The organism is Nocardioides sp. DN36 (assembly GCF_055380375.1).
The window spans coordinates 2,817,323-3,044,927 of record NZ_AP043823.1 but is presented as its reverse complement, the minus strand read 5'-3'; the positions used below and the strand labels follow the sequence as shown (position 1 = coordinate 3,044,927).

General features: G+C 72.8%; 206 protein-coding genes, 2 tRNA genes and 1 pseudogene (2 of these 209 cut by a window edge). 134 read left to right on the top strand and 75 right to left on the bottom strand.

The window, feature by feature from the left end; all coding sequences use genetic code 11:
- From ACZ43H_RS15440 to ACZ43H_RS15430, 3 genes are all read right to left on the bottom strand, one after another.
- Positions 1–1,834: the 5' portion of a mannosyltransferase YkcB-related protein gene (locus tag ACZ43H_RS15440; RefSeq protein WP_464584266.1), read on the bottom strand. 128 nt of this gene lie to the left of the window's left edge; the window shows 1,834 of its 1,962 coding nt (coding positions 1–1,834); it begins with the start codon at positions 1,832–1,834; its stop codon lies off the left edge, out of view.
- A gap of 154 nt (positions 1,835–1,988) precedes the next feature.
- Positions 1,989–3,434 (bottom strand): sensor histidine kinase, encoded by a 1,446-nt coding sequence (locus ACZ43H_RS15435; protein WP_464584264.1) that lies wholly within the window; start codon positions 3,432–3,434, stop codon positions 1,989–1,991.
- Positions 3,431–4,141: a response regulator transcription factor gene (locus ACZ43H_RS15430; protein ID WP_464584262.1), complete on the bottom strand. Its 711-nt coding sequence runs from the start codon at positions 4,139–4,141 to the stop codon at positions 3,431–3,433. The genes ACZ43H_RS15435 and ACZ43H_RS15430 overlap by 4 nt, the downstream gene beginning before the upstream one ends.
- A 141-nt stretch (positions 4,142–4,282) precedes the next feature.
- On the opposite strand from ACZ43H_RS15430, the gene ACZ43H_RS15425 reads away from it, so the two are divergent.
- From ACZ43H_RS15425 to ACZ43H_RS15405, 5 genes are all read left to right on the top strand, one after another.
- The gene (locus ACZ43H_RS15425) at positions 4,283–4,579 is read left to right on the top strand and encodes a hypothetical protein (RefSeq protein WP_464584260.1); all 297 of its coding nucleotides are present in this window, start codon (positions 4,283–4,285) and stop codon (positions 4,577–4,579) included.
- Between the two features lie 71 nt (positions 4,580–4,650).
- A complete protein-coding gene (hrpA, locus tag ACZ43H_RS15420; protein ID WP_464584258.1) occupies positions 4,651–8,538 on the top strand; it encodes an ATP-dependent RNA helicase HrpA in 3,888 nt (1,295 codons plus the stop codon).
- Positions 8,539–8,637: 99 nt separating this feature from the next.
- Positions 8,638–9,234, top strand: coding sequence for a hypothetical protein (locus ACZ43H_RS15415; protein WP_464584256.1), 597 nt, complete (start codon positions 8,638–8,640; stop codon positions 9,232–9,234).
- Positions 9,235–9,458: 224 nt separating this feature from the next.
- Entirely contained in the window at positions 9,459–9,959 is a 501-nt protein-coding gene (locus ACZ43H_RS15410) for a type II toxin-antitoxin system PemK/MazF family toxin (RefSeq protein WP_464584254.1), read from the top strand.
- A 131-nt stretch (positions 9,960–10,090) separates the two neighbouring features.
- The gene (locus ACZ43H_RS15405; RefSeq protein ID WP_464584252.1) at positions 10,091–11,518 is read left to right on the top strand and encodes an ABC transporter substrate-binding protein; all 1,428 of its coding nucleotides are present in this window, start codon (positions 10,091–10,093) and stop codon (positions 11,516–11,518) included.
- A 7-nt stretch (positions 11,519–11,525) separates the two neighbouring features.
- Here the strand turns inward: ACZ43H_RS15405 and ACZ43H_RS15400 are convergent, their stop codons facing one another.
- Together ACZ43H_RS15400 and ACZ43H_RS15395 are read right to left on the bottom strand one after the other, a co-directional pair.
- Positions 11,526–12,845 carry a ribonuclease D gene (locus ACZ43H_RS15400; RefSeq protein WP_464584250.1) on the bottom strand — a complete coding sequence of 440 codons (1,320 nt, stop codon included), beginning with the start codon at positions 12,843–12,845 and terminating at the stop codon, positions 11,526–11,528.
- A gap of 5 nt (positions 12,846–12,850) precedes the next feature.
- Positions 12,851–13,489 (bottom strand): DUF3000 domain-containing protein, encoded by a 639-nt coding sequence (locus ACZ43H_RS15395; RefSeq protein ID WP_464584248.1) that lies wholly within the window; start codon positions 13,487–13,489, stop codon positions 12,851–12,853.
- A gap of 69 nt (positions 13,490–13,558) precedes the next feature.
- Here ACZ43H_RS15395 and hemE point away from each other — a divergent pair, with 69 nt between their 5' ends.
- Entirely contained in the window at positions 13,559–14,596 is a 1,038-nt protein-coding gene (gene hemE / locus ACZ43H_RS15390) for a uroporphyrinogen decarboxylase (protein ID WP_464584246.1), read from the top strand.
- 10 nt (positions 14,597–14,606) lie between these two features.
- Here the strand turns inward: hemE and ACZ43H_RS15385 are convergent, their stop codons facing one another.
- From ACZ43H_RS15385 to ACZ43H_RS15375, 3 genes are read right to left on the bottom strand one after another with little or no spacing between them, the layout of a single operon-like run.
- Positions 14,607–15,404, bottom strand: coding sequence for an NYN domain-containing protein (locus tag ACZ43H_RS15385; RefSeq protein WP_464584244.1), 798 nt, complete (start codon positions 15,402–15,404; stop codon positions 14,607–14,609).
- 47 nt (positions 15,405–15,451) lie between these two features.
- On the bottom strand, positions 15,452–16,366 hold the full coding sequence (locus ACZ43H_RS15380) for a DUF4349 domain-containing protein (RefSeq protein ID WP_464584242.1): 915 nt from the start codon (positions 16,364–16,366) through the stop codon (positions 15,452–15,454).
- Positions 16,363–17,301, bottom strand: coding sequence for a LysR family transcriptional regulator (locus ACZ43H_RS15375; RefSeq protein ID WP_464584240.1), 939 nt, complete (start codon positions 17,299–17,301; stop codon positions 16,363–16,365). The genes ACZ43H_RS15380 and ACZ43H_RS15375 overlap by 4 nt, the downstream gene beginning before the upstream one ends.
- 194 nt (positions 17,302–17,495) lie before the next feature.
- Between ACZ43H_RS15375 and ACZ43H_RS15370 the strand changes: the two genes are divergently transcribed.
- From ACZ43H_RS15370 to ACZ43H_RS15320, 11 genes are all read left to right on the top strand, one after another.
- The gene (locus ACZ43H_RS15370; protein ID WP_464584238.1) at positions 17,496–18,746 is read left to right on the top strand and encodes an SfnB family sulfur acquisition oxidoreductase; all 1,251 of its coding nucleotides are present in this window, start codon (positions 17,496–17,498) and stop codon (positions 18,744–18,746) included.
- A 13-nt stretch (positions 18,747–18,759) separates the two neighbouring features.
- Positions 18,760–19,920, top strand: coding sequence for an LLM class flavin-dependent oxidoreductase (locus ACZ43H_RS15365; RefSeq protein ID WP_464584236.1), 1,161 nt, complete (start codon positions 18,760–18,762; stop codon positions 19,918–19,920).
- A complete protein-coding gene (locus ACZ43H_RS15360; protein WP_464584234.1) occupies positions 19,917–20,444 on the top strand; it encodes an NAD(P)H-dependent oxidoreductase in 528 nt (175 codons plus the stop codon). The genes ACZ43H_RS15365 and ACZ43H_RS15360 overlap by 4 nt, the downstream gene beginning before the upstream one ends.
- Positions 20,441–20,953 carry a flavin reductase family protein gene (locus ACZ43H_RS15355; RefSeq protein ID WP_464584232.1) on the top strand — a complete coding sequence of 171 codons (513 nt, stop codon included), beginning with the start codon at positions 20,441–20,443 and terminating at the stop codon, positions 20,951–20,953. Before ACZ43H_RS15360 ends, ACZ43H_RS15355 begins: the two co-directional genes overlap by 4 nt.
- Entirely contained in the window at positions 20,953–22,278 is a 1,326-nt protein-coding gene (locus ACZ43H_RS15350; protein ID WP_464584230.1) for an MFS transporter, read from the top strand. The genes ACZ43H_RS15355 and ACZ43H_RS15350 overlap by 1 nt, the downstream gene beginning before the upstream one ends.
- A 69-nt stretch (positions 22,279–22,347) precedes the next feature.
- On the top strand, positions 22,348–23,748 hold the full coding sequence (gene hemG, locus ACZ43H_RS15345; RefSeq protein ID WP_464584228.1) for a protoporphyrinogen oxidase: 1,401 nt from the start codon (positions 22,348–22,350) through the stop codon (positions 23,746–23,748).
- A gap of 350 nt (positions 23,749–24,098) precedes the next feature.
- The gene (locus tag ACZ43H_RS15340; RefSeq protein WP_464584226.1) at positions 24,099–24,833 is read left to right on the top strand and encodes a hypothetical protein; all 735 of its coding nucleotides are present in this window, start codon (positions 24,099–24,101) and stop codon (positions 24,831–24,833) included.
- A gap of 108 nt (positions 24,834–24,941) precedes the next feature.
- The gene (locus ACZ43H_RS15335) at positions 24,942–27,026 is read left to right on the top strand and encodes a sensor histidine kinase (protein WP_464584224.1); all 2,085 of its coding nucleotides are present in this window, start codon (positions 24,942–24,944) and stop codon (positions 27,024–27,026) included.
- Positions 27,023–27,673, top strand: a complete 651-nt coding sequence (locus tag ACZ43H_RS15330) for a response regulator (protein ID WP_464584222.1) — start codon at positions 27,023–27,025, stop codon at positions 27,671–27,673. Before ACZ43H_RS15335 ends, ACZ43H_RS15330 begins: the two co-directional genes overlap by 4 nt.
- Before the next feature lie 20 nt (positions 27,674–27,693).
- The gene (hemQ, locus tag ACZ43H_RS15325; protein WP_464584220.1) at positions 27,694–28,407 is read left to right on the top strand and encodes a hydrogen peroxide-dependent heme synthase; all 714 of its coding nucleotides are present in this window, start codon (positions 27,694–27,696) and stop codon (positions 28,405–28,407) included.
- Between the two features lie 47 nt (positions 28,408–28,454).
- Positions 28,455–29,138 (top strand): hypothetical protein, encoded by a 684-nt coding sequence (locus ACZ43H_RS15320; RefSeq protein WP_464584218.1) that lies wholly within the window; start codon positions 28,455–28,457, stop codon positions 29,136–29,138.
- 12 nt (positions 29,139–29,150) lie between these two features.
- Here ACZ43H_RS15320 and ACZ43H_RS15315 read toward each other — a convergent pair whose 3' ends face one another.
- Positions 29,151–30,902 carry an FAD-binding oxidoreductase gene (locus ACZ43H_RS15315; protein WP_464584216.1) on the bottom strand — a complete coding sequence of 584 codons (1,752 nt, stop codon included), beginning with the start codon at positions 30,900–30,902 and terminating at the stop codon, positions 29,151–29,153.
- 138 nt (positions 30,903–31,040) lie between these two features.
- Between ACZ43H_RS15315 and ACZ43H_RS15310 the strand changes: the two genes are divergently transcribed.
- Positions 31,041–32,168, top strand: a complete 1,128-nt coding sequence (locus tag ACZ43H_RS15310) for a helix-turn-helix transcriptional regulator (protein WP_464584214.1) — start codon at positions 31,041–31,043, stop codon at positions 32,166–32,168.
- Positions 32,169–32,185: 17 nt separating this feature from the next.
- On the opposite strand, the gene msrB is transcribed toward ACZ43H_RS15310, so the two are convergent.
- Complete coding sequence (gene msrB, locus ACZ43H_RS15305; protein WP_464584212.1) at positions 32,186–32,587, bottom strand: peptide-methionine (R)-S-oxide reductase MsrB; 402 nt, start codon at positions 32,585–32,587, stop codon at positions 32,186–32,188.
- A 133-nt stretch (positions 32,588–32,720) separates the two neighbouring features.
- Here msrB and ACZ43H_RS15300 point away from each other — a divergent pair, with 133 nt between their 5' ends.
- The 3 genes from ACZ43H_RS15300 (at position 32,721) to ACZ43H_RS15290 (ending at position 35,609) form a co-directional block, all read left to right on the top strand.
- On the top strand, positions 32,721–33,827 hold the full coding sequence (locus ACZ43H_RS15300; protein WP_464584210.1) for a ferredoxin reductase: 1,107 nt from the start codon (positions 32,721–32,723) through the stop codon (positions 33,825–33,827).
- A 67-nt stretch (positions 33,828–33,894) separates the two neighbouring features.
- Positions 33,895–35,136: a fatty acid desaturase family protein gene (locus ACZ43H_RS15295; RefSeq protein ID WP_464584208.1), complete on the top strand. Its 1,242-nt coding sequence runs from the start codon at positions 33,895–33,897 to the stop codon at positions 35,134–35,136.
- Positions 35,136–35,609, top strand: a complete 474-nt coding sequence (locus ACZ43H_RS15290; RefSeq protein ID WP_464584206.1) for a hypothetical protein — start codon at positions 35,136–35,138, stop codon at positions 35,607–35,609. Before ACZ43H_RS15295 ends, ACZ43H_RS15290 begins: the two co-directional genes overlap by 1 nt.
- Positions 35,610–35,658: 49 nt before the next feature.
- Here the strand turns inward: ACZ43H_RS15290 and ACZ43H_RS15285 are convergent, their stop codons facing one another.
- Positions 35,659–36,336: a hypothetical protein gene (locus ACZ43H_RS15285; protein ID WP_464584204.1), complete on the bottom strand. Its 678-nt coding sequence runs from the start codon at positions 36,334–36,336 to the stop codon at positions 35,659–35,661.
- A 34-nt stretch (positions 36,337–36,370) separates the two neighbouring features.
- On the opposite strand from ACZ43H_RS15285, the gene ACZ43H_RS15280 reads away from it, so the two are divergent.
- Both ACZ43H_RS15280 and ACZ43H_RS15275 read left to right on the top strand, forming a co-directional pair.
- Complete coding sequence (locus tag ACZ43H_RS15280) at positions 36,371–37,456, top strand: DNA polymerase domain-containing protein (protein ID WP_464584202.1); 1,086 nt, start codon at positions 36,371–36,373, stop codon at positions 37,454–37,456.
- Entirely contained in the window at positions 37,453–37,971 is a 519-nt protein-coding gene (locus ACZ43H_RS15275) for a mycothiol transferase (protein ID WP_464584200.1), read from the top strand. Before ACZ43H_RS15280 ends, ACZ43H_RS15275 begins: the two co-directional genes overlap by 4 nt.
- Positions 37,972–37,977: 6 nt before the next feature.
- On the opposite strand, the gene ACZ43H_RS15270 is transcribed toward ACZ43H_RS15275, so the two are convergent.
- Positions 37,978–38,535, bottom strand: a complete 558-nt coding sequence (locus tag ACZ43H_RS15270; protein WP_464584198.1) for a hypothetical protein — start codon at positions 38,533–38,535, stop codon at positions 37,978–37,980.
- A complete protein-coding gene (locus ACZ43H_RS15265) occupies positions 38,528–39,655 on the bottom strand; it encodes an ATP-dependent DNA ligase (protein WP_464584196.1) in 1,128 nt (375 codons plus the stop codon). The genes ACZ43H_RS15270 and ACZ43H_RS15265 overlap by 8 nt, the downstream gene beginning before the upstream one ends.
- A 114-nt stretch (positions 39,656–39,769) precedes the next feature.
- Between ACZ43H_RS15265 and ACZ43H_RS15260 the strand changes: the two genes are divergently transcribed.
- The 7 genes from ACZ43H_RS15260 (at position 39,770) to ACZ43H_RS15230 (ending at position 46,062) form a co-directional block, all read left to right on the top strand.
- Positions 39,770–40,192 carry an FAD synthase family protein gene (locus ACZ43H_RS15260; RefSeq protein ID WP_464584194.1) on the top strand — a complete coding sequence of 141 codons (423 nt, stop codon included), beginning with the start codon at positions 39,770–39,772 and terminating at the stop codon, positions 40,190–40,192.
- A complete protein-coding gene (locus ACZ43H_RS15255) occupies positions 40,189–41,808 on the top strand; it encodes a class I SAM-dependent methyltransferase (RefSeq protein ID WP_464584192.1) in 1,620 nt (539 codons plus the stop codon). Before ACZ43H_RS15260 ends, ACZ43H_RS15255 begins: the two co-directional genes overlap by 4 nt.
- On the top strand, positions 41,805–42,059 hold the full coding sequence (locus ACZ43H_RS15250) for a DUF6752 domain-containing protein (RefSeq protein ID WP_464584190.1): 255 nt from the start codon (positions 41,805–41,807) through the stop codon (positions 42,057–42,059). The genes ACZ43H_RS15255 and ACZ43H_RS15250 overlap by 4 nt, the downstream gene beginning before the upstream one ends.
- Positions 42,060–42,145: 86 nt before the next feature.
- A tRNA-Gln gene (locus ACZ43H_RS15245) sits at positions 42,146–42,224 on the top strand.
- 1 nt (position 42,225) lies between these two features.
- On the top strand, positions 42,226–43,746 hold the full coding sequence (gene glmU / locus ACZ43H_RS15240; protein WP_464584188.1) for a bifunctional UDP-N-acetylglucosamine diphosphorylase/glucosamine-1-phosphate N-acetyltransferase GlmU: 1,521 nt from the start codon (positions 42,226–42,228) through the stop codon (positions 43,744–43,746).
- A 34-nt stretch (positions 43,747–43,780) separates the two neighbouring features.
- The gene (locus tag ACZ43H_RS15235) at positions 43,781–44,761 is read left to right on the top strand and encodes a ribose-phosphate diphosphokinase (RefSeq protein WP_464584186.1); all 981 of its coding nucleotides are present in this window, start codon (positions 43,781–43,783) and stop codon (positions 44,759–44,761) included.
- Between the two features lie 5 nt (positions 44,762–44,766).
- Positions 44,767–46,062, top strand: coding sequence for a hypothetical protein (locus ACZ43H_RS15230; protein ID WP_464584184.1), 1,296 nt, complete (start codon positions 44,767–44,769; stop codon positions 46,060–46,062).
- Between the two features lie 9 nt (positions 46,063–46,071).
- Here the strand turns inward: ACZ43H_RS15230 and pepN are convergent, their stop codons facing one another.
- On the bottom strand, positions 46,072–48,498 hold the full coding sequence (gene pepN, locus ACZ43H_RS15225; protein WP_464584182.1) for an aminopeptidase N: 2,427 nt from the start codon (positions 48,496–48,498) through the stop codon (positions 46,072–46,074).
- A 273-nt stretch (positions 48,499–48,771) separates the two neighbouring features.
- On the opposite strand from pepN, the gene ACZ43H_RS15220 reads away from it, so the two are divergent.
- The 13 genes from ACZ43H_RS15220 to ACZ43H_RS15160 all read left to right on the top strand — a co-directional run bounded on the left by ACZ43H_RS15220 (position 48,772) and on the right by ACZ43H_RS15160 (position 63,223).
- Positions 48,772–49,443 carry a 50S ribosomal protein L25/general stress protein Ctc gene (locus ACZ43H_RS15220; protein ID WP_464584180.1) on the top strand — a complete coding sequence of 224 codons (672 nt, stop codon included), beginning with the start codon at positions 48,772–48,774 and terminating at the stop codon, positions 49,441–49,443.
- Positions 49,444–49,502: 59 nt separating this feature from the next.
- Positions 49,503–50,096, top strand: a complete 594-nt coding sequence (gene pth / locus ACZ43H_RS15215; RefSeq protein WP_464584178.1) for an aminoacyl-tRNA hydrolase — start codon at positions 49,503–49,505, stop codon at positions 50,094–50,096.
- A 24-nt stretch (positions 50,097–50,120) separates the two neighbouring features.
- On the top strand, positions 50,121–50,900 hold the full coding sequence (locus tag ACZ43H_RS15210; protein WP_464584176.1) for a 3'(2'),5'-bisphosphate nucleotidase CysQ: 780 nt from the start codon (positions 50,121–50,123) through the stop codon (positions 50,898–50,900).
- 20 nt (positions 50,901–50,920) lie between these two features.
- Positions 50,921–51,529, top strand: coding sequence for an HAD-IA family hydrolase (locus tag ACZ43H_RS15205; RefSeq protein ID WP_464584174.1), 609 nt, complete (start codon positions 50,921–50,923; stop codon positions 51,527–51,529).
- Between the two features lie 57 nt (positions 51,530–51,586).
- The gene (locus ACZ43H_RS15200; protein ID WP_464584172.1) at positions 51,587–52,300 is read left to right on the top strand and encodes a lytic transglycosylase domain-containing protein; all 714 of its coding nucleotides are present in this window, start codon (positions 51,587–51,589) and stop codon (positions 52,298–52,300) included.
- 220 nt (positions 52,301–52,520) lie between these two features.
- Positions 52,521–53,540 (top strand): phosphate ABC transporter permease subunit PstC, encoded by a 1,020-nt coding sequence (gene pstC, locus ACZ43H_RS15195; RefSeq protein WP_464584170.1) that lies wholly within the window; start codon positions 52,521–52,523, stop codon positions 53,538–53,540.
- 8 nt (positions 53,541–53,548) lie between these two features.
- Complete coding sequence (gene pstA / locus ACZ43H_RS15190; protein ID WP_464584169.1) at positions 53,549–54,733, top strand: phosphate ABC transporter permease PstA; 1,185 nt, start codon at positions 53,549–53,551, stop codon at positions 54,731–54,733.
- Positions 54,730–56,379, top strand: coding sequence for a phosphate ABC transporter substrate-binding protein PstS (locus ACZ43H_RS15185; RefSeq protein ID WP_464584167.1), 1,650 nt, complete (start codon positions 54,730–54,732; stop codon positions 56,377–56,379). The genes pstA and ACZ43H_RS15185 overlap by 4 nt, the downstream gene beginning before the upstream one ends.
- Complete coding sequence (locus ACZ43H_RS15180) at positions 56,379–58,985, top strand: hypothetical protein (RefSeq protein ID WP_464584165.1); 2,607 nt, start codon at positions 56,379–56,381, stop codon at positions 58,983–58,985. The genes ACZ43H_RS15185 and ACZ43H_RS15180 overlap by 1 nt, the downstream gene beginning before the upstream one ends.
- Positions 58,982–59,959 (top strand): sortase domain-containing protein, encoded by a 978-nt coding sequence (locus ACZ43H_RS15175; RefSeq protein ID WP_464584163.1) that lies wholly within the window; start codon positions 58,982–58,984, stop codon positions 59,957–59,959. The genes ACZ43H_RS15180 and ACZ43H_RS15175 overlap by 4 nt, the downstream gene beginning before the upstream one ends.
- A 64-nt stretch (positions 59,960–60,023) precedes the next feature.
- Positions 60,024–61,568 carry a substrate-binding domain-containing protein gene (locus ACZ43H_RS15170; protein ID WP_464584161.1) on the top strand — a complete coding sequence of 515 codons (1,545 nt, stop codon included), beginning with the start codon at positions 60,024–60,026 and terminating at the stop codon, positions 61,566–61,568.
- Positions 61,569–61,631: 63 nt separating this feature from the next.
- Positions 61,632–62,465 carry a phosphate ABC transporter ATP-binding protein gene (locus tag ACZ43H_RS15165; protein WP_464584159.1) on the top strand — a complete coding sequence of 278 codons (834 nt, stop codon included), beginning with the start codon at positions 61,632–61,634 and terminating at the stop codon, positions 62,463–62,465.
- Positions 62,462–63,223: a lytic murein transglycosylase gene (locus tag ACZ43H_RS15160; RefSeq protein WP_464584157.1), complete on the top strand. Its 762-nt coding sequence runs from the start codon at positions 62,462–62,464 to the stop codon at positions 63,221–63,223. The genes ACZ43H_RS15165 and ACZ43H_RS15160 overlap by 4 nt, the downstream gene beginning before the upstream one ends.
- A gap of 45 nt (positions 63,224–63,268) precedes the next feature.
- Here the strand turns inward: ACZ43H_RS15160 and ACZ43H_RS15155 are convergent, their stop codons facing one another.
- Positions 63,269–64,246, bottom strand: a complete 978-nt coding sequence (locus tag ACZ43H_RS15155; RefSeq protein ID WP_464584155.1) for a CPBP family glutamic-type intramembrane protease — start codon at positions 64,244–64,246, stop codon at positions 63,269–63,271.
- A 396-nt stretch (positions 64,247–64,642) separates the two neighbouring features.
- Between ACZ43H_RS15155 and ACZ43H_RS15150 the strand changes: the two genes are divergently transcribed.
- The 15 genes from ACZ43H_RS15150 to ACZ43H_RS15080 all read left to right on the top strand — a co-directional run bounded on the left by ACZ43H_RS15150 (position 64,643) and on the right by ACZ43H_RS15080 (position 85,841).
- Entirely contained in the window at positions 64,643–66,085 is a 1,443-nt protein-coding gene (locus ACZ43H_RS15150) for an exopolysaccharide biosynthesis polyprenyl glycosylphosphotransferase (protein WP_464584153.1), read from the top strand.
- The gene (locus ACZ43H_RS15145) at positions 66,085–66,540 is read left to right on the top strand and encodes a UDP-N-acetylglucosamine--LPS N-acetylglucosamine transferase (RefSeq protein ID WP_464584151.1); all 456 of its coding nucleotides are present in this window, start codon (positions 66,085–66,087) and stop codon (positions 66,538–66,540) included. The genes ACZ43H_RS15150 and ACZ43H_RS15145 overlap by 1 nt, the downstream gene beginning before the upstream one ends.
- The gene (locus ACZ43H_RS15140) at positions 66,537–67,118 is read left to right on the top strand and encodes a glycosyltransferase (RefSeq protein ID WP_464584149.1); all 582 of its coding nucleotides are present in this window, start codon (positions 66,537–66,539) and stop codon (positions 67,116–67,118) included. The genes ACZ43H_RS15145 and ACZ43H_RS15140 overlap by 4 nt, the downstream gene beginning before the upstream one ends.
- A gap of 151 nt (positions 67,119–67,269) precedes the next feature.
- Positions 67,270–71,874 carry a PKD domain-containing protein gene (locus tag ACZ43H_RS15135; protein ID WP_464584147.1) on the top strand — a complete coding sequence of 1,535 codons (4,605 nt, stop codon included), beginning with the start codon at positions 67,270–67,272 and terminating at the stop codon, positions 71,872–71,874.
- A gap of 66 nt (positions 71,875–71,940) precedes the next feature.
- Positions 71,941–73,500, top strand: a complete 1,560-nt coding sequence (locus ACZ43H_RS15130; RefSeq protein WP_464584145.1) for a Wzz/FepE/Etk N-terminal domain-containing protein — start codon at positions 71,941–71,943, stop codon at positions 73,498–73,500.
- Positions 73,501–73,520: 20 nt separating this feature from the next.
- Positions 73,521–75,260, top strand: a complete 1,740-nt coding sequence (locus tag ACZ43H_RS15125; RefSeq protein WP_464584143.1) for a sulfotransferase — start codon at positions 73,521–73,523, stop codon at positions 75,258–75,260.
- Positions 75,261–75,267: 7 nt separating this feature from the next.
- Positions 75,268–76,725 (top strand): O-antigen ligase family protein, encoded by a 1,458-nt coding sequence (locus ACZ43H_RS15120; RefSeq protein ID WP_464584141.1) that lies wholly within the window; start codon positions 75,268–75,270, stop codon positions 76,723–76,725.
- Positions 76,722–77,930: a hypothetical protein gene (locus ACZ43H_RS15115; RefSeq protein ID WP_464584140.1), complete on the top strand. Its 1,209-nt coding sequence runs from the start codon at positions 76,722–76,724 to the stop codon at positions 77,928–77,930. The genes ACZ43H_RS15120 and ACZ43H_RS15115 overlap by 4 nt, the downstream gene beginning before the upstream one ends.
- The gene (locus tag ACZ43H_RS15110; protein ID WP_464584138.1) at positions 77,927–78,796 is read left to right on the top strand and encodes a beta-1,6-N-acetylglucosaminyltransferase; all 870 of its coding nucleotides are present in this window, start codon (positions 77,927–77,929) and stop codon (positions 78,794–78,796) included. Before ACZ43H_RS15115 ends, ACZ43H_RS15110 begins: the two co-directional genes overlap by 4 nt.
- Positions 78,774–79,754: a hypothetical protein gene (locus ACZ43H_RS15105; RefSeq protein WP_464584136.1), complete on the top strand. Its 981-nt coding sequence runs from the start codon at positions 78,774–78,776 to the stop codon at positions 79,752–79,754. The genes ACZ43H_RS15110 and ACZ43H_RS15105 overlap by 23 nt, the downstream gene beginning before the upstream one ends.
- Positions 79,751–80,722, top strand: a complete 972-nt coding sequence (locus tag ACZ43H_RS15100; RefSeq protein ID WP_464584134.1) for a sulfotransferase family protein — start codon at positions 79,751–79,753, stop codon at positions 80,720–80,722. The genes ACZ43H_RS15105 and ACZ43H_RS15100 overlap by 4 nt, the downstream gene beginning before the upstream one ends.
- 301 nt (positions 80,723–81,023) lie before the next feature.
- Positions 81,024–81,905 carry a glycosyl hydrolase gene (locus ACZ43H_RS15095; RefSeq protein WP_464584132.1) on the top strand — a complete coding sequence of 294 codons (882 nt, stop codon included), beginning with the start codon at positions 81,024–81,026 and terminating at the stop codon, positions 81,903–81,905.
- A 154-nt stretch (positions 81,906–82,059) separates the two neighbouring features.
- Positions 82,060–84,042 carry a phytase gene (locus tag ACZ43H_RS15090; protein ID WP_464584130.1) on the top strand — a complete coding sequence of 661 codons (1,983 nt, stop codon included), beginning with the start codon at positions 82,060–82,062 and terminating at the stop codon, positions 84,040–84,042.
- Positions 84,043–84,076: 34 nt separating this feature from the next.
- Positions 84,077–84,952 (top strand): sulfotransferase domain-containing protein, encoded by an 876-nt coding sequence (locus ACZ43H_RS15085; protein ID WP_464584128.1) that lies wholly within the window; start codon positions 84,077–84,079, stop codon positions 84,950–84,952.
- A gap of 274 nt (positions 84,953–85,226) precedes the next feature.
- A complete protein-coding gene (locus ACZ43H_RS15080) occupies positions 85,227–85,841 on the top strand; it encodes a hypothetical protein (protein ID WP_464584126.1) in 615 nt (204 codons plus the stop codon).
- 23 nt (positions 85,842–85,864) lie between these two features.
- Here the strand turns inward: ACZ43H_RS15080 and ACZ43H_RS15075 are convergent, their stop codons facing one another.
- Positions 85,865–86,830 (bottom strand): glycosyltransferase family 2 protein, encoded by a 966-nt coding sequence (locus ACZ43H_RS15075; protein ID WP_464584124.1) that lies wholly within the window; start codon positions 86,828–86,830, stop codon positions 85,865–85,867.
- Positions 86,831–87,010: 180 nt separating this feature from the next.
- Between ACZ43H_RS15075 and ACZ43H_RS15070 the strand changes: the two genes are divergently transcribed.
- From ACZ43H_RS15070 to ACZ43H_RS15060, 3 genes are all read left to right on the top strand, one after another.
- Positions 87,011–87,700, top strand: coding sequence for a LamG domain-containing protein (locus ACZ43H_RS15070; protein ID WP_464584122.1), 690 nt, complete (start codon positions 87,011–87,013; stop codon positions 87,698–87,700).
- Between the two features lie 72 nt (positions 87,701–87,772).
- Complete coding sequence (locus ACZ43H_RS15065; protein ID WP_464584120.1) at positions 87,773–89,344, top strand: lipopolysaccharide biosynthesis protein; 1,572 nt, start codon at positions 87,773–87,775, stop codon at positions 89,342–89,344.
- A 340-nt stretch (positions 89,345–89,684) separates the two neighbouring features.
- On the top strand, positions 89,685–91,070 hold the full coding sequence (locus tag ACZ43H_RS15060) for an HNH endonuclease signature motif containing protein (protein ID WP_464584118.1): 1,386 nt from the start codon (positions 89,685–89,687) through the stop codon (positions 91,068–91,070).
- A gap of 208 nt (positions 91,071–91,278) precedes the next feature.
- On the opposite strand, the gene ACZ43H_RS15055 is transcribed toward ACZ43H_RS15060, so the two are convergent.
- The 3 genes from ACZ43H_RS15055 to ACZ43H_RS15045 all read right to left on the bottom strand — a co-directional run bounded on the left by ACZ43H_RS15055 (position 91,279) and on the right by ACZ43H_RS15045 (position 93,675).
- A complete protein-coding gene (locus tag ACZ43H_RS15055; RefSeq protein WP_464584116.1) occupies positions 91,279–91,593 on the bottom strand; it encodes a hypothetical protein in 315 nt (104 codons plus the stop codon).
- On the bottom strand, positions 91,590–92,645 hold the full coding sequence (locus ACZ43H_RS15050; RefSeq protein WP_464584114.1) for a S66 family peptidase: 1,056 nt from the start codon (positions 92,643–92,645) through the stop codon (positions 91,590–91,592). The genes ACZ43H_RS15055 and ACZ43H_RS15050 overlap by 4 nt, the downstream gene beginning before the upstream one ends.
- 88 nt (positions 92,646–92,733) lie before the next feature.
- Positions 92,734–93,675 carry a hypothetical protein gene (locus ACZ43H_RS15045; RefSeq protein ID WP_464584112.1) on the bottom strand — a complete coding sequence of 314 codons (942 nt, stop codon included), beginning with the start codon at positions 93,673–93,675 and terminating at the stop codon, positions 92,734–92,736.
- 160 nt (positions 93,676–93,835) lie between these two features.
- Here ACZ43H_RS15045 and ACZ43H_RS15040 point away from each other — a divergent pair, with 160 nt between their 5' ends.
- From ACZ43H_RS15040 to ACZ43H_RS15020, 5 genes are all read left to right on the top strand, one after another.
- Positions 93,836–94,567 (top strand): LamG domain-containing protein, encoded by a 732-nt coding sequence (locus ACZ43H_RS15040; RefSeq protein WP_464584110.1) that lies wholly within the window; start codon positions 93,836–93,838, stop codon positions 94,565–94,567.
- 9 nt (positions 94,568–94,576) lie between these two features.
- The gene (locus ACZ43H_RS15035; protein WP_464584108.1) at positions 94,577–95,470 is read left to right on the top strand and encodes a LamG domain-containing protein; all 894 of its coding nucleotides are present in this window, start codon (positions 94,577–94,579) and stop codon (positions 95,468–95,470) included.
- Between the two features lie 335 nt (positions 95,471–95,805).
- Positions 95,806–99,408, top strand: coding sequence for a transcription-repair coupling factor (gene mfd, locus ACZ43H_RS15030; RefSeq protein ID WP_464584106.1), 3,603 nt, complete (start codon positions 95,806–95,808; stop codon positions 99,406–99,408).
- A gap of 16 nt (positions 99,409–99,424) precedes the next feature.
- Positions 99,425–100,111 carry a hypothetical protein gene (locus tag ACZ43H_RS15025; RefSeq protein WP_464584104.1) on the top strand — a complete coding sequence of 229 codons (687 nt, stop codon included), beginning with the start codon at positions 99,425–99,427 and terminating at the stop codon, positions 100,109–100,111.
- 4 nt (positions 100,112–100,115) lie between these two features.
- Positions 100,116–100,802: a MazG nucleotide pyrophosphohydrolase domain-containing protein gene (locus ACZ43H_RS15020; RefSeq protein WP_464584102.1), complete on the top strand. Its 687-nt coding sequence runs from the start codon at positions 100,116–100,118 to the stop codon at positions 100,800–100,802.
- A 126-nt stretch (positions 100,803–100,928) separates the two neighbouring features.
- Here the strand turns inward: ACZ43H_RS15020 and ACZ43H_RS15015 are convergent, their stop codons facing one another.
- Positions 100,929–101,753: a class I SAM-dependent methyltransferase gene (locus ACZ43H_RS15015; protein WP_464584100.1), complete on the bottom strand. Its 825-nt coding sequence runs from the start codon at positions 101,751–101,753 to the stop codon at positions 100,929–100,931.
- Positions 101,754–101,923: 170 nt separating this feature from the next.
- On the opposite strand from ACZ43H_RS15015, the gene eno reads away from it, so the two are divergent.
- The 9 genes from eno (at position 101,924) to ACZ43H_RS14970 (ending at position 107,381) form a co-directional block, all read left to right on the top strand.
- The gene (eno, locus tag ACZ43H_RS15010) at positions 101,924–103,201 is read left to right on the top strand and encodes a phosphopyruvate hydratase (protein ID WP_464584098.1); all 1,278 of its coding nucleotides are present in this window, start codon (positions 101,924–101,926) and stop codon (positions 103,199–103,201) included.
- 19 nt (positions 103,202–103,220) lie between these two features.
- The gene (locus tag ACZ43H_RS15005) at positions 103,221–103,808 is read left to right on the top strand and encodes an FtsB family cell division protein (RefSeq protein WP_464584096.1); all 588 of its coding nucleotides are present in this window, start codon (positions 103,221–103,223) and stop codon (positions 103,806–103,808) included.
- Positions 103,805–104,332: a DUF501 domain-containing protein gene (locus ACZ43H_RS15000; protein WP_464584094.1), complete on the top strand. Its 528-nt coding sequence runs from the start codon at positions 103,805–103,807 to the stop codon at positions 104,330–104,332. Before ACZ43H_RS15005 ends, ACZ43H_RS15000 begins: the two co-directional genes overlap by 4 nt.
- Positions 104,329–105,246 carry a Ppx/GppA phosphatase family protein gene (locus tag ACZ43H_RS14995; protein WP_464584092.1) on the top strand — a complete coding sequence of 306 codons (918 nt, stop codon included), beginning with the start codon at positions 104,329–104,331 and terminating at the stop codon, positions 105,244–105,246. The genes ACZ43H_RS15000 and ACZ43H_RS14995 overlap by 4 nt, the downstream gene beginning before the upstream one ends.
- Positions 105,247–105,350: 104 nt before the next feature.
- Complete coding sequence (locus tag ACZ43H_RS14990) at positions 105,351–105,755, top strand: phage holin family protein (protein WP_464584090.1); 405 nt, start codon at positions 105,351–105,353, stop codon at positions 105,753–105,755.
- A complete protein-coding gene (locus ACZ43H_RS14985; protein WP_464584088.1) occupies positions 105,752–105,997 on the top strand; it encodes a DUF3618 domain-containing protein in 246 nt (81 codons plus the stop codon). The genes ACZ43H_RS14990 and ACZ43H_RS14985 overlap by 4 nt, the downstream gene beginning before the upstream one ends.
- A gap of 23 nt (positions 105,998–106,020) precedes the next feature.
- A complete protein-coding gene (locus ACZ43H_RS14980) occupies positions 106,021–106,341 on the top strand; it encodes a hypothetical protein (RefSeq protein ID WP_464584086.1) in 321 nt (106 codons plus the stop codon).
- 64 nt (positions 106,342–106,405) lie between these two features.
- Positions 106,406–107,251: a uracil-DNA glycosylase gene (locus tag ACZ43H_RS14975; protein ID WP_464584084.1), complete on the top strand. Its 846-nt coding sequence runs from the start codon at positions 106,406–106,408 to the stop codon at positions 107,249–107,251.
- Between the two features lie 56 nt (positions 107,252–107,307).
- Positions 107,308–107,381: transfer RNA gene (locus tag ACZ43H_RS14970), tRNA-Leu, on the top strand.
- 6 nt (positions 107,382–107,387) lie between these two features.
- Here the strand turns inward: ACZ43H_RS14970 and ACZ43H_RS14965 are convergent.
- Positions 107,388–108,470 carry a hypothetical protein gene (locus ACZ43H_RS14965; RefSeq protein ID WP_464584082.1) on the bottom strand — a complete coding sequence of 361 codons (1,083 nt, stop codon included), beginning with the start codon at positions 108,468–108,470 and terminating at the stop codon, positions 107,388–107,390.
- 162 nt (positions 108,471–108,632) lie between these two features.
- Between ACZ43H_RS14965 and ACZ43H_RS14960 the strand changes: the two genes are divergently transcribed.
- On the top strand, positions 108,633–109,499 hold the full coding sequence (locus ACZ43H_RS14960; RefSeq protein ID WP_464590838.1) for a Bax inhibitor-1/YccA family protein: 867 nt from the start codon (positions 108,633–108,635) through the stop codon (positions 109,497–109,499).
- Positions 109,500–109,566: 67 nt separating this feature from the next.
- Here the strand turns inward: ACZ43H_RS14960 and ACZ43H_RS14955 are convergent, their stop codons facing one another.
- Positions 109,567–110,595: an SGNH/GDSL hydrolase family protein gene (locus tag ACZ43H_RS14955; protein ID WP_464584080.1), complete on the bottom strand. Its 1,029-nt coding sequence runs from the start codon at positions 110,593–110,595 to the stop codon at positions 109,567–109,569.
- Between the two features lie 109 nt (positions 110,596–110,704).
- On the opposite strand from ACZ43H_RS14955, the gene ACZ43H_RS14950 reads away from it, so the two are divergent.
- From ACZ43H_RS14950 to ACZ43H_RS14925, 6 genes are all read left to right on the top strand, one after another.
- A complete protein-coding gene (locus ACZ43H_RS14950) occupies positions 110,705–112,132 on the top strand; it encodes a cystathionine beta-synthase (RefSeq protein WP_464584078.1) in 1,428 nt (475 codons plus the stop codon).
- 257 nt (positions 112,133–112,389) lie between these two features.
- Positions 112,390–113,826, top strand: coding sequence for a cytochrome ubiquinol oxidase subunit I (locus ACZ43H_RS14945; protein ID WP_464584076.1), 1,437 nt, complete (start codon positions 112,390–112,392; stop codon positions 113,824–113,826).
- Between the two features lie 12 nt (positions 113,827–113,838).
- Positions 113,839–114,858 carry a cytochrome d ubiquinol oxidase subunit II gene (cydB, locus tag ACZ43H_RS14940; RefSeq protein ID WP_464584074.1) on the top strand — a complete coding sequence of 340 codons (1,020 nt, stop codon included), beginning with the start codon at positions 113,839–113,841 and terminating at the stop codon, positions 114,856–114,858.
- Complete coding sequence (gene cydD / locus ACZ43H_RS14935; protein ID WP_464584072.1) at positions 114,855–118,226, top strand: thiol reductant ABC exporter subunit CydD; 3,372 nt, start codon at positions 114,855–114,857, stop codon at positions 118,224–118,226. The genes cydB and cydD overlap by 4 nt, the downstream gene beginning before the upstream one ends.
- Before the next feature lie 11 nt (positions 118,227–118,237).
- Positions 118,238–118,903, top strand: coding sequence for a response regulator (locus tag ACZ43H_RS14930; RefSeq protein WP_464584070.1), 666 nt, complete (start codon positions 118,238–118,240; stop codon positions 118,901–118,903).
- 355 nt (positions 118,904–119,258) lie between these two features.
- Positions 119,259–119,864, top strand: coding sequence for a hypothetical protein (locus ACZ43H_RS14925; RefSeq protein WP_464584068.1), 606 nt, complete (start codon positions 119,259–119,261; stop codon positions 119,862–119,864).
- Positions 119,865–119,970: 106 nt separating this feature from the next.
- Here the strand turns inward: ACZ43H_RS14925 and ACZ43H_RS14920 are convergent, their stop codons facing one another.
- On the bottom strand, positions 119,971–121,569 hold the full coding sequence (locus ACZ43H_RS14920) for a GAF domain-containing sensor histidine kinase (RefSeq protein ID WP_464584066.1): 1,599 nt from the start codon (positions 121,567–121,569) through the stop codon (positions 119,971–119,973).
- Complete coding sequence (locus ACZ43H_RS14915; protein WP_464584064.1) at positions 121,566–124,316, bottom strand: bifunctional acetate--CoA ligase family protein/GNAT family N-acetyltransferase; 2,751 nt, start codon at positions 124,314–124,316, stop codon at positions 121,566–121,568. The genes ACZ43H_RS14920 and ACZ43H_RS14915 overlap by 4 nt, the downstream gene beginning before the upstream one ends.
- Positions 124,317–124,441: 125 nt before the next feature.
- Between ACZ43H_RS14915 and ACZ43H_RS14910 the strand changes: the two genes are divergently transcribed.
- Positions 124,442–125,047 (top strand): CBS domain-containing protein, encoded by a 606-nt coding sequence (locus tag ACZ43H_RS14910; RefSeq protein WP_464584062.1) that lies wholly within the window; start codon positions 124,442–124,444, stop codon positions 125,045–125,047.
- A 39-nt stretch (positions 125,048–125,086) separates the two neighbouring features.
- Here ACZ43H_RS14910 and ACZ43H_RS14905 read toward each other — a convergent pair whose 3' ends face one another.
- Entirely contained in the window at positions 125,087–125,527 is a 441-nt protein-coding gene (locus tag ACZ43H_RS14905; protein WP_464584060.1) for a pyridoxamine 5'-phosphate oxidase family protein, read from the bottom strand.
- Between the two features lie 170 nt (positions 125,528–125,697).
- Here ACZ43H_RS14905 and ACZ43H_RS14900 point away from each other — a divergent pair, with 170 nt between their 5' ends.
- Positions 125,698–126,624, top strand: a complete 927-nt coding sequence (locus ACZ43H_RS14900) for a universal stress protein (protein ID WP_464584058.1) — start codon at positions 125,698–125,700, stop codon at positions 126,622–126,624.
- Between the two features lie 23 nt (positions 126,625–126,647).
- Here ACZ43H_RS14900 and ACZ43H_RS14895 read toward each other — a convergent pair whose 3' ends face one another.
- Both ACZ43H_RS14895 and ACZ43H_RS14890 read right to left on the bottom strand, forming a co-directional pair.
- Positions 126,648–127,094, bottom strand: a complete 447-nt coding sequence (locus ACZ43H_RS14895; RefSeq protein WP_464584056.1) for a CBS domain-containing protein — start codon at positions 127,092–127,094, stop codon at positions 126,648–126,650.
- Positions 127,095–127,150: 56 nt separating this feature from the next.
- Positions 127,151–127,561, bottom strand: coding sequence for a YchJ family protein (locus tag ACZ43H_RS14890; protein ID WP_464584054.1), 411 nt, complete (start codon positions 127,559–127,561; stop codon positions 127,151–127,153).
- Positions 127,562–127,619: 58 nt separating this feature from the next.
- Here ACZ43H_RS14890 and ACZ43H_RS14885 point away from each other — a divergent pair, with 58 nt between their 5' ends.
- Together ACZ43H_RS14885 and ACZ43H_RS14880 are read left to right on the top strand one after the other, a co-directional pair.
- Entirely contained in the window at positions 127,620–129,023 is a 1,404-nt protein-coding gene (locus ACZ43H_RS14885; RefSeq protein ID WP_464584052.1) for a MoxR family ATPase, read from the top strand.
- A gap of 54 nt (positions 129,024–129,077) precedes the next feature.
- A complete protein-coding gene (locus ACZ43H_RS14880) occupies positions 129,078–131,117 on the top strand; it encodes a vWA domain-containing protein (protein WP_464584050.1) in 2,040 nt (679 codons plus the stop codon).
- Positions 131,118–131,121: 4 nt separating this feature from the next.
- On the opposite strand, the gene ACZ43H_RS14875 is transcribed toward ACZ43H_RS14880, so the two are convergent.
- On the bottom strand, positions 131,122–131,967 hold the full coding sequence (locus ACZ43H_RS14875; protein WP_464584048.1) for an ABC transporter substrate-binding protein: 846 nt from the start codon (positions 131,965–131,967) through the stop codon (positions 131,122–131,124).
- Between the two features lie 47 nt (positions 131,968–132,014).
- On the opposite strand from ACZ43H_RS14875, the gene ACZ43H_RS14870 reads away from it, so the two are divergent.
- From ACZ43H_RS14870 to ACZ43H_RS14835, 8 genes are all read left to right on the top strand, one after another.
- Positions 132,015–132,794 carry a sulfite exporter TauE/SafE family protein gene (locus ACZ43H_RS14870; RefSeq protein WP_464584046.1) on the top strand — a complete coding sequence of 260 codons (780 nt, stop codon included), beginning with the start codon at positions 132,015–132,017 and terminating at the stop codon, positions 132,792–132,794.
- Positions 132,788–133,426, top strand: coding sequence for a YigZ family protein (locus ACZ43H_RS14865; protein ID WP_464584044.1), 639 nt, complete (start codon positions 132,788–132,790; stop codon positions 133,424–133,426). The genes ACZ43H_RS14870 and ACZ43H_RS14865 overlap by 7 nt, the downstream gene beginning before the upstream one ends.
- Complete coding sequence (locus ACZ43H_RS14860; RefSeq protein WP_464584042.1) at positions 133,423–133,800, top strand: pyridoxamine 5'-phosphate oxidase family protein; 378 nt, start codon at positions 133,423–133,425, stop codon at positions 133,798–133,800. Before ACZ43H_RS14865 ends, ACZ43H_RS14860 begins: the two co-directional genes overlap by 4 nt.
- A 76-nt stretch (positions 133,801–133,876) precedes the next feature.
- Positions 133,877–134,251, top strand: coding sequence for a PH domain-containing protein (locus ACZ43H_RS14855; protein WP_464584040.1), 375 nt, complete (start codon positions 133,877–133,879; stop codon positions 134,249–134,251).
- Positions 134,241–135,026: a VOC family protein gene (locus tag ACZ43H_RS14850; protein WP_464584038.1), complete on the top strand. Its 786-nt coding sequence runs from the start codon at positions 134,241–134,243 to the stop codon at positions 135,024–135,026. Before ACZ43H_RS14855 ends, ACZ43H_RS14850 begins: the two co-directional genes overlap by 11 nt.
- A gap of 52 nt (positions 135,027–135,078) precedes the next feature.
- Entirely contained in the window at positions 135,079–135,612 is a 534-nt protein-coding gene (locus ACZ43H_RS14845; RefSeq protein ID WP_464584036.1) for a DinB family protein, read from the top strand.
- A complete protein-coding gene (locus tag ACZ43H_RS14840) occupies positions 135,609–136,106 on the top strand; it encodes an N-acetyltransferase family protein (RefSeq protein WP_464584034.1) in 498 nt (165 codons plus the stop codon). Before ACZ43H_RS14845 ends, ACZ43H_RS14840 begins: the two co-directional genes overlap by 4 nt.
- A gap of 78 nt (positions 136,107–136,184) precedes the next feature.
- The gene (locus ACZ43H_RS14835) at positions 136,185–137,360 is read left to right on the top strand and encodes an MFS transporter (protein WP_464584032.1); all 1,176 of its coding nucleotides are present in this window, start codon (positions 136,185–136,187) and stop codon (positions 137,358–137,360) included.
- A gap of 3 nt (positions 137,361–137,363) precedes the next feature.
- Here the strand turns inward: ACZ43H_RS14835 and ACZ43H_RS14830 are convergent, their stop codons facing one another.
- From ACZ43H_RS14830 to msrA, 4 genes are all read right to left on the bottom strand, one after another.
- On the bottom strand, positions 137,364–138,713 hold the full coding sequence (locus tag ACZ43H_RS14830; protein ID WP_464584030.1) for an ABC1 kinase family protein: 1,350 nt from the start codon (positions 138,711–138,713) through the stop codon (positions 137,364–137,366).
- Positions 138,714–138,813: 100 nt separating this feature from the next.
- Positions 138,814–139,902, bottom strand: a complete 1,089-nt coding sequence (locus ACZ43H_RS14825; RefSeq protein WP_464584028.1) for a ScyD/ScyE family protein — start codon at positions 139,900–139,902, stop codon at positions 138,814–138,816.
- Between the two features lie 165 nt (positions 139,903–140,067).
- A complete protein-coding gene (locus ACZ43H_RS14820) occupies positions 140,068–140,424 on the bottom strand; it encodes a YciI family protein (RefSeq protein WP_464584026.1) in 357 nt (118 codons plus the stop codon).
- 132 nt (positions 140,425–140,556) lie between these two features.
- Positions 140,557–141,201, bottom strand: a complete 645-nt coding sequence (msrA, locus tag ACZ43H_RS14815) for a peptide-methionine (S)-S-oxide reductase MsrA (protein WP_464590836.1) — start codon at positions 141,199–141,201, stop codon at positions 140,557–140,559.
- A 134-nt stretch (positions 141,202–141,335) separates the two neighbouring features.
- Here msrA and ACZ43H_RS14810 point away from each other — a divergent pair, with 134 nt between their 5' ends.
- Genes ACZ43H_RS14810 through ilvA form a run of 4 tightly spaced genes read left to right on the top strand, consistent with a single transcriptional unit; the run spans position 141,336 to position 146,518 of the window.
- Complete coding sequence (locus ACZ43H_RS14810; protein ID WP_464584024.1) at positions 141,336–142,499, top strand: cystathionine gamma-synthase; 1,164 nt, start codon at positions 141,336–141,338, stop codon at positions 142,497–142,499.
- On the top strand, positions 142,486–143,937 hold the full coding sequence (locus tag ACZ43H_RS14805; RefSeq protein WP_464584022.1) for a glutamate mutase L: 1,452 nt from the start codon (positions 142,486–142,488) through the stop codon (positions 143,935–143,937). Before ACZ43H_RS14810 ends, ACZ43H_RS14805 begins: the two co-directional genes overlap by 14 nt.
- Positions 143,938–143,946: 9 nt before the next feature.
- A complete protein-coding gene (locus ACZ43H_RS14800; RefSeq protein WP_464584020.1) occupies positions 143,947–145,311 on the top strand; it encodes an AI-2E family transporter in 1,365 nt (454 codons plus the stop codon).
- Positions 145,304–146,518, top strand: coding sequence for a threonine ammonia-lyase (gene ilvA / locus ACZ43H_RS14795; RefSeq protein WP_464584018.1), 1,215 nt, complete (start codon positions 145,304–145,306; stop codon positions 146,516–146,518). The genes ACZ43H_RS14800 and ilvA overlap by 8 nt, the downstream gene beginning before the upstream one ends.
- Before the next feature lie 163 nt (positions 146,519–146,681).
- Here ilvA and greA read toward each other — a convergent pair whose 3' ends face one another.
- Both greA and ACZ43H_RS14785 read right to left on the bottom strand, forming a co-directional pair.
- The gene (gene greA / locus ACZ43H_RS14790) at positions 146,682–147,191 is read right to left on the bottom strand and encodes a transcription elongation factor GreA (RefSeq protein WP_379177599.1); all 510 of its coding nucleotides are present in this window, start codon (positions 147,189–147,191) and stop codon (positions 146,682–146,684) included.
- Between the two features lie 186 nt (positions 147,192–147,377).
- Positions 147,378–147,785, bottom strand: coding sequence for a DUF4307 domain-containing protein (locus ACZ43H_RS14785; protein ID WP_464584016.1), 408 nt, complete (start codon positions 147,783–147,785; stop codon positions 147,378–147,380).
- Between the two features lie 70 nt (positions 147,786–147,855).
- On the opposite strand from ACZ43H_RS14785, the gene mca reads away from it, so the two are divergent.
- Positions 147,856–148,752: a mycothiol conjugate amidase Mca gene (gene mca / locus ACZ43H_RS14780; RefSeq protein ID WP_464584014.1), complete on the top strand. Its 897-nt coding sequence runs from the start codon at positions 147,856–147,858 to the stop codon at positions 148,750–148,752.
- Positions 148,753–148,764: 12 nt separating this feature from the next.
- Entirely contained in the window at positions 148,765–149,052 is a 288-nt protein-coding gene (locus tag ACZ43H_RS14775; RefSeq protein ID WP_464584012.1) for a hypothetical protein, read from the top strand.
- 22 nt (positions 149,053–149,074) lie between these two features.
- Here ACZ43H_RS14775 and ACZ43H_RS14770 read toward each other — a convergent pair whose 3' ends face one another.
- Positions 149,075–149,692 carry an SAM-dependent methyltransferase gene (locus ACZ43H_RS14770; protein WP_464584010.1) on the bottom strand — a complete coding sequence of 206 codons (618 nt, stop codon included), beginning with the start codon at positions 149,690–149,692 and terminating at the stop codon, positions 149,075–149,077.
- A 166-nt stretch (positions 149,693–149,858) separates the two neighbouring features.
- Here ACZ43H_RS14770 and ACZ43H_RS14765 point away from each other — a divergent pair, with 166 nt between their 5' ends.
- Positions 149,859–150,854: an Acg family FMN-binding oxidoreductase gene (locus tag ACZ43H_RS14765; RefSeq protein WP_464584008.1), complete on the top strand. Its 996-nt coding sequence runs from the start codon at positions 149,859–149,861 to the stop codon at positions 150,852–150,854.
- A gap of 11 nt (positions 150,855–150,865) precedes the next feature.
- On the opposite strand, the gene ACZ43H_RS14760 is transcribed toward ACZ43H_RS14765, so the two are convergent.
- A complete protein-coding gene (locus ACZ43H_RS14760) occupies positions 150,866–151,843 on the bottom strand; it encodes a YihY/virulence factor BrkB family protein (RefSeq protein WP_464584006.1) in 978 nt (325 codons plus the stop codon).
- A gap of 113 nt (positions 151,844–151,956) precedes the next feature.
- Between ACZ43H_RS14760 and ACZ43H_RS14755 the strand changes: the two genes are divergently transcribed.
- Positions 151,957–152,610: a DedA family protein gene (locus ACZ43H_RS14755; protein WP_464584004.1), complete on the top strand. Its 654-nt coding sequence runs from the start codon at positions 151,957–151,959 to the stop codon at positions 152,608–152,610.
- Between the two features lie 4 nt (positions 152,611–152,614).
- Here ACZ43H_RS14755 and ACZ43H_RS14750 read toward each other — a convergent pair whose 3' ends face one another.
- From ACZ43H_RS14750 to ACZ43H_RS14725, 6 genes are all read right to left on the bottom strand, one after another.
- A complete protein-coding gene (locus tag ACZ43H_RS14750) occupies positions 152,615–153,133 on the bottom strand; it encodes a GAF domain-containing protein (protein ID WP_464584001.1) in 519 nt (172 codons plus the stop codon).
- A 102-nt stretch (positions 153,134–153,235) separates the two neighbouring features.
- A complete protein-coding gene (locus ACZ43H_RS14745) occupies positions 153,236–153,928 on the bottom strand; it encodes a RibD family protein (protein WP_464583999.1) in 693 nt (230 codons plus the stop codon).
- Positions 153,921–154,898 (bottom strand): lysylphosphatidylglycerol synthase domain-containing protein, encoded by a 978-nt coding sequence (locus ACZ43H_RS14740; protein ID WP_464583997.1) that lies wholly within the window; start codon positions 154,896–154,898, stop codon positions 153,921–153,923. The genes ACZ43H_RS14745 and ACZ43H_RS14740 overlap by 8 nt, the downstream gene beginning before the upstream one ends.
- 47 nt (positions 154,899–154,945) lie before the next feature.
- A complete protein-coding gene (locus tag ACZ43H_RS14735) occupies positions 154,946–156,007 on the bottom strand; it encodes a glycosyltransferase family 4 protein (protein ID WP_464583995.1) in 1,062 nt (353 codons plus the stop codon).
- Complete coding sequence (locus tag ACZ43H_RS14730) at positions 156,004–156,402, bottom strand: 6-pyruvoyl trahydropterin synthase family protein (protein WP_464583993.1); 399 nt, start codon at positions 156,400–156,402, stop codon at positions 156,004–156,006. Before ACZ43H_RS14730 ends, ACZ43H_RS14735 begins: the two co-directional genes overlap by 4 nt.
- Positions 156,403–156,407: 5 nt before the next feature.
- Positions 156,408–157,388 (bottom strand): zinc-dependent alcohol dehydrogenase, encoded by a 981-nt coding sequence (locus tag ACZ43H_RS14725; RefSeq protein ID WP_464583991.1) that lies wholly within the window; start codon positions 157,386–157,388, stop codon positions 156,408–156,410.
- A 104-nt stretch (positions 157,389–157,492) separates the two neighbouring features.
- Here ACZ43H_RS14725 and ACZ43H_RS14720 point away from each other — a divergent pair, with 104 nt between their 5' ends.
- Entirely contained in the window at positions 157,493–159,688 is a 2,196-nt protein-coding gene (locus ACZ43H_RS14720; protein ID WP_464583989.1) for a CDP-alcohol phosphatidyltransferase family protein, read from the top strand.
- A 1-nt stretch (position 159,689) separates the two neighbouring features.
- Here the strand turns inward: ACZ43H_RS14720 and ACZ43H_RS14715 are convergent, their stop codons facing one another.
- Both ACZ43H_RS14715 and ACZ43H_RS14710 read right to left on the bottom strand, forming a co-directional pair.
- Positions 159,690–159,902: a hypothetical protein gene (locus ACZ43H_RS14715; RefSeq protein WP_464590908.1), complete on the bottom strand. Its 213-nt coding sequence runs from the start codon at positions 159,900–159,902 to the stop codon at positions 159,690–159,692.
- An 82-nt stretch (positions 159,903–159,984) separates the two neighbouring features.
- Positions 159,985–160,449 (bottom strand): annotated as a pseudogene (locus ACZ43H_RS14710) (ROK family protein); the annotation flags it as partial.
- Between the two features lie 132 nt (positions 160,450–160,581).
- On the opposite strand from ACZ43H_RS14710, the gene ACZ43H_RS14705 reads away from it, so the two are divergent.
- The 6 genes from ACZ43H_RS14705 (at position 160,582) to ACZ43H_RS14680 (ending at position 167,563) form a co-directional block, all read left to right on the top strand.
- Positions 160,582–161,013, top strand: coding sequence for a helix-turn-helix domain-containing protein (locus tag ACZ43H_RS14705; protein WP_464583987.1), 432 nt, complete (start codon positions 160,582–160,584; stop codon positions 161,011–161,013).
- A gap of 175 nt (positions 161,014–161,188) precedes the next feature.
- A complete protein-coding gene (locus tag ACZ43H_RS14700) occupies positions 161,189–162,553 on the top strand; it encodes an ABC transporter substrate-binding protein (RefSeq protein ID WP_464583985.1) in 1,365 nt (454 codons plus the stop codon).
- Between the two features lie 64 nt (positions 162,554–162,617).
- Positions 162,618–163,547, top strand: coding sequence for a carbohydrate ABC transporter permease (locus ACZ43H_RS14695; RefSeq protein WP_464583983.1), 930 nt, complete (start codon positions 162,618–162,620; stop codon positions 163,545–163,547).
- Positions 163,544–164,452 (top strand): carbohydrate ABC transporter permease, encoded by a 909-nt coding sequence (locus tag ACZ43H_RS14690; RefSeq protein WP_464583980.1) that lies wholly within the window; start codon positions 163,544–163,546, stop codon positions 164,450–164,452. The genes ACZ43H_RS14695 and ACZ43H_RS14690 overlap by 4 nt, the downstream gene beginning before the upstream one ends.
- Complete coding sequence (locus tag ACZ43H_RS14685) at positions 164,452–166,455, top strand: beta-galactosidase (RefSeq protein ID WP_464583978.1); 2,004 nt, start codon at positions 164,452–164,454, stop codon at positions 166,453–166,455. Before ACZ43H_RS14690 ends, ACZ43H_RS14685 begins: the two co-directional genes overlap by 1 nt.
- Before the next feature lie 70 nt (positions 166,456–166,525).
- Positions 166,526–167,563: a LacI family DNA-binding transcriptional regulator gene (locus ACZ43H_RS14680; protein ID WP_464583976.1), complete on the top strand. Its 1,038-nt coding sequence runs from the start codon at positions 166,526–166,528 to the stop codon at positions 167,561–167,563.
- Positions 167,564–167,578: 15 nt separating this feature from the next.
- Here the strand turns inward: ACZ43H_RS14680 and ACZ43H_RS14675 are convergent, their stop codons facing one another.
- Positions 167,579–168,532 (bottom strand): phytanoyl-CoA dioxygenase family protein, encoded by a 954-nt coding sequence (locus ACZ43H_RS14675; protein WP_464583974.1) that lies wholly within the window; start codon positions 168,530–168,532, stop codon positions 167,579–167,581.
- 42 nt (positions 168,533–168,574) lie between these two features.
- Here ACZ43H_RS14675 and ACZ43H_RS14670 point away from each other — a divergent pair, with 42 nt between their 5' ends.
- The 4 genes from ACZ43H_RS14670 to ACZ43H_RS14655 all read left to right on the top strand — a co-directional run bounded on the left by ACZ43H_RS14670 (position 168,575) and on the right by ACZ43H_RS14655 (position 174,806).
- Entirely contained in the window at positions 168,575–169,435 is an 861-nt protein-coding gene (locus ACZ43H_RS14670) for a helix-turn-helix domain-containing protein (protein WP_464583972.1), read from the top strand.
- Between the two features lie 129 nt (positions 169,436–169,564).
- Positions 169,565–171,538 (top strand): thioredoxin domain-containing protein, encoded by a 1,974-nt coding sequence (locus ACZ43H_RS14665; RefSeq protein WP_464583970.1) that lies wholly within the window; start codon positions 169,565–169,567, stop codon positions 171,536–171,538.
- A gap of 179 nt (positions 171,539–171,717) precedes the next feature.
- On the top strand, positions 171,718–173,298 hold the full coding sequence (locus tag ACZ43H_RS14660; protein ID WP_464583968.1) for a GMC family oxidoreductase: 1,581 nt from the start codon (positions 171,718–171,720) through the stop codon (positions 173,296–173,298).
- Positions 173,295–174,806: an aldehyde dehydrogenase family protein gene (locus ACZ43H_RS14655; protein WP_464583966.1), complete on the top strand. Its 1,512-nt coding sequence runs from the start codon at positions 173,295–173,297 to the stop codon at positions 174,804–174,806. The genes ACZ43H_RS14660 and ACZ43H_RS14655 overlap by 4 nt, the downstream gene beginning before the upstream one ends.
- Before the next feature lie 51 nt (positions 174,807–174,857).
- Here ACZ43H_RS14655 and ACZ43H_RS14650 read toward each other — a convergent pair whose 3' ends face one another.
- The 3 genes from ACZ43H_RS14650 to ACZ43H_RS14640 form a co-directional block, all read right to left on the bottom strand.
- The gene (locus ACZ43H_RS14650) at positions 174,858–176,510 is read right to left on the bottom strand and encodes a glycerol-3-phosphate dehydrogenase/oxidase (RefSeq protein WP_464583964.1); all 1,653 of its coding nucleotides are present in this window, start codon (positions 176,508–176,510) and stop codon (positions 174,858–174,860) included.
- Between the two features lie 62 nt (positions 176,511–176,572).
- Complete coding sequence (gene glpK / locus ACZ43H_RS14645) at positions 176,573–178,090, bottom strand: glycerol kinase GlpK (protein WP_464583962.1); 1,518 nt, start codon at positions 178,088–178,090, stop codon at positions 176,573–176,575.
- Positions 178,091–178,128: 38 nt separating this feature from the next.
- Positions 178,129–178,959, bottom strand: coding sequence for an MIP/aquaporin family protein (locus ACZ43H_RS14640; RefSeq protein WP_464583960.1), 831 nt, complete (start codon positions 178,957–178,959; stop codon positions 178,129–178,131).
- Between the two features lie 191 nt (positions 178,960–179,150).
- On the opposite strand from ACZ43H_RS14640, the gene ACZ43H_RS14635 reads away from it, so the two are divergent.
- Both ACZ43H_RS14635 and glpK (ACZ43H_RS14630) read left to right on the top strand, forming a co-directional pair.
- Positions 179,151–179,918 carry an IclR family transcriptional regulator gene (locus tag ACZ43H_RS14635; protein ID WP_464583958.1) on the top strand — a complete coding sequence of 256 codons (768 nt, stop codon included), beginning with the start codon at positions 179,151–179,153 and terminating at the stop codon, positions 179,916–179,918.
- Positions 179,915–181,450, top strand: coding sequence for a glycerol kinase GlpK (glpK, locus tag ACZ43H_RS14630; RefSeq protein ID WP_464583956.1), 1,536 nt, complete (start codon positions 179,915–179,917; stop codon positions 181,448–181,450). The genes ACZ43H_RS14635 and glpK (ACZ43H_RS14630) overlap by 4 nt, the downstream gene beginning before the upstream one ends.
- Here glpK (ACZ43H_RS14630) and trhA read toward each other — a convergent pair.
- Positions 181,435–182,154, bottom strand: coding sequence for a PAQR family membrane homeostasis protein TrhA (gene trhA, locus ACZ43H_RS14625; RefSeq protein ID WP_464583954.1), 720 nt, complete (start codon positions 182,152–182,154; stop codon positions 181,435–181,437). The two genes, glpK (ACZ43H_RS14630) and trhA, sit on opposite strands and share 16 nt — an antisense overlap.
- Positions 182,155–182,273: 119 nt before the next feature.
- Here trhA and ACZ43H_RS14620 point away from each other — a divergent pair, with 119 nt between their 5' ends.
- From ACZ43H_RS14620 to ACZ43H_RS14610, 3 genes are all read left to right on the top strand, one after another.
- Positions 182,274–183,050, top strand: a complete 777-nt coding sequence (locus ACZ43H_RS14620; protein ID WP_464583952.1) for an isoprenyl transferase — start codon at positions 182,274–182,276, stop codon at positions 183,048–183,050.
- Positions 183,051–183,431: 381 nt separating this feature from the next.
- The gene (locus tag ACZ43H_RS14615; RefSeq protein ID WP_464583950.1) at positions 183,432–184,784 is read left to right on the top strand and encodes a PhoH family protein; all 1,353 of its coding nucleotides are present in this window, start codon (positions 183,432–183,434) and stop codon (positions 184,782–184,784) included.
- 313 nt (positions 184,785–185,097) lie between these two features.
- Positions 185,098–185,754, top strand: coding sequence for an aggregation-promoting factor C-terminal-like domain-containing protein (locus tag ACZ43H_RS14610; protein WP_464583948.1), 657 nt, complete (start codon positions 185,098–185,100; stop codon positions 185,752–185,754).
- Positions 185,755–185,805: 51 nt separating this feature from the next.
- On the opposite strand, the gene ACZ43H_RS14605 is transcribed toward ACZ43H_RS14610, so the two are convergent.
- Entirely contained in the window at positions 185,806–186,498 is a 693-nt protein-coding gene (locus ACZ43H_RS14605) for a class I SAM-dependent methyltransferase (protein WP_464590834.1), read from the bottom strand.
- 265 nt (positions 186,499–186,763) lie between these two features.
- Between ACZ43H_RS14605 and ACZ43H_RS14600 the strand changes: the two genes are divergently transcribed.
- Positions 186,764–188,086: an Ig-like domain repeat protein gene (locus ACZ43H_RS14600; RefSeq protein WP_464583946.1), complete on the top strand. Its 1,323-nt coding sequence runs from the start codon at positions 186,764–186,766 to the stop codon at positions 188,084–188,086.
- A gap of 9 nt (positions 188,087–188,095) precedes the next feature.
- On the opposite strand, the gene ACZ43H_RS14595 is transcribed toward ACZ43H_RS14600, so the two are convergent.
- Both ACZ43H_RS14595 and ACZ43H_RS14590 read right to left on the bottom strand, forming a co-directional pair.
- Entirely contained in the window at positions 188,096–189,448 is a 1,353-nt protein-coding gene (locus tag ACZ43H_RS14595) for a class II fumarate hydratase (protein WP_464590832.1), read from the bottom strand.
- A gap of 56 nt (positions 189,449–189,504) precedes the next feature.
- Entirely contained in the window at positions 189,505–190,197 is a 693-nt protein-coding gene (locus ACZ43H_RS14590; RefSeq protein ID WP_464583944.1) for a spermine/spermidine synthase domain-containing protein, read from the bottom strand.
- 117 nt (positions 190,198–190,314) lie between these two features.
- Here ACZ43H_RS14590 and ACZ43H_RS14585 point away from each other — a divergent pair, with 117 nt between their 5' ends.
- Together ACZ43H_RS14585 and ACZ43H_RS14580 are read left to right on the top strand one after the other, a co-directional pair.
- Entirely contained in the window at positions 190,315–190,548 is a 234-nt protein-coding gene (locus ACZ43H_RS14585) for a hypothetical protein (RefSeq protein WP_464583942.1), read from the top strand.
- A 172-nt stretch (positions 190,549–190,720) separates the two neighbouring features.
- Positions 190,721–191,662, top strand: a complete 942-nt coding sequence (locus ACZ43H_RS14580) for a DUF559 domain-containing protein (RefSeq protein WP_464583940.1) — start codon at positions 190,721–190,723, stop codon at positions 191,660–191,662.
- Between the two features lie 28 nt (positions 191,663–191,690).
- On the opposite strand, the gene ACZ43H_RS14575 is transcribed toward ACZ43H_RS14580, so the two are convergent.
- Together ACZ43H_RS14575 and ACZ43H_RS14570 are read right to left on the bottom strand one after the other, a co-directional pair.
- Complete coding sequence (locus ACZ43H_RS14575; protein WP_464583939.1) at positions 191,691–192,215, bottom strand: hypothetical protein; 525 nt, start codon at positions 192,213–192,215, stop codon at positions 191,691–191,693.
- The gene (locus tag ACZ43H_RS14570; RefSeq protein ID WP_464583937.1) at positions 192,212–193,924 is read right to left on the bottom strand and encodes a fumarate hydratase; all 1,713 of its coding nucleotides are present in this window, start codon (positions 193,922–193,924) and stop codon (positions 192,212–192,214) included. Before ACZ43H_RS14570 ends, ACZ43H_RS14575 begins: the two co-directional genes overlap by 4 nt.
- A gap of 110 nt (positions 193,925–194,034) precedes the next feature.
- On the opposite strand from ACZ43H_RS14570, the gene ACZ43H_RS14565 reads away from it, so the two are divergent.
- Positions 194,035–195,102: an NAD(P)-binding domain-containing protein gene (locus ACZ43H_RS14565; RefSeq protein ID WP_464583935.1), complete on the top strand. Its 1,068-nt coding sequence runs from the start codon at positions 194,035–194,037 to the stop codon at positions 195,100–195,102.
- Between the two features lie 6 nt (positions 195,103–195,108).
- On the opposite strand, the gene ACZ43H_RS14560 is transcribed toward ACZ43H_RS14565, so the two are convergent.
- A complete protein-coding gene (locus ACZ43H_RS14560) occupies positions 195,109–195,771 on the bottom strand; it encodes a flavin reductase family protein (protein WP_464583934.1) in 663 nt (220 codons plus the stop codon).
- A 294-nt stretch (positions 195,772–196,065) separates the two neighbouring features.
- Here ACZ43H_RS14560 and ACZ43H_RS14555 point away from each other — a divergent pair, with 294 nt between their 5' ends.
- Positions 196,066–197,406: an ABC transporter substrate-binding protein gene (locus ACZ43H_RS14555; RefSeq protein ID WP_464583932.1), complete on the top strand. Its 1,341-nt coding sequence runs from the start codon at positions 196,066–196,068 to the stop codon at positions 197,404–197,406.
- The gene (locus ACZ43H_RS14550; protein ID WP_464583930.1) at positions 197,403–198,623 is read left to right on the top strand and encodes a carbohydrate ABC transporter permease; all 1,221 of its coding nucleotides are present in this window, start codon (positions 197,403–197,405) and stop codon (positions 198,621–198,623) included. Before ACZ43H_RS14555 ends, ACZ43H_RS14550 begins: the two co-directional genes overlap by 4 nt.
- Before the next feature lie 17 nt (positions 198,624–198,640).
- Here the strand turns inward: ACZ43H_RS14550 and ACZ43H_RS14545 are convergent, their stop codons facing one another.
- Positions 198,641–199,900: an IS110 family RNA-guided transposase gene (locus tag ACZ43H_RS14545; RefSeq protein ID WP_464583928.1), complete on the bottom strand. Its 1,260-nt coding sequence runs from the start codon at positions 199,898–199,900 to the stop codon at positions 198,641–198,643.
- A gap of 275 nt (positions 199,901–200,175) precedes the next feature.
- Between ACZ43H_RS14545 and ACZ43H_RS14540 the strand changes: the two genes are divergently transcribed.
- The 3 genes from ACZ43H_RS14540 (at position 200,176) to ACZ43H_RS14530 (ending at position 204,436) form a co-directional block, all read left to right on the top strand.
- Positions 200,176–201,087, top strand: a complete 912-nt coding sequence (locus ACZ43H_RS14540) for a carbohydrate ABC transporter permease (protein ID WP_464583926.1) — start codon at positions 200,176–200,178, stop codon at positions 201,085–201,087.
- A gap of 19 nt (positions 201,088–201,106) precedes the next feature.
- The gene (locus ACZ43H_RS14535; RefSeq protein WP_464583924.1) at positions 201,107–203,251 is read left to right on the top strand and encodes an alpha-galactosidase; all 2,145 of its coding nucleotides are present in this window, start codon (positions 201,107–201,109) and stop codon (positions 203,249–203,251) included.
- Positions 203,252–203,353: 102 nt separating this feature from the next.
- Complete coding sequence (locus tag ACZ43H_RS14530; RefSeq protein WP_464583923.1) at positions 203,354–204,436, top strand: ABC transporter ATP-binding protein; 1,083 nt, start codon at positions 203,354–203,356, stop codon at positions 204,434–204,436.
- Between the two features lie 133 nt (positions 204,437–204,569).
- Here ACZ43H_RS14530 and ACZ43H_RS14525 read toward each other — a convergent pair whose 3' ends face one another.
- Positions 204,570–205,499: an alpha/beta fold hydrolase gene (locus tag ACZ43H_RS14525; RefSeq protein WP_464583921.1), complete on the bottom strand. Its 930-nt coding sequence runs from the start codon at positions 205,497–205,499 to the stop codon at positions 204,570–204,572.
- Between the two features lie 112 nt (positions 205,500–205,611).
- On the opposite strand from ACZ43H_RS14525, the gene ACZ43H_RS14520 reads away from it, so the two are divergent.
- Complete coding sequence (locus tag ACZ43H_RS14520; protein ID WP_464583919.1) at positions 205,612–206,448, top strand: esterase/lipase family protein; 837 nt, start codon at positions 205,612–205,614, stop codon at positions 206,446–206,448.
- Here ACZ43H_RS14520 and glpX read toward each other — a convergent pair.
- The 6 genes from glpX to ACZ43H_RS14490 all read right to left on the bottom strand — a co-directional run bounded on the left by glpX (position 206,413) and on the right by ACZ43H_RS14490 (position 211,872).
- Positions 206,413–207,426: a class II fructose-bisphosphatase gene (glpX, locus tag ACZ43H_RS14515; protein ID WP_379177469.1), complete on the bottom strand. Its 1,014-nt coding sequence runs from the start codon at positions 207,424–207,426 to the stop codon at positions 206,413–206,415. The genes ACZ43H_RS14520 and glpX overlap by 36 nt on opposite strands.
- A gap of 134 nt (positions 207,427–207,560) precedes the next feature.
- Positions 207,561–208,601, bottom strand: a complete 1,041-nt coding sequence (locus ACZ43H_RS14510) for a sulfate/molybdate ABC transporter ATP-binding protein (protein ID WP_464583917.1) — start codon at positions 208,599–208,601, stop codon at positions 207,561–207,563.
- The gene (locus ACZ43H_RS14505; protein WP_464583915.1) at positions 208,598–209,386 is read right to left on the bottom strand and encodes an ABC transporter permease; all 789 of its coding nucleotides are present in this window, start codon (positions 209,384–209,386) and stop codon (positions 208,598–208,600) included. The genes ACZ43H_RS14510 and ACZ43H_RS14505 overlap by 4 nt, the downstream gene beginning before the upstream one ends.
- 3 nt (positions 209,387–209,389) lie before the next feature.
- Positions 209,390–210,169 carry a molybdate ABC transporter substrate-binding protein gene (gene modA / locus ACZ43H_RS14500; protein ID WP_464583913.1) on the bottom strand — a complete coding sequence of 260 codons (780 nt, stop codon included), beginning with the start codon at positions 210,167–210,169 and terminating at the stop codon, positions 209,390–209,392.
- A gap of 8 nt (positions 210,170–210,177) precedes the next feature.
- Entirely contained in the window at positions 210,178–210,579 is a 402-nt protein-coding gene (locus ACZ43H_RS14495; protein ID WP_464583911.1) for a TOBE domain-containing protein, read from the bottom strand.
- 54 nt (positions 210,580–210,633) lie between these two features.
- Positions 210,634–211,872: an SLC13 family permease gene (locus ACZ43H_RS14490; RefSeq protein ID WP_464583910.1), complete on the bottom strand. Its 1,239-nt coding sequence runs from the start codon at positions 211,870–211,872 to the stop codon at positions 210,634–210,636.
- A gap of 34 nt (positions 211,873–211,906) precedes the next feature.
- Here ACZ43H_RS14490 and ACZ43H_RS14485 point away from each other — a divergent pair, with 34 nt between their 5' ends.
- On the top strand, positions 211,907–212,572 hold the full coding sequence (locus ACZ43H_RS14485; protein WP_464583908.1) for a DUF4245 domain-containing protein: 666 nt from the start codon (positions 211,907–211,909) through the stop codon (positions 212,570–212,572).
- Positions 212,573–212,625: 53 nt separating this feature from the next.
- Here the strand turns inward: ACZ43H_RS14485 and ACZ43H_RS14480 are convergent, their stop codons facing one another.
- Complete coding sequence (locus ACZ43H_RS14480; protein WP_464583906.1) at positions 212,626–212,835, bottom strand: exodeoxyribonuclease VII small subunit; 210 nt, start codon at positions 212,833–212,835, stop codon at positions 212,626–212,628.
- Complete coding sequence (gene xseA, locus ACZ43H_RS14475) at positions 212,828–214,078, bottom strand: exodeoxyribonuclease VII large subunit (RefSeq protein WP_464583904.1); 1,251 nt, start codon at positions 214,076–214,078, stop codon at positions 212,828–212,830. The genes ACZ43H_RS14480 and xseA overlap by 8 nt, the downstream gene beginning before the upstream one ends.
- Positions 214,079–214,323: 245 nt before the next feature.
- Here xseA and ACZ43H_RS14470 point away from each other — a divergent pair, with 245 nt between their 5' ends.
- The 3 genes from ACZ43H_RS14470 to ACZ43H_RS14460 are packed head-to-tail and all read left to right on the top strand — an operon-like array spanning position 214,324 to position 217,013.
- Positions 214,324–215,088 carry a hypothetical protein gene (locus ACZ43H_RS14470; RefSeq protein ID WP_464583902.1) on the top strand — a complete coding sequence of 255 codons (765 nt, stop codon included), beginning with the start codon at positions 214,324–214,326 and terminating at the stop codon, positions 215,086–215,088.
- Entirely contained in the window at positions 215,089–215,964 is an 876-nt protein-coding gene (locus ACZ43H_RS14465; protein WP_464583900.1) for an alpha/beta fold hydrolase, read from the top strand.
- Between the two features lie 47 nt (positions 215,965–216,011).
- Positions 216,012–217,013 (top strand): 4-hydroxy-3-methylbut-2-enyl diphosphate reductase, encoded by a 1,002-nt coding sequence (locus ACZ43H_RS14460; RefSeq protein ID WP_464583898.1) that lies wholly within the window; start codon positions 216,012–216,014, stop codon positions 217,011–217,013.
- On the opposite strand, the gene ACZ43H_RS14455 is transcribed toward ACZ43H_RS14460, so the two are convergent.
- Complete coding sequence (locus ACZ43H_RS14455) at positions 216,955–217,299, bottom strand: GtrA family protein (protein ID WP_464590830.1); 345 nt, start codon at positions 217,297–217,299, stop codon at positions 216,955–216,957. The two genes, ACZ43H_RS14460 and ACZ43H_RS14455, sit on opposite strands and share 59 nt — an antisense overlap.
- A 95-nt stretch (positions 217,300–217,394) precedes the next feature.
- Positions 217,395–218,366 carry a glycosyltransferase family 2 protein gene (locus ACZ43H_RS14450; RefSeq protein WP_464583896.1) on the bottom strand — a complete coding sequence of 324 codons (972 nt, stop codon included), beginning with the start codon at positions 218,364–218,366 and terminating at the stop codon, positions 217,395–217,397.
- Positions 218,367–218,547: 181 nt separating this feature from the next.
- Between ACZ43H_RS14450 and ACZ43H_RS14445 the strand changes: the two genes are divergently transcribed.
- Positions 218,548–219,171 carry an L-threonylcarbamoyladenylate synthase gene (locus ACZ43H_RS14445; protein WP_464583894.1) on the top strand — a complete coding sequence of 208 codons (624 nt, stop codon included), beginning with the start codon at positions 218,548–218,550 and terminating at the stop codon, positions 219,169–219,171.
- Here the strand turns inward: ACZ43H_RS14445 and ACZ43H_RS14440 are convergent.
- Positions 219,117–219,560, bottom strand: a complete 444-nt coding sequence (locus ACZ43H_RS14440) for a DUF6542 domain-containing protein (RefSeq protein WP_464583893.1) — start codon at positions 219,558–219,560, stop codon at positions 219,117–219,119. The two genes, ACZ43H_RS14445 and ACZ43H_RS14440, sit on opposite strands and share 55 nt — an antisense overlap.
- 10 nt (positions 219,561–219,570) lie before the next feature.
- A complete protein-coding gene (locus tag ACZ43H_RS14435) occupies positions 219,571–220,665 on the bottom strand; it encodes a DNA recombination protein RmuC (RefSeq protein WP_464583891.1) in 1,095 nt (364 codons plus the stop codon).
- Between the two features lie 69 nt (positions 220,666–220,734).
- On the opposite strand from ACZ43H_RS14435, the gene ACZ43H_RS14430 reads away from it, so the two are divergent.
- A complete protein-coding gene (locus tag ACZ43H_RS14430) occupies positions 220,735–221,943 on the top strand; it encodes a polysaccharide biosynthesis protein (protein WP_464583890.1) in 1,209 nt (402 codons plus the stop codon).
- On the opposite strand, the gene ACZ43H_RS14425 is transcribed toward ACZ43H_RS14430, so the two are convergent.
- The 6 genes in view from ACZ43H_RS14425 to ACZ43H_RS14400 are tightly spaced (at most 31 nt apart) and all read right to left on the bottom strand, a layout consistent with a single transcriptional unit that may run on beyond the window.
- Entirely contained in the window at positions 221,940–222,656 is a 717-nt protein-coding gene (locus tag ACZ43H_RS14425; RefSeq protein ID WP_464583888.1) for a class I SAM-dependent methyltransferase, read from the bottom strand. The two genes, ACZ43H_RS14430 and ACZ43H_RS14425, sit on opposite strands and share 4 nt — an antisense overlap.
- Positions 222,653–223,849 carry a dTDP-4-amino-4,6-dideoxygalactose transaminase gene (rffA, locus tag ACZ43H_RS14420; protein WP_464583886.1) on the bottom strand — a complete coding sequence of 399 codons (1,197 nt, stop codon included), beginning with the start codon at positions 223,847–223,849 and terminating at the stop codon, positions 222,653–222,655. Before rffA ends, ACZ43H_RS14425 begins: the two co-directional genes overlap by 4 nt.
- A gap of 15 nt (positions 223,850–223,864) precedes the next feature.
- A complete protein-coding gene (locus ACZ43H_RS14415) occupies positions 223,865–224,611 on the bottom strand; it encodes a sulfotransferase family protein (RefSeq protein WP_464583884.1) in 747 nt (248 codons plus the stop codon).
- Entirely contained in the window at positions 224,608–225,603 is a 996-nt protein-coding gene (locus ACZ43H_RS14410) for a glycosyltransferase family 2 protein (RefSeq protein ID WP_464583882.1), read from the bottom strand. The genes ACZ43H_RS14415 and ACZ43H_RS14410 overlap by 4 nt, the downstream gene beginning before the upstream one ends.
- A gap of 31 nt (positions 225,604–225,634) precedes the next feature.
- Positions 225,635–227,161 (bottom strand): hypothetical protein, encoded by a 1,527-nt coding sequence (locus tag ACZ43H_RS14405; RefSeq protein ID WP_464583880.1) that lies wholly within the window; start codon positions 227,159–227,161, stop codon positions 225,635–225,637.
- Between the two features lie 9 nt (positions 227,162–227,170).
- Positions 227,171–227,605 carry the 3' portion of an exodeoxyribonuclease III gene (locus ACZ43H_RS14400; RefSeq protein ID WP_464583878.1) on the bottom strand. Its footprint extends 357 nt past the window's final position, so 435 of the gene's 792 nt are visible here — the last part of the coding sequence; its start codon lies off the right edge, out of view; the stop codon is at positions 227,171–227,173.

The following is a 227,605-nucleotide window of genomic DNA, read 5'->3' as shown; positions in this document are numbered from 1 at the left end:
CCGTGCCGCCGCCGGCGATGAACCAGTGCACCTCGCCGTCGGCCACGTAGGTCTGGAACTCCTCCAGCGTCGGGCTGGGATCGCTGCCGTTGAAGCCGCCGATCGCCATCACGGGCTCCTCGCTCGCCAGCTGGTAGCCCGCGGCGGAGTTGGACCCGACCGCGGCCGCGACCCACGTGTAGGCGTCCGCGTCGGTGCGGAGCAGGGCGGTCAGCTCGCCGCCCGCGGTGCTGCCGGTCAGCAGCCCGCCGGCGCTCGAGCCGCCGGTCGTGGCCGCCCCGCCGGTCGTGCCCATCCCGCCGGGCATGCCCATGCCGCCGGGTCCACCCATGCCGCCGGGGCCGCCCTGGCCGCTCGGCCCGGCGGTGGGGATCGAGCCGGTGTGCGGGGTGGCCGCGGTCGCGAGGGAGTACGCCGTGGGGCCGGCCATTGCGGCCACGAGCGCAGTCACCGCCACCGCACGGCCGGCCTGCCGCGGCAGGTGCCGGACGCCGGCGAGCATCAGGGCGGCGGCGAAGCCGAGCGTCGCGACGACGTACTTCAGCCACGGGTGCCAGTCGCCGGCCCGGTCGAGGAGGACGAACGCGAGCGCGGTCGTGCACGCGACGGCGAGGGCCAGCAGGCCCGACGCGACGAGGGAGCCGCGGTTGCGCCACAGGGTGTGGGCGCCGATCGCGACCAGCGCCGCGATCGCGGGCGCGAGCGCCACGGTGTAGTAGGCGTGGAAGATCCCGGCCATGAAGCTGAAGGTCAGTGCCGTGACCAGCAGCCAGCCCAGCCAGAGGGTCAGCCCCGCCTGGACCCGACGCGGCCGGTCGAGATCCCGCGCGAACCACAACCCGGCCGCGCCGAGCACCAGTGCCGCGGGCAGCAGCCAGGCGACCTGCCCGCCGATCTCGCTGTTGAACATCCGCAGGATGCCGGTCTCCCCCCAGCCGCCGTTGCCGCCGACCGAGCCGGTCTCGTCGCCGGTGAGCCGGCCGAAGCCGTTGTAGCCGAGCGTGAGCTCGAGGATCGAGTTGTCCTGGCTGCCGCCGATGTAGGGACGCGACGACGCCGGCCACAGCGAGACGATCGCGACCCACCAGCCGCCCGCGAGCACCATCGAGCCGAACGCGACGAGCAGGTGGCCGATCCGCCTGCGCAGCGGGATCGCGGCGAACAGGACGTACACCAGCGCCAGCGCCGGCAGGACCAGGAACGCCTGCAGCATCTTGGTCAGGAACGCGAGGCCCACCAGCGCACCGCCCAGCGCCAGCCACGGCAGGGGTCGACCACCCTCGAGCGCCCGGGTCGCCTCGACCGCCCGCTGGGTGGCGTAGGCGGACCCGATCAGCAGCAGCACCAGGAGGGCGTCGGGGTTGTCGAAGCGGAACATCAGCACGGCCACGGGCGTGAGCGCCAGGGTCGCGCCGGCGAGCAGGCCCGCGGCCGCGGAGCCCGTCGTACGCCGCACCGCCGCGTGGAGCAGCGCGACGGCGGCCACCCCCTCGAGTGCCTGGGGCACCAGGATGCTCCACGAGGAGAGCCCGAAGAGACGCACCGAGAGCGCCATCGGCCACAGCGACAGCGGGGTCTTGTCGACGGTGATCGAGCTCGCGGCGTCCGAGGAGCCGAAGAAGAACGCCTTCCAGGACTCCGACCCGGCCTGCGCCGCGGCCGCGTAGAACGAGTTGGCCCACCCGGAGCTGCCCAGCCCCCAGAGGTACAGCGCCGCGGTGCCGAGCAGCAGCCCGGCCAGGGCCACCCGCTCCCACGGCCAGGCGGTCGGCGCTGGTCGCCGCGGTGTCGGCGGAGCGGTGGGGGAGGGCGCGCGGAGGGTGTCGGTCGTCATGGTCCGCAGCCTGTCGGCCCGGTCTGGCACCCCCGTCGGTCCGCCCTGTGGGGCCCCTGTGAACGGATAGTCCGGCACGTTTCTGACGTGGCCCCGCGTCAGAAACGTGCCGGACTATCCGTCGGGAGGGCCGATCCGTCAGAAACGTGCCGGACTATCCCGGGAGATCGACGGTGAGGGTGGTGTCGCCGGGGGAGGAGGCGAGGGAGACGGTGCCGCCGTGGGCGTGGACGATGGCCTCGACCAGGGCCAGGCCGAGGCCGGCGCCGCCGACGGGGGCCTCGCCGTCGGAGGTGGCGCGGGTGCGGGCGACGTCGCCGCGGGCGAACCGCTCGAAGGCGTGCTCGACCAGCTCGGGCGGGAAGCCGGGCCCGTCGTCGTGCACCGTGAACCGGCCGCCGCCGGGGGTCGCCCGGACGGACACCGTGACGGTGGTGCCGGCGGGGGTGTACTTGCGGGCGTTGGTCAGCAGGTTCGTCACGACCTGGTGCAGCCGCCGGTCGTCACCGGTCACCTCGACCGCGTCGTCGGGCAGCTCCAGCCGCCACCGGTGGTCGGGCGCCACCACCCGGGCGTCGGACACCGCCTCCAGCAGCAGCCTGGTCAGGTCCACCGGCTCCCGTTCCAGGGGTCGGCCCGCGTCCAGGCGGGCGAGCAGCAGCAGGTCCTCGACCAGGGCCGTCATCCGGCCCGACTCCTCCTCGACCTTGCCGAGGGCCGCGCCCACCGTGCCGGCATCGTCCGGACGACGGCGCGCCAGCTCGGTGTAGCCGGCGATGGTGGTCAGCGGGGTGCGCAGCTCGTGGGAGGCGTCCGCGACGAACTGCCGCACCTGCTGCTCGCTGCGGTGCCGCGCCTCCAGCGACGACTCGACGTGGGCGAGCAGCGTGTTCAGCGCCGACCCCACCTGGCCGACCTCGGTCCGCTCGTCGGTGAGGTGGTCGGGGACCCGCTCGGTGAGGTCGATCTCGCCGGACGCCAGCGGCAGCTCGGCCACGGTGTGCGCGGTCTGCGCGACCTCGCGCAGCGGCCGCAGCTGACGGCGTACGACGAGGAGCCCGGCGCCCGCAGCGGCGCCGACGCCGAGCAGGGTCAGCAGCAGCTCCCAGCCGATGAGGGAGGTGACGGTGGCGTCCACGTTCTTGGTCGGGAGGCCGGTGACCAGCCGGTCGCCGTCGGGTGTCTGCACGACGGTCACCCGGTAGGAGCCGAACCCGGGCAGCCTCACCCCGTGCACGTCGCCGTCCGTCGGCACCGCGGAGAGCTCCCGCAGCGCGGACGTCGACAGCGGCGTGCTGCCGGCGCGTTCCTCGCTGTTCACGAAGCCGCGGGCGGTGCCGCTGCCGATCGAGGCGATCAACGTGCCCGGGCCCTGGTAGCGCGAGTCCAGCGGCGGCCGCGGCGGCCCGCCCTCGTCGTGGTCGTTGTCGTTGTCGCCGGCCCGGGCGACCGACGACCGCACGTCCCGGTCGAGGCGGTCCATCAGGGAGGAGCGCATCGCCAGCGTCGTCGCGGTCGCGATCAGCAGGCAGACGATCGCGACCAGCGCCACCGCGGTGAGCACCAGCCGCGACGTGAGCGAGGCGAAGTGCGACCTCACGTCGCCGGCTTCAGCACGTAGCCCGCGCCGCGCATGGTGTGGATCATCGGGTCGCGCCCGGCGTCGATCTTCTTGCGCAGGTAGGAGATGTAGAGCTCGACCACGTTGGCCTGGCCGCCGAAGTCGTAGTTCCAGACCCGGTCGAGGATCTGCGCCTTCGACAGCACCCGGCGCGGGTTGCGCATCAGGAAGCGCAGCAGCTCGAACTCGGTCGCGGTCAGCGAGATCTCCTGCCCGTCGCGAAACACCTCGTGGCTGTCCTCGTCGAGGCTCAGGTCGCCCACGGTGAGCACCGACGACGTGGCCGCCTGCTGGGCCCCGGCCCGGCGCATCAGCCCCCGCAGCCGGGCCACGACCTCCTCCAGCGAGAAGGGCTTGGTGACGTAGTCGTCGCCGCCCGCGGTCAGGCCCGCGACCCGGTCCTCGACCGCGTCGCGGGCGGTGAGGAACACGACGGGTACGTCGGGATCGGTGCTGCGCATCCGGCGCAGCACCTCGAGCCCGTCGAAGTCCGGCAGCATCATGTCGAGCACCACCGCGTCGGGGCGGAAGTCCTTGGCCGCCGCCACCGCCTTGGTCCCGGTGTGGGCGGTCGCCACCTCCCACCCCTCGTAGCGCAGGGCCATCGAGATCAGCTCGGCGATGTTGACCTCGTCGTCGACGACGAGCACGCGCAGGGGGGACCCGTCGGGGCGTGTCAGCTCCATGGCCCCACTCTGCCGTCGAGGTGGCCGGTTCCGCTGTGGCTTTCCTGTGTGAAGGCTGTGCGTGTCGCTGCGGGCGCGGCGGTAGCCGGCTCACGGAGGCAGCACAGGATCCGCACAGGAGCAGTCACGAGAGTCGGGGCCATGGACGAGCAGACCCCTCAGACCCCCGCCCCGACGAGCGCTCCCGCCGCGGCGCGCGCCTCCGGCCTCCGTGACCGGGTCCTCGGCTGGCGCGGTGTCACGGCCGTCGCGCTGGCCAGCGTCATCCTCGGCGGCGTGGGTGGCGCCGTCCTCGGAACGGTGAGCGACGGCGGCGACCAGAGCGGGATGCGCGGCGGCCCCGGCGGCCTCGGCGGACCCACGCGCGGGATGCCCGCCGGGGTGCCGGGGCAGCTGCCGCCCAGCACGACGCCGCAGCAGGACGGCTCCGACGGCTGAGCCCGCCTCCCGGCAGGGCCGGGCAATCGGTTCGCCCGGCCGACCACGGCACAGGCACAATGGCCGGCATCATGTCCGGCCCCGCAGCTCCGCCCGATGAGACGGCACCGTTGGAGATCACCTATCCACCCGAGCTGCCGGTCACCCAGCGTCGCGACGACATCGCCGCCGCGATCCGCGACCACCAGGTCGTGATCATCGCCGGCGAGACCGGGTCGGGGAAGACCACGCAGATCCCCAAGATCTGCCTCGAGCTCGGCCGTGGCCGGCGTACGCAGACCGGGCGTGGCCGGGACGGCAAGCCCCGCTGGAGCGGCGGCCTGGTCGGGCACACCCAGCCGCGCCGGATCGCCGCCCGCTCGGTGGCCGAGCGGATCGCCGAGGAGCTCGGGACCGAGCTCGGGGACCTGGTGGGCTACCAGGTGCGCTTCACCGACCGCACCTCCCGGTCGAGCCGGGTCAAGCTGATGACCGACGGCATCCTGCTCGCCGAGCTGCAGCGCGACCGGATGCTGCGCAGGTACGACACGATCATCATCGACGAGGCCCACGAGCGGAGCCTCAACATCGACTTCCTGCTCGGCTACCTGCGACGGCTGCTGCCGAAGCGGCCCGACCTGAAGCTGGTCATCACCTCGGCCACCATCGACCCCGAGCGGTTCGCGCGCCACTTCGCGGACCGGCGGGGGAACCCTGCGCCGATCATCGAGGTCTCCGGGCGCACCTACCCCGTCGAGGTCCGCTACCGGCCCCTCATGGCCCTCCGAGACGGTTCGTCCCTCGCCTCCTCAGGGACCGACGACGTGGACGAGGAGGGGGAGACGGTCGTCCGCGACCAGACCGAGGCGATCGTCGACGCGGTCAAGGAGCTCTCGGCCGAGGGGCCCGGCGACATCCTGGTCTTCCTGCCCGGCGAGCGGGAGATCCGCGACACCGCCGACGCCCTCGCCGACCTGACCCGGTCGACCCGGGGCGGCGGGCTCGAGGTCGTGCCGCTGTACTCCCGGCTCTCGGCCGCCGAGCAGCACAAGGTCTTCTCCCCGCACACCGGCCGCCGAGTGGTCCTCGCGACCAACGTCGCCGAGACCTCGCTGACGGTGCCGGGCATCAGGTACGTCGTCGACAGCGGCGTCGCCCGGATTAGCCGGTACTCGGCACGCACCAAGGTCCAGCGGCTGCCGATCGAGCCGATCAGCCAGGCCTCGGCCAACCAGCGCTCGGGCCGCTGCGGCCGGGTCGAGGCCGGCATCGCGATCCGGCTCTACTCCGAGGAGGACTTCGAGGGGCGCCCGGCGTTCACCGACCCCGAGATCCTGCGGACCAACCTCGCCTCGGTGATCCTGCAGATGACCTCGCTCGGGCTCGGCGACATCGCCCGGTTCCCGTTCGTGGAGCCGCCGGACAAGCGCAACGTGAGCGCCGGCGTCCAGCTGCTCGAGGAGCTCGGCGCGGTCTCGACGGGCTCGACGGACGAGAAGAGCAGCCTCACCCGGGTCGGGCGTCGGCTGGCCAGGCTCCCGATCGACCCCCGGCTGGCCCGGATGATCATCGAGGCCGAGCGGCTCGGCTGCGTGCGCGAGGTGATCGTGATCGCGGCGGCGCTCTCGCTGCAGGACCCGCGGGAGCGTCCGGCCGAGCTGCAGGCCCAGGCCGATCAGCAGCACGCCCGGTTCAAGGCCGAGGACAGCGACTTCCTGACCTGGCTCAACCTGTGGCGCTACCTGAAGAAGCAGCAGCGCGAGCTGTCCTCCTCGGCGTTCCGACGGATGTGCAGACGGGAGTTCCTCAACTACCTGCGGGTGCGCGAGTGGCAGGACTTCGAGTCCCAGCTGCGCCAGGTCTGCAAGGAGATGGACATCGACGTCGGCCACCCGGCCGACAACCCTGACGCGGACGGCATCCACCAGGCGCTGCTCTCGGGGCTGCTGAGCCACATCGGACTGCTCGAGGAGCGCGAGAAGGAGCGCGGCGGCAGCGGCCGTCGGCCGATGCGCGAGTACCTCGGCGCCCGCGGTGCGCGGTTCGCGATCTTCCCCGGCAGCGGCCTGGCCCGGAAGAACCCGCAGTTCCTGATGGCCGGCGAGCTCGTCGAGACCAGCCGGCTGTGGGCCCGGCAGAACGCCGCGATCAAGCCCGAGTGGGCCGAGCGCCTCGGCGAGCACCTGGTCAAGCGCACCTACAGCGAGCCGCACTGGAGCAAGAAGCGGGCCTCGGTGATGGCCCACGAGCGGGTCACGCTGTACGGCGTACCGCTGGTCGCCGACCGGCTCGTCGGCTACGGCAGGATCGACCCGGCGCTGGCGCGCGAGCTGTTCATCCGGCACGCGCTGGTGTACGGCGAGTGGCACACACGCCACAAGTTCTACGAGAAGAACCTGGCCCTGCTCGAGCAGGCCGAGGAGCTGGAGCACCGCGCCCGCCGCCGCGACATCGTCGTCGACGAGCACACGCTGTTCGACTTCTACGACGCGCGCGTGGGCGCCGAGGTGGTCAGCGGTGCGCACTTCGACCAGTGGTGGAAGCGCGCCCGGCAGAAGCAGCCGGAGCTGCTCACCTTCGACCCGGAGATGCTGACCCACGACACCGCGGAGGAGATCCGGGCCGCCGACTACCCGGAGACCTGGGTGGGCGAGGGGCTGACCTTCCCGATCAGCTACCACTTCGAGCCGGGCGCCGCCGACGACGGCCTCACCATCGACGTCCCGGTCGCCACCCTGAACCGGGTCGACGCCGACGACTTCTCGTGGAACGTCCCGGGCCTGCGCGAGGAGCTGGTCACCAGCCTGGTCCGCAGCCTGCCGAAGAACCTGCGCGTCAACTTCGTGCCCGCGCCCAACAAGGCCCGGGAGTTCCTGGCGGCCGTGCCGCCGGGCGAGGAGCCCCTCCTCGACGCCCTCGAGCGGTACTTCCGCTCCACGACGGGGGTCGTGGTGCCCCGCGACGCGTGGGACTGGAGCAAGGTCCCCGACCACCTGCGCCCGACCTACCGGGTCGTGGACGACACCGGCCGCGAGCAGGCCCGCGGCAAGGACCTCGAGGCGCTCAAGGAGCCGCTGCGGCCGAGCTTCGCCCAGGCGATCGCCGAGGTGGCCGCCGACAGCGGCATCGCCCGGACCGGTGAGACCGACTGGGTCTTCGGGACCATCGAGCCGTCGTTCACCCAGAAGCGGGCCGGCCACGAGGTGCGCGGCTTCCCGGGCCTCGTCGACGAGGGCGAGACCGTCGGGCTCCGCGTCCTCGGCTCGGAGGTGGAGCAGGAGGCGCAGCACCGGCTCGGTGTCCGCCGGCTCCTGCTGCTGACCACGCCGTCCCCGGTCAAGACGGTGCTCGACGGGCTCGACAACGCCCAGAAGCTGGGGCTCGCGGGATCGCCGTACCCCTCGGTCGCCGAGCTCCTGGAGGACTGCCGGGCCGCCGTGCTCGGCACCCTGGTCGACTCGCGCCCGGTGGTGCGCGACGAGCAGGGGTTCGCGGCGCTGCGGACCGAGGCCGCCCGGGACCAGGAGGCCCACCTGCGCGCCGTGCTGGCCGACCTGATCGGGGTGCTGGACGCGTGGCGGCAGGCCGAGAAGGCGCTGAGCGGCCGCGCCGACATGACCATGCTGCCGGCGCTCTCCGACATGAAGGCGCAGCTCGCCCGACTCGTGCACCGCGGCTTCGTGGGCGAGGCCGGCGCGACCCAGCTGCGCCGCTACCCGGCGTACCTCGCCGCGCTGCAGCACCGGCGCGAGCGGCTGCCCGGGCAGGTCAACCGGGACCGCCAGCTGATGGACCAGATCGGTGACCTCCAAGACGCCTGGCTGCACCAGGTGGAGGCGCTCCCCGACGGACGCCCGCCGGGCGCGCACCTGCGGCAGGCGCGGTGGATGCTCGAGGAGTACCGCATCTCGCTGTGGGCCCAGCACCTCGGCACGGCGTACGCCGTGAGCGACCAGCGGATCCGGAAGGTGCTGGGGTAGGGCCCTGTCGGAATCACCGGTGCACCGGTGACTCCTGATGTTCTCAGCCGGTGCAACGGCTGAGAACATCAGGAACCGGCTGAGAAGTAGCCTGTCGAGGTGAGTGATCGACCCCATCACCGACCGATGACCCCCGGCGCCACCTTCTTCGAGGCGATCACCGGCGGGGTCGACCCGGCCGTGGTGAGCGAGGCCGCCGACCGCGCCGCCACCCTCCTGGTGCGCGGGGCCCGGGAGGCCGACGACGACGCCGTCGCCGACCGGCTGCTCCACCTCGCCGACACCGAGGGCATCGAGGCGATCGCGGAGGTCTGGTCGGGCTCGCCGGCCGACTCCCTGGCCGGCTGCCTGTGGCGGCTCTACCTGCTGCGCTCGTGGGTGTACGCCGACCCGGTCGCCGTCGCCGCCGAGTTCGAGGCCGGCCGGGCCCGGGCCCAGGTGGCCCGGGTCGTGGCGGGGGTGGCCGACCCGCCCGGCCCCGACGAGCTCAAGGCCATGGTCGACCAGGTGCTGCGCGGCATCGCCGGCAGCGACTTCGCCGACGTGCTGCTGCGTGCGGCCGCCTTCGCCCGGGTGGTCGCGACCGGCCGGGCGACGTTGTCCGGCCCGTCCGAGGCCGAGGTGCGCCGGATGCTGGTGCTGGCCGAGCAGCTCGAGGCCGCCGGCCACGCCGAGCTCCGCCACGGTCTCGCCTGACCCCGACCAGACCACCGGCGGCCGGTGTGGGACGACTCTCAGCGAGGTGGCTTGAGTGAGGCCCGCGGCGTCGTAAGGTTGGTGCTCGGAGCACGTCGGGCCGCGGCAGCCCCGGGTCCCAAAATAAGCCGCTACGAGCGGCCACGCGCCGTGAGGCGCTCCCGGTCCGGCGTGCTCCACCTTCGCCTCCCGGCACGGCACCGGCCGTGTCCTAGGCTCCGGGCATGGTGAGCCTCCGCCGCCGACTGAGCGGCCTCCTGCGACCGACGCGCCGCCGCGCGCCCCGCGGTGCGCCTGGCCGTGCACCCCGCCGTGCGCCCCGCGGTCGCGACGAGATCGGCTACGCGCCACGCGCCGACGGACGTCCGGACCCGGGCGAGGTCGTGTGGGCGTGGGTGCCCTACGAGGAGGGCGACGGCCGGGGCAAGGACCGGCCGGTGCTGCTGGTCGGACGACGGAGCACTCCCGACGGCCAGCGGCTGCTGGGCCTGATGCTCACCAGCAAGGACCACGACCGTGACGCGGCCGACGAGGCCCGCTGGGGTCGGCAGTGGATGGACGTCGGCACCGGTGGCTGGGACCGCGAGCGGCGGCCCAGCGAGGCCCGCCTCGACCGGCTGCTGGTGCTGGACCCAGGGACGGTACGACGCGAGGGCGCCGCCCTGGACCGGGCCACGTTCGACCGGGTGCTGGACGCGGCCCGGCAGCTGCACGCGCTCGGGTGACCGAGCCCACGCGCGGGGACCGCCGCAGCGACCGGGAGGTGCCCTTCCGGTCGGTAGGGTGGAGTGCCGGCAGCCGCGGCCGGGACACGGCGCGGCTGAGGCACGGGCAGGCACGGGGCGAGAGGAATCGGGTGAAGGTGCTGCGCAGGTCAGCGGGGGCGGTCCGGATCGGGCGGTCACGCCGCAGGAGCGGCCGGCGGGTCCCTGCCGCGCTGACGGCCGCGGCCCTGGCGCTGGCCCTCGCCGGCTGCGACAGCGGCGGCGCCGAGCCCGGCCCGACCCTGCGCAGCGAGAGCACGACTCCCACCACCCCGCGCACGGCGCTGAGCTTCGGTGTCTACGGCCCGCGCGACGAGGTCGCCGCGCTGCAGGGCGTGGTGGACACCTTCAACGCGTCCTCCGAGGGCAGCAAGGTCACGCTGCACTCGTGGTCCAGCCACGACGCGATGGTCTCGGACCTGCGTTCCTCCAGCTCCGGCTCCACCGAGGTTCCCGACGTCTTCATGGTGTCCCGGTCCGACCTCGCCTGGCTGCAGGAGGAGGGGCTCACCCAGCCCGTCGACGAGATGCTCGACGAGCGCGGCGTGGACTTCGGCGACGGCTACTCCCGCGACGCGCTGCAGGCCTTCAGCGCGGACAACCGCCTGCAGTGCATGCCGTACGCCATCTCGCCGATGGTCATCTACTACAACACCCGGATCGTCGACTTCGGCCGGATGCAGGACAAGGGCCTGGACGCGCCGGACCCCGCGGGCACCAACAGCCGCTGGACCTTCGACCAGTTCGAGGCGGCCGCCAAGTTCGCGTCGCGGCCGCGCAAGGGCACCCGTGGCGTCCACATCGACCCGACGCTGCGTGGCCTGGCGCCGTTCATCTACTCCGGCGGGGGTCAGGTCTTCGACGACGAGGAGACCCCGACCTCGCTGGCCTTCTCCGACGGCGACACCCGTGCCGCGCTCGAGCGGACCCTCGAGGTGCTGCGCGACCCGCACCTCACCCTGACCAGCGACCAGCTCGCCAAGGCCCCGGCGCTGACCTGGTTCGAGCGCGGCAGGCTCGGCATGATCGCCGGGTTCCGGTCGCTGGTGCCCGAGCTGCGCCAAGTGCCCGGGCTGCAGTTCGACGTGATGCCGATGCCGGCGCTGGGCGGCAGCGCCACGGTCGGTGACATCACCGGGCTGTGCGTCTCCGCCGACGCGGCCAGCAGCCCCGAGGCGGCGGACTTCATGGTGCGCGTGCTGTCGACGGCGTCGGTCAACCGGGTGGCCCAGACCGGCTACATCGTGCCCGCGAACCTCGAGGCCGCGGCCTCCGACAACTTCCTGCAGCCGAGCCGGCAGCCCGCCCACCCGGCGGTCTTCAACTCCAGCGTCCGGTCGGTGCACCTGCCCCCGCTGATCGACCACGGCCCCGAGCTCGAGAACGCCGTCGCCGGCAGCCTCGACGAGCTGTTCACCGTGCCGGTGCTCGACCTCGACGCGATCACCGAGCGGATCGACGAGGAGTCACGCACGGTGCTCGACCCGCAGAGCGGGAGCGAGAGCCCCGACGCCGGGTAGCCCGGCCTCAGGCCTCGGGCGCCCCGTCCGAGGCCTCGGCGTCGGCCTGCAGCACCGCGGTGGTGAGGACCGGCGCGGTGAGCGCGATCTGCCAGCTGCGGGCGCCGTACGCCGCGAGCTGGGCCACGATCTCGTCCAGCAGCGTGCCGGGCTCGCGGGTCCGCGGCGGGGTCCACAGCGTGCGCCGCAGGTAGTCGGGGGTGAGCAGGTTCTCGACCGGCAGGTTGTTGCTCTCCGCGATCCGGGTCAGCTCGTCGCGGGCCAGCGCGAGCCGGCGAGCGGCGACCGGGTCCTTCTCGGCCCAGGCGCGCGGCAGCGGCGGCCCGTCACCACGCGGGGAACGGGTCGGCAGGTCGTCCTCGGGCATCTCCCCGGCCGCGGTCAGGGCCGCCATCCACCGGCCGGCGTAGCGCTCGGCGCCGCGGCCGTGGAAGCCGCGGGTGCGCAGCAGGGCGCCCTTCTCGGTCGGCATCGCCTGCGCCGCGGCCACGATGGCCGAGTCGGGGATGATCCGGCCCGGCGTCACGTCGCGCTGCTCGGCGATCTCGTCGCGAGTCTCCCACAGGGCGCGGACCGCGCCCAGGGCCCGGCGGCCGCGCACCCGGTGCAGCCCGGAGGTGCGCCGCCAGGCGTCGACGCGGGCCGGCTGCTCGAAGCCGCGCAGGGCTTCGAACTCCTGGCGGGCCCAGTCGTCCTTGCCCGCGGCGACCAGCTCGGCGGCGAGGGCGTCACGCAGCTCGACGAGGACCTCGACGTCGAGGGCGGCGTACTCCAGCCAGGGCTCCGGGAGCGGCCGGGTCGACCAGTCCACCGCGGAGTGCTCCTTGGCCAGCCGGTAGCCCAGCAGGGTCTCCACCAGCGTCGCGAGCCCGACCCGCGGATAGCCCAGCAGCCGCCCGGCGAGCTCGGTGTCGAACAGCGCACTCGGCCGCAGGCCCACCTCCGCGAGGCAGGGCAGGTCCTGGGTGGCGGCGTGCAGGATCCACTCGGTGCCCTCGAGCACCTCCTGGAGCGGCGCGAGGGACTCGAAGGCGATCGGGTCCACGAGGTGGGTGCCGGCGCCCTCGCGGCGCAGCTGGATCAGGTAGGCCCGCGAGGAGTACCGGTAGCCGGACGCGCGCTCGGCGTCGATCGCCACCGGACCGGTGCCGGCCGCGATCGCCCGGCAGACCTCCGCCAGGGCGGCCTCGGTCTCCACGACGGGAGGGAGGCCGTCGCGCAGGTGCAGCAGCGGGCGAGCAGGCTCCTCCGGAGCTGCGGGGAGCTCCTCGTCCGCGGTCTCGGCGTCGGTGGGCTCGGCGTCGGAGGGGTCGGCGAGGGGAACCATGGAGGTCAGTGTCCCGCACCCCGCTGGCCGCGGCGGCTCGGGATCACCGCAACGCCCTCGGGGACGGGTGGCAGACCCACCGCAGTGCACAGCAGCTCGCCCCACGCCTCGACGTGCGGCGCCATGTCCAGCGGGGCGCCCGGGGCGGCCTGCGGGCTCGGCCGCGGCGACCAGGAGGCGCGGATCTCGAGCTGGGCGGTGCCGCCCTCGTCGGCCATCCCGCCGAAGCTCTCGGTGGCGACCTTGGTGACGGTGCCGGAGGCGGCGGCGTACGTCGCGCCGTGGGCGTCGAGCGCCTCGGTCAGCCACGACCAGCCCACCGCGCCCAGCATCGGGTCGGTGATGAGCTCCAGGTCGATCTCGGCGCGGGCGTAGGCCACGCAGCGGAACGTGCCGTCCCAGGCGTCGTTGCCGGCGGGGTCGTGCAGCAGGATGATCCGGCCGGTACCGACGTCGGTGTCGTCGACGGTGACGTCCGCGGACAGTGCCGCGGCGTACGGCGCGATCCGCTGCGGCGCCGGCATCTCCTCGCAGAAGACCTCCGGTCGCAGCCGCGCGGCGTGCATGCTGTCCACGGCGTCCCGGAACTCGGGGGGAACAGCTCCCGCACCCGTGCCCGGGTGCGTCTCCTGACGGACGACCATGGGTTCACAGTAGGTCGGGGACCCGGTCTCGATGTGCGAACACGCCGGTTGACCTGCGAGGCTTCGCCTGTGAGCAGCCGTCCCGACCTCTCCGAGAGCGCCTTCCTCAAGGCCGCACGTGGCGAGCCCGTGCCGCACACGCCGGTCTGGTACATGCGCCAGGCGGGCCGCTCGCTGCCGGAGTACCTCCGGGTGCGCGAGGGCGTCGGCATGCTCGAGTCGTGCATGGACCCCGAGCTGGTCGTGGAGATCACGATGCAGCCGGTCCGGCGCTACGGCGTGGACGCCGCGATCTTCTTCTCCGACATCGTGCTGCCGCTCAAGGCCGTCGGGGTCGACCTCGACATCAAGCCCGGGGTGGGTCCCGTGGTCGCCGAGCCGGTGCGCACCCTGGCCGACGTCGAGGCGATCCCGGACCTCACCCCCGAACACGTGCCGTTCATCACCGAGGCCGTCCGCGGCCTGGTGGGCGAGCTGGGCGGCACCCCACTGATCGGGTTCGCGGGCGCGCCATTCACGGTGGCGTCGTACCTCGTCGAGGGCGGCCCCTCCAAGGAGCACGCCAGGACCAAGGCGATGATGTTCGGCGCCCCCGAGGTCTGGGACGCCCTGATGGGCAAGATCGCCGGGATCGCCGCGGCGTACCTCGAGGTGCAGGTCGCCGCGGGCGCCAGCGCCGTCCAGCTGTTCGACTCGTGGGCCGGCGCGCTCACGCCGCAGGACTACCGGGACCACGTGATGCCCCACTCCGCCCACGTGCTCGAGCGCGCGGGCGCGCTGGGCGTGCCGCGGATCCACTTCGGGGTCGGCACCTCCAACCTGCTCACGCTGATGGGCGAGGCCGGCGCCGACGTGGTGGGCGTCGACTGGCGGATGCCGCTGGCCGACGCGCTGCCGCTGGTGGGCGACCGGGGCGTGCAGGGCAACCTCGACCCGACGCTGGTCTTCGCGCCGACCGAGGTGATGACGGCGCGGGCCGCCGAGGTCATCGAGGCCGGCCGCGCCGCGAAGGGTCACATCTTCAACCTCGGCCACGGCGTGATCCCCTCCACCGACCCCGACCAGCTCAAGCGGCTGACGGAGTTCGTGCAGTCCTACCCGCTCTGACCGGCGGGGGTCAGGCCGTCGGGGCCGCCTTCTTGGCCGCCGTCTTCTTGGTGGTGCGCCGGCGGCTCGTGGTCTTCGTGGCCGCCCTCGACGGGCGCAGCCGGACCCGCACGGGCTGGTCGGGGAGCTGCTCCACGTCGACGTAGTCCTGGGCGCGCACCAGCTCGACGAGCTTGGGGTAGCCGTAGTTGCGGGAGTCGAACGACGGGTTGTTCGCGCCGATGTGGCTGCCGACACCGGACAGCGCCGCCCACCCGTCGTCCTGCGAGACCGAGTCGATCGCGGCCACCAGGATCCGGCGCAGGTCCGGCAGCGGGGTCGCGGCCTCGTCGTCGGGCTCGGTCGCGGGTGCGGCGGGCGGGGTCTCGTTGCTGCCGAGGACCTCGAGGTAGATGAAGCGGTCGCAGGCGGCCACCAGCGAGGCGGGAGTGCGACGCCGGCCGAGCCCGATCACGGTCTTGCCGGACTCGCGCAGCCGGGTCGCGAGCCGGGTGAAGTCGCTGTCGCTGGACACGATGGCGAACCCGTCGAGGTTGCCGGAGTAGAGCAGGTCCATCGCGTCGATGATCAGCGCGGAGTCCGTGGAGTTCTTGCCCGAGGTGTAGGAGAACTGCTGCACGGGCTGGATCGCGTGCCGGTGCAGCTCCTCCTTCCAGGGGGTCAGCTGCTGGGTCGTCCAGTCGCCGTAGGCGCGCTTGACGGTCGGGACGCCGTACCGCGCGAGCTCCTCGAGCATCGCGCCGGCGTGCGCGGCCGAGGTGTTGTCGGCATCGATCAGGACGGCGAGGCGTCTGCTGCTGGCTGGCACCCCGCCAGCCTCGCAGGTTCCGCGGACGAGGGGGAGGGAACGGCGGTTCAGCCCTCCGGGACCGCGTCGGTCGGGTGGGTACGCCGGCGGCGGACGGTTCGCAGCACCGGCCACGCGAGCAGGGCCAGCACCAGCAGCACGACCAGGAACGGCAGCAGCGCGCCGAGCGCGGTGGCGAGCCCGACGGCCACCGCGGTGAGGCCGTGCCAGCCCGCGGAGAGGCCGGCGAGGAAGCCGGTGTGGTCCTCGTGCGCGGTTGCGCCGGCGTGGCGCTCGCGCTCGATGTCGACGCTGATCGTCGCCGACGAGGTCTGGTCGGCCAGGTAGGCCGACTGCTGCTCGAGGGAGTCCAGTGCGGCCTGCCGCTGGGAGAGCTCGGACTCGATCAGCACGATGTCGCGCAGGTTCTGGGCGCGGTCCAGCAGCGTCTCGACCCGGGCGACGCTGCGCCGCTGGGCGCGCAGCCGGACCCGGGTGTCGATCACCTTGGTGGTGACGTCCTTCTCGTCGGAGCTGGCGTGGGCGAGCTCCGCTACCCCGCTCAGCGCGCCCATCGCCGCGTCGAAGTCGGCCGAGGGCACCCGCAGCACCAGTCGGGCGTCGACCGCCTCGCCGTCGTCGTCGGAGTCGGTCTCGTCGCTGGTCACCTCGCCGTCGTACCGGTCCACGATCCGACGCACGTCGCGCCGGGCGGAGGCCACGTCGGTGGCCCGGAGGTGGACCTGGCCGGTCGAGATCACGGCCTTGCGCTGCACCCGGTGGCCGGTGTCGGTGGCCACCGCGCCGCGCACGGCCGACTCGACAGGCGCGTCACCGGCGACCGAGCCCGAGATGGAGTCCGCGGAGCTGGCGCCGCCCGCGTCCGAGGAGCTCCCGGACGAGCAGGCGCCGAGGGTGAGGGTGGCGGTGAGGCCGAGGACCGCGACGAGGGCGACGGTACGGCGGCGGTGCGTGCGGGTCATGCCATCTGGGACGGATCCTTCCCCGGAGGGGTTCCCCTGCGGTAGGCGCGGGCGTGGGAGATGAGTGCCGCCTGCAGGTCGCGGACCGGGAGCGGGGCCCGCTGCCCGCGCCGCTGGCGCAGCACGAGCGTGATCGCGGTGCGGTCGCCCGAGATCGGGCGGTAGGTGATCAGGCCGGCCCGTTCCATCGGGTCGCCCGCGACGCTGTAGTCCGGCAGGACGGTCAGCCCCAGCCCCTCGGCCACCATGACCTTGCCCAGCTCGGCGCCGTCGGTCGTGTAGCTCACCGGAGGCATCTGGGAGCCGAAGAGCCGGTGCGCGAAGCGGTGCATCAGGTAGCCGGCCCGCATGGCCACGAACGGCTCCGCCCGCAGCTGGTCGATGCGCACCTCGTCCTGGGCCGTCAGCGGGTGGTCGGCGCGCAGCACCACGACCGGGCGACCGTGCACGAGGGCCTGGCCGACGAGCTCCGGCTCCGGGTCGTCGCCCTCCAGGACGTTGACCAGCCCGAGGTCGAGGCTGCCGTCGAGCAGGCCCTGGTGGATGTCGGACTGCTGGGTGTTGATGACCTCCACCGTCGTCGACGGGTGGGCGGAGCGGACCTCGCTCACGGCCGGGACGAGCAGCGTCGAGGTCGCGGTGCTGACGGTGCCGACCCGGATCGCCCGGGTGCTGGTGGCCTGGTCGCCGGCGGCGGTGCGCAGTCGCTCGACCGCCTCGAGCACCTCCACCATGTTCTGCTGGAGCTCGCGCCCGCGCCGGCTGATCCGTGCGCCGGAGCGGTGCCGGTCCAGGAGCGTCACGCCGAGCTCGCGCTCGAGCTTGCTCACCGCCTCGCTCAGCGCCGGCTGCGAGATGTGCAGGTGCTCGCTCGCGCGGCGCAGCGACCCGTGCTGGGTCACGGCGGCGACGTACTCGAGCTGTTCGATCCTCACCGGGTCCTCCTGCTTTCGTCAACGGTGGCGAGGGACGTGGGCTGTCACCGGGTGACAGGCAACGCCTGTCACCCCATCGCCGACTCCGCCCGCGTGGCGGGCTGTTTCGGCTTGCACCGGTCATCAAAGTACATCAACATGATTGACATAAGGGCCGAAGAGTCATCGAGCCGATCAGACGAGGAGTGCCGAGAATGAGGAACGGGACCGACAGCGGTGTCGCGGGCACCCCGACGACCGCCGTGAGCCCGACCGTGCCCGTGCTCTCCTCCGCCGAGGCGCTGCGGGTCGCCGAGGAGGCGGCCGCGCAGCTCGCCCAGGAGGCCTCGCGCCGCGACGCCGAGCGCCGGCTGCCCGGCCCCGAGCTCGAGGCGATCACCGCCTCGGGCCTCTTCGCCATCACCGTGCCCGCCCGCAACGGCGGGGCCGACCTGCCCGCCGAGGTGGTCGCCGAGGTGTTCCGGCTGCTCGCCCACGGCGACCCCAGCGTCGCCCAGATCCCGCACAGCCACTTCGTCTACGTCAACGCGTTGCGCCACCAGGGCACCCCGGCCCAGCAGGAGTTCTTCTTCGGCCAGGTGCTCGCCGGCCGACGCTTCGGCAACGCGCAGTCCGAGGTCGGCACCCGCCACGTGCGCGACATCCGTACGACGCTGACCCCGACCGGCAACGGCTGGCTGCTCAACGGCGTCAAGGGCTACAGCACCGGCGCGTTGTTCGCGGACTGGATCCCCGTGCTGGCCCACCTCGACGAGGGCACCGAGCCGGCCCAGGGGCCGCTGCACGTGGCCTGGGTCGAGCGTTCGGCGCCCGGCGTGACCGTCGTCGACGACTGGGACGGTCTCGGGCAGCGGACCACGGCCAGCGGGACCGTGCGGCTGGAGAACGTCGCGGTGCAGACCGCGCGCATCACGCCGTACCACCTCACGTTCGAGGGCCCCCAGACCTACGGCGCCTTCGCCCAGCTCCTGCACGCTGCCATCGACGCCGGCATCGCCCGGGCCGCTCTCGACGAGGCCGCCCGCTTCGTGACGTCGAAGAGCCGGCCGTACCCGGACGCGCAGGTGGAGCGGGCCGCCGACGACCCGCTGGTCGTGCACGCGTTCGGCGCGATGGAGCTCCAGGTCCGTGCGGCCGAGGCGCTGCTCGGCGCCGCGGGTCGCGCGGTCGACAGGGCCGACGCCCACCTGGACGAGAAGTCGGCGGCCGAGGCCAGCCTTGCGGTCGCCGCCGCCCGCGCCTCCAGCAGCCAGGCGTCGGTCGACGTCTCCGGTCGCCTCTTCGAGGTCGCCGGCACCCGCTCGGCGCTCGCCAGCCTCAACCTCGACCGGCACTGGCGCAACGCCCGCACCCACACCCTGCACGACCCCGCCGCCTGGAAGGTCCAGCACCTGGGCCGCTACGCGGTCGACGGAACGCTGCCGCCCAACCACGGCCAGCTCTGAGGAAAGGACATCCATGACCTCCCCCCTGAAGTTCCACTGGTTCCTGCCGACCAACGGCGGTGACGGCCGACAGGTGGTCGGCGGCGGCCACGGCGTCGACGCCATCCCGTCGGGTCGCCCGGCCTCGGTCGCCTACCTCGGCCAGGTCGCACGCGGCGCGGAGGACATGGGCTTCGACGCCGCGCTGACCCCGGCCGGCGCCTGGTGCGAGGACGCGTGGCTCTCCACGGCGATGCTGAGCCAGGTCTCGGAGCGGCTGAAGTTCCTCGTGGCCTTCCGTCCCGGGCTGGTCTCGCCGTTCCTGGCCGCGCAGATGGCCGGCACCTTCCAGAACCTCACCGGCGGCCGGCTGCTGCTCAACGTCGTCACCGGCGGCGAGAGCCACGAGCAGCGGATGTTCGGCGACTTCCTCGACAAGGAGGAGCGCTACCAGCGCTGTGACGAGTTCCTCACCATCGTGCGCGCCCTGTGGCGCGGCGAGACCGTCGACTTCCAGGGCCGGCACCTGCAGGTGGAGAACGCCACGCTCGGCCAGATCCCCGACCCGGTCCCCGAGATCTACTTCGGCGGGTCCTCGCCGATCGCCGGCGAGGTGGCGGCCAAGCACGCCGACGTCTACCTGACCTGGGGCGAGCCGCCGGAGGCGGTGGCCGAGAAGGTGAAGTGGATCCGCCGGCTCGCCGAGGCGCAGGGCCGCGAGATGAAGTTCGGCATCCGGATGCACACCATCACCCGCGACACCGCCGAGGAGGCGTGGGCCGAGGCCGACCGCCTGATCGCGGGCATCGACGAGGAGACCATCGCCGAGGTCCAGGCCGGCCTGCGCCGCTCCGAGTCCGAGGGACAGCGCCGGATGCTCGAGCTCAACGGCGGCAGCAAGAGCAACCTCGAGATCTACCCGAACGTCTGGGCCGGTGTGGGGTTGGTCCGCGGCGGTGCCGGCACCGCCCTGGTGGGCAGCCACCGGGAGGTCGCCGACCGGATCGAGGAGTACCACTCGGTCGGCATCGACGAGTTCGTGCTCTCGGCGTACCCGCACCTCGAGGGGGCCTACTGGTTCGGCGAGGGCGTCCTCCCGGTGCTCGCGGAGCGCGGCCTGTGGGAGCACCCGCACCCGACCGCGGTCAGCGCCCAGGTGCCCTTCGCCGCCGACTCCGGCCGGGCCGCCTCGTGAGCGGCGCCGGGGCGACCGCGCCTCGCGTGGCGGTGGTGGTCGGCAACCCCAAGCCGCGCTCGCGCACCCTCACCGCTGCCCTGCACGTGGCCCGTGAGCTGGCCGGCGCCGAGCCCGACCTGGTCGTCGACCTGGCCGACCTCGGCCCGGGGCTCCTGGACTGGCAGGACCCGGCTGTCTCCGCGCTGGTGGGGGAGGTGGGCGCTGCCGACCTCGTGGTCGTCGCGTCGCCCACCTACAAGGCGACCTACAGCGGTCTGCTCAAGCTCTTCCTCGACCGGTTCTCGACCACGGGGCTTCGCGGCGTCGCCGTCCCCCTCATGCTCGGCGCCGGTCCGGCCCACGCGCTGGCCCCGGAGCTCACGCTCCGGCCCCTGCTGGCCGAGATCGGCGGCACCACGGTGCGTGGCCTCTACGTCCTCGACAGCGCCCACGACGACCCCGCGGCGTACGCCGACTGGCTGGCCGCCGTGCGACCGGCCGTCTCGTCCCTGCTCTCCGCACAGACAGGAGTCCCCGCATGACCGTCACCGCACTCACGACCAACCAGGACCTCGACCCGAAGCGTCTCCGTGAGGCCTTCGGCGTGTTCCCCAGCGGCGTCGTCGCCGTGGCCGCCGAGGTGGACGGGCAGCTGACCGGCCTGGCCGCGAGCTCCTTCACGTCCGTCAGCCTCGAGCCGGCCCTGGTGTCGTTCTCCGTGGCCAACACGTCGAAGACCTGGCCCACGCTGCGCCGGGCCGACCACCTCGGGCTCACGATCCTGGCCGACCACCACGGCGACGTCTGCCGGCGGCTGGCCGGTCCGGTCGAGCACCGCTTCGACGACGTCGAGGTGACCACGACCGGGGACGGTGCCGTGACCCTCGACGAGGGGCTCGCCCGCTTCGACTGCTCGGTCTACCGCGAGGTCGAGGCCGGCGACCACACGATCGTGATCCTCCAGCTGCACGCGGTCGAGCACGCCGACACCTCGCTCCCGCTGGTGTTCCACCGCAGCGCCTTCACCCGCATCAGCGACGAGGTCGCCTGATGTCCCCGAGTCCTCGCAAGGTCGCCCTCGCCTCCGCGGTGGGGGCGACCATCGAGTGGTACGACTTCTTCCTCTACGGCACGGCCGCGGGGCTGGTCTTCGACAAGCTCTACTTCAACGGCCTCGACGGGCCGGCCGCGCAGTTCGCGGCGTTCGCGACCTTCGCGGTCGGGTTCCTCGCCCGCCCGGTCGGCGGGCTGGTCTTCGGCCACTTCGGGGACCGGGTCGGGCGCAAGAAGATGCTGCTGCTGACGCTCGTGATCATGGGGGTCGGCACCGCGGCGATCGGGCTGCTGCCGACGTACGACCAGATCGGCGTGTGGGCACCCGTGCTGCTCGTCGTGCTGCGGGTGCTGCAGGGCATCGGCGTCGGTGGTGAGTACGGCGGCGCGGTGCTGCTCGCAGTCGAGTTCGCCCCCGCGGAGCGGCGTGGCTTCTTCGGCAGCTTCGCCCACATCGGCGTGCCCGGGGGCCTGCTGCTGGCCTCGGGCGCGTTCTCGGTGGCCAGCCTGCTGCCGGACGAGGCGTTCCTCGCCTGGGGCTGGCGTGCCTGCTTCCTGATCAGCGTGGTGCTGCTCGCGATCGGCGCCTACATCCGGCTGTCGGTCATGGAGACGCCCTCGTTCGCCCGGGTGCAGGAGCAGAAGCAGGTCGCGTCGGTGCCGCTGCGTGAGCTGCTGCGCCAGCAGCCGCGGGCGCTGCTGCTCGGCATGGGCACCCGCTTCGTCGAGGGCTTCACGTTCAACTTCTTCTCGGTCTTCCTGCTCGCCTACGTCGTCACGGACCTCGGGCTGCCCAAGTCGTGGGCCCTCAACGGGATCCTCGTCGGCGCGACCCTCGGCGTGGTGCTCGTGCCGCTGGCCGGTGCGTTCTCCGACCGGGTGGGTCGCAAGCCGGTCTTCCGGGCCGGCGCGTGGACGGCGCTGGTGATCGCCTTCCCGGTGGCCGCGCTGGTGCAGAGCGGCGGGCGCCTGGCGATCTTCACCGCCCTCGTGGCCGGCCTGGGCGTCGTGTACGGCACGGTCTACGGGCCGCTGGCGGCCTTCTGGTCCGAGCTGTTCGACACCCGGTACCGGTACACCGCGCTCAGCTCGCTCTACCAGATCTCGGGCGTCGTGGCCTCGGGGCTGACGCCGCTGATCGCCGCCTGGCTGGTCACGCTGGGCGACGGCACCCTGTGGTGGGTCGCGGGCTACAACGTGGCGGTCGCTGCGCTGAGCCTCACCTGCGCGCGCCACCTCCCGGAGACGCACGGGCGCGACCTCGACCGGCCGGTCGGCGGCCGGACGGCGCCCCGGCACGCGCGTGAGGTGATCGCGGCCTGACGCCGCCCCCTGAACCCCCGGTCCCAGCCGTGCGCACCCTCGGCTGGGGCCGGGTCCTACGCTGGTCCGGTGAGTCTGGGACGTCGCCGGGTGGTCGTGGTCGGAGGCGGCATCGCCGGACTGGTCGCCGCCCGTGACCTCGGACGGGCGGGCCACGACGTGCTGCTGCTCGAGTCGACGCCGGTCGTCGGCGGCAAGCTGCGCCGCCACGAGGTCGCCGGCGTCGTCGTCGACGTCGGTGCCGAGGCGATGCTCAACCGCCGCCCGGAGGGCGTCGACCTGGCGGTCGCGGCCGGCCTCGAGATCGAGCACCCGGCCGTCGTCTCCTCGCGGATCTGGACCCGTGACGCGCTCCGGCCGCTGCCGCGATCACTGATGGGCGTGCCGCTCGACCTCGACCAGCTCGCGGCCTCCGGGGTGCTCTCCGACGAGGGCCTCGAGCGGGCGCGGCAGGAGCCCGGGCTGCCCGCGGAGCGCGTCGACGGCGACGTGTCCGTGGGGGACCTGGTCGCCCGCAGGTTCGGCGACGAGGTGACCGACGTGCTGGTCGAGCCGCTCCTGGGTGGCGTCTACGCCGGTCGCTCGCGGGAGATCTCGGCCCGCGCCGCCGTACCCCAGCTGGTGGCGTACGCCGAGCGCGGGTCGCTGCTCGAGCAGGCCTCGGCGATCCCCCCGAGCTACGACAAGCCGGTGTTCGCCGGCGTCCCCGGTGGGATGGGCCGCCTGCCCGAGGCGCTCGCGTCGGGTCCGTTCACGGTCCGGACCGGCGTCACCGTGCGCTCCGTGAGGCAGGCGCCGGACGGCGGCTTCGTGCTCGTCGTGGGCCCCACGAACGCCGAGGAGCTCGTCGAGGCCGACGCGGTGGTCCTCGCGACACCGGCCGCCCCGACGTCCCGCCTGCTGCGCGACGTGGCGCCGGCCGCGGCCGCCGAGCTGGCCGGGGTCGAGTCCGCGTCAGTGGCCGTGGTGACCTTCGCCTTCCGCGCCGCCGACGTCGCGGCGGCGATCACGGGGGACAGCTCGGGGTTCCTGGTGCCACCCACCGAGGGGCGACGCATCAAGGCCTCGACGTTCTCCTTCGCCAAGTGGGGCTGGGTGCGTCGCGCGGGGCTCGGTGCCCTCGACGGGGCGGACGTCGTCCACCTGCGGACCTCGCTGGGCCGGCACCGCGAGGAGGTGGCGCTGCAGGCCACCGACGAGGAGCTGGTCGCCAGCTCGCTGGCCGACCTCGCCGACGCCACCGGACTCGTCGCCCATCCGGTCGACACCCACGTGCAGCGCTGGGGCGGCGGGCTGCCGCAGTACGCCCTCGGCCACCTCGACCGGGTCGCCCGGATCCGTGCCGATGTCGCACGGGTGCCCGGCCTCGCCGTCTGCGGGTCGGCGTATGACGGGGTCGGCATCCCGGCCGTCATCGCCTCGGCCCACCGCGCCGCCCAGCAGGTCGAGTCGGCGCAAGCTCGTCGCTGAAACACGTCGAGTCGGCGCAAGCTCGTCGCGGAAGTACGTCGAGTCGGCGCAAGCTCGTCGCGGAAGTACGTCGAGTCGGCGCAGCGACGGCGAGCTTGCGCCGACTCGAGCCTGTTTTCCGGCGAGTTTGCGCCGACTCGAGCCTGTTCTGCGGCGAGCTTGCGCCGACTCGAGCCTGTTCTGCGGCGAGCTTGCGCCGACTCGAGCCTGTTTTCCGGCGAGCCTCCGCCGACTCGACCTTGTCCCGGCGGCGAGGTCTGCCGGTTTGTCCCTGGCGGGCGGGACAACCGGCCCGGCACCGTCAGGTCATCGACAGCGACCGTCTGTCCCGACCTGAAGGAAGTACCACCATGAGCACCCACGTCTCCACCAGCAACCCGGTCCGCTCCGACGTGCTCGACTCCGGACGCCGCCCGGTGCAGGTCCGGCCCGCCAGCCGCGCCTCCCGCGGCTGGGCCGTCGCCGGCATCGGCGCCGGGATCGCCGGCCTGGCCACGATCGTCACCACGAGCATGGTCGACGTGGTCTACCGCGACGAGTTCGCCGGCACCACCCGGGGCGTCGCGGCCGAGCTGGCCGACAAGGCGCCGGTGATGTTCGCGTTCCACTCGATCGCGATGGCCGGCGCGCTGCTGATGATCGTCTTCGCCGCCGGTCTGTTCCGCCGGCTGCGCACCGCGATGCCGGACAGCCTCGCCCCGACCATCGCCTTCGCCGGCCTGGCGGGCACCGCCGTCGTCTCCGTGCTCGGAGCCGGTCTCGACACCGAGTTCATGATGCCGCTGGCCCAGGGCGACGGGATCATCGACGACGCCAGCGGCGCGATGTACAACCACTGGATCGGCACGATCCCGTGGCTGTGGGTGCTGGCCGGCCTCGCCGGTCTCGCGCTCTTCTCGGCCGGCCGTCAGGGTGCGGTTCCCCAGTGGATCGGTCGCGTCGGGCTCGTCCTCGGCGGCCTCACCGTCCTGCTGGGCGTCTCGCCGCTGGAGTACATGTCCGGGGTCACCGGCGCCCTCTGGCTGCTGGTCACCGCGATCGGGTTCACCGTCGGCGACCGTCGGCACCGCTCCGTGACCCGCTGACCGCCGCCCACCGTCTGCGCAGCGGCAGTCGTCGGCATGGTCGACCTGACTCGGGCAACTCCGGCCGGTCCGGCCCCCTCGGGGCCGGACCGGCCTCACAATGTCCCGGTGGACATCGCGGGAGGGCTGCAGCGGCACTGGACGTTGCTGGTGCTGCCCGCCCTGACCTCGGCCGTGCTCGCGGTGACGGTCGCGCTCGACGTCGCGACGCCGGCCTCCGGCCCGGGGCTGGAGCTCGCGCCCGGCTACGGCTGGAGCTACGGCCTCCTCGGGCTGCTGCTGGCCGGGCTCGCCACCGTGATCCTGGTGCGGGACGCGCGCCAGCGCTGGGGCTGGGTGCTGGCCTGGCTCGGCGTCTTCTGGGTCCTCGACGCGCTCGCCCAGTCCTACGTCCGGTGGGGCATCCGTCCCGACGACGCGATGCCGGGGGAGAACCTCGCGCTGTGGTTCCTGAACCGGTTCGGCGCGTTCCTGCCGATGACGGTGGCGGTCCTGCTGCTGATCTTCCCGACCGGCCGGTTCCTCGAGGGCCGGTGGGGCCTCGTCGGCCGCACCGCCCTCGCGGTGATGTTCCTCGGCGTGGTCGTGGTCCTCGTGGCCCCGAGCGACTCGCGGACCGCCGGCATCGCCGTACCGCCCGGGGTGGACGTGGACGCCGGCACCCTGCCCATCCCGTCGGCCGTGGCCGACCGTGCCATCCCGGTCGGGATCGCCCTGACGATCCTCGGCCTGGTGGTCGCGATGGCCTCCGTGGCGGTCCGACACCGCCGGTCCACCGGGCTGGAGCGCGACCGGATGCGCTGGCTCCTGTGGTCGGTCCTCGCGATCGCGGTCCTGGTCGCGCTCAGCCTGCTCACCGACCTCGGCGCCTTCCGCGACGTCACCGTGTTCCTGATCGCCCTGCTCCCGGCGGCGGCCATGACGGTCGCGATCGTCGACCCGCAGCTGGTCTCGATCGAGGACCTGCTCGGGCGCACCCTCGTGTACGGCGCCCTCGCGGTCTCGCTGCTCGCCCTCGACCTCGCGGCGGTCGCGGGCCTGACCGCGCTCCTGGGCGACTCCCTCGACCAGGGTCACCTCGTCGCGACCGTGCTGCTGGTCACCGCGGTGCTCTACGCCCCGTTGCGCACGCGCCTCTCCGGGTGGGTACGCCGGCTGCTCCTGGGTGACCGGGACAACCCCTACGACCTGGTGTCCGGCCTCGCCTCGAGCCTCGAGAGCGCGGACGAGGGCCCCGAGCAGCTCGCGGAGGTCGCCCGCGCGGTCGGCTCGGCGTTCGGGGTCCGGTTCGTGAGCGTGGAGGTCGACCGGAGCGGTGGCGAGCGCCTCGTGGCGACGTACGGCGACCGGCCGGCCGAGACCCGCACGCTGCCGATCAGCTACCGCGACGCGGAGGTGGGCCGGCTGGTGCTGCCCGCGCGCGGCCTGCGCAGCCGGCTGAGCCGCCGGGACGAGCAGCTGCTGGGCGACCTGGTCCGCCAGGCGGCCACCGCGGCCCGGTCGAGCCGGATGGCCGACGAGCTGCAGGAGAGCCGCGAGCGCCTCGTGGTCGCCCGGGAGGAGGAGCGCCGGCGGATCCGGCGCGACCTGCACGACGGCCTCGGCCCGGCGCTGAGCGGCGTGGTGTTCCGGCTCGAGTCGGCCCGGCTGCTGGTCGACCGCGACCCGGAGGCCGCCAAGGGTCACCTCTCGGCCACCAGCGAGCACGTCCAGGAGGTCGTCGCCGACGTACGCCGTTTGGTGCACGACCTGCGGCCGCCGGCGCTGGACGACCTCGGCCTCGTCGGCGCCCTGCGCCAGCAGGCCGAGCGGCTCTCCGTCGACGGGCTGGACGCGCGCGTGGAGGCCGCCGACCTCGGCGCGCTGCCCGCGGCCGTCGAGGTGGCGGCGTACCGGATCGCGGCCGAGGCCCTCACCAACGTCGCCCGGCACGCGACGGCCCGCAGCTGCCGGGTCCGGCTGGGCCGCGACGGCCGCGACCTGGTCGTGGAGGTCGTCGACGACGGGGTCGGCATCCCCGCCGACGCCCAGGCGGGCGTCGGCCTGCTCTCCCTGCGGGAGCGGGCCGCCGAGCTCGGCGGCCGCAGCGAGGTGACCTGTCCGGAGAGCGGCGGCACGCTGGTGCGCGCCTGGCTGCCGACGAGGGGTACGACGACACAGCCGGCGCCGGTGCCGGCCGGGGAGGCGACATGAGCGACACCATCCGCGTCGTGGTGGCCGACGACCACCAGATCGTCCGCGACGGCCTGGTGGCCCTGCTCGGGGCCCTGGACGGCGTCGAGGTCGTGGGTACGGCGGCCGACGGACGCGACGCCCTGCACGTGGTCGACGAGACCGGCCCGGACGTCGTCGTCATGGACATCCAGATGCCGCAGCTCGACGGGATCGAGGCGACCCGGCGGATCACCGCGCGGCAGCCCGGCGTCCGGGTCGTGATGCTCACCATGAACGAGGACGACGACACCGTGCTCGCCGCGATCCGGGCCGGTGCCTCGGGCTACCTGCTCAAGGGCTCGGGCGCCGAGGAGGTGCTCAACGCCGTCCGCGCAGCGCACGCGGGGGGCATGGTCTTCGGGGCCAGCCTCGCCGGACGGGTGGCGGCCCTCTTCGCGGCCGGCCCGAAGCAGGAGCCGGTGGCCTTCCCCGAGCTCACCGACCGCGAGCGCACGGTCCTGGACCTGCTCGCGGCCGGTCGCTCCAACGACGCCATCGCGCGGGAGATCTTCGTGTCCGGGAAGACCGTGCGCAACATCGTCTCCTCGATCTACACCAAGCTGCACGCGCCCGACCGCGCGGCGGCGATCATCAAGGCGCGGGAGGCCGGGTTCGGCCGGTCTTGAGCGCGGGGGACAATGGGGCCATGAACGACAAGCCGGTGTCCAAGGCCTCCCGGGTCCGCGAGATCAACGACTCGATCCGCTACACGATGTGGTCGGTCTTCCGACTGGCCGACGTGCTGGGTGACGATGCCGACCGGGCCGCCGAGGGGGCCGAGGTCGAGAAGCTGTTCGCCGACCTCGCCGAGTCCGACGTGGTCGTGCGCGGCGTCTACGACGTCAGCGGCCTGCGTGCGGACGCCGACGTGATGGTCTGGTGGCACGCGGCCACCTCCGAGGAGCTCCAGGCCGCCTACCACCGCTTCCGGCGCACGGCGTTCGGCCGCCGCCTCGAGCCGGTCTGGTCGCAGATGGCGCTGCACCGGCCCGCGGAGTTCAACAAGAGCCACGTGCCGGCGTTCCTCGACGACGAGGAGCCGAAGGCGCACGTGTGCGTCTACCCGTTCGTGCGGTCCTACGAGTGGTACCTCCTCGAGGACGCCGAGCGCCGCCGGATGCTGGCCGAGCACGGCCAGATGGCCCGCGGCTACCCCGACGTCCGCGCCAACACGGTGGCCAGCTTCGCGCTCGGCGACTACGAGTGGATCCTCGCGTTCGAGGCCGACGAGCTCTACCGGATCGTCGACCTGATGCGGCACCTCCGCGCCTCCGACGCCCGGCGCCACGTGCGCGAGGAGGTCCCGTTCTACACGGGCTCCCGCGCCGGGATCGCCGAGCTGGTCGAGCGGCTGCCCTGAGCCGCACACCGCGGAACCGCCGGCCGGTCCCGCGCGTCCCACCCGGCATGAGGCACGTACTCGTCCTGCTCGCGCTGCTGCTGGCGGCCGCCTGCGGCACCGACACCGGCGGCGACACCGGCGGCGACGGCGGGGCGGCCACCGACCCCGGCGCCTTCGCCACGAGCGGTCCCGCGAGCGATGCGGCGAGCGGCCCGGCGAGCGGCTCACCGGCTACCGCCGGCATCCCCGCCGCCGACGGGCCGGTGACCACCCGCAGCGTTGCCACGGTGCTGGACACCGGGCGTCCCGAGCTGTGCCTGGGACCGGTGGCGGAGTCCTTCCCGCCCCAGTGCAGCGGGATCCCGCTGGAGGGCTGGGACTGGTCGCGCCACCCGGGCAGCTTCGAGACCTCCGGCGACGTCCGGTGGAGCGGGTACGTCGTCACGGGGACCTTCGACGGGTCCACGTTCACCGTGACCCGCGCGGTCCCTGCGGCCGACCAGCCGCCGCCGACGACCGACGAGCTGGGCCCCACCGGCGACGCCGGCTCCTTCGAGCCCGGCCAGCAGCAGGCGGTCCAGGAGAAGCTGGCGGCGCACCCGGTCCCGGGCACGCTCAGCGTCTTCGCCACCCCGATGGCCGTCGTCGTCGAGGTGGTCCACGACGACGGGTCGCTGCAGGCTGCCGCGGACTCGGCGTACGGCGCCGGCGTCGTGCAGGTCCGCTCGATGCTGGTCCCGGCGCGCTGAGCCCGTGACGGGTCAGCGGACCGGGTGGTTGGCCAGGAACACCCCGGTCGGGTCGACCGCGGCCCGCACCTGCCGGAGCCGCTGCCACGCGTCGCCGGCGTAGCCGCTGCCCGCGTCGACCGCCCGCTCGGCGAAGTTCAGCACCCGTCGGCCCGAGGACCAGGGACGCATCGCGGCGACCAGCCGGTCGGCGGCCGCGAGGCCGGCGGCGGCCGCTTCCGGGACCGGCGCGACGGCCACGCAGAACAGCGCGTAGGGGTCGGGCAGGTGGTCGAGGGCGCCGCCACCGACGGCCGGCCGGGCGAGGGCCCCGCCGAGGTGGCGCAGCTCCGCGAACAGCAGCGAGGTGGTGGTGCCGGGGCCGACCTGGCCCAGCAGGGCGCTGATCGCCCCCTCGTCCAGCCCGGTGAGCATCGCGTGGCCCGAGACCCCGGGCGTCGGGCCCGGCGGGTCCATGTGGATCTCCGGCAGCCCGGCGGCAGGCATCCGGCCGAAGGTGTCCATCTCCGGGTCCAGCGCCCGCAGCGGTGCGAGCAGCTCGGCGGCGCGCTCGTCGCTCTCGAGGACGGCGCCGTCGACGACCACCAGCTGCCGACCGCTCAGGAACGGCGGCAGCTCGGGCAGCGGCGGGAAGCTCATCACCCGCACCGACGTGGTGACCGACTCGGGCAGGTCGCGCGTCCACGCGGCCCAGGTGCGCAGCACCTCGGGTGCACGCTCGCGGTCCCACAGCAGCATGCCGGCGTACGCGTCGGCGATCGGCAGCAGCCGCAGCTCGATCGCGGTGACCACCCCGAGGTTGCCCCCGCCGCCGCGCAGCGCCCAGAACAGGTCGGCGTGGTGCTCGGCGTCGGCGCGCACCAGCGTCCCGTCGGAGGTGACCACCTCGATGGCGGTCACGCTGTCGGCGGCGAGTCCGTGCCGGCGCGCGTACCACGACAGGCCGCCGCCGAGCACGTAGCCGGCGACCGCGACGTCGGGGGAGCTGCCGTGCAGGGCGGCCAGGCCGTACGGCGCGGCCGCGGCCACGACGTCACGCCACAGGGTCCCGCCGACCACCCGCGCGGAGCGGGCGACGGGATCGATGCCGACGCCGGTCATCTCGGTCAGCCGCACGAGCACGACGTCGTCGAGGCCGTGCTCCGCCAGCGGTGCCGCGTTGTGGCCGCTGCTCTGCGGCGCCACCCGCAGCCCGGCAGCGGCGGCGGCGCGGACGACCTCGGCCACGTCCTCGGAGGTGTGGGGCACCGCGACCGCCGCGGGCCGCTGGTCGACGGCGACGTTCCACGGCACCCGGGCGACGTCGTACGCGGGGTCGCCGGGGAGGTGGACGCGGCCGCCGCAGAGGCCGCGGAGGGACTCGGCGGGGGAGCCGGTGGAGCTGTCGAGGGTGGTCTCGAGGGACATGCTGCTTCCTTCTGGGACGGGGTGGATGGAGCTCGTCGTGCCCCCGAGGACGACGAAGAGGCCGGGAACGCCGAGGTCGTCGACCTCGGTCACGGTGATGCGCGGGTCGCTGCCGGTGGCGTCGAGCCGATCGGTCAGCACGTCGCGGACCTCGGCGAGGAGCCGGGCGTCCGTCGTGCGCACCTCGACCTCGACCAGGTCGGCCGGGGCCCGGCCGGCGGCGGCCAGCAGCGCCTCGAGGTTGGCCAGGCAGAGCGCGAGCTGTGCGGCGGCGTCCCCTTCGTGGAGCAGGCGGCCGCGCTCGTCGACGGGCGCCTGGGCCGGGAACGGCCGGGCGGCGGACGGGATCGTGGTCATGGGGACGAGCCTCGTGCCTCCGTGAGCGGGGCGACCATCCCGTGCACGGGGGGACTTTCCGCCCGGCAGGTCTGGGTGGTCTGCACCACCCAGAAATGTGGGATGTCACGGATCTGTGCGCTCCCGGACACTGGGAGCGTGACGACGGGACTGGCTGCCGAGCGCGTGCGTGGGGACGTCGAGGTGCTGTCCCGGGCGGGCCTGGACCTCGAGACGTTCCTCGCGGAGGCGACCGAGTCGGTCGGGCGCGCGGTCCCCTGGGTCGCGGCCTGCCTGGGCACGCACGACCCGAGCACCCGGATGCTGACCAGCGCCCGGAAGTACGGCCACCTGCGGGCGGTCAACAGCCACGACTACGAGTTCGGGCTCGTGGAGTACGGCACGGTCGAGCCGACCACGTTCACCGAGCTCGCCTCCGCGGACCTGCCCGCCGCGAGCGTCGCGCTCGTCCACCACGGGGACGTCGAGCGATCAGGCCGGATGTCGACCTTCATGCGCCCCCACTTCGGGTTCGGCGACGAGGCCCGGCTGGTCTTCCGCGACGGCGGGAGGGCCTGGGGGGCGATGGCGCTCTTCCGCGGGACCGACGACCAGGCCTTCACGCCCGAGAACGTCGACTTCCTCGCGTCGCTCTCGACGTACTTCGCGAGCGGGGTGCGGTCCGGCATGCTCGCCCGGCTCGCGGGCGCTCCGGCCGTCGCGCCGAGCGGCCCGGTCGTGGTGATCGCCGGTGCCGACGGGCAGATCCTCCAGATGAGCCTCGGCGCCGAGGAGCGCCTGGCGCAGCTGGTCGGCGGCGACGCCGCCGCGGACCCGATGAGCCCGGTCTCGGCGCTGGTCGGGGCCGCCCGTCGCTACGCCAGTGGTGAGTCGACCGCGCCGCCCCGCGCCCGGATGCGCGCGGCCGACGGCACGTGGCTGGTGATGCACGCGTCCCCGCTCTCGGGCGGCGACGGCCGGGTGGGCGAGGTCGTCGTGACCATCGAGGAGGCCCGGCCTCCGGAGATCGTGGCCCTGGTGGTCGCGGCGTTCGACCTGACCCCCCGCGAGCGCGACGTGACCCAGCTGGTCCTGCAGGGCGTCGACACCAAGGAGATCGCGGCCACGCTGCACCTCTCGGCGTACACGGTCCAGGACCACCTGAAGTCGGTCTTCGACAAGGCCGACGTCCGGTCCCGGCGCGAGCTGATCTCGCGGATCTACTTCGACCAGTACGTGCCCCGGATGGGTGGCGAGCTCAGCCCGTCCGGGTGGTTCGCGGGCTGACCCGCCCGGGAGCGGGGTCAGGAGTCCGCGGGCTCCAGGGTCAGGCTGATCGAGTTGATGCAGTACCGGTCACCGGTGGGGGTGCCGTAGCCGTCGGGGAAGACGTGCCCGAGGTGGGAGCCGCAGTTCGCGCACCGGACCTCGACCCGCTTCATCCCGTGGGAGTTGTCCTCGAGGTACTCGATGGTGTCGCTGATCGGCTGGTAGAACGACGGCCAGCCGCAGCCGGAGTGGAACTTCGTGTCGGACTCGAAGAGCTTCGCCTGGCACGCCTTGCAGCGGTAGACGCCGGCCGTCTCGGTGTCGGTGTACTCGCCGCGGAACGCCGGCTCGGTGCCGGCCCGGCGCAGCACGGCGTACTCCTCGGGCGAGAGCTCCTCGCGCCACTGCTCGTCGGTCTTCTCCACCTGGTAACCCATGCCTCCCACCGTAGGCGCGCGGACAAGAGACGTGTCTTACACAACCGTGACGTTTCACCCCTGCGGACGGTTGACGTGGTCAGAGAACATCTGTTCACTGAAGTCTTCGCAGATTCGTCCGTAGGGGGATTGCATGGCGTCAGGCAGCACCATCTCGTGGGACCGCGTCCGCGAGGCCGGCTCGAAGCTCACCACGCCGCTGCACCCCGACGACTACCTGCGCCTGCTCAACCCGCTGTGGAGCGCCCGGGAGCTGCGCGGTCGCGTCGAGCGGGTCGTTCCCGAGACCGACGACGCCGCGACCCTGGTGATCCGGCCCGGCTGGGGCTGGCGCTACGACCACCGTCCGGGGCAGTACGTCGGCATCGGCGTGCAGGTCGACGGCAAGTTCCAGTGGCGGTCCTACTCCGTCAGCTCCCCGCCGCAGCGGAAGGGCCGGACCATCTCGATCACGGTCCGTGCCATGCCGGAGGGACTGCTCTCGGCGCACCTGGTCAACGGGCTCGAGCCCGGGACCATCGTGCGGCTGGCGCTGCCCGAGGGCGACTTCGTGCTCCCGGACCCGCCGCCTGCGAAGCTGCTCTTCCTGGTCGGCGGCAGCGGCGTCACCCCGGTGATGGCGATGCTGCGCACGCTCGGCCGGCGCGCCCAGCAGGACGGCAGGTCGATGCCGGACGTCGTCATGCACTACTCCTCGCCGACGCCCGACCGGATGATCTTCCGCGACGAGCTGGCCGCGCTCGAGGAGCAGCACGACTCGCTGACCGTGCACCGGCTGCACACCGACCTCGACGGGATGCTCGACCTCGCCCACCCGACGAAGGGGCTCGACGGGATCTGCCCGGACTGGCGCGAGCGCGAGACGTGGGCCTGTGGGCCCGGTCCGATGCTCGACGCCATCAGTGCGCACTTCGAGCAGGAGGGCCTCGAGGACCACCTGCACCTCGAGCGGTTCTCGCTCGAGCTCGGCGGGGACGGCGGCGAGGGCGGGACCATCACCTTCCGCAACTCCAACAAGACCGTCGAGGCGGACGGCGCGACCACCGTCCTCGAAGCCGGCGAGCAGGCGGGTGTCGGCATGCCCTACGGCTGCCGGATGGGCATCTGCCACACCTGCACGCTGACCCTCGTCTCCGGGAAGGTGCGCGACCTGCGCAACGGGGACGAGTTCGGCCAGCCCAACGAGCCCGTGCAGACCTGCGTGACCGCCGCAGTCGGCGACTGCACGCTCGACATCTGATCCCGCACGACCAACGAAGGGGTTTCGAGGCTCGCTTCGCTCGCACCTCAACCACCGAAGGAGAGACATGGCCATCTCGGACGTCCAGGAGTACACCCACCTCACCGACGAGGAGGTGGAGCAGATCGGCCGCGAGCTCGACGCGATCCGCGCCGAGGTCGAGGAGTCGCGCGGCGCGTCGGACGCGGCGTACATCAACCGGCTGATCAAGGTGCAGCGCGGCCTCGCCGCGGCCGGCCGGGTCACGCTGGCCGTCGGCACGCAGTCGAAGCGGACCCGCAAGCCCGCCTGGGTCGCGGGCGCGGCGCTGCTCGGCCTGGCCAAGATCCTCGAGAACATGGAGATCGGCCACAACGTCATGCACGGCCAGTGGGACTGGATGAACGACCCGGAGATCCACTCCTCCAACTGGGAGTGGGACACCGCCCAGCCGGCCGAGCAGTGGAAGCACTCCCACAACTACATCCACCACCAGTTCACCAACGTCCTCGGCTACGACAACGACATCGGCTACGGCATCCTGCGGATGGCGCGCGAGCAGAAGTGGCACCCGGCCAACCTCGGCCAGCCCGTCTACAACGCGATGCTGGCCACGCTGTTCCAGTGGGGCGTCGCCCTCCACGACCTCGACATCGAGCGGATCCGCAAGGGCGAGAAGGACCCGAAGGAGATGAAGCGCCAGCTGCGCCAGATCTTCCGCAAGGGTCGCAACCAGATCCTCAAGGACTACGTCGTCTACCCGGCGCTGTCCGGCAGGCAGTGGAAGACCACGCTGACCGCCAACATGACGGCCAACCTCACCCGCAACCTCTGGTCCTACGTGATCATCTTCTGCGGGCACTTCCCCGACGGCGCGATGCACTTCACCGAGGAGGAGATCGAGGACGAGACCCGCGCGGAGTGGTACCTGCGCCAAGTCCTCGGCGCCGCGAACTTCGACGGCGGACCGATGCTCCACATCCTCTCCGGCAACCTCGGCTTCCAGATCGAGCACCACCTGTTCCCGGACCTGCCCAGCAACCGGTACGCCGAGATCGCCGTCAAGGTGCGCGCGCTCTGCGAGAAGTACGACATCCCCTACACCACCGGACCGCTGCACCGGCAGTACGGCCAGGCGCTGCGCACGATCATCAAGCTCTCGGTGCCCAACGGCTGGACGACCAGCAACGACCCGGCCCCGCCGGAGCGACCCGACACCGCGAACGAGCCGTCCCGCGACCGCAAGCGCCGCTCGGACGACGAGCGGCCGCCGCGGCGTGCCGAGCTGGGTTCCTGGACCCGCAGCCCGCAGGAGCGGAGGGACGACTGATGGATCCCGCACCCCGAGCCTTCTCCGAGCTGCCCCGCGACCCCGAGCTGGGGCTGCCGGTGCCGTTCGCCTGCGGCACCGGCGCCCCTCGAGGTCCACGCGGCGGCGCGGCGCGCGACGGCGCACCTCCGTCGGCCCGGCAGCTCGACGGGCGCCGGGTCACCCAGTGCGCGCTCTCGCGGGTGTGCGGGGTCTGCGGCGCCGGCCTCGGCCGCCCGATCGCCTTCCTCGGGAGCGAGGCGGAGCACGGTCGCAACGCCTTCCACTTCCCACCGGCCCACCTCGAGTGCGCGGAGGCGCTGCTGGCGGCCTACACCGGCATCACCCTGCCCGTGCTCGGCCAGACCGAGCCGGTGCGGTCGTGGGTGGTGGTGACCACGGCGGGGTTCGAGTTCGTGCGACCCGCCACCGAGGACCTCGACCGCCGCTCGACGTTCCAGCCGAACTCCATCCTCAGCGAGTCGTGTGCCTGAGAGCGCGCCATGACGCGTTCCCGGGCACCCGACCCCGCGGCTCAGCGGGTCAACGGATCCAGACGCGCTGAGGTCCGAGCGCCGTGAAGCCGGCCGCCACCATCGCGTCGAGCTCGCTGCCGGCCGCGTAGTCGGTGAGGGCGCGCCCGGGGTGCAGCGCGGCCGCGGCCGCCACCACGTCGTCGTACCGCACCTTGCTGCCCTCGGCGGCCCAGGCGTTGGAGAGCCCGACCACGCCGGAGCACCGGTGCAGCACCGCGCCGCCGACCAGGGCGTCCCCGTCGTGACGGGCGAGGACCTGGAACCGGGACCGGTCGAGCACCTCCGGCAGCAGCACGCCGGTGTAGTCGTGGGCGGCGCTCCACTGCGCGAGGGACTCCGCCGTCGTGACCACCGACCAGCCCTCCGGGAGCCCGTCCGGTCGGGGCTCGAGAGCCGGGTGGTGCAGCCAGGTCGCCCCGACGAGCAGGTCGAAGCCGTGCCGCTCCAGGTCGAGGTCGCCGAAGGAGTCGGCCACCGCGCAGTGCTCGAGGGCCTCCACGGCCCGGAGCACGCGCTCCGCGCTGATGCCGGGCTCTACGGACTTCGCGGCGGAGTGCCAGGGCGGCGGGGTGCCCAGGGCGGTCCAGAGCCCGTCGTCCACCCGGGTCGCGATGCGATGCAGGGCGAAGACGTCGTCGTACCAGCACAGGCTCGCGTCGACCGCGGCCCTCAGTCGTGGATCCACCGGCGCAGTCTGTCGTACGACTAGGTTGGGGCGCATGCCGAAAACGCCCGCCGCCGAGGTCGAGGCCGGGGGACGCGTCGTGCGCGTCTCGAGCCCGGACCGGGTGATCTACGAAGCCACCGCCCGCACGCCCGAGGTCACCAAGCTGATGGTGGCGGAGTACTTCGCGAGCGTCGGCGACGGCCTGATGCGCGCGCTCCGCGACCGGCCGACCGCCCTGGAGCGCTGGACCTCCGGGGTGCGCGAGGGGATGCGGCTGGCCACCGGTCCCCAGGACAGGAACGCGGACGCGTTCTACCAGAAGCGGGTGCCCAAGGGCGCGCCCGACTACCTTGAGAGCGTGGAGGTGACCTTCCCGTCGGGCCGGACCGCCGACGAGATCTGCCCGACCGAGATCGCCGTCCCGGTCTGGTGCGCCCACATGGGTGCGCTGACCTTCCACCCCTGGCCGGTGCGGCGGGCCGACGTGGACCGGCCCGACGAGCTGCGCATCGACCTCGACCCGCAGCCCGGTACGACGTTCGCCGACGCCGTGCGCGTCGCGGGGGTGGCCCGTGAGCTGCTCGAGGAGCTCGGGATCCGCGGCTACCCCAAGACCTCGGGCAACCGGGGCGTGCACGTGTTCGTCCGGATCGAGCCGCGCTGGGACTTCACCGACGTCCGGCACGCCGCGATCGGCTTCGGCCGCGAGCTGGAGAAGCGGGACGCCGGCGTGACGACCCGGTGGTGGAAGGAGGAGCGCGGCGAGCGGGTGTTCGTCGACTTCAACCAGAACTGCCGCGACCGCACCATCGCGTCGGCCTACTCCCTGCGCCCGATCGCGGGCGCGCCCGTCTCCACGCCGATGTCGTGGGATGAGCTCGCGACCACGACCGACCCGCGCGAGCACAACCTGTTCACGGTGCCGGGACGGCTGGCCGACGGCGGCGACCCGTGGGCGTCGATCGACGAGGTCCACCACGACCTGACCCCCTTGCTGGAGCTGTGGGAGAGCTCGGACGGCGGGGAGATGAACTACCCGCCGGACTACCCCAAGATGCCGGGCGAGCCGCCGCGGGTGCAGCCGAGCAAGAAGGTCGAGGCGCACTGGGACGCCGACGGGAACCGGGTCGAGCCGTGAGGGCCGAACCCCGGCACGGGCTGGGCGGCGAGGCGGCGCACCACGCGGCGTACCTCGACTTCTACCGCGCGACCTGCATCGACAAGTGCCGGTCCTTGCCCGCCGACGACCTCACCGCCAGCCGGCTCCCCTCGGGCTGGACCCCGCTGGAGCTGCTGCACCACCTCGCGCACATGGAGCAGCGCTGGTTCGCGTGGGGCTTCCTCGGCGAGCAGGTCGCCGCGCCCTGGGGCGACTCCGGCGGCGACGGCGGCAACCCGTGGCAGGTGCCGCCCGGCGTCGGGCTGGAGGACGTCGTGGCCATGCTCGACCGCCAGGCCGACCGGACGCGCGCGGTGCTGGGCGCGCACGAGCTGCACGAGGTGGCGTCGCCGGCCGGTCGGTTCGCCGATGCCGGGGCGGAGGGGTCGCCGGACCTGCGGTGGATCTGCTTCCACGTGCTGCAGGAGTACGCCCGGCACGCCGGCCACCTCGACGTCGCGGTCGAGCTGGCGGGCGGTCCAGTGGGGGAGTGACCCCGGTCAGAAGCCGGTGACGCCCTCGGAGCCGTAGCCCTCGGCCTGCTCGTCGAAGTTCTCGTGCTCGAGCAGGTGCAGCACGGGCACGCCGATCTTGCGCCGGGCCTTGGAGGTCCAGTCGACGTGGAAGAACTCGGCCACCACGTGCGGGCGGGTGAGGATGATCGCCTCGCCGGCGTCGACCCGGGAGACCTCGGCGGCCAGGGCGTCGATGGGTGCCTCGCCGCAGACCCGGCCCTCGACGGTGGCGCCGGTGGCGCGCAGGGAGGCGAGGGTCTCGGCGAGGTCGGTGCTCGACCGCTCCTCGCAGTCCTTGCGGACGGCCTCGAGGTCGACGTCGTTCATCGCCATTGTGGGGGAGGTCATCACCTCGCCGCCGGAGAGCGAGCCCATCGCGGACTCGATGCGGGCGGCGGCGTCCTCCAGGGGCAGCAGCACGTGGTAGACGACCGGCTGGTCCAGGCCCTCGTGGAGGGAGCGGACCTGCACGGCGTCGGCCGGGGTCAGCGCCTGCTCCACGAGCAGGACCACGTGATAGGCCTCGGTGTTGGTCTCACTCATGGCGATCGCCTCCCGGCAGCTCGTTGACACCCAAAATCCTAGCGAGGTCGTAGCTGACCGGCTCCTCCAGCTGCTCGTAGCCGCACGACTCCGGGTCGCGGTCGGTGCGCCAGCGCTTGAACTGGGCGGTGTGCCGGAAGCGCCGGCCCTCCATGTGGTCGTACTTCACCTCGAGCACCAGCTCGGGCCGCAGCGGTGTGAACGACAGGTCCTTGCCCGCGCTCCACCGGCTCTGGGTGCCCGGGATGCGATCCGGGTTGGCGATCGCCCACTCGCGCCACTCGCCCCACGGGTGCTCCTCGATCGGGCAGACCAGCGGCTGCAGCTCCGCGATCAGCTCGGCGCGGCGCTTCTCGGTGAAGCTGGCGCTGACGCCGACGTGCTGCAGCTTGCCATCGGCGTACAGCCCGAGCAGCAGGCTGCCGAGCAGCGGCCGCTCGGGGGTGCTGGTCTTGTGCTCGCGGTAGCCGGCGACGACCACGTCGGCGGTGCGCTCGTGCTTGATCTTGAGCATGGTCCGCGCGTTCTGCTGGTAGGTCGCGTCCAGCGGCTTGGCGACCACGCCGTCGAGGCCGGCGCCCTCGAAGTGGTGGAACCACTCCTCGGCCTCGCCCCCGTCGGTGGTGGTCCGGGTCAGGTAGCAGGGCCCGTCCAGCCCGGCCAGGGCCTGCTCCAGGGCGGCGCGCCGCTCGGCGAACGGCCGGTCGACGTACGACGTGTCGCCGAGCGCCAGGAGGTCGAAGGCCACGAACCCGGCCGGCGTCTTCTCGGCCAGCATGTCGACGCGCGACTTCGCGGGGTGGATGCGCTCCTGGAGGGTCTCGAACTCCAGCCGCTCCCCGCCGTCCTCGGTGGGCAGGGCGACGAAGAGCTCGCCGTCGAGCACGCAGCGGTCCGGCAGCTGCTCGCGCACCGCCGCGACCACCTCGGGGAAGTAGCGGGTCAGCGGCTTGGTGTTGCGGCTGGTCAGCTCCACCTCGTCGCCGTCCTTGAAGACGATGCAGCGGAAGCCGTCCCACTTGGGCTCGAAGCTCAGTCCTCCCACCAACGCCGGGTCCGGGACGCCCTTGACGGCCTTGGCGAGCATCGGCTGCACGGGCGGCATGACGGGAAGGTCCACGCCGCCGACAGTAACGGTGCCGCGCGCCGACCGGCGGTTGTGGCGCGAGAAGGTCCCGCCATGGTCTAAAGTGCAGTAAATCAGTTGAGAAACAATCAGAGAGTGAGGGCGTCCGTGACGGGTCCCACGGTCGGGTACGTGCCCGGGGTCTTCGACCTCTTCCACGTCGGACACCTCAACCTCCTGCTGCAGGCGCGGCACCACTGCGACGTCCTGGTGGCCGGGGTCGTCTCGGACGAGATGTGCGAGGCGGCCAAGGGGTTCCGCCCCTACGTCCCCCTCGAGGAGCGACTGGCCATCGTCGACTGCCTGCGCATCGTCGACGCGACGTACGCCGAGACCACGCCCGACAAGCTGGACGCGTGGGAGGAGGTCGGCTTCCACCGCCTCTTCAAGGGTGACGACTGGCGCGGGACGCCGAAGGGCGTCGACCTCGAGGCGCGGCTGGCGACCGTCGGCGCCGAGGTCGTCTACTTCCCCTACACCGCCCACACCTCGAGCACCGCGCTCCGGCGGGCCATCGAGCGCGCGTCGTGACCGCGACGACCCACGCCCGCCCGGCCACGGGCGGGCGGGTGACCGACGCCGGGCTCCACCTCACGGCGGCCGGCACCGAGCCGCTCGTGCTGGCGCTCGACGGTCGCTACGTCTGGTCGTTCTCGCCCGCCCGGGACGGGGTCCCGGTCCGCGGCGGCACCTTCGTGGCCTGGCCGGACGTGCTCCGGCGGTTCCTGCACGGCACGACGGTGGTGCGGGTGAGCGACGTGCGCGGGACCCGCGTGCTGCTCGAGGACGAGGTGGTGCTCGGCGCCCCTCGCGTGCCCGGCTCCCGGATCGCCGTCGTGGACCCGCAGGGGCTGCCCCTGGCCGTCGACAAGGTCGGGCACCTGACCCGGGCGTTCGAGGCCACGGACACCGGCATCCGCGACGAGATCCTGGCCGGCACCCAGCGGGTGCTCCGCGACCTGCGCGAGACGTGCGGGGTCGAGGCGTACCTCAACTACGGCCTCCTGCTCGGCGCGGTCCGCGACGGCGCGATGATCGGCCACGACTCCGACACCGACGTCTGCTACCTGAGCCGGCACACCTCGCCCGCCGACATCATCCTCGAGTCGTACCGGATCCAGCGCGCGCTGCGCGAGCTCGGGTGGCGCACGCTGCGGATGTCCGGGGGCGACGTCAAGATCCTGCTCCCGCTGAGCGACGGGCGGGAGTGCCACGTCGACGTCTTCGTCGCCTTCCGGGTCGACGGCGTGTTCTACCAGCTCGGCAACCGCAGCGGCTCGCTCCCGGAGGCGGCGGTGCTGCCGGTCTCGACGGTCGAGCTGCACGGCTTCACCTTCCCGGCCCCGGCCGACCCCGAGGCGATGCTGCGCTTCGTCTACGGCCCGGGCTGGCGGGTCCCGGACCCGTCGTTCCGGTACGCCGACCCGGTGGCCGGCATCCGCCGCCTCGACGGCTGGTTGCGGGGGTTCCGCACCGACATGGGCCGCTGGACCGCGCTGCACCAGGCCGGCCTGGTCCACCAGGTCCCGCGGAAGCCGTCGGACTTCGCGCGCTGGGTGCACGCCGAGCTCCCGGCGCGCGCGCCGATCGCCGACCTGGGCACGGGCACCGGTCGGGACGCCCTGTTCTTCGCCCGCCGTCGCCGGCCGGTGCTCGCCTACGACTTCTCCCGTGCCGCCCGGGGACGGCTCCAGTCCCGCGCGCGGGGCCGGCGCGGGCAGCTGGAGGCGCGCGGCCTGATCCTGGGCGAGCTGCGCAGCGTGCTGGTCACCGCGGCCGAGCTGGCCCGGGACCCGCACCACCTCTACGCCCGCCACCTGCTGGGCTGTCTCGAGCCGGCCGCGCGCGACAACCTGTGGCTGCTGGCCCGGACCGCGCTGCGAGGCGGCGGAAGCCTCTTCCTCGAGTTCAGCGCGCAGGGCGGCGCCGCGCTGCCCGACCCGGCTCCGGTCGGCCTGGTCAGCCGGCTCGACGCGGACGCCGTGCATCGGGAGATCGAGTCCGCCGGGGGTGTCGTGGTGCACGCCGAGCTGGGTCCGGGTGAGGACCTCTTCGGCCAACCGGACCCCCACGTCTGCCGGCTGCAGGTCGTCTGGCCGCGTCCCGACGAAGGCCTTCCCAGGCACACCGAGAGGAACACCGCATGAGCACCCCAGCCCTGGCCCGCCTGCGCACGCACGCGGCGTACGCCCGTGACCGCTACCGCCGGCTGAAGCGGCACCGGGCCGGCGTCCGCGACCGGCTCGCCCTGCTCGAGGCGGAGGTGCAGGAGAACCGCCAGCTCAACCGCCGCATCGCCGAGCTCACCGACGTCGTCGCCGAGCTGCTCATCCCGGTGGTCGACCGCGACCGGGAGCGGGCGCAGGCGGTCCTGGCGAGGTACCGCAGCGAGCTCTGACCGCTGCCGGGACGTCATGCGGATCGAGGGTCGTAGGCCTCGATTCGCATGACGTCCCGTCGGCGTCGTTACGCTGTGGCCCTCAATCCCCGGTTGGTCTGCCGGCAGGGCCCGCCTGACTTTGAATCAGGACTAGCGACGTAGGTTCGACTCCTACCCGGGGAGCATGGCCAATGCTCGACCCCAGCTCACCGTGATCGTCCTCGCCGCCGGTGGCGGCACCCGGATGAAGTCGAAGACGATGAAGGTGCTGCACCCCCTCGGGGGTCGCAGCATGATCGGTCACGTCCTGACCGCGGTGAGGGAGGTCGAGCCGGAGCAGGTGGTGGCCGTCGTGGGCCACCAGCGCGAGCAGGTGGGCCCGCACATCCATGAGCTGATGCCCGAGGCGGTGCTCGCCGTCCAGGAGACCCAGGACGGCACCGGCCACGCCGTGCGCGTCGCCGTCGAGGCCGTCCAGCGCGAGCACGGCGCCGTGCACGGCACCGTCGTCGTGGCGTACGGCGACACCCCGCTGCTGCAGGGCGAGAGCCTGCGCACCTTCGCCGAGGAGCACGAGGCCGCCCAGCGGGCGGTGAGCATCCTCAGCGGTGTCGTCACCGACCCGTTCGGCTACGGCCGGATCGTCCGCAACTCCGAGGGCGACGTCGAGGCGATCGTCGAGGAGAAGGACGCGACGCCCGAGCAGCGCGGGATCCGCGAGATCAACTCCGGGATCCTCGCCTTCGACGCTGAGTTCCTGCTGGAGGCGCTGCCCAGGATCGGCAACGACAACGCCAAGGGCGAGTACTACCTGACCGACGTCGTCCAGATCGCGCGCGACGCCGGGCTGACCGTCGGCGCACACGTCATCGACGACGTCCGCCAGACCGAGGGCGCCAACGACCGCGCCCAGCTCGCCGAGCTCGGCCGCGAGCTGAACCGCCGCATCGTCACCCGGTGGATGAGGGACGGCGTCACCGTGATGGACCCCGCCACGACCTGGATCGACGCCGACGTGGTCCTCGCCCAGGACGTCACGGTCCTGCCCGGCACCCAGCTCCTCGGCGCGACGGTCGTCGCCGAGGACGCCGTCATCGGCCCCGACTGCACCCTCAAGGACTGCGAGGTCGGGGCGGGCGCCAGGGTCGTGCGCACCCACGGGGAGCTCGCGGTCGTCGGGGCCGAGGCCAACGTCGGCCCGTTCGCCTACCTGCGTCCCGGCACGCAGCTGGGCGCGGGCGGCAAGATCGGCACCTACGTCGAGACCAAGAACGCCGTGATCGGTGACGGCGCCAAGGTGCCGCACCTGTCCTACGTGGGCGACGCGGAGATCGGCGAGGGCACCAACATCGGCGCCGGCACGATCTTCGCCAACTACGACGGCGTCAACAAGCACCGCACCACGGTGGGGAAGCACGCGCGCACGGGCTCGAACAACACCTTCGTGGCGCCGATCGAGATCGGCGACGGGGCCGGGACCGCCGGCGGCACCGTCGTACGCCGGGACGTCCCGCCGGGCGCCCTCGCGGTCTCGAGCGGGCCGCAGCGCAACGTCGAGGGGTGGGCGCAGGCCAAGCGGGCCGGGACCGCGCAGGCGGCGGCCGCCGAGGCGGCGAACGCCGGGGGACCGGCCGGTGGACGAGACGTGTCTCACCAGGACGGGTCCGGAGTTGGGCAGACCGGCTCCGGTGAGGAACAATCCTGAGACGCACCTGTTCGCCGATCCAGGAGCTGCCCCCGTGACCGGAATGAAGCGGACCACCGAGAAGAACCTCATGGTCTTCAGTGGAAGGGCTCACCCCGAGCTCGCCCAGGAAGTGGCCTCGCTGCTGGGGACCGGTCTGGTCCCGCAGTCGGCGTACGAGTTCGCGAACTCCGAGATCTACGTCCGCTACGAGGAGTCCGTCCGCGGGTGCGACGCCTTCGTGATCCAGAGCCACACGGCTCCGATCAACGAGTGGATCATGGAGCACCTGATCATGGTCGACGCCCTCAAGCGGGCGAGCGCCAAGCGGATCACCGTGGTGATGCCGTTCTACGGCTACGCCCGGCAGGACAAGAAGCACCGTGGCCGCGAGCCGATCTCGGCCCGGCTGATGGCCGACCTGTTCAAGACGGCCGGCGCCGACCGGCTGATCACGGTCGACCTGCACGCCGACCAGATCCAGGGCTTCTTCGACGGCCCCGTCGACCACCTGATGGCGCTGCCGATCCTCGCCGACTACGTCCGCGAGAAGTACGGCGACCAGCGGCTCGCCGTGGTCTCGCCGGACGCCGGCCGGATCAAGGTCGCCGAGCGCTGGTCGGCCCGCCTCGGCGGTGCCCCGCTGGCCTTCATCCACAAGACCCGCCGCACCGACCGCCCCAACGAGACGGTGGCCAACCGGGTCGTGGGCCAGGTCGAGGGCCGGATCTGCGTGCTGGTCGACGACATGATCGACACCGGCGGCACGATCGTGAAGGCCGCGGAGGCCCTGATGGCCGACGGTGCCGCCGGCGTGGTCATCGCCGCGACCCACGCGATCCTCTCCGACCCGGCCGTGGACCGGCTCAAGAACAGCCCGGCCAGCGAGGTCATCGTGACCAACACGCTGCCGATCCCGCCGGAGCGGGAGTTCGACAAGCTCACGACGCTCTCGATCGCGCCGCTGGTCTCGCGGGCGATCCGCGAGGTGTTCGAGGACGGCTCGGTCACCTCCATGTTCGACGGCCACGCCTGAGTCGCGTGAGGTCAGAGGGCCGGGGCGACGAGGAGGACGCGGAAGCCTCGTGGCCGGCCGGGGTGCTGCACGCCCAGCTGCACCGTGCGGCCCTCGCCGAGGACGGCTCGCTGCGCGCGATCGGCGGCCTGCTGGTGCTGGCGGACGACGCCCCGGACTCGCTCCGGCCTCGGCTGACCCTCGGGGGCGCTCCGCTGCAGGTCACCTGGCGACGCCCCTCGCCACGCACGGCCGGCCGGTTCGCCGACGTCGCCGGCGCCGGTGAGGCGGGGTTCGTGGCGACCGGTCTCGACGCGGCCGGCGGCCTCGTCGAGCTGTCCGTGCACGACGCTTCGACGGGGGAGCGCGTGGTCCTCGCGAGCCGCCGGGTGCGGCGGTCCGGCGCGGACGCCCAGCGGCTGCTGGCCGCGGTGCGCGAGCGGCTCGCGCAGGAGGCTGCCCGGCCGGCCGACGAGCGCGACCCCGCGGCGTACGACGAGCTGCGGGCGCTGCTCGACGAGGTCCGCACCGGCGCCCGGCAGGACCGGTGGCTGCGGCTGAGCCTCGAGGTCGACGGGGTCTTCCTGCAGAAGCCGCGCCGCGCCTTCAAGCAGCTGCGCGAGCTCTCCGAGGCGCACCTCGCCGAGGGCAGCGGCGACGAGTTCGACGCCTGGTTCACGGGGTACCGCCGGCTGATCCACCCCCGCGTCCCGGGCTACTTCGGCTACTGGACGGCCCTCGACTCCCGCGACGAGGCGTGGGTCTGGGACTCCGTCGGCCGGGCGACCCGGGCGGTGGCCGCCCTCGGCCACGACGCCTTCGTGGTCTCCGGCACCCTGCTCGGCCTGACCCGCGAGGGCGGGCTGGTCCCGCACGACGCCGACGTGGACATGGCCGTGCTGCTGCACGCCGACTCGCTCGACGAGCTCGCTGCGGAGTGGGCGCAGCTCCGCGGCCGCCTGGAGGAGGCCGGCGTCCTCCTCACGACCTACGTCAACACCGGCAAGCGCCTCTACAAGCTGAGCCTGCCCGACGGCTTCGGCTGCGACCTGTTCCCGGCGTGGGAGATCGACGGCCGGGTCTCGATCTGGCCGCACACCTTCGAGATCGACGCGACCAGCGTGCTGCCGCTCGCGACCCGGGAGGTCTGCGGGGTCGAGGTCCGGGTGCCGCGGGTGCCCGAGGACGTGCTCACCTGCAACTACGGGCCGGGCTGGCGCACGCCCGACCCGCTCTTCAAGTTCGACTGGGCGGGGGCCAGGGTGCGGTTCGCCGACTTCATCGCCCGCACCGAGCCCACCGAGCCCACCGAGCAACCCTGACCGACGCCCTCAGCGCCTCAGGTCGTCGAGGTGGTCGTTCCAGAGCCGCGCGAGCACGGTCGGCACCGTGCCCGTGGCGAGCACCTCGGCCAGCCGGTCGCGCTGGGCGGAGGTGACCTCGAGGGACGGGAAGGCGCGGCCCACGACCAGCGAGAACCCCTGGCCGCGACGCTCGGCCACCCCGGGTGCCTCGGCGAGGTAGGCGTCGACGTACGGCGCGCACAACGCCACCCGCTCGGGGTCCCACAGCCCGTGGACCAGCGCCTCGAACATCCGGTTCGACACGTCGGGCTCGAGCGCGGCCGCCCAGGCCGCGGCCTTGGCCTCCTCGGTCGGGCGGGACGCCAGCGCGCGCGCCGCACCGAGGTCGCCGGCGAGCGAGCCGTCCCGACGTCGCTCGGCCTCGATCCCCGGGGCGTCGATCGAGCCGAGGGTGCTCAGCCGGGCGACGACGGTCCAGCGCAGGCTTGGATCGAGCTCGACGCGGGCGTCCGTGCGCCCCTCGACCAGCCACGCGGAGAGCCGGTCGGCGTCGCGGGAGGTGGCGGCGAGCCCGCGGGTGAGCGCGATCGAGAGCTGGTCGTCGTCGGTGGCCGACAGGCCGGCGGCGCAGGCGGTGGCCACCGCGTCGACCAGCCCGGGCACCTCGGCCGCCGACGCCGAACGGCCCAGCACCGGCCCCAGCGTCCGGTCCAGCACGGCCGAGGCCAGCGTGGGGTGGCGCTCGCCGGGCAGGTGCCGGGCCACCAGGTCGACGTACGCCGGCAGCGGCAGCGCCCCGGTGCGAACGTCGTCGAAGGCCTGCGCCCACAGCACGGTGCGGACAAGGTCGTCGTCGAGGGCGGACAGGTGCTGGCGCACGAACGCGGTCGTGGCAGCGTCCAGCCGCAGCCGCGCGAAGGTCTCCCCGTGGCTGTTCGGCACCACGGCCAGCCCCGCCCAGTCCGGCAGCGGCACGGGCTCGTCGCCGAGGTCGACCAGGGCGCTGCCGGCCTCGGAGCCGTCGGCGCGGAAGGCTGTGACCCGGAACCGGTGCGGGCGCATGCCCTCGCGGACGAGCACCGGCACCCCGTCGTCGTCGCGCTCGACGGCGATCGTGTCGAAGCCGGACCGGCGCAACCACAGCTCCGCCCACCCGCGCACGTCCCGCTCGGAGGCGTTGTCGAGCGCACCCACGAGGTCGTCGAGGGTGGCGTTGCCGAACCGGTGGGCGGTCAGGTGCGCGTTGACACCGGCCAGGAAGTCCTCGTTGCCGAGCCAGGTCACCAGCTGCCGGAGGCAGGAGTTGCCCTTGGCGTAGGAGATCGCGTCGAAGTTCGTGAACGCGCTGTCCACGTCGGGCACGTCCTCGGGCCGCGGCGCCACCGGGTGGGTCGAGCGGCGCTCGTCGGCGACGTACGCCGCGGGCTTGCGCTGCGACTCGTGCGCCACGAGGGTGCCCGCGAAGCCGGCCCCCGCCTCGGCCACCCGGTAGCCCATGTAGTCGGCGAAGCTCTCGTTGAGCCAGGTGTCCTCCCACCAGCGCATCGTCACGAGGTTGCCGAACCACATGTGCGCCATCTCGTGGGCGATCACCGTGGCCCGCTTCATGCGCTGGTCGTCGGTGACCCGGCCCCGTGGCAGCAGCTCGTCGCGGTAGGTCACGCACCCGGGCGTCTCCATCGCGCCCCAGTTGTGCCCGGGGCCGAACAGCTGGTCGTAGGAGTCGAACGGATAGGGCTCGTCGAAGATCTCCGCGTAGTGGTCGAAGCAGTCGTTCGTGGTGCGGACGAGCTCCTCGGCGTCGCGCTCTAGCTCGGCGGCGAGGGACGCTCGCGCGTGCCAGCCGAACGGCAGGCTGCGCCCACCCAGGATGTGCTCCCACGTCACCGAGTGCCAGGGGCCCGCGCAGACCACGAACAGCGACGGGCAGATCCGCGGCGTGGTCGCGAACGTCCACCGGCCGGCGTCCTGCGAGGTCACCCGGCCGTTGGCGATCACGGTCCACCGCGGGTCGGCGGTCACCGCGAGCGTGATCGGTGCCTTGATGTCGGGCTGGTCGAAGCAGGGGAAGACCCGCTGCGCGATGTCGAGGGAGAGGTACGCCGAGACGTAGCGCTCGCCGTCCGCGGGGTCGGTGGTGGTGTGCATGCCGTCGCCGTCGGTCACGTAGGGCACCCTCGCCCCGACCACGACCTCGGTCGTCCCCGAGAGCCCGGTGAGCGCGATCCGGCGCCCGTCGTACGGCGGGTCGGCCACCGGCTCGCCGTCGACGAGCAGGTGCACGTCGGTGGCGTCGGTGAGCTCGAGGAACGTCTCCGGCGCCGCGGCGTGGAACCGGATCGTGGTCCGGCAGCCGAACGTGGCGCCCTCACCGGTGAGGTCCAGGTCGATCTCGTAGGACACGTCGGAGACGACGTCGGCGCGGGCACGGGCTTCGTCGAGGGTGAGGCTCACCGGCTCACCCTGTCACGGCGCCGGCCGCGATTCGCGCTCAGCCCGGGTTCGACCTAGACTGCTGCGGTTGCCTCGGCGAGGGAGCGCTCGTGAACCGGACGCTCCGTGATCGACAGGGCTGGCTGGACCACTGGTGCGCCGCGCTGCTCGAGACCGAGTGCGCGGCGTTTTTCATGGCCGGCCGCGACAGCGGCGGTCGGAGGATGCGGCGCCCGGGGCAGCCACACAGCTTCAGATCCACCCGAATGTTCGCAGGTCACGAGGAGTAGTCGCATGTCTGCCGAGAAGATCACCGCCGAGTCCCGCACCGAGTTCGGCAAGGGCGCCGCCCGCCGCATCCGCCGCACGGACAAGGTCCCCGCCGTCATCTACGGGCACGGCAACGAGCCGGTCCACATCACCCTGCCGGGCCACGACACCATGCTGGCGCTCAAGCACGGCGGCGCGAACGCGCTGCTGGAGCTCGACCTGGCGGGCGAGACCCACCTGGCGCTGACCAAGCAGGTCCAGATCGACCCGATCACCCGCCACATCGAGCACGTCGACTTCGTCGCCGTCCGCCGCGGCGAGAAGGTCACCGTCGAGATCCCGGTGCACCTGAACGGCGAGGCCGCCCGCGACACGCTGGTCGTCACCGAGAACGCGACCGTCCAGGTCGAGGCCGAGGCGACCCACATCCCCGAGTTCATCGAGGTCGACATCGAGGGCGCCGAGGCCGGCACCCAGATCCACGCCTCCGACCTCCAGCTGCCCCAGGGCTCGACCCTGCTGCTGGACCCCGAGGCCCTGATCGTCAACATCACCGAGGCGCCCACGGCCGAGATGGTCGAGGCGGAGCTGGAGGAGGCCGAGGCCGAGGCCGGCATCGAGCGCGACGAGTCCGAGGCCGAGACCGCGGCCGAGGGCGAGTCCGAGGGCGACGCCGAGGCTGCCACCGAGGAGTGATCCTCCCGGGCTCGCAGGTCGAGCCCGTCGAGACCTGAGAGGGCCGGGATTCCACTGCCATGACAGACACCGAGGTGTGGCTCGTCGTGGGTCTGGGGAATCCCGGCCCTTCCTATGCCGGGCACCGGCACAACGTCGGCTACCTCGTCACCGACGAGCTGGCCAGGCGGATGGGCTCTCCCTTCCGCGCCCACAAGTCCGGCCGCGCCGACGTCGTCGAGGGCCGGCTCGGTGCCCCCGGTACGCCGGGGCCGCGCGTCGTGCTCGCCCGGCCGCGCTGCTACATGAACGAGACCGGGGGACCGGTCAAGGCGCTCGCGACCTTCTACAAGGTCCCGCCGGAGCGGATCATCGCGATCCACGACGAGCTCGACATCGCCTTCGGGACGCTGCGCACCAAGCTCGGGGGTGGCGACAACGGCCACAACGGGCTGCGCTCGATGCGCTCCTCGCTCGGCACCGGTGACTTCTACCGGGTCCGGGCCGGGATCGGGCGCCCGCCGGGGCGCCAGGACGTCGCCGACTTCGTGCTGTCCAACTACTCGACCGTGGAGCGCAAGGAGCTGCCGTTCCAGGTCGACCAGGCCGCGGACGCCGTCGAGACGCTCATCACCGAGGGCCTCGAGCGCACCCAGCAGCGTTTCAACTCCTAGCGGAGCCATGGCTAGGGTGTCCGCGTGACTTTCGTACCCGGCACCCCGCCCGCCCAGGCCGCCACCGACGACCACGTCCTCGCCACCTGGCTCGCCACCGTCGCCGGTGAGCGCCTGCTGGAGGTGCGGGGCGAGGGCCTCGAGGGCCGCGAGCTCAAGGACACCGGTGACCGTGCCGCGCACGAGCTGCTCATGGAGCTGCTCGCCGAGCACCGTCCCGGCGACGCCGTGCTCTCCGAGGAGGGCAAGGACGACAAGGCCCGCCTGGAGGCCGAACGGGTCTGGATCGTCGACCCGCTGGACGGGACGCGGGAGTTCTCCGAGCCGCCGCGCGACGACTGGGCCGTCCACGTCGCGCTGTGGCAGGACGGCGAGCTGACCGCCGGCGCCGTCGCCCAGCCGGCGCTGGGGGAGACCTTCAACACCGGGCAGCTTCCGGTGGTGCCGCCCCGCACCTCCGAGCGGCCCCGCATCGCGGTCTCGCGCACCCGCCCGCCCGCGTTCGTGCAGGCGCTGGCCGAGGAGATGGACGCCGAGCTGGTGCCGATGGGGTCGGCCGGCGTGAAGATGATGTCGGTCGTCCGCGACGTCACCGACGCCTACGTGCACGCCGGCGGGCAGTACGAGTGGGACTCCGCCGCCCCCGTCGCGGTCGCCGCGGCGGCCGGCCTGTTCACCAGCCGCGTCGACGGCACGCCGCTGCGCTACAACCAGGAGGACGTCTACCTCCCGGACCTCATCGTCTGCCGACCCGAGCTCGCCGAGCAGATCGTCGCGTTCGTCAAGCGGCACGGCACGGACTGAGCGGCGACCGGGGAGGCGCCGTGATCCGGCACGTCCTGCTCGACGCCGACGGCGTGATGCAGCTGCTGCCCGGCGGCTGGGTGAGCGCCATCGAGCGGCACGTGGGCGCCGGCGCCGATGAGTTCTTCCGGGCGGCGAGCGAGGACGAGCTGGCCTGCCTGCGTGGGGAGGGCGACTTCCTCGCGGTGCTCGCCCGGCATCTCGAGGTCCGCGGTGCGACCGTGACCGCCGAGGAGCTGCACCGCGCCGTGTGGCGCTCCGTGGAGGTCCACCCCTCGTCGGTGGCCCTGGTCCACGAGCTGCGTGACGCCGGCCTCGGGGTCCACCTCGGCACCAACCAGGAGGGCCACCGCGCGGCGTACATGCGCACCGAGCTGGGCTACGACGACCTGTTCGACGAGTCCTTCTACTCCTGCGAGCTGGGTGCCGCGAAGCCCGAGGCGGCCTTCTTCTGCTGCGTCCTGGACCGGCTGGGCTCGGCGGCGCCCGAGGTCCTCTTCGTCGACGACAACGAGCGCAACGTCGTCGCCGCCCGCGAGTGCGGGCTGGCCGCGGAGCACTGGCACCTCGACGACGGGTTCGAGGTCCTCCGCGAGCGCCTCGCGAGCCACGGCCTCTCCACCGCCTGACGCCCACCCCGCTGGGGCAGTTGGGGCTGGTGGGACGGAGCGGGGATACTTCTGCGCGTGCTCCCGCCCCTGCGTGCCATCGCCGTCCTCGCCGGCGCCCTGGGGGCGCTCACGGCGGGCGCGTTCGCGCTCCAGGCGCACGATCGCGAGGACCGGCTGCCCGGCGCCGACCTGACCGCCGAGCGCTACGCGGTCCCGCGGCTCGCCGCCGACGTTCCCCACGGCCGCCGCCTCCAGCGGGTCGCGTCGGCGACCGGGATCCCCGTGCCGGCGGTGCGCGCCTACGCGCGCGCCGAGCTGACCGCGCCACGGGGCTGCGGCGTCGGGTGGACCACCCTGGCCGGGATCGGGTACGTCGAGTCGCACCACGGCACGCTGGGGGGCCGCAGCCTGCTGGCCGACGGCCACTCCTCCTCGCCGATCCTGGGGCCGGCCCTCGACGGACGCGGTGACTTCGCGGCGATCCGCTCGACCCCGACCTCGCGGGTGCTGCACGGCGACCCGGTGTGGGAGCACGCCGTGGGACCGATGCAGTTCCTGCCCGGGACCTGGCGCCTCTACGCGGTCGACGGCGACCGGGACGGCGACGCCGAGGCGCTGGACCTCGACGACGCCGCGGCGACCGCCGCCCGCTACCTGTGCTCCGGCGGTCGGGACCTGCGCACGGCGGTCGGTTGGGAGAAGGCCGTGCTGTCCTACAACCACTCCGGCGCCTACGTCGACGACGTGTACGCCGCGGCGTCGTCGTACGCCGCCCGCGCCGGCCGCTGACTGCCCGTCGAGGCCACCCCAGGCGCCTGCGTGGGCGGACCGGGTCATGACCTCGTAGTCCGTTCGGACTACCGACGTCTCTGACGTCTGGGCTGTTTGGGAAACGCGGCTTCGACGTTCGTCGGGCGTTCACTCGCGAGGGGGGACCAGTTCCCGGCACGCGCCCGAGACTTCTCGCGGCTCAGCACGGTGCTGACCATCGAGGTGCCAGGACGAACAGGTGACCACCCTTCCACTGCAGGACGCACACACTGATGCGGCCGTCGACGTGCTCCCACGCCGCATCTCGCGCCGTGCCACCGGGGCCGACGCGGTGTTCGAGCACGGGGCCCGGGCCGTGGGGGCCTCGGTCCTGGTCATCACCGGGGGCGTGGGCCTGTTCCTGGCCTGGCAGGCGCTGCCGACGCTGCAGCGCTACGGCTGGGGCTTCTTCACCGAGAGCCAGTGGCAGCCCGAGGCCGACGTGCTCGGCATCGCCGCGGTCCTGGCCGGCACTGTCGAGATCGCCCTGGTGGCGATGTTCTTCGCCTTCCCGCTCGCACTGCTCACCGCCCTGTACATCAGCGAGTACGCGCCGGCTGCGCTCAAGCCCACCCTGGTCTCGCTCGTGGACCTGATGGCCGCGGTGCCCTCGATCGTCTACGGCCTCTGGGGCTTCTTCCTCGTCATGCCCCGGGCTGCGGAGCTGGCGCTGTGGCTGCAGCAGCACCTCGGCTGGCTGCCGGTCTTCGACGTGCACGCGGACCCGGACGCCGCAGTCTGGGACGCCAGCCGCTACGTCTCCAGCGCCTTCTGCGCCGGGATCGCGGTGGCGATGATGGTGCTGCCGATGTCGTGCGCGGTGATGCGGCAGGTCTTCTCCCAGACACCGCCCGGCGAGAAGGAAGCGGCGCTGGCCCTCGGTGCCACCCGCTGGGGCATGATCCGCACGGTCGTACTGCCCTTCGGGCGCGGCGGCATCATCGGCGGCACGATGCTCGGCCTGGGCCGAGCGCTGGGCGAGACCATCGCGGTCCTGCTCATCCTCTCGCCGTCGTTCGAGATCAAGCCCCGGATCCTCGAGATCGGCGGCAACTCGGTCAGCGCCCTGATCGCGGGACGGTTCGGCGACGCCAGCACCGCCCAGCTGTCGGCGCTGCTCGCGGCCGGCTTCGTGCTGTTCGTGATCACTCTCGTCGTCAACACGATCGCCTCGATGATCGTCAACAAGAGCCGCTCGGGCGCCGGGACGGACGCCTAGGAATGACGATGCAGACCGACGCCGGCGTCCTCGCCGGCACCACGAACCTGCCCGCGTACGACGACGACGCTCCGCCGCCGGCGCCTCGGGGGTCGCTGGGCCGGCCCAGCCCGGACGAGCGCTTCACCCGGATCGGCTCCTGGGTGGCCGGGCTCGCCCTGGCCTGGCTGCTGACCCAGCGGCTGCTGCCGCTGCCCGGCGTCGCCTGGTTCCTGCTGGCCTGGTTCACCTGTGGCCTCGCGGTGACGGCGGTGACCGCGGCGATGGACGGCGGCCTGATCGAGGTCCGCGACCGGGTCGCGGGCGCGGTCGTGACCGGTGGCGCGCTGGTCGTGGGCGCCGCGCTGGTCAGCACCCTGGTCTTCATCGTGGCGCGCGGCTGGCGTCCGCTGACCCACCTCAACTTCTTCACCGACGACATGGCCGGAGTGGGTCCCAAGGACCCGTTCGACCGGGGCGGGGTGCTCCACGCCATGGCCGGCTCGCTGATCGAGCTCGGGATCGCCCTGCTGGTCACCCTGCCCCTCGGGATCGGCACCGCAGTGTTCATGACCGAGGTGGGCGGGCGGTTCGCCACGGTGGTGCGGACGGTCGTCGAGGCGATGACCGCGCTGCCCTCCATCGTGGCCGGGCTCTTCGTCTACACGGTCCTGATCGTGACGCTGGGGTACCCGCGCTCGGGACTGGCCGCCTCGATGGCGATCGCGGTGATGATGCTGCCGATCATCGCCCGGGCCGCGGACGTGGTGCTGCGGGTGGTGCCCGGTGGTCTGCGTGAGGCCAGCCTCGCCCTGGGGGCGAGCCGGTGGCGCACCGTGTGGCACGTCGTCCTGCCGACGGCCCGCCCGGGCCTGGCCACCGCCGTCATCCTCGGCGTCGCCCGCGGGGTGGGGGAGACCAGCCCGGTGCTGCTGACCTCCGGCGCGGCGGCCTTCCTGGTCACGAACCCGACCGACGGCGTCATGAACTCCCTGCCGCTCTACATCTACTCGACCGTGCGCAGCGGCGAACCGGCCGCGATCACCCGTGCGTTCGCGGCGGCCACCGTGCTGCTCGCGCTCGTGCTCGTCCTGTTCGTCACCGCCCGGCTGGTCGCCAGGCCGCGCCGGGTGCGCCGGCGCGGCCCGCGTCGCCGCCGGCCCTCGCCTCGGGGCGTCAACCACCCAGCCACCTCGACGGAGGAGAACCGTTGAACCGCGTCCGTGTCCTCGCAGGACAGGTCCTCGCCTTCCTGCTCGCCCTTGGTTGCGTCGCCGCACTGCCCGGTGCCGCCAGCGCGACCGTGTACGCCCAGATCGAGGGCACCGGGTCGACCTGGTCGGAGCTGATCGTCCAGCAGTGGATCTCCGACGTCGACGCCAACGGCATGAAGGTCGTCTACACCGGCGGCGGCTCGACCAAGGGACGCAAGGACTTCTCCCAGGACAGCACGGACTTCGCCATCTCCGAGATCCCTTACCAGGGGACCGACGAGCAGGGTAACGCCGACACCAGCAACGGCCGCGAGTTTGCGTACCTGCCGATCGTGGCCGGGGGCACCGCCTTCACCTACCAGCTGAAGATCGGCAACGAGCTGGTGCGCAACCTGCGCCTCTCCGGCGAGACCATCGCGAAGATCTTCACCAACCAGATCACCAACTGGGACGACCCGGCGATCACGAAGGACAACAACGGCCGGAAGTTCCCGTCCCTGCCGATCACCCCGGTCGTCCGCTCCGACGGCTCCGGCACGACCGCCCAGTTCACCACCTGGATGGACCACGAGTACCCGTCGATCTGGCGGCCCTACTTCGGCCGGTCCGGGCTGACGTCGTACTACCCGAAGAAGAACGGGTCGCGGATGATCAGCCAGGCCGGCTCGGACCAGGTGATGAACACCATCGCCGGGTTCGCGGGCAACGGCACGATCGGGTACGTCGAGTACTCCTACCCGGTCAACAAGGACTATCCGGTCGTCAAGGTGCTCAACAGGGCCGGCTACTACGTCGAGCCGACGCAGTACAACGTGGCGGTCGCGCTGACCAGGGCGCGGATCAACCAGGACCGGAGCTCGCAGCTCTACCTGACCCAGGTCCTGGACGGCGTCTACACGAACGCAGACCCGCGGGCGTACCCGATCTCGTCGTACTCCTACATGATCATCCCGACCGGGGACGACGACCCGCGGATGACCACCGCGAAGCGACAGACCCTCGCGGACTTCATGTACTACTCCCTGTGCGCGGGCCAGGCCAAGGCAGGCCCGTACGGCTACTCGCCGCTCCCGCTGAACCTCGTCCAGGCGGGCTTCCAGCAGCTGGCCAAGCTGAAGAAGGCCGACCCGGAGGTCGACCTCACCGACCGCGACGTCACCAAGTGCAACAACCCGACGTTCGTGGCCGGGAACCTCTCGCAGAACCACCTCGCCCAGATCGCTCCGCAGCCCGCGGCCTGCGACAAGACGGGCGCCGGGCCGTGCGGGACCGAGACCGGTAACAACACCCCCTCCACCGACGATGCCGAGGCCCCGGACGGCAGCACCACGGGAGGCGGCGGCGCGTCCGGCGCACCCGACGCATCCGGCGGGGGCGGCGGAGGCGGCGGGCCCGGCTCCGCACCCGGGGGCCTCGACCCGGTCATCGACCCCGAGACGGGCGCCGTGGTCGGGGACGACGCGGCCACGGCCGCCGACGGCGGGACGATCTACGCCAACCCCACCGAGCTCGCGGCGGACCGGCCGACGGACACCCGCACCTTCGGTCTGCTGGCCGCGCTCGAGCTGGTCGCGCTGGTGGTGCTGCCGGGCCTGTACGTCGCCACGCTGCGCCGCCGTCGCTCGGTCAGGGCCGGTGGTCGCTGATGACGACCACTGCAGGCCGCCGGATGATCCTCGCCGGAGTCGCCATGATGCTGCTCGGCGCGGCCGCCCTCGCGGGCACACCGGCCGGGGCGGCACCGGCGGCCGAACCCCTGGCCCGGGCTGGTGGGGACGGCTGGACCGCGACGAAGACGCTGACCCGCGTGCTGACCAACGCGGACGGGTCGACGTACTCGTTCCCGAGCCACACGGTCACGGTCACCGCCGACCAGACGCGGAACCTCCAGGGACGCCAGCGGGTGCGGATCAGCTGGAAGGGAGCGCAGCCCAGCGGCGGCCGGGCCAGCAACCCGTACGGCGAGAACGGGCTTCAGCAGGAGTACCCGGTCGTCATCCTGCAGTGCCGCGGCACCGACGACCCCTCGCTGCCGGCGGCGAAGCGGGTCTCGCCGCAGACCTGCTGGACGGGCTCGGTCGCGCAGCGCTCCCAGGTCTCCCGCTCCGAGGGCGACGCCGCCTGGGTCCACGACCTCGACGCCGATCCCTGGGACAAGGCACGGGTCTCCGGCCAGGATCCCTTCCCGTCGGACGAGGAGTGCCCGTCGGCCGACATCGACCCCTACTACACGCACCTGACGCCGTTCGTCCCGCGCCGGGGCACGGTGTTCGAGGCGTGCGACGCGGGGCACATGCCCCCCGAGGCGGCCGTCGGGGCAGCCTTCCCGCCAGCTGAGCTCGCCGCTTTCACGGACACCGACGGGACCGGATCGGTGCAGTTCGAGGTGCGCAGCGACCTCGAGAACGAGTCGCTCGGCTGCTCCCACACGGTCGAGTGCTCGATCGTGGTCATCCCGATCGTCGGCCTCAGCTGCGACCAGCCCTCGACCCCGATGACACGCTCGGACCAGGCATGTCGCAAGGGCGGACGGTTCGCGCCCGGGTCCAGCAACTTCGCGAACGAGGGCGTCGACCAGGCCGTCTCGCCGGCGCTGTGGTGGTCGGCCTCCAACTGGAAGAACCGCTTCAGCATCCCGATCACCTTCGGCCTGCCGCCGGACACCTGCGACATCCTCGACCAGCGGGCGCCCACCGGGTTCTACGGTTCCGAGCTGCTCGCCCAGGCGGCGCTGCAGTGGTCGCCGGCGTACTGCCTGGAGAAGGACCGCTTCAAGTTCCAGCTCAACCAGATGTCCGACGAGGCGGGCTGGAACCTGATGGAGAGCGGCGGCGGTGTCGCCGCCGAGGTCTCCTCGGAGCACCAGCGGCGCGGCACCGACCCGGTCGGCTACGCCCCCACCGCAGTCACCGGCTTCGCGATCGGCTACAGCATCGACCGTCCGGACAACGCGGGCGAGTACACCGACCTGAGGCTCAACGCCCGGCTGCTCGCCAAGCTGCTGACCCAGTCCTACCTCGGGTCCGACCTCGGCCGGGGCCATCCCGGGATCGGTGACAACCCGGTCGCCATCATGAGCGACCCGGAGTTCGTCAAGCTCAACCCGGGGCTGAGTCGGAACGTCCAGGAGGCCGGCGCGACCCTGCTGTCGCTGGCCAACTCCTCCGACGTCGTCGAGCAGCTCACCGATTACATCGCGCACGACGAGGATGCGACAGCGTTCGTGCAGGGCAAGCCCGACCCCTGGGGCATGGTGGTCAACCCGGAGTACAAGGGCCTCGCCCTGCCGACGGCCGAGTGGCCGCTGCTGGACTCCTACGTCCCGGAGACCCAGAACAGCTGCCGTCAGCAGAACCCGTCGGTGTACTTCACGCAGCTCGCCGCTCCGGTGACGACGCTGCGCAAGGCCTCGGAGGCGCTCCTCGACGCCTGGCCCAACGTCCAGACCCGCTGCGACTACGACCCCTCGACCCAGCTCTACAAGCTCGGCCGGGTGGACCGCCAGTCCTACGGCTCCCGGTTCATGCTGGGCCTGACCAGCCTCGGCGACGCTGCCCGCTACGGGCTCCACGCGGCCGCCCTCGAGACGACGCCCGGACACTACGTGGCGCCGGACGAGCAGTCGCTCTCGGCCGCGCTCGCGCTGACCGAGCAGGAGGGCAACCTCCAGCCGTTCGTGCTCGACCAGGCCGACGTGCGGCGGTCGGCGCGGGGCTACCCCGGCACCATGGTCGTCTACACCGCGGCGCGACTCCAGAACCTCTCCGCCGGCGACGCCGCCAAGGTCGCCCAGTTCATCCGGGTCTCCACCACCGAGGGTCAGCGTCCCGGCAGCGGCAACGGCCGGCTCCCTGAGGGATTCCTCCCGATCCGCAGCACCGGGGTCACCGCCCCGTTGTACCGCTCCGCCCAGGACGTGGCCGACGCCGTCGCCGCGCAGGCCGGTGACCCGGAGCCGACCTCCACGACGTCGCCGGACGAAGGCTCGCCCGGAACAGGTCCGGGGAGTGGCCCGGACACGTCCGGCGGGGTGCCCTCGGCGCCACCTGACGACGCGGTGCCGTCGGCCGAGCCGGCGGCGTCCGCAGCGCCGTCCGCAGCGCCCGCTGCTGCCGAGATGCCGCCGACGCAACCGGTCGGCTCCCGCCTCGCGGGTGGCCTGCTGCCCGCGCTCCTGTTGCTCGGCGGTCTCGGCCTGGGCGTCGCCGGTGCCGCTCGGGTCGCGGCGTCCCGGATCGGGGCCGGGCGATGACGGCGACCCTGACCGAGAGCCCGCGTCGCCGGGCCCGGCCCGGGCCGGTGCCGCCACGGTGGCGGCGCCTGGGCGCAGGTCTGCGGCGCACGCTCGCGCCGGCCCCGCGGCCGGCTCGTCCCACGGGTCCGGCCTCGACGGTCGAGAGCACGACGGCGGTGGTCTCCTCGGCCTTCACCATGCTCGCCCTGGTGTGCCTGTGGACGGCCGCGCAGCTGCTGTTCCTCGGCAACCTCTCGCACGAGCGGGCCCAGGAGCTGCTCTACCGGGACTTCCGGACCCAGCTCGCGAGCGCGACGGCGCCCCTCGGCCCGGTCGTGCCCGCCGGCGATCCGGTCGCGGTCCTCTCCGCGCCGACGATCGGCCTCGAGCAGGTCGTCGTCGAGGGAACCGCCTCCGGCGACACGCTCGCCGGCCCCGGCCACCGGAGGGACACCCCCCTGCCGGGGCAGGCGGGCACGTCGGTGGTCTACGGCCGCGCCGCGACGTACGGCGGCCCTTTCCACGGTCTCACCGGGCTGCGCGCCGGGGACCCGATCACGGTCGTGATGGCCCAGGGGAAGCTGACCTTCACCGTCCTCGACGTCCGTCGCGCCGGCGACCCGTTGCCCCAGCCGCCCGCGGCCGGCACGGCCCGGTTGACCCTGGTGACCGCCGAGGGCGCCGGCCGGATGGCCTCCATCGCCCCGAAGGACGTCGTCTACGTCGACGCCGAGGCGAAGAAGGCGTTCTCCGCACCGCCCGGCAGGCCCGGGGCGGTACCCGATTCCGAGAAGGCGATGGCAGCCGACCAGGGCGCGATGCCGCTCCTGGCCCTCTGCCTGGCCCTTCTCGTGGCGTTGACGCTCGGGGTCGTCGCCGCCCGTCAGCGATGGTCGGCAGCTCTGGTGTGGGTGCTCGCGAGCCCCCTCGCCGTCGCGCTGTCGTGGGCGTCCACGGATGTGGTGATGCGTCTCCTGCCGAACCTGATCTGACCGCAGTCGCACCTGTCCCACCAACACACCGCTGAATCACCCACTCTCACCGAAAGAGACTCACATGTCTGTTCGCAGGACCTTCTCGGGCATCGTGGCCACCGCCGTCGCCGGTTCCGCGCTCGCCGTCGTCGCGGCCCCCGCGCACGCGGCCGCCGTCGCCGACGACCCGTCCTTCACCCCGGTCGCAACCGACCTGATCGGCGCCGGGTCGGACACCAGCCAGCACGCCATCCACCTGGTAGCCGAGGGCTTCAACGCCCAGAGCCCCGCCCCGGCGTTCAAGGTTGCCAGCTTCGCGGCCCTCGGGGGCGGCGAGATCACCCTGCCCCACGGCGCCATCACCCGTCCGAACGGCTCGGGCGCCGGCAAGAAGCTGCTCTACGGCGCCACCGAGAACGCCGACGTGGACTTCGCCCGCTCCTCCTCGGCCAACAGCGCCGAGGAGACCCAGGCCGGTCTCAAGGCGTTCCCCTTCGCCCTGGACACGCTGAAGATGGCCGTCTCGAACTCCGTGCCGTCGCACGCGCCGGCCGGACTGACTCCGGCGCAGATCGTCGGGATCTACAAGGGCGAGATCACGAACTGGAGCGCGGTCGGCGGCCAGGACGGCCTCATCGCCCCCAAGATCCCGCAGGGCGGCTCGGGCACCCGCAGCTTCTTCGAGTCCCAGCTGAAGTCCATGAACGGTGGCGTGGCGGTCGTCTACGGCCAGAACGTCGGCGAGGTCCAGGAGCACGACGACACGCTGATCAAGAACGACGCCAACGCGATCGCGCCCTTCTCCTCGGGCCGCGCCGGGCTGCTCGGCAGCACGCTGCGCCTCGAGACGGGCTGGAAGGCCGACCGCGCGCTCTACAACGTGGTGCGCGGTGGCGACCTCGGTCGCGCCGACCTCCAGGCGGTTTTCGGCGAGAACGGTTTCCTCTGCTCGACCGAGGCCCGTCCGCTGATCGAGCAGGCAGGCTTCAAGCAACTCGCCACCCCTGAGCACGACGGCGTCTGCGGTGCCCCGACCACGGACCCGACCAGCAACTTCATCCTGAACGAGCAGGTCACCACCGCGACGGCGCTCTCGGTCAGCAGCACCCGGGCGCGGAGCGCCACGCTGGTCGCCACGGTCTCGGGCTCCACCTCGCCCAGCGGCACCGTCGACTTCTACGAGGGCGCCGACCTGCTCCAGGCGGGCGTCCCGCTCGTCTCCGGACAGGCGACGTACGAGGTCACCGGGGCCACGGCCGGCACACACAGCTGGTCGGCCGTGTTCCAGCCCGCCGAGGGCTCGGTCTTCGAGACCTCGACCGACGACGCGACCGGGGTCGTGAAGACCTCCTCGAAGATCACGGAGTCCTTCCCCGCCAAGGTGGCCGCGGGCAAGCGAGCCAAGGGCGACATCGTGGTGACGCTGGCCGGTGTCGCCAAGGCCGCGACCGGCAAGGTCACGGTCTTCCTGGGCAAGAAGGCGATCGCCAAGGGCAAGCTCTCCGGCGGTGAGGCCACCGTCAAGCTGCCCCGATTCGAGAAGGGCAAGAACACGCTGAAGGTCGTCTGGGACGGCAACTCGGCCGCCACCGGGGCGCACAAGACCTTCACGATCAAGCAGAAGTGAGACCGGCCGGCCCGCCTGGCCCGGCGCCGGGCGGGCCGGCACCCGACGTACGAAGGAACGACGATGACCACAGCGACCGACGAGACCACCGTCCTGCCGGCGACCCCGGGGGACAGGCCGCCGCCCGCGACCCTCCAGGCCCGCGACATCACCGCCTGGTTCGGCCGGCACAAGGTGCTCGACCGGGTGTCGCTGTTGATGCCCGCCGGCGGAATCACCGCCCTGATCGGACCGTCCGGCTGCGGCAAGTCGACCTTCCTGCGCATCCTCAACCGGATGCACGAGCTGGTGCCGTCTGCCCAGCTCGCCGGGGAGGTCCTGCTCGATGGCCAGGACATCTACGACCCCGACAAGCGACTCATCGACGCTCGTCGTTCCATCGGCATGGTCTTCCAGAAGCCCAACCCCTTCCCGGCGATGTCCATCCGGGAGAACGTCCTCGCCGGGCTCAAGCTCACCGGCACGCGCGCGTCCCGCGCGGCCAGGGACGAGCTGGTCGAGTCCTGCCTGGTCAAGGGCGGACTCTGGAACGAGGTCAAGGACCGGCTCGACGCACCCGGGGGCGGGCTCTCCGGTGGCCAGCAGCAGCGCCTCTGCATCGCCCGGTCACTGGCGATCCGCCCGCGTGTGCTGCTGATGGACGAGCCCTGCTCGGCGCTCGACCCGACGTCGACGCGCGTCATCGAGGAGACGATGCTCGAGCTCGCCCGGGAGGTCACGATCGTGATCGTCACGCACAACATGCAGCAGGCCGCCCGGGTCTCGGACACCTGCGCGTTCTTCCTGGCGGGTCAGGGAGCCCCGGGCGTGATCGTCGAGCACGGGGACACGCGCGCCATGTTCGGCCAGCCCCGGGACCAGCGCACCGCCGACTACGTCAACGGTCGTTTCGGGTGAGCGCTCGGTTGCTCCCGCTCGCGGCGGTGGCGCTCAGCGCGCTGTGCGCCACCGCGGTGGCACGGCAACCGGACGAGGGCGCGCGTCTCGACGACCTCTTCGTGGCTGCGCAGGCGCGCGACGTCGACACCGACCTCAGGGCGCAAGAGCCCGTCACCAGGACCGCCGATCGCGCAGCGCGCGCAGCTGTGGGCGGTCCTGTCATCGACGCTGGTTGGCTGAGCCGGACTGCCGCGGCCGCGTCGGTCCCGGAGCCGGCGCTGCGGGCGTACGCGCGCGCCCAGCTCACCGCGCCCCCCGCGTGCGGCGTGGGGTGGACCACGTTGGCCGGGATCGGGTACGTCGAGTCGCACCACGGGACGCTCGGCGGCCGCAGCCTGCTGGCCGACGGCCATTCCTCCTCGCCGATCCTCGGCCCGGCCCTCGACGGGCGCGGTGACTTCGCGGCGATCCGCTCGACCCCCGCGTCGAAGGCGGTGCACGGCGACCCGGTCTGGGATCACGCCGTCGGACCCATGCAGTTCCTGCCGTCGACCTGGCAGCGCTGGGGCACCGACGGTGACGGCGACGGCCGCGCCGACCCCCTGGACCTCGACGACGCGGCCGCAGCCGCTGCCGGCTATCTCTGCGCCGGCGGCGGCGACCTGCGGACAGGTAGTGGTTGGGAGCGCGCGGTGCTGGCCTACAACCACTCCGGTGAGTACGTCGACGACGTGTACGCCGCGGCGTCGTCCTACGCCGCCCGCGCCGGCCACTGACCCTGCGCGGGATCCGGCCCGCCCCAGCCCTGCCCAGGGGCGTGCTCACTCGAGCGTCAGGCCGCGCACGTCGCCCCAGCCTGTGCGACGGGCGTGGAGGACCAGCACCGCGGCCACGACGACGAAGGGCGCGGCGAGGTCCAGCTCGCTCACCGCGGCGCTCTGCCAGGTGGTCCCGTCCACGAGGCCGCCCACGCGGGCGACGTCGTTGGACAGGCCGTGCATGGCGATGGCCAGGAGCGTGGCCTGTCCGGCCCGGGCCCAGAAGAACGTGATGACGACGGAGATGGCGACGATCTTGGTCGTGAAGGCCCCGAGGTAGGCGAGTGCCCCCCAGAGCCCGTACTCGATGAAGGCGTCGAACTTGACCGGGAAGTGCCACGACGCCCACGCCAGGCCGACCACCACCGAGGCGGCCAACGGCCCCCGGGTGCGGAGCAGGACCGGTAGTGCGTAGCCGCGCCACCCGTTCTCCTCCAGCAGGGCTCCGGCGTCGAGGAACATCGCGACCGGCAGCAGCGCCGGCATGCTCCAGGAGAGGTGCCAGCTGAAGTCCTGCGGCACGAGTGCGCGATGGAGCAGGCCGCTGGCCACGTTGCAGAGGCAGAAGACCACGAGCACCGTGACCCAGAGGCGGATACCCCGGCGCGGCCCGACCTCCGGCGACCACGCGCGGAACAACCTGCGGACCGCACGCAGGAGCGGACGCCCACCCGGGAGGCGGGCGACGCCCAGCACGGCGAGGTCCGGTGCGGCGACCTGGCCGAGAGCGAGGGCGACCCCCAGGAGAGCGGCAGGGTAGGCGAGGACCACCCGTGCAGCGGTGAGGAGGTCGGAGCCGAAGTCGACGCCGGCTTTCGACAGCCCGGTGTCGATCGCGGACTCGGCGCCGCTGAGGAGGAACGCCACGCCCAGCAGCACCTCGAGCGCGACGGCGATCAACCAGAACTTCAGGACCGGCGACCGCGGCAGGTCGCTGCCCGGGCGCTCCGCCGGGGCATCGACCGGTCCGGTGAGCCTCACAGCTCGACCCTCGCCCCGTCGATGAGGGGCGTCCATCCGGCAGGACCCCGGTGCTGCCCTGACTTCCTGTACCGGGGAGTGCCGCCCATCGGGGGGAGGCCTACCCAATTCGGGGGAGGCGGCCCGCCGACGGGCAGCGGCCGCGATCGCCGGCCGTTACCAATGGCTCGTCGGACCGGCGCGACAAGCTGCGGCCGGTGACCCGGGACCCCAGCGATCATGGGGAATCTCCTGTGCCATGGAGGGGTCCCCAATATCAACGAAAACCCCCTTGTGGGACGCCGCGTCGGTCCCCGCGCGGAGCACGCTGTCGACACGCTCAGACCGCAGCAGAGCCCTCGTTCTCCCGGGCTCCTCGGTCGATCCGTGACGGACCTACTGGTGGGTGGCTCAGACGTGACGCTGAATGCATTCCTCGACGCTCGGGAGGAGTCGGCCCGGACCGACGAGGGGCGCCGCGGCTCCCTGCGGCACACCGGTCGCTCCCGCCGGGAGAGCGCGGTGGTGCAGGTCGTCCACCTCCTGGCCCGGGTCGTGGCGCCGCTGCTGGCCGGAGTCGTGGCCGCGGCCGTCGTCGAGGCCGGCATGGTGGTCACGGCGGTGGTGCTGGGCTCGTGGGCTGCGGTGCAGCTCCAGGCCCAGGTGGGCGGGCTCCACCCGGCCACCACCGACCTCACGACCGCCACCCGGCACATGGCCGTGCCGTTCGTGCTCGTCGCGCTGGGCGTCGCCGCCGGCGCGCTCCCCGAGCACGCCCTGGCCAAGGCCCTCCTGATCGCCGTCTCCGCGACCGCGCTCCTGTTCCTGGCCACGCTGGTGCTGCAGCGCCGGCGTCGCCCCAGCCGGGTCGTGGTCGTCGGAGACGGACCAGGTGTCGGTCAGTCGGTGGCCCGGTTCGCCCAGTCCGCCGATGTCGACATCGTGCACGCCGCGGTGCTCGGTGGCCGGCTGGACGGCGCCGACGTGCAGTTCGTGCGCGAGACCTTCGGGCTCTCCGCCAGCCAGGGGCTGGACGACATCGCCGAGCGGGTCGAGTGGCTGGGGGCCGACACTGTCGTCGTGCTGCCCTCGACCGCGGTCGGCTCCGCCGACATCCGGCGCCTCTGCTGGGCCCTCGAGGGCACGGGGACGCGGCTGGCCGTGCACACCGACCTGACCAGCGTGGCGCGGCACCGGATCGCCGTGTCCAGCCTGGGCGACTGCATGCTGACCGAGATCCGGCCCAGCCGGGCGCCGATCCACGTGCGCAGCCTGAAGTTCCTCTTCGACCGGGTCGTCGCCGCCGCCCTGCTGGTCCTGCTCGCGCCGCTGCTGGCGCTGCTCGTCCTCGCCATCCGCCTCGACTCGCGCGGCCCGGGCTTCTTCACCCAGGTCCGGGTCGGGCAGGGTGGGCGGCTGTTCAAGGTCTGGAAGCTGCGCACGATGTGCACCGAGGCCGAGGTCCTGAAGTCGGACCTCGGCGACCAGGACGAGGGCAATGGCGTCCTGTTCAAGGTGCACCAGGACCCGCGGATCACCCGCCTGGGTCGCGTGCTGCGCAAGACCTCGCTCGACGAGCTTCCCCAGCTGATCAACGTGGTCAAGGGCGAGATGTCCCTGGTCGGGCCACGGCCGGCGCTGCCGCGCGAGGTCGAGCAGTACGACGAGATCGCGCGGCGCCGCCTCGCGGTCCGGCCCGGCATCACCGGCCTGTGGCAGGTCAGCGGACGCTCGGACCTCGACTGGGACAAGACCGTCGCGCTCGACGTGCACTACACCGACAACATCACGATCGTCGACGACCTGCGGATCTGCCTGCGCACCGTCCGGGCGGTCACCAGCGGCAAGGGAGCCTACTGATGGGGCAGCCGGTCCTGATGGTCAGCACCCAGGGCGGACACCTGACCCAGCTGCTCGTCCTGGACTCGTGGTGGCGGAACCGGGACCGGCTCTGGGTCTGCCCGGACACCCCGGACGTGGTCGACCGGTTGAGCGGCGAGCGCGTGGTCACGTCGTACTCCCCGACGACCCGCAACCTGCCGAACGCCCTGCGCAACCTCGTGCTCGCGCTGCGCGTGCTGCGCCGTGAGCGGCCCGAGATGGTGATCAGCGCCGGCGCTGGTGTCGCGTTCCCGTTCTTCCTGGTGGCGTGGGTGATGCGGATCCCGACGGTCTTCATCGAGGTCTACGACCGCGTGGACTCGCCGACGATGACGGGGCGACTGTGCGGCCCGTTCACGACCCGGCGCATCGTCCAGTGGGACCAGCAGCTCGACTTCTACCCGGACGCCCATGTGGTGGGGCCGCTGCTGTGAGCCTCGTGGTCGTGATGGTGGGCACCGACCACCATCGTTTCGACCGCCTCATCGACTGGATCGACGAGGCAGCCCGCCGGCGCCCGGACGTCCGCTTCGTCGTCCAGCACGGCGCGAGCCGGGCCCCGTCGGTCGCGGAGGGGCACGAGTTCCTGGGCCACCAGAAGATCCTCGAGCTGCTCGCGGACGCGGCGGCCGCGGTCTGCCACGGCGGGCCGGGCACGATCATGGACGCCCGCAGCGCCGGTCACGTGCCGCTGTGCGTGCCCCGGGACCCGGCGCGCGGTGAGCACGTCGACGGGCACCAGCAGCGCTTCGCGGCGCTGGCCGAGCAGGCCGGCGTGGTGACGCGCATCAGTTCGCTGGAGCAGCTGGAGACCGCCCTCGACGAGCTCCTCGCCGTCGACGACCCGACCCGCCCGCGGACCCTGCCGACCAGTCCGGCCACGGAGGCGGCGCGCGCCCAGCTCGCGCGCGAGCTCGACGAGCTGGTGCTGTCACGGCCCGGTCACTCGCGACCCGGTCGTGCGTGGCGCGGGCGGTGGACACGCCCGTCCCGCCGCCCCTTCCACGGATGACCCGGCGCGGATGATCCGTCGCGGCCGACGGACGGTGCCCAATTTTGGGGGAGGTCCCTCAGTGCTGGGGTATCGCGGGACCACCCGGTGCCAGCATCGCAAGCGGCTCCGGCTGGAGCCCCCGTCGTCTACTCCGGGTTTGGGGATCACCGTGTCGAACACCTTCACAGCGCTCGGGCTGCGGCGTCGCCGCGCCCTTTCCGTCCTGGTCAGCCTCGCGGTCAGCGTCCTGGCCAGCCTCACGGTGGTCGCAGGGACGACCTCGACGGCGAGCGCTGCGGGCGAGACTCTCAGCCAGGTGGCCGCGGTGAGCACCCAGGGCAACCGGGCCAGCCACCGGGTGACGATCCCGAGCAGCGTGCGTGCCGGCGACAGCCTGGTGGTCTTCCTGACCTGGAACTCCGCCTCGACCGCCACCGGCCCCGGGGCCGGGTGGACCCAGCTGCAGACCTGGGCGGGCACCAAGTTCAGCGGCCGGGCGTGGACCCGGGTCGCGACCAGCTCGGACCCCGGGTCGACCGTCACGGTCACGACCGCAGCCTCGGCGAAGTCCGTGATGACGCTGTCGGCCTACCGCAGCTCTGGCGGACGCGCCGAGGTGACCGCCTCGGCGGTGGCCGGCTCCAACACCGCCAGCACCAGCCACACCACGCCGACCGTGCCGGTCAGCGGCGACAGCTCGTGGCTCGTCAACGCCTGGGGCGAGAAGTCGGGCTCGGCCACGACCTGGACGCTTCCGGCGGGCACGACCTCGCGCAGCACGAGCACCACGAACGGCACCGGCAAGGTGAGCATGGTCGTCGGTGACTCGAACGCCGCCGTGCCTGCCGGCACCGCGGCGGGGCGGACGGCCACGACCAGCACGTCGGTCGGGCGCGACGTCCGCTTCTCGGTCGTCGTGACGCCGGGCACCGCCGGATCGAACACGCCGCCCACCGCGTCGTTCACGGCCTCCTGCGCCCTGCTGGTCTGCGGGTTCGACGCCAGCGGCTCGAGCGACGCCGACAACAACACCCTCACCTACAGCTGGGACTTCGGGGACGGCCAGACCGGCACCGGCGTCTCGCCGTCCCACACCTACGCGAGCGCGGGCACCCGGACGGTGACGCTGACCGTCAGCGACGGCACGGACACCGACGTGACCACCCGCTCGGTCACGACCTCGACGCAGAGCCCGGGGACCCAGCCCAAGCCCAACCACACCACGCTGGTCCCCGAGACCCCCAACACCACCATGCCGCGGATCAGCAGCGGTGAGATCTGGGACATCGAGGTCGTGGGCAACCGTGTCTTCGTCGCCGGCGGCTTCACCTCGCTGCAGAACCGCACGAGCACGAACACGACCACCGTCAACCAGGCCTACCTCGCGGCGTACAACCTCAACACCGGCCTGATCGACACGACGTTCCGGCCCGTCTTCGACGGCGGGGTCAACGCGGTGGAGGCGTCGCCGGACGGCACCAAGCTGTACGTCGGCGGCACGTTCAACACCGTCAACGGCGTCACCAAGCGCAAGATCGCGTCCCTGAACCCCACCACGGGCGCCCCGGTGGCCGGCTTCACCGCCAACGCCGGCGCCCTGGTGAACTCGCTGGCCGCCAGCAACACCACGCTCTACGCGGGCGGCCGGTTCACGACGATCAACGGGCAGACCATGGTCGGCCTGGCCGCCGTCAACGGCGCGACCGGCGCGCTGGACCTCGGCTTCGACAACCAGCTCTCCGGCGGCATCGGCACCAACGGCACGCTGACGGTGCAGCAGCTCAAGCTCACCCACGACGGCTCCAAGCTGCTGGTGGTGCACACCGCGCGCAAGATCGACGGCCAGGACCGCTACGGCGTGGGCCTGATCGACACCGCGACCAAGCAGCTGCTGCCCTGGCGCACCCGGCTGTGGGAGGACAACCTGCAGTACGTCGGCGGCATCCAGCGCATCTACGGCGGCGACATCGCCCCCGACGACTCCTACTTCGTCGTGTCCAGCGGATCGGGTGGTGACCGGCCGCCGATCAACGACACCGCGGTCGCCTTCTCCATCAACGGCGGGGACAACATGCAGCCGCGCTGGATCTCCCGCGCGTTCGACAGCGTCTACTCGGTGGCGATCACCGAGAAGGCGGTCTACATCGGTGGCCACTTCCAGTGGAACGAGTCGCCGACCGCGCCCGACCCGTGGCCGGGCCTGGACAACGTCGGCTACGGCACCGGCCAGGGCCTCGCGGCGTACGCCCTCGGTGACGCGGTGGTCCGCCGCGACCACCTCGGCGCGCTGAACCCCGCCGACGGCAAGGCGCTCGAGTGGCACCCCGGATCCAACTCCTTCGAGGGGAACAAGGCCCTCGAGGCCACCTCCCGCGGTCTGCTGAGCGGCGGCGACGCCGGGATCCAGGGCGGCGCGAGCGTGGGCCGGGTCGCGTTCTTCGACCTCAACCAGCTGCCGGCCGCCAGCAACCCAGACACGACCATCACCAGCCCGATCCAGGGGCGGGTCGTGCCGACCGGGCAGCAGTTCGTGCTCGAGGGGGCGGCGACGTCCACCGGCACGATCGCCCGGGTGCAGGTGGAGGTCCAGAGCGGCAGCCAGTACCTCCAGGACAACCTGACCAGCTGGAGCACGACGTTCAACACCATCGACGCGCAGCTGGGGACCCGGTCGGGCAACAGCACCCCGTGGTCGCTGCCGCTCACCGTGGCCGACGCGCGCGAGATGGTGGTCCGGGCGCGCGCGGTCACCACCGGCGGAACCCAGGACCCGGTCAAGGCGACCAAGAAGATCGAGTCCTTCAGCTTCGACGACCTGCCGCCGAACACGAACATCACGTCCCCCGGCGGCACGCTGCAGACCTCGACGGCGTTCGTGCTGCGCGGCAACGCCACCGACGACAAGGGCGTGGACTCGGTGTCGCTCTACGTCCGTGACGCCAACGACCAGTACCTCACGGCCAACGGCGACCTCAGCCCCGACTACACGACCTTCCGGATCGACGTGGACAACCCCGGGGCGGTCAGCACCACGTGGCAGTACGAGCTGAACCTGCCGCACGAGGGCGACTGGAAGATCGGCGCGATGGCCCGCGACAACGGCGGGCAGAACGACACCCGGTGGGCGGTGGCGAACTACACGGTCTCCTCGACCGGCAAGGCGCCGACCGTGACGATCGCGCAGCCCGTGTCCGTCACGCCGCCGACCACGTCGCCGACCCTGACGATGACGCCGGGTGGGCGGGTCACGTTCACCGGCACCGCCACCGACGACGAGGCGCTGGCCACCGTGGAGGTGAGCCTGCGCAACAGCACGACGCGCGAGAACCTCGCCTCCGACGGCACCTGGGGATCCGACGTGATCGCGGGCTGGTACAAGATCTCGCCGGCCAACCTGAGCGCGGCCTCCTACAACTGGAGCTACACGATGCCGGCCGACCTGGTGCCGGGCACCTACACGTTCCAGGTGCGGGCCACGGACAAGCTGGACCTGACGACGTCGTCGTCCCTGCAGGGCCGCATCACCATCAACGTGGCCGTGCCCGGTGACGTCGCACCGAACGGGCTGCTCAACACGACCGGCACGGTCACCTCGAGCGTCCGGCACCTCGACATCGCCGGGACCGCGACGGACGACAAGGGCGTCAAGGCGGTGCGGGTGGCGGTCTACGAGAACGACAGCGACCTCTACCTGAAGGCGGACGGCACGCTCGCACCGGGCTTCCGGACGATCAACGCGACGCTGGCCTCGCCGAACGCCACGAGCACGACCTGGACGCTCCCGCTCGACCTGCCCACGAACGGCAGCTACGGCATCACGGCCTACGCCGTGGACACGGCCGACCAGCTCGACCCGTCGACCACGGGCGCCACCGCGCTCTACAACGTCTACCCGGGTGACGCGGCACCGGCACTGCTGCCGAACCTGTCGTCGCCGACCGAGGGCACGGCCTTCACCGAGTCCCGGATCTTCGTGAGCGGCCGGGCCGAGGACGACCTGTCCATCGCCCGGGTCGAGGTGTCGATCGTGAACTCCGCCGGGCAGTTCATGAGCAGCTCCGGCACCTTCAGCACCACGGAGCGCTACATCCCGGCATTCCTCAACAGCCCCGGCTCACCCGGCTCCAACTACTCCTACACGACGCCGATCATCCCGGACGGCGCCTACAAGGTCCGGGTCCGCCCGGTGGACAACCACGGGCAGTCACCGCTCCCGTCGGAGGTCAACGTCACGGTCTCCTCTCCCGCGGGCAACACCGCGCCGGTGGCCGCCGCGACGGTCAGCTGCACCCAGAACGTCTGCACCTTCGACGGCCGGGGCAGCACCGACGAGAACAAGCCGACGCTGACGTACTCCTGGGCCTTCGGGAACGGGCGGACGGGCACCGGCGCGCTGCCGACGTTCACCTACACCAGTGCGGGCACGTTCACGCCCACCCTGACGGTGCGCGACGAGTACGGCCTGACCTCGACCGTGACCATGGCACCGCTCACCATCACCGAGCCGTCCGGCAACACCGCGCCGACCGCGGTGATCTCGCCGCCCACGTGCGTCGGCCTGGTCTGCAACTTCAGCGGCGCCACGTCCACCGACCCGAACACCGGCGACGCGATCACCTACCTGTGGAGCTTCGGCGACGGTGGGGCCACGAGCACCGCGGCCAGCCCGTCGAAGACCTACGCGACCGGCGGCACCTACACGGTGACGCTCACGGTCACCGACGGCTGGGGCAGGTCCTCGACCGTGACGCGGTCGGTGACGGTCTCGCCATGACCTGCTGGAGCGCGGTCGACGCAACGGCCGCCGCGACACCATCCGTAACGAGGGGGAACTCCCACCATGGTTGAACCGACAGCTGCCTACGCACGAGACCTCGGGGACTACGTCTCGCTGGTGCGACGGCGCTGGACCTGGGTCGTGGGCTGCGTGCTCGCGGGCCTGGCCCTCGCCACCCTGTACCTGGTCACCGCCTCGGCGACGTACGTCTCGACGGCGAAGGTGCTGGTGGAGGACACGGGCCCCGCGGCGACCGCCGACGGTGCCCGGACCAACGACAGCATCAACCTCGACACCGAGGCGCAGCTGGTGAAGTCCGAGACGGTCGCCGCGCGCGCGAAGGACATGCTCAACACCGAGCTGTCGCCGGTGGCGCTGTCGCGCCACGTCGGGGTGACCGTGCCGGCGAACACCACGATCATGGCGATCGCCTTCACCGGGCCCACGGCCGACGAGGCGCAGCGGGGAGCGGAGACGTTCGCCGAGGCCTACCTCGCCGAGCGCCAGGAGTCGGCGCAGAACAAGATCGACGCGCACGTGGACCGGCTCAACGCCCAGATCGAGAAGACCACCCAGAGCATCCAGGACACCAACGTCGCCCTCGGCAAGCTGATCGGGGCCAAGGAGACGTCCGACCGCGCCTTCCTGCTGGCGCGCCGGGCCACGCTCAGCAACCAGCTGACGTCGTACAACGCGGAGCTGGCGCCGCTCGTCGGCACCGAGGTCGACGCCGGCAAGGTGATCGTGGACGCCCAGAAGCCGGGCCGCCCGACCGACCCGAACGCCATGCTCATCCTGCCCGCCGGCCTGATGGCGGGGCTGCTGGCCGGGCTCGCCCTGGCCGTGTGGCGCGAGCGTCGCGACAAGCGCCTGCACAACGGCGCCGAGGTCGAGCGGCTCTTCGGCCTCGCGCCGCTGTCCACGCTGGTGGCGGAGGGTCGGGGGAGCGAGGCCCGCATCGACCACGACGTGCGGGCGCTCTACCACTCGCTGCGGGCCAACGGCCCCGACGGGCGGGAGGTGGCGCTGCTCGTCGGCCCCGACGACCCCGAGACCGCGGAGCGGCTGGCCTACTCGCTGGCGGTCGTCGCGGCCCGGTCCGGGGCGCCGACGGCGTACGTCACCCGTCCGCACTCGCCGGTCGTGCTCGACCGTCGTCGTGCGACGGCGAGCAAGACCGGCACGCTGCGGCTCCCCGACTACGAGGAGCTCGGCATCGTCGTCGACGGGGAGTTCCACTCGGCGAACCTGCGCGAGCAGCTGGCCGAGCTCGGCGCGAAGCGCGACTTCGTGGTCCTCGGCCTGCCCAACGACGACCCGGGCCTCGACGTGCCGATCCTCGGCCGGTACGTCGACGTCGCGGTCGTGGTGGTCCGCCTCGGCGTCACCCGGCGCGACACCCTGGGCGCGGTCCTCGCCGACCTGACGCGGTCGGGCGTCGACCAGGTCTCCCTCGTCACCGTCGACCTCGGCCGGCGCCGGATGCGGCGAGGTGCCGTGTCCGCCGACGAGGTCTTCGTCGACCCGGCGGAGCGCGCCCGCGTCGTGGCCGCGCGGGACGAGGACGACGGCGAGCAGGGTGCCGGTCGTCCGCGGTCGGCCCGGACACGACGGCAGCGATGAGCGCCGGAGGAGGGCCGGCGGTGGACTCGGGACGACTCGTCTTCGTCGCCGGGCTCCACCGCAGCGGCACGACCCCCCTCGCCCGGCTGCTGTCCGAGCACCCGGAGATCAGCGGCTTCCACGACACCGGGGTGAAGGAGGACGAGGGGCAGCACCTGCAGCAGGTCTACCCGGCCGCGCGGCAGTACGGCGGCGCCGGCCGCTTCGCGTTCGACCCGCGCTCGCACCTGACCGAGGACTCGCCGCTGGCGACCCCGGAGAACGCGCGGCTCCTGCTGGCGCAGTGGTCCCCGCACTGGGACCTCGACCGGCGCCTGCTGCTGGAGAAGTCCCCGCCGAACCTGGTGATGACCCGCTTCCTGCAGGCGCTCTACCCCGAGGCCCGCTTCGTGGTCGTGGTGCGGCACCCCGTCGTGGTCGCACTGTCCACCCGGAAGTGGTCCGGGCCGACGCACGGCCTGGACGACCTGCTCCGGCACTGGGTCCGGGCCCACGACACGTTCCTCGCCGACCTCGGTCACCTCAAGCACGTGCACGTCGTGCGCTACGAGGAGCTCGTCACGGACCCGGCGACCACGCTGGCGGGGGTGGCCGACTTCCTCGGCCTCGCGCGGCCGATCGACGCCGGCTCGCTCGACGGGCGGCGCAGCGACGGCTACCTGCGGACCTGGGCCGAGCTCACCGGCTCCCGGTCCCCGATCACCCGCCGCCGGGTCGACCGGCTGCGGCGCCGGTACGCCGCGGACGTGGCCAGGTTCGGCTACGACTTCGACGACCTGACGCAGCTCGGTGCGTTCCCGGACCCGCCCGGTGGGGTCGGGGCCGAGCGCGCCGGGCGGCTGCAGGTCCTCTACGTCGGCGGGATGCCGCGCAGCGGGTCGACACTCACCGACCTGATGCTGCACCAGCTCCCCGGCCACGTGGGTGTGGGGGAGCTGTTCTACCTGTGGCGCAACGGCCTGGCGCACGACGGGCTGTGCGCCTGCGGGGAGCCGTTCTCCGGGTGCCCGTTCTGGTCCGAGGTGGGCCGGGTCGCGTTCGGCGGCTGGGAGTCCGTCGACCCCGAGCACGTGATGCGGCTGCAGGAGCAGGTCGACCGCACCTCGCGGATCCCGTTGCTGCTCTCGCGGTGGCGCCCGCGGCGATTCGCCGCCGAGCTCGAGGAGTACGCCGGGATCCTGCGCCGCCTCTACGCCGCCATCGTCACGGTGTCCGGCCAGCAGGTGGTCGTCGACTCGTCCAAGCGTCCGTCCCTGGCCTACGTCCTGCGCTCCATGCCCGACGTGGACCTCGCGGTGGCCCACGTGGTGCGCGACCCCCGCGGGGTGGCGTTCTCGTTCGCCAAGCACGTGGCCCTGCCTGCGGGCGCCGCGCTGCGCTCCGAGATGCCGCGCAGCACCACCCGCAAGGTGAGCCGCCGCTGGGTCTCGGTGAACGCCCTGATCGCGGGACTGCGCCGTGTCGGCGTGCCGGTGGTGCGGGTCCGCTACGAGGACCTGGTCGCGGCGCCGGACCGCGAGCTGCGCCGGGTGCTGGCCCTGACCGGCCAGGACGCGCCCGAGGGCACGTTCGACTACGTCACCCCCGACGGCATCACGGTGCCCCGCACCCACGTGGTCGCGGGCGGGCGGATCCGGCTCGCCAGCGGCACCATGCCGCTGCGGCTGGACGAGCAGTGGCAGCGCGACATGCCGTCACGGTCACGTCGCCTGGTCGAGGTCATGACCGCCCCGGTGCGGCGGAAGTACGGCTACTCGTGAGCCGGCCATGACGATCCTCCAGCTGCGCAGCCGACGACCGCAGGCCCAGCAGTGGGTCCGCGACCCGCTGGCGTCCGACGTGGACAACCGCCTGGTGGTCCGGGCGCCGGTCGAGCCTCCGAAGAGCCGCACGTCCCTGCGGACCTGGCCGGTCCAGCGGCGCGAGCGCCGGCTCCCGGTGGGCTGGCCGATCGCCGCGGCCGTGGCCTGCTGGCCGGTCTGGTGGGCGCTCGGCGTCACCAACCTCGTCTTCCCCGCGGCCGCCGTGCCGCTGGTGTGGCAGATGACGCGTCGCGGACGCGTCCGGGTCCCCCCGTTCTTCTGGGTGTGGATCCTGTTCCTGGTGCTGGTGCTGGTCAGTGGGCTGGCGATCGACGTCGACATGGCGGGCGCGGCCACATCCGCCGGGTCGGGCCGCTACTTCGCCTTCGGCTTCCGCTGGCTCAACTACGTCGCGGTCACGGTGATGCTCCTGTTCCTCGGCAACACCACCGAGCAGGAGCTGCCGCGGCGCCGGGTCATCTACTGGTTCAGCGCCCTCGCGATGTCCTGCATCGTGCTCGGCACGCTCTCCATCGTCGCCCCGGGCTTCGGCTTCACCACCCCGGCCTCGCACGTGCTCCCCGGCGCCGTGATGGACGAGGGTGCCGCGGTCGTGAAGCTCTCCCAGCTGCAGCCGGTCCTCGGTGACGTCTCGCCGAGGCCCTCGGCGCCGTTCCCGTTCACCAACGCCTGGGGCAACAACCTCTCGCTGCTGCTGGTGTGGCTGGTGGTCGGCCTGGGCGTCCTCGGCGGCAAGCCGCGGCGCCTGCTCATGTACGGCGTGCTGGCGCTCGCCGCGGTCCCGATCATCTACTCGCTGAACCGCGGGATGTGGCTGGGCATCGGCGTGGCCCTGGTGATCGTGGCCGTCCGGCTCGGCCTGCACGGCCGGGTGAAGATCCTCGCCGGGCTGGTGCTGGCGCTGACCATCGGGGCGTTCGCGTTCGCCGGCTCACCGCTGGAGTCGATGGTGAACGCCCGCTTCGAGACCGGGCACAGCAACGAGATCCGGTCCTCCCTGCTCCAGACCTCCATCGACGCCGCTACCCAGTCACCGCTGGTCGGCTTCGGCAGCACCCGCAAGACGCTGGGCAGCGACGAGTCGATCGCCATCGGTCCCTCGCCGGCCTGCCCGCGCTGCGGGGCGCGCAACATCGGCAGCACCGGCCAGCTCACCCTCCTGCTCGTCTCGCAGGGCTTCCTCGGGGTGCTGCTGTACGCCGGCTTCCTGGTGCTGTGCATCGGACGCTTCCTGCGGGACCACTCCGTCCTCGGTATCGCGGGCACGCTCGTGGTCTTCATGGAGCTGGTGTACGCCGGCTTCTACTCGGCGCTGACGATGCCGCTGGCCATCGCCTTCCTCTCGATCGGCCTGCTGTGGCGCAACGACGAGCTGCGCCGGGCCGCGAGGCGGCAGTCATGACCGCGCCGGCGCAGGGACGCACCGACCGCGGCAGCGCGGCGATCGAGCTCCTCGGCGCGCTCTACCCACCGCCGCTGCGGGTCCGGGTCGCGGTCGCGGGCGGCGACGACGTACGCGCTGCCTGGACGGCCGTCCCCTCGACGACGAGCCCCCGGCTGCTGCTGCCGGCCGTGGGCGGAGCGGCCGCGAGCCGTGCCGTGCGCCGGCAGCTGACCGGTCACCGGGTACGCACCCGCGTGGCCCGGACCGGGCTGTCGCTCGCGGCGGGGTCCGGAGCGCTCGCGCGGCTCCCGCAGCTCCGGGTCGTGGTGGAGGGACCCGGCGACGCCCCCAGCATCGAGGACCCGCTGCGGGCGGCGCTCGGGGTCCGGGAGCTGCGGCTGACGATGCCCATCGGGCCGGCGCGCTCCAACCGCAAGCCGGTGCTGCAGGTGACCGACCCCGCCGGCGAGGTGCTCGCCTTCGCGAAGGTGGGCCACAACCCGCTGACCCGGCTGCTGGTGCAGCAGGAGGGCGTCACCCTCGGCCTCCTCGCGCGGGTGCCGCTGCGGGTCGTGCGCCCACCGCAGGTGCTCTCGACCGAGTCCTGGGCGGGGTTCGAGGTGCTCGTCCTCGAACCGCTGGACGTGCCGTCGCGCCGGCTCACCGGCGACGCCGGCCGCCGCCGCCTCGTGGAGGTGGTGCGTGAGATCGCGGCCATCGGCGGCCGCACCCTCGTCGACTGGCCGGCGCACCCCTACCGGACCGAGCTGCTCGCCCGGATCGAGCGGTGCGGCGACCTCGCCGTGCCGCTGCGGCGGGAGCTGGAGCGCACCGGGGCACGGCTGCCGGTGGCGACCGGCTCCTGGCACGGCGACCTCAACTCCGGCAACGTGGCCCTGGTGCCGGGCGAGTGCCCGGTGTGGGACTGGGAGCGCTTCGAGACCGGGGTCCCGGTGGGCTTCGACCTGCTGCACCACGACCTCCACGAGGCGATCACCGTGCACGGCGTCGCGCCCGAGGACGCAGCCCGGCGGCTGGTCGGCCAGGCCGCCAGGACGCTGGCCCCGCTGGGCGTGCTGCCGGCGACCGCGGACGCCGTCGCGCGTGCCTACCTCGTCACGCTCGCGTGCCGCTACCTCGTCGACAACCAGTCCGCCGCCGGCGCGAGCCTGGGCCGGGTGCAGGAGTGGCTGCTGCCGACCCTGGAGGGGGTGCAGACGTGACGGCGGGACCGGTCGTCGTGGCGGTGCTCTCGCACCGCGACCCGCAGCTGCTCCGACGCCTGGTGGCCCGGATCCTCGAGGGCGACCGGACCGTCGCGCTGGTGCACCACGACCCGCGCGGCGAGCCGCACGGGCTGGTGCCGCACGACCGGCTGGTGCTGGTGCCGGACGCCGGCCCCTGCGACTGGGGCCGGATGAACCTCGCCGAGGCGATGCTGCGCTGCCTGCGCGCCGGCCTGGACGCGGTGCCCGACCTCGAGTGGCTGCTGCTGGTGTCCGGCCAGGACTACCCGGCCCAGCACCTGCGGCGCACGGAGGCGGACCTCGCGGGTCAGGACGCGGACGCCCTGCTGCGCTGGTTCCCGGTGCCCGAGGACCCCAGCGACGACGTGCACCCCTGGCAGGCGCGGTGCCGAACCCGCTACCTGCACCGGATGCGGATCCCCGGCGACCGGCGGTCGTTCCCGTTCCCGCGCCGGCACCCGTTCCGGCAGGGGACCGGGTTGTACGTCGGCGACATGTGGGCCAACCTGCGGGCCCCGGCGGTGCACCACGTGCTGGAGCAGCGCGAGCGGCTGGGTCGGGTCGAGTCCTACCTCTCGCGCTGCTCGGTGCCCGACGAGGCACTGCTGCCGACACTGCTGCTCAACGACGCCGACCACCTGCGCGTCCTGGCCGAGCGCCGTCGCTACATCCGGTGGGTCGAGGGGCGGCCGAACCCGGAGCTGCTGACCCTCGACGACGTGGCCGCCATGGAAGGCTCCGGTGACTGGTTCGCCCGCAAGGTCGACAGCGTGCGCACGCCCGAGGTCCTCGACCTCCTCGACGAGAAGGCGCGGGACGATGCCGGGCGGACGGCGCGGTGAGGGGCGCCGCCGGGGGCCCGTCGCGGGGATCCTGGTGGCCCTCGTGCTGATCGCGGCCCTGGTCGGCTGCAGCCTCCCGGGCAGCGGGGGCGGTGGGTCCGGCCGGACGCCCGCCCCCGTCGTGAGCGACCCCGCAGCCTGGTCGCATCTTCCCCCGACGGTCTTCGGCAGCAACGTGTGGCGGTCGCCGGGCGAGGACCGGGCGGCCGCCCTGGCGCGCATCGACGCGGCGTACGGGCCGGTCGGGATCCTGCGCATCTTCGGCTCGTGGCCACCGCCCACCTGGGCAGACCTGACGGCACAGACGGGCGACCGGCCGCTGGTGATCTCGTTCCGGATCCCCCCGGACGTGGTGCTGTCCGGATCGGCCGACGCCCAACTGACGGAGTGGTTCCGCTCCGCCCCGACCGACCGCGACATCTACTGGGTCTACTTCCACGAGCCGGAGGACCAGTCCGAGAAGGGCTGGTTCACCCCCCAGCAGTTCGCGGCCGCCTGGAGCCACGTTGCCGAGCTGGCCGCCGCCGCGCACAACCCGCGGCTGCACGCCACGATGGTCCTCATGTGCTGGACCGCCGACGAGCGCTCCGGGCGCGACTGGCACAGCTACGTCCCCACCAGCGGCGTGGAGGTGCTGGCCTGGGACTGCTACGCCAAGGGGCACGACGCCGCCACCTACGCCGACCCCTCCTCCCTGCTCGACCCCGCGCGCTCGGCCTCCGCGCTGGCCGGCGCCGACTGGGGGATCGCCGAGATCGGCGCCCGGGTGGCGCCCGGCGCGGACGGCTCCGACCGGGCCCGGTGGCTCGAGGAGGTGGGGCGCTACGCCGAGGACCACCACGCCCGGTTCGTCACCTACTTCGACGCGCCCGTCGGTGGTGACTTCCGGCTGCAGGACGAGCCCTCGGTCCGCGCCTGGGCGGCGCTCGTCCGGCGTACCGACGGGGAGGCGCCGTGAGCGAGACCGACCTGACCGAGCCGGGCCGGCGGGCGGCCGTCGCGCGACCTCGCGTGCTGCTGATCGTGGGCTCGGGCCGAAGCGGCTCGACGCTGTTCGAGCGCGCGCTCGGCGGGGTGCCGGGCGTGGAGGCGCTCGGCGAGATCGTGCACATGTGGGACCGGGCGGTCCGGGACGACGAGCTGTGCGGCTGCGGGCAGCCGTTCGGTGACTGCCCGTTCTGGTCCGCGGTGGGGGAGCGCGCCTTCCACGGCTGGGACCGGGTTGCGGTCGACGAGCTGGTGCGGGCGCGCCAGGAGGTGGTCCGCACCCGCAACGTCCCGCAGCTGCTGGGGACCAGCCCGTCCGCGCACTGGCGCACGCAGCGCGACACCCTCGCCCGCGACCTCGGTGCGGTGCTCACGGCGGCCGGCCGGGAGTCGGGGGCCCGGCTGCTCGTCGACTCCAGCAAGATGCCGGCGTACGCCGCGCTGCTGATGCGGGCCGAGGTCGACCTGCGCTGCGTCGAGGTCGTGCGCGACCCGCGCGGGGTGGCCTACTCGTTGCGCAAGGCCGTGCAGCGCCCGGAGGTCACCGACGGCGTCGACCTGATGCACCGGACCGGCGTGGCGCAGTCGGCCCTGTGGTGGTCGGCCTTCGACGTCGTCACGGGGGTCCTGCGCGCCGTCGGCCGGGTGCCGTTCACCACCGTCCGCTACGAGGACTTCGTGGCCGATCCCGCCGGGACCGTGACCCGGGTGCTGGACTTCGCCGGGATGCCCGTCGACGCGGACAGCCTCGCGCACATCGACGGTGACCGGCTCGTGCTCGGGACCAACCACCAGGTGGCCGGCAACCCGGTGCGGTTCCGGACCGGTGAGGTCCAGGTCCGCGTCGACGAGGAATGGCGTCGCGAGCTCTCGATCCGCGAGCAGCGCACCGTGACCTTTCTCACCGCCGGGCTGCGGAATCGCCACCGATACCGCTGACCGGTTACGGTCGATGTTCGCCGAGACCCGAGCCCCGATCGTCTGAGGGGCTGCGCGCCGCCCGATCCGGGCTGTCACGTCCCCCAGAAGGACTACTCCGGCCGGCTTCGCATGGCCCGAACGGGCCATCCCCCATATGGCACAAGCGGGTTGGTCATGCCGCACCACCTTGGGTAAGTTCCGGGCTCTGCGCGGGGAGGCGTCAGAACTACATATCGAGTTCAGGAGTAGCCGCAACCTCATGCGACTTTCTAGCCTCCGGGTCCCGACCCGGATCTCCGCACTGATTCTGACCGCAGCGATGGCCACCACGGCCTTCGCCTCCGGCTCCTTCGCGAGCACGGCCGACCAGAGCGCAGCCACGAAGTCCACGGCCACGGCCACCACCGACGACACGAAGACCAAGTTCGGTGGCACCATCTACGAGAACGCCGGCGAGAGCTACGAGCAGGCCTACCAGCGGGTGACCAACGCGTACGGCGGTTCGCTGGACGCCATCCGCTACTTCTTCCCGGGCCTGCCGACGTCCTGGTCGAAGCTCAACCAGAAGGTGCACAACACCCCGCTGGTGGTTTCCTTCCGGGCCGACCCGGCCGCCGTGCTCGCGGGCAAGTACGACGCCCAGCTCAAGCAGTGGTTCGCCGACGCCCCGACCGACCACCGGACCAACTGGTCCTACTGGCACGAGCCGGAGAACGACTCGGTCGACAAGGCGAAGTACAAGGCCGCCTGGCAGCACATCGACAAGCTGGCGAACGCGGCCAACAACCCCCGCCTGAAGTCCACGCTGATCCTGATGTGCTGGAGCCTCAACCCGCACTCCGGCCGCAACTGGCAGGACTGGTACCCGGGCGACAGCACCATCGACGTGCTCGGCTTCGACTGCTACAACACCGGCCGCAAGAGCGGCGTCTACCGCGACCCGCAGAACGTCCTCCAGCCCGCCGCGGACGCAGCGGCGAAGGTGGGCAAGCCGTGGGGCGTCGCCGAGTTCGGCACCACCGTCATCAACTCCGACGGCGGTGAGCAGGGACGCGCTGCCTGGCTGAAGGGCATGGCGAACTACGCCCGGAACAACGGCGCCACGTTCGCGACGTACTTCGACAGCTACGTCGGCTTCGACTACCGGCTGCACGACACCACGTCGAAGACCGCCTGGAAGGACGTCGTCCAGAACTACTGATCCCTCCCTCCCCAAAGCAGGTGCGCGCCCGGGCGGAGCCCGGGCGCGCACGTGTGTGCTCACCAAGTTGGGGGATTGGCCCCCAGCCCCGCCCGCCCGCCCGGCGGGCGCACCTACGTTGGAACCTCCGGCCGGAGACGCGTAGGAGGCATGCATGCGGGCGACGCTCGTCGTGGCTCTGCTCGCCCTCGTCGGCCTGCTCGCACCTGCGGCCGTCCCCGGCGAGGGGGGAGCCGGCCGGGCGGAGGCGGCCACCACCACCGTCTCGTACGTCGCGGACACCGCGGCGAGCCGGAACACCTCGTCGCCGTGGATCGTGGTCCCCTCGTCGGTCCAGCCGGGCGACTGTCTGGTGCTCCTGCTGTCGCTGGCCGCCACGGACCGCACCGTCTCGGCGCCCACGCGCGGGCCCTGGTCGCTCGACGGGGACCGCTCCGCCCGGACCATGCGGACGCTCGTCTGGTCGAGGGTCGCCGTCGCGGGTGACGCCGGCGCACGGGTCGACGTCCCGCTGAGCGCGTCGGTCAAGGCGACCATCCAGCTGGCGGCGTACCGCGGCGTGGACCCGGGGCCGCTCACCGTGGTCTCGAGCGCGGCCACCACCACCTCGACCGTGCGGCGCACGCCGGTGGTCCCCGCGCCGCAGGACGCCTGGGTGGCGTCGTACTGGTCCGGCAAGTCCGCGTCCGCGGGCTCCTGGACGCCGCCCGCGGGGGTCACCCCGCGTGGTGCCGCGGCCAACTCCGGGTCCGGCCGCATCGTCAGCCTGCTCGCCGACTCCGGCGGCCCGGTCGCGGCGGGCAGCTACGGCGACCTGGCCGCGACCTCGGACGCCGGCACGACGGCCGCGACGACCTGGTCGGTGGTGCTGGCGCCCTCGACCGGCAACCAGCCGCCGGTCGCCCGGTTCACCAGCACCTGCGCCGGGCTGGGCTGCTCCTTCGACGCGTCCACCTCCTCCGATGCGGACGGTGCGCCTGCGTCGTACGACTGGGACTTCGGGGACGGCACCTCGGGTTCCGGTGCCACCGTCGACCACGACTTCACCGACCCTGGCAGCTACGACGTCGTCCTCACCGTGACCGACAGCGACGGCGCGACCGCGTCGGTGACCCACACCGTGACCGTCTCCGACGGGCCGGTGGTCGTCGGGCAGGTGGCGCCCGTCGCGGAGACCGAACCGGTCCTCCACACCGGCGACTCTGCGGACGACCCGGCGATCTGGGTGGACCCGACGGACCCGGCCGCCTCGCTGGTGATCGGCAACGACAAGCTGGGCGCGCTCGAGGTCTACGACCTGACCGGCGCCCGGGTGCAGCGGATCACCACCTCGACGACCTTCTGGGGCAACGTGGACGTCCGGCAGGGCGTGACGATCGGGGGCCGCACCCTCGACGTCGTGATCGCCTACAACAACGGGCTGCGCCCCTTCTCGGTCAACGCCGGCACCCATCTCCTCGAGCCGGTCGGCGACGGCACCGGGTCGATCCCGACCAACGGCGGCGAGGGCGTCTGCGCCTACCACAGCGCGGTCACCGGCGACCTCTACGCGTTCGTGATCACCCGGGCCGGCCGGGTGCGGGAGTACCGGATCGGCGACAGCGACGGCGACGGGCTGCTGCAGGGCACCCTGGTGCGCGAGTTCCAGGTCGGCTCGGAGGCCGAGGGCTGCGTGGCCGATGACGCCACCGGCCGGCTCTACGTCTCCGAGGAGGACGTCGCGCTCTGGCAGTACGGCGCCGAGCCCGGCGACGGCAGCACGCGCGTCATGGTCGACGCGGTGAAACCCGCCGGCCACCTCGCCTACGACATCGAGGGCCTGGCCCTGGCCGAGACCGGAGCCACCTCCGGCTACCTGATCGCCTCGGCCCAGAACGGCGCGGACCCGAACAACTCCTACTTCGCCGTCTACGACCGCGAGAGCAGCGCCTACCTCGGCTCCTTCGACGTCGTGAGCGGCGCGAGCGCCGACGGCTGCGAGCGCACCGACGGGGTCGCGGCGTACGCCGGGCCGCTCGGGCCCGCCTTCCCGGCCGGGCTGTTCGTCTGCCAGGACAACACCAACAGCACCCCGGGTGCGGGGAACCAGGACTTCAAGCTCGTCCGACTCGACCAGATCATCGTCCCGGCCCCGTGAGCCGGCCAGTGGGGGAGAAGCAGTGACCGACCTGATGTCCCGAAACGAGCACAGCAGCGCCGCGCTCCTGGCCCGGCGCCAGGCCCGCCGGCTCTCCGACGCGACGCTGGAGATCACCGCGCCGCTGCGGATGAGCCCGGACTTCCTGATCGTGGGCGCCCAGCGCTGCGGCACCACCTCGATGTTCAAGACGCTGATGCAGCACCCCGATGTGGTGCGGCCGTTCCTGCGCAAGGGCGTGCACTACTTCGACAAGTCCTACGACCGTGGTGAGCGGTGGTACCGCGGCCACTTCCCGCTGGTCGCGACCGGCTGGGCGAAGGGTCGCGGGCGCCGGGTCGTCACCGGGGAGTCCAGCCCCTACTACATGTTCCACCCGCTGGCCCGGCAGCGGCTGGCCGCCGACCTGCCCGGCGTGAAGCTGGTCGTGCTGCTGCGCGACCCGGTCGTGCGTGCCTACTCCGGGCACAGCCACGAGAAGGCGCGCGGCTTCGAGGACCTCGGCTTCGAGGAGGCCCTGGCCGCCGAGCCCGGGCGGATCGCGGGTGAGCGCGAGCGGCTGATGGCCGAGCCCGGCTACGACAGCTTCCACTGGCAGCACCACGCGTACGTGACACGGGGGCAGTACATCGAGCAGCTGCGCGCGCTGGAGCACCTGGTCGGTCGCGAGCGGCTGTGCGTCGTGGACAGCGGCGACTTCTTCGTCGACCCCGAACCGGTCTTCGACGAGGTGCGCCGGTTCCTCGGGCTGGCTCCGTGCCGCGACATCGTGTTCGAGCAGCACAACGCGCGCCAGCGATCGCCGCTCTCCGACGAGCTGCGGCTGCGGCTCGAGGAGCACTACGCGCCGTACGACGAGGAGCTGGCCCGCTGGTGGGGGCGCACTCCGTCCTGGCGTCGGGGTGGGTGACGAAGCCGCCGCTGGCCGCCGCGATCCTGCTTCCGCGCACGAGCGGAGGCAGCTGACCCGGTGGCACGACTCGCCCGCCTGACCGAGGTGGGTGCCGGCACGAGCTGCCTTCCCTCGTACGCCCTGGGGCGCTGGCGTGGCGGGGTCATGGGGCACTATCTGCGTCATGATGCATGTCGGGGGTCGACCGGGAACCGTCGCTGCGTCCTGGGCTCTTTTCTGTGCTGTGGTCGGCGGGCTGCTGACCGGGTGCGCCGGCAACGGAGACGCGCCGTTGGAGAAGGCGAGCGACCCGGTCGACACCATCTGCGCGCAGTGGTGGTTCCACCCGAGTGAAACTCTCGGCGAAAATCGACAGCGGCTCCGCGAGATCGCCAGCGGGTACCTGTCGGTGCTGCGCCTCGGACAGCTCATCGGGGCCGCGCGCAACCAGTGCCCCGACCAGTTCACTGCCTACGACCGCGAGGTCGCCCGTGAGGCCGCGGCCGGGCAGAAGGAGCGGGGCGACACTGGCAAGAGGCGCGGAACGGCAGACGGCGGAACGGCAGGCGGCGGAACGGCAGGCGGCGGAACGGGCGGCGCCCATCTGCGCGGGGACGCTGAGACTGCCGAGTACCTGAACGGCCGCGGAGTCACTGAGGGCATGGTGGTCAGGCTGGGACGCACAGCCGACGCCACCGGGTACGGCCTGTCGCCGGGCACCCCGTTGTCGTACGGGCAGGCGCAGCTGTTTGCCGCCGCGATCGTCGCCGTGTGTGACGACGTGGCAGCCGGCAGGACCACGTGGACCGACCAGACGCGGCAGGACCAGCTCGATGGGGCGCCAACGGCCGCGGCACGCCAGATGAACACCTACCTGCGCGTCCAGTTCTGCCCTTCGGTGCGCTGACGGGCCGAACGGGATGCCGCCGGTCAGATCCCGCGGCCGAACTTGTTGGCCACGTGGAGCACCCGGTCGGCGCTCATCACGCCGCTGAGCACCACGAGCGTCGCCAGCGCGCGGCGCTCGAGGGGGTTGCCCCGCACCGTCGTGCGCCACTGCGACCACGCCTGCGACCGCATCCCGCGGGCGGCCAGCGAGAACGCCTGCTGGCCGTGGATGCGCGCGGCTCCGTGCGGGTCGTCGGCGATCTCGGGGTGCTTGTCCAGCAGGTAGGTCAGGGCCTCGTCGATGGTGTCCCAGCGCCGGGTGAAGAAGGAGCCCGGGTGCCACAGCACCTCGACCATCGGCTCGGTGACGCAGGCGATGTCGGTGTGCCGGGCGACCCGGAGCAGCCAGTCGTAGTCCTCGCCGTACCCGCCGGGGATGGTCTCGTCCACGGGGCCGGCGGCGTCGACGACCGAGCGCTCGACGAGGTAGCTCGACGGGTGCGCCGCGGTGACCCTGTCCCGCACCAGGTCGGCGTGGCGCAGCAGCGGGGTCGCGAGGGTGCGGTGCCGCACCTTGTCGCCGTAGTGGATACGGATGCCGGTGACGGAGGCGCCCGCGCCGGCCGCCTGCATGGCCGCGGTCTGGGCGCGCAGCTTGGCGGGCAGCCAGAGGTCGTCGTCGTCGCAGAACGCCACCAGCGGGTGGTTGCCCAGCGCGATGCCCGTGTTCCGGGCGCCCGGCAGCCCAGGGGTGCGCGTGTTCGTGGTGACACGCACCGAGCGGTGGGTGCCGCTGCGCTCGAGGTCCCCGACCGGCTCGGCCTGGTCGAACACCGCGATCACCTCGATCGGGCCGTCGTAGTCCTGCGCGAGCACCGCGTCGACCGCTTTGGCCAGCAGCTCCGGGCGGTTCCGGGTGGCGATGACCGCGGTGACACCGGCGTTCGAGCCGGCGGTGGCGCCGGCGGGCGAGCTGGCGTCCGGGCTGGCGTCCGGTGTGGGGGACACGTCGTCTCCTCGGGTTCGAAGTGGCGACTCATGTTAGGTACGCGTCGGCCGCCCTGATGGGCGTGCTGGGCACCTATCCCCGATATGGCTGATGCCGCTCTGATCGATGCGACCTCTGATGGAGGGACACACACATGCTCGGGAGGGTTCATGAAGCGAGTGACACGGGGGATCGTCGGCATGTCTGCGGTGGTTCTCGCCCTGCTCGTGCAGGGAGCGGCATCGGCCACGGTCGTCGCGGACTGGGAGATGAACGAGGGCAGCAAGCCGACACCGATGATCGACTCGTCGGGGAACAAGCTCAACGGGAGCATCGGGAGCAGAGTCACGATCCACACCACCACCGGCGACGGCGGCTTCGGCTACAGCTTCCCGGGAGGGTCGGGCTACGACCCCACCCGGCTGACGACGGTGCCCGACAACGCGAAGCTGGACCCGGGGACGCAGCCGTACGCCGTGACGATCCGGTTCAGGACCGGTGCCTCGGAGCCGAACATCGTGCAGAAGGGACAGTCCGGGCAGTCGGGCGGCTACTGGAAGCTGGTGCTGCACGAGGGATGGCCGCGCTGCCACTTCCGGGACGGCGCCGGGCACACCAAGGCCATCGGCTTCGTCGACGGCCCGACCTCGCTCAAGGCCAACGACAACGCCTGGCACGTGGTGCGCTGCGAGCGCACCTCCACCGGCGTCCGGATCACGATGGACCCGGGCCAGTCCGACTCGGCCACCAAGTTCATCAGGGGGACGATCGGCAACATCGACAACAAGCGGCCGTTCTCCATCGGCGGCAAGGTCGACTGCGGCACGGCCGACGTCGGCTGTGACTATTTCAGGGGACAGATCGACTGGATTCGGGTCGAACGCCCCTGACCTCGATGAGGATGGTTCCGGCCGTGCGTCGAGCACGGCCGGGACCGATCCCATCGTGAGGGGGACATCCGGGTGACGAGCGTGGAGCCCGCGCAGACGGGCCCGGACGGGCGTACGGCGGACCTGCGCCGGCTGGCGCGTGGGAGCAGCCTGAACCTGGCCGGCAGCGTCGTCGCGGCTGCGCTCAACCTGGTGCTGCCCGTGATCATCACGCGCAGCCTGGCCAAGGACGACGCCGGACTCTTCTTCCAGGCCACCGCGCTGTTCACGATCCTGCTCAACGTCGGCACGATCGGCGCCGACACCGGTGTGCTGCGCTCGCTGCCGCGCGCGCTGGTCCTCGACCGCAGGCCGGACCTGCGCCGGTACCTGGTGCTGGCCGTCGTCCCGGCGGCCGTCTTCAGCGTGCTGCTCAGCGTGGCGCTGCTGCTCCTCGCCGACCCGCTGAGCCGTTTGATCACGGGGGACGGCGCGCACGCCGCGGCGTTCCACGACGTACTCCTCGTCATGCTGCCCTGGGTGCCGGTCGCCGTCGTCTACGCGATCACGATGTCGGCGAGCCGGGGCCTGGACTCCATCCGGCCGCTGGTGTTCGTCGAGAAGATCGGCCGGAACGCCCTCGAGACCGGCGCGGCCGGGACCGCGGCCGTGGTGTCGGGGTCGGTGGCGATGGTCGTGATGGCCTGGGCGGCGCCGTACCTCGCCATGCTCGTCGTGGTCGCCGCATGGGTGCTGCGCCGGCTGCGCCGGATCGACGCCCGCCGGGCCGACCGCGCGAGCGCCGCGAGTCCGTGGGGCGTCCTGGCGAGGGAGTTCTGGGGCTTCTCCGCGCCGCGGGCGGCCTCGCGCGTGTTCACGGTCGCGCTGCAGCGCGTCGACGTGCTGGTGGTCGGCGCCCTGCGCGGGCCCGCCGACGCCGCGGTGTACGCCGCCGCGACCCGGTTCCTCGTCCTCGGGCTGATGTTCGTGCAGGCGATCCAGCAGGTGATGACGCCCAAGATCAGCGAGTTCCTGGCACTCGGCGAGAACGCCCGCGCCGAGACCGTCTACCGCACGACCACCGCCTGGCTCACCCTCGTGTCGTGGCCGATCTACCTGATGGCCATGCAGTTCTCGCCGCTGCTCCTGAGCATCTTCGGCCCCGGCTACGAGCGGGGCGCCGTCGCGGCGGGCATCCTCTGCGCGGCGATGCTGGTGGCCACGGCCTGCGGGCCGGTGGACTCGATGCTGCTCATGGGTGGGCGCAGCGGGCTGAGCCTGATGAACACCGGCCTCGCGCTGGCCACGAACGTGGGGCTCGACCTGCTGCTGGTCCCGCACCTCGGCATCACCGGCGCCGCGCTCGGCTGGGCGGCCGCCATCCTCGTCAACAACCTGCTGCCGCTGTGGCAGGTCAACCGGCACCTCTCCATGCACCCGCTGGGCGAGGGGACCAAGGCCGCGCTGGTGGTCTGCCTGGTCAGCTTCGGCGTCGTGGTCGGTGCGGTGCGCATGCTCCTCGGAGTCGACCTCGTGGCGTTCCTGGTCGCTGGCGTGCTCGGCACCCTCACCTACCTGGTCCTCGCCCGGCGCAGCGCAGACGCGCTGGAGCTCGCGGCGCTGGGGTCGGTGCTGAAGCGGCGGCGCCGGTCGTCGGCGTCGTAGGCGCCTGCTGACGGTCCGCTCGGCTCCGGCGGTCGAGCAGCAAGCATGCCGCTCCGCTGGTCGAGCAGGCGAGCGCAAGCGAGCGTCGCGGAGACCCCGTAACGCAGGTAGGGCCCGCTGTTTGCGCCGGGCTCAGGGCCACCTGTGGCCGCGGTCTCGGCAGCTACGAGGACAGGTGCGCCGGGGTCGGCGTTGTCGGCCGGCTTGCGGACCGCTCCCTGGTCGAGCGGCGAGCGCGGGCGAGCCGCCTCCGAAAGTTTTACCTTCGATTTCAGCCGGATGGGCCACGAAGCGCCCACAGGCAGGGACAGATGTCGGTGCCCTCTGAGACAATGGATACATGTTCGAAACAGACGCCAACTGGGATCCGGTCGAGGTCGATGACCTCGATGCGGACGGTCTGCTGGCGCTGCTCGAGCACAAGCGCACCGAGGCCCGTGCGGCCGAGCGGGGCAAGCTCCGACTGGCCCTGCACTGGGCGGTGCTGCACCCCGCCTCCGCCGACACCGGGGTCGCGACCTGGGGTGGACCCAGCGTCCTGCTCACCGACGAGTCCCTGGGCGGCGACGGGACACCGGCGGTAGCGGCGTTCGCGCCGGAGCCGTTCGCCGCCACCCTGGAGGTCTCCACCCAGGCGGGGATGGCGCTGATCGCGGACGCCCTCGACCTGAGGTACCGGCTGCCCCGGATCTGGCGGCTGGTCCAGGCCTTGACGGTGGAGCCGTATCGGGCGCGTCAGGTCGCGAAGGCCACCCACCAGCTCTCCAAGGCCGCGGCCGCCTACGTCGACGAGCAGCTCGCACCCCGCCTCGCGTCGTGTGGGTGGAAGGCGGTCGAGACGACCGTGGCGCACGCGATCGCGAAGTTCGACCCCGACCTCATCGCGGCCAAGGAGAAGAAGGGCCGGCAGGGCTGGCACGTCACCCTGCGCCACGACCACCCCGGCCGGTTCGACGGCACCAGCTACCTCGACGTCGCCGGCGACACCCTCGACCTGACCGCCTTCCACGACCTGGTCTGCGACCAGGCCGCCCAGCTCAAAGCCCTCGGTGATGAGGACGAGCTCGAGGTCCGCAAGGCCAAAGCACTCGGTGTGATCGCCGCCCAACAGGCCACCCTCGACCTCCTCACCCTCACCGGACAAGACACCGGACAGGACTGCGACCGGCCCGCGACGCCGGTGAGGTCGATGAAGCCGCGGCCGCCCAAGACCCGGCTCTACCTCCACCTCTCCCTGGCCGACCTCGCCACCGGCTGCACCACAACGGCCGGCGGTGCTGGCGCCTCTGATAGCGGCACGGTCGAGCGGCTCGGGCCGGCCACCATCGACCTGATCAAGGACTGGGTCGGCCGCTCCCGGGTCACCATTCAACCCGTCATCGACCTCGCCACCACCCGGGCCGTGGACGAGCACGACCCGCCCGCGTGGATGGCCGAGCTGGTCATCCTGCGCGACGGGCACTGCGTCTTCCCCTGGTGCGCCGTGGACGCCCGGCATGCGGACCTCGACCACATCGAGCCCTTCGTCCCCATCGACCACGGCGGACCACCGGGCCAGACCGCGCCCGACAAGCTCGCCCCCCTCTGCAGGCGACATCACCGAGCCAAGACCTCGCGGCGATGGCGATACCGGCGACGACCCGACGGCACCTATCAGTGGTACGGCCCCCTCGGCCGCAGCTACCTGGTCACCCCGCACGGCACCATCCGGCTCGACACCAACTGAACGGCCGAGCACCAGCAGGCCCGATCACCCGGCACCCACCGGGTCATCGGGCCTGCCGTGCTGCCCCAAGGCACCACCCCGGCCCGCCGACCTGCCTCAGCTGCGGGGGTCTCGACGACGCTCTCTGGGGCTCGCTGCTCGACCACCGGGGCTGCTCGACCACCGGAACCGCACGGCCGTGCTTGCGCTCGCTACTGGGCCCTGTAGCTCAGTCGATGCACTGCGACCACTGCTGGGCGGTCCAGGTCCCATCATCCCGCTGCCACATGTCGAGCGACATCACGAGACGGCCCCGACGATTGATCAGGTTGACGTACACCTTGCCCTCGTCCGGGTGCTCGTCGATGACCTTCAGCGACCGCACCCGGGGGTCGACGTCGTGGAGCAGCTCCCGCTTCAGGGCGGACCTGGTCGCGGCGTCGGCGACGGGCTCGTAGTGGCTCGTGCAGTCTCCGCCCCCGGAGCTGCTCGCGCACCCGAGCAGGAGTGGCAGCAGACCGGCGACGAACCAGGTGAGCGTCACGAGTAGTCCGCCCAGAGCCGCTGCTCGCCGCCGTCGACGGTGAGCGTGCCGCCGTACGGGAGGATCCACTGCGGGCGGGTGTGACCGAAGGGGACGCCGGTCACCACGACCGCGTCGGGGTTGTAGCGGTGCACCGTCTCGATCGCGACGTCGCGCTGCTCGGCGCGGCGGGCGGCGCGCTGCTGCGCCGTCGGCTGCACCTCGAAGCTGGAGGTGGGCGGGCGCGCCACGACGACGGCGTCCACGGCGCCGAGCAGCCCGCGCTCGCCCAGCGAGCGGGCGATCCAGCCGAACTCGCGCGCGGGGATCAGCTCCTCGGAGGTCTCCAGGAGCAGCACCCCACCCTCGAGGACGGACGGGTCCGCCGGGAAGCGCCCGGCGGTCAGGCACCACTGCACGACCTCGATGCAGCCTCCCCAGGTGCGGCCCGTCACCGACCGCTGGGGACCCGCCCAGGTCCATGGCTCGGTCGGCTCCCGGTCGCCGTGCGCGGTGAGCGCCAGCGGGTCGTGCCAGTCCTTGCCGATGTCCTCGGACTCGCCGGGCTCGGTGATCTCGAGGCGCTCCCCGGTGAGCAGGGCGGCGCGCAGCGACCGGGCGTGCACGTCGTCGACGGCGGGCCCGGGGCCGAGCTGGACCTGGGTGGAGCCGCCGTAGAAGCCGGCGACGCCCTGGTTCCACAGCCAGTTGAGCAGGTTCGTGTTGTCGCTGTAGCCCAGGAACGGCTTGGGGTCCGCCCGCACGGCGTCGGCGTCGAGGTGGGGTACGACGGTGATCTGGTCCTCGCCACCGATCGTCGCCAGCACCGCCCGGATCCCCGGGTCGGCGAAGGCGGCGTTGAGGTCGTCGGCGCGTTCTCGCGGCGAGGCGCCCAGCTTGCGCGTGGTGGGGTACTCGACCGGCACGAGACCGGTGATCTCGGCCAGCCGCTCCATGGCCTGCTCGTGCACCGCGGGCGCGAACCCGGGCGCGGCGAACGAGGGCGACACCACCGCCACCCTGTCGCCGGGTGTCGCCTTGGGCGGCTGCACGGGCTCTGCACGCGTGGGCACGTCGGACCTCCTCAACGGGCCGCCGGTGCTCGGCGGCCTCGGCCCCAGTCATACCGGGGACGGACGACGGGGTCGAGCGGGTTACGGCTCAGCGCAGGTAGCCGTAGCGCAGCAGCCCCGGCCAGCTGATCGCCGACACGGTGCGCCGCTGGTCGGCCGGCAGCCCCGCGCGCCAGCCCTCGTCGGGACGCACCGGGATGGCACCGGTCTGCAGGCGCATCGGGTTGCCCCACACGCTGTGGTCCGCGGCCAGCACGACCTCCGTGTCGCTGCGGAACGGCATCTGGTCCTCGGGGATGTCGAGACCGAGGAAGTCCGCGACCTCGCGGGTCCGGGCCCGCGGCGCCTCGACGAAGTCCTCGTAGCGCAGCTGCAGGCGCGGGGTGCCGGTGCGGCCGATCGTCTCGAACAGCGCGTTGTCGACCAGCCAGGCCGCGGCCGTCCTGCTGGGCGCGCGGCGCAGCATCTCGCGGCCCGCCTTGTCGCTGCGCGTCACGTGCTTGGTCCACGAGTAGGCGACGCCGTGGCTGCGCCGGACCAGGTGCAGCACCGACAGGTCCACGCCAGGGGTACGCCGGGCGAGCAGCGCCACCTCGGGCTGCTTGGAGTTGTCGACGATGACCGCGCCGCCGCTCTCGGAGGTTATGGCGGCGTACAGCGGGGCCAGCAGGCCGACGTACTCGTCCGCGTCGTCGGCGGTGCTGCCCAGCGGCTTGACCAGCAGCTCGGGGATCCGGCGGTTGCGGGTGACCCGGCGCCGCAGGTCGTTGGCCGCCACGGCGTCGACCTGGTCCCACCCGCCGTACGCCCGCTTGCCGACGCCGGTCCAGAACGGGCACTCCAGGAACGGCTCGCCGCAGCCGCAGGGGCGGTTGCGCAGCACGCCGTACGTCCACACCCAGCAGAGCTCGCCCACCGAGAAGCACCCCGGCAGGCTGCCGAGGACTCGCGAGACCAGCGTGCTGCCGCTGCGACCGGTGGCTCCGATGAAGCACACGCGCGAGACGATGTCGTTGCCGTCCTCGACCATGGCGACCATCGTGCCCGCGGGTTGCGAGGGCCCAGACCGACCCGGCAGCAGATCACCAATGTCGGGGATCGATCCCTTCCGTGGGCCCACGTGCGGCCGCGCGGGACTTTGATGGGCCGCAGCGGCACGTCGCCGCGTCCACCAACGGAAAGAGCAACAGATGCGCCTGCTACGGGGAGCGTTCGTCGGCACGGTGGTTGCCGGCCTCACATGGTTCATGCCGGCCCACGCGATGGCGTCGACGGTCGGCGACTGGCAGATGGACGAGACCGCGGGGAGCACCCTGATGGTCGACTCGTCCGGCAACGGCCTCAACGGCACGATCGGGCCCGACGTCGTCCTCCACGAGGCGACGGCGGACGGCGGCTGGGGCTACCGCTTCAAGGGCGACTGGTGGGTGGTGAACCCCAACCGCCTGGTCACCTGGGCCGACGACGACCGTCTCGACCCCGGCACCCAGCCGTACGCCGTGACCATCCGGATGAAGACCGGCGCCCTGGACCCGAACATCATCCAGAAGGGCCAGGACAACCAGACCGGCGGCTACTTCAAGCTGGCCATGAAGAAGGGCTGGCCGCGCTGCCACTTCGAGGACGCGAACCGCAACACCCGCGCGATCGGCTTCGTCAACGACCCGCGGCCCGAGACCAAGATCTCCGACGGCCAGTGGCACACGATCCGCTGCGAGAAGACCGCGACCGGGGTCCGCCTCACCGTCAACTACGGCGAGCCGAACGCCGTCAGCAAGTTCATCAGGGGCACGCTCGGGCCGATCAACAACAACAAGGAGATGTTCCTGGGCGGCAAGCTCTACTGCGACGGCACCACGGTCACCTGCGACTACTACGCCGGCGCGGTGGACTGGGTCCGCATCGAGCGGCCCGGGCTCTAGAGGTCGCCCATGACGGATGAGCAGCGACGAAGGCGAGGCCGCCCCCGGGCGCACCGGTGGTGGATCGGAGGAGGAGCGTCCGCGCTGGTCGCGGCGCTCCTTCTCACGGGGTGCGAGAGCGAGGTGGCCGGCACGGTCGCGCCCGAGAAGGTGCAGCCGCCCGCCGACGCCCCGACCGCGGGCCCGCGCATCGACCTGCGCCACCGCGCCCTGATGCTGCGGTTCCACGAGGCCCGCGGCCATCGCGGCCGGATCGACCAGTTCGTGAACTCCGGGGTAGCGCCGCTGAAGATCGAGGCGGTGACCTACGGGCCCGGGACCGTGGAGGCCAGCCGGTCCCCACGCGGGCCGGCGGTCCGGTTCCCGGCGTACTCCGACGCGGGCGTCAAGTTCGCCATCGTCAAGGTGTCCAACGCCGGTGGCTACGACACGCTCCGGCCCAACCAGGCGGACTTCACCTTCGGCGCGGACTTCAACCTCGACCGGGTCTCGGACGGCTCGTCGTCGGACAACGGCGACAACCTGGTGCAGCGGGGGCTCTTCGAGAGCCCGAGCCAGTACAAGATCCAGGTGGACCACGGCGTGGTCACCTGTGCGATCCGGGGGATGGGTGGCCAGGTGCAGCTCAAGGCGGAGTCACGCGTGCAGCCGGGCCACTGGTACCGCGTGCGCTGCACCCGACGGGGGGACAGCGTCAGGCTGGCGATCGCGCCGCTGGGCCCGGACGGGGTGACGGACTGGGAGCTGGTCCGCAGGAGCGGCCCGATCGGACCGGTCATCGGTCCGGAGGACACGCCCCTGTCGATCGGCGGCAAGCTGGGCCAGGACGGATCACTGTTCCCGGCCTCGACCGACCAGTTCAACGGCCGGGTCACCCGCGTCTTCTACCGGATCCTGCAGTGATCGAGGCGGGGGCCGAACTCATCTTGGGGAAACGGCTCGGGGGCCATTGACCCTGACCCGTGGCCCGGAGAGTCTGGATCGCGGGGCTCGGGACCCTCCGCGAGCGGCTCACCAGTCGCCCAGGCCGACGGGACGTGCTGATCAGGGGAGGGAGATCGTGGTGTTCGTCCTCTGGCGACCCCCCGCGCGGGAGCCGACGCCACGCCTCGTGCCTGGCCACCGGCACGGCCCGGCCCGGTCGTACGGGCGGCTGGTGAGTCTCGCGACGTAGACTGGGACGCCTCACCCCCTGTCCCTCCCGACCGGGGGCAGTCGTGCTGTCCCAGGAGTGAACTGTGCCCCTCACCGGCCTCGCCGACGCCGTCCTAGCCGAACCCGTCCTGGCCGAGGCGCTCGAGGACGCCAGGGGCGGGGCCCTGCGGGCGCTGGACCTCACCGGCCCCGAGGCGCTGCGCCCGTTCGTGGTCGCCGGGCTGGTCCGCGCCGGCCGCACGGTGCTGGCCGTGACGGCCACCGCCCGCGAGGCCGAGGACCTGGTGACGTCGCTGGGGGACCTGGTCGACCCCACCACGATCGGCTACTACCCCAGCTGGGAGACCCTGCCGCACGAGCGGCTCAGCCCCCGCAGCGACACGGTCGGCCGCCGGCTCGCCGTGCTGCGCCGGCTGTGCCACCCCGGCACCGACGCGTCCAACGGTCCGCTGCAGGTCGTCGTGGCTCCGGTCCGCTCGATCCTGCAGCCGCAGGTCAAGGGCCTCGGTGACCTCGAGCCGGTCGAGCTCGCCCCCGGTGCCACGGCGCCGCTCGACGACGTCGTGCGCCGCCTCGCGGACGCGGCGTACTCCCGCGTCGACCTGGTCGAGAAGCGCGGCGAGTTCGCGGTCCGTGGTGGCATCGTCGACGTGTTCCCGCCGACCGAGGAGCACCCGCTGCGCGTGGAGTTCTGGGGCGACGACGTCGAGGAGATCCGCAGCTTCTCGGTCGCCGACCAGCGGACCCTGGACAAGGTCGAGCGGCTGTGGGCGCCGCCGTGCCGGGAGCTGCTGCTCACCGAGGACGTACGCCGCCGGGCCGCCGAGCTGGGCGAGGCGCACCCGCAGCTGGTCGAGCTCACCGACAAGATCGCCGCTGGGATCGCGGTCGAGGGCATGGAGTCCCTGGCGCCGGTGCTGGTCGACGACATGGAGCTGCTCGTCGACCTGATGCCCGCCGACACCCACGTGCTGGTGCTCGACCCCGAGCGGGCCCGCAGCCGCGCCCACGACCTGGTCGCGACCAGCGAGGAGTTCCTCGGCGCGAGCTGGGCCGCGGCCGCCGGCGGCGGGACCGCGCCCATCGACCTCGGCGCCGCGTCGTACCGCTCCATCGCGGACGTGCGTGAGCACGCCCTGGACCAGCACAAGCCGTGGTGGACGATGAGCCCCTTCGGCATCGCCGACGACGGCGGCGCCCCGACCGACGGGAAGCCGCTGCGCGACGAGCTGGGCGAGGTCGTCAGCGTCGACGTGGACGTGCTCGCCGGAGCCGTGCCGAGCCGGATGCTGCCCGCGACACCGGTGGACGCCTACCGCGGCGACGTGGACCGGGCGCTCGGCGACATCAAGCGCTGGCTCGACGAGGGCCGACGCGTGGCGGTGGTCCACCTCGGGCACGGCCCGGCCCAGCGCATGGTCGAGGTCCTCGGCGAGCGCGACGTGCCAGCTCGGCTGGTCGAACCCGACGACCTGACCCTCGACGCGCGCGTCGTCACGGTGACCTGCGGCGCGCTGTCGCACGGGTTCGTCGACGACGCCGCCCGTCTGGTGCTGCTCACCGGCGAGGACATCTCGGGCCAGAAGTCCTCGACCCGCGACATGCGCAAGATGCCGGCGCGGCGCAAGCGGCAGATCGACCCGCTGGAGCTCAAGGCCGGCGACTACGTCGTGCACGAGCAGCACGGCGTCGGGCGCTTCGTGGAGATGAAGCAGCGCGAGGCCGGCGGGGCGGTGCGTGAGTACCTCGTGCTGGAGTACGGCGCCTCCAAGCGTGGCGGCCCGCCGGACCGGCTCTACGTCCCGGCCGACGCGCTGGACCAGGTCACCCGCTACGTCGGCGGGGAGCAGCCGTCGCTGGACCGCCTCGGCGGTGCCGACTGGGCCAAGCGCAAGGGCAAGGCGCGCAAGGCGGTCCGCGAGATCGCCGCGGAGCTGATCAAGCTGTACGCCGCCCGGCAGGCCACCCAGGGCTACGCGTTCGGTCCGGACAGTCCGTGGCAGCGCGAGCTGGAGGACGCCTTCCCGTTCCAGGAGACCCCCGACCAGCTCAGCACCGTCGACGAGGTCAAGGCCGACATGCGCCGGACCGTCCCGATGGACCGGCTGATCTGTGGCGACGTCGGCTACGGCAAGACCGAGATCGCGGTGCGCGCGGCGTTCAAGGCGGTGCAGGAGGGCAAGCAGGTCGCGGTGCTCGTGCCGACCACGCTGCTGGTCACCCAGCACCTCTCGACCTTCACCGAGCGGATGAGCGGCTTCCCGGTCGTGCTCAAGGGGCTGTCCCGCTTCCAGACCGACAAGGAGGCCCGGGAGGTCATCGCCGGCCTCGCCGACGGGACCATCGACGTGGTGGTGGGCACCCACCGGCTGCTGAACCCCGACATCCGGATGAAGGACCTCGGCCTGATCATCGTCGACGAGGAGCAGCGCTTCGGTGTCGAGCACAAGGAGCAGATGAAGCGGCTGCGCACGTCGGTCGACGTGCTCTCGATGTCGGCGACGCCGATCCCGCGCACCCTGGAGATGGCGATCACCGGCATCCGCGAGATGTCGACGATCACCACCCCGCCGGAGGAGCGGCACCCGGTCCTGACCTACGTCGGGGCGTACGAGGACCGGCAGGTGATCGCGGCGATCCGGCGCGAGCTGCTCCGCGAGGGCCAGGTCTTCTACATCCACAACCGGGTGAACTCCATCGAGAAGGCCGCCGCCCGGATCAGGGAGCTGGTGCCCGAGGCCCGGGTCGCCACCGCGCACGGGCAGATGAACGAGCGCCAGCTCGAGCAGGTGATGCTGGACTTCTGGGAGAAGCGCTTCGACGTGCTGGTGTGCACCACGCTCGTCGAGTCGGGTCTCGACGTCTCCAACGCGAACACCATGATCATCGAGCGGGCCGACACCCTCGGGCTCTCCCAGCTGCACCAGCTGCGCGGCCGCGTCGGGCGCTCCCGCGAACGCGCCTATGCCTACTTCCTCTACCCGGCCGAGAAGCCGCTCACCGAGACCGCGCACGAGCGGCTCGCGACGCTGGCCCAGCACTCCGACCTCGGTGGCGGCATGGCGATCGCGATGAAGGACCTCGAGATCCGCGGCGCGGGCAACCTGCTCGGCGGCGAGCAGTCCGGCCACATCGCCGACGTCGGGTTCGACCTCTACGTCCGGCTCGTGGGCGAGGCCGTGCATGAGTTCCGCGGTGACAAGGAGCCCGAGCTCAACGAGGTCCGCATCGAGCTCCCGATCGACGCGCACCTGCCGCACGACTACATCCCCAGCGAGCGGCTGCGCCTCGAGATGTACAAGCGGCTCGCGGAGGTCCGCTCCGACGACGACGTCGACCTGATCAACGAGGAGCTGCTCGACCGGTACGGCGAGCCGCCGCAGGAGGTGTCCTCGCTCCTGCTCGTGGCGCGCTTCCGGGCCCGGGCCCGCCAGGCCGGGGTCGGAGAGGTCACGATCGCGGGCAAGAACGTGCGGTTCGCGCCTGTCTCGCTGCCGGACTCGCGCGTCGTGCGGCTCAACCGGATGTACCCCAGGTCGATCGTGAAGACCCAGGTCGACACGATCCTGGTGCCACGCCCGCAGACTGCCGTGGTCGGGGGGAAGCCGATCGCGGGCGTCGCCCTGCTTGAATGGGCCCGCGGTGTGATCGACGCCATCATCGACCCGCCGAACGAGAAGCCCTGACGGAGGAGAAGTCGTCGTGACCAAGACCCTGGCTGGCGTGGCCGCCGTGTCCCTGCTGCTCACCGGTGCGCTGTCCGGGTGCGGTGTCGCGGGGACCGACTTCCATCCCGGTGTGGCCGCCCGTGTCGGTGACGACACGGTCAGCGTCTCGAAGGTCGACACGGTCGCCAGCGACTACTGCGGCGCGATCGAGAAGCAGCTCGCCGGCCAGGGCCAGGTGGTGCCGCTGCGTTACCTGCGCGGCTACGTCGTCGGCCAGCTCGCGCTGGTCGACGCCGCCCGCCAGCTCGCGGAGCAGTACGACGTCCAGCCGGGCGCGCAGTACGACCAGAAGGTCGCCCAGCTCGAGTCGGACGTCGCCGCCCTCCCGCAGGACCAGCAGGACGCCGTGGTCGAGATCGAGGCCTCGACCACCTACATCGCCACCGTCCTGCAGGCCGTGGGGGAGAAGGAGCTCGGGACCCAGAGCGGCAGGAAGTCGGCGGCCGCCGGCAAGGCCGGCGAGAAGGCCTTCACGTCGTGGCTCGACGAGCACGGTGTCGAGGTCGACCCGCAGTTCGGGGTGGCGATCGAGGACGGCAAGGCCGTCCAGGCCGACACCAGCGTGTCCTACGCGCTGGGTGACACGGCGGTGCAGGGCGACGCCAAGAGCCCGGACGCGGCGTACGCCGCCGGTCTCCCCGACTCCCAGCGCTGCGGCTGACGTCATGGCAGCGCCGACACCGGGGGAGCCCGCATCCGGTGAGCCCACATCGGAGGAGCCGCTGCTGGAGTTCCGTGAGGTGATGCGGCGGCTGCGGGCCGAGTGCGGGTGGAAGCGCGAGCAGACCCACCGGTCGCTGGCACGCTACCTGGTCGAGGAGCTGCACGAGACCCTCGAGGCGCTCGACACCTGGGAGGCCACCGGCGACGGCGACCACCTGTGCGAGGAGCTCGGCGACCTGCTGCTGCAGGTCTACTTCCACGCGGTCGTGGCCGAGGAGGCGGGCAGCTTCACGCTCGACGACGTGGCCCGCGGGATCACCGAGAAGATGTACCGCCGCAACCCACACGTCTTCGCCCCCGAGGGCGCACCCCGCGCCCCCGCCGGCGACGCCGCCGCCGTGAACGACGCCTGGCAGGCCATCAAGGCGCAGGAGAAGGCCCGCGAGTCGGTCACCGACGGGCTGCCCGCCTCCCTGCCCGCCCTGCTCTGGGCCGACAAGGTCCTCGACCGGCTCTCCCGCCAGGGGCCGGGCCTGTCCCCGGACCCGGACTCCCCGGCCGCGCAGCTCGTCGCCCAACCCCCCTCCGACGACCTCGGCGACCGGCTGCTCGCGCTGGTGGCCGAGGCCAACCTCGCCGGCATCGACCCCGAGCAGGCCCTCCGGGACGCCGTCCGCCGCCTCGTCTGAGAGGTCGAGTCGGCGCAAGCTCGTCTGGAAAACAGGTCGAGTCGGCGCAAGCTCGTCGTGAAAAGGCGTCGAGTCGGCGCAAAGTCGACGAGCTTGCGCCGACTCGACGGGCTGCTCGGGGACGGCTCAGGCGTCCGGGGCCGGCGCGAGGGTGTAGCGGATCGCGACGTCCAGGGACCCTCCGGCGCGTTCGAGGATCCCCGTCACCCGCTCGAGGATCTCCGGATGCGTCTCCGGGGGCACGCGCATCCAGAGCCCGCGCATGGCGGTGCCGAGCGACCACACCCGCCACTGCTCGGTGTCGGTGAACGGCACGGCGTACGTCACGGCCTCGGTGCGCACCTCGCTCAGCCCGGCCGCGCGGAACAGGCCCTCGACGCCGTCGTCGTCGGCGTACACCTCGGGCATGGTGGTCGGCCCGGGTCCGGGCGCCGGCGCGGCGTACTCCGCGAAGAGGTCCTCGATCGAGCGCCAGGTCGGCGGCCAGGGACAGAACGTCGCGATGCCCACCCGGCCGCCCGGCACCAGCAGGTCCGACCAGCGGCGCAGGGCCGCCACGGGGTCGGGGAGGAAGAACAGCACGAGGGAGGCGGCGACCAGGTCGTACGCCGGCAGCGGTGGCCGCGGGTCGGTCGCGTCCCCGAGCGCGACCCACACCTGCCGCAGGCCACGGTCCTCGACCTCGCGGCCGAGCAGCCCGACCATGGCGGGGGAGACGTCGAGCGCGTCCACGTGACCGCCGGAGCCGACCCGTTCGGCCAGTCGCAGGGTGGCTGCGCCGCGGCCGGCGCCGATGTCGAGGGCCCGCTCGCCGGGGCGTGGCTCGAGCAGGTCGACCAGGCCGGCCGCGATGGGACCGAAGAACGGCACGCCGGACTGGTCGTAGGCCGAAGCGAGGGTGTCGAACATGGTGGCGGTGCGGGCCACCGGGTCCTCGGGCTGCAGGGACATGGGCTCACGATCCGCCCGTCAGCGCCGGCGCGCAATGGTCACGGGACGAGGTGCCCGTGGTTACTGCCCAGTCCTCGGCCGGTCGAGAGGGGTTCGCGGGCCGGCGGGCCGGCGGGACTAGGCTGAGCCGCGGCCCAGCCGAATCCTCCGACCACCCCCAGGAGCTACCCGTGGCATCCATCGAAGCTGTCGGCGCCCGCGAGATCCTCGACTCGCGCGGCAACCCCACCGTCGAGGTCGAGGTCCTGCTCGACGACGGTTCGTTCGCCCGCGCGGCCGTGCCCAGTGGCGCCTCCACCGGCGCCTTCGAGGCCGTCGAGCTGCGTGACGGCGGCGACCGCTACCTCGGCAAGGGTGTCGAGAAGGCCGTGACCGGCGTGATCCAGAAGATCGCCCCGGCCATCGAGGGCCTCGCCGCCGACGACCAGCGGCTCGTCGACCAGACCATGCTCGAGCTCGACGGGACGCCCAACAAGGCCGACCTCGGCGCCAACGCCATCCTCGGCGTCTCGCTCGCCGTCGCGCGCGCGGCCGCCGACTCGGCCGGCCTCCCGCTCTACCGGTACGTCGGTGGCCCGAACGCCCACCTGCTGCCGGTGCCGATGATGAACATCCTCAACGGTGGGTCGCACGCCGACTCCAACGTCGACATCCAGGAGTTCATGATCGCGCCGATCGGCGCGCCCACGTTCCGCGAGGCGCTGCGCACCGGCGCGGAGGTCTACCACGCGCTCAAGTCGGTGCTGAAGAAGAAGGGACTGGCCACCGGGCTGGGCGACGAGGGCGGCTTCGCCCCGAACCTCGACTCCAACCGGGCCGCCCTCGACCTGATCGCCGAGGCCGTCGGCGCCGCCGGCCTCGAGCTCGGCAAGGACATCGCGCTCGCCCTCGACGTCGCGGCCAGCGAGTTCTGCACCGACGGCTCCTACACGTTCGAGGGCGTGCAGAAGTCCGCCGCCGAGATGACCGCCTACTACGGCGAGCTCGTCGCGGCGTACCCGATCGTCTCCATCGAGGACCCGCTGGACGAGGACGACTGGGACGGCTGGAAGACCATCACCGACCAGCTCGGGGGCAAGACCCAGCTCGTCGGCGACGACCTGTTCGTCACCAACGTCGAGCGCCTCTCGCGCGGCATCACGGGCGGCCAGGCCAACGCGCTGCTGGTGAAGGTCAACCAGATCGGCTCGCTGACCGAGACCCTCGACTCCGTCGAGCTCGCGCACCGCAACGGCTACCGCTGCATGATGAGCCACCGTTCGGGCGAGACCGAGGACACCACGATCGCCGACCTCGCCGTCGCCACCAACTGCGGCCAGATCAAGACCGGCGCGCCGGCGCGCTCGGAGCGGGTGGCCAAGTACAACCAGCTGCTGCGCATCGAGGACGAGCTCGGCGACGCGGCGCGCTACGCCGGCGCGGCCGCGTTCCCGCGTTTCCAGGGCTGATCGGGGGAAGATCTTCCCCATGGCCGACAACCGACGCACGCCCCCGCGCGGCTCACGTCCGCGGGGGCGCACCGGGCCCGGTCGCACGACCGGGTCCGGGCGAGGTGGCCGACCCCCGCTGCCGCCGACCGCCCAGGGCGCCGCGGGCGGGGGCCGGCCGCGGCGGCCGCGGTTCACCGGCCGGGCCGCGATCCTGGTGCTCGTGCTGGCGGTGCTCGCGATCTCCTACGCCTCCTCGATGCGCGCCTACCTCCAGCAGCGGGCGCACATCTCGGACCTCAAGGCCCAGATCGCGCAGCGCGAGACCAACATCGACGAGCTCGAGCGCGAGAAGCGTCGCTGGCACGACCCGGCGTACGTCCAGGCGCAGGCCCGGGAGCGGTTCGGCTACCTGATGCCGGGCGAGACGTCGTACGTCGTGCTCGGCGAGGACGGCAAGCCGCTGGAGAGCCAGAGCACGCTCACCGACCCGTCCACGGTCAACAAGAAGGCACCCACCGCCTGGTGGACCACCGAGTGGAAGTCGGTGCAGCTGGCGGGCAACCCGCCGAAGCCGGAGGCACCCCCGGCGGACGAGATCGACGGCTCGGAGGAGACCAAGAAGTGAGCGACCCCGTCACCGCGAGCGACATCGCGGCGATCACAGCCCAGCTGGGCCGGGAACCACGGGGGATCCACGAGGTCGGCCACCGCTGCCCGTGCGGCAACCCGGACGTCGTGACGACCGAGCCGCGGCTGCCCAACGGCACGCCGTTCCCGACGACGTACTACCTCACCTGCCCGCGTGCGGCCTCGCGGATCGGGACCCTCGAGGGCTCCGGGCTGATGAAGGAGATGGAGGCCCGGCTCGGCGAGGACCCCGAGCTGGCCGCGGCGTACGCCGACGCGCACCGGCGCTACCTCGAGGCGCGCACGGAGATCGGCCGCGAGGCCGGGCTGGACGTGCCCGAGATCGAGGGCATCTCCGCCGGCGGCATGCCCGACCGCGTCAAGTGCCTGCACGTGCTCGCCGGCCAGGCGCTGGCCCAGGGACGTGGTGTGAACCCGCTCGGCGACGAGGTGCTCGACGCGCTCGGCGAGTGGTGGTCGGCGGGTCCCTGCGTGGGGACCGACGCGACCCCGGCGGAGTGACCACCGTCGCCGCGGTCGACTGCGGCACCAACACGATCAAGCTGCTCGTCGGCGACGTGGTCGACGGCGGCCTCGTCGACGTCGTGCGCGAGACCCGGATGGTGCGGCTCGGCGAGGGCGTCGACCGGACCGGGCGGCTCGGCGACGAGGCGCTGGCGCGTGCGTTCGCGGCCCTCGACGAGTACGCCGAGATGATCGGCGCGCACGACGTGTCCCGGATCCGCTTCTGCGCCACGTCGGCGACCCGCGACGCGGCCAACGGTGACGTGTTCGCCGCGGGGGTCCGCGCCCGGCTCGGCGTCTCGCCGGAGGTCGTCACCGGAGTCGAGGAGGCCGGTCTGGCCTTCGACGGCGCGGTGCGCAACCTGCGTACGCCGCCGACCGAGCCGGTCCTGGTCGTCGACATCGGCGGCGGGTCGACCGAGCTGGTCCTGGGCTCCTCCGGGACGCCGGACGCCGCGCACTCCATGGACATCGGCTCGGTCCGGCTGCACGAGCGCCACCTGCACTCCGACCCGCCGACACCGGCCGAGGTGGCCGCGTGCGTCGCCGACGCCGACGCCCACCTCGACGCGAGCCCGGTCGACGTGGGCCGGGCCGCGACCGTCGTGGGGGTGGCCGGCACCGTTCTCACGGTCGTCGCGGGCGCGCTCGAGCTCCCGGCGTACGACCGCCACGCGATCGACCAGGCCGTGGTGCCGGTCGCCGACGTGCACCGGGTCGCCGACCGCCTGGTGGGGATGACCGTCGCCGACCGGCTGGCGCTGGGCTACATGCACCCCGGCAGGGCCGACGTCATCGACGCCGGCGCGCTGATCCTCTCCCGCGTCCTCGCCCGCACCTCCGTGGCCACCCTGGTCGCCTCGGAGGCCGACATCCTCGACGGCATCGCCTGGTCCCTGGTGGACGGATAGTCCGGCACGTTTCGTACGTTCCCACGCTCGGGCCGGTGCAGGAACGTGCCGGACTATCCGGGGGGAGCGGGATTGGGGTGTGGACGAGTGGGCACGGAACCCCCATGGACGAAACCACGACTCGACCCCCGGACGAGCCGATCGGCGCGCTGGTGCACCGGCTGTCCGAACAGATTCCCGACCTGGTCCGCAGCGAGCTGCGGCTGGCCCAGGCCGAGCTGACCGAGAAGGGCAAGAAGGCGGGCGCCGGCGTCGGGCTGTTCAGCGTCGCCGGGCTGCTGGGCCTCTTCGCGCTCGCGACGCTGATCACGACCGCGATCCTCGCCCTCGCCCTGGCCGTGCCCGCCTGGCTGTCCGCGCTGATCGTGACGGTCGTGCTGCTGGCCGCCGCCGGCGTCGCGGCGCTGGTGGGCAAGAAGGAGGTCCAGCAGGCAACCCCGCCCGCACCGGAGCGGACCATCGCGAGCGTCCGCGAGGACGTCGCCGCAGTCAAGGGAGGCCACACGTGAGCACCAACGGCACCAGCCCCGAGGAGATCGAGGCCGAGATCGCCCGCCAGCGCGAGGAGCTGGCCGCGACCGTCACCCAGCTGCAGTCGAAGCTGGACGTGAAGACCCGCGCCCAGCACCGGGCGCGAGAGCTCCGGGACCGCGCCACGACCGACTCGGGACGACCCCGCCCCGAGGTGGTGGCCGTGGCCCTGGCCGTCGTGGCCCTCACCGGCGTGCTCGTGTGGCGCCGTACCCGCTGACCCCGACCGACAGGAGAATCCCCATGAGCAAGCTGACCCTCATCGCCGCCGGTGCCGCCGGCTACGTCCTCGGCACCCGCGCCGGCCGCGAGCGCTACGAGCAGATCGCCGACGGCGCGCGACGCGTCATGGGCAACCCGCGCGTCCAGTCCGCGAAGCAGCAGGCGCAGGACGTCGTTGCCGAGCAGGCCGCGGCGGCCAAGGACGTCGTCATGGAGAAGGCCAAGGAGACCGCCTCGACCGCTGCGTCCGCGGCCGCGGACAAGGTACGCCGCGGCGACGGCGGCGCGCACGCCTCCGGCCAGTCGTGGCCGGCGGACACCGCGGCGCCGCCGGCCTCCTGAGCAGGCCCCCGAGCACTCCCCGGGGAGTCAACGGGACGGGCGGCCGGTCGGGCACGATGGGCGCGTGACCGACCGGCTGCCGCACCCCGTCACGGGGCGGCTCTTCGCCTCGCCCGTGCCGCCCGGCACGGGCTGGCCCGAGGACCCCGCCCCCGCCGGCACCCCCGTCGCCCGCACGCCTGCGGGCGTGCGCAGGCTCGCCGCCGCGGGCGGCCTCGGCGAGCTCGAGGCTCGGGTCTCGGTCTGCTCCGCCTGCCCGCGGCTGGTCGCGTGGCGGGAGCAGGTCGCCCACGAGAAGCGGGCGTCGTACGCCGCCGAGCCCTACTGGGGCCGCCCGATCGCCGGGTGGGGCGACCCCGAGCCGAGGCTCCTCGTGGTCGGCCTCGCGCCCGCCGCGAACGGAGGCAACCGGACCGGCCGGATCTTCACCGGCGACCGCTCGGGCGACTGGCTCTTCGCCGCGCTGCACCGGGTCGGCCTGGCGACGCAGGCCACCAGCACGCACGCCGGCGACGGCCAGCGGCTGGTCGGCACCCGGATGGTCGCGGCCGTGCGCTGCGCACCACCGCTGAACAAGCCGACCACCGAGGAGCGGGACACCTGCGCGCCGTGGCTGGACGCCGAGCTGCGCCTGGTGTCGGACTCGGTGCGAGCCGTCGTGGCGCTGGGGTCCTTCGGCTGGGCGGCCGCGCTGGCGGCGTACTCCCGGCTGGGCTGGGAGGTGCCGCGCCCGCGACCGCGGTTCGGCCACGGAGCCGAGGCCGTGCTGACCGGTCCCGACCACGAGGTGATCCTGGTGGGCAGCTATCACCCGAGCCAGCAGAACACCTTCACCGGGAAGCTGACCGAGGACATGCTGGACGACGTGCTCGGCCGGGCAGCGGACGCTGCGAGAATCCCCGGGACATGACCGGGACGTCATGCGTTCCGAGGCCTCCAGCCCCCAGAACGCATGACGTCGCGTCGGCCCCCGTATCCCAATCGGCAGAGGAAGTCGCCTTAAAAGCGACCGAGTGTGGGTTCGAGTCCCACCGGGGGCACCGCCGTCAGGCCGCGGCCACCGGGCTCGGGGCCTGCGACCGGCGGTAGGCCATCACCGGCTGCCAGCGGTCGTGCAGCGTGGTGATCAGGCTGATCAGGGCCAGGAAGAAGATCGTGTTCCACGGGCTGCTGTCCGCCCCGGCCAGCCAGCGGGCCACCGCGACGATCCCGACGTTGACCAGCAGCCGGGCGAGGAACGCCAGCCCCGTCGACTCGATGCTGCGCGCCCGCCGCGCGGCCGCGAGCGTGATCGCGGCGTTCAGCACCACGAAGGCACCGATCGCGACGAACAGCTCGAGGTTGCTGGCGTGGATGCCCGGCAGCGTCTGGGCGTAGATGACCGAGATCAGGCCGAGCAGCACCACCTTCTCGACGGTGACCCACGAGACGACCTTCCCCGACCCGGCCCGCCACGCGGCCTGCTCGGCGGCGGTGTCGATGGCCTCCGGCAGGGGGTCGGCCGCCAGGCGCAGGCTCCAGTCCGGATCGGGCAGCCGCGGGCGTACGACGAACCACAGGATCGCCGCCAGCAGCAGGATCAGCGAGATCAGCAGCGGCCACGCCCAGTCGTAGTCCCGCAGCGTGTCGGTGACGTCGAGCTGGGCCACGTGCAGCCAGTACTCCTGCGGCAGCTTGATGAAGATCCAGATCAGGGCCGCGGTGATCACCCAGTGCCGGAGCGAGACCTTCTTGGTCTGCCAGCGCGTCCGCCATCCCTCGTAGGCGATGAAGAAGTACTCGAACGTGTTGGGGAAGATCAGCAGCAGCGCCCGCACCTGGCTGAGCTCGAACGCCACCACGCCCACCAGCCGGTAGAAGTAGAGGAAACGGCCGACGTCGTACGCCGGCAGGTTCACCCAGTTGCGCAGCGTGGCGAGGTAGGCGATGGCGAGGTAGTAGACGTCCATCGCCTTGTCGTAGCCCTGGTAGCCCGGCGGGTCGTAGCCGAACATCTGGAAGATCGTCTGGTCGACCCCGTCGAGGAGCAGGCACCCCACGACGGCGGGCAGCGGGTAGCGCGGGATCAGCAGCGGGAGCAGGAACCGTGCGCCGACGACGGCGACGAACACGTAGTCGACACCACTCATGGTCGGAGTGTGGCGAAGGCCCCCGCGGGTGCGCAGGGTCCTAGGTCACTTGTGGGAACCCCTGAGGCCACTGGGACGTTGGAACCGGTGGACCCTCCTAGGATGGGTCCAGTGAGACGAGCCGTCAGGGAGACGGTCGCCCCGGCCTCCAAGGAGGAGACCATGCAGAGCAACAACCCGGTGTTCCGGCGCTCGGAGGAGTTCAACCGCCCCGGCGCGAACGCCTACGGCAACCAGACCTACGCCGGGAACGGCACCGCCCACCCGGGCTACGGCCAGCAGCAGGGCTACACCGACCCGTCGACGTGGGGCACCGGTACGCCGGGCGCACCCACCACCACCTCGGCGCCGATGACGATCGACTCGGTCGTGCAGAAGACCGGCCTGTCCCTCGCCGTCGTGATCATCACGGCGTTGGCCACCTGGATCATGACCCCGTCGATCGAGAACGGTGCGATCAGCGCTGGGCTCGGGGCGGCCGTGATGCTCGGCAGCCTGGGTGCCTTCGCGCTGTCGATGGTCAACTCGTTCAAGCGGGTGATCAGCCCGGCGCTGGTCCTGGCCTTCTGCGCCTTCGAGGGCGTCGCTCTCGGAGCCCTGAGCAAGATGTTCGACGTGCGCTTCGGCGACGGCGTCGTGTCCGGTGCCGTCATCGGTACCTTCGCGGCGTTCGCCGGCACGCTCGCGGCGTACAAGGTCTTCGACATCAAGGTCGGCAACAAGTTCCGCATGATGGTGATGGCTGCCGTCTTCGGCATGGTCGGCCTCAGCCTGATGGAGCTGGTTCTGGGCCTCTTCGGGGCCAGCCTCGGCCTGTTCGGGTTCGGCACGCTCGGCCTGTTGACCGCCGTCGCCGGCCTGGTGCTCGGCGTCTTCATGCTGGTCATGGACTTCGACTTCGTCGAGCAGGGCATCGCCAACGGGATCCCCGAGCGGGAGTCGTGGCGCGCGGCGTTCGCGATGACCGTGAGCCTGGTCTGGATCTACACCAACCTGCTGCGCCTGCTGGCGATCTTCAGCCAGGACTGACCCACGCGTCCGGCCCCGCAACGGTCGGTGCAGGAACGAAGGCCCCGGACGCCGTCCGGGGCCTTCGTCATGCCTGGTCCGCGGGGGTGGACTCGTCGTGCGCGTCGGGCGCCTCGCCGGGCGTCTCCGGGTGGCGCCGGCGGTGGCGCAGCTCGACCCAGAGCCCGCGCACGCCGCGGCGCGAGCCGCCCACCTCGGTGCCGTCGAGCTCGGTGCCGGGGTTGTTGACCGCCTGCACAGCCGCCGCGACGATCGGCAGCACACCCTCGCCGCGGAACGCCTCGGGCTGCGCCTCGTCCTCCGGGATCAGGTCCAGCGCGGCCAGCGTCGAGGGCAGCAGCACCGTCACCAGCGAGCGGTAGCCGTCGGCGGACGGGTGGAACTGGTCCGGCCCGAAGAGGATCGCGGGCGCGGCGGCGAACTCGGGCCCGAGGATCGAGCCGAGCGAGACGGTGCGGCCACCCTCCTCGACCACGGCGATCGTCTGGGCGGCGGCCAGCCGCCGTGACCAGGCGCGTGCGACCTGCTTGAGCGGAGGAGCGATCGGCTTGATGGTGCCGAGGTCCGGGCAGGTGCCCACGACGACGGCCACACCGGCCTCGCGGAGCCGGCGCACGCCCTCGGAGAGCTGGCGCACCGAGTGGGACGGGAGCACGGTGTGGGTGACGTCGTTGGCGCCGATCAGGATGACCGCGACGTCCGGCTCGATCGGCAGCGCCCGCTCGATCTGGGCGGCCAGGTCGGAGGTCTGGGCGCCGACGACGGCGAACTCCCGCAGGTGCACCCGCCGGTCGGCCCGCTCGGCGAGGCCGCTGGCGAGCAGCGCCCCGGGGGTCTCCTCGACCCGGTCCACGCCGTACCCGGCCGCGCTCGAGTCGCCCAGCAGGGCCACCTTGATGGCCGGCCCGGGGCGGCCGCGGCCGTACCAGCCGGTGGCGTCCGGCGGCGGCTCCTCGCGGATGACGCCGATCGTGCGCCGGGCCAGCTTCGCCTCGAGCGTCAGCACGCCGAACAGGCCGGCGCCCAGCGCGGACAGGCCGCCACCACCGAAGGCGGCGGCGGACGCGAGCTTGCGAGCGGCACCGGCTTTCCCCACGCCCTCACCTTACGGAAGAGACCGATACGGGGCGCCGGGGACGGCCTCCGGTGGACGATTCGGCGTCGGGTATTGGGGGGTTGGCCGCACCGCGCAATAGATTGGCCGGATGCAGTACGTGAACTCTCTCCTCGACCTCATCGGCAACACCCCGCTGCTGAGGCTCTCGCGGTCCCTCGCCACCCCCGACGGACCCTCGTTCGACGACTCCTCCGACCAGCCCGGGCACGGCCCGCTGCTGCTCGCCAAGGTGGAGTACCTCAACCCCGGTGGCTCCGTGAAGGACCGCATCGCGACCCGCATGATCGAGGCCGCGGAGGCGTCCGGCGCGCTGCAGCCCGGCGGCACGATCGTGGAGCCGACGTCCGGCAACACCGGCGTCGGCCTGGCGATGGTGGCCCAGCAGAAGGGCTACAAGTGCATCTTCGTCTGCCCCGACAAGGTCAGCGAGGACAAGCGCAACGTGCTCAAGGCGTACGGCGCCGAGGTCGTCGTCTGCCCGACGGCGGTCGCCCCGGAGCACCCGGACTCCTACTACAACGTGTCCGACCGGCTCGCCTCGCAGCCGGGCGCCTGGAAGCCCGACCAGTACTCCAACCCGAACAACCCGCGCTCGCACTACGAGACCACCGGGCCGGAGATCTGGGAGCAGACGGAGGGGAGGATCACCCACTTCGTCTGCGGTGTCGGCACCGGCGGCACGATCAGCGGCATCGGCCGCTACCTCAAGGAGCAGAACCCCGACATCAAGATCATCGGCGCCGACCCGGCCGGCTCGGTCTACTCCGGCGGCACCGGCCGCCCCTACCTCGTCGAGGGCGTGGGTGAGGACTTCTGGCCCGAGACCTACGACCGGACCGTCGCGGACCGCATCATCGAGGTCTCCGACGCCGACTCGTTCGCGTTCACCCGCCGGCTCGCCCGCGAGGAGGCGCTGCTGGTGGGCGGCTCGTCGGGCATGGCGGCGTACGCCGCGAAGCAGCTCGCGCTCGAGCTGGCCGGCACCCCCGAGGGTGAGAACGCCGTCATCGTGGTGCTGCTGCCCGACTCCGGTCGCGGCTACCTCACCAAGGTGTTCAACGACGAGTGGCTGGCGCAGTACGGCTTCCCGGTCGAGGGGACCGAGGGCGACGAGCAGACCGTCGGCGACGTGCTGCGCGGCAAGGACGGGCGGCTGCCCGACCTGGTCCACACCCACCCCGCGGAGACCATCGCCGAGGCGGTGCACATCCTGCAGGAGTACGGCGTCTCGCAGATGCCGGTCGTCCGCGCGGAGCCCCCGATCGTGGCCGCCGAGGTGGCGGGCTCGGTCTCCGAGCGGGCCCTGCTCGACGCGCTGTTCGCCGGCACCGCCAAGCTGACCGACCCGGTCGAGGACCACATGTCCGCGGCGCTGCCCACGATCGGCTCCTCGGAGCCCGCCAGCGCCGCGGTGAAGATGCTCGAGGCCGCCGACGCGGTGCTCGTCCACGAGGACGGCAAGCCGGTCGGGGTGCTCACCCGCCAGGACCTGCTGGCGTTCCTCGCCCGCAGCTGACCCACGGGGTCGAGTCGGCGCAAGCTCGCGCGACCTAGCCCTCGAGTCGGCGCAAGCTCGTCAGCAACTGACGAGCTTGCGCCGACTCGACGTGTTTTCGCGCCGTGTCTGCGCCGACTCGACCTCGGTCGGGACCTTGGTCCCCTGAGGACGTTGCCTCCGTCCCGCCCGGTGGTTGCCTCCGGCCGGTCCGGCACACCCGCGGATTCTCTTAACGTCGAGACACCTCACCCGTGCGTCCCGGCCCAGGAGTCTTCGTGGATCCCCTCGACATCGCCCGCTGGCAGTTCGGCATCGTCACCGTCTACCACTTCCTGTTCGTGCCGATCACGATCGGGCTCTCGGCGATCGTGGCGGGCTACGAGACGGCATGGGTGCGGACCCGGAACCCGCACTGGCTGCGGCTGACGAAGTTCTTCGGCAAGCTGTTCCTCATCAACTTCGCCATCGGCGTGGTGACCGGCATCGTGCAGGAGTTCCAGTTCGGCATGAACTGGAGCGACTACTCGCGGTTCGTCGGCGACATCTTCGGGGCGCCGCTGGCCATCGAGGGCCTGCTGGCCTTCTTCCTCGAGTCCACGTTCCTGGGGCTGTGGATCTTCGGCTGGGACCGGCTCTCGCCGCGCCTGCACGCCAGCTGCATCTGGATCGTGCACGTCGGCACGTTGCTCTCGGCGTACTTCATCCTCGCCGCCAACTCCTGGATGCAGCACCCGGTCGGCTACGAGTACAACCCCGACACCGGACGCGCCGAGCTGCACGACTTCGCGGCCGTGCTGTTCAACAAGGTCCAGCTGGTGACGTTCCCGCACGTCGTCCTGTCGGCCTACCTCACCGGCGCCGCGTTCGTCGTCGGCGTGGCCTTCTGGTCGATGATGCGCCGCGACCGAGGAGACGACGACCGCAGCATGTACCGCCGGGCCGTCCGCACGGGCGCCGCGGTGGCGCTCGTGGCCGGTCTCGGCGTCGCGGTCACGGGCGACATCCAGGGCAAGATCATGACCGAGGTCCAGCCGATGAAGATGGCCGCGGCCGAGGCGTTCTACGACACCGAGGACTCCGCCGGCTTCTCGCTGGTCACGATCGGCAGCCTCAGCGGCGACCAGGAGAAGTTCGCGATCAAGGTGCCCGGGCTGCTGTCCTTCCTCGCGACCGGCCACACCGACGGCACGGTCGAGGGCATCAACCAGCTGCGCGCGGAGTACCAGAAGACGTACGGCGAGGACCCGGGCGCCACGTACTACTCACCGGGTGACTACACCCCGGTCATCCCGGTCACCTACTGGAGCTTCCGGCTGATGATCGGCCTGGGCCTGCTGGCCGCGGCCGGCGCCGCGCTGATCCTGTGGGTGACCCGCAAGGGCCGGGTGCCGTCCGGTCGGGCCTGGGTGTGGCTGGCCGTCGCGATGCCGCTGCTCCCGGTCGCGGCGAACTCCTTCGGCTGGATCTTCACCGAGATGGGCCGCCAGCCCTGGGCGGTCTTCGGGCTGATGACGACGGCCAGCGCCGTCTCCCCGGGGGTCGGGGCCGGCACGGTGCTGACCTCGCTGATCGCCTACACGCTCGTCTACGCGGTGCTGGCCGTCGTCGAGGTGGGCCTGATCCTCAAGTACGTCCGGGCCGGTGCCGAGCCGCTCCCCGAGGACACGGGACCCACCGACACCCCCGACCGCCCGCTGGCGTTCGCCTACTGAGGAGGGACGACGATGGAGCTCACCAGCGTCTGGTTCTGCCTGATCGCCGTCCTCTGGATCGGTTACTTCTGCCTCGAGGGCTTCGACTTCGGCGTCGGGATGCTGCTGCCGATCCTGGCCTCCGACGACCGCGAGCGCCGGGTGCTGATCAACACGATCGGCCCGGTGTGGGACGGCAACGAGGTCTGGCTGCTCGTCGCCGGCGGCGCCACCTTCGCGGCGTTCCCGGAGTGGTACGCCACGCTGTTCAGCGGGTTCTACCTGCCCCTGCTGCTGATCCTGCTCGCGCTGATCGTCCGCGGCGTCGCGTTCGAGTACCGCGCCAAGCGCCCCGAGGCCGCCTGGCGGTCCCGCTGGGACCTGGCCATCATCATCGGCTCCTACGTGCCCGCCGTGCTGTGGGGCGTCGCCTTCGCCAACATCCTGCGCGGGGTGCCGATCGACGGCGACCTGGAGTACACCGGCGGCTTCTTCAACCTGCTCAACCCCTACGCGCTGCTCGGCGGGCTCACCACCGCGCTGCTGTTCCTGACCCACGGGGCGATGTTCGTGGCCCTCAAGACCGACGGCCGGGTCCGGCACGAGGCGCGCAGCCTGGCCGCGCGCTTCGGCGTGCTGGCGGCCGCGGTGGCGGTGGCGTTCCTGTTCTGGACCCAGGTCGACACCGGGAACCTCGGCTCCGCGCTGCTGTTCGTCGGCGCCGCGGCGGCGCTGGTGGCGAGCCTGGCGGCCATCGGTGCGGCCCGGGAAGGGTGGGGCTTCGCAGGCACGTTCGTGACGATCGCGCTGGCGGTGGCCGGGCTGTTCGTCGCGCTGTTCCCCGACGTGATGCCCACGTCGCTGGCCGACGGGACCAGCCTGACGACCACCAACGCCGCGGCCACGGCGTACACGCTGAAGATCATGACGGTCGTCGCCGTGGTCTTCACGCCGCTGGTGCTGGCCTACCAGGGCTGGACCTACTGGGTGTTCCGGCGCCGGATCGCCGTGCACCACATCCCGGAGGCTCCCGCGCAGGTTCCGGCTCCGTGAGACCCGGAGACCCGCGCGTACGCCGCCAGCTCCGGCCGGCGCGTCGCGCACTGTCCGGGGTGGTCGCCGGGGGCGCGCTCGGCAGCCTGCTGGTCATCGCCCAGGCCTGGGTGGTGACCGGCCTCGTGGTGGCCGCGGTGCACGACCCGCTGGACCGCGCCGACGTCGGTCGCTGGGCGCTCGCCACGGTGGCCGTGCTGGCTGCCCGCGCCGCGACCGGGTGGGGTGTGGACCTGTGCGCAGCCCGCGCCGCCGCCGTCGTCGGCAACGACCTCCGCCGCCGGCTGGTGCGGGCCGTCCTGCGCGGGGGCGGCACCACCGAGGCATCCGGGGAGCTCTCCGTGCTCGCCACCCGCGGGGTCAGCGCCGCCGAGCCCTACCTCACCCGCTACCTGCCCGCGCTCGTGCTCGCCGCCTTCCTCCCGGCGCTGACGGTGGTCGCGATCGCCACCCAGGACCTGTTGAGCGCGTTGATCGTGGCGTGCACCCTGCCGCTGGTCCCGGTGTTCGGTGCCCTGGTGGGCCTCGCGACCCGCGACCGCGCCGAGTCCCAGTGGCGGGCCCTCGCCTCACTCTCCGGGCACTTCCTCGACGTGGTGCGCGGGCTGCCCACCCTGGTGGCGTTCCGTCGCGCCGAGGCGCAGTCCGGCACCATCCGCGCGATCACCGACCGCTACCGCCGGGCGAGCCTCGGCACGCTCCGGCTGGCCTTCGCCTCCTCGGCGGTGCTCGAGCTGGTCGCGACCCTCTCGGTCGCGCTGGTGGCCGTGGTGGTGGGCGTCCGGCTGGCGGCCGGCGGCCTCGAGCTCCACACGGCGCTGCTGGTGCTGCTGCTGGCTCCCGAGGCCTACTGGCCGCTGCGCCGGGTCGGCGCCGAGTTCCATGCCTCCGCCGAGGGCGTCGCCACCTTCGAGGCGGTCAGCGCGCTGGTGGAGGGGGCGCCCGACGAGCCCGGCACCGCCGCCCCCGGTCCCCTCGAGGTCAGGGACCTGACCGTCGTGCACCCCGGTCGGGTCGCCCCGGCCCTCGCCGGCTTCGACGCCGACCTGCCCGAGCGCGGCGTCACCCTGCTGACCGGGCCGTCGGGCTGCGGCAAGACCACGCTCCTCTCGGTCCTCGCCGGGCTGGTGCCGCCCACCCGCGGCACCCTGTGCGCCGGCGGCCTGCCGGTCGGTGGTGACGCGTGGCGGCGCCGGGTGGCCTGGCTCCCGCAGCGCCCGGTCTTCGTCACCGGCAGTATCGCCGACAACCTGCGCCTCGCCGCCCCCGCCGCGACCGACGACCGGCTGTGGGACGCCCTGCGCCGGGTCGCCCTCGAGGAGCGGATCCGCTGCCTGCCCCGCCGCCTGGACGAGACCGTCGGTGAGGACGGCGCGGGCCTGTCGGCGGGGGAGCGGGCCCGGCTCGCGCTGGCGCGCGTGGTGCTCGCCGAGCGACCCTGGGTGCTGCTGGACGAGCCGACCGCCCACCTCGACGAGCTGACCGAGCAGGTCATCGTGGACACCGTGGCCGAGCTCGGACGCACCAGCGGCGTCGTCGTGGTCAGCCACCGTCCGGCGATGGCCGAGGTCGCCGACCGCGTCCTGGTCCTGGCCCCGCCCCCGGCCCCCGGACGTGCCGTCGCGACCCTCCCGGCCACCGCCGTCCCGGCCACGAGCGCTCCGGCGCGACCCGCGGTCGACCCGGAGCCCTCCGCTCCGGCGGCGTCGCGTCGCGCGCTGCTGGGCAGCACCGTGGTGGGCGCCCTCGCATCCGCCTCCGGTGTCGCCCTCACCGCCACGGCCGGCTGGCTGATCGTCCAGGCCTCGACGCAGCCGCCGGTGCTGACCCTGCTCGTCGCGGTCGTGGCCGTGCGTGCCTTCGGGCTGGCCCGGCCGGTGCTCCGGTACGTCGAGCGGATCCGCTCCCACGACGTCGCCCTGCGGCTGCTGGCGCAGCGCCGGGTGCAGGTGTACGACGCCCTGGTGCCGCTCACCCCCGGTCGGCTCGGTCACCGGCGCGGGGACCTGCTGGCGTCCGTGGTGGACGACGTCGACAGCGTGGTCGACCGCGAGCTGCGGGTCCGGATGCCGGTGCGCGGCTTCGTGCTCGTGGCCCTCACGGCCACGGTCCTCGCAGCCATCCTGCTCCCGGTGGCGGGGCTGGTCGTCGGTGCCACCTGCCTGGTCGGCGGCGGCACGGCGTACCTGCTCGCCCGCACCGGTGCCGGCCGGGCCGAGCGCGACGCCGTGGCGCGTCGGGCGCTGCTCTCCGAGCGGGTCGTCGAGGTCACCCAGGTCGCCCCCGAGCTCGCGATGTGGCAGGCGGAGGACGCGGCGACCGGGACCGTCGTGTCCGCCAGCGAGGGGCTGACCGCTGCCGCGGCCCGGGCGGCCGGCTGGTCGGCCGCCGCGCGCGCCGTCGTGCTGCTCGCCGTGGGCCTGGGGGTCGCGGCCACCGCCGTGCTCGGCGCCCCCGCCGCCGCGGACGGCACGCTCACCGGCCCGCTCCTCGCGCTGCTGGTGCTGCTCCCGCTCGCCCTCGGCGACGTGGCGCTGCCGCTGGCCGACTCCGGTGCGCTGGCCGCCCGGACCGCCGCCGCCGAGCGGCGGCTCGACGAGCTCGAGGCGATCGCCCCCGCGGTCACCGAGCCGGTGGCGCCCCTCCCGGCCACAACGGCGCACGGGGTCGACGTGGTCGGGGTGCTCGCCGGCTGGGGTGACACGCCCGCGCTGCGCAACCTCTCACTCGCGCTCGCCGACGGCGAGCGGGTCGCGGTGGTGGGCCCGTCCGGCTCCGGCAAGAGCACCCTCGCCGCGCTGCTGCTGCGCTTCGTCGATCCGTGGCGGGGCACGGTCGCCCTGGGCGGCGTACCCCTGCGCAACCTCTCGCTGGACGACGTACGCCGCCAGGTCGGCCTGGTCGACGACGACCCGCACGTCTTCGCCACCACGCTGGTGGAGAACGTGCGGCTGGCCCGCCCCGGTGCCGGCGACGACGAGGTCGAGGGCGCGCTGCGGCAGGCGCGCCTGGGACCCTGGCTCGACGGGCTCCCGGAGGGCCTGCACACCTGGCTCGGGGACGGCAACGCCGCCGTCTCCGGCGGGGAGAGGGCCCGGATCGGGCTGGCGCGCTCGCTGCTCGCCGACCAGCCCGTGCTGGTCCTGGACGAGCCGACGGCCCACCTCGACCACGCCACCGCCGAGGAGCTCGCGCACGAGGTCCTCGCCGACGCCCGGGCCGGCGGACCCGTGGCGCGGAGCGTGGTCTGGATCACGCATGGCACTGTGGGACTCGACCGTGTCGATCGCGTCCTGGACATCACCGAGTGCGGCGATACGGCGACAGCCCTCCCGGGCAGACTGAGGACAGGTGGCACGTGGACGTAGACAATGAGGACATGACCGAGACCGGGCCCATCCGTGTGTACCTCCTCGACGACCACGAAGTGGTGCGTCAGGGGCTGCGCTTCCTGCTCGAAGCAGCGGGGGACATCGAGGTGGTCGGGGAGTCCGGGTCCGCCGAGGACGCCACGCACCGTATCCCCGCGCTGCGCCCGCACGTCGCCGTGCTCGACGCGCGGCTGCCGGACGGCTCCGGCATCGAGGTGTGCCGCTCGATCCGGGCGGTCGACCCGTCGATCAACGCGCTGATCCTCACGTCGTACGACGACGACGAGGCGCTGTTCGCGGCGATCATGGCCGGGGCGGCGGGCTACGTGCTCAAGGAGATCAAGGCGTCCGACCTGATCAGCGCGGTGCGCCACGTCGCGGGCGGCAACTCGCTGATCGACCCCACGCTGACCTCGCGGGTGCTCGAGCGGGTGCGCAACGGCCCCGCGACCGCGCCCGAGCTCGCCGAGCTGACCGACCAGGAGCTCAAGCTGCTCGGCTTCATCGCCGAGGGGCTCACCAACCGCCAGATCGGCGAGCGGATGTACCTCGCCGAGAAGACGGTGAAGAACTACGTCTCCAGCATCCTGGCCAAGCTCGGCCTCGAGCGCCGGACCCAGGCCGCCGTGCTCGCCGCCAAGCTGCTGGACCCGGCACCGGACTCGACGCGGTAGCTCGCGCGCCCTCGTGGGCGGTGCGTGAGCCACCGTTTGCTGGGCGGGATCGGTGGCCTGCTCACCGCCAGCCCGCCGGGCCGGTCGTGGGCGGTGCGTGAGCCACCGCTTACGGGGCGGGATCGGTGGCCTGCTCACCGCCGGGCCGCCGGGCGGGTCGTGGGCGGTGCGTGGGCCACCGTTCGCGGGGCAGGAACGGTGGCCTGCTCACCGCCCGGGCCGATGGGGTCCGCCCCCGGTCTCAGGTCCCCCCGACGGGTGACCATGGGCAGGCCGCCGGGTGACGTAGCGCTCTGCCGCACCGAGCGGTCGCGACGGGATGCTCACAGGGACGATCCGATCCCAGGAGGCCCTCATGAGCGTGATCCACCACCGCCGGCACGTCGCCGGCGACACCCCGGCGGCGGCGTCCGCCATGGCGATCCAGGCACCGGGACGACGCCAGGCGGTGGCCGCGCGGCGCACGGTCGCCACCTTGCGCATCGCCTTCGGCTTCACGTTCCTCTGGGCGTTCTTCGACAAGCTGCTGGCCCTCGGCTACGCGACCGGCGTCGACCCGCAGGGCAACGTCGACCGGTTCGGCGACGCCGCCTGGATCCACGGGGGCAGCCCGACCGAGGGGTTCTTGAAGTTCGGGGCCGACGGTCCGCTCGAGGGCTTCTACCACTCCATCGCGGGCGCCGCGTGGGCCGACTGGCTGTTCATGCTGGGCCTGCTCGGCGTCGGTGTGGCGCTGACGCTGGGCGCCGGGATGCGCCTCGGGGCCGCTGCCGGAGCGGTGATGTACGTGATGATGTGGAGCGTCGTCCTGCCGCCCGTGAACAACCCCCTGATCGACGAGCACATCCTGGGTGCGATCACCGTCGTGGCGCTGGCCCTGCTGAACGCCGGCGACGCCTGGGGCCTGGGGCGCTGGTGGTCACGGACCGAAGTGGTCCGCAAGTACCCCGTCCTGCGCTGATCACCGGTACGCCGCAACCGGACCGCCACGGCCACCCGCGCACGCGGGTGGCCGTTGGCACGTCCGAGAGGCTTGGCAGGGCCACGTGCGAGGGCCCGACTGGGGATCAGGGAGCGGCCAGCGGGACCCGCCACTCCAGCACGGTCCCACGGGGCTCGTGGGGCCGGATCGCGAGCTCGCCACCCAGCTCGCCCGCGCGCTCACGGGCGTTGTGCAGCCCGCTCTCGGTCACCCGGTCGCCCATCCCGACGCCGTCGTCCTCGACGACGAGCCGCAGCTCGCCGTCCGCGACGTGCAGCGCCACCACGGCGCCGCCGGCCCGCGCGTGCCGGGCCACGTTGGAGACCGCCTCGCGCACCACCGGCAGCAGCTGCTCGCGCACCGGGTCCGGCACGGCGGTGTCCACCGGCCCGCTCGTACGCACGGCCGGGGTGAACCCGAGCGCGGGCGTGTACTCCCGCACGACCGACCGCAGCTCGGCGCGCAGCGAACCGGCCGTGTGGTGCTGCAGCTCGAAGATGGTGCCGCGGATGTCCCGGATGGTCAGGTCGAGGTCGGAAACCGCCTGCTCGAGGCGGCTCGCGAGCTCGGGGTTCTCCGCGACCATGGCCGTGCCCTGCAGCCGCAGCCCGGTGGCGAAGAGACGCTGGATGACGGTGTCGTGGAGGTCGCGGGCGATCCGCTCCCGGTCCGAGATCACCGCCAGCTCCTCGCGCTCGGCGTACGCCGTGACCCGGTCCAGCGCGAGCGCGGCCTGGTCGGCGAAGGACACCAGCAGCTCGCGCTCGTCGAAGTGACCCTGCCGGGGGTCACCGTCGACGAGGGTCACCAGGACCGTGGTGCCGGACAGATGGGTGCGCATCGGGATCGCGATCGCGGTCAGTCCCTCGGTCCGCAGCTCCAGCAGCTCCTCGGACCGTTCGCCGCCGAGCAGGACAACCGTCCGGTCCAGGGCGCGGGCGACCCGGGGGTCGTCGGCCGCGGTGACGGTGCTGACGACGCCCTCGCGCGTGACCACGGCCACCGCCAATGCACCCGACACCGAGGCAACGGTCCGGGTGACCCAGCGCAGCGCACTCTCCGTGTCGATGGGCGGCTCCAGGGCGTCGGCGAGCTCGGCCGAGGCCTCGAGCCACTGGCGGTGCCGCTCGCTGCGGCCGTAGGCGCGGGCGTTCTCGATCACGAAGCCGGCCGCGGTCGCGAGGCCGCGGACCAGGAGCTCGTCGCGCTGGGTGAAGCTCGTGCCGCCGGCCTTCTCGGTCAGGTAGAGGTTGCCGAAGACCGTGCCCCGGATCCGGACCGGGACGCCGAGGAACGACGTCATCGGCGGGTGGCCCGGCGGGAAGCCGAAGGACGCCGCGTGCGCGCTGAGGTCCTCGAGCCGGATGACCTCGGGGTGGTCGATCAGCAGGCCCAGGATGCCGCGTCCGTGGGGCAGGTCACCGATGCGGGCGCGCTGCTCCTCGTCCAGGCCGGTCGTGACGAACTCGACCAGGCCCCGGCCGTCCGGGCCGACGACGCCGAGCGCGCCGTACCGGGCGCCGGTCAGCTCGCTGGCCGCCTCGACGATCCGGGTCAGCACCGCGTGCAGGTCGAGGTCGGAGGAGATCGCGACCACGGCCTCGAGCAGGGCCTGAGCGGCGCCGGGCAGCCCGGCGGCCTCGTCCTCGGGGGGCAACGGGAGGTCCACGACGGGCGCCGTCACCGGGGGCTCCGCAGCTGCCGGGGCACGCCGGCATCGACCTGGGCCCCGGTGGCGAGCCGGGCCTTGATGTCGACCAGCACGCAGCCGTCGGGGCCGGCGACCACCGGGTTCAGGTCGAGCTCGGCGAGCTGGGGCACGTCGACGGCGAGCGCACCCAGCGAGGTGAGCAGGTCGACCAGCCCCTCGACGTCCGCCGCGGGGCCGCCCCGGTAGCCCTCCAGCAACGGCCAGATGCGCAGCGAGCGCAGCGCGCGGGCGGCGTCGCCCCGGCTCACCGGCGGCACCAGGAACGCCCGGTCGTCCCACAGGTCGGTGGCGACGCCGCCGGCCGCGACCATGACCAGCGGCCCGAACCCCGGGTCGCGCACGATGCCGAGCGCCACCTCGACGCCGGACACGACGGGCTGGACGAGGACGGGTACGTCGTCGTGGGCCAGCTGGGCCTCGAAGTCACGGGCCGCACCCAGCACCTCGAACGCCGACTGCAGGCCGACCCGGACGAGCCCGCGGTCGGTCTTGTGCACGACCCGCTGGTCGGCGACCTTGACGGCGACCGGGAAGCCGATCCGCCCGGCGGCGGTCGACGCGGCGAGGGGGCTGTGCACCAGCGTGCCGAGCGGGTGCAGCCCGTAGGCGCCGAGCAGGTCACCGACCTGCTCGACCGAGAGCCAGCCGTCGTCGGTCGCGGTGGTGGCGACCAGGTCGTCGGCCAGCCAGCGGGCGCGCGCGGCCACCTGCTCGTCGGTGGACACCGGCTCGTCGTGCGGGACGCGCAGCCACGCGGCGTACGCACTGGTGTGGCTGAGCGCGCGGACGGCGGAGGTCGCCGAGTCCAGGACGGTGATACCCGGCAGGTCGGCACGACGTGCCTCGAGGCCGCCCATGGGCACCAGGAGCAGCGGCTTGCCGGGGTGGGCGGCCCGGCAGCGGGCCAGCGCCGCGAGCACCGGCTCCGGGTCGGTGACGTTCGTGCGGACCAGCAGCACCAGCACCGCGTCCACCTCGTCGGAGTCCAGCAGCTCCGTGGTGATCGCGGCGAGGGCCTCCGCCTCGGCCCCGGCCCCGGCGTCCACCGGGTTGCCGTCGCCCGCGGTGCCGGTGACGTGGCGCGCGATCAGCCCGCGCAGCGGCGCCGACAGCTCGGGCACCACGAGGCCGCAGCGGTCCGCCTCGTCGGCCGCGAGCACGCCGAGGCCCCCGGCGTTGCTGACGACCGCGACCCGGGGTCCCTCCGGGAGCCCCTGCTCGGCCAGCAGCAGCGCGGTCTCGGCCATCTCCTCGGCGCTGCGGCACCCGATCACGCCGGCCTGCGCGAAGAGCGCGTCGACCCCCACGCCGGGGGTCGTCGCGGCGGCCGTGTGCGAGGCCCCGGCACGCCGGCCACCGGCCGAGCGGCCGCCCACGACCGCCAGCAGCGGCTTGCGCTCGGCGAAGCGCCGCGCGACGCGGGCGAACTTGGGGGCGTTGCCGAAGGACTCCAGGTAGAGCGCGGCCGCGGCCACCCGCGGGTCGTCGCGCCACGCGGCCAGCAGGTCGTTGCCCGACACGTCCGCCTTGTTGCCCAGCGAGACGAAGCTGCCGATGCCCAGCCCGAGCTCGCGGGCCACGTCGATGAGGGCGATGCCCACCCCGCCGGACTGCGACGCGATCGCGAGCCCGCCGGGCGGCGGCACCTCGGGGCTGAACGTGGCGTTGAGCCGCACGTCGGGCAGGTTCGACATCAGCCCCAGGCAGTTGGGTCCGACGAGCCGCATGCTGTGGTCGCGCGCCACCCGCAGGACCTCGCGCTGGATCCCGGCACCGACGCGGCCGAGCTCCTCGAAGCCGGAGGAGATGACGACCGCCGACGAGACCCCGGCGATCGCGGCGTCCTGGATCGTGGCGGGCACCCGCTCGGCGGGGACGGCCACGACGAGCAGGTCGACGTGCCAGGGGACCTCGGTGACGCTGCGGTACGCCGGCACCCCGTCGACCTCGGTGGCCTGCGGGTGCACGACGCACAGGTCGCCGGCATACCCGCCGGCCACGATCGACCGCAGCACCGCCGCCCCGACGCCGCTCCCGTCGCGGCGCACGCCGGTGACGGCGACCGTCCGCGGGTAGAGCAGGGGAGCCAGCGAGCGTGCCTCGGAGACCGACTCGCGCTCGTCGGCGGCCGCCACGGCGCGGGCCGAGGCGGTGGTGCCCATCTGGACGTGGACGGTGCCCTGCTCGGTGTGCCGGGTGATCTCGAAACCGGCGTCGAGGAAGACGTGCAGCATCCCGGTGTTCTCGAGGAGGACCTCGGCCACGAAGCGTCGTACGCCCTGGTTGCGGGCCGCGGCCGCGAGGTGCTCGAGCAGCAGGCTGCCGACGCCGCGTCCGCGCAGCGCGTCGGCGACCAGGAAGGCGATCTCGGCCTCGTCGGGCCCGACGCGCTCGGCCGTCGCGAGCGCCACGATGCGGTCCCGGACCGTGGCCACCAGGCAGGCGACGGTGTCCGCGCCGCCGCCGTCGAACAGGTGGGTGACGTAGTCGTGCCCGGCGCGCCGGCTGGTGGCGAAGAAGCGCATCCGCAGGCTGGTGTCTGAGGCCTCCTCGTGGAGGGCCTCGAGGCCGGGGCGGTCCTCGGCCCGCACCGCCCGGACGACAGCGACGGTGCCGTCGGCGAGCAGCACGTCGGCCGCTGGGGGACCGGCCGACGGGCCGGTCCTGGTCAGCCCGCCCGCCCGCGCACGCGAGGGCCGAGACGCAGGGTGCACGGTCATGTCGCGATCCTGCGTGATCCGGGCAGGGGTGCCACAGGGCCGTTGTGCCCCGCCCGCGGGGGCCCTCGGCCCTGCCGGGAGCGGGCGTCGGGGAGCGAGTGTCGAGACGGACCGGAGGAGGCCCGATGTTGGTGCGTGAGCTGATGACCAGCCCGGCGGTCACGGTGGGACCCGACGCATCGGTGAAGGAGGCGGCCCGCCTGCTCACCGAGCACAGCATCACCGCGCTGCCGGTGGTGGACGACCAGGGAGCCCTGGTCGGGGTCGTGAGCGAGGCCGACGTCCTGCGGGACGGCGTGCTGCCCGACCCCCGTGCCCACGAGCGGCCCGTGCACGTCTCGTCCGGTGTCGTGGGGGCCCGCGTCGCGGACGCGATGAGCCACTTCCCGCTCAGCGTCCGCTCCGACGCCGACGTGGCGGTGGCCGCCGAGCTGATGAGCGGCACCGCCGTGAAGAGCCTGCCCGTGGTCGACCGGGGTGTCGTGGTCGGCGTGCTCAGCCGCCGCGACATCGTCGCCGTCCTGGCGCGCAGCGACGGGCGCATCGAGGCCGAGGTCGACGAGCTGCTGCGGTCGGCCGGTCTCGAGGCACAGGTCGAGGTGACCGACGGGGTGGTGGTCCTCGACGGCCCCGACGAGCCCCACCAGCAGGAGACGGCGCGCGTCCTGGTGAGCACCGTGCAGGGCGTGGTCGGCGTGCGCTTCGGGCCCCGGCCGGCGTCCCGCACCTGAGCGTCCGCCCGGCCGCGGTGCCGGGCGCGGCGGCGACAGCTACAGCGTGCGTCCCACCGGCATCCGGGAGAGCGGGTCCCAGCCGGCACCGACGCGGCGCCCGGACAGCTCGGTCCAGCGCAGCCGCAGGTAGAGCGTGCGCGACCCGCCGGCCCACGGCCGGGGACTCCACACCTCGCGGATGTGGTCGAGCTCCTCGATGTCGCTCACGAACTCGCCGCGCCCGCGGGCGACCACGCTCCAGCCGCGCTGGTTCTCGTGGTCGAACTGGTCGACCTCGAAGGCCAGCGTGGTGCCGCGGCCGTAGCTGCCCAGCAGGCTGTACGGCGAGGTCCGCACCACGATCGCGTCGTCCACGACCGAGTAGTTGACGGGGACGATGTGCGGGCCGTTCGGCGTGGAGATCGCGATCCGGCCCGCCACCCCGGCGCGCAGGAGCCGCTCGCACTCCTCGCGTTCCATGTCGATGATGTCCTGCACCGAGCTTCCTTTCGCCTCGTCCCTCCGATCCCATCGTCCGGGCGGCGGTGCGCCGGCAGTCAGGGTCGATGGTCCTCTCGCCCCGGCCCGTTGCGCCCTCCCCGGTCGGCCTGCGCGTGCGCGAGCGTGGAACCGGCAGGCGCGGCCCTCGACGTTCGGAGCGTGAACTGATGGAGACGAGCACCCACGACGCCGGGGTCCCGGCCGGGACCGTGGTCGTCGGGTACGACGGGTCGCAGTCGGCCGGGCAGGCCCTGGACTGGGCGGTGGAGCAGGCGACGCTGGAGCACCGTCCGCTGACGGTCGTGCACGCCCTCGGGCCGCTCGGCACCAGCGGGACCGCGTGGCTGGACCAGGCGGGCGTCAACCAGCGCGACATCATCGACGCGATGCGCACCGACGGGCAGGCCCTGCTCGACGGGGCTCGGGAGCGTGTGCTGCGCCGGTCCCCTGACCTCGAGGTCCGCGAGGTGCTGCGCCTCGTCGACCCGCGCGAGGCGCTGCTCGACCTGTCCGAGCAGGCCGCGATGGTCGTGCTCGGGTCGCGGGGCCGCGGACCGGTGCGCAGCCTGGTGCTCGGGTCGGTCAGCGTCGGGGTCTCCCGGCACGCCTCGTGCCCGGTCGTGATCCTGCGCCCGCACAAGGTGGGCGCCGTACGCCGTGGGGTGCTGGTGGGCGCCGACGGCACCGACCGGTGCCACGCGACGCTGGAGTTCGCGTACCGCCAGGCGTCGCTGCGCCGGCTCCCGCTGACCGTCATGCACTGCTTCTGGGACGCCGCGGGCGCCACGTCGGGTGCCCACCTGATCCCGGCCGACGCCGAGGGGTACGACGACCAGCGGCTGCTGCTGGCCGAGTCCCTCAGCGGGATGACCGAGAAGTTCCCCGACGTCAACGTCCGCACCGAGCTGGCCCGCGGCCTGGCCGACGACTGCCTGGTCCGTGCCTCCGCGCAGATGGACCTCGTGGTCGTGGGTTTCCACCCCGGCGGCAAGGTGTCCGGGATGGTCTACGGCTCCGTCGCGTCGACGGTGCTGGAGCACGCGTCCTGCATCGTCGCGGTCGTGCCCGAGCCCGAGCCGTCCGAGCCCTCCTGAGCGCGCTCCGTCAATGCGCGCCGTCAGGGCCGGTCGCCGCGCAGGTGACGGCCGGCCACCATCGCGACGATGTCGCTCCACGTGACCACGCCGACCACCCGGCCGTCGTCGTCGACCACCGGGAGCGCGTCGACCAGCTCGACCACCATCAGCTGCGCGGCGTGCCGGACCGGCTCCGCGTGGTGCACCCGGGGCTGGTGCGGCCGGACGTGGTCGGCCACCCGGCGCGTCCTGCGGCTGGTGGTGCCCAGCAGGGCGAGCACCTGCTCGGCCGACAGCAGCCCGCGGCAGGTTCGGTCCGGGTCGACCACCACGAGGTGGCGCAGCGCCGTGCGCAGGAAGGTGTCGAGCGCGACCGAGAGGTCCGCGTCGGAGCGGATCGCCACGATCCGGCGCGACATGATGTCGGCGACGAGGGTCTCCCCGGCCGCGGGCTCGGGGTCGGCCGCCGGGTGCAGCTGCTCGATCACAGCCCCACGGTGGCGCCCGCGCGGAGCTCCCGGTCAGGGCCCAAGGTCACCTCGGCTCAGCCGACCTTCCCGTCCACGTAGACCCAGCGGCCCGCCCGCCGCTGGAAACGGCTGTCCTCGTGCAGCACCCCCCGACCCGCCGGCGTCTCGTAGTGGGCCTCGAACTCGACCGTCCCGACCTCGTCGTCCGGCCCGCCCCCGGTGCCGCCGAGGATGCGCAGCCCGGTCCAGGTCGTCGCCGGGTCGAGGCTGAGGTCGTCCGGTCGGGTCCGGGGGTGCCAGGTGCGGAACAGGTGGTCGGTGTCGCCGACGGCGTACGCGGAGTAGCGCGAGCGCATCAGCTCCTCGGCGGTGGTGGCCTCGGCGGCGCCGCGGTGGAGGCGGCCGCAGCACGCGTCGTACGTCGCTTCACTGCCGCTGAGGTCGTTCGCGCCGCAGGGGCAGGGCTTCTGGAGGGGGGCGGCCACGTGCGCACGTTAACGCGTGCGTCACCTGCCCGGTTGCGCGCGTGAGTAGCGTCGAACCGTGACCTCTGCTCCCACGATCACCACCGTCGGCGAACTCAAGGCATCCGGGCACCAGCTGAAGACGCTGCGCCAGGAGATCCGCGACAACCTGCTCGCGGCCCTGCGGGACGGGCGTGACCCGTGGCCGGGGCTGCACGGCTTCGAGGACACCGTCATCCCGCAGCTCGAGCGCGCGCTCATCGCGGGCCACGACGTCGTGCTCCTCGGCGAGCGCGGCCAGGGCAAGACCCGCCTGCTGCGGACCATGGTCGGGCTCCTCGACGAGTGGACCCCGGTCATCGACGGCAGCGAGCTGGGCGAGCACCCCTACGAGCCCGTCACCGTCACCAGCCGCCGGCGGGTCGAGACCCTCGGCGACGAGCTGCCGGTGGCCTGGCGGCACCGCGACGAGAGGTACGCCGAGAAGCTGGCGACCCCGGACACCTCGGTGGCCGACCTGATCGGCGACGTCGACCCGATGAAGGTGGCCGAGGGTCGCTCCCTGGGCGACCCGGAGACGATCCACTTCGGACTGATCCCGCGCAGCCACCGCGGCATCGTCGCGATCAACGAGCTGCCCGACCTGGCCGAGCGGATCCAGGTGGCGATGCTCAACGTGATGGAGGAGCGCGACATCCAGATCCGCGGCTACGTGCTGCGGCTGCCGCTCGACGTGCTGGTGGTCGCGAGCGCGAACCCCGAGGACTACACCAACCGCGGCCGGATCATCACCCCGCTCAAGGACCGGTTCGGTGCCGAGATCCGCACCCACTACCCGACCGAGATCGAGGACGAGGTCGCGGTCATCCGCCAGGAGGCCCACCTGGTCGCCGACGTGCCCGACCACCTCGTGGAGATCCTCGCCCGCTTCACCCGGGCGCTGCGCGACTCCAGCGCGGTCGACCAGCGCTCCGGCGTCTCGGCGCGCTTCGCGATCGCGGGGGCCGAGACGATCGCGGCCGCCGCGCTGCACCGGGCGACCTCGCAGGGCGAGGACGAGGCGGTGGCCCGGGTGGTCGACCTCGAGACCGCGGTCGACGTGCTCGGCGGCAAGATCGAGTTCGAGTCCGGCGAGGAGGGGCGCGAGCACGAGATCCTCACCCACCTGCTGCGCACCGCCACCGCCGAGACGGTCCGGCACCACTTCCGCGGCATCGACTTCGCCGTCCTGGTCCACGCGATCGAGAACGGCTCCCTGGTCACCACCGGCGAGCAGGTGACCGCTCGGGACTTCCTGACCGGGCTGCCGGTGCTGGGGGAGTCGGAGCTCTACGACGACGTCTGCGACCGGCTGTACGAATCCCAGGGAGGCGCGACCAACGACGGCCAGCGCGCCGGCGCGATCGAGCTGGCGCTCGAGGGTCTCTACCTGGCCCGCAAGGTCAGCAAGGAGACCGGAGGCGGCGAGACGGTCTATGGCTGACTTCACCCCACGCAATCGCTCCGCTGGCGCTCCACGATTCCGCGGGGACCCCGAATGACGCGGCGACCTGTCTCCTCCAGATACGGCCGGTACGCCGGCGGGCCGGACCCGCTGGCCCCCCCGGTCGACCTCGCGGAGGCGCTGGACGCGATCGGCCAGGACGTGATGGCCGGCTACTCCCCGGAGCGGGCGATGCGGGAGTTCCTGCGCCGCGGCGGCCGGGACCAGACCGGGCTGGACGACCTGGCCCGGCGGGTGGCCGAGCGCCGCCGGGACCTGCTGCAGCGCCACAACCTCGACGGCACCCTCCAGGAGGTCCGCGAGCTGCTGGACCACGCGCTGCTCGAGGAGCGCAAGCAGCTGGCCCGCGACGTCGACATGGACGACGCGGACCGGGCCTTCCGCGAGATGCAGCTGGAGAACCTCCCCTCGTCGACCGCGGCGGCCGTCAGCGAGCTGTCGGACTACGACTGGTCCTCGCGGGAGGCCCGCGCGGACTACGAGAAGATCAAGGACCTGCTCGGCCGGGAGATGCTCGACCAGCGGTTCGCCGGCATGAAGCAGGCGCTCGAGAACGCCACCGACGAGGACCGGGCGGCCATCAACGAGATGCTGCAGGACCTCAACGAGCTGCTCGACGCGCACCGCCGCGGCGAGGACACCGACGAGCAGTTCCGTGAGTTCATGGACAAGCACGGCGACTTCTTCCCCGAGAACCCGCAGGACATCGACGAGCTGCTCGACTCGCTCGCCCAGCGGGCCGCCGCCGCCCAGCGGATGCGCAACTCGATGACCCAGGAGCAGCGCGACGAGCTCGACGCGCTCGCGGCGCAGGCCTTCGGGTCGCCCGAGCTGATGAGCTCGCTGTCCCAGCTCGACGCCAACCTGCAGGCGCTCCGGCCGGGGGAGGACTGGGGCAGCTCGGAGCGCTTCGACGGCGAGCAGGGCCTGGGCCTCGGCGACGGCACCGGCGTGCTCCAGGACCTCGCGGACCTCGACGAGCTGTCCGAGCAGCTCTCGCAGTCCTACGGCGGCGCCCGGATGGACGACCTCGACCTCGACAAGCTCACCCGCCAGCTGGGGGACGAGGCGGCCGTCGACGCCCGGACCCTGCAGCAGCTCGAGCAGGCGCTGCGCGACACCGGCTACCTCAAGCGCGGCTCCGACGGGCAGTACCGCCTGAGCCCCAAGGCGATGCGCCAGCTCGGCAAGGCGCTGCTGCGCGACGTGGCCCAGCGGATGTCGGGCCGGCAGGGCCAGCGCGACCTGCGCCAGGCCGGCGCGGCGGGGGAGCTGTCCGGGGCCACCCGCGAGTGGTCGTTCGGCGACACCGAGCCGTGGGACGTCACGCGCACGGTGACCAACGCCGTACGCCGTACCGTCGCCGAGGGCGGCTCCGCCCGCGGCGGGGTGCGACTGGAGATCGGGGACGTGGAGGTCTCCGAGACCGAGGCGCGGACCCAGGCCGCCGTGGCGCTGCTCGTCGACACGTCGTTCTCGATGGCGATGGACGGGCGGTGGGTGCCGATGAAGCGCACGGCGCTCGCGCTCCACACGCTGATCCGCTCGCGGTTCCGCGGCGACCACCTGCAGCTGGTCGGCTTCGGCCGGCACGCCGAGGTGATGGAGATCGAGCAGCTGACCGCGCTGGACGCGATGTGGGACAAGGGCACCAACCTGCACCACGCGCTGCTGCTCGCGAACCGCCACTTCCGCAAGCACCCCAACGCCCAGCCGGTGCTGCTGATCGTCACCGACGGCGAGCCGACGTCCCACCTCGAGCCCGACGGGGAGGTCTACTTCTCCTACCCGCCGCACCCGCTCACCGTGGCGTACGCCGTCAAGGAGCTCGACAACGCGGGGCGGCTCGGCGCGCAGACGACGTTCTTCCGGCTCGGCGAGGACCCCGGCCTCGCTCGCTTCATCGACTCGATGGCCAAGCGCGTGGACGGCCGGGTGGTCGCGCCCGAGCTCGACGACCTCGGCGCGGCGGTGGTCGGCTCCTACCTCGGCTCCCGCGGACCGGGCTCGGGCCCCGGGGCAGGTGGCTACGGCGACTGGTTCGGCGGCCGGGGCTTCTGGGTCGACGACTGACCGCTCAACGGTGGAGGAACGCCGCGAGCTCCTCGACGCCGTCGACGAGGCGGGTGCCGGGGCGGGCCCAGGCGGCGTTGGCGTCGACCGGGTGCACGGGTACGCCGTCGGGCAGCACGCCCGAGGCGACCAGCTCGTCCGCGAGCCGGGTCGCACCGGCCAGGTCGAAGCCGCAGGGTGCCACGACGACCACCTCCGGCTCGGCCGCGTGCACGTCCTCCCAGGTGACCCGCTCGGACTTCGCGCCGACGCGGCCGAGGAGCGGCTCGCCGCCGGCGGCCTCGATCATCTCCGGCACCCAGTGGCCGGGCGCGAACGGCGGGTCGGTCCACTCCAGCAGCATCACGCGCGGCCGGGGGAGCCCGGCCACGCGACGGCGTACGACGTCGAGCCGGGCCTGCAGCGAGTCGACGAGGGCGGCCGCCTCCGCCCCGTGCCCGGTCGCCTGCCCCAGGGTGAGGATCGAGGCGTTGACCTCGTCGATCGTGTGCGGGTCGATGGTGAGCACCTCGGCGGTGCACCCGAGATGGGCCAGCGCGTCGTCGACCACCGACACGTCGACGGCGCAGACGGCGCAGAGGTCCTGGGTGACCACGAGGTCGGCGTCGAGGCCGGCGAGGGCACCCTCGTCGAGGTGGTAGAGGTCCTCGCCGCGCGACATCGCCGTCGCCACGAACGCGTCGATCTCGGCGGGCGTCAGCCCTTCGGGCATCGCGGAGGTGGACACGATCCGGCGGGTGCGCGCCTCGGCCGGGAAGTCGCACTCGAACGTCACGCCGACCACGTCCGGCCCCGCACCGATCGCGAAGAGGATCTCGGTGGTCGACGGGAGCAGGGAGACGATGCGCACGGCACCACCCTAGGCAGGGGGCCGCACGCCGCACATACGATCGCGCGGTGGCCGATCCCTCCGTGACCGTGACCGTCCTGCTCGGGCTGGCGGGTCTCGCGGCGGGGTTCGTCGACGCGGTGGTCGGTGGGGGCGGGCTCGTCCAGCTGCCCGCGCTGCTCCTCGGGCTGCCCGGTGCCGCGCCCGTGCAGGTGCTGGCGACCAACAAGCTCGCGTCGATCTGCGGCACCACGGTGAGCAGCGCGACGTACTACCGCCGGGTGCGGCCCGACCCGAGGACGTTCGGGCCGCTGATGCTGCTCGCGTTCACCGGGTCCGTGCTCGGGGCGCTGGTGGCCACCCACATCCCGGAGGACGTGTTCGACCCGCTGGTCCTGGTGGCGCTGGTGGTCGTGGGCGCCTACGTGCTGTTCCGGCCCGCTCTCGGCGAGCAGACCGCGCTGCGCTTCTCCGGCCACCGGCACACGATCGCGGCAATGCTCACCGGGCTCGCGGTCGGGTTCTACGACGGCGCGCTGGGCCCTGGCACCGGCAGCTTCTTCGTGTTCACGCTCGTCGGGCTGCTGGGCTACAGCTTCCTCGAGGCCTCCGCCAAGGCGCGGCTGGCCAACTGGGCCACGAACGCCGCCGCGCTCTGCGTCTTCCTCCCGCAGGGCGCCGTGCTGTGGAAGGTCGGCCTGGTGATGGGCGTCTGCAACCTGGCGGGCGGCTACCTCGGAGCGCGTACGGCGGTCTCCCGCGGCACCCGCTTCGTCCGGATCTTCTTCATCGTCGTCGTCTCGGCCTTCATCATCCGGATCGCGGGCGGGATCGTGGGCGCGTGGTGAGCTCCTACCTCACGGTCGCCCGCGACGGACAGGCCGAGATCGAGGTCAAGCGGTCGCGGTTCCTGTGCACGCTCGCGCGTGTCGAGGACGAGGCGGCCGCCCGCGCCGTCGTCGACGGGCTGCGCAAGCAGCACCGGGACGCCCGCCACCACTGCTCCGCCTTCGTCCTCGGCCCCGAGGGTGCCGTCGAGCGCTCCAGCGACGACGGGGAGCCCGCCGGGACCGCCGGGGCCCCGATGCTCGAGGTGCTGCGGGGTCGCGGGGTGAGCGACGTGGTCGCGGTGGTCACGCGCTGGTTCGGCGGCACCCTGCTCGGCGCCGGGGGGCTGGTCCGGGCGTACGGCGACGCGGTCCGGGCCGGCCTCGACAGCACCGGGACGATGCGCCGCGACCTGGTGCGCGAGCTCACCCTCGACGTCGGCCACGCCGATGCCGGTCGCGTCGAGAGCGAGCTGCGGAGCCGGGGCGTGGCGGTGCTCGACACGACGTACGCCGCGCACGTGACGCTGCTCCTCGGCGTACCCCCTCACGAGGTCGAGCGCCTGCACGCCGTCGTCGCCGAGCTGACCGGAGGCACCGCGGCCGCCGTCCCCGCTGGCGAGCGCTGGGTCGACGTACGCTCGGCACCATGAGCATCCCGGTGGACGTGGCCGACCTGGCGAGGGCGCTGACCGACTTCGGAGCGGGCTACCTGCTCACCGTCTCGGCCGAGGGGCGGGTCAAGGCCGTGACCGTCGAGCCCGAGGTGGTCGACGGCGCGCTCGTCGTGACCGGTCCCGGCAAGGGGTCGGCCGCGAACATCGCCGCCCATCCCGCCGTGACCGTGCTGTTCCCGCCCGTCGAGGCCCGGGGCTTCACGCTGCTGGTCGACGGCACGGCCGAGGTCGACGGCGAGGACGTGCGGATCGCCCCGGCGACGGCCGTCCTGCACCGCCCCGCCTCGCACTCCGACGGCCCTCCTGCGCCCGGTGGCTGCGGCCACGACTGCCACCCGGTCGGTTCCTGAGTCCCCGGAGATCGGCCGTGGGTCGGGCGTGTCAGTCGCCGCCGAGCCCGGGCCCGAGGATCTACGCTCGTCGGCCATGATCGACTTCCAGAACGGCACCTTCGTCAAGCTGAGCCCCAGCAATCCGCAGGACCTGATGGCCGAGATCGGCCCCATGCTCGTGGTCGACGAGCAGGTCTTCCTGAGCTTCAAGGGAATCCGGGACTCCGTGGTCTTCACGAACAAGCGACTGATCTCCTTGAACGTGCAGGGCCTGACCGGCAAGAAGCGGGACTACACCTCGCTGCCGTACTCGAAGATCCAGGCGTTCAGCGTGGAGACCGCCGGCACGTTCGACCTCGACGCCGAGCTCGAGCTCTGGTTCAGCGGGCTGGGCCGGGTGCGGCTCGAGTTCAAGGGCGGGGTCGACATCCGCTCGCTCGGACGCCTCATCGGTGATCATGTCCTCTGACCCGCGCGACGATCGCCTGGCCCTCACCCCGTTCTGGATCAGCGCGTTCCTCGACCTCGCGCCCGCGGAGCACGAGCGGGCGCAGGCGTTCTGGCGCGACGTGACCGGGTACGACGTGTCCGAGCCCCGCGGGGACCACGACGAGTTCACGACCCTGCTGCCGCCGGACGGCGACGACATCCTGCGCGTGCAACGGCTCGGCGACGGTCCCTCCCGCATCCACCTCGACCTGCACGTCACCGACCCGGTCGCCGCCGCCGAGTGCGCGGAGTCCCTCGGCGCCCGGGTGCTGGCGAGGCCGGAGCACGGGTATGTCGTGCTCGCGTCGCCCGGCGGTTTGGTGTTCTGCTTCGTCCGGCACCGGGCGGCCGCCCGGCCGCGCCCGGCGAGCTGGCCGGGCGGGCACGCGTCGTACGTCGACCAGGTCTGCCTGGACATCCCGGCCCGGGTCCACGAGCGGGAGTGTGCGTTCTGGAGCGACGTCACTGGCCTGCGCCACGACGCGGACGGCGAGCATGACGAGTTCTCCCGACTGGTCGGCGAGGAGCGCCCGGCGCTCCAGCTCCTGCTGCAGCGGCTCGACGAGGAGGACGGCCCGGTGCGCGCCCACCTCGACCTCGCCGCCACCGACCGGGCCGCGGAGACGGCCCGGCACGTCGCCCTCGGCGCGCAGGTGGTCCACGACTTCGGGCGCGGCTGGACCCTGATGGCGGCGCCCGCAGGTCCGGCGTACTGCATCACCGACCGGCGGCCCGACCTCGCTCCGCGCACCTGAGGCGCCGCAACTCGGTGGTGCGAGGTCGCCGCCCCTCGCTAGCGTTCCCGGCATGACCACCACGGACCGCCGGGACCCGCCACTGACCGGGGACGAGCAGACCCAGCTGCTCGCCTGGCTGGACTACCACCGCGACACCCTCCGGCTGAAGACCGAGGGACTGACCGGCGACCAGCTGAACGCGTCGCTGCCTCCGTCGGCGCTGACGCTCGGCGGTCTGCTCAAGCACATGGCCCTGGTGGAGGACCACTGGTTCAGCGTGGTCCTGCTCGGCAACGACGACGCGGAGCCGTGGCGAGACGTGGACTGGGACGCGGATCGCGACTGGGACTTCCACAGCGCCTCCGGGGACGGCCCCGAGGAGCTGCGGGCCCTGTTCGACGCCTCCTGCGCGGCGTCCGACCGGATCCTCGAGCGGGTGCTGGCCGAGGGCGGGCTGGACGCGGAGTCCGAGCGCGAGAGCCGGCACCACGGCGGGAGGTTCAGCCTGCGCTGGATCCTGCTGCACATGATCGAGGAGTACGCCCGGCACAACGGCCACGCGGACCTGATCCGCGAGTCGGTCGACGGGAGCACCGGGGATTGAGCGAGCTGCGCATCCGGCCCGCGACCGACGAGGACTGGCCGCGGATCTGGCCGTTCTTCGACGCCACCGTGCGGGCGGGGGAGACCTACGCCTACCCGGCCGACCTGACCCCCGAGCAGGGCCGCGGGCTCTGGATGGAGCGACCGCCGGGCGAGACCGTGGTGCTCGAGGACCGGGGTGAGGTCCTCGGGAGCGCCAAGATGGGGCCGAACCGGCCGGGCCACGGCGACCACATCGGCACCGCGTCGTTCATGGTCGAACCGCAGGCGCGCGGTCGGGGGGTCGGCCGCGCGCTCGGCGAGCACGTCGTGGCGTGGCACCGCGACCGGGGCTTCCGCGGCATCCAGTTCAACGCGGTCGTGGAGACCAACACCACCGCGGTCCGGCTCTGGCAGTCGCTGGGGTTCGAGATCGTCGGCACCGTCCCCGGCGCCTTCCGCTCGCCCACGCACGGGTACGTCGGCCTGCACGTGATGTTCCTGCCGCTCACCTGACCGCCGCCGCGCAGGACGTCATCGGGCCTCGCCGGAAACCTCCTCGAACGACGCGCCGGGGCGTGATGGAATCCGCCCGTGAACCTCGGGAACGTGCCGCGACTGGTCTGGGTGCTGGCGGCGGGGAGGTTCGTCAGCTCGACGAGCTCGTTCCTGATGTTGTTCCTGACCCTCTACCTCACCGGCCCCCGCGACCTGCCGGTCACCACGGCCGGGCTGGTCGCGGGTGGGTACGGCGTGGGGATGCTGCTCGGCAACTTCACCGGCGGTCGGTGGGGCGACCGGTTCGGGCACCGGCGCGCGCTGATGCTCTGCTCGACCGTCGCCGGCCTGGGGGTCGCAGCGGTGCCGTGGCTGCCGGTGGCGGTCCTCGCGGTGGCACTGCCCGTGCTCGCCTACCTGGCGGCGACGGCCTCGGTCTCCAACGGGGCCCTGGCCGCGCTCGCGGTGGAGCGCGGCGACCGGCGCACGTCGGTGGCGATCAGCCGGGCCGCGTCCAACGCGGGCTTCGTGATCGGGCCGCCCCTGGGTGCGCTGATCGTGGCACAGAGCTACGACGCGCTGTTCGTGGTCGACGGGCTGATGACGCTCGCGGTGCGCTTCGCGGTCGCCCCGCTGCTGCCCCGCGACGAGCCGCACCTCGGTGCCGGCCGCGGGGGTCCTGGTCTGTGGCAGGCGCTGCGTGCGGACCGAGGCCTGATGGCGCTGCTGCCGGCCGTGGTCCTCGTCGACCTGGTCTACCGGCAGCTCTACACGACCCTGCCGATCCACCTGCGCGACCAGGGACAGCCGGTCGCGCTCTACACGGCGCTGGTCGCGATCGGCTCCGGGCTCATCCTCGTGCTGGAGGTCCCGGTGGCACTGCGGCTGCGCCGGTTCTCGTCGTACCCGATCATCGCCACCGGCTACGCGCTGGTCGGCGTCGGCTTCGCGTTGTTCGGGCTGCCCGTCTCCGCGGCCACGGCGGTCCTGGCCATGGTGGTGCTCACCGCCGGTGAGATCCTCTACAAGACCACGGCGACCGCGCACGTGCTCGACGCGGCGCCCGACCACCTCGTGGGGCAGTACCAGGGCCTCTACACCGGCGCCGCCACCAGCGGCACCATGCTCGCCGCGCCGCTCGGCACGGCCGTGTACGCCGTCGCGCCCGGCCTGCTCTGGCCCGCGTGCGGTGCGGTCTCGTTGCTGGCGGCGTCGATGGTGCTGGCCTCGCGCCGGTTCGCGCACCGGGACGACGGGCTGGTCGAGGTGTAGGGGTCAGGTCGACGAGCCGGCGGGGTCGGCGAACCCCGGGAGGTACTCCTCCAGGATCGCCCGGAACGGCGCCTCCGCCTCGAGCTGGCTGAGCAGGCCGACGCCGCCGAGCCAGGTGCGGTGGATGAGGAGGTACGCCGGCGGCAGGTTCAGCTTCATCGCGACCGTGTACGACGGCTCCCGCGGGTCGTTGATGCGCGCGAACTGGGCGCGCATCCACTCCCGCGAGAAGCGGAACCGCTCCACCCGGGTGGGCTCGACGAACGGGCCGAGGTACTCCAGCAGGAGGTCGGGGTCGACCTTCATGTTGGGCTTGATGAACCCCTCGCGGCGCAGCCCGTCGACCAGCTCGTCCTTGTCCTCGGTGGCGGCGACCCGGATCAGTCGGCCCATGGCCTCGGGCAGCCCCTCGGTGGGGAGCCGGGCGACCGCCCCGAAGTCGAGGACGCCGAGGCGACCCGGCTCGCCGTCCGGACCGGGGAGGATGCGGAAGTTGCCGGGATGGGGATCGGCGTGGAGCATGCCGGTGCGCGCCGGCCCGGAGAACAGGAAGCGCACCAGCAGCTCGCCGTAGTGGTCGCGCTCCTCCTGGGTGCCCTCGGCGATGATCGTCGCCAGCGAGGCCGGGCTCTCCATCCACTCGGTGACGAGCACGGTGTGGCCGACCGCGACCACCGCAGGGACGACGATGTCGGGATCGTCGGCGAAGGCGTCGTGGAAGGCGGTCTGCGCCTGCGCCTCGAGGTGGTAGTCGAGCTCGTCCTCGGCGCGGGCCTGCAGCTCGGCGATGAGCGGCTTGATCTCGACCCCGGGCACGAGCGTGCCGACCGTGCGGGCGAGCCGGGCCAGCTGACGCAGGTCGGCGCGCAGCGCCTCGCCGGCACCGGGGTACTGCACCTTGACCGCGACCTCGCGGCCGTCGTGCCAGCGGCCCTTGTGGACCTGGCCGATGGAGGCGGCCGCCGCGGGGCCGCCGTCGAGCCAGACCAGCTGGTCGCGCCAGTCCGGCCCGAGATCGTGCGCGAGGACCTCGCGCACCGTCTGGGTCGGCATGGGGGGCGCGGAGTCCTGCAGCCGGGTGAGCTGGTCGCGGTAGGGGCCGGCGACCTCGTCGGGGAGCGCGGCCTCGAGCACCGACAGCGCCTGGCCGAACTTCATGGCGCCACCCTTGAGCTCACCGAGCGTGCGGAACAGCTGCTCGGCGGTGCGCTGCTGCACCTCGCTCATCACCGCCTCGGCGGGCTTGCCGCCGAGCCGCTTGCCGAGGCCGAGCGCGCTGCGACCCGCGTAGCCCAGGGGCAACGCGGCAAGCCTGGCCGTCCGTTTGGCCGCGTTGCGCGGGAGCTCGGTCATCGCCTCGATGGTATCGGCCGGCTGGTGATCCGTCCCGGCACGGCGACGGGCCCTCGCCCCCCGGGCTGGGGGGCGAGGGCCCGTACTCTCGCGGGAGGCGTCACCGGATGTAGCGGACCACCTTGCCGTCGGGCGCGCCGTTCTCGGGCGGCAGCGCGTCCTTGGTCGCGTACACGCTGCCGTTCGCGATCTCAACCGCGGCCGGCAGGTTGGCCTTGGCGAAGGTCCAGACCTTCGACGACCCGGCCCGGGTGCCGACGATCTTGTTGGCGAACAGCTCGGCGATGCGCAGGCCGCCCTTGGCCGTCACGGCCAGTCCGGTCGGGGTGGACAGACCGCTGAGGATCTCGGTCTGGTGGCCGTTCCACTGGTTGATCCGGTGCACCGCGCCGAGCGGGAGCTGCTCACCGAGGCCGCCGCCGAGCGTGGTCACGAGCAGCTTGCCGTCGTGCCCCATCTCCACGTCGGTCGGCACCGACTCGCCGTAGTAGGTGAGCCCGACGACGCAGTCGGGGGCGCCGAGCGCCTTGGCGAGGTCAGCGGTGATCTCCACCGGCACCGCGGGGGTGACGGCCACCGTGCGGATCTTGCCCGAGCGGGAGACCGCGAGCACGGCGTTCATGCCGGCGTCCGCGACGTAGATGGTCTTCCGCGTCTGCAGCGTGGCGTACGGGTGCGAGTCCAGCTGTCCCGGGTAGACCGGCGGTCCGAACTGGTCGGTCGGCCAGTCCGCCGCGCACTCGTCGCTGATGCCGCGAACTCCGTAGGTGATCGTGCCGTCGGGGTTGTTCGCGTTCTCGTAGGCCCGGATGTGCGCCAGGATCGCGGCCTTGCCGCCCGGCCGCAGCACCTTGAGCCAGGAGTCGGTGTTGGTCTCGCCCGAGCCCTCGGTCTCGGTGAACACCACCCGGCCGTGCCGGACGGACACGCCGCCGACCTCGTTGCCACCGGAGGCGTAGACGGTGCTCGCCTTGCCGCCGTGGACCTTGCTGAGGAGGCCGGCGAAGTTCTGGCTGACGTAGACGCTCTTGCCCTCGACGGCCAGCGTGAGCGGGCCGACGAGACCGCGTGCCAGGACGACCTTGCCGGCCGGTCTGGCTGATGGCTCCGCGGCGGACGGGAGCGCCGACAGGGCGCCGGCCGTGACGGCCGCGACGGCCGCGACTGCGATCAGGCGGGGTGTGCGCATGGGCTTTCCTCCGTGCGATGGGGTTGGTGCTCCCACCCTTCGCGGCTCGGGCCGCGAGCGCATGCCCCATTTTCAGGTACTTCTCAGGAAAGTCTCGACCTCAGGGGCGTCCCGGTGGGACAACCCGCCGGACCGGCCGGGTGCCCCGCCGTACGACGCCCTCCGTCACCGGGCCTCGGGCATCGTCCCGAACCGGCGCACCTCCTGGGGCCAGCCGCACGCCTCCGCGATCCTGCCCGCCCACATCCTGGCCCTCTCCTCGTCGGCGACGTCGACGACGGTCAGTCCGCCCAGCCACTCCTTGGTCTCGGCGTAGGGCCCGTCGGTGAACGTCAGCGTGCCGCTCGTGGCATCGGCGCTGAAGACCGGGCCGTCCTCCACCAGGCCGCCGGCGAAGACGTACTCCCCGGCGGCCCTGATCTCGTCGACGACCGCCCGGGCGAGTGGCCCGCGCCCGCGGAACCACTCCTCGGGGTGGTCGCCCACCCACTGCTGGTTGAAGTAGATGAGGTACTCGGCCATGTCCGCCCCTTCGCTGCGGCGGACCCCGTGCCCGCCTCCACCTACGCTACGAACGGGTCAGGGCGGATACGACACCCCCACGCAGGAAACTCCACGCCGGTCTCCGCGCGGGCGTGACCTCGGGGGCCGTGCTCAGGCCGTCGCGGGGAACTTCACCCCGGTGTTCGCGTGGCAGCGGTAGCCGTGGGGGTTCTTCGCGAGGTACTGCTGGTGCACGTCCTCGGCGTAGTAGTACGTCGGGGCCTCACGGATCTCGGTGGTGATCTCGCCGAGGCGACGCCGGCGCAGCTCGTCGCCGTACACCTTCGTCAGCTCGCGGGCGACCTGCTCCTGCTCGGGGCTCGTGAAGTAGATCGCCGAGCGGTACTGCGTCCCGACGTCGTTGCCCTGGCGCATGCCCTGGGTGGGGTCGTGCACCTCGAAGAACGCCTTCACCAGGTCGGCGTAGGACACCTGCGCGGGGTCGTAGACGACCCGCACGGCCTCGGTGTGGTTGGTGCGCCCGGTGCAGACCTCCTCGTACGACGGGTTCGGCGTCGTGCCGCCGGCGTACCCGACCGAGGTCGACCACACGCCCGGCACCTGCCAGTAGACCTCCTCGGCGCCCCAGAAGCAGCCGAGCCCGAAGAGGGCGACCTCGTAGCCGGCGGGCGCCTCGTCGGTCACCAGCGGGGTGCCGAGGACACGGTGCTTCTCGGCGAGGTGGAAGGTGCGCTCGCTGCGGCCGGGCAGGGCCTGGTCGGGGGAGACGAGCTCGGACTTGTGACGGCTGAAGATGGACACGGGTCCTCCTGTCGGGAGCCTCGGGGCTTTCACCAGTCTGCAACAACGGCGGGGGCCCGCTCGTTCCCGCAGGCGGTCACGTCACCACCTCGTAAGACTCCGGCCGACCCGGTGGATAGCGTGGCCCCATGAGCGAGCAGCAGCACAGGAGCAAGTCCGGCTTCGAGACGCGTGCGATCCACGCCGGCTACGAGCCCGACCCGATGACCGGCGCGGTGATCCCGCCCATCTACGCGACCTCGACGTACAAGCAGGACGGCGTCGGCGGCCTGCGCGGCGGCTACGAGTACAGCCGCTCGGCCAACCCCACCCGCACCGCCCTCGAGGGCGCGATCGCGGCGCTGGAGGAGGGGGAACGCGGCTTCGCGTTCGCCTCCGGGCTCGCGGCCGAGGACACGCTGGTCCGCTCGGTGTGCCGGCCCGGTGACCACGCGGTCATCCCCGACGACGCCTACGGCGGGACCTTCCGCCTGTTCGACAAGGTCGAGAAGGTCTGGGGGCTCGAGCACAGCCCGGCGCCGGTCTCCGACATCGACGCCGTGCGCGCGGCGATCCGTCCCGGCGAGACGAAGCTGGTCTGGGTCGAGACGCCCACGAACCCGCTGCTCAACATCGGTGACATCGAGGCGCTCGCCGCGGTCGCCCACGACGCCGGCGCGCTGCTGGTCGTCGACAACACCTTCGCCTCGCCGTACCTCCAGCAGCCGCTCACCCTGGGCGCCGACGTGGTGCTGCACTCCACCACGAAGTACTGCGGCGGCCACTCCGACGTGGTCGGCGGTGCCCTGGTCGTCCGCGACCTCGAGCTCGCCGACAAGGTGACGTTCCACCAGAACGCCATGGGCGCGGTGCCCGGTCCGTTCGACGCGTTCCTGACGCACCGCGGCCTGAAGACCCTCGGGGTCCGCATGGACCGTCACTGCGACAACGCCGAGAAGGTCGTCGAGTTCCTCACCGGGCACCCGTCGGTGAGCCAGGTGATCTACCCCGGGCTCGAGGAGCACCCCGGCCACCGGGTCGCCGCGAAGCAGATGAAGCGGTTCGGCGGCATGGTCTCCTTCCGTGTCACGGGCGGCGAGGCCCAGGCGCTCGCGGTCTGCGAGAAGGCCGAGGTCTTCACGCTGGGCGAGTCCCTCGGGGGCGTCGAGTCCCTCATCGAGCACCCGGGCCGAATGACCCACGCCAGCGTCGCCGGCACCGACCTCGAGGTCCCCGCGGACCTGGTCCGGCTCAGTGTCGGCATCGAGACCGCCGACGACCTGATCGCCGACCTCGACCGTGCCCTCGGCTGACCCGACCCCGGCCCCGGCGACCGCGGTCTGCGTCGACTTCGGTTCCACCTTCACCAAGGCGGCGCTGGTCGACCTGGCCGAGGGGCGCATCCTCGCCTCGGCGTCGCACCCCACGACCCTGCCCCGGCCGGACGGCGCCGGCGACGTGCTGGACGGGTACGACGCCTGCCTGGCCTCGCTGGTCGCCGCCGATCCGCGGGCGGCCGATGCCGAGGTGCTGGCCTGCTCGAGCGCGGGCGGTGGCCTGCGGATCGCCGTGGTCGGCAACGAGGAGCTGGTCACCGCCGAGGCGGGGCGCCGGGTCGCCCTGTCCAGCGGCGGCAAGGTCGTGGACGTGATCGCGGCCGCGGGTCGTGCGGGTGAGACCACCCTTCGAGACGGCTCGTCCCTCGCCTCCTCAGGAACCTCGCCGTACCGCACCCTGAGCCGCACGACCCGGCCGGACGTGGTGCTGCTGACCGGCGGGACCGACGGCGGGAACGCCGAGGTGCTGCTGCAGGCGGCTCGCGACCTGGTGGCGTCGGGCTGGCGCGGGCCGGTCGTGGTGGCCGGCAACGTCGACGCCCGTGAGGAGGTCGGCGAGATCCTCCGCGACGTGCCGCACGTGCTCGCCGACAACGTGGTCCCGCGGATCGGGGTGCTGGCGCCCGACTCCGCCCGGTCGGCCATCCGCGAGATGTTCCTGTCCCACGTGATCGGCGGCAAGCACCTGAGCAGTCGCGCGGACTTCACGGCGATGGTCCGGGGGGCCACCCCCGACGTGGTGCTCACCGGCGTCGAGCTGCTCGCCCGCGGCCTCGACGACGCGCACCCGGGCGTCGGCGACGTGGTCGTCGTCGACGTCGGCGGTGCGACCACCGACGTCCACTCGGTCGTCGAGGTCGACCCGGAGGACGCCGGCCTGGCGCGCGAGGTCGTGGCGACCACGCCGGTCACCCGCACCGTCGAGGGCGACCTCGGGATGCGCTGGTCCGCGGTCACCACCGTCGCCGAGGCCGGCCTCGACGAGCTGACAGAGGCGGCGGCGCTGCGGCAGGCCGACCCCGGCTTCCTGCCCGAGGACGACGCCGGCTGCGACGCCGACGAGGCCATCGCCCGGGCGGCCGTGGGCCTCGCCCTGCGCCGGCACGCCGGCCGCTCCCGGGTCGTGGTCAGCCCCGAGGGACGCGTGGTGGAGCGCAGCGGCAAGGACCTCCGCGAGGTCGACCTGCTCGTCGGCTCGGGCGGCGTGCTGCGCAACGGGCGTCCCGGTGTCGCCGAGCGGGTGCTCGGCGACAGCGTCGGCGCCGGGCTCGAGGGCGGCTGGCAGCTGCCCGAGCGCGCCCGCGTCGTGGTCGACACCGACTACGTGCTCGCGGCCGCCGGGCTGCTCGCCGAGCGGCACCCGGAAGCGGCGTACCGGCTGGTGCTGCGCGTGCTCGACCAGCCGGGTGGATAGCCTGTCGCGGTGAGCAACGAGGCTGACGGCCCGGGCCGCCACGACCCCGCCGGGCAGGCGGGCCAGGGGCTGGACACCGGTGGGGGCGAGGGGCGGCGACGGCTGCCGATCATCGGGCTGCGCTCACGCGCCGAGGAGGACGAGGGCATCGCCCAGCGGCTGGCCCACCAGTGGGCGCAGATGCGGGACGAGCGCCGCTCCGAGCCGGTCCCGATCACCCCCGGGACGTCGAACTTCAGCCGGGCCCAGGTGCCGTGGGGCCTCGACCTGGCCGCCGCGTGGGGCTGGCGGTTCCTGGTCATCGTGGCGGCCGGGTACGTCATCTTCTGGGCGATCGGGTTCTTCGCGGTCGTCGTGCTGCCCGTGGTCGTCGCGCTGCTCATCACCGCCCTGGTCAGCCCCGTCGTGGCCGGGCTGCACCGGCTCGGGCTGCCGCGCGGGCTGGCCTCGATCCTCGTGGTGATCAGCGGCATCGCGTTCGTTGCGGCGCTGCTCACCTTCGCCGGCCAGCAGGTGGCGAACGGCGCCAACGACCTGGCCGACCAGACCGTCAAGGGGCTCGACGAGGTCAAGCACTGGCTCAAGACCGGGCCGCTGCACGCCACCGACTCCCAGATCAACCACTACATCAGCCGGTTCCAGAAGGCGATCACGCCGTCCACCGACGGTGGCTCCATCCTGGGCCGGGTGACCGAGGTCGGGACCGCGCTGGGCCACGTGCTGGCCGGCTTCTTCATCGTGCTGTTCTCGACGTACTTCTTCCTCGCCGACGGCGAGCGGATCTGGGCCTGGATGGTGCGCCTCGCGCCCCGCGCCGGTCGGGCGCACGTCGACAGCTCGGGCCGGGTCGCGTGGATCTCGCTGACCCAGTTCGTGCGGGCCACCGTGATCGTCGCGGCCACCGACGCGATCGGCATCATGATCGTCGCGTCGGTCCTCGGCGTGCCGTTCGTGCTGGCGATCGGCGTGCTGGTGTTCCTCGGCGCGTTCATCCCGATGGTCGGTGCGACGGTGGCCGGCACGGTGGCGGTCCTGGTCGCCCTGGTCGACCAGGGGCCGATCACGGCGCTGTTCATGCTGGGCGGCGTGATCCTGGTCCAGCAGATCGAGGGACACGTCCTGCAGCCGTTCCTGATGGGCCGGTGGGTCTCGGTGCACCCCCTCGGTGTCATCATCGCCATCGGCTGCGGCGTGCTGGTGGCCGGCATCCCAGGCGCGCTGGTCGCCGTGCCCCTGGCTGCCGCGGCCAACGCGGTGGTCCAGCACCTCGCGAGCTACACCGCCCCCGGTGACGACGCCGAGGACGAGCTCGACGAGGACTATGCGGAGATGGGCGAGGAGCCCCCGAACGAGGAGGCCCTGGAACATGAGTGACGTCCCCACGGTGACGCTGGACGACATCCTGTCCGCGCGTCGGACCCTGGAGGGGGTGTCGGTCTACACCCCCATGGAGGAGTCGCGCTGGCTCTCCGCCTTCGCCGGCGGACCGGTCAGCCTCAAGTGCGAGAACCTCCAGCGCACCGGGTCCTTCAAGGCCCGCGGCGCCTACGTGCGGATCTCCCGGCTGTCCGAGGAGGAGCGCGCGCGCGGCGTCGTCGCCGCCTCCGCTGGCAACCACGCGCAGGGTGTCGCGCTGGCCGCGCAGCTGCTCGGCATCAAGTCGACCGTCTTCATGCCCGAGGGTGCGCCGATCCCCAAGGAGAAGGCGACGCGGGGGTACGGCGCGGACGTGATCTTCCACGGCCGCTACCTCGAGAACGCGCTCGAGGCCGCCCACGAGTTCGCCGCCGAGACCGGGGCCGTGCTGATCCACCCCTTCGACCACGTCGACATCGTCGCCGGGCAGGGCACCGTCGGCCTCGAGATCCTCGAGCAGGTCCCCGACGCGCAGACCGTGCTGGTGCCGACCGGCGGCGGGGGACTGCTGGCCGGTGTCGCGATCGCGGTGAAGTCGCTGCGTCCCGACGTGCGCGTCATCGGTGTGCAGGCCAAGGGCGCCGCGGCGTACCCCGACTCGCTGGCGCAGGGGCACCCGGTGCCGCTGGAGTCGATGACCACCATGGCCGACGGCATCGCGGTCGGCCGGCCGGGGGACATCACCTTCGCCGCGGTCCGCGACCACGTCGACGAGATCCTCACCGTCTCCGAGGACTCGATGTCCCGGGCCCTGCTGGCGCTCCTGGAGCGGGCCAAGATGGTGGTCGAGCCGGCCGGCGCCGCCGCGGTGGCCGCCATGCTCGACCGGCCGACGGAGTTCACCACGCCCACGGTGGCCCTGCTCTCGGGCGGCAACATCGACCCGCTGCTCCTCGGCAAGGTGATCCGGCACGGCATGGCCGCCGCCGGCCGCTACCTCAACCTCCGGGTCTGCATCCCCGACGTCCCCGGCGGCCTGGCCACCCTGCTCACCGAGATCAGCGCCGCCGGCGCCAACGTGCTCGAGGTCGTCCACGAGCGCATCTCACCCTCGCTGCACCTCGACGAGGTGGAGGTCCACCTCCAGCTCGAGACCCGGGGCGAGCCGCACGCCGAGCAGGTCACCTCCCGCCTGCGCGAGCACGGCTACCGCGTCTTCCACTGACCCCACCGGATAGTCCGGCACGTTTGCGATCGGATGGTCCGGCACGTTTCGACGGGCCGGGGGTGTCGAAACGTGCCGGACTATCCGTCGGGACCCCGAAATGGGCTCGAGCCGGCGGCAGCTCTCGCGAGCTGGCGCCGACTCGAGGTGAGGGCGGGGTGGGTCAGCCGGTGTAGGGCTCCGCGCCCACGATGACGACCTCGAGGGTCTTGCCGTTGGGGGCCTCGTAGGAGACGGTGTCGCCGACCTTGGCGCCGATGATGGCCGAGCCGAGGGGGGACTGGGGGGAGTAGACCTTCAGGCCCTCGACGGAGTCCTCGATCTCGCGGGCGCCGAGCAGGAAGGTCTCGGCCTCGTCGTCGTCGTCGCCGACGAACTTGTAGGTGACCTTCATGCCGGGGGAGACGGTGCCGTCGTCCTCGGGGGTCTCGCCGACCTCGGCGCGCTGGAGCATGTCCTCGAGCTGGCGGATCCGGCCCTCGACCTTGCCCTGCTCGTCGCGGGCGGCGTGGTAGCCGCCGTTCTCCTTGAGGTCACCCTCGTCGCGCGCAGCGCTGATGCGGGCGATGACCTCCTGGCGCACGGGACCCTTGAGGTTCTCCAGCTCGGCCTTGAGCTTGTCGTAGGCCTCCTGGGTCAGCCAGATCGTGCCCTGCTCGGTGGACTGCGTCATGGGTACTCCTCCTGGGAATACTCGAGGGTGGCGGATCGACCGCCGCATCGTCGGTGCTGCTGGGCCGGTCGGGTGGCCGGGAGCCGCCCTCGACGGGGCCGACCCCAGGCGTGCGAGCCCGCGTCTGGACCCGTCCCCGGAACAGTCAGAACGGACAGTTTAACAACTCGGGGCCCGCGACGCAGGTCAGCGCGGTCGCGGCTGCCCCGGGGCCGTGCACCCGATCAGCTCCACCGAGGTCGCGCGGCGCTCGGTCCGCACCGTCTCCTCCAGCGGCTGGTCGGCGCCGTACTCCGGCGTGAACGACAGCTCGCCGACCACGGTGTGGTCCTCGGCGAAGGCCCGCAGCAGGCAGCTCGCCTCGACGTCGGCGTCCTTGAGGCGGACCTCCACCTTCGCCGTCGCCTCGTGCTCGCCCTCCACGGAGTAGCCGACCATCTCGGAGTCCACGGCCGGGGTCGAGTGGACCCACGCGGTCCAGCCGAGCCAGCCGAGGAACGCGGCCGCGACCACGACGCTGAACGTGATCGCCGCGCGTCGGCGCCAGGGTGCGGGTGCGCCGTACCGGTCGCCGAGGGTGTCCTGCGTGGTCACGCCCACATGCTCGCACCCGGGGGGTGGCCTCCGCGGACCGGGCCGCGGCCGCCCGCCTACGATGAGACCCATGCCGCACGCCCTTCGTACCGGCCCGCGCGCCGGGCTCCGCCTGATGCACGTGCACGCCCACCCCGACGACGAGTCGAGCAAGGGTGCCGCGACGACCGCGAAGTACGTCGCCGAGGGCGTCGACGTGCACGTCGCCACCTGCACCGGCGGCGAGCGGGGCTCGATCCTCAACCCCAAGATGGACCGCCCCGACATCCTCGAGAACATCAGCGAGGTCCGGCGCGAGGAGATGGACCGGGCCCGCGACATCCTCGGCATCCGCCAGGACTGGCTCGGCTTCGTGGACTCCGGCTGGCCCGAGGGGGACCCCAAGCCGCCGCTGCCGGAGGGCTGCTTCGCGCTGGTGCCGCTCGAGGAGGCGACCGCGCGGCTGGTGCGGCTGATCCGCGAGTTCCGGCCGCACGTCATGACGACGTACGACGAGCGCGGCGGCTACCCGCACCCCGACCACGTGATGTGCCACAAGATCTCGGTGGCGGCGTTCGAGGCGGCCGGCGACCCGGAGCGCTTCCCCGACCTCGGCGAGCCCTGGCAGCCGCTGAAGCTCTACTACCACCACTCGTTCAACCGCCCGCGGATGCAGGCGCTCCACGACGCGATGCTCGCCCACGGGCTGGAGTCGCCGTGGGAGGAGCGGCTCAAGGAGTGGAAGCCGGAGCCCGAGTGGGACGCCCGCATCACCACCCGCGTCCCCTGCGGCGACTACTTCGGGGTCCGCGACCAGGCGCTGCTGGCGCATGCCACCCAGATCGACCCCGACGGCTTCTGGTTCGCCATCCCGCGGGAGCTGCAGGAGAAGGTCTGGCCGACCGAGGACTACGAGCTCGTGGTGAGTCACGTCTCCACGACCACCCCGGAGGACGACCTGTTCGCCGGCATCGACACCCCCGCCTGAGAGACTGGTCCCATGCCGTTCGACGCGCTCCTCGCCAGCCCGGTGCTCAGCCCGGTGCTGCCCTTCGTCATCAGCCTCGTCGACGAGAGCCCGGAGCCCGAGGACGTCAAGGCCGGATGGACGGCCTTCGCGATCTTCCTCCTGCTCGCGGCCGCGGTCGTCGTGCTCGGCTTCAGCCTGGTCAAGCAGCTGAAGAAGGCGCAGGCCGCCAAGGACGCCGGGGTGTACGGCGACGAGCCCGAGCAGCCCGCGGCCGAGCCCCGGAACCTCGACCAGAACCACGACCAGCCCTCCGCCTGACCCGACCCGCCGGCCGGCCCGGTCAGCGGGTGCGCACCAGCCGCACGAGGCAGTCCCAGGCGGTGCGTGACTCGTCCCCACCGTGCCCGTCGGCCACGGTGCGGGCCACGCGTCCGGCCCGCCGGGTCTCGAGCTCGGACCCGGCCAGGTCGTCCAGCACGTCCTCGGCGGTCATCAGCACCGCCGGGTCCTGAGGTCCGCCGGTGCCCTCCGCCAGGTTGGTCGAGTCGTGGGCGACCAGCAGGAACGTCCCGCCGGGGCGCAGGGCCGCGAACGCGGTGCGCACGGCCGCGCGGCGCTCCTCGGCGGGCAGCTGCAGGTAGGCGATCACCGCGAGGTCGTACGCCGCGTCCGGCTGCCAGGTGGTCGCGTCGGCGCACACCCACGTGACCGACCCGGCGAGCTCGCGGTCCGCCGCGAGGCGTCGGCCCTTCGCCAGCCCGACCTCCGAGAAGTCGACGGCGGTGACGTCCCAGCCGTGCTCGGCGAGCCAGATCGCGTTGCGGCCCTCGCCGGCCGCCAGGTCCACGGCGCGCCCCGGGGCCAGCCCCTCGAGCTCGGCGGCCACGAACTGGTTGGGCGTCACCGACCACACCAGCTCAGCGGCGGCGTACCTCTCGTCCCACTGCGTGGCGTCCATGGCGCCACGCTACTGCGCCGGGGGACGCGGGAAACGTCCGTTCGTCCCACCGCGCTGGGACCTGGTGCCCTGCTCGCTGCAGCGGCCGGACGGGAGGCTGCTGGGGGCACGTCACCGAGGCCCGCCGCAGGAGGAGTCGCGAGATGAACGCTCGAGGAGCACGACGATGAGGGGGTCCGCAGCCGTCCCCAGGCCTGCCCGCACCGCCCTCCCGTTCCGCGAGGTCGTCGAGCTGGCCTGCCGCGCGCCGAGCGTCCACAACACCCAGCCGTGGGTGTGGCGGGCGGGTGGCTCGCGCCTGCGCCTGTTCGCCGACCGCAGCCGCCAGCTCCCGCACGCCGACCCCGACGGTCGGAGCCTGGTGATCAGCTGCGGGGCCGCGCTCCACCACGCGCAGGTCGCGGCTCGAGGGCTGGGCTGGGAGGTCACCGTGGAGCGGTGCCCCGACCCGGACGACCCCGACCTGCTGGCCACGCTGGACCTGACCCCGGGGCGTGTTGTCCCCGCGGCCGAGGAGCAGCTGGAGGCGCTGCGGGCGCGCGCCACCGACCGGCGCCGGTTCACCTCGTGGCCGCTCCCGGCCGAACGGCTGGACCGGCTCGCCGAGCAGGCGCGGGAGTGGGGCGCCCTGGTGGTCTCGCTGGTCGACCCGGCGAAGCAGACCGACGTGGAGGAGATCCTGGTGCGTGCCGAGGAGGTCGAGCGGGCGGACCCGGCGTACGCCGCCGAGGTCGCGCCCTGGGTCCGGGCCGAGGGACCCGAGGGCGTGCCGGCGTCCAGCATCCCGGAGATCAACCCGCACCGGCCCGCGATGCCGTCGCGCTACCACGAGGGAGCGCTGGCGGACCCGCAGGTCGAGAAGGTGGAGTTCGTCGAGGGGCTGCTCGCGCTGGCCACGGTCGACGACGACCAGGTCTCCTGGCTGCGGTGCGGCGAGACGCTCAGCGCCCTCTGGCTGGCCGCGGTCCGGCACGGGCTCTCCCTGCTGCCGCTCAGCCAGCCGACCGAGGTGCCCGAGACCCGCGAACGGCTGCGCCACGACGTGCTCGATGGCCTCGGCCGGCCACAGCTGCTGGTGCGGCTGGGCTGGCAGGAGATCACCCGCGACGAGCTGCCGCGGACGCCCCGGCGCCCCGTGGAGGAAGTCCTCCGGTTCGACTGACGAGGCCCTGCTCAGTCGCCCACGACGTGGCCGTGCGGGCGGCCCGGGTCGTCGTACGCCGGTCGGTGCTCCCCGGCGCGCAGTGCCTCGAGCTGGGCGCAGACCGCGACGCCGTAGAAGAACGCCATCGCCGAGAGCAGGGACCACAGCAGCAGCGCCACGATGCCGGCCAGCGGTCCGTAGGTGCTGCCGAAGGACGAGCTGAGGTGCACGTAGACCGCCAGGGCGCCGGTGGCGAGCAGGGTCAGGACCACGGAGACGAACGCGCCCAGGGCCAGCCAGGACAGCGCGGGCTGGCGGCGCCGTGGGGCGTGGTCGAGCAGGACGGCGATGGCGAAGACCAGCAGGGCGACACCGACGGGCCACCGGACGACCTGCCAGACGAGCAGCTGGTCGTGCGTCCAGCCGTACTGGCTGGTCATGGCCTCGCCGAAGGACCCACCCGCGACGAGCATCAGGAAGCCCACGCCCACCGGGCCGGCGAGCACGCCGGTGAGCACGGCCGCCCGGCCGTACTTCGCCAGGGCCGGCCGGTCGCGACGGATCCCGTAGATGCGGTTGGAGCCGCGCTCGACCTGCGCCATGGCGGTCGTCATGGAGACCAGTGCGAAGCCCAGGCCCAGCACCAGCGCCAGCTCACCGGCCTCCTCGCTGGTGTTCGACCCGCCGACCGCGCCGGCGAGGGCGTCACCCCCGTCGGAGCCGGGGGAGACCTTCTGGATCGTCTCGGCGACCACCCGGGCCGGGCGCTCGTGGTCGAGGTCCGCGGCCAGGCCGGTCAGCGCGAGCAGGAACGGCACCACCGCCAGGCACGCCTGCAGGGCCAGCGCGCGACTGTTGGTGAACCCGTCGCCGTACCGGAACCGGACGAAGGAGCCCACCGCGATCCGGCGCAGCCCGTGGTGCCGAACCAGGCGCCACGCGTCCTCGGCGTCGAGCTCGTCGCCGTCCATCTCGGTGGTGACGGGGACGGTCCGTGCGGTGGTCATGCGCTGAGCCTAGGAGGCCACCCGGCCGGGCGCCCCACGACCTTCACCGGGTCCTCATCCGTGGGTCGTACCGTCGGGAGCAGGGGCCGCACCGGCGGTCGGTGGGAGTGGACATGGGCAACCTGGTCGGGCACGTCACCTCGCTGCTGACGTCGGTCCCCGCCCCGCTGGCCCTGGCCGTCATCGGTGCCCTGGTGTTCGCCGAGGCGGCGCTGTTCGTCGGCTTCGTGCTTCCGGGGGAGACCGCGGTGCTGCTCGGCGGGGCGCTCGCCGCGAGCGGGCACCTGTCCTTCACCGAGCTGCTGGTCGTGGTGGTCGTGGCGGCGATCGTCGGCGACAGCGTCGGCTACGAGGTGGGCCGCAAGGCCGGTCCCCACCTGCTGGAGTCGCGGCTGCTCAAACGACACCGGGCACGGCTGGAGGTGGCCCGGTCTCGGCTGCAGCGCAAGGGCGGCGTCACGGTGGTGGCGGGTCGGTTCACCGCCCTGCTGCGGGCCGTCACGCCCGGGCTGTGCGGCATGAGCGGGATGCCCTACCGCCGCTTCCTCTTCTACAACGCGCTCGGCGGACTCGCCTGGGGCACCGCGGTCTGCGTGCTGGGCTTCGTGGCCGGCAAGTCCTACCAACGGGTGGAGGCCAGTCTCGGCGGCGTGGGTGCGGTGCTCCTGCTGCTCTTCGCCGTCGCCGGCGTGGTGCTCTGGCACCGGGGCCGGGCCGCGAGGACGGCGGCGGCGCTGTCGGACCGCGACGACGAGCCGACGGGATGACGGCTCAGTGCACCAGCGGGTTGCCGTCCGACCGGAAGTTGGGCGCCCACGGCGCCCCGGAGATCCCGATCGCCGCGAACGAGGCCGCGGCCACCGCCGACAGGCGCTGGAGCCCCTCGACCTCGTGGTCGGTCGGCACGTCCACCTCCTGCCAGTAGGCGCCGATCGCGCCCACGGCGGGGGTCCCGATCGGCACCATGACCAGGCTGCGCACGAACGTCGGCCGGTAGGCCTCGCGCGGGATCCGCGGGGAGACGTCGATGTCGGGGACGACAGCGGGCAGGCCGTGCATCATCGCCCAGCCGCTGATGCACTCCGCCATGGGGAACCGCTGTCCCTTCCAGAGCGGCGCGATGGCGTCCTCGTCGGCGTAGAAGCAGCGGTCGTCCTCGCGCAGCACGAAGGTGGCGCCGTCGGCGTGCGCGATCCGGCGTGCAGCCGTGCGCACCACCGCTCCGACGTCCTCGAGGCTGCGGGCGCTCTCCAGCGCCCGCACCTCGCTCGTCGTGGGTCCGTTCCTCACGTCAGCTCACCTCTGAACCGCAGCTCCCCCGTACACCTTGCATGGCGAGCGTACGCCGTGGGGTGGGCGTGGGGCGACGGTTGGCGGCCGGTGGGTCGCGCCTCAGGCGTCCCCGAAGCGCTGCGACAGCGCGTAGCGCAGCAGCACGACGTCCCCGATCGGGCGGGTCTCGACCAGGGTGGCCCGACGCCCGTCCCGCCAGGGGAACTGCCCGTCCCCGACGAAGCGTGCCGCGCGCGGGTCGCCGACGAACAGCGGCGCCACCACCACCTGCAGCTCGTCGACGAGGTCGGCGGTGAGGAACTGGGTGAGCACCGACCCGCCGCCCTCGACCAGCAGCCGGCGGACGCCGCGACGGTGCAGGTCCTCGCCGACGCCGCGCATGTCGACGCAACGCCCACCGTCCACGACGGTGGCCACCTCCGACAGCCGCCCGCGGGCGGCGTCCACGGTGCCGCTGGGGCAGTAGACGAGCTTCGTGCAGTCGCCGGTGCCGAAGAAGGCGGCGCACGGGTCGAGCCGGGCCTGGCGGGTCACCGTCACCTTCGTCGGGCTCTCGGGGAGGCCGGCCGCGCGCCGCTCGAGCACCCGCACGGGTGAGCGGACCAGTAGTCGCGGGTCGTCGTTGCGGACGGTGGCGGCTCCCACCAGGATCGCGTCGCTGCCGGCGCGCACCTCGTCGACGCGGTCGAGGTCGGCCGCGTTGGAGAGCAGCAGCCGGGTGTCGGTGCCGTCGTCGAGGTAGCCGTCGAGGGACATGGCGCAGCTGAGCACCGTGTAGGGGCGGTCAGCCATGGGCGTACGCCGCCTCCCGGTCCTGCCGGCCGCGGCTGCGCGCGAGCAGCAGCGCCGCTCCGGGAAGCGTCGCCGCCAGGGCCAGCACGCCGTAGACGACGGCCACGGTGACGCCCTGCTCGGCGCCCGCGCCCGCCGCGGCGAAGGCCCACGCGGCCACGCCCTCACGCGGTCCCCAGCCGGCGAGGTTGACGGGGAACGCGGCGCCCAGCAGCACCAGGCCGGCCAGCGGCAGCACCCGATCGGGCGGGACCGTGACCCCCGCGGCGTGCACGGCGACGACGAACACCGCCGTGTGGCCGAGGACCGCGACGGTGGACGCGACCAGGATGCCCGGCAGCACCTCCCGCGCGAGCAGGACGTGCCGGATCTCGGCGGCCGTGCGGCGCAGTGCCGAGGGTGTCGCTGCCGGCCGCGGACCGACGACCGGTCCGAGGACCGATCCCAGGACCAGTGCTACCGCCAGCACCCCGACCAGCACGGCGAGCACCAGCGCGAGGAGCGCCGCGTGGCGGCATACCGGCGAGGGCAGCAGGAGCAGCACCAGCAGCGTCAGGGAGACCTGGACCACCTGCCCCGCGCAGCGCTCCCAGACGACCGAGCGCACCCCCCGGCCCAGGTGGCCGGCATCGTGGCCGTGGCGGACCGCCCGGTGCGCGTCGCCGAGGACCCCACCGGGGAGGGTCGCGTTGAGGAACTGGGCGCGGTAGCACGCGGCGACGGCGGCGCCGACGGGTACCTCGACCCCGAGCCGCCGGGCGACCAGGCTCCACCGCCAGGCGCAGGCCAGGGTGGTCAGCGCGGTGAGCGCGAGGGCCGCGGCCAGGGGAGCCGAGCCGGTGCGGCGCAGCCCGTCCAGGAACGGGTCGATCCCGACCTCGGCGACCAGCGCGGCGAGCAGGACGGCCCCGGCCACCGGCCGCGCCCACCGGCGCACCCGGACCCACCCGTCACCTCGCGACCGTCCCATGCCCGGTCCTACGGCGCGGGCCGGTGGCCGGTTCACCGCTGCACAGGTCATCGGGCCACCGCCTCCAGCACGTCGGACATCCGCGCCGACACGGCCGCCCAATCGGGCAGCTGCGCGCGCCGGCGTACGGCGGCGTCGCGGAGCGCGGCGCGCAGGCGGGCGTCGCCGAGCCAGCAGCGCAGCGCGTCGGCCAGCGCCGCCGGGTCGTCCGGGGGGACCAGGAGCCCGGCCCGCGCGCCGGCGGACCCGCCCAGTGCCTCGGGCACGCCGCCGACGTCCGTCGCGAGGACCGGGATCCCGTGGGCCAGTGCCTCGGTCACGACCATGCCCCACGTCTCGGTCCGGGAGGGCAGGACCAGCAGGTCCGTCCCGGCGAAGGCGCTCTCGAGCGCCGGCCCGGTGCGGGGCCCGCTGAGGTGCACCCGGTCGCCGAGACCGTGCTCGTGGACCTGACGGGAGAGCCGGTCGACGAACCCCGGGTCGAGGTCGAGGGCCCCGATCCACACGCAGCGCCAGGGCAGGTCGGCGGTGCGGGCCAGGGCCTCCAGCAGCAGGTCGTGACCCTTGACGGGGGTCACCGCCCCCACGCAGAGCAGCCGGCCGCCCTCGGCGGACCCGGTGGTCGCCGCGGCGGTGTCGGCGCCGGGGGAGACCACCCGGACCCGCGCCGCCGACAGGTCCTCGTGCTCGAGCAGCCAGCGACGGGTCCAGCCGCTGGTCGTGACGACGAGCTCGGCGCTCGCCAGCACCTCCCGCTCGGCCGCCTGCACCGCCCCGGGGGACCCGAGACCGAGCGGCAGGTGCACGAGCACGACGAGCCGGAGCCGGGTCGCCGCTTCGGGCACGGACTCCGGTGTCGCGCAGGCGATCAGCCCGTCGGCGAGGACGACCTCGTCGTCCGCGACCCCGGCCAGCAGGTCGGCCAGGGCCGCGCGCGCCACCGGGTCCGGCCGCGGCCACGTGCCGGGCACCCGCAGCTCGTGGACCGTCCACCCGAGGGCCGTCAGCCCGTCGCAGACCCGCCGGTCGTAGCCGTTGCCGCCGCTGGGCCGGCTCGGGTCGTCGATCCCCTCCGGGACCACGACGTGCACGGCGCGGCGGGTGCTCACAGCGCTCGCTGGTAGCTCGCCCACGCCACGTGCGACTCGTGCAGCGTCACCGTCAGCCCGGTCACGCCCCGGGCCGCCTCGCCGAGCTCGCCGGCGTGCACCCGCTCGGCCAGCCGGTCGGCGACGAGCCGGGCCAGCACCTCGGTGGTGGTGTTGACCCCGGCGAGCTCCGCCTCGTCGTCGAGGTTGCGGTAGCCCAGGCCGGCCAGCACGCCGCGGAGCGCCTGCGTCGCGCGACCGATGTCGACCACGATCCCGTCCTCGTCGAGGTCGGGACGGGCGAACGCGGCGTCGACGACGTAGGTCGCGCCGTGCAGCCGCTGCGCCGGCCCGAAGACCTCCCCGACCAGGCTGTGGGCGACCATCACGTGGTCCCTGACCGTCACGGTGAACACGGCTCTCACTCCTCGTCGTAGCTGATCGTGTGGCAGATCCCGGGGACGGTCCCCGCCGTGAGCCCGGCCATCAGGTCCGGCAGCTCGGTGAACCGCGACGTGCCGGTGAGCAGGGCGTCGAACGCGGGGTCGCGCAGCAGGTCCAGCGCGATCGCGAGGCGCTGCGCCGGCGTACGACGGGCGCTCCTCGCGGGTGCGACGGTGCCGACCTGGCTGGACCGGATGGTGAGCCGCCGGGAGTGGAAGTCCCTGCCGAGGGAGAGCCGGGTCTGCAGGTCGCCGTACCAGCTCAGGTCCAGCACGACCCCGTCGGTGACCAGCAGGTCGAGGGAGAGCTGGAGCCCCGAGGAGGTGGCGCTGGTGTGCACCACCAGGTCGCGGCCCTCCTCGGCGTCGGCCGGCAGGGCGAAGCCGGCGCCGAGGGCAGCGGCGACGCGGGCGCGGCCGGGGTCGACGTCGACCAGCGTGACCTCGACCCCGGGGTGGCGTGCGAGCAGCCGGGCGACGCAGCAGCCGACCATCCCCGCGCCCACGACGGCGACCCGGTCGCCGACCAGCGGAGGGGAGTCCCACAGCGCGTTGACGGCCGTCTCCACGGTGCCGGCCAGCACCGCCCGCGTCGACGGCACGTCCTCGGGGACCAACGCCACGGCGGAGGCGGGCACGACGTAGGCGGTCTGGTGGGGGTGGAGGCAGAAGACCGTGCGGCCCAGGAGCTCGGGAGGACCCTCCTCGACGGTGCCGACGTTGAGGTAGCCGTACTTCACCGGGCCAGGGAAGTCGCCCTCCTGGAAGGGCGCGCGCATCGCCGCGCGCTGGTCGGGGGGCACGGCGCCGCGGAAGACCAGGGTCTCGGTGCCGCGGCTGACCGCGCTGTGCACCGTCCGCACGAGCAGGTCGTCGGGTCCGCGGGGCGGCAGCGGCTCGGGCCTGATCTCGCCGTGGCCGGGCTCGGTCACCCAGAACGCGTGCGCCTCGTCGGGCACGGAACCACCTCCTCGTCGCGGTTTGAACCACGGGCTCGCTGCGTGCGTACCACTCTGGTACCCGACGGCACGGAGGAACAGTGGTTGCGGTTCAGACGAGACCCTTGACCCGGCCCGGCCCTGCCCTGGGGCCGGCCGACCGGGTGACGCTGGTCCGGGCGGTCCTCGCGGCCGCCGTCGCCGTCCTGACCGTCGTGTCCTTCACGCGTGGCCCCCTGTCGGCGACGCTCCTGGGCTGGCTGGTGGGTCTCGCCGCGGTCGCGCTCGTGCTGGACGCGGTGGACGGCCGGGTCGCCCGCCGGACCGGGACCGCCTCGGCGTTCGGTGCGCGCTTCGACATGGAGACCGACGCGTTCCTGATCCTGGTGCTCTCGGTGTACGTCGCCGGGGCGACCGGGTGGTGGTGGGTGCTCACGATCGGGGCCGCGAGGTACCTCCTCGTCGCGGCCCGCCGGGTGCTGCCGCGGTTGCGGGGAACGCTGCCACCGCGCTACTGGTGCAAGGTGGTGGCCGCGCTCCAGGGCGTCGTCCTCACGGTGGTGGCGTCCGGCCTCCTCCCGCCGGTGCCCTCCGCCCTGCTGCTCCTGGTCGCGCTGGCCCTGCTGGCCGAGTCGTTCGGGCGCGAGGTCGTCGACCTGTGGCGCGCCTCCGCGGGGCCGGCGACCCGTGCGGTCCGACGACCCCGGCCGGCGGTGTCGGCCGCGACGACGGTGCTGGCCTGCCTGGTGGTCTGGGTGGCGCTGGTGCTGCCGAACGACGTGACCCGGCTGACGCCCGCGGCCTTCGCGCGGATCCCGCTCGAGGGCCTGGTGGTGCTGGGCCTGGCCCTGGTCCTGGCACCGTGGGCACGGCGTACGACGGCACTCGTCGCGGGCGCGGCGTTTGCGGTGCTGGTCGTGGTCAAGGTGCTCGACATGGGGTTCCACGCCGTCCTGGACCGACCGTTCGACCCGCTGGCCGACTGGACCTACCTCGGGCCCGGGTACGGCGTGCTGGGCGACTCCGTCGGGCGGGCCGGTGCCCAGGCCGCCGCGGCCGCGGTCGGGGTGGCCGTGGTCGCGGTGCTCGTCCTGGTGCCCTGGGCGGTGCTGCGCTCCACCAGCGTGGTGGCCGCACACCGGGACCGGTCGGCGCGGGCCCTCGCCGTGCTCGCGGTGGCGTGGGTGCTCTGCGCGGTCGCGGGCGTCCAGGTCGCCCCGGGCGCGCCGGTCGCGTCGACCAGCGCGGCCGCGCTCGCCGTCGACGAGGTGGGGCGGGTGCGGGCCGACCTCCACGACCGGCAGGTGTTCGCCGCCGCCATCGGCGACGACCCGTTCGCGGCCACCCCGGGTGACCGGCTGCTGACCGGGCTGCGCGGCAAGGACGTGCTGCTGGTCTTCGTGGAGAGCTACGGCCGGGTCGCGGTGCAGGACTCGTCGTTCTCCCCGGGCGTCGACCGGGTCCTGGACACGGGCACCCGACGGCTGGCCCGGGCGGGCTTCTCGGCCCGCAGCGCCTTCCTCACCTCACCGACCTTCGGGGCGGCGAGCTGGCTGGCGCACTCCAGCCTCCAGTCCGGGCTGTGGGTGGACAGCCAGCAGCGCTACGACCAGCTGCTCTCCTCGCGCCGGCTGACGCTCACGAGCGCCTTCGAGCGGGCGGGTTGGCGGACGGTGTCCGACGTGCCCGCCGACACGCGGGACTGGCCCGAGGGTGCGCGCTTCTACGGCTTCGACACCATGTACGACGCCCGCGACGTCGGCTACGCGGGGCCGTCCTTCAGCTACGCGAGCATGCCGGACCAGTACACCCTCGCGGCGTTCCGGCGCCGCGAGCTCGCGCCGGCCGACCGGTCGCCGGTCATGGCCGAGATCGACCTGGTCTCGAGCCACCACCCGTGGACGCCGCTGCCCCACCCGGTGCCGTGGCCGCAGGTGGGGGACGGGTCGGTGTTCGCCGGCATGCCCGAGCGGGGTGCCTCGCCCGAGCAGGTCTTCCGCGACCCGGACGCGGTGCGGGCGGCGTACGGCCGCTCGATCGAGTACTCCCTGCGCACGCTCGTCTCGTGGGTCCGCGCGCACCCCGACCCGGACCTGGTGCTGGTCGTGCTGGGGGACCACCAGCCGCACTCCTACGTCACCGGCCCCGACCCCGGCCACGACGTCCCGGTCAGCGTGATCGCCCACGACCCGGCGGTGCTGAAGCGGATCTCGGGGTGGGGGTGGCAGGGTGGTCTGCGACCGCACCGCGACGCTCCGGTGTGGCCGATGGACGGCTTCCGGGACCGGTTCCTGGCCGCCTACTCCTCACCCCGGGGTTGAGTCACCCCAGGGTTGAGTCGATGCGGTGCGGCGCGAAGATGTGGTCCGCCAGCAGCAGGGCGAGGCCGACGGACCCGGCTCGCTCCTCGAGGACGCTGCGCCGCAGCTCCAGGCGCCTGGTGGCGAGCGGGAGCGAGCGGGAGTAGACCATCTCGCGCAGGCCGGCGAAGATCTGCTCCTCGGCCTCGGCCAGCTGGCCGCCGATCACCACCACGCGCGGGTTGATGATGTTGACGGGTCTCGGACAGCGCGATGCCGAGCACCCGACCGGCCGCGCGGGCCAGCTGCACCGCCAGGGGGTCCGCCTTCCGGATGAGGTCGACGACGTCGTCGACCGTCTGGACGTCGCGGCCGGCCTCGACGAGGTCCCGGATCATCGCCCACCCGCCGGCCCTGGCCTCCACGCAGCCGTGGTTGCCGCAGCGGCACGCCGGTGCGTCCATGGGTGAGGGGTCGAGGAGCTGGGTGTGGCCGATGTCGCCGGCAGCCCCGTCGGCGCCCCGATGGATGCGGCCGCCCGCGATGATGCCGGACCCGACGCCGGTGCCGAGCTTGAGCATGAGCATCGTGCCGGCGTCGGGGAAGTGCGAGCGGTACTCGCCCCAGGCCATCGCGGTCGCGTCCTTCTCCAGCAGCAGGGGGCAGGAGTACGTCGACCCGAACCAGCCGCGCACGTCGTACTGGTCCCAGCCGGTCATGATCGGCGGGCTGACGACGGTGGCGCGCTCGTAGTCGACCGGGCCGGGGACCGAGAGGGACACCCCGGTGCACCTCCTCGCTGGTGCGGGAGACCTCGTCGAGCAGGGCCGAGGAACAGCGCGTCCACCCGGGGCAGCACCAGGTCCGGCCCGCTCGCTGCGCTGCGGAGGCGGCTCGGCCTCTCCCAGGGACGCGTGGCCGAGCTCCTGGGGGTCAGCCGCAGCTCGGTCCAGGGGTGGGAGCGCGGCCGGCCGCTGCCGCTGCACGCGATCCGGTCCCTCGCCCGTCTCTACGCCGTTCCCACCTCACGCATCGCCGCCGCCTGCGACGTCGCGTTCCCGCGGCAGCTGGATCCCATGACCTGGCGCCCGGGTGACCTCCCGGTCGTGCTGCGCGTCCTTCGTGAGTGGTCCGGGCTCACCCAGCGCGCTCTCGCGGAGCGGTGCGGGGCGAGGAAGGACACCGTCCGGGCGTGGGAGAGCGGCCGCACCCAGCCCGCGCCTCTTCTCAGGCGCCGGCTCGAGAGCCTCCACCGGCTTCCCCCCGACTCCCTGCTGGCCGCCTACCGGGACCGGGGGAGCGGCCCCGCGGGATCGGTCGACCTCACCTGCCCGAGACGGCGGTAGATCGCCCGTCGGCGTACTCCATCACCCCGGGACGCGACGCGTCCCGGGGCATTCATATGTCCGCACTCTTGACTTTTGCATGCGCATGCACAAATCTGTGACGCAGTTCACGCCCGAGGCGGGGGGCCGGGCAGAGTCGATCGGCATGAGGCCGGTCCGGCATCAGGAGAAGGGCATGAAACGCATGCGCACACCTCGTCTGTCCCTGGTTGCGGCCTCGTCCGCAGCGATCCTCGCCCTCGCCCTTTCCGCGTGCGGGTCGTCGAGCGACGACAGCTCCAACGGCGGGAGCGGTTCGTCCAGCTCGTGCGAGCCGAGCGGTGGGAAGGTCAACCTGACCTTCTCCACGTGGGTTCCCGGCATGGACAAGGTCGTCGACCTCTGGAACCAGAAGAACCCCGACATCCAGGTGAAGGTGAACACGGTGGCGGCCGGCAACGCCGGGACCTACCAGAACTTCACCAACGGCCTGAAGGCCGGCACGGCGCCGGACCTGGGCCAGGTCGAGTACGACACCCTGCCGAACTTCCGGCTCCAGGACGGCCTGGCGAACATCGCGTCCTGCCCCGGTGTGTCGGACGCCGAGAGCAAGTTCGTCCCGTGGACCTGGGGCCAGGTCGACTTCAACAGCAGCGACGGGGTCTACGCCATCCCGCAGGACAGCGGACCCATGGCCCTCTACTACCGCAAGGACATCTTCGACAAGCTGGGCCTGAAGGCTCCGACGACCTGGGACGAGTACGCGCAGGCGGCTGCCAAGATCCACGCGGACGACCCGCAGCGCTACATCACGTTCTTCTCCCAGAGCGACCCCAACTGGTACACCGGGCTGTTCTGGCAGGCCGGGGCCCAGCTGTTCGACACCAGCGGTGACAAGGTGTCGGTCACGATCTCGCCGAACGACCAGGTCGACCAGGTCAACGCGTACTGGCAGGACCTGATCGACAAGAAGCTGGTCGCCACCAACCTCCAGGGGTTCTCGACCGAGCTCTACAAGGCGTGGAACGACGGCAAGGTGGTCAGCTGGATCAGCGCCGCCTGGGGCTACAGCACCATCCGCGACAACGCCCCCGCGACGAGCGGCAAGTGGGCGGTCGCCCCGATGCCGCAGTTCACCGCGGGCGACGAGGCTGCCGGCAACTGGGGCGGTTCGTCCACTGCCGTCTTCAGCAGCAGCGAGCACCCGGCCGAGGCGGCGAAGTTCGCCATCTGGCTCAACACCGACCCGGAGGCGCTGACCCTCGAGAACCAGCTCGGTGGGCTCTACCCGGCGGCGACGGCCGGTCTCGACCTCCCGGCTCTCCAGAAGGGTGTCCCCTTCTACGGGAACCAGAAGATCTTCGACGTCTTCAAGAGCGCCAGCGCCGGCGTCGACGACCAGTTCCAGTGGGGCCCGACGATGACCGACACCTACGGAGCCCTCAAGGACGGCATCGTGAGCGCCCTCTCCGGACAGGGCACGTTGGACGACGCCACGAAGTCGGCCCAGGACAAGACCGTCGAGTCCCTGAAGGCACAAGGCATCTCCGTCGCCGAGTGACCCTGCCGTCATCACGAGCGCCGGGCCCGACGCGCGTCGGGCCCGGCGCCGGAGAGGAGGTCTGATGACCGTGCAAGAGATGCCTGCAGATGTCTCGGGAACGGCGCCACGTCCGGGCAGGTCGCGGGTCGGCTTCGCCCCCGCGATGTTCCTGCTGCCCTTCCTGGTCCCGTTCGTCCTGTTCTACCTGCTGCCGATCCTCTACGCGTTCTGGCGCAGCCTGCACAAGATCACGCGCTCCGGAGGGGTGTTCGGCACCCCGCAGGAGCAGTTCGCCGGGCTCTCGCAGTTCGGCAACGTGTTCAACGACGAGGACTTCCGGTCCAGCGTCGTGCGGGTGCTGGTCTTCGGCGTGGTCCAGGTCCCGGTGATGCTGGTGACGGCCCTGGTCCTCGCCCTGCTGCTCGACTCGACCCTGGCGCGGTTCAAGCGGACCTTCCGGATCGCGTACTTCCTGCCCTACGCCATCCCGGGCGTGATCGCCGCCCTGATCTGGGGATTCATCTACAGCCCCAACCTGTCACCGATCGTCAGCGCGCTGGGCAACGTGGGTGTCCACCCCGAGTTCCTGAGCTCGCAGATGGTCCTGTGGTCGATCGCCAACGTCGTCACCTGGACCTACACCGGCTACAACATGCTGATCCTCTACTCGGCACTCCAGGCGATCCCCCAGGAGATCTACGAGGCCGCCAAGATCGACGGGGCCGGGAACTGGGCGATCGCGACCCGGATCAAGATCCCGTCGATCCTGCCGGCGCTGGTCCTGACCGCCGTGTTCTCGATCATCGGGACGTTGCAGCTGTTCACCGAGCCGATCGTGTTCAGCAAGATCGCGACGACCATCACCTCGACCTACACGCCGAACATGGTCGTCCTCAACGCCTCCCAGAACAACTACGACTACGCCGCCGCGCTCTCGGTGACGCTGGCCCTCGCGACGTTCGTCCTGTCCTTCGGGTTCCTCAAGCTGACGCAGCGGCGGGCCGAGTCATGACCGTCACCGCAACGCCTCCTCCCGCCAGGGCGGACCAGGGCCCGGCGCGCCCCGGCCGCAGGAGCGCGGTCAAGGACAGCCCCGGCAACGTCGCGGTGGCCGTGGCCTTCCTGATCCTGATGGCCACGTACTTCATGGTCCCCGTCTACGTCCTGGTCACGGCCTCGACCAAGACGCAGGCAGAGCTGAGCCAGGGCGGAGGGCTCTCCCCGAGCACCTCGCTGCTGTCGAACATCAGCTCCCTGTTCGCCGAGGACGACCACGTCTTCGTCCACTGGCTCGTCAACAGCGTCATCTACGCCGTCGGCGGCGCCGCGATCGGCACCCTGCTCGCCTCCATGGCGGGGTACGCGCTGGCGAAGTACTCCTTCCCGGGCCGGGAGCTGATCTTCAACGTCGTGCTCGGCGGCGTCCTGGTGCCGGCGACCGCACTGGCCCTGCCGCTCTTCCTGCTGTTCGCCTACGTGAACCTGACCAACACGTACTGGTCGGTGCTGCTGCCGTCCATCGTGAGTCCGTTCGGCGTCTACCTCTCGCGGGTGTTCGCTTCCGCGTCGGTGCCCAACGAGCTGATCGAGGCTGCGCGGCTCGACGGGGCCGGGGAGTTCCGGATCTTCTGGCAGATCGCCAGGCACCTGATGGCCCCGGCGCTGGTCACCATCTTCCTGTTCCAGTTCGTGGTGATCTGGAACAACTTCTTCCTCCCGCTGATCATGCTCCAGAACCAGAAGCTCTACCCCGTCACGCTGGGGCTGTACACGTGGCAGTCGCAGGTCTCACGCGCACCGGAGCTGCAGGTCCTGGTCGTGGTCGGCTCCCTGATCTCGGTCATCCCGCTTATGATCATGTTCCTGATGCTGCAGCGGTTCTGGCGCAGCGGCCTCTCCGCGGGAGCGGTCAAGTGATGGAGCGGGTCACCGGGCGCCTGGAGGGCATGGCGTTCGGTGGGGACTACAACCCCGAGCAGTGGTCTCCCGAGGTCTGGCTGGAGGACATGGCGCTGATGCGGCAGGCCTCCGTCAACCTCCTGACCGTGGGCGTCTTCTCCTGGGCCATGGTCGAGCCTCGCCCCGGGGAGTTCGACTTCACGCCGCTCGACCAGGTCCTCGACCTCGCGCACCGCAACGAGATCCGGATCGACCTCGCCACCGGCACTGCCTCCCCGCCGCCCTGGTTCACCCGGCGCCATCCCGATGCGATGCTCGTCGACGCGATGGGAACGCCCCGCACGCACGGGGCGCGACAGGCGTACTGTCCGTCCTCGCCGGCGTTCCGGGAGGCCGCCGCCCGGCTCTGCACCCGCGTCGTGGACCGGTACGCCGATCACCCGGCGGTCGTCCTGTGGCACGTGTCGAACGAGTACGGGGACCACAACCACCACTGCTACTGCGACGTGTCCGCGCAGTCGTTCAGGACCTGGCTCCAGCAGCGGTACGGGTCGCTGGAGGCGCTCAACCGGGCCTGGGGCACCGCCGTGTGGAGCCAGCACTACGCCGACTGGGACGACGTGCTCCCGCCCCGCGCGGTCTCCTACAAGTCGTTCGCCAACCCCACCCAGCAGCTGGACTGGTGGCGGTTCAGCTCCGACGAGTTCCTCGCCCTGTACCGCGCCGAGGCGGCCATCATCCGTGCTCGCAGCTCCCTGCCCGTGACCACCAACTTCATGAGCTTCTTCAAGCCCATCAACTACCACCAGTGGGCGCCCGAGGTCGACCTCGTCAGCAACGACGACTACCTGCTCTACGTCGACCCCCGACGCGAGCAGCGCACGGCGATGTCCGCGGACCTGATGCGATCGCTGGCACGGGGCAAGCCGTGGCTGTTGATGGAGCACTCCACGTCGGCGGTGAACTGGCAGCCCCGCAACCTGGCGAAGACGGAGGGGGAGATGCGCCGCAACTCCCTCCAGCACGTCGCCCGAGGATCCGACGGAGCCATGTTCTTCCAGTGGCGGGCCGCGGCATTCGGTGCCGAGAAGTTCCACAGCGCGATGCTGCCGCACGCCGGGACCGACACGGCCGTCTGGCGCGAGGTCTGCCGGCTCGGCGGCGACCTGGGACGCCTGTCCCCGGTCATCGGCAGCGTCGTGGAGAGCCCGCGCGTCGGCATCGTCCTGGACTGGGAGTCCTGGTGGGCGGCCGAGCTGGACTCCCACCCCACGGTCGACGCCACCCCGATCACGCAGATCCGGCGCTGGTACGGCGTGCTGTGGGACCGCGGCGTGGTCGTGGACTTCGTCGCACCGGACGGGGACCTGACCGCCTACGACCTGGTCATCGCACCGTCGTGGTACCTGGTGCGCGACGAGGACGCCGACCGCGCCGCGGAGTTCGTGGCGGCGGGCGGCAGCCTGGTGCTGACCTACTTCTCGGGCATCGTCGACGAGAACGACCACGTCCGCACGGGCGGCTATCCCGGAGCCTTCCGGGACGTGGTCGGCCTGGTCATCGAGGAGTTCGCGCCGCTCCTCGGCGGCGAGCAGGTCCGGCTCAGCGACGGCGGCACCGGCTCGATCTGGACCGACCGCGCCCGGGTCACCACGGCCGAGGTCCTGTCCGAGTACGTCGACGGGCCGTCCGCCGGCTCGCCCGCGATCACGCGCAACGAGGTCGGGACGGGGGCCTGCTGGTACGTCGGCACCGAGCTCGGGGAGCCGGACCTGGCGCGGCTGGTCGAGACCCTGCTCGCCGGGGTCGGTATCGAGACCTCCCAGCAACCGCCGGGGGTCGAGATCATCCGCAGGACCTCGTCGGACCAGGCGTACCTGTTCGTCCTCAACCACACCCCGGAGGAGACGCTGGTGGCTGCATCGGGCCACGAGCTGCTCGACGACCGCCGGGTCGACGGCGAGCTCCGGGTCCCGCCCGGCGGCTGCGCCGTGGTGCTGGAGGAGACACGGGCGCCGTGAGTGTCGTCTGCTCTGGAGGGCGGTCGAGGATCGGTCCGGTCAGCGGGCCGACCTCGGCTAGCGTACGGGCATGAGTCGCGCGTCGGTCCGCAGCGTCACCATGGCCGACGTGGCCCGCGAGGCAGGCGTCTCCCAACCGACGGTCAGCCGCGCCCTCAACGGCGACACCCGCGTCGCCACCCGCACCAGGACAGCGGTCCTGGAGGCGGCCGACCGGCTCGGCTACGTCATCAACCGCGCGGCCCGGACCCTCGCCGGCAGCTCCACGAACTCCGTCGGCTTCGTCATCGCCGAGCACGAGGCACACGTGTGGGGCAACCCGTACATCCCGCGGATCATCTCCGGCATCAGCAGGGAGCTGAACGCGCAGGGCAAGCAGCTGGTCCTGTACGTCGCCCAGAACCGGCACGACCAGGAGAAGCTGATCCAGCACGTCTCCCGGGAGCGGACCGTCGACGGCTTCCTGATGATCACCGACAACCGGTCCGACCACTTCCTGCGGTTCCTGCTGGAGCGACACGTCCCGGTGGTGGTCGGGGGGCGGCCGCTGGGCTTCAAGCAGGCCAGCTACGTCGACGTCGACAACGTCGCCGGCTCGGTGGCAGCCACCAGCCACCTGCTCGACGTCGGCTGTCGGCGGGTCGGGATGATCACCGGGCCCCAGACGACCGGGGCAGGGGTGGATCGGCTCGTCGGCTACCGACGTACCCTCGCGGCGCACGGCCTCAAGGACAGCGGTGCCGCCTACTGCGCCAAGGACTGGGGCATCGAGGAGGGCTACGCGGGGATGGTCCAGCTCCTGGAGGAGCGACCCGACCTCGACGGGGTCTTCGCAGCCGGCGAGCTGCTGGCGCTGGGCGCCCTCTCCGCGCTGCGAGCCGCCGGGAAGCGGGTGCCCGACGACGTGCGCTTCGTCGGGTTCGACGACTCGCCGGCCGCGAGCCGCAACGACCCGCCGACGAGCTGCGTCGCACAACCGGTGGAGGAGCTGGGCCAGCAGATGGCCGCGCTGCTGCTCCGCCAGCTCGACGGGCAGGAGGAGACCAGGCACCTCATGCTCCCGGTCCAGCTCAACGCCCGTGCCTCGACCCTCGGCAGGGGCCACTAGCCCTCGGGCGCCCGGTCACGCAGGTCCGGGGCTGCACCACACCCCGGGTGTGTGCACCTCGTGCACGACGCGCAGCTCGGTGTCCGTGTCGCCCACGGACTCGGGACGCAGCTCCTCGCTCGCCCGCCAGGAGTACCGGTCCTCGGGTGCCGCCCACCGTGCGTGCTCGGCGAGGGCCAGGGGGACCAGCCGCATCCGCGCGCGGGCCCAGTCGAGCGTCCAGGGTCCGTCCTCCGCGATACTGCGGACGGAGCGGAACTCCAGGTAGACGGTGCGCCTCAGCTCGTTGGCGACGGCGGGTGGCGAGCCGTGGATGATCATGTCGTCGTGCACGAGCACGTCTCCCGGCTCGAGCTCTACCTCGACGGCGCCGGGCATCTCCCAGCCGTGCTCGTCGGCCAGCGCGCACGTGTCGGCGCCGAGGCGCTGGGACCCGGGGACGACCCGCAGCGCCCCGCGACCGGCCACCGAGGCGTCCAGGTAGACGCCGACGTTGAAGATGCGGTGGCGTCGTCCGTGGACCGCGTCCTGGTGCCAGGGGATGGGAGCGCCGTCACCGGCGGACTTGAAGACCATGGACTCGTAGGTGGGCACGAAGTCGGGGCCGGCCAGGCTCTCGGCGATCCCGAGGACCTCCGGGCTGCCGAGCAGCTCCAGCGACGCCGCACGTCCCTTGTCGTGCAGGTAGTCGACGCGGTACATCACCTGCCCCGAGGGACGCGAGGCGAACAGCCAGTCGCCCGGCCGCCCACGGTCCGGGTCGGCGCCGTCGCTGATCCAGCCCTCCGCCGCTCGCTGGAGGCGCCCGAGGAGGGGCGCCGGGATCCTCTGCCGGAGCACCAGGAACCCCTGCTGGTCGAAGTGCTCGACCTCGGCGTCGGTGAGCGACCAGGCCGAGGGGGCTGCCGGGGCCGTCTTCGGGACGCTGTCGGCGGGCGGCTGGTGGGCGGTGGGCGAGTCGATGGTCATGGATGTGAGGCTAGTTGCCTCCATCTGGGCAATACTTCGCTCATGAAGGCCGATTCTTCCCGGATCCTCGCCGAGAGTGCTGTCGACCACCAGACCTTCGGCTTCGCCTGCGGGCTGAGCTCCTCCCCGGCCATGGCTCGCGCGCACCGCCACGACGACGTGGAGGTGGTCCTGTCGATCCAGGGCACGGCCGTGCTGGACCTGGCCGGCACCGTCTTCCACGTCGGTCCGGGCGAGTGCGCAGTGTTCTGGGCCGGGATGCCGCACCGGGTCGTGGAGACCAGCGGGCCCGACGCGGCCGCTCGTGCGGACGTCTCCCTCGGGTGGGTCACCGTTCCCCTGGTCGAGGTCCTGGGAGCGCCGCTGCTGCCGGCCGCATTCACCGGCGACCTGCTGCGGGGCGAGCTGCTCACCTTCGTGGCACCCGCCGCGCTGGAGACGACCATGCAGACGTGGAGGGAGGAGATCGGCTCCGAGCCGACCCTGACCGCGGCCGCGCGCCGGGAGGCCGAGGCGCTGCTCATCCGGGCCAGCCACCTGGCCCGCCCCGACGGTCGGCCCGCAGCTCTCGAGGAGTCGGGCTCCCGCGCGCTCGCCACCGCGATGGCCTCCTGGATATCCCGGAACTTCCGGGAGCCGGTCTCTCTGGCGCAGGTCGCTGCTGTCGCGCACGTGCACCCCTCCACTGCCGCAGCGACCTTCCGTCGTCACCTGGGGGTCACGATCGGTGACTACGTGTCGCAGTGCCGGACCGCCGAGGCCCAGCGACTCCTCATCTCCACCGACGCCACCACGACCGAGATCGCCGTGCGCGCCGGCTTCGGCTCGACCAGCCGCCTCTACGCGCACTTCGCCGATGCGCTCGGCATGCCGCCGGCCGCCTACCGGCGCAGCATGCGCTGATCCACGGGGACGCGGAGGCGAGCGCCCCGGTGCCCGACCGGCTGAGCGCGCGGGCCGCCACCCCCTGAGCCGCCACCCCCTGAACCGCCACCCCCTGAGCCGCCACCGGCCGACGGTTAGGTTGGCCAGATGTCCAACCGGCTACGCGACGCGACCTCGCCGTACCTCCTCCAACACGCGGAGAACCCCGTCGACTGGTGGGAGTGGGGGCCCGAACCGTTCGAGGAGGCCCGGCGCCGCAACGTGCCCGTGCTGCTCTCGGTCGGGTACGCCGCCTGCCACTGGTGCCACGTGATGGCGCACGAGTCGTTCGAGGACGACGTCGTCGCGGGCTACCTCAACCAGCACTTCGTCAGCATCAAGGTCGACCGCGAGGAGCGGCCGGACGTGGACGCGGTCTACATGCAGGCCACCACGGCGATGACCGGCCAGGGCGGCTGGCCGATGACCTGCGTGCTCGACCACGACGGCAACCCGTTCTTCGCCGGCACCTACTTCCCGGACCAGCCCCGGCACGGGCAGCCGTCGTTCGGGCAGCTGCTGCAGGCGCTGGTGGACGCCTGGCAGAACCGTGGCGACGACGTGCGCCGCGTCGCGGACAACCTGCGCGAGCACCTGCAGCGGCAGGCCGCGCTGGCTCCGGGCTCGATCGACGGCGGCACCCTCGACGCCGCGGTGCAGACCCTTGCGAAGGAGTTCGACGGGCGCAACGGCGGCTTCGGCGGGGCGCCCAAGTTCCCGCCGTCGATGGTGCTCGAGCTGCTGCTGCGCCACGTCGCACGGACCGACGACGACGCCGCGCACGCGATGCTCGACGCGACCTGCGAGGCGATGGCGCGCGGCGGCATCTACGACCAGCTCGGCGGCGGCTTCGCGCGTTACTCGGTCGACGCCGGGTGGGTGGTGCCGCACTTCGAGAAGATGCTCTACGACAACGCCCAGCTGCTCGGCGTCTACGCACGCTGGGGCGGGCCGCTGGGTGATCGGGTCGCCCGGGAGACGGCCGACTTCCTGCTCCGTGAGCTGCGCACGGCCGAGGGTGGGTTCGCCTCCGCGCTGGACGCGGACAGCGAGGGGGTCGAGGGCAGGTTCTACGCCTGGACCCCCGACCAGCTGGTCGAGGTGCTCGGGCCCGACGACGGGGCGTGGGCGGCCCAGGTCTTCGAGGTGACGCCGGAGGGGACCTTCGAGCACGGCGCCTCCACGCTGCAGCTGCCCCGGGACCCGGAGGGACCGGGCGCGCAGCGACTGGCCGACGTCCGGGCCGTGCTGTTGGCCGCGCGCGAGACCCGGGTCCGGCCCGAGCGCGACGACAAGGTGGTCGCCGCCTGGAACGGCCAGGCCGTCTCGGCCCTCTGCGCGGCCGGGCTGCTGCTCGGCGAGCCGCCGTACGTCGACGCGGCGGTCGCCGCCGGTGAGCTGCTGGCGACGACGCACATGGTGGAGGGCCGCCTGCGGCGGGTCTCCCGGGACGGCGCCGTCGGGCGGCACGCGGCGGTGCTGGAGGACCTCGGCTGCGTGGCGTCCGGCTACCTCGCGCTGCTGCAGGCCACCGGGGACGCGGTCTGGCTGGAGCGCGCACGGGGCCTCCTCGACGACGCCCTCGAGCGGTTCCGGGCCGAGGACGGCGGCTTCTTCGACACCGCGGCGGACGCGGAGGCACTGGTCGCCCGGCCGCGCGACCCCTCCGACAACGCCAGCCCCTCCGGGCTCTCGGCGACCGTGCACGCGCTCGTGGAGTACGCCGCGCTGACCGGCTCGGGGCGGCACCGGCAGGCCGCCGAGGAGGCGCTCGCGACGGTCGCGACCCTCGCCGAGAAGGCGCCGCGGTTCGCCGGCTGGTCGCTGGCCGCCGCCGAGGCGATGCTCGACGGGCCGCTGGAGATCGCGGTCGTCGGGCCGGCCGGCCCGGACCGCGACGCGCTCGAGCAGCGGGCCCGCCGGGTCCCGGGCGCGGTCGTGGTGGTCGCCGACGGGCCACGCGAGGACGTCCCGCTGCTCGCCGGTCGGACCGCTGTCGACGGCCGGCCCGCGGCGTACGTCTGCCGGGGCCAGGTCTGCGAGCGGCCGGTCACCGATCCCGCGCTGCTGCCCGGCGGGTGATCCGGCCTCGGTCCACCCGCATCGGAGGCCGGACTTCTCAGCCACTTCCTGATGTTCTGGGGTGTTGCAACGGCTGAGAACGTCAGGAGTCGCCGGTGCACCGGCGATTCAGCCAACCCATTTCGTGGCGCCCTACCGGAGGGTAGGTTCGGGACAACCCTCTGAGTGAAGGACGTCACATGCCTGCGGAGAGCTACGACTACGTGATCGTCGGTGCCGGGAGCGCGGGGGCGGTGCTCGCGGCCCGGCTGAGCGAGGACGCCGCGGTGAGCGTGCTGCTCCTCGAGGCGGGTGGCGAGGCCGATGCCGACGAGGTGATGATCCCTGCGGCGTTCCCGACGATGTTCAAGACCCGCTGGGACTGGAACTACACGACCACCGAGCAGAAGCAGCTCCACAACCGGCGCGCCTACTGGCCCCGGATGAAGGCGCTCGGCGGCTGCTCGTCGATGAACGCGATGATCTACATCCGCGGCAACCGGGCCGACTACGACTCCTGGCGCGACCAGTACGGCGCCGCCGGCTGGGGCTACGAGGACGTGCTGCCGTACTTCAAGCGGGCCGAGGACAACGCCCGGCTGGGCGGACCGTTCCACGGCCAGGGCGGGCCGCTGCACGTGGAGGACCGGCGCTACACCCACGACCTGAGCCACGCCTTCGTGGACAGCGCGGTGAGCGCCGGGCTGAAGCCCACCGACGACTTCAACGGCGCCGACCAGGAGGGCGCCGGGCTCTACCAGGTGACCTGCAAGGGCGGCCGGCGCTGGTCGACCAACGAGGCCTACCTCAAGCCGGCCCGGGGCCGGTCCAACCTCACCGTCGCCACCGGGGCGCTCGCGTGCCGGGTCGAGCTCGAGGGCGAGCGGGCCACCGGACTGACGTTCCGCCAGGGCGGCACCGAGCACACCGTGCGGGCGACCCGGGAGGTGCTGCTGTGCGGCGGGGCGATCAACAGCCCCCAGCTGCTGATGCTCTCGGGCATCGGCCCCGGCAACCACCTCGCCGAGGTCGGCATCGAGAGCAGGGTGGACCTCGCGGGCGTCGGGGCCAACCTCCAGGACCACCCCGTGGTCCCGCTGCTCTGGTACACCCACGGGATCAGCGACCTCGCCCAGCTCAACAACGTGCGCAACTTCGTGCGGTGGAAGGCCCGGGGGACCGGCCCGCTGGCCTCGAACGTCGGCGAGGCCGGCGCGTTCTTCGCCAGCCGCGACGGGCTGCCCGCGCCCGACATCCAGATCCACTCGGCGCCCTCGGGGTTCTACGACAACGGCTTCCAGGAGCCGACCAGCCGGATGTTCACGGCCGCGCCCACGCTGGTGTCCGTGGCCAGCCGGGGCTCGATCCGGCTCCGCTCGGCCGACCCGGCGTGGCACCCGGCGATCGACGCGGCGTACCTCGAGGACCAGACCGACCTCGACGCGCTGCTGGCCGGCGCCCGGCGTACCTGGGAGATCTGCACGCAGGGCGCCGTCGGTCGCTTCCTCGACCGGCCGTGGAACCTGCCCGACGACCCGTCCGACGAGGACCTCGTCGAGCACATCCGGACCTGGGCGCAGACGCTCTACCACCCGGTGTCCACCTGCGCGATGGGCTCGGGGGAGGACGCGGTCGTCGACGCCGACCTCCGGGTCCGCGGGGTCGAGGGGCTGCGCGTGGTCGACGCCTCGGTGATGCCGGCGGTGCCGCGCGGCAACACCAACGCCCCCACGATCATGATCGCCGAGAAGGTGGCCGACGAGATGAGGAAGTCGCGATGACGCAGACCGAGGACCGGACCGCGGACCGGACCGCCACGTTCGACTCGCTGAACCCCGCGACCGGCGACGTCGTCGGCACCCACCCGGTGCACACCGAGGAGGAGGTGCGGGCCGCCGTCGCGCGCGCCCGCGAGGCCGCCGCCTGGTGGTCGGCGCTCTCGTTCGACGAGCGCGACCGGCACCTCTCGGCGTGGAAGGGCGTGCTGACCCGCCGGGTCGCGCAGCTCGCGGACCTGATGCACCAGGAGACCGGCAAGCCCCACGGCGACGCCCTGCTCGAGGCCGCGCTGGCCATCGACCACCTGGCCTGGGCGGCCGGTCACGCCGAGAAGGTCCTCAAGCGTCGTCGGGTCTCGCCGGGCCTGGTGATGTCCAACCAGGCGGCGACGGTGGAGTACCTCCCGCTCGGCGTCGTCGGCGTGATCGGCCCGTGGAACTACCCGGTCTTCACGCCGATGGGCTCGATCGGGTACGCCCTCGCGGCCGGCAACGCGGTCGTCTTCAAGCCGAGCGAGTACAGCCCCGGCGTCGGGGAGTGGCTGGCCCGCACCTTCCTCCAGGTCGTCGGCCGGCCGGTCCTGCAGGTCGTGACCGGGTACGGCGAGACCGGTGCGGCGCTGTGCCGGGCGGGCGTCGACAAGGTGGCCTTCACCGGCTCGACCGCGACCGGCAAGCGGGTGATGGCGGCCTGCGCCGAGACGCTGACCCCGGTCGTGATCGAGGCCGGCGGCAAGGACGCCGTGATCGTCGACGAGGACGCCGACGTCGACGCCGCCGCGGACGCGGCCCTGTGGGGCGCGTGCAGCAACGCCGGGCAGACCTGCACCGGCGTCGAGCGGGTCTACGTCCACGAGAAGGTCTACGACGACTTCCTCGCCGCCCTGACCGAGAAGGCCCGGGGCCTGCGCGCCGACGACGGCCCGGACGCCCAGATCGGGCCGATCACGATGCCCAAGCAGCTCGACGTGATCCGCCGCCACATCCAGGACGCGCTCGACCGCGGTGGTCGGGCGGTGGTCGGCGGCGCCGACGCCGTCGGTGACCGGTTCGTGCAGCCGACGATCCTCGTCGACGTGCCGGAGGACTCGCTGGCGGTGCAGGAGGAGACCTTCGGCCCGACGGTGACCGTGGCGAAGGTGCGCGACATGGAGGAGGCGATCGCCCGGACCAACGCCACCCGCTACGGCCTCGGGTCGACCGTCTTCGGCAAGGAGCGCGCGATGGAGATCGCCGCCCGGATCCGCTCGGGCATGACCGCGATCAACGGCGTCATCACCTTCGCGGCGATCCCGAGCCTGCCGTTCGGCGGCGTGGGCGACTCGGGGTTCGGACGGATCCACGGCCCGGACGGGCTCAGGGAGTTCACCTACCCCAAGGCGATCGCCCGCCAGCGCTTCAAGCCGCTGCTGACGCTGACCTCCTTCACCCGCACCGAGAAGGCGGAGTCGCAGCTGGCCCAGATGATCACGATGCTGCACGGGCGCGGGACCACGATCCCGAAGCGGTAGGAGCAGCGCGGCGAGCCCGCCCCGAGGCCGGGCTCGCCGCCTCCGCCTCCCTCAGCCGGCTGCTGCGGTCCGCACGTCCGGGGCGCCGAGCCGCGCGGCGTCCGCGGTGCGGTCGTCGGGCTGCTGCTGGGAGTCCAGCTCGGCCGCCACCCGGGCGCGGTAGTGCTCGACCTCGCCCTTGACCCGTGCGTCGTCCCAGCCGAGCACCGGGGCGACCAGCGCTGCGACCTCCTCGGCGGCGGCGACGCCGCGGTCCGGGGTGTCGATGGAGATGCGGGTGCGCCGGGTCAGGATGTCGTCGAGGTGCAGGGCGCCCTCGGCGAGAGCGGCGTAGTACGCCTCCACCCGCAGGTAGAGCGGCGCGTCGGCCAGCGGCTCCGCGAGGTCCGGACGGTCGCCGAGGAGCGCGAGGAGCTCGCCGACGAGCGAGCCGTACCGGCCCAGCAGGTGCTCGACCCGTCCCGGGTGCAGGCCCGAGTCCGCGGCCAGCTGCTCGCGCTGGTTCCACAGCGCGGCGTACCCCTCCGCGCCGACCAGCGGGATGGTCTCGGTGCAGGAGGCCGGCACCTTGCGCGTGAAGGAGTGCGACACCGCGTCGACGGCGTCCTTGGCCATCACCCGGTACGTCGTGTACTTGCCGCCGGCGACCATCACCAGGCCGGCCACCGGGCTGACGACCGCGTGCTCGCGCGAGAGCTGGCTGGTGTCCTCGGACTCGCCCGAGAGCAGCGGCCGCAGCCCGGCGTACACCCCGACGACGTCCTCGTGGGTGAGCGGCGTCCTCAGCAGCCGGTTGGCGTGCTCGAGCAGGTAGTCGACGTCGGACCGGCTGGCCGCCGGGTGGGCGAGGTCGAGCTCCCAGTCGGTGTCGGTCGTGCCGATCAGCCAGCTCTCGCCCCACGGGATGATGAACAGCACGCTCTTCTCGGTCCGGGCGATGATGCCCGACTGGGCGTGGATGCGGTCGCGGGGCACCACGATGTGCACGCCCTTGGAGGCGCGCACGTTGATCTGCCCGCGACCCCCGACCATCTCCTGGATCTCGTCGGTCCACACGCCCGCCGCGTTGATGGTCTGCCGCGCCCGGATCTCGAGCCGCTCGCCGGTCTCGAGGTCCAGCACCCGGGCGCCACTGACCCGGTCGCCCTCGCGCAGGAAGCCGGTGACCCGGGTGCTGGTGGCGCACAGCGCGCCGTAGTGGGCGGCGGTCCGGGCCAGCATCATCGTGTGCCGCGCGTCGTCGACCTGGCCGTCGTAGTACTTGATCGCCCCCACCAGGGCGTCCTTGCGCAGCGAGGGGAACTCCCGCAGCGCCTGCCGCCGGGTCAGGTGCCGGTGGGTGGGCACCCCGTGGCGCCCGCCCATGGTGTCGTAGAGCAGCACGCCGCTGCCGACGTAGAACCGCTCCCAGACCCGGTGCTGGAGCGGGTAGATGAACGGCACCGGGCGGGCCAGGTGGGGGCAGAGCCGGTTGAGGATCAGCGAGCGCTCGCGCAGCGCCTCGCGGACCAGCCCGAAGTCGAGCTGCTCGAGGTAGCGCAGCCCGCCGTGGATCAGCTTGCTGGAGCGGCTCGAGGTGCCCGAGGCGTAGTCGCGTGCCTCCACGAGCCCGACCCGCAGGCCCCGGGTGGCCGCGTCGAGCGCCGCGCCGGCGCCCACGACGCCGCCGCCGATCACCAGCACGTCGAGGGGCTCGCGTGCCATCTCGCGCAGCGCGGAGGCGCGACTCCCCGGGTCCAGTGGCGTGGCCCTGGACGTCAGCGTGCTCACTTGACGTCCACCCAGTCCAGGGTGCGGGTGACGGCCTTGCGCCACCCGGCGTACCCCTCCTCGCGCTGCTCCTCCGACCACTGCGGCTCCCACCGCTTGCTCTCGTTCCAGTTCTGGCGCAGCTCCTCGGGGTCCTTCCAGAAGCCGACCGCCAGCCCGGCGGCGTACGCCGCGCCGAGCGCGGTCGTCTCGGCGACGACCGGCCGGCTGACCGGCACGCCGAGCACGTCGGCCTGGATCTGCATGCACAGGTCGTTGGCGGTCACGCCGCCGTCGACCTTGAGCACCTCCAGCTTCACCCCGGAGTCCTTCTCCATGGCGTCGGCGACGTCCCGGCTCTGGTAGCAGATCGACTCGAGGGTGGCCCGGGCCAGGTGGGCGTTGGTGTTGAACCGGGAGAGCCCGACGATGGCGCCGCGCGCGTCGGAGCGCCAGTACGGCGCGAACAGGCCGGAGAACGCGGGCACGAAGTAGACGCCGCCGTTGTCGGGCACCTCGCGGGCCAGGCTCTCGCTCTGCGACGCGCCGCTGATGATGCCCAGCTGGTCACGCAGCCACTGCACCGCGGACCCCGTGACCGCGATCGACCCCTCGAGGGCGTAGACCGGGGGCTGGTCGCCGAACTGGTAGCAGACCGTGCTGAGCAGGCCGTTCTCCGAGCGCACCAGCTCCTTGCCGGTGTTGAGCAGCAGGAAGTTGCCGGTGCCGTAGGTGTTCTTGGCCTCGCCGGGCGCCAGGCAGACCTGGCCGACCATCGCGGCCTGCTGGTCGCCGAGCGCGGCCGGCAGCGGGACCGCCGCGCCCAGCGGGCCGTCCTCGAGGGTGTGGCCGTAGAACGACGGGTCCGACGAGGGCCGGATCTCCGGCAGCATCTGGCGCGGGATGCCGAACATCTCCAGCAGCTCGTCGTCCCAGTCCAGGGTCTCGAGGTCCATCAGCATGGTCCGGCTGGCGTTGGTCACGTCGGTGACGTGGACCCCGCCGCGCGGCCCGCCGGTGAGGTTCCACAGCAGCCAGGAGTCGGTGTTGCCGAAGATGGCGTCGCCCGACTCGGCTGCCTCGCGCGCGCCGTCGACGTTCTCGAGGATCCACTGGATCTTGCCGCCCGAGAAGTACGTCGCCGGCGGCAGCCCGGCCTTGCGGCGGATCACGTCACCCCGACCGTCGCCGTCGAGCGCCTTGGCGATGCTGTCGGTGCGGGTGTCCTGCCACACGATCGCGTTGTAGTAGGGACGGCCGGTCTTCTTGTTCCACACCACGGTCGTCTCGCGCTGGTTGGTGATCCCCAGCGCGGCGAGGTCCGACCCGTTCATGCCCGCGCGGGCCAGCGTGGTCTTGATGACCGAGCTGGTGCGCTCCCAGATCTCGAAGGGGCTGTGCTCCACCCAACCCGCCTTCGGCATGATCTGCTCGTGCTCGAGCTGGTGGCGGGCGATCTCGTTGCCGCCGTGGTCGAAGATCATGAAGCGGGTGCTGGTGGTGCCCTGGTCGATCGCTCCGACGTACTCGGTCATGGTGTGCTCCTCGCGGTTTTGGGGTGTTCGGGGTGGGGTCAGGCGCGGGTGGACGCGGCAGGGGTGCGGTGGACGCGCGGCTCCTCGGTCGGGACCTCGCCGACCTCGTCGGCCTCGTCGTCGTCGGGCATGAAACGACCGATGGCCAGGCGGTAGGCACCGGCGCCGAGCAGGCCGCCGATGAGCGGACCCACGATCGGCACCCAGAAGTACAGGGAGCCGCGCTGGTCCTCGAAGGCGGTGCCGTAGCCGGTGATGAACGACGCGAGCCGGGGGCCGAGGTCACGCGCGGGGTTGATGGCGTAGCCGGCGTTGGTGCCCCAGGCCATCCCGATAGCGACCACGATCAGGCCCACGATGAACGGGGCCATCCAGGCAACGGGGGCGTCGTTGCGCGAGTCGGTGACCGCGAGGATCAGGAAGAGCAGGATCGCGGTGCCGATCACCTGGTCGAGCAGCGCCGTGCTGGTGCTGACGTCCATGGCGCCGTTGCCGGGCAGCGTGGAGAAGATGCCCTGGGTGGCGATCGTGTGGCCCGGGTCGACCGTGGCGATCGCGTCGGCGTACACCCACCGCACGAGCAGCGCCGCGACGAACGCGCCGGCGGTCTGTGCCAGCGCGAACGGCAGCACCTTGCGCCAGGAGAACCCGGCGAACGCCGCCAGCGCCACGGTGACGGCGGGGTTGAGGTGGGCGCCGCTGATGCGGGCCGCCGTGTAGACGCCGAACGTGACGCCCAGGCCCCAGGCCCACGCGATGGAGTCGTGGTCGCCGAGCGCCCCGTCCCCGGTGACGACCTGCGCCACGACTCCGACTCCGAACAGGATGAGGATCATGGTGCCGGCGAACTCGGCCACGAGCTCACCCACCAACGTCCTCCTACCGAGATGTGCCACGACTGCTCCTCCGTGTCGACGTGTTCCAGTTGTGGCCTGGGACGTTAGGCAGGAGTGACGGCCACCACAACGGCTCGCGTTCGGCATCGCCGAACGCCTGGTTGTTCGCCATCGTCGAACCGCCGGTCACGCTCCGGTCTTGTCGCTGTGGCTAGGGTCACACCATGCCCGCCCGCGTCCAGTCCGTCGAACGCGCGGCGGCCATCCTGCAGGCACTCTCGGCCGAGAACCGTCCGACCAGCCTCGCGCACCTCGCGGACACGCTGGGCCTGGCCAAGGCCACCGTGCACGGCCTCGTGCAGACGCTGCGCGACGTGGGGTTCGTCGACCAGGACCCCGACTCCGGCCTGTACGCCGTCGGCGCCGGCCTGCTGCAGCTGGGCGCGACCACGCTCGACCACAACGAGCTGCGGGCCCGGGCGCTGAACTGGACCGACGCGCTCGCCGCGCGCACCGGACAGGCGGCCCTGCTCGGGACCCGGGACGGCGACCGCGTCGTCGTCGTGCACCACGTGTTCCGCCCCGACGGAAGCCCCCAGGGCTCGCTGACCGGCACGGTCGCGCCGCTGCACGTCGACGCGCTCGGCAAGGTGCTGCTCGCTCACGACCCCCGGGCGCTGCGCAGCCTGGCCGGCCGGGAGCTCGAGAGCCACACCTACCGGACCATCACCGACCCGGCCAGCCTGCGGCGCGAGCTCGCCGACGTCCGCGACCACGGCTGGGCGGCCGCGGTGGAGGAGGCCGAGCCCGAGGCAGTCGGGCTGGCCGCCCCGGTCCGCGACCGCGCGGGCTTCGTGGTGGCCGCGGTGGGCGTGGTCGGCCGGGTCGACGGGCTGTGCGACGGCCGGCACCGCCCGCGCCAGGCGCTGGTGACCCAGGTCGTCGCCGCCGGCCGGTCGATCTCGCGCGAGCTCGGGCACGGTCGGCCGTGACCACGCAGTACGTCGCCGCCGTCGACCAGGGCACCACCTCGACCCGCTGCCTGCTCTTCGACCGCGAGGGTCGCATGGTGTCGGTCGCGCAGCGCCAGCACCGCCAGTCCTACCCGCGGCCCGGCTGGGTGGAGCACGACGCCGAGGAGATCTGGCACATCACCCGCGAGCTGGTCCCGCAGGCGCTCCGCGACGCGGGGGTGAGCCCCGAGCAGGTGGTCGGGCTGGGAGTCACCAACCAGCGCGAGACCACCGTCGTGTGGGACCGCGCGACCGGCCGCCCGGTCGCGCCCGCCATCGTCTGGCAGGACACCCGGACCGCCGGCGACCTGCCCGAGCTGGTCGGGCACCTCGACGCGGATGAGCTGAGCCACCGCACCGGGCTGCCGCTGTCGGCGTACCCCTCCGGCCCGAAGCTGCGCTGGATCCTGGACAGCGACCCGGCGATCCGCGAGCGCGCCGAGCGCGGTGAGCTGCTCTTCGGGACCATGGACACCTGGCTGGTGTGGAACCTCTCCGGAGGGCTGCACGTCACCGACGCCACCAACGCCAGCCGCACCCTGATGATGGACCTGGAGTCACTGACCTGGGACCCCGAGCTGCTCGAGGCGATGCGGGTGCCGGCCTCGATGCTGCCGGAGATCCGGCCCTCGATCGGGGTCCTCGGCGAGACCCGGGACCCGGTGCCCGGGATCCCGATCAGCGCCGTGATCGGCGACCAGCAGGCCTCGCTGTTCGGCCAGACCGCCTTCGAGCGGGGCCAGGCCAAGTGCACGTTCGGCACCGGCAGCTTCCTGCTGATGAACACCGGGACCGAGGTCGTGCGGTCCCGCTCCGGGCTGATCACCACGGTCGCGCACACCGAGGAGGGGCAGCCGACGACGTACGCGCTCGAGGGGTCGGTGGCCCAGGCGGGCGCCCTCGTCGAGTGGTGCCGCACCAGCCTCGACCTGATCCGCACGGCCGCGGAGATCGAGACGCTCGCGGCGAGCGTGGAGGACAACGGCGGCTGCTACGTCGTGCCGGCGTTCTCCGGGCTGTACGCGCCGTACTGGGAGAGCGAGGCGCAGGGGATCGTGGTCGGGCTGACCTCCTACGTCACCAAGGGGCACATCGCCCGGGCCGTGCTGGAGGCGACCGCGTGGCAGGCCCGCGACGTGGTGGACGCGATGATCCAGGACGCGCAGGTGCCGATGACCTGGCTGGCGGTCGACGGCGGGATGACCGCCGACAACCTGCTCATGCAGACCGTCGCCGACGTGCTCGACGTCCCGGTGATCCGGCCGATGATGGCCGAGAGCGTGGCGCTCGGCGCGGCGTACGCCGCGGGGCTCGCGGTGGGCTACTGGCCCGACCGGCAGGTGTTGCGCTCGCACTGGCACCGGGCCGCGGAGTGGCGCTCCCGGATCACCGCCGAGCGGCGGGACGCCGAGCTCGCGGCGTGGCACCACGCCGTGTCCCTCTCCATCGCGTGGGGGCGGGGGCCGGCGCCTGCCGCGCCTGCCGGCGAGGCGGATCAGCGCAGGGCGTAGGTCGCCAGCGAGACGCCGACGTAGTGCGAGACGAACGCCAGGATCGTGAAGGTGTGGAACACCTCGTGGAAGCCGAACCAGCGCGGCCACGGGTTGGGGCGCTTGAAGCCGTAGACCACCCCGCCCATCGTGTAGAGCGCGCCGCCCACGCAGATCATCGTGAAGGTGGCGATGCCGACCCCGACGCCCAGCTTGGTGGCGCCGTCGAGGAAGGAGGGGATGAAGAAGATCGCGGCCCAGCCCATGGCGATGTAGAGCGGGACGTAGAGCCAGCGCGGCGCGTCGGTCCAGAAGACGCGGAACAGCACGCCGAGGACCGCGCCGACCCACACGGTGGCGAGCAGCCAGATCCGCTCGGAGCCCTCGAGCAGCAGCAGGCTGAACGGCGTGTAGGACCCCGCGATGAGCAGGAAGATGTTGGCGTGGTCGAAGCGGCGCAGGAACGCCCAGACCCGGGGTGACCAGGTGCCGGTGTGGTAGATCGCGGAGACCGTGAACAGGACCAGGGCGGAGCCGATGAAGGCGACCGACCCGATCCGCGTCTCGGTGGTGGGGGAGAGCGCGATCAGCACGATCCCCGCGGCCAGGATCAGCGGCGCGATGCCGAGGTGCAACCAGCCCCGGAGCCTGGGCTTCACCTCGGCGATGGTGTCGCCGAGGTGGTCCAATCCGTGGCGGATCGCCTCGTTCATCGGGTGACTCATGCTTCGAAGGTACCGTGCGGCTCCTCGACACGCCCGATGTCATCCCCCATCTGACCCATGGTCTGGCTCACCCCGAGTCGGGACCTCTGGGGGACGCCGCTGTCGCTACCATCGAGGTCGTGGCGGACTGGAAGCGTGGCATCAGGCGGGTGCTCTACCCGGCGTACGAGGCGCGGATGCTCCGCCGGATGCCGAGCGACCGGCTGCCCAAGCACGTCGGGGTCATGCTCGACGGCAACCGCCGCTGGGCCAAGGCCGTCGGCGCCGACACCGCCCACGGACACCGCGCCGGTGCCGCCAACATCGAGCCGCTGCTCGGCTGGTGCGAGGAGGCCGGGATCGAGCACGTCACGCTCTGGCTGCTCTCGACCGACAACCTCAACCGCCCCGCCGGGGAGCTGCAGCCGCTGCTGCAGATCATCGAGGAGGCCGTGGCGTCGCTCGCCGACGAGCAGCGCTGGCGGCTGCACCCCGTCGGGGCGCTCGACCTGCTGCCCGCCTCCACCGCGGAGCGGCTGAAGGCGGCCGAGGAGGCCACCCGCGACGTCGACGGGATCCTGGTCAACGTCGCGGTGGGCTACGGCGGCCGCCGCGAGATCGCCGACGCGGTGCGCTCGCTGCTCCACGACGCCACGGCGAGGGGGATGACGCTCGAGGAGCTGGCCGAGGTCATCGACGTCGACCACATCGCCGAGCACCTCTACACCAAGGGTCAGCCCGACCCCGACCTGGTGATCCGCACCTCGGGGGAGCAGCGCCTCGGCGGCTTCCTGCTCTGGCAGAGCACCCACAGCGAGTTCTACTTCTGCGAGGCCTACTGGCCCGACTTCCGGCGCGTGGACTTCCTGCGCGCGATCCGTGCCTACGCGCAGCGCGAGCGGCGGTACGGCGCTTAGCGGTGCAGGACTCCCCGGCTGGCCGGGTACTCCTGTGCTTGTCGACCGTTGCAATGGTCGACAAGCACAGGATCAGGTCGACAACCCCGCCGGCCCGCCGGTCCGCGTCATCGGATCGCAACATCGAGTTCACCCGCGCGTTCGGGCGTGTCGCCACGCAGGTGCACCCACCGGGCGTACCTTCCGAGGTAACGGGGAGTGGGGAAGCTCTCCGTATCGGGAGGCCCGCTCGTGAACGTTCACGACTGCACCGCACGGCAGGTGGATCCCTGCCGCGCGATCGGAGGCCGGCACTCCGGTCTTCGGGCTCCATCCCGGTCCACCTGCATGAACTAGGGCCGGGGCGAGGAGTGCGCGCGTCGGCCCGTGAGGGGTGACACCGTGCCGTCGCAGGCCAAGAAGACCCAGAACACCCAGCGCGCCACCTCCAGCGCACCGTCCGTCCGCACCTACGTGCTCGACACCAGCGTCCTCCTGGCAGACCCCGGGGCCCTGCGCAGGTTCGCCGAGCACGAGGTCGTCCTCCCCGTGGTGGTCATCACCGAGCTGGAGGGCAAGCGGCACCACCCCGAGCTGGGGTTCTTCGCCCGCACCGCCCTGCGCATGCTCGACGAGCTGCGGATCGTGCACGGCCGGCTCGACGAGCCGGTGCCGGTGGGCGAGGAGGGCGGGACCATCCGGGTCGAGCTCAACCACACCGATCCCGCGTCGCTGCCGTCGGGCTTCCGCCTCGGCGACAACGACACCCGGATCCTCGCGGTCGCGCGCAACCTCGCCAACGAGGGGCACGCCGTCACCCTGGTCTCCAAGGACCTGCCGCTGCGGATCAAGGCGTCCGCGGTGGGCCTCGATGCCGAGGAGTACCGCGCCGAGGCCGTCTCCGACTCCGACACCGGCTACTCCGGGATGGCGGAGCTCGACGTGACGGCCGCCGACCTCGACGAGCTGTACGACGACGGCGTGCTGGACCTCGCCGAGGCCCGCGACCTGCCCTGCCACCAGGGCCTGGTGCTGCTCTCGGAGCGGGGTACGGCGCTGGGCCGGGTCGGTCCGGACAAGCAGGTGCACCTCGTGCGCGGCGACCGCGAGGCGTTCGGCATCCACGGACGCTCCGCCGAGCAGCGGGTGGCGCTGGAGATGCTGCTCGACCCCGAGGTGGGCATCGTGTCGCTGGGCGGGCGCGCCGGCACCGGCAAGTCGGCGATGGCGCTGTGCGCGGGCCTCGAGGCGGTGATGGAGCGCCGCCAGCACAAGAAGGTGGTCGTGTTCCGGCCGCTCTTCGCGGTCGGTGGCCAGGAGCTCGGCTACCTCCCGGGCTCGGAGTCCGAGAAGATGTCGCCCTGGGGCCAGGCGGTCTTCGACACCCTGGGCGCGATGACCTCCAAGGACGTCATCGACGAGATCCTGGACCGGGGGATGCTCGAGGTGCTGCCGCTGACCCACATCCGCGGCCGCTCGCTGCACGACGCGTTCGTGATCGTCGACGAGGCGCAGTCCCTGGAGCGCAACGTGCTGCTGACCGTGCTGTCGCGGATCGGGGCGAACTCCAAGGTGGTGCTCACCCACGACGTCGCCCAGCGCGACAACCTGCGGGTCGGTCGCCACGACGGCGTGGTGGCGGTCATCGAGAAGCTCAAGGGGCACCCGCTGTTCGCCCACGTCACCCTCACCCGGTCCGAGCGCTCGCCGATCGCGGCGCTGGTGACCGAGATGCTGGAGCACGTGACGCTGTGACAGGCACGGCGCAGCTGTCGTGACGGGCTAGCCCGTCCGGGCTGGCCCGCCGGCACCGGCCCCACGTCGTACGACGAGTACGGCGTGGGGCCAGTGTGCTTGATGGGGCACGTGTGATTCATGTGACACCTGTGGGGAGATCCCGGCCACTTTTCCCCCAGAAGTCCCCCCCAAATGGGCCATTCGGTTTGCCCTCACCTGCTCACTCGTGCAGGGTGGCTCGAGATCTTTTCGTGACCAAACGCCGAAGCTCCATCGCGTGCGAGCCGGTCGCGGAGGTTCACCCCGAGTCGTCTACCCCGTGAGTACCCCTGTGCCGAAGCGTGAGAAGTACGTCCCGAAGCACCGCCAGGCTCCAGCGTCCTCGATCGTCACCCAGGCCCCCAAGAAGGTCCTGCGCAACACCGTCGTCATCTCCTCGGTCGCCGTCGCGGCCACCGGTGTGGCCGTCTCGGGCGGCATGCTCTCCAGCCCCACGAGCGTCAGCAACGCCGCCGAGGACCTCGGCCGCAACGTCGCCGCGCCGCTGACCCCGGCGCAGCTCGCGGAGCGCCGCGCCGAGGTCACCTCGCGGTCGGCGGACCGCCGCGCGGCCGCCGACCCGGCCAAGGAGGCGGCGCTCGCCGCCGACGACGGCCCGGCGATGACCCGCCACGAGAGCATCGCCGACGACGACCCCCGCGACATCGCCCGGGCGCTGCTGCCGCAGTTCGGGTTCTCCGCGGACCAGTTCGGCTGCCTCGACTCGCTCTACACGCGGGAGTCGGGCTGGCGCATCGACGCCGACAACCCCAGCTCGTCGGCCTACGGCATCCCGCAGGCGCTGCCAGGCTCGAAGATGGCCAGCGCCGGCCCCGACTGGGCGACCAACCCGGCCACCCAGATCAAGTGGGGCCTGGGCTACATCCAGGACCGCTACGGCAGCCCCTGCGGTGCCTGGGGCCACAGCCAGTCCTACGGCTGGTACTGATCCAGGTCACCGTCTCGACCCGCCACGGACGCCGTGGCGGGTCGAGCCGTCTCAGGACGCGAGGAAGACGGTGACGTGTCCGGCGTACTCACGCGGGCCGTCGAAGTGCGGCAGGTGCCACTCACCGCCCATGGTGTCGAGGTAGGCCTGGGCGGCGGCGTGGTCGGGGAAGAGCGCCCGGGTGCGGAGCTCCTCGCGGCTGACGTGGTCGAAGTGCCGTCGCAGCGCGTCCTCGCCGTTCTCGCTGCTGAACTGGGTCACCAGTGCCTCGCCACCGGCGTCCCGGCGCAGCCCGGCGGTGTGCTCCACGCCGTTGGTGACGGCGAGGAACCGGCCGCCCGGTCGCAGCACCCGGCGGACCTCCGCGAGGCCGCGGTCGAGGTCGGGCACGTGGTAGAGCATCCACAGCGCCGCGACCAGGTCGAACGACGCGTCGGCGAAGGGGAGGTCCTGCACGTCGGCGACCCGGGCGTCCACGCCGCGCGCCGCGGTCAGCTCGACCAGACGCTCGGACTGGTCGGTGGCGACCACCGTGGCCTCGGGGTCCTGCTCCACCAGCCGCTCGGCGAAGGCGCCGGTCCCGCAGCCCACCTCGAGGACGGCGCGGGCGCCGGTGGCGCGGACGACCGCCGCGGCCACCTCGACCGGGTCGCGGCCGTCGGCCGTCGGGTGCCACACCGAGCGGCGGGTCTCGAGGTTCCGCTCCGACGCGTACTGCGCGCGGACCGAGTCGGTGTCGTTCATCGTGCTCACAGTTCTGTCCTGCCTTTCCGAGAAGTGGGCAGAGCCTAGCCACGACCGCATCCCCGGAACGTCCCGCACATGCCGGTCCGTCCGGGCCACCCCGCACCACCCGGACGGGCCACCTCGCACCGGCCGTGCGTCTCGACCTCCGCACGGGTGGGTCATCCGGCGCGCATTCCGTGCACGGACGACACGGTCGCTGCCTAGCGTCGCCAGCAGGCGCTCGGGGTCGTCACGGTCCGGTCGAGCTCTTGTGGGGGAGAACATGTCCACGTCCTACCTGCGCGGTTCCACGCGCCACGCCGCCCTGATGGCGGCCCTTCTGCTGAGCGTCCCGGTGGCGCTCACCGGCCAGTCGGCGCACGCCGGCCCGCCGGTCCGGCCCGGCAAGGTCAGCCAGCTCGCGGTGCAGGTGACCAAGCCGACGGCCGCCTACCGGCTGTCCACGACCTGGGCAGCGAGCACCAACACCACGTCGTACCGGGTCACGGCGACGAACCCGGCAGGCGCGGTGCTCGACAAGGACACGGTCACCTCGCCGAGCTGGCTGGCCAGCGTGAGGGCGAGCGCCGGCACCAGCGTGCTGGTGACGGTCACGCCGTACCACGACAACCGCCGGGGCCGGTCCGCCAGGGTGAGCACGAAGCTGCCCGACCTCACCGCCCCCACCGGCTCCTTCGCCCTGAGCCGGTCCGGGTCGACGGCCACCGTCACCCAGACCGCGCTCGCGGACGACGTCTCCGCACCCGCGGACGTCACCCGGGTGCTCGACTGGGGCGACGGGACCGCAACGCAGCCCTGGACGTCGGGGACCACCGCCGACCACGTGTACGCCGGCGAGGGGCTGTGGCGACCGAGCGTGACGCTCACCGACGCAGCCGGCAACGCTGCGGTGGTCGCGCTCGGCGCCGTGGTCGTGGGGGACGAGACCGCGCCCACCGGGAGCTTCTCGACCGCGCCCGGCACCGCCTGGGCGACGCTCGACCGGGTCGCCCTCACCCAGCTGGGCATCCACGACGACTTCAGCGCAGACGCCGACATCGTGCGCACGGTCTCGTGGGGAGACGGCGCGGTCACCCCGTGGGCGTCGGGCACCCCGGCCGAGCACGTGTACGCCGCGGCCGGCGACTACACGCCGAGCATCGAGCTGGTCGACGAGGCGGGCAACCACGCGTCGGTCCTGGCGACGCCGGTCACGGTCAGCCGTGACTCCGTCGGGCCGGTCGTGAAGCTGCGGGTGCCGCGGACGCACCGCGACTCGGTGGGCAGCTGGCGCTACGTCGAGGGTCGCGCCACCGACGCCGGCACCGGCGTGGCGAGCGTCCGGGTCAGGGCCGTCGAGAAGCGCGGCGCCAGGTGGTACGCCTACCGGCCGGCCACCAGGTCGTGGGTGCGGGCGGGTACGTCGCGGCGCGCCGCGTGGCACGCTGCGCGGCCGAGCGTGGTCACCCCCACGTCCGCGGGCGCGTGGCGGGTCCGCCTCGCGCACCTGACCAAGGGTCGGCTCGTGGTGAAGGTGGGTGCCCGGGACCGGGCGCACAACGCGTCCACGCCAATCCGCCACACCCAGCTGCTGACCCGTCGCTGACCCACCCGCTCAGGGGTGCGTCATGCGCTCCAGGTCGAGGGCCTCGTCGAGCTGCTCCTCGGTGATCTCACCGCGCTCGACGAAGCCCATGGCCACGACCGTCTCGCGGATGGTCGCACCGTCGGCCAGGGCGCGCTTGGCGATCTTGGCGGCGTTCTCGTAGCCGACGTACTTGTTGAGGGGCGTCACCACCGACGGCGACGAGGCGGCGTACTGCCGCATCCGGTCGGCGTCGGCGGTGATGCCGTCCACGCACCGCTCGGCCAGCAGCACGGTCGAGGTGGACAGCAGCCGGATCGACTCCAGCAGGTTGCGCGCCATCACCGGCATCGCGACGTTGAGCTCGAAGCTGCCGCTGGCGCCGGCCACGGTGACCGCGGTGTCGTTGCCGATCACCTGCGCGCAGACCATCAGCGTCGCCTCGGGCAGCACCGGGTTGACCTTGCCGGGCATGATGCTCGAGCCCGGCTGCAGGTCGGGGAGGTGGATCTCCGCCAGGCCCGTGGTGGGGCCTGACGACATCCAGCGCAGGTCGTTGCAGATCTTGGTGAGGCCGACCGCGATCGTCTTCAGCACGCCGCTCAGCTCGACCAGCGAGTCGCGGGTGCCCTGCGCCTCGAAGTGGTCCCGGGCCTCGGTGAACTCCTGGCCGGTGCGCTCCGCCAGCACCTCGATCACCCGGGCCGAGAAGCCGGCCGGGGTGTTGATGCCGGTCCCGACCGCGGTGCCACCGAGAGGCAGCTCGCGCACCCGGGGGAGGACGGAGTGCAGCCGCTCGCCGGCGTACCGCACCGTGGCGGCGTAGCCGCCGAGCTCCTGGCCGAGCATCACCGGGGTGGCGTCCATCAGGTGGGTGCGACCGGACTTCACCAGGCCGCCGAACTCCTCGGCCTTCGCCGAGAGGCTGCGCTCGAGGGTGGCGAGCGCGGGGAGCAGGTCCTCCACGACGGCCAGCGTGGCCGCCACGTGGATCGACGTCGGGAACGTGTCGTTGCTGGACTGGCTGGCGTTGACGTGGTCGTTGGGGTGCACGTCGACGCCGGCGCGGGCCGCGAGGCTGGCCAGCACCTCGTTCATGTTCATGTTGGAGCTGGTCCCCGAGCCGGTCTGGAAGACGTCGAGCGGGAAGTGCCCGTCGGCCTCGCCCGCGAGCACCTGCCCGGCCGCCTTCTCGATCGCCTCGACGCGCGCGGCGTCGAGCACGTCGAGCTCGCCGTTGACCCGCGCGGCGGCGGCCTTCACCAGCGCCAGGGCCTGGATGTGCCGCGGCTCGAGGGTCACCCCGCTGATCGGGAAGTTCTCGACCGCGCGCTGGGTCTGGGCGCGCCACAACGCGTCCGCGGGGACGCGCACCTCGCCCATGGAGTCGTGCTCGGTGCGGAAGCCGCCGTCGGCGTGGCTGTTGGCGTCAGGAGTGCTCACGCCCCTGAACGTACCCGCCCGAAGTAGAGCCAGTACTGCTCGTCGCGGTCCTGCAGGAGCACGTCGTACGACCTGCCCTCGGCCTCGCCGAACACCTCGCGGAGGGCCTCCTCGAGCGCGGGCGCCTGGTCGGCGGACCAGACGACCAGCACGCCCCCGGGACGCAGCGCCGCGCGGGCGTTGGTGAGGAAGGGGGTGCGGTAGAGCGCGGCGTTCTCCTCGTGGACGAGGTAGCCCGGGCCGTTGTCGACGTCGAGCAGGACGAGGTCGTACGAGGCGGGGCGGGCCTCGGCGAGGGCCACGGCCACGTCGGCGACGACCACGGTCACGCGCTCGTCGGCGAGCAGCCCCGGGCCGTGGGGGATCGTGCCGCCGCGCATCCAGTCGACCAGGGCCTGCTCGATCTCGACGACGGCGCACTTCTCGACGCGGGAGTCGGCCAGCACCTCGTGCATCGTGTAGCCGAGGCCCAGCCCGCCCACCACGACGGCCGACGGGTTCTCGACGAGGCCGAGCGCCGCGGACGCCAGGGCCCGCTCGGTGCTGGTCTCGAGCGTGTCCATCACGAAGACGCCGTTGGCCCGCAGCTCGAGCACGCTCGGGGCGCCGTCGCTGCGTCGCTCGCGCAGCACCAGCTCGCCGCGCTCGGACTCGGCGCGGGCGATCTCGACGTACTGCGTGGACTCCATGGAACCATCCTGTCGGCCGGTGGGACGCGCCTGCGAATCGGTGGGCCCGGGCGGCCGGGAGTCGATCTCCGGCCGCGGGGTACGACGTGGTGACCGACCCCGAGACGAGGAGTACCCATGAGTGAGGCCGGCAAGCCCGACGAGCGCGAGCGCGAGCGCGATCGGCGGGACGAGCAGGGCGGGCAGGTGTCCGAGGTGTCCGCGATGGACCCCGCCGACGCCGACACCCCGATCGCGGACGACCAGGCGACCGCGGGCTACCCCGAGAGCGAGAGCGGCCGGCCCGAGGAGGGCGAGGCGGGTCCGAACGCGATCCCCGCCGACAACCGGCGCGCGGTCGAGGGCGACTGACCCCTCGCCCGCGTTGACGTCATGCGTTCTGAGGTCTCTAGCCCTCAGGACGCATGACGTTGTGCTGGCGGACTGGCCGCCGGCCGTGCACAGGGGCGGGCGCCGCCGTGTCTGTCCCCAGATGATGTCGCGCGAGCGGCCGAGGCGAGGGGATCGGGCGAGGGTTCTCGTCATGCCGAAGGTGACCCCCCACGACGACGCCGCGCTACGACGTGCTCGAGAGCTCGCGGCCTCGCAGGGAGGTGTCGTCTCGAGGCGACAGCTGTACGCCGCGGGGGTGACCCGCTGGCAGATCGTGGCGAACGCCCGGGCCGGTCGGTGGCAGACGGTCGGGCACCAGTCGGTGTGTCTGCACTCCGGTCCTCTTGAGGAGGAAGGTCACTGGTGGGCTGCCGTCTTCCAGGGCGGCCCGAGTGCCTGCCTGGACGGCGTCGCCGCCTTGAGGGCGGCCGGGCTCGAGAGGTACGACGTCGACCGGATCCGGGTCTCTGTCCCGCGCGGGTCCCGGGTACGCCGTACCCGGCTCTACGACATCCGACAGACCCGGCGCTGGAGCCGGGACGACGTCGTGCGCGCCGGCGTCCCCCGCACCCGGCCGCCCGTCGCCGCGGTTCGGGCTGCCCTGTGGGCGAGGTCCGACAAGCAGGCAGTCCTCATCCTGACCATGGCCGTGCAGCAGGGGGTCGCGCGCGCGGACGCGATCGGGCAGGAGCTGCTCAGGATCCGGCGCGACAAACGCCGTCTCCTGCTGCACGCGGTCGTGAACGACCTGCTCGAGGGCGCCCGGTCACTCGGCGAGCTCGACGTCGCGACCGAGCTGAGGCGTCGCGGCCTGCCCGAACCTGACCGGCAGGTGCTTCGCAGGGACGGGCGCAACCGCTACTACCTCGACCTGTACTGGTCGCGGTGGCGGCTCGTCGTGGAGATCGACGGTATCCATCACTCGTGGGCGGAGAACATCGTGGGCGATGCCCTCCGCCAGAACTCACTCGCGCTGTCGGGGGACACGGTGCTGCGCCTGCCGCTGCTCGGTCTCCGGCTGCGTCCCGATGAGTTCTTCGCCCAGATCGAGGCGGGTCTGCGGGCGGGTGGGTTCCGAGATGCGGCAGCCTGACACCGGGACGTCATGCGCATCGTGGCCCCTAGACCTCGAGACGCATGACGTCCGCCGGAGGCAGGGGCGGGCGCTGGCGCAGGAACAGCCAGCTGCCACCCGCGCCGAGCACGATCGTCAGGAGCAGCAGCAGGCCCATCGCCCAGCGGGCCCTGGTGGGCGAGTCGAGGGTGACGGTCCCGTCCTCCTGGATCCAGATCCGCCGGTGGGTGCCCGGGGCCGGGCCGTCCTCCTCGCACCAGCTCCGCCAGGCGGTGCGTTCGCGGCCGTCCTGGGTCCACCGCAGCCGCAGGTGCCAGGAGTTCCTGACCCGGCCTCGGCACGTGTCGTGCGCGGAAGGCTGGCTGCGCAGGATCGTGGCGTCGTACGACGGGGCCCCCTCGGTCAGGTAGCTGCGCTGCGTCGGGGTCAGCATGAACGCGACGAGACCGAGGGCGACCAGCCCGAAGATCCCCGCCGTGAGCCTCGCCCGGCGCGCTCCCGCCCGCCGCTCGGCCACGATGCGTGCGTGGTTCTCCTCCGGCGTGACGTCGTACTGCGGACCCGACGTCACTCGGCCGAGCGGACCCGGATGCCCGCCGCGCCCAACGAGCTCAGCGGGACGGTGACGGCGCCCGAGGGGTCGGTGAAGAAGTCGTTGCCCTTGTCGTCGACCACGATGAAGGCGGGGAAGTCCCCGACCTCGATCTTCCAGACCGCCTCCATGCCGAGCTCCTCGTACTCGAGGACCGACACCGACTTGATGCAGTCCTGGGCGAGGCGCGCGGCGGGCCCGCCGATCGAGCCGAGGTAGAAGCCGCCGTGGGCGTGGCAGGCCTCGGTGACGACCTTGGACCGGTTGCCCTTGGCCAGCATCACCTTCGAGCCGCCGGCGGCCTGGAACTGCTCGACGTAGGAGTCCATCCGTCCGGCCGTGGTCGGGCCGAACGACCCGGAGGGGAGGCCCTCGGGCGTCTTGGCCGGGCCGGCGTAGTAGACGGGGTGGTCCTTGAGGTACTGCGGCATCTCCTCGCCGGCGTCGAGCCGCTCCTTGATCTTGGCGTGCGCGATGTCGCGGGCCACGACCAGCGGACCGGTCAGCGAGAGGCGGGTCTTCACCGGGTGCTTCGTGAGCTCGGCGAGGATCTCGTCCATCGGCCGGTTGAGGTCGATCTTCACGACCTCGCCGGCCGCGATCTCGTCGGAGACGCCGTGGTCGGGCAGGTACTGGGCCGGGTCGGTCTCGAGCTGCTCGAGGAAGACGCCCTCGGGCGTGATCTTGCCGAGCGCCTGGCGGTCGGCCGAGCAGGAGACGGCGATCGCCACCGGGCACGACGCACCGTGGCGGGGGAGCCGCACGACGCGCACGTCGTGGCAGAAGTACTTGCCACCGAACTGCGCACCGATCCCGAAGGACTGGGTCAGCTTGAAGACCTCCTCCTCCAGCTCGAGGTCCCTGAAACCGTGGGCGGCCGGGCTCCCTTGTGTCGGCAGGTTGTCGAGGTAGTGCGCCGAGGCGTACTTCGCGGTCTTCAGCGCGAACTCCGCCGAGGTGCCGCCGATGACGACGGCGAGGTGGTACGGCGGGCAGGCGGCCGTGCCGAGCGAGCGGATCTTCTCGTCGAGGAAGGACAGCATCCGCGTCGGGTTGAGGATCGCCTTGGTCTCCTGGAACAGGAACGACTTGTTGGCCGAGCCGCCGCCCTTGGCCATGAAGAGGAACTTGTACTCCGGCTTCCCGCTGGTCTGCGGGGTCGAGTAGATCTCGATCTGCGCCGGCAGGTTGGTGCCGGTGTTCTTCTCGTCGTACGTCGTGAGCGGTGCGAGCTGGCTGTAGCGCAGGTTGAGCTTCGTGTAGGCGTCGTACACGCCGCGGGAGATCGCCTCGCCGTCGTCGGTGCCGGTGACGACGCCCTCGGACTTCTTGCCCATCACGATCGCGGTGCCGGTGTCCTGGCACATCGGCAGCACGCCGCCGGCGGAGATGTTGACGTTCTTGAGCAGGTCGAGCGCGACGAAGCGGTCGTTGCCCGACGACTCGGGGTCGTCGATGATCCGGCGCAGCTGGGCGAGGTGCGCGGGCCGCAGGAAGTGGGCGATGTCGTGCATCGCCTCCGCGGTCAGCCGCTGGATCGCCTCCGGCGCGACCTTCAGGAAGGTCTGCCCGTCGACCTCGAACGTCGAGACGCCCTCGGTGGTGACCAGCCGGTACGGCGTGTCGTCCGTGCCGGTGGGCAGGAGGTCGGAGTAGCGGAACTGCGGCTCGTTGACGGGAGTGCTCACGAATCCTCAGGCTATCCCGCCCGGTGGGCCGCCGCGGAGGCACCCGCCGGGCATGGGACCCGGGTCGGTCCCGGCGGGCATATCGACCGGCCCCGCGACGTTGGCCCCGTGTGCACAGCTCGGACCTCGCGGACGTCGATCGCGTGCTCGACGCCGTCGTCATCGGCGCCGGACAGGCCGGCCTCTCGTCGTCGTACCACCTGCGCCGCCTCGGCCTCGACCACGTCGTGCTCGATGCCAATCCCGTGCCCGGCGGGGCGTGGCAGCACCGCTGGGACTCGCTGAGCATGACCGACGTGCACGGCGTCGCCGACCTGCCGGACGGTCCGGCGCCGGCCCCGTCGGAGCGCCGCGCCAACGAGGTGGTCCCGGAGTGGTTCGCGGCCTACGAGGTGCAGCACGGGCTGCCCGTGCTGCGACCGGTCGTGGTCGACGAGGTCTCGAGCGACGGCGAGCTGCTCGTGGTCCACGGTGCCGGCCAGCGCTGGCGCACCCGCGCGCTGGTCAACGCGACCGGCACCTGGACGCGGCCCTTCGTGCCGTCCTACCCCGGAGCGGGCGACTTCGCCGGCGAGCAGCTGCACACCGTCGGCTACCCGGGGCCGGAGCCCTTCGCCGGCAGGCGGGTGCTGGTCGTCGGCGGCGGTGCGTCGGCCGTGCAGCTGCTCGGCGAGCTGGCCCCCGTCACCGACACGCTCTGGGTCACCAGGCGCCCGCCGGTCTGGCGCACCGGCGGCTTCGACCGTGACGCCGGCCGGGCCGCGGTCGCCCTGGTCGAGGAGCGGGTACGCCGTGGCCTGCCGCCCGCCAGCGTGGTGAGCGTGACCGGCCTCGCGCTGCGCCCGCAGGAGGCCGAGGCCGCACGGCTCGGCGCCTACGAGCGGCGGCCGATGTTCGAGCGCATCGAGCCGCGCGGCGTCCGCTGGGCCGACGGCTCGTTCGAACCCGTCGACGTGATCCTCTGGGCCACGGGCTTCCGTCCCGCGGTGGGACACCTGGCCCCGTTGCGGCTGCGCTCGCCGCAGGGCGGGATCGCCCTGGACGGCACGACCGCGGTGGCCGATCCCCGGGTGCAGCTGGTCGGCTTCGGCCCCTCGGCGAGCACCATCGGCGCGAACCGTGCGGGGCGACAGGCCGCGGTCGCGATCAGTCGCCGCCTGCTGGCCGTTGCGGCCTGACCGGCCTCACGCGACCGCCTCGTCCGGATCCACTGCGACGTCGTCCTCCGGTCGCGCGTGCGGCATCTGCCAGCCCCGCGCGAGCGAGGACGGGCGCACGTTCGTGGCGCCGCCGTAGTACTCGCAGAACTTCATCAGCAGGGGGTCCCACCGCTCCGGGTCGACGTACGCCGTGCCGGGCAGCAGCAGCTGCTCCTCGACGTGCACGCGGACGACCTCGACCTCGAAGGCCCAGGCGTGCGCGTCCTCGCCGAACGGGTGGGCCGAGGCGAGACGGGCCTCGAGCTGGATCGGGCACTCCAGCACCCGCGGCGGCAACACCAGCCCGGAGTCCTGTCGCGTCAGCCCGGCCGCGGCGAACTTGTCCGCCTCGAACGTGTAGCCCCGCGCCTGCTTGTGCGGGGGTACGTCGGGGCGCCCGGTGAGCAGCGCCAGCCGGTCGACCGCGTCGACGAGGGTCGAGGGCACGAGGTTGACCACCACCTCCCGCTCGCGGACCAGGTTCTCGGCCGTCCGCGAGGTGCGGCCCATGCCCAGCAGGCAGGTGCTCCCGAGCCACCAGGCCGACGACATCGGCGCGAGGTTCGGCGAGCCGTCAGGGTTGATGGTGCTGAGCAGGACGACGGGGGTGCCGAAGTAGAGCACCTTGAGGTCGATGTCGGTGTGCACGGGATCCTCCGGGTTCGACAGCCACTGACCACTCGAGCCTCGCGCACCACCGGGGTGGGTGCTGGCGGGAATCGGACACTGCGGGCGGGCCCGGCGCGCGTCGAGGTCGAGCACGGGTCCGGCGCCGACGGCCACGAGCTGACCAGACAGGTCCGTATCCCGAACGTGACCTCATTGGTCGTTTACACGATCCCGTTTGTCCAGTACACAAAAGGGGCACGTTGTGACACGCACCACACACCGGGTTCCGGGGCGGGCGGATGTGAGCCGCTGTCCCGACGTCGAGGAGGGCACATGAGTAGAGGATCGAGTCGCCGCTGGGCGGCGGCGGGGGTGGCGGTTCTCGCCGCCACGGCACTCACGGGGTGTCTCCAGCAGCCGGGAGGAGGGGGCTCCGGCGAGGGGCTGAACGGCTACGTCGACAACGCGAGCACCGACGGGGACAACAAGGTCACGATCCTCGGCGCCTTCGGCGGCGTCGAGGCCGAGAACTTCGAGAAGTCGCTGGCGCAGTTCGAGAAGGACAGCGGGATCGACATCGCCTACACCCCGGACAGCGACTTCACCACGACCATCAAGCAGAAGGTCCGCTCGGGCGACACCCCCGACATCGGCCTGTTCCCGCAGCCGGGCGGGCTCCTCGAGCTCGCCGGTCAGGGCTACGTCCAGCCCATCGACACCTACCTCGACTACGACAAGCTCGACTCGACGCTGGTGCCCGGCTTCCTCGATGCCGCGCGGCTCAACGGCCGGGTGTACGGCGCCCCGATGCGCATGGCCAACAAGAGCATCGTGTGGTACCCGAAGAAGCCCTGGGACAAGGCCGGCTACAAGGCGCCCGAGACCCTCGACGACCTGCAGAAGCTGACCGACCAGATCAAGGCGGACGGCATCACGCCCTGGTGCATGGCGTGGAACGCCGACCAGGCGACCGGCTGGGTCGGCACCGACTGGATCGAGCAGTTCATGCTCAGCATGTACGGCCCCGAGGTCTACAACCAGTGGACCAGCCACGAGATCCCGTTCGACGACCCCAAGGTGATCGCGGCGTTCGACGCCTTCGACAAGATCGCCCGCACCGACGGCGAGGTGTACGGCGGCGTCAAGACCGTCGTGAACACCTCCGCCGCCGAGTCGATGGTCCCCGCGTTCAAGGACCCGCCGGGCTGCATGCTCGAGCGGCAGGGCAACTTCGAGATCTCGTTCCTCGACCCGAAGATCCAGGCCGACCTCGACAACGAGGTCGGGGTCTTCCAGTGGCCGGCGAAGACCGCCGGTGAGGAGAACCCGCCGATCCTCGGTGGTGGCGACATCGCCGGGCTCTTCAACGGCAACGACGACGACGCCAAGAAGGTCATGGAGTTCCTCACCTCCGACAAGTTCGGCGCGGAGTGGGCGCAGGCCGGTGGCTGGCTGTCCCCGCACAAGACCTTCGACGCGAGCAACTACCCGAACCAGACGACCAAGGACCTCGCGGAGATGGCGACCAACGCCTCGCAGATCGTCTACGACGGTTCCGACGTGATGCCCAAGGAGGTCGGCTCGGGCACATTCTGGACCGGCATGGTCGAGTGGATCCAGGGCAAGAGCTCTGAGGACACCGCCAAGGCCATCGAGAGCTCGTGGCCGCAATGAGCAGCGGAACCGATGTGACCACCGGCGCCTCGCGCGCCGGTGGGGCACCCGCACCGGGTGAGCCGACCCCTCCCGACCAGCCCGCACCCGCGGGCCCCCGGGAGCCCGACAACCCGGACCGCATGAACGTCGCCAAGGTGCTGGTCGGCCTGGTCGGCCTGGTCGTGGTCGTCTGGTTCATCGGCAACCTGTTCCTGGCGCTCGCCTACCACCCCGACTGGTTCGCCAGCAGCAAGATCCTGATCGGGGTGATCGCCCTGATCGCCGGGGTCGGGGGCGCCTGGCTGTTCTTCTTCTTCGTCAACATGTTCGTGGAGGGGCTGCCCGGCCGGCTGTCCCGCGGGCTGATGCCCTACGCGTTCCTGGTCCCGGGCATCGGGCTGATCGCGCTGATGCTGGTCTACCCGGCGATCCAGACGATCAACTACGCCTTCGCCAACGCCGACAGCACGAAGTACGTCGGGTGGGACAACTTCCAGGACATCTTCACCGGCGCCACCAGCGACGACTTCTGGCTGGCGATCAGCAACAACATCCTGTGGCTGATCATCGTGCCGGCGGTGACGGTGGTCTTCGGCATCATCGTCGCGGTCCTGGCCGACAAGCTCTCGCCGCAGGGCGAGAAGGTCTCCAAGAGCGCGATCTTCCTGCCGATGGCGATCTCGTTCGTCGGTGCGTCGGCGATCTGGTCCCTGGTCTACGCCTACGACCCGGCCAACGAGGACCCGACCGGCCTGCTGAACGCCGTCTGGAGAGCGCTCGGCGGGGAGCCGCAGACCTGGTTGCAGGTCAGCACCCTGCGGCTGAACTCCATCCTGATGATGGTGATCCTGATCTGGCTCCAGGTCGGCTTCGCGATGATCCTGCTGTCCTCGGCCATCAAGGGGGTCCCGGAGGAGACGATCGAGGCGGCCCGCATCGACGGGGCGTCGGAGTGGAAGATCTTCAGCCAGGTGGTGATCCCGCAGATCAAGGGGACGATCATCACCGTCTTCATCACCGTGGTGATCCTGGTCCTCAAGGTCTTCGACATCGTCTACGTGCTCACCAACGGACGAGACAAGACCAACGTGATCGCGAACCTGTTCTTCAACGAGCTCATCAACAACGAGCAGGCCGGTATCGCCTCGGCGATCGTCGTGGTGCTGCTCCTCGCCGTGACGCCGATCCTGATCTACCAGGTGCGCCACTTCCGCAGGGAGGAGATGGTCCGATGAGTAGCCCTGTGTCAACGTCAGGCCGCTTCGACACCGCTGAGCAGTGCCTGGAGGGCGCCGTGCTGGTGGGGGTCGTAGGCGGTCTGGTTCTGCCAGCATCGCCAGATCACGCCGAGCCAGGCGCGGGCCAGGATGCGGGTGGCGTGGGGGTGGTCCTTGCCGCGGGCGAGGGCGTCGTTGTAGATCTTCGCGGCCCAGGGGTTGGCTCGGCGGGAGTCGCCGGCGAAGTCGCAGACGGCGTCGCGGAGCTCTTTGTTGACCGCCCATCGGTAGGTGACGGCTTTGTGCTTGCCGGATTGGCGGGTCGAGGGCGCGACGCCGGCCAGGCAGGCCAGGGACGCGGCGTCGGGAAACCGGCCGCGGACGTCGCCGATCTCGGCGAGCAGCCGGGCAGCGCGCACGGTGCCGCCGCGGGGCAGGGACTGGAAGATGTGGGCGTCGGCGTGCAGGGCGAGCTGTTCGGCGATCTGGGCCTCGAGGGTCGCGATCTGTTCGACGAGCTCGGTCAGGACGCTCAGCATGGCGCGGGTGACATGGGCGCGGGCGGCGCCGTCGGGACCGACCGGTCCACGCGGCGCAGTCTGCAGGTGGGCGTAGAGGTCGGCGGGGTTCTTGCGGCCGCTGTAGCCGACGCTGCTCAGCCAGGCCGCCAGCCGCTTCACGCTGAGCCAGTCGGCGCGTTCCTGGGAGTCGAAGCGGGCCAGGAACCGCAGGCTGATCTGGGAGTCCAGGTCCTTGAAGAGACCCACAGCGCCGGGGAACGCGGCCTGCAGGTGGGCGCGCAGCTGGTTGCACAGCGCGACGCGGTGCTTGACCAGTTCGCGGCGGGCCCGGACGGTGGCGCGCAGGGTCTTGGTGGCTTCGCTGTCGTGGGTCAGCGGCCGCAGCCGGGTGCGGTCGGTGCGCAGGGTGTCGGCCAGGACGTAGGCGTCGAACCGGTCGTCCTTGTTGCCGGCCGAGCCGTAACGGCTGCGCAGATTCTTGAGCCGGTTGGGACTGATCACGACCACGGTCAGGTCGGCGTGGAGCAGAGCATCGACGACGGGGCCATCGCCGCGTTCGATGGCGACCTCGCCGACGCCGTGGTTGATCAGGAACTTCACCAACGTGCGAAGTCCGGCCGCGGTGTGGTCGACAGTCCTGCGGGCGACTTCGCGGCCGCGGTGATCGACCACGCTGACGGCGTGGTCCTCGCTGGCCCAGTCCACACCGCCGGTGACACCGTTGATGGGCTGGTCGGGCAGTTTGCTCTCCGGGGTGGTGCTGGCAGACTTCATGTCAGCCTCCTCGCTGCTAGACCCAGTGGGGAGGCACCCTCGTCTTGGTGCCGGGACGCATCTGTCTGTCAGCTCACTGATCGGCGCTCCCAGCCAGCCATCCGGTCGGCCTTGGCGCACAGCCCTGTCGACGATCACGGCGTCCCGGGTGACCGCCGGGCCCTGCAGAACTCATCGTGGACATCAAGGGGTCGAGCGAGCAGGGCAGTGACCCGACGGCACCTGGGGTGCATCAGCGGCCCGTCCAGGACCGCCGACACGAGGAAGGTAGTCCAGTGAGCTCGCAGCAGCAGGTGGTGGCACCGGTCGACACGGGAGGCAAGCCGCACCAAGGTCGGGGATTCATGGCGGACGGGCGGCGACGCAGCTGGTTCTCCATCGTCGTCATGGTGGTGCTCTGCGTCCTGTGGACGCTGCCGACGGTGGGTCTGTTCGTCACGTCGTTCCGCACCCGGACGGCCCAGGCCACCTCCGGGTGGTGGACGGCCATCGGGAACGGCGGGTGGACGCTCGACAACTACCGTGGCGTCTTCGAGGGTCCGTCGTCGATCGGCGACTCGTTCCTCAACAGCATCATCGTGGCGATCCCGGCGACGATCATCCCGATCATGTTCGCCGCGTTCGCGGCGTACGCCTTCTCGTTCATGGACTTCCGTGGCAAGGACGTGCTGTTCATCCTGATCGTCGCGGTGATGGTGGTGCCGATCCAGGTGGCCTTCCAGCCGATGCTGAACATGCTCGGCCCCAACGGGCTCGGCATCTCGGGCCAGTACATCGCGGTCTGGCTGCTCCACACCGGCTTCGGCATGCCGCTGGCGATCTACACGTTGCGCAACTACATGGCGACCCTGCCCCGCACGGTCATCGAGTCGGCGAAGATCGACGGGGCCACGCACTACCAGACCTTCTGGCGGCTGATCGTCCCGATGTCGGTGCCCGCGCTGGCGGCGTTCGCGATCCTGCAGTTCCTGTGGGTGTGGAACGACCTGCTCATCGCCAAGCTGTTCCTGACCAACGAGAACCGCACGGTGATCGTCTCGCTCCAGCAGCTGCTCGGCACGCAGGGGCAGGGGTCGGAGCTGCTGACCGCCGGGGCGTTCGTCTCGATGGTCGTCCCGATGGTCGTGTTCTTCACCCTGCAGCGCTACTTCGTCCGCGGTCTGACCGCGGGTGCGGTGAAGGGGTGATCGGCGGCATCATCGTCACGTGACCCGACCTGTGCACCTGACCCGGGAGGGCGTGAGCCTCGTGCTCGCGCCCTCTCCGGCTTCGGTCCCCGTGATCCTCCACTGGGGCGCTGCCCTCGGCGACCTGACCGAGCCCCAGCTCGACGCCCTGGTCGACCTGCACCGTCCCGGCGTCCCGCACTCCGCGCTCGACCAGCCGCGGCTGCGCGGGATCGTCGGGGAGAACGTCTCCGGCTTCACCGGGCTGCCCGGCCTCGAGGGGTTCCGCCCCGGGCGCGCGTCCGGCGCCTGGGCGCCGCGGCTGCGCGACTGGTCCTGGTCGGTGGACGACGCCGGCCCGGACGCCCGCGTGCGGCTCGCGTCGAGCGACGCCGAGGCGGGCTGGGCGGTCCTCGTCGAGCTCGAGCTCACCCGCGAGGGGATCGTGCGGCTGCGCACGACCGTCACCAACGACGGCGACGACACGCTGCAGCTGGCCGCGGTCCGTTCCGCCCTGCCGGTGGCGGCCCGCGCCACCGAGCTGCTCGACCTGACCGGTCGCTGGTGCCGCGAGCGCACCCCGCAGCGCCGCCCGTGGCTCCTCGGCACGCACCTGCGCGAGGGCCGGCACGGCCGCACCGGTCACGACGCCTCCCTGCTCCTGGTCGCCGGCACGCCCGCCTTCGGGTTCGGCCACGGCGAGGTGTGGGGCACGCACGTCGCCTGGAGCGGCGACCACGCGGCGTACGCCGAACGCACCCCGGAGGGCGAGTGCCTGCTGGGCGGGGGCGAGCTGCTCGGCCCGGGGGAGGTGGCGCTGGGGCCCGGGGAGTCGTACGCCGGCCCGTGGCTGATGGGGTCGTGGTCGGGCGCCGGGCTCGACCCGATGAGCGACCGGCTGCACCGCTGGACCCGACGGCACGCGACCCGGACCAGGCGCCCGCGCCCGGTGCTGGTGAACACCTGGGAGGCGGCGTACTTCGACCACGACCTCGACCGCCTGACCCGGCTGGCCGACGCGGCCGCCGAGACCGGCGTCGAGCGCTTCGTCCTCGACGACGGCTGGTTCCGCGGCCGCCGCCACGACCGGGCTGGGCTGGGGGACTGGACCGTCGACCCGGACGTGTGGCCCGCCGGGCTGCACCCCCTCGTCGACCACGTGCGGAGCCTGGGCATGGAGGTCGGGCTGTGGGTCGAGCCGGAGATGGTCAACGAGGACTCCGACCTCGCCCGTGAGCACCCCGACTGGATCCTGCGCGGTCGCGGCGAGCTGCCGCCGCAGTGGCGGCACCAGCAGGTGCTGGACCTGCAGGTGCCGGAGGCCTACGCGCACGTCCGCGACGCGCTGCTGCGGCTGCTCGACGAGTACGACATCGCGTTCCTCAAGTGGGACCACAACCGCGACCTCGTCGACGTCGGCCACGGCGGGCGCCCGGCCATGCACGGCCAGACGCTCGCGTTCTACCGGCTCCTCGACGAGCTGCGTGCGGCCCACCCCGCGCTGGAGATCGAGACGTGCGCAAGCGGTGGCGGCCGGGTCGACCTGGAGGTGCTGACGCGCACGGACCGGATCTGGCCCAGCGACACCATCGACGCCGTCGAGCGCCAGCGGATCCAGCGGTGGACCTCGTTGCTCGTGCCCCCGGAGATGATGGGCGCCCACGTCGGCGGGCCGGTGGCGCACACGACCGGGCGCAGCCAGCCGCTGCCGTACCGCGCCGGGACCGCGCTGCTCGGCCACTTCGGCATCGAGTGGGACCTCGGCACCCTCGACGCGGACCAACGGTCCGAGCTGGGCGCCTGGGTGGAGCTGCACAAGCGGGTCCGCCCTGTCGTCGCCGCCGGCCGGCTGGTCCGCGGCGACCACCCCGACCCGGCCGTCGTGGTCACCGGGGTGGTCACCGACGAGGAGGGCTGGTACGTCGTCGCGACCGTCGACACGGTGACGACGCAGTCACCCGCACCGGTGACGCTCCCGGGCCTGGATCCCGAGGGGGCCTACCGGGTGCGCAGCGAGACGCCTCCCGGCCAGCACTCCGCCGACCTGGGTCGGACCTGGGTCGAGGGCGACGGCGCCGAGGTCCCGGGGCGGGTGCTGACCGGCCTCGGGGTCCGGCTGCCGGTGATGCCGCCGGAGACCGTCCACGTCCTGCACGTCCGCAAGGTGGCCGGCGCCGACCTCTGAGTGGACGCACGGTGGCCGAGCTGCCGACTCTTCCCGTAGCGTGACCCCCGTCACTTCACTACGGATCGTCCGGCACGTACCTGCCGGTGAAGGAGTTCAGTCATGGCAACAGTCACCTTCGAGAAGGCCCAACGCTGGTACCCCGGGGCCGACAGCCCCGCCGTGCCGGGCCTCGACCTCGAGATCCACGACGGGGAGTTCATGGTCCTCGTCGGCCCGTCCGGGTGCGGCAAGTCCACCTCGCTGCGGATGCTGGCGGGCCTGGAGGAGGTGAACTCGGGGAAGATCTTCATCGGCGACCGCGAGGTCACCCACACCCCGCCGAAGGACCGCGACATCGCGATGGTCTTCCAGAACTACGCGCTCTACCCGCACATGAGCGTCGCCGACAACATGGCGTTCGCGCTCAAGATGGCCAAGGTCCCCGCCGACGAGCGGCAGAAGCGGGTCGCCGAGGCGGCGCGGATCCTGGGCCTCGAGGAGTACCTCGAGCGCAAGCCCAAGGCCCTCTCCGGTGGCCAGCGCCAGCGCGTCGCGATGGGTCGTGCGATCGTGCGCAACCCGCAGGTCTTCTGCATGGACGAGCCGCTGTCGAACCTCGACGCGAAGATGCGCGTGCAGACCCGCACCGACATCGCCAAGTTGCAGGCCGACCTCGGCGTCACCACCGTCTACGTCACCCACGACCAGGTCGAGGCCATGACGATGGGCGACCGGGTCGCGGTGATGAAGCTCGGCGTGCTCCAGCAGGTCGACACCCCGCTGAACCTCTACGACAAGCCGGTCAACCTCTTCGTCGCCGGCTTCATCGGCTCCCCGCAGATGAACCTCCTCGAGGCGACCGCGGCCGACGGGCAGGCCAAGATCGGTGAGTACCTCGTCCCCGTCGACCCGACGGCCGAGAAGAAGATGCGCGGCCGCATCACCGTCGGTGTGCGTCCGGAGGCGTGGCGCGTGGTCTCCGAGAACGAGGGCGGCCTGCCCGTCCGGGTCACCGTGGTCGAGGAGCTCGGCGCCGACGCGTTCGTCTACGGCACCAGCGGCGTCGAGGGCACCCCGAACAACATCATCGTCCGGATCAGCGCCCGCGACACGGTGCGCAAGGGCGACACGCTCCACGTGACCACCGACCCGCGCCACGTCCACGTGTTCGACACCGACACCGGTGAGCGCCTGAGCGACTGAGTCGTCCGCAGGGCGGTGACTCTCGTGGTCGCCGCCCTGCGGAGCTCACCGGGTTTCGACTGGCTCGCCCGGCCTCGTTCCTCGGCCGGGTCGCTCGCTCAACCTGGCGGAGCCCACGCGGGGGGCTCGTTCCTCAGCCGCCGCTGCTCCGCTCGGCCGTACGCCGGATCGCGGCCACGAAGGTCTCGAAGAGGTCCGGGGGCAGGTCGTGGCCCATCCCGTCGATCAGCAGCAGCTCCGCGCCCGGGACGGCCGCGGCCGTGGCCCGACCGCCCGACACGTGCACCATCTTGTCGGCGAGGCCGTGGATCACCAGGGTCGGGACGCGTACGCCGCGCAGCCGGGCGCCGCGGTCGTGCTGCGTCAGCACGGCCAGCATCTGGCGCATCACGCCGGAGGTGCTCACGCCCCGGTCGAACGTCTCACCGGCCCGCTCCTCCACCTGCTCGCGGGTCTGCGGGTAGGCGGGCGAGCCGATCATCCGCCACATGGTGGCGCTCGACCGGACGTACGCCTCGCGTCCGGCGCGCCGCGAGGCGAGCATCGGACCGAGCAGGGAGGGGTGCTGCCAGCCGACGGTCCGCTTGCCGGTCGTCGACATGATGCTGGTCATCGAGCGCACCCGGGCCGGCTGGCTGATCGCCATGGTCTGCACGATCATGCCACCCATCGACACCCCCACGACGTGCGCGGACTCGATGCCGAGGTGGTCGAGCAGCCCGAAGGCGTCCCGGGCCAGGTCGCCCATGGTGTACGGCGCCCGCACCCGGCCGCCCGCGAAGGCGCGGACCAGCATGGACCGCTTGACCCGGCCGACGGCACGGCTCGAGCGGCCGGTGTCCCGGTTGTCGTAGCGGATCACGTAGAAGCCGCTCGCGGCGAGCATCCGGCACAGCTCGGGGTCCCACCAGTTCATCGGGCCGCCGAGCCCCATCACGAGCAGCAGCGGCTCGGCGTCGGGGTCGCCGAAGGTCTGGTAGCACAGCTCGATCCCGGGCGAGACCGGGGCGAACAGCTCTCCGGAGACGGCGACGTCGGGCATCCGGGACGAGCACGAGGACATGCCCCCAGTGAACCCCACCGCCCCCACGGGCCGCCTCCTGCCCCTCCCCAGTCTCGATCAATTTTGGGCAACGATGCGCGACATTCGGGACCTTTGGCCGTACCGTCGAGGAGTGACCGGCTCGACACTCGCGTCCTTCCTGAGGCCTGAGGGCTTCGAGCGCCCGCGGGTCGGGGCGGTCCTGCGCGAGGGCAGCGTGCTCTCGGAGGCCGGCCGGTACGCCGCGCGCACCCTGGTGGACCGGCGCGCGCGCCGCGACACGCCGTACGCCTCGCGGGCCTCGGTCCGGCTCGCCGACCCGGTCGTGCTGGTCCCCGGCTTCCTCGCCGGCGACGGGACGCTCGCCCTGATGGCGCGCAGCCTGCGGGCCCAGGGCTTGCGCACCTACCGCTCGAACATGCACGCCAACGTCGGCTGCACGCTGCGGGCGGCCCGCCAGCTCGAGGCCCGGCTGGAGGTGATCGCGCAGCACCGCGGCTCGCGCGTGCAGATCGTCGGGCACAGCCTCGGCGGCATGCTCGCCCGCGGCCTCGCCGTACGCCGCCCCGACCTGGTGTCCGGCATCGTCACCATGGGCAGCCCGATGCTCGCCCCGGGGGCCCACCACGTCTCGCTGACCGCCAGCGTCGAGATGCTGGTGCGGCTCAGCCGTGCCGGTGTGCCGGGGCTCATGGCCCGGGAGTGCGTGGCCGGCGCCTGTGCCCGGGAGAGCTTCGAGGAGAGCCGGGAGCCGGTGCCCGCGGGGGTGTCGTTCACCGCGATCTACTCGCAGCGCGACGGCATCGTCGACTGGCGCGCGTGCGTGGACCCGCTCGCCGTGCCGATCGAGGTCACCGCCTCCCACCTCGGCATGGCCTTCGACCCGCGGGTCATCGACCACGTCCTCGCCGCGCTGCACCGCGGCGCGGAGGCCTCAGCCCTCGAAGTCGATCGCGGAGAAAGCGCGTAGCTTCTGCAGCTTGTGCTCGGAGGTGATCGACCGGATCGTCCCGCTGCGCGAGCGCATCACCAGCGAGTGCGTGGTCGCGCCGCCGGCGCGGTAGCGGACGCCGCGCAGCAGCTCGCCGTCGGTGATACCGGTGGCCACGAAGAAGCAGTCGTCGCCGGTCACCAGGTCGTCGGTGTGCAGGACCTTGTCCGGGTCGAGGTCGTGCCCGGCGTCGATCGCCTTCTGGCGCTCCTCGTCGTCCTGGGGCCACAGCCGGCCCTGGATGACGCCGCCGAGGCTCTTCATCGCGCAGGCGGTGATGATCCCCTCGGGGGTGCCGCCGATGCCCAGCAGCAGGTCGATGCCGGTCTCGGGGCGGGCGGCCATGATCGCGCCGGCCACGTCGCCGTCGGTGATGAACTTGATCATCGCGCCGGTCGCCCGGATCTCGTCGACCAGCCCGGCGTGGCGCGGCCGGTCCAGCAGGACCACGGTGACGTCCTCGGGTCGCGAGCCCTTGGCCTTGGCGACCTGGTGGATGTTCTCGGCGACGGGGTAGCGGATGTCGACCACGTCGGCGGCCTCGGGGCCGGTCACGAGCTTCTCCATGTAGAAGACCGCGGAGGGGTCGTACATCGAGCCGCGCGGGGCGACGGCCAGCACCGACACCGCGTTGGTCATGCCCTTGGCGGTCAGGGTGGTGCCGTCGATCGGGTCGACCGCGACGTCGCACTCGGGGCCGGTGCCGTCGCCGACCTCCTCGCCGTTGAACAGCATCGGGGCGTTGTCCTTCTCGCCCTCGCCGATCACGACGGTGCCGCGCATGCCGATGGTGGAGATCATCACCCGCATGGCGTTGACGGCGACGCCGTCCGCGCCGTTCTTGTCGCCGCGGCCCACCCAGCGGCCGGCGGCCATGGCCGCCGCCTCGGTGACCCGCACCAGCTCCAGGGCGAGGTTGCGGTCGGGTGACTCGGGGGCGACGCTCAGCGGGGTCATGGCGGGATGGTAACCGTCAACCCGGGGCGCGTGCGTAGGTCCGAACGGCCGTTTCGTCTCCCGACGGCCAGACTTCACCTTTCCTGACCACCCTCCCCGACCACCCTTGCCGGGCCTGCGGCGGCCCGATCCGCTCAGGTCCGGTAGACGGAGACCTCGCTCGCCTTGACGTTGAACACGACGCGGGACCCGGGTGCGAGGTCCAGCTCCGCGGCGGCGTGGACGGTGATCTCGGCCGCCAGGTTGCCGGCGCGGACCCGCACCTGGTCGCCGTGGGGCTCCAGCTCCGTGACCGTCACCCCGATGCTGGTGCGCGGACTGCCGCCCGGGGGCTCGCGGAAGACCGAGACCGCGCTCGGCCGGAACACCGCGACCGCGGAGTCACCGGCCGTCGGCAGCGGCTCGGTGGCCAGGCCGGCGACCTCGGTCCCGTCCGCGCCGCGGACGACCCCGTCGTGCCAGGCGCCGGCGACCATGTTCAACCCTGCGATTCGGGCCGCGAAGGCGCTCCGGGGCCGGGTGAGCACGGTGGCGCTCGGGCCCTCCTCGACGATCCGCCCGTCCTCGACGACCACGACCCGGTCGGCGAGCAGCAGCGCGTCCAGCACGTCGTGGGTGACCAGGACGACGCTGCGCCCGTCGAGCACCCGCCGCAGCGTCTGGCGCAGGGCGGGCTGCACGGCGACGTCGAGGGCCGCCATCGGCTCGTCGAGCAGCAGCAGCCGCGGCTCGGCCGCGAGTGCCCGGGCGATCGCGACCCGCTGGGCCTGGCCGCCGGACAGCTGTGCCGGACGCCGGTCGCGCAGCTCGCCCACCCCCACCTCGTCGAGCCAGCGCGCGGCGGCGTCGCGCGCCGTACGCCGGGGGAGCCCCGCGCTGCGGGGGCCGAACGCCACGTTGTCCAGGACGCTCAGGTGCGGGAAGAGGAGGGGGTCCTGGGCGAGCGTCGCGATGTGCCGGTCGTGCGGTGCGACCCACGCCCCGTCGCCGGTGAGGACCCGGCCGTCGAGCACGACGCGTCCGCGGTCGGGGCGCAGCAGCCCGGCGAGCACGTCCAGCGTGGTCGACTTGCCGGCGCCGTTGGGGCCGAGCACGGCGACCGTCTCGCCGTCGGCGACGTCGAGGGTCACGTCGAGGCCGCGCTCCTCGACGACCGCGCTCAGGTGCAGGGTCACGTGGCGCTCCGGCCCGGCCGGGCGAGGGCGATCACGACGACCGCGACGACCACCAGGACCAGCGACATGGCCACGGCCGCGTCGGGGTCGGTCACCCGCAGGTTGTAGATGTAGAGGGGCAGGGTCTGGGTGGTGCCCTCGAGGTTGCCGGCGAACGTGATGGTGGCGCCGAACTCGCCCAGCGAGCGGGCGAAGGCCAGCACCGCGCCCGAGACCAGGCCGGGCAGCACCAGCGGGAGCGTGACCCGCCGGAACACCGTGGTCGGGGTCGCGCCCAGGGAAGCGGCCACGACCTCGTAGCGCTCGCCGGAGCTGCGCAGCGCCCCCTCGAGGCTCACGACGAGGAAGGGCAGCGAGACGAACGTCTGGGCCAGCACCACGGCGGTGGTGGAGAAGGCGATCTGCACGCCGAGGGCGTCGAGCTGCGAACCCAGCAGCCCGCGCCTGCCGAAGGTGTAGAGGAGCGCGATGCCACCCACCACGGGCGGGAGCACCAGCGGGAGCAGGACCAGCGAGCGCAGCACCCCCTGGCCCGGGAACCGGGTGCGCGCGAGCACGACCGCCATCGGGGCGCCGAGGAGCAGGCAGAGCACCGTGGCCGCCGTCGAGGTGCGGATGCTGAGCCAGAGCGCGGTCAGGGCCGAGTCGGAGGTGACGAGGTCGACGAAGCTCGCCCAGTCGACGCGGCTGACCATCCCGACAAGGGGGAGGAGCACGAGGGCGCCGCCGAGGGTCGCGGGGACCCAGAGCCACCTCGGGACGCCGACGGGTCGCTGGCTGGTCACCGGCTAAGGCTGCCCGAAGCCGGCGTCCTGGAGGATCTTCTGGCCCGTGTCGCTGAGCACCAGGTCGACGAACTCGCCGGCCAGGTCGGGCTCGGCGGCGTCCGCGACCGGGACGATCGGGTAGACGTTCACGACCGACCTGGACTCCGGGAAGGGGATGCCCTCGACGTCGTCGCCGGCCGCCTTCACGTCGGTGACGTAGACCAGGCCGGCGTCGGCCTCGCCCGACGTCACCTTGGCGAGCACGTCGGTGACCGACTGCTCCTCGCTGACCGGGTCCAGGGTGACCCCCGCCTTGTCGGCGACCGACTGCGCGGCCGCGCCGCAGGGCACCTCGGGGGCGCAGGTGACGAGGTTGACGCCCGACCTCGCCAGGTCCTGCAGGTCCTTGACATGCGCCGGGTTTCCCGGGGGGACGGCGATCTCGAGGACGTTGGTGGCGAAGTCCTGCGGATCGCCGTCGGCCAGGTCGTCGGCGACGAGCTTGTCCATGGTGGCGGTGTCCGCGGACGCGAAGACGTCGACGGGCGCACCCTCCTGGATCTGGGTGACCAGGTCGGAGGAGCCGCCGAAGCTGAGCTTCACGTCGACGCCGTCGTGCTGCTTCTCGAACTCGTCGGCGACCTGCTGGAACGTCGCGGTCAGCGAGGCCGCGGCGTACACCGTGAGCGACGTGCCGCCGCCACCTCCGCCCGCTGCGTCCCCGCCGCCCCCGTCGTCGCCGCACGCGGCGAGGGGGAGGGTGAGGACGAGCAGGGACAGGCCGGCCAGGGTCTTCTTCACGGGCGCTCTCATCTCGGCGGTCGCTCGACGACGACGTTGGTGGACTTCACGGAGGCGATGGCGCGTACGCCGGGCTCGAGGCCGAGCTCGTCGGCCGCCTCCGAGCTCATCAGGGAGACCAGCCGGTAGGGGCCGCAGATCATCTCGACCTGGGCCATGACGGTGTCCTTGACGACCCGGGTGACGATGCCGCTGAGCCGGTTGCGGGCGCTGACCGCGGACGCGCGGGTGGCCTCGCGGTCGGGGTGGTCGGCCAGCGACTCGGCCAGCGCGGCCAGGTCGGCGCCGGCGATGGTGGTGCGGCCGTCGGTGGTGGTGCTGGGCACCCGTCCCGCGTCGACCCAGCGGCGCACCGTGTCGTCGCTCACGCCCAGCAGTTCGGCTGCCTCCGCAACTCGGTAGGTGGTCACGGTGCGAGTATGCCGCACCTGCGGCTGAAATGCCGGTGAGCAGCCGCAGATGCGTCAGGTGACCAGCGCCAGGGCGGTCACGGCGGCGACGAGCGCCAGCGGGGTGGCCACCAGGGAGACCCGATGGAAGTCCCGCATGTTCGGCGGGTCGCCGTGGCGGACCAGGCTGCGGCGCCACAGCAGGTTGGCCAGCGAACCCGTGTAGCTCAGCCCCGAGCCGATGTTGAGCCCGAGCAGGGCGGCGAGGACCGCGGGCGTGCCGAGCGGCGCCAGCAGCGGCACCACGAGCAGGGTCGCGGACAGGTTGGTGAGCAGGTTGGCGAGCACGGTGGCGACCACCGCGATCAGGAGCAGGGCGGGGTACGACGTGCCGTCGGGCAGCAGGTCCGCGACCGCGTCGCCGAGGAAGCCCACCGAGATCGCGGCGACGACGACACCCAGCGACAGCACGAAGACCGCGAACGAGGGGTGCGCGGCGTGCACCGCCTGCCGGACGGTCAGGAACCCCTCGCGCCGGGCCCAGGCCACCAGCACGACCGCGACCGCGCCGGAGACCCAGCACGGTTCGACACCGAAGGGGGACAGCGCGGCGAACCCGGCCAGCATCACCACGACGGCGATCACAGGCACCCGCGGCACGGTCGGGGCGTGGAAGTCCTCGCCGGGGTCCCCGCGCTCGCCGAGGTCGCCGCGGAACATCAGCCGCAGCACGGCGTACTCCACCACGAGGACGACGGCCAGCACCGGGGCCATCACCACCGCGAAGCCGCCGAACGTGAGGTCGAGGTGGGGCATCGCCAGCAGGTTGGTCAGGTTGGAGACGGGCAGCAGCAGCGAGGCGGAGTTCGCCATCCGCAGGCAGGCGTAGGCGCCCGGCCGCGACGAGGTGCCCATCGCGACGGCGCCGCCGATGACGACCGGGGTGAGCAGGACCACCGTGGCGTCGAGGCTCAGCACGGCCGTGACCGCCGCCGCCAGCAGGAACACCCCGCCGAGCAGCCGCTCCGGTCGGCCCCGGCTGGCGTCGCGCACGATCCCGGCGGCGGCGGTGAACAGCCCGGCCCGGGCGCAGACATCGGCCACCACCAGGATCGTGGCCAGGAACGCCACGACGGGAGCGAGGTTGCGCAGCGCCGCCTCGGCCTCGTCGGCGGAGACGATGCCGGTGGCCAGCGTGGCCGCCGCGGCGGCGAGGCCGATCAGCAGCTCGGTGCGCCCGGAGGGGTGCACATAGGCGGTGACGAGGAGGCTGAGGAGTGCCAGCACGGGGACGGCGTCGACCAGGGGTGGCACGCGGAGAATCTACGGCACCTGTGAGGATGGACCCGTGAGTGAGGTGCCCCCGTCCGGAGCCCAGCCCGAGTCCCAGCCCGAGTCCCAGCCCGCGGGTCAGCCCGCCGGTGAGCCCGCCGGACAGCAGGGTCCGTCCCGCCCGGCCCCGGGTGGTCAGGGCACCCCGGGGCGCTACCAGCGCTCCACGAACGGCCTGATCGGTGCGTTGCTGGTGACCCTGCTCGCGATCGGTGCGTTCGTGGCGTTCCGGGCGATCAACCGGGACACCCCCGAGATCAAGCCCGAGGCGGTCGACTACCTCTCGGCCGCGCAGGGCGCCCAGCAGGGCGGCTTCGACGTGGTCTACCCGCCGTCGTTGCCGGACGGCTGGATCGCCGACTCGGTGCACCTCACGCCCGGCGAGCGGCCGTCGTGGGGCATCGGGATGCTCACCGACCAGGGCAGGTTCGTGGGCGTGCGCCAGGAGGACAGCTCGCTCGACGACATGCTCGCGGAGTACGTCGACGAGGAGACCGACGAGGGTGACCCGGTCACCCTGTCGGGCAGCGTGGGCCGGGAGTGGCGCACCTTCTCCGACTCCGGGGGAGACCACGCGTTCGCCACCCAAGTGGGCCGCCAGTGGGTGCTCGTCTACGGATCGGCCCCGACCGACGACCTGCGCCTGATCGCCGAGGACCTCACCAGCGACCCGGTCCGCTGACGAGTCGTGCGGGTCAAGGTGCGCCAGGGCGCACTCCCACCCGCACGAGGCGGTCAGTCGTCGGACTCGATCGCGGCGTCCAGGCGCTTGCGGGCGCCGTCGAGCCAGTCCTGGCAGACCCGCGCGAGCTTCTCGCCACGCTCCCAGAGCGCCAGTGACTCCTCCAGGGTGGTGCCGCCCTGCTCGAGCCGGCGCACCACCTCGACCAGCTCCTCGCGGGCGGCCTCGTAGGAGGGCTTCTCGGCGGCCAGGTCGTCAGTCATCGTGCTCCTCGGAGGTGGTCAGCGGATCCGGCTCGACGGTGGTCGTGGTGGCGTGGATGCGTCCGTCGGCGACGCGCACGCTGACCTCGGCCCCCGCAGCGACACCCTCGACCGAGGTCACGACGTGGCCGTCGGCGTCCTGGAGCACGGCGTACCCGCGCTGCAGGGTGGCGAGCGGGGAGAGGGCGCGGGCGCGGGCGCGACGGTGGTCGATGTCGTCGGCGGCCCGGTCGAGCGCGTGGCCCAGGGTGCGCCGGGCGCGCTCCCGCAGCGCGACGACCTCGTCGGAGCGGGCGTCCAGCAGGCTGCGCGGGTCAGCGAGCGCGGGTCGTGAGCGGAGGGCGTCGAGACCGGCCTGCTCGCGGGCCAGCCAGCCGCCCAGCGAGGAGCGCATCCGGTCGCGCGCCGTCGCGACCAGCCGCAGCTCCTCGGCGACGTCGGGCACCACCATCTTGGCGGCGTCGGTCGGCGTGGAGGCGCGGACGTCGGCGACCAGGTCGAGCAACGGTGAGTCCGGCTCGTGGCCGATCGCGGACACGACGGGGGTCCGGGCCCGGTGCACGGCGCGGATCAGCGCCTCGTCGGAGAAGGGCAGGAGGTCCTCCACGGAGCCGCCGCCGCGCGCGATCACGATGACCTCCACGTCGGCCGCCCGGTCCAGGCGGTCCAGCGCCTCCATCACCTCGGTGGCGGCGCGCGGACCCTGCATCGCGGCGTACGCCACCTCGAAGTCGACCGCAGGCCAGCGGCGTCGGGCGTTCTCGAGGACGTCGCGCTCGGCCGCGGAGTTGGGGGCCGTCACCAGGCCGACCTTGCCCGGCAGGAACGGCAGCCGACGCTTCAGCTCGGCAGCGAAGAGACCCTCGGCGGCCAACAGCTGACGGCGGCGCTCGAGGCGGGCGAGCAGCTCGCCGAGGCCGACCATCCGGATCTCGCGCGCGAAGAGGGAGAGGGTGCCACGGTTGGCGTAGTAGGACGGCTTGGCGTGGAGCACCACGCTCGCGCCCTCGACCAGGGGTGGGTTCAGCCCGTCGAACAGCGTGCGGGTGCAGGTCACCGGGACCGAGATGTCGGCCACCGCGTCGCGCAGGGTCATGAACACGGTGTTCATCCCCGGCCGGCGGCTGACCTGGGCGATCTGGCCCTCCACCCACACCGCACCGAGCCGGTCCACCCAGCCGGCGATCGCGTTCGCGATCTGCCGGACGGGCGCCGGCGACTGCGCAGAGGTCTCCAGGGCCATGGCGCGACCTTAGAGGGTGGCGCCGACGGGGCTCGAACGGCTCGACCGCCGATCGCCGGACCGGCGAAAAGTGAGCGACGTCCCGGGTCGTCGTGTGCAAGACTCTCGGCCGCCGACGCCGGACCCCGATCCCGGGGAACCCCGCCGGCCCTGACTCCGTGGAGGATCGTCGGCGCGGCGCCGGCGCGACAGCAGCTGTCGCTCACCCGCCGCCGGTGGTGGTCCTGCGGCGGGAGGTTCGCCCCATGACTACGACACCGCACCCCGACCCCGGCCCGCGGCCGCGGTCCCCGTGGCCGGGATCCCGCCACGTCACCCAGCACCGCTGGCAGCTGGATCACGTCGTCAGCCTGACCGACGTCGTCGACGCGCTGACCGAGCTGGCGGCCGAGCTGACCGAGGCGCACCGTGCCGGCTGGTGGCTGGCCGAGCCGATGCGGGGCGGCGAGCTGGTCGCGGCGCGGGCGTCCCGGCGCGAGCGCGGTCGCGGGGCGGTCGGGCCCGCGCCGACCGCGTCCGGGCCCGTCCTGCGACGGGGCCCGTGGCGGGTCCGCGTGGTCGACGAGCCACCGGCGCCGGGGCTCGCCGTGCTGGACACGGGTACGGCGTCCCGGACGCCGGTGCTCACCTGGACAGGCCGGTCGCTGGAGCAGGTCAGCGGCCCCGTCGTACCCGCGGCCGACCTCGCGGAGATGGTGCGGCAGGTGACGCCGACCGGGCTGCGACAACGGTCGTGGGGCGTGGCCGCCGCACGGGTCGGGCCGAACCTCGACCTGGTCGCCGACGGGAGCGGCCTGCGGGTGCACGCGGTCCGGGACGGGGCGCTGGTCCGCACCTGCGAGGCGCTGACGTTCCGGCACGCCGCGGACGGAGCGGAGAGCCTGCTCCAGGCGGCCGCGGCGTACGACGAGCTCGCGCGCACCGCCGAGCGGATGGCCGCCGCCGGCGGCCGTCTCCTCAGCGCCGACGACGGTCTCGTGCTGGTCTCCTACGAGCAGCGGGAGGCGTAGATGTCGACCTCTCCCGACGTCGTGGAGCACGCCTTCACCGCCGCCGACGGCACCCGGCTCGGCTACCGCGCCGTCGGTTCCGGCGAGCCCGTGGTCTGTCTGCCCGGGGGACCGATGCAGGACTCTGCCTATCTGGGGGACCTGGGGGGTCTGGCGACGCGCCACCGTCTCGTCCTGCTGGACCTGCGCGGCACCGGCCGGTCCGCGGCTCCCGAGGACCCGACGAGCTGCCGCTGCGACCGGCTCGTCGACGACGTCGAGGCGCTGCGCACGCACCTCGGGCTGGAGCGCCTCGACCTCCTGGCGCACTCCGCGGGAGCGAACCTCGTCGTCCTCCACGCCGCGCGGCACCCGGACCGGCTGCGCCGGCTGCTCCTGGTCGCGCCGGGTCTCGCAGCGACCGGGATCGACGTGCCCGGCAGCGACCGGCGCGCGGTGGCCCGGCAGCGCGGACGCGAGCCGTGGTTCCCGGCTGCCTTCGCGGCCCTGGAGCGGGTCACGTCCGGCAACGCCGAGGCCGACGACTGGGCGGCCATCGCCCCGTTCCTCTACGGGCGCTGGGACGCCGCCGCCCGGGCGCACCACGCCGCGGGGGACCGTCAGCGCAACGACGCCGCCGCCGCGGTCTACGGCTCCGCCGGCGCGTTCCGGCCGGAGGCGACCCGGGCAGCGCTCGCGGGGCTCGTGGAGACCCCGGTCCTGGTGCTCGCCGGGGAGCACGACGTCAACACCCCGCCCACGGGGGCGGCCCGACTGGCCGAGGCCTTCCCCCGCGGCGAGCTGGTCGTCCAGCCGGGCGCCGGTCACTTCCCGTGGCTCGACGACCCCGGTCGGTTCACCGAAGTCGCGGCGGCGTTCCTGGCGGGGGACGGCTGAGCGGCGCCGACGTGAGCCCACGCGCGCGGATCCGTAGACTCGGGCCCATGACCACCGACCTGGGCAACCCGTCGATCCTGTCCCCGGACGAGGCGGAGCGCGCCGTCCTGCTGGCGGCGCCCCGCGGCTACTGCGCCGGTGTCGACCGCGCGGTGGTGACCGTCGAGAAGGCGCTGGACCTGTACGGCGCCCCGGTCTACGTGCGCAAGCAGATCGTCCACAACAAGCACGTCGTGTCGAACCTCGAGTCGCGCGGCGCGATCTTCGTCGAGGAGCTCGCCGAGGTGCCCGAGGGCGCCACGGTCGTGTTCTCGGCCCACGGCGTCTCCCCGGAGGTGCACCGCCAGGCCGAGCAGCGCTCGCTGAAGACCATCGACGCCACCTGCCCGCTGGTGACCAAGGTCCACCACGAGGCGAAGCGGTTCGCGAGCGAGGACTACGACATCCTGCTCATCGGGCACGAGGGCCACGAGGAGGTCGAGGGCACCGCCGGTGAGGCCCCCGAGCACATCCAGCTGGTGCAGGGCCCCGCCGACGTGCCGAACATCGTCGTCCGCGACCCCGCCCGGGTCTCCTGGCTCTCCCAGACGACCCTCTCCGTCGACGAGACGTTGGAGACCGTGGCCGCGATCCGCGAGCGCTTCCCGCTGCTGCTCGACCCGCCGAGCGACGACATCTGCTACGCCACCCAGAACCGTCAGCTCGCGGTCAAGGAGATCGCCCGCGAGGCCGACCTGGTGATCGTGGTGGGCTCCGGCAACTCCTCCAACTCGGTCCGCCTGGTCGAGGTCGCCCTCGAGGCCGGCGCGCGGTCGGCGTACCGCGTCGACGACGCCACGGAGATCGACGAGGCCTGGCTCGAGGGGGTCAGCACCGTGAGCGTCACCTCCGGCGCCAGCGTCCCCGAGGAGCTGGTGGAGGGGGTCCTGGCGTTCCTGGCCGAGCGTGGCTACCCGGACGCCCAGGCCGTGCACAGCGCCGAGGAGTCGCTCATCTTCTCGCTCCCCAAGGAGCTGCGTCGCGACCTGAAGGCGGCCGGCCGGTCCTGACCTCCCGCCACACCACGTGGCGGTAGAGTAGGTAGTTGCCGACGACGCAGGCGCCGGTCGCGAGCACCTTCGCGCCGAGCACGCCCGTCGTCGTGGCCAGCGCGGTGATCAGCAGCGGCTGCAGGACCCAGAGCACCGTCCCGGTGGTGGCCACGAAGCGCAACGCCTGGCCGGCGTCCAGCCGGGCGCGGCCGAAGGTGAAGCGGCCGTTGGCCACGAAGCTGAACGCCATGCCGGCGCCCGTGCTGACCAGGTTGGCGAGCACGACACCGAAGGCGCCGTGCAGCAGCGCGAACAGGCCGAGGTCGATCCCGGTGTTGACGACCCCGACCGCCGCGAACCGCAGCTGCCTGCCCGGTGGTCGCAGGCCGAGTGACCCGCTCAGGGCGCGTCCCCGCCGCGGGCGGTGAGCGCCAGCGAGTAGAGAGGGCGGTCCTGCGCCTCGACGTACACACGCCCGACGTAGCCGCCGATCACCCCCATCATGATCAGCTGCAGCCCGCTGAGCAGGAACATCCCGACGGCCAGGAACGCCCACCCCGGCACGGCCTGCTCGGGCACGAACAGGCGCACCCACAGCACGTACGCCGCGCCGAGCACGCTCGCCGCCGAGATCGCGATGCCGAGCCGGGAGATCAGCCGCAGCGGCAGGGTGGAGAAGCCCAGGATCCCGCTGGTGGCGAAGGCCAGCATCCGGCGCAGGGGGTAGCCGGTGGTGCCGGCGTGCCGCGCGTCGCGGTCGAAGAGCACGGCCTCCTGGCGGAACCCGACGTGCGCGACGATGCCGCGCAGGAAGCGGTCGTGCTCGCGGTAGCGGACCACCTCGGCCACCACCCGGCGGTCCATGAGTCGGAAGTCGCCGACGTTGCGGGGGATCTCGATGGAGGCGAGCCGGGCGAGCAGCCAGTAGAAGACGTACGCCGTGGCGCGCTTGAAGACCCCGTCCCGCCGGGTGCGGCGCTGGGCGTAGACGACGTCGACGCCCTTCTCCCAGACCCGGACCAGCTCGATGCTCACCCGGGGAGGGTCCTGCAGGTCGGTGTCCATGACGACCACCGCGTCGGCGTGCGTGGCCGCGTCGAGCCCCGCCGTCACCGCCACCTGGTGGCCGAAGTTCCGCGACAGCGCCAGCACCGTCACCCGCGGGTCGGCGTGGCGCAGCTCGAGCAGCCGGTCCAGCGAGTCGTCGCGACTGCCGTCGTCGACGTACACGAACTCGAAGCGCAGGTCGGGTCGCTCCTCGGTCGCGGTCACCAGCTGCCGGTGGAACGCGGCGACGTTCTCCGCCTCGTTGTAGACGGGGAGCACGTAGGTGACGAGGCGGTCGGGCTCGTCGGTGCGGTCGAGGCTCATGTGTCCCTTGGTACGACCCCAGGCTGCGGCTTTCCTGTGAGAGCCCCCAGAGCCTCTGATGAGGGGATAGTCCGGCACGTTTCTGACGTGGCGGCCGTCAGAAACGTGCCGGACTATCCCAGGGCGCGTCAGAAACGTGCCGGACTATCCCTGGGGAAGGGACCACCTAGACTCGACGACCGTGGCCCGTTTCGTCGACATCCATCCGGTCAACCCGCAGCCGCGACTGCTCGAGCAGGTGGCGGACTCGCTGCGGGACGGCGCGTTGATCGCCTACCCGACGGACTCGGGGTACGCGCTGGGTTGTGCGCTCGGCAACCGGGACGGGCGGGACCGCATCCTGCGGATCCGGGGGCTCGACGACAAGCACCACTTCACGCTGATGTGCCGCGACTTCGCGCAGCTCGGCCAGTTCGTGCACGTCGAGAACGCCGCGTTCCGGGCGATCAAGGCCGCCACCCCGGGGCCGTACACGTTCATCCTGCCCGCCACCGGTGAGGTGCCGCGCCGGCTCATGCACCCCAAGAAGAAGACCGTCGGGGTCCGGATCCCCGACCACGTGTTCGTGCACGAGCTGCTGGGCGTGCTGGGGGAGCCGCTGCTGACCAGCACGCTGATCCTGCCCGGCGAGGAGGAGCCGCGCACGATCGGCTGGGAGGTCAAGGAGGAGCTCGACCACGAGGTGGACCTCGTCGTCGAGGCGGGGGAGACCCCGGCGGAGCCGACCACGGTGGTCGACTGGTCCGAGGGCTACCCCGAGGTGGTACGCCGCGGGGCCGGCGACCCGGACCGGTTCGCGGCCTGACCCATCCGCTGGCGCATCGCCAGGCAGCCCAGGCACAGCAGGTAGCCCACGACCAGCGCGACGCTGTGGTGGGAGAGCCCGGAGACGACCGCCTGGATCACGCCGTCACCCCGGTCGGCGATGGCGGCCGGGCGGGTGAGGCCGAGCAGCGTGAAGACGCCGACCATGATCAGCGGGGGCAGCACCCCGACGGTGAAGAAATCGGTGGGCCGCACCGTCAGCGCGAGCGCGACGCAGAGGGTGACGAAGCAGAGGTCGAAGAAGAGGCTGACCCGGCCCACGACGGCCATGTCGATCACCACGGCGGTGAGCGCGACCGCGGCGCCGAGAGCCACGACCTGGCGGCCCGGCTCCCGACCCTCTTCCCACAGCGTGCGCGTGTGGCTCACTGAACCAACCTCACAGGGCCACCGTATGCTCGCCGTCCTCCCCGTCGCTCGCGGCGCGCCGGTCGCGGTGGTCGGTGATCCGGGGCAGGTCGGCGCCCGTCAGCGCCCCCAGCGAGCGGGTGGTGGACTCCACCTGGCGGGGCGCGGGCAGCTCGTCGTCGGTGACCGCGAGGTCCTGGAACCGTCGCGCGGAGACCAGCACCCGCGACTCCAGCGAGCCGATCGCCTGGTTGTAGTGGCCGACCGCGGCGTTCAGGGACCGGCCGACCTGGTCGAGGTGGCCGCTCAGGCTGCCGAGCCGGCCGTGCAGCTCGCGGCCGAGCCGGTGGATCTCACGGGCCTGGTCGGCCAGCACCTCGTGGCTCCAGCCGTGGGCCACCGTGCGCAGCAGCGCGATCAGCGTGGTGGGGGTGGCGAGGACGACCTGGCGGGCGGCGGCGTACTCGATCAGCTGGGGGTCGGTCTCCAGCGCGGCCGCGAGGAAGGACTCCGCGGGCACGAACAGCACCACGAACTCCGGGGTCTCCTCCAGCGAGCGCCAGTAGGCCTTGGAGGAGAGCTGGTCGACGTGGGTCCGCAGCTGGCGGACGTGCCGGGCCAGGTGGGCCGCGCGCTCGTCCTCGTCGTCGGCGGAGGTGGCGTCGAGGTAGGCGTCGAGGGGCACCTTGGCGTCGACCACGACCTGGCGGCGCCCGACGAGGTGGACGACGAGGTCGGGGCGCAGGGCGCCGTCGGCCAGCCGGACCTGCTCGCTGAAGTCGCACCGGTCCACCAGGCCGGCCAGCTCGACCGCGCGGCGCAGGTGCAGCTCGCCCCAGCGGCCGCGCACCTGCGGCTTGCGCAGCGCCGTGGACAGGGCGTGGGTCTCGCGACGCAGGTCGGAGACGTGCTGGTGGAACTGGCCCTGCCAGGCGGCCCGCTGCCGGTCGAGGTCGTGCATCTGGTCGCTGAGCCGGTCCAGCCCCTGCATCACCTCGGCCTGGTCGACCATCCCCTGACCGACGGCCTGCACGTGGGTGGGCCGCGAGCGCGCCCACAGCAGCCCGACGAGGCAGCCCAGGGCGAGCCCGACCAGCAGGGTGACCAGTGACGCGAGCATCTCCATGGCGCCAGCATGGACGAGACCACCGACAACCGGGGTGGGGCCGGGCCGGGTCGGGCACAATGCGTCCCGATGCCCGCCCGTCGTCGTCCCTCGCCGCTCGTCCTGGGGTCCGCGACCAGCGGGCTGCTGGCCTACGTGTTCTTCGCGCTCGTCACGCACGCCCTCGGCAGCCGGGCGGCGGCACCGGTGTCGGTGCTGTGGAGCTGGTGGTCCTTCGCCGGCGCGGCCCTGACGTTCCCGGTCCAGCACTGGGTGGCGAGGACCGTCGCGGCCCGCGGCGGCGAGGCGGCGGTACGCCGTTCGCTGCCCGCGCTCGCCCGCGCGACGGCGCTCCTCGCGCTGGTCGTGACGGCGCTCGCGTGGCTGGCCCGGGCCCGGCTGTTCCACGACGATGGCGTGGCGTTCGCCGTGCTCGCCGGGCTGGTCACGGTGGGCGCGGGGCTGACCGGGCTGGTGCGCGGCGTGCTGAGCGCCCGGCACCGGTTCGGCGCGGTGGCCGCCGCGCTGGTCGCGGAGAACCTCGTGCGCGCGCTCGCCGCGGCCGTCCTGCTCGCCGCGGGGGTCACCGACCCGGTCGCCTACGGGGTCTGCCTGATCGCCGGCTACGTCGTGAACGCCTGGTGGCCCTCGGCGCTCCGGCCGCGCCGGACGGGGGAGTCGACCGGCGCCGAGGGCCTGCTGGCCTCGGTGGGCGGCACCGGGGCGGCCCAGCTGGTCGCCCAGGCCGTGCTGACGGGCGCCCCGGTCGTGCTGGCCGCCGCCGGAGGCGCTCCCGCGGAGGTCACGGCCCTCTTCGCCGGGCTGGCGCTGTTCCGCGCGCCCTACACGCTGCTGCTGGGGGCGGTCGCCCCGCTCACGGGGAGGCTGACGGCCCTCGCCACGGCCGGGCGGGCCCGCGAGCTGGACCGGCTGCGCGACCGGATGCTGGTCGCCGCGGTGGCGTCCGCGGCTGCCGCGGGCGCGTTGGGCTGGCTGCTGGGCCCGTGGAGCGTCCGGCTGGTGTTCGGCGCCGACGTGACGCTGGCCCGGGAGACCGCCGTACCCGTCGCCGTCGGCAGCGCCCTGGCGATGGCCAACCTCCTGCTCACGCTGCTGGTCATCGCCCGCGGCAGGGTGCTGCACCTGCTGCGCTCCTGGCTCCTCGCCCTGCTCCCGGGCGCGGCGCTCCTCCTCGTCGCGGGCGCGGGCAGCACGGCCACCGCCGCCGCCTTCGCGGTGGTCGAGGCGGCCGCCCTGGTCCTGCTCGCCGCCTCGGACCGGTACGCAGCCCGACCCTAGGGCTTGCGCGCCGCCACGAACACCGACGAGCCGAAGGGCAGGTCCCGGCGCCGCAGCACCCGCGCCTCGACGCCGCACAGCCCCAGCAGCGCCCGGTCGGTGCGGGCCGAGGTGCGGGGCAGCCGGGCCGCGTCCGGCGACGCGCGCCGGACCCGGCGGCTGAGCCGCTCGGCCGCGAAGAGGGGGAACACCGCGGCGAAGCCGTGGGTGCTCCGCACGACCTCCAGGCCGGCCGCGCCCACGGCCCGCTCGATCCGGGCCCGGGTGTAGCGGCGGTGGTGCCCGGCGCGCACGTCGTGGTCGGACCACGCCCACGTGTAGGCGGGCACGGACAGCAGCAGCCGGCCGCCGGGGGCGAGCACCCGTGCCAGCTCGCCGACCGCGACCGACTCCGGCTCGCAGTGCTCGACCACGTCGAAGGCGCCGACCACGTCGAAGCTGCCGTCGGCGAACGGGAGGGCCAGCGCGGACGCCTGCACGCCGGTCCCGGGGGTGAGCCCCCGCGGATCGAGGTCGACGGTCGCGACCAGCTCGCTGCCGGCCATCCAGCCGACGCTGGGCCCGTCGGCGCTGCCGACGTCGAGGACTCGGCGGGGCTCGCCGAGCTGCGGCCCGAGCGCAGCCCGGAGCAGCTCTGCGCGGGCGCGGTACCACCAGTAGCCGGGCTGCTCGATGGAGGCCGAGCCGCTCGTGGCGGGGGCGGGAGCGGTCATGTGCCGGCCACGAAGCGCACGAGGGCCTCGGAGACCCGCTCGACCTCGGCGCGGGTGAGGTGGTTGTGGAAGGGCAGCCGCAGCAGCCGCTCGCTCACGTCGGTGGTCACCGGGCAGTCCGGCGGCTCGGCCCCGGCGTACGCCGTGAACTGCCGGCCGCCGTCGGAGTCGTGCAGCGGCACGTAGTGGAACGCGGTGCTGATGCCCTGCGCCGAGAGCTCCTTGATCGCCTGGGCGCGGGCGTCGGCGTCCGGCAGCAGCACGTGGAAGAGGTGGTACGCCGGCTCGCAGTGGTCGGGCACCACCGGCAGCCGTATCCCCAGCGCGTCCGCGTGCGGTCCGAGAGCCTCGAGGTAGCCCTCGAACACGGCCCGGCGCCGGGCCTGGATCGAGGCCCGGACCTCCAGCTGCCCGAGGAGGTACGCCGCCAGCGTGTCGGACAGTCCGAAGGACGAGCCGATGTCGCGCCAGGAGTACTTGTCCACCAGCCCCTGGAAGAACGCCTTGCGGTCGGTGCCCTTGTCGTGGAGCACCCAGGCGCGGCGCTGGTCGTCGGGGTCGTTGAGCAGCAGCGCGCCGCCCTCGCCGCAGACGATGTTCTTGGTCTGGTGGAAGCTCAGGGTGGCGAAGCGGCCCAGGCTGCCCAGCGGTCGCCCGCGCCAGCGGCCGAAGAGCGCGTGCGCGGCGTCCTCGACGATCGCCACGTCCGGCCGGTCCTTGAGCACCTCGTGCAGCCCGTCGAGGTCGCAGGCGATGCCGGCGTAGTGCACGACGACAACGGCACGCACGGAGTCGTCGAGCAGCTCGGCCACGTGGCGGGGGTCGGGGCCCAGCGTCTCGGGCTCGATGTCGCAGAACTTGATCCGGGCGCCCTCCCGCACGAACGCCAGCGCCGAGGTGACGAAGGTGAACGACGGCACGATGACGGTGTCGCCGGGCCGCAGGTCCAGCAGCAGGGCACTGAGCTCGAGCGCGGCGGTGCACGACGTCGTGAGCAGGGCCTCGTGGGCGCCGGTCTCGGCGGTCAGGATGTCGATGACCCGGGCCGAGTAGGGCCCCGAGGACTGGGTGCGGCCGCTGGTGATCGAGGCGGCCACGTGGGCGAGCTCGTCACCCTCGGGTCGCACCTCGTTGAAGGCGATCTCGGGCAGGGGCGCTCCCGACATCGCGGTGGTCGTCGTCTCGGAGCTCACTGTGCCGTCCGTTCGTCAGTCCGCCGTGGGCCACGGCAGCGCGCGTCCGACCAGACCGACCAGGGCCCGGTCGCTGTCCTGGTAGTACCCACGGAGCCGGGCGGTCAGTCCCTCGCCGAGCTCCGGAGCGGCCTGGCTGGTCCCGTTGACCGCCGGACCGGGGGTCGTGCCGCGTGCCGGATCAAGGCCCAGCCGCTCCAGCAGCCGGGCCCGGGCCTTCTCCTCGGTGGTCAGCTCCTCGAGGAACGCGACGGTCACGTCGTCGTGGAACCGGTCCAGCCACGGACCGAGGTAGTCGGCGTACCGCCCGCGCTCGAGGTAGGCGTAGGGGGAGACCGAGGTCTGCCCCGGCGTCCACGCCAGGGGACCGGCGAGGTTCAGCTCGAGCACCTCGGCCAGCGGCCGGTCCTCCAGGCCGTTCTCGGTGCTGAACGCCCAGTGGGACCGGGCCCGGCGGACCGGGTCGCGCAGCACCGCCAGCACCAGTGGATCACCCAGCACGGCGGCCGCGCGGTCCGCGGCCTCGCCGTACTCGAGGTAGCTCGTGCTCTTCTCGCCGAGCAGCTGCTCGCCGGATGCGTGGCCGAAGAACGTGTGGACGTACCAGTCCCGCCCGCGCGCGGCGTCGGTCTCGGACAGGAAGACCTTCGGCTCGGGCCGCGCGGGCCTGGCCATCGCCACGTCCGGGTGGGCGGCGAGCAGGTCGTGCACCCACGTGGTGCCGCAGCGCTGGGCACCGATGACGAGCAGGTGCCTGGTCACCCGGTCACCCTCGTCTGCACGTGGTAGGTGTCCTGCGCGCTCACGGCGTTCAGCGTGCGGACGACGTACTCGCCGACCATGGAGAGCAGCGCGATCGTGAAGCCGTTGAGGATCGAGAGCAGCACGACGGTGGTGGTCCAGCCCTGCACCTGGGTGTGGCCGAGCAGCCCGGCGCCGAGGTAGAACGCGCCCAGCAGGAAGCTCACGGCCGAGATGCCGAAGCCGACCAGTGCGGCCAGCCGCAGCGGGTAGGAGGAGTAGGAGAACAGGATGGTCAGCACCAGCCGCAGGATCCGCGCGAGGTTGTAGTTGCTGCTGCCGACGGTGCGCGGCTCGTGCCGGACGGTGACGTTCCCGGGGTTGCGGGAGTACAGCAGCGCCTGCCCGGTGATGTAGGGGTGGGCCGTTCGGGAGGCGCAGATCCGGTCGACCACGTCGCGGTGCAGGATCCGGTAGTTGGTGACCTCGAGGCCCGCCGGCTGGTGGAAGACCCGCCGGTTGACCGCGCCGATGAGCTGGCTGCCCAGCCGGCGGTGTCCGGCCGCCTGCTTGCGCTCGAACTTCCCGAAGACCACGTCGTGGCCCTCCAGCGCCTTGTCGATGAGCAGCAGGGCCTGGTCGGGAGGGTTCTGCAGGTCGTCGTCCATGGTGATGACGTAGTCACCGGTCGTCTCCCGCAGGCCGGCGAGGTTCGCGTGGTGCTGGCCGTAGTTGCGCAGCAGGTCCAGCGCGACCACCTGGGGCAGGGCGCGCGCCTTGGCCGCGATGACCTCCCAGCTGCCGTCCCGGCTGCCGTCGTTGACGAGGATGACCTCGTGGTCCAGACCCGCGAGGGTGAAGGTCTCGACGACCCGGTCGACGGTCTCACCCACGACGCCCTCGCTGTTGAACACCGGGATCACCACGGAGTAGCGGAAGTCGGCGCGACCGGGCGCCCCGACCGTGCGGGGGTCCGGCTCGGCCGGGGGTACGGGCAGCGCTGCGGCGTCCACGCTGTCATCGTGCCACCCTCGGCCGCGCGGATCAGTCCAGCAGGACCCGGCGCAGCTCCTCGACGCGGTCCCGGCCGACCTCGGGGCGCACGTACCAGTCCCACTCGGGCGACTCGCCGACGAGGACGAAGTGGCGCTCCAGCACAGGCTCCAGCCAGCTCCGGTGGCCCGACTCCGTGCCGACCGCGAGCAGCTCCGGCGCGCGGCGGGCGATCCAGCGGGCGTAGCCCTCCCGACCGCCGGGCCAGGTGTCGTCGAGGTAGCCGACCAGGCCGTTCCCGAACAGCTGGAAGCGCGTGGGGTTGCGCTGGTGGGCGAGCACCAGCGCCGGCGGTGCCTCGAAGGACATGATCCGCGCCCCGGGCAGCACACGCTGGACCGCCTCGACGTCGCGCCGCTGCTCGTAGAGGTCGTGGTTGCGGGTGGTCACGGCGTACGTCGTGGTGATCGCGACCGAGGCCGCCGCCCAGGCGGCGACCAGCGCGACCAGCGCCGGGCGGGGCATCAGCCTGCCCAGCAGCGGGGCCAGGCCACCGATGCCGACCATCACGACCGGGAAGACGAAGAAGCAGTCCGGCCAGCCGTTGTAGGCCTTGAGCGACCACAGCGAGCCCACGACGGCCAGGACGCCCATGCCGACCAAGGCCGCGGCCCGCGGGTCGTGGCGCAGGGCGGACCGCACGGAGGCCAGCGCCTGCAGGACCACGGCGACCAGGCCACCGATCAGCAGCCAGGTGGTCCAGCCGTAGATCTCCTTGGTGGCCTCCCAGATGATCCGCGGCTCGGTCATCAGCGACACCTGCTCGGTGTAGCGGGCGTTGATCAGCACGAAGTCGTCGAGGAAGACCTGCAGGTCCCCGACGACGGCGTACGCCGCCACGACGGCGACCAGCGGGGCCAGGCCCCCGACGGCGATCCGCACGAGCGAGCGCAGCCGCCCCTCGGCCTGGAGGAGCGCGGCCACCGCGGCCCCGGCGCCGAGCGCGAAGAACGCCGGCTGCCAGGTGAGGGTGGCCAGCGCGATGCAGAAGCCGGCCGTCGCCCAGCGGCGGTGCACCACGGCGAGCAGGGCGAGCGCGCAGAACAGCACCAGCGGCGTCTTCTCGCGAGGACCGTACGTCGCGTAGATGACGAAGCCCCGGACGCTCAGCAGCGCCGCCGCCGCGACCACGCCGGCGGCTCGGGAGCGGAAGACGTCGCGGGCGAGCAGGTAGGTCACGACGACGCAGGCGACCGCGATCAGCAGGAAGAACACCCGCATGCCGAGCACGTCGTCCACGCCGACGAGGCGGGCCACCCAGACGCCGATCCCGGGCAGGAAGTGGGCCAGCGGGCCGGCGCGGTTGACGATGGCGACGTACGGCGGCACGCCCTCGGCGACCTGCTGGCCGCCGTAGGCGTAGACGCCGAGGTCGCGGGTCAACCCGCCGTCGAAGCCGTGCGTGAGGTAGACGGCCAGCGCCACGACGGCGGTGAGCGGCACCAGCGGGTCCAGCCCGCGGAGCCGGGACCGCGGCGAGAGGGCCGGGCCGGGCTCGGTCAGGGGGCTGGTGGGCACGGTCGTCCCTCAGTCGAGGTCGACCACGACCGGGGCGTGGTCCGACGCGCCGGTCCCGGCCCGCTCGTCGCGGTCGATGAACGCGCCGGTCACCCGCTTCGCCAGCGAGGGGGACCCGAGGACGAAGTCGATGCGCAGGCCGCGGTTCCGCTCGAAGCGCTGCCGGTAGTAGTCCCAGTAGGTGTAGACGTCCGGTCCGGGCGTGTGCGGGCGCACGACGTCGACGTACCCGTCGTCGAGGAACGCCTGGAACGCCGCCCGCTCGGGCGGTGTCACGTGGGTGGACTTGGCGAACTGGGCCATGTCGAAGACGTCCTCGTCGAGCGGTGCGATGTTCCAGTCGCCGACCAGCGCGGTGTCCTCGCCGAGCCAGTCGCCGGCGGCCGCCGCGCGCAGCCGCGCCAGCCAGTCGAGCTTGTAGACGTAGTGGGGGTCGTCGACCTT

What these genes read in the sequence shown, in the direction of transcription:
- ACZ43H_RS15430 (WP_464584262.1), bottom strand. Translation starts at nt 4,141, where the DNA reads ATGGAGCTGACACGCCCCGACGGGTCCCCCCTGCGCGTGCTCGTCGTC.
- ACZ43H_RS15425 (WP_464584260.1), top strand. Translation starts at nt 4,283, where the DNA reads ATGGACGAGCAGACCCCTCAGACCCCCGCCCCGACGAGCGCTCCCGCC.
- hrpA (WP_464584258.1), top strand. Translation starts at nt 4,651, where the DNA reads ATGTCCGGCCCCGCAGCTCCGCCCGATGAGACGGCACCGTTGGAGATC.
- ACZ43H_RS15410 (WP_464584254.1), top strand. Translation starts at nt 9,459, where the DNA reads ATGGTGAGCCTCCGCCGCCGACTGAGCGGCCTCCTGCGACCGACGCGC.
- ACZ43H_RS15400 (WP_464584250.1), bottom strand. Translation starts at nt 12,845, where the DNA reads ATGGTTCCCCTCGCCGACCCCTCCGACGCCGAGCCCACCGACGCCGAG.
- ACZ43H_RS15395 (WP_464584248.1), bottom strand. Translation starts at nt 13,489, where the DNA reads ATGGTCGTCCGTCAGGAGACGCACCCGGGCACGGGTGCGGGAGCTGTT.
- ACZ43H_RS15380 (WP_464584242.1), bottom strand. Translation starts at nt 16,366, where the DNA reads ATGACCCGCACGCACCGCCGCCGTACCGTCGCCCTCGTCGCGGTCCTC.
- ACZ43H_RS15370 (WP_464584238.1), top strand. Translation starts at nt 17,496, where the DNA reads ATGAGGAACGGGACCGACAGCGGTGTCGCGGGCACCCCGACGACCGCC.
- ACZ43H_RS15365 (WP_464584236.1), top strand. Translation starts at nt 18,760, where the DNA reads ATGACCTCCCCCCTGAAGTTCCACTGGTTCCTGCCGACCAACGGCGGT.
- ACZ43H_RS15355 (WP_464584232.1), top strand. Translation starts at nt 20,441, where the DNA reads ATGACCGTCACCGCACTCACGACCAACCAGGACCTCGACCCGAAGCGT.
- ACZ43H_RS15350 (WP_464584230.1), top strand. Translation starts at nt 20,953, where the DNA reads ATGTCCCCGAGTCCTCGCAAGGTCGCCCTCGCCTCCGCGGTGGGGGCG.
- ACZ43H_RS15340 (WP_464584226.1), top strand. Translation starts at nt 24,099, where the DNA reads ATGAGCACCCACGTCTCCACCAGCAACCCGGTCCGCTCCGACGTGCTC.
- ACZ43H_RS15330 (WP_464584222.1), top strand. Translation starts at nt 27,023, where the DNA reads ATGAGCGACACCATCCGCGTCGTGGTGGCCGACGACCACCAGATCGTC.
- hemQ (WP_464584220.1), top strand. Translation starts at nt 27,694, where the DNA reads ATGAACGACAAGCCGGTGTCCAAGGCCTCCCGGGTCCGCGAGATCAAC.
- ACZ43H_RS15320 (WP_464584218.1), top strand. Translation starts at nt 28,455, where the DNA reads ATGAGGCACGTACTCGTCCTGCTCGCGCTGCTGCTGGCGGCCGCCTGC.
- ACZ43H_RS15315 (WP_464584216.1), bottom strand. Translation starts at nt 30,902, where the DNA reads ATGACCACGATCCCGTCCGCCGCCCGGCCGTTCCCGGCCCAGGCGCCC.
- msrB (WP_464584212.1), bottom strand. Translation starts at nt 32,587, where the DNA reads ATGGGTTACCAGGTGGAGAAGACCGACGAGCAGTGGCGCGAGGAGCTC.
- ACZ43H_RS15300 (WP_464584210.1), top strand. Translation starts at nt 32,721, where the DNA reads ATGGCGTCAGGCAGCACCATCTCGTGGGACCGCGTCCGCGAGGCCGGC.
- ACZ43H_RS15295 (WP_464584208.1), top strand. Translation starts at nt 33,895, where the DNA reads ATGGCCATCTCGGACGTCCAGGAGTACACCCACCTCACCGACGAGGAG.
- ACZ43H_RS15290 (WP_464584206.1), top strand. Translation starts at nt 35,136, where the DNA reads ATGGATCCCGCACCCCGAGCCTTCTCCGAGCTGCCCCGCGACCCCGAG.
- ACZ43H_RS15280 (WP_464584202.1), top strand. Translation starts at nt 36,371, where the DNA reads ATGCCGAAAACGCCCGCCGCCGAGGTCGAGGCCGGGGGACGCGTCGTG.
- ACZ43H_RS15270 (WP_464584198.1), bottom strand. Translation starts at nt 38,535, where the DNA reads ATGAGTGAGACCAACACCGAGGCCTATCACGTGGTCCTGCTCGTGGAG.
- ACZ43H_RS15250 (WP_464584190.1), top strand. Translation starts at nt 41,805, where the DNA reads ATGAGCACCCCAGCCCTGGCCCGCCTGCGCACGCACGCGGCGTACGCC.
- glmU (WP_464584188.1), top strand. Translation starts at nt 42,226, where the DNA reads ATGGCCAATGCTCGACCCCAGCTCACCGTGATCGTCCTCGCCGCCGGT.
- ACZ43H_RS15220 (WP_464584180.1), top strand. Translation starts at nt 48,772, where the DNA reads ATGTCTGCCGAGAAGATCACCGCCGAGTCCCGCACCGAGTTCGGCAAG.
- pth (WP_464584178.1), top strand. Translation starts at nt 49,503, where the DNA reads ATGACAGACACCGAGGTGTGGCTCGTCGTGGGTCTGGGGAATCCCGGC.
- pstA (WP_464584169.1), top strand. Translation starts at nt 53,549, where the DNA reads ATGCAGACCGACGCCGGCGTCCTCGCCGGCACCACGAACCTGCCCGCG.
- ACZ43H_RS15180 (WP_464584165.1), top strand. Translation starts at nt 56,379, where the DNA reads ATGACGACCACTGCAGGCCGCCGGATGATCCTCGCCGGAGTCGCCATG.
- ACZ43H_RS15175 (WP_464584163.1), top strand. Translation starts at nt 58,982, where the DNA reads ATGACGGCGACCCTGACCGAGAGCCCGCGTCGCCGGGCCCGGCCCGGG.
- ACZ43H_RS15170 (WP_464584161.1), top strand. Translation starts at nt 60,024, where the DNA reads ATGTCTGTTCGCAGGACCTTCTCGGGCATCGTGGCCACCGCCGTCGCC.
- ACZ43H_RS15165 (WP_464584159.1), top strand. Translation starts at nt 61,632, where the DNA reads ATGACCACAGCGACCGACGAGACCACCGTCCTGCCGGCGACCCCGGGG.
- ACZ43H_RS15145 (WP_464584151.1), top strand. Translation starts at nt 66,085, where the DNA reads ATGGGGCAGCCGGTCCTGATGGTCAGCACCCAGGGCGGACACCTGACC.
- ACZ43H_RS15130 (WP_464584145.1), top strand. Translation starts at nt 71,941, where the DNA reads ATGGTTGAACCGACAGCTGCCTACGCACGAGACCTCGGGGACTACGTC.
- ACZ43H_RS15120 (WP_464584141.1), top strand. Translation starts at nt 75,268, where the DNA reads ATGACGATCCTCCAGCTGCGCAGCCGACGACCGCAGGCCCAGCAGTGG.
- ACZ43H_RS15115 (WP_464584140.1), top strand. Translation starts at nt 76,722, where the DNA reads ATGACCGCGCCGGCGCAGGGACGCACCGACCGCGGCAGCGCGGCGATC.
- ACZ43H_RS15105 (WP_464584136.1), top strand. Translation starts at nt 78,774, where the DNA reads ATGCCGGGCGGACGGCGCGGTGAGGGGCGCCGCCGGGGGCCCGTCGCG.
- ACZ43H_RS15095 (WP_464584132.1), top strand. Translation starts at nt 81,024, where the DNA reads ATGGCCACCACGGCCTTCGCCTCCGGCTCCTTCGCGAGCACGGCCGAC.
- ACZ43H_RS15090 (WP_464584130.1), top strand. Translation starts at nt 82,060, where the DNA reads ATGCGGGCGACGCTCGTCGTGGCTCTGCTCGCCCTCGTCGGCCTGCTC.
- ACZ43H_RS15085 (WP_464584128.1), top strand. Translation starts at nt 84,077, where the DNA reads ATGTCCCGAAACGAGCACAGCAGCGCCGCGCTCCTGGCCCGGCGCCAG.
- ACZ43H_RS15070 (WP_464584122.1), top strand. Translation starts at nt 87,011, where the DNA reads ATGTCTGCGGTGGTTCTCGCCCTGCTCGTGCAGGGAGCGGCATCGGCC.
- ACZ43H_RS15060 (WP_464584118.1), top strand. Translation starts at nt 89,685, where the DNA reads ATGTTCGAAACAGACGCCAACTGGGATCCGGTCGAGGTCGATGACCTC.
- ACZ43H_RS15045 (WP_464584112.1), bottom strand. Translation starts at nt 93,675, where the DNA reads ATGGTCGAGGACGGCAACGACATCGTCTCGCGCGTGTGCTTCATCGGA.
- ACZ43H_RS15040 (WP_464584110.1), top strand. Translation starts at nt 93,836, where the DNA reads ATGCGCCTGCTACGGGGAGCGTTCGTCGGCACGGTGGTTGCCGGCCTC.
- ACZ43H_RS15035 (WP_464584108.1), top strand. Translation starts at nt 94,577, where the DNA reads ATGACGGATGAGCAGCGACGAAGGCGAGGCCGCCCCCGGGCGCACCGG.
- ACZ43H_RS15020 (WP_464584102.1), top strand. Translation starts at nt 100,116, where the DNA reads ATGGCAGCGCCGACACCGGGGGAGCCCGCATCCGGTGAGCCCACATCG.
- ACZ43H_RS15015 (WP_464584100.1), bottom strand. Translation starts at nt 101,753, where the DNA reads ATGTCCCTGCAGCCCGAGGACCCGGTGGCCCGCACCGCCACCATGTTC.
- ACZ43H_RS15005 (WP_464584096.1), top strand. Translation starts at nt 103,221, where the DNA reads ATGGCCGACAACCGACGCACGCCCCCGCGCGGCTCACGTCCGCGGGGG.
- ACZ43H_RS14990 (WP_464584090.1), top strand. Translation starts at nt 105,351, where the DNA reads ATGGACGAAACCACGACTCGACCCCCGGACGAGCCGATCGGCGCGCTG.
- ACZ43H_RS14980 (WP_464584086.1), top strand. Translation starts at nt 106,021, where the DNA reads ATGAGCAAGCTGACCCTCATCGCCGCCGGTGCCGCCGGCTACGTCCTC.
- ACZ43H_RS14965 (WP_464584082.1), bottom strand. Translation starts at nt 108,470, where the DNA reads ATGAGTGGTGTCGACTACGTGTTCGTCGCCGTCGTCGGCGCACGGTTC.
- ACZ43H_RS14960 (WP_464590838.1), top strand. Translation starts at nt 108,633, where the DNA reads ATGCAGAGCAACAACCCGGTGTTCCGGCGCTCGGAGGAGTTCAACCGC.
- ACZ43H_RS14950 (WP_464584078.1), top strand. Translation starts at nt 110,705, where the DNA reads ATGCAGTACGTGAACTCTCTCCTCGACCTCATCGGCAACACCCCGCTG.
- cydB (WP_464584074.1), top strand. Translation starts at nt 113,839, where the DNA reads ATGGAGCTCACCAGCGTCTGGTTCTGCCTGATCGCCGTCCTCTGGATC.
- ACZ43H_RS14930 (WP_464584070.1), top strand. Translation starts at nt 118,238, where the DNA reads ATGACCGAGACCGGGCCCATCCGTGTGTACCTCCTCGACGACCACGAA.
- ACZ43H_RS14925 (WP_464584068.1), top strand. Translation starts at nt 119,259, where the DNA reads ATGAGCGTGATCCACCACCGCCGGCACGTCGCCGGCGACACCCCGGCG.
- ACZ43H_RS14915 (WP_464584064.1), bottom strand. Translation starts at nt 124,316, where the DNA reads ATGACCGTGCACCCTGCGTCTCGGCCCTCGCGTGCGCGGGCGGGCGGG.
- ACZ43H_RS14910 (WP_464584062.1), top strand. Translation starts at nt 124,442, where the DNA reads ATGTTGGTGCGTGAGCTGATGACCAGCCCGGCGGTCACGGTGGGACCC.
- ACZ43H_RS14900 (WP_464584058.1), top strand. Translation starts at nt 125,698, where the DNA reads ATGGAGACGAGCACCCACGACGCCGGGGTCCCGGCCGGGACCGTGGTC.
- ACZ43H_RS14880 (WP_464584050.1), top strand. Translation starts at nt 129,078, where the DNA reads ATGACGCGGCGACCTGTCTCCTCCAGATACGGCCGGTACGCCGGCGGG.
- ACZ43H_RS14860 (WP_464584042.1), top strand. Translation starts at nt 133,423, where the DNA reads ATGAGCATCCCGGTGGACGTGGCCGACCTGGCGAGGGCGCTGACCGAC.
- ACZ43H_RS14855 (WP_464584040.1), top strand. Translation starts at nt 133,877, where the DNA reads ATGATCGACTTCCAGAACGGCACCTTCGTCAAGCTGAGCCCCAGCAAT.
- ACZ43H_RS14850 (WP_464584038.1), top strand. Translation starts at nt 134,241, where the DNA reads ATGTCCTCTGACCCGCGCGACGATCGCCTGGCCCTCACCCCGTTCTGG.
- ACZ43H_RS14845 (WP_464584036.1), top strand. Translation starts at nt 135,079, where the DNA reads ATGACCACCACGGACCGCCGGGACCCGCCACTGACCGGGGACGAGCAG.
- ACZ43H_RS14830 (WP_464584030.1), bottom strand. Translation starts at nt 138,713, where the DNA reads ATGACCGAGCTCCCGCGCAACGCGGCCAAACGGACGGCCAGGCTTGCC.
- ACZ43H_RS14825 (WP_464584028.1), bottom strand. Translation starts at nt 139,902, where the DNA reads ATGCGCACACCCCGCCTGATCGCAGTCGCGGCCGTCGCGGCCGTCACG.
- ACZ43H_RS14820 (WP_464584026.1), bottom strand. Translation starts at nt 140,424, where the DNA reads ATGGCCGAGTACCTCATCTACTTCAACCAGCAGTGGGTGGGCGACCAC.
- ACZ43H_RS14810 (WP_464584024.1), top strand. Translation starts at nt 141,336, where the DNA reads ATGAGCGAGCAGCAGCACAGGAGCAAGTCCGGCTTCGAGACGCGTGCG.
- ilvA (WP_464584018.1), top strand. Translation starts at nt 145,304, where the DNA reads ATGAGTGACGTCCCCACGGTGACGCTGGACGACATCCTGTCCGCGCGT.
- greA (WP_379177599.1), bottom strand. Translation starts at nt 147,191, where the DNA reads ATGACGCAGTCCACCGAGCAGGGCACGATCTGGCTGACCCAGGAGGCC.
- mca (WP_464584014.1), top strand. Translation starts at nt 147,856, where the DNA reads ATGCCGCACGCCCTTCGTACCGGCCCGCGCGCCGGGCTCCGCCTGATG.
- ACZ43H_RS14775 (WP_464584012.1), top strand. Translation starts at nt 148,765, where the DNA reads ATGCCGTTCGACGCGCTCCTCGCCAGCCCGGTGCTCAGCCCGGTGCTG.
- ACZ43H_RS14770 (WP_464584010.1), bottom strand. Translation starts at nt 149,692, where the DNA reads ATGGACGCCACGCAGTGGGACGAGAGGTACGCCGCCGCTGAGCTGGTG.
- ACZ43H_RS14765 (WP_464584008.1), top strand. Translation starts at nt 149,859, where the DNA reads ATGAGGGGGTCCGCAGCCGTCCCCAGGCCTGCCCGCACCGCCCTCCCG.
- ACZ43H_RS14760 (WP_464584006.1), bottom strand. Translation starts at nt 151,843, where the DNA reads ATGACCACCGCACGGACCGTCCCCGTCACCACCGAGATGGACGGCGAC.
- ACZ43H_RS14755 (WP_464584004.1), top strand. Translation starts at nt 151,957, where the DNA reads ATGGGCAACCTGGTCGGGCACGTCACCTCGCTGCTGACGTCGGTCCCC.
- ACZ43H_RS14745 (WP_464583999.1), bottom strand. Translation starts at nt 153,928, where the DNA reads ATGGCTGACCGCCCCTACACGGTGCTCAGCTGCGCCATGTCCCTCGAC.
- ACZ43H_RS14740 (WP_464583997.1), bottom strand. Translation starts at nt 154,898, where the DNA reads ATGGGACGGTCGCGAGGTGACGGGTGGGTCCGGGTGCGCCGGTGGGCG.
- ACZ43H_RS14700 (WP_464583985.1), top strand. Translation starts at nt 161,189, where the DNA reads ATGAAACGCATGCGCACACCTCGTCTGTCCCTGGTTGCGGCCTCGTCC.
- ACZ43H_RS14695 (WP_464583983.1), top strand. Translation starts at nt 162,618, where the DNA reads ATGACCGTGCAAGAGATGCCTGCAGATGTCTCGGGAACGGCGCCACGT.
- ACZ43H_RS14690 (WP_464583980.1), top strand. Translation starts at nt 163,544, where the DNA reads ATGACCGTCACCGCAACGCCTCCTCCCGCCAGGGCGGACCAGGGCCCG.
- ACZ43H_RS14685 (WP_464583978.1), top strand. Translation starts at nt 164,452, where the DNA reads ATGGAGCGGGTCACCGGGCGCCTGGAGGGCATGGCGTTCGGTGGGGAC.
- ACZ43H_RS14680 (WP_464583976.1), top strand. Translation starts at nt 166,526, where the DNA reads ATGAGTCGCGCGTCGGTCCGCAGCGTCACCATGGCCGACGTGGCCCGC.
- ACZ43H_RS14675 (WP_464583974.1), bottom strand. Translation starts at nt 168,532, where the DNA reads ATGACCATCGACTCGCCCACCGCCCACCAGCCGCCCGCCGACAGCGTC.
- ACZ43H_RS14670 (WP_464583972.1), top strand. Translation starts at nt 168,575, where the DNA reads ATGAAGGCCGATTCTTCCCGGATCCTCGCCGAGAGTGCTGTCGACCAC.
- ACZ43H_RS14665 (WP_464583970.1), top strand. Translation starts at nt 169,565, where the DNA reads ATGTCCAACCGGCTACGCGACGCGACCTCGCCGTACCTCCTCCAACAC.
- ACZ43H_RS14660 (WP_464583968.1), top strand. Translation starts at nt 171,718, where the DNA reads ATGCCTGCGGAGAGCTACGACTACGTGATCGTCGGTGCCGGGAGCGCG.
- ACZ43H_RS14655 (WP_464583966.1), top strand. Translation starts at nt 173,295, where the DNA reads ATGACGCAGACCGAGGACCGGACCGCGGACCGGACCGCCACGTTCGAC.
- ACZ43H_RS14650 (WP_464583964.1), bottom strand. Translation starts at nt 176,510, where the DNA reads ATGGCACGCGAGCCCCTCGACGTGCTGGTGATCGGCGGCGGCGTCGTG.
- glpK (WP_464583962.1), bottom strand. Translation starts at nt 178,090, where the DNA reads ATGACCGAGTACGTCGGAGCGATCGACCAGGGCACCACCAGCACCCGC.
- ACZ43H_RS14635 (WP_464583958.1), top strand. Translation starts at nt 179,151, where the DNA reads ATGCCCGCCCGCGTCCAGTCCGTCGAACGCGCGGCGGCCATCCTGCAG.
- trhA (WP_464583954.1), bottom strand. Translation starts at nt 182,154, where the DNA reads ATGAGTCACCCGATGAACGAGGCGATCCGCCACGGATTGGACCACCTC.
- ACZ43H_RS14605 (WP_464590834.1), bottom strand. Translation starts at nt 186,498, where the DNA reads ATGAACGACACCGACTCGGTCCGCGCGCAGTACGCGTCGGAGCGGAAC.
- ACZ43H_RS14600 (WP_464583946.1), top strand. Translation starts at nt 186,764, where the DNA reads ATGTCCACGTCCTACCTGCGCGGTTCCACGCGCCACGCCGCCCTGATG.
- ACZ43H_RS14595 (WP_464590832.1), bottom strand. Translation starts at nt 189,448, where the DNA reads ATGGGCGAGGTGCGCGTCCCCGCGGACGCGTTGTGGCGCGCCCAGACC.
- ACZ43H_RS14590 (WP_464583944.1), bottom strand. Translation starts at nt 190,197, where the DNA reads ATGGAGTCCACGCAGTACGTCGAGATCGCCCGCGCCGAGTCCGAGCGC.
- ACZ43H_RS14585 (WP_464583942.1), top strand. Translation starts at nt 190,315, where the DNA reads ATGAGTGAGGCCGGCAAGCCCGACGAGCGCGAGCGCGAGCGCGATCGG.
- ACZ43H_RS14580 (WP_464583940.1), top strand. Translation starts at nt 190,721, where the DNA reads ATGCCGAAGGTGACCCCCCACGACGACGCCGCGCTACGACGTGCTCGA.
- ACZ43H_RS14555 (WP_464583932.1), top strand. Translation starts at nt 196,066, where the DNA reads ATGAGTAGAGGATCGAGTCGCCGCTGGGCGGCGGCGGGGGTGGCGGTT.
- ACZ43H_RS14550 (WP_464583930.1), top strand. Translation starts at nt 197,403, where the DNA reads ATGAGCAGCGGAACCGATGTGACCACCGGCGCCTCGCGCGCCGGTGGG.
- ACZ43H_RS14545 (WP_464583928.1), bottom strand. Translation starts at nt 199,900, where the DNA reads ATGAAGTCTGCCAGCACCACCCCGGAGAGCAAACTGCCCGACCAGCCC.
- ACZ43H_RS14530 (WP_464583923.1), top strand. Translation starts at nt 203,354, where the DNA reads ATGGCAACAGTCACCTTCGAGAAGGCCCAACGCTGGTACCCCGGGGCC.
- ACZ43H_RS14525 (WP_464583921.1), bottom strand. Translation starts at nt 205,499, where the DNA reads ATGTCCTCGTGCTCGTCCCGGATGCCCGACGTCGCCGTCTCCGGAGAG.
- glpX (WP_379177469.1), bottom strand. Translation starts at nt 207,426, where the DNA reads ATGACCCCGCTGAGCGTCGCCCCCGAGTCACCCGACCGCAACCTCGCC.
- ACZ43H_RS14480 (WP_464583906.1), bottom strand. Translation starts at nt 212,835, where the DNA reads ATGACTGACGACCTGGCCGCCGAGAAGCCCTCCTACGAGGCCGCCCGC.
- xseA (WP_464583904.1), bottom strand. Translation starts at nt 214,078, where the DNA reads ATGGCCCTGGAGACCTCTGCGCAGTCGCCGGCGCCCGTCCGGCAGATC.
- ACZ43H_RS14470 (WP_464583902.1), top strand. Translation starts at nt 214,324, where the DNA reads ATGACTACGACACCGCACCCCGACCCCGGCCCGCGGCCGCGGTCCCCG.
- ACZ43H_RS14465 (WP_464583900.1), top strand. Translation starts at nt 215,089, where the DNA reads ATGTCGACCTCTCCCGACGTCGTGGAGCACGCCTTCACCGCCGCCGAC.
- ACZ43H_RS14460 (WP_464583898.1), top strand. Translation starts at nt 216,012, where the DNA reads ATGACCACCGACCTGGGCAACCCGTCGATCCTGTCCCCGGACGAGGCG.
- ACZ43H_RS14450 (WP_464583896.1), bottom strand. Translation starts at nt 218,366, where the DNA reads ATGAGCCTCGACCGCACCGACGAGCCCGACCGCCTCGTCACCTACGTG.
- ACZ43H_RS14435 (WP_464583891.1), bottom strand. Translation starts at nt 220,665, where the DNA reads ATGGAGATGCTCGCGTCACTGGTCACCCTGCTGGTCGGGCTCGCCCTG.
- ACZ43H_RS14430 (WP_464583890.1), top strand. Translation starts at nt 220,735, where the DNA reads ATGCCCGCCCGTCGTCGTCCCTCGCCGCTCGTCCTGGGGTCCGCGACC.
- ACZ43H_RS14425 (WP_464583888.1), bottom strand. Translation starts at nt 222,656, where the DNA reads ATGACCGCTCCCGCCCCCGCCACGAGCGGCTCGGCCTCCATCGAGCAG.